The sequence below is a fragment of the Cupriavidus sp. F041 genome, from assembly GCF_057814235.1.
Map to the genome: position 1 here is coordinate 4241641 of NZ_JBVASY010000002.1, position 227411 is coordinate 4469051.

203 protein-coding genes, 5 pseudogenes and 1 riboswitch (2 of these 209 only partly in view) are annotated in these 227411 nt (G+C 65.7%); of the genes and pseudogenes, 118 read left to right on the plus strand and 90 right to left on the minus strand.

Annotation, left to right across the window (positions count from 1 at the left end):
* The 9 genes and pseudogenes from ACZY0R_RS36845 to ACZY0R_RS36885 all read right to left on the minus strand — a co-directional run.
* Positions 1-1446 (minus strand): annotated as a pseudogene (locus ACZY0R_RS36845) (dihydrolipoyl dehydrogenase family protein) (it extends 49 nt beyond the left edge of the window).
* An 83-nt stretch (positions 1447-1529) separates the two neighbouring features.
* Positions 1530-2462 carry a patatin-like phospholipase family protein gene (locus ACZY0R_RS36850; protein WP_488865459.1) on the minus strand — a complete coding sequence of 311 codons (933 nt, stop codon included), beginning with the start codon at positions 2460-2462 and terminating at the stop codon, positions 1530-1532.
* Between the two features lie 30 nt (positions 2463-2492).
* On the minus strand, positions 2493-2921 hold the full coding sequence (locus ACZY0R_RS36855; RefSeq protein WP_488865461.1) for a PaaI family thioesterase: 429 nt from the start codon (positions 2919-2921) through the stop codon (positions 2493-2495).
* 50 nt (positions 2922-2971) lie between these two features.
* On the minus strand, positions 2972-4030 hold the full coding sequence (locus ACZY0R_RS36860; RefSeq protein ID WP_488865463.1) for an AbrB family transcriptional regulator: 1059 nt from the start codon (positions 4028-4030) through the stop codon (positions 2972-2974).
* Positions 4031-4174: 144 nt separating this feature from the next.
* The gene (locus ACZY0R_RS36865; RefSeq protein WP_006162311.1) at positions 4175-5689 is read right to left on the minus strand and encodes a tripartite tricarboxylate transporter permease; all 1515 of its coding nucleotides are present in this window, start codon (positions 5687-5689) and stop codon (positions 4175-4177) included.
* A 16-nt stretch (positions 5690-5705) separates the two neighbouring features.
* On the minus strand, positions 5706-6179 hold the full coding sequence (locus ACZY0R_RS36870; protein WP_488865465.1) for a tripartite tricarboxylate transporter TctB family protein: 474 nt from the start codon (positions 6177-6179) through the stop codon (positions 5706-5708).
* A gap of 258 nt (positions 6180-6437) precedes the next feature.
* On the minus strand, positions 6438-7406 hold the full coding sequence (locus ACZY0R_RS36875) for a Bug family tripartite tricarboxylate transporter substrate binding protein (protein ID WP_488865467.1): 969 nt from the start codon (positions 7404-7406) through the stop codon (positions 6438-6440).
* 361 nt (positions 7407-7767) lie between these two features.
* Positions 7768-9237: a sensor histidine kinase gene (locus ACZY0R_RS36880; RefSeq protein ID WP_488865469.1), complete on the minus strand. Its 1470-nt coding sequence runs from the start codon at positions 9235-9237 to the stop codon at positions 7768-7770.
* A complete protein-coding gene (locus tag ACZY0R_RS36885; protein WP_035865540.1) occupies positions 9237-9911 on the minus strand; it encodes a response regulator in 675 nt (224 codons plus the stop codon). Before ACZY0R_RS36885 ends, ACZY0R_RS36880 begins: the two co-directional genes overlap by 1 nt.
* Positions 9912-10199: 288 nt before the next feature.
* On the opposite strand from ACZY0R_RS36885, the gene ACZY0R_RS36890 reads away from it, so the two are divergent.
* A complete protein-coding gene (locus ACZY0R_RS36890) occupies positions 10200-11342 on the plus strand; it encodes an ABC transporter substrate-binding protein (protein WP_488866385.1) in 1143 nt (380 codons plus the stop codon).
* Positions 11343-11372: 30 nt separating this feature from the next.
* On the opposite strand, the gene ACZY0R_RS36895 is transcribed toward ACZY0R_RS36890, so the two are convergent.
* Entirely contained in the window at positions 11373-12116 is a 744-nt protein-coding gene (locus ACZY0R_RS36895) for a TetR family transcriptional regulator (RefSeq protein ID WP_045241948.1), read from the minus strand.
* Between the two features lie 434 nt (positions 12117-12550).
* Here ACZY0R_RS36895 and ACZY0R_RS36900 point away from each other — a divergent pair, with 434 nt between their 5' ends.
* The 4 genes from ACZY0R_RS36900 (at position 12551) to ACZY0R_RS36915 (ending at position 19204) form a co-directional block, all read left to right on the plus strand.
* On the plus strand, positions 12551-13783 hold the full coding sequence (locus ACZY0R_RS36900) for an efflux RND transporter periplasmic adaptor subunit (protein ID WP_488865471.1): 1233 nt from the start codon (positions 12551-12553) through the stop codon (positions 13781-13783).
* 30 nt (positions 13784-13813) lie between these two features.
* Positions 13814-16966, plus strand: a complete 3153-nt coding sequence (locus ACZY0R_RS36905; protein ID WP_045241946.1) for an efflux RND transporter permease subunit — start codon at positions 13814-13816, stop codon at positions 16964-16966.
* A 2-nt stretch (positions 16967-16968) separates the two neighbouring features.
* Complete coding sequence (locus tag ACZY0R_RS36910) at positions 16969-18447, plus strand: efflux transporter outer membrane subunit (protein WP_488865473.1); 1479 nt, start codon at positions 16969-16971, stop codon at positions 18445-18447.
* A gap of 298 nt (positions 18448-18745) precedes the next feature.
* A complete protein-coding gene (locus ACZY0R_RS36915) occupies positions 18746-19204 on the plus strand; it encodes a GNAT family N-acetyltransferase (RefSeq protein ID WP_488865475.1) in 459 nt (152 codons plus the stop codon).
* A gap of 4 nt (positions 19205-19208) precedes the next feature.
* On the opposite strand, the gene ACZY0R_RS36920 is transcribed toward ACZY0R_RS36915, so the two are convergent.
* Positions 19209-20372, minus strand: a complete 1164-nt coding sequence (locus ACZY0R_RS36920; RefSeq protein WP_488865477.1) for a CapA family protein — start codon at positions 20370-20372, stop codon at positions 19209-19211.
* A 208-nt stretch (positions 20373-20580) separates the two neighbouring features.
* Here ACZY0R_RS36920 and ACZY0R_RS36925 point away from each other — a divergent pair, with 208 nt between their 5' ends.
* On the plus strand, positions 20581-21312 hold the full coding sequence (locus ACZY0R_RS36925; protein ID WP_488865479.1) for an oxygen-binding di-iron domain-containing protein: 732 nt from the start codon (positions 20581-20583) through the stop codon (positions 21310-21312).
* A 22-nt stretch (positions 21313-21334) separates the two neighbouring features.
* Here ACZY0R_RS36925 and ACZY0R_RS36930 read toward each other — a convergent pair whose 3' ends face one another.
* Positions 21335-21943 carry a glutathione S-transferase gene (locus tag ACZY0R_RS36930; protein ID WP_488865481.1) on the minus strand — a complete coding sequence of 203 codons (609 nt, stop codon included), beginning with the start codon at positions 21941-21943 and terminating at the stop codon, positions 21335-21337.
* A 154-nt stretch (positions 21944-22097) separates the two neighbouring features.
* Between ACZY0R_RS36930 and ACZY0R_RS36935 the strand changes: the two genes are divergently transcribed.
* On the plus strand, positions 22098-22541 hold the full coding sequence (locus ACZY0R_RS36935; RefSeq protein ID WP_488865483.1) for an Lrp/AsnC family transcriptional regulator: 444 nt from the start codon (positions 22098-22100) through the stop codon (positions 22539-22541).
* Between the two features lie 434 nt (positions 22542-22975).
* On the opposite strand, the gene ACZY0R_RS36940 is transcribed toward ACZY0R_RS36935, so the two are convergent.
* Positions 22976-23920: a TetR/AcrR family transcriptional regulator gene (locus ACZY0R_RS36940; RefSeq protein WP_488866387.1), complete on the minus strand. Its 945-nt coding sequence runs from the start codon at positions 23918-23920 to the stop codon at positions 22976-22978.
* Between the two features lie 322 nt (positions 23921-24242).
* Here ACZY0R_RS36940 and ACZY0R_RS36945 point away from each other — a divergent pair, with 322 nt between their 5' ends.
* On the plus strand, positions 24243-25172 hold the full coding sequence (locus tag ACZY0R_RS36945) for a LysR family transcriptional regulator (protein WP_488865485.1): 930 nt from the start codon (positions 24243-24245) through the stop codon (positions 25170-25172).
* 36 nt (positions 25173-25208) lie between these two features.
* On the opposite strand, the gene ACZY0R_RS36950 is transcribed toward ACZY0R_RS36945, so the two are convergent.
* Positions 25209-25835 (minus strand): LysE family translocator, encoded by a 627-nt coding sequence (locus ACZY0R_RS36950; protein WP_488865487.1) that lies wholly within the window; start codon positions 25833-25835, stop codon positions 25209-25211.
* 234 nt (positions 25836-26069) lie between these two features.
* On the opposite strand from ACZY0R_RS36950, the gene ACZY0R_RS36955 reads away from it, so the two are divergent.
* Positions 26070-27038: a Bug family tripartite tricarboxylate transporter substrate binding protein gene (locus ACZY0R_RS36955; RefSeq protein ID WP_488865489.1), complete on the plus strand. Its 969-nt coding sequence runs from the start codon at positions 26070-26072 to the stop codon at positions 27036-27038.
* Between the two features lie 122 nt (positions 27039-27160).
* Complete coding sequence (locus ACZY0R_RS36960; protein WP_488865491.1) at positions 27161-28132, plus strand: M14 family metallopeptidase; 972 nt, start codon at positions 27161-27163, stop codon at positions 28130-28132.
* 30 nt (positions 28133-28162) lie between these two features.
* On the opposite strand, the gene ACZY0R_RS36965 is transcribed toward ACZY0R_RS36960, so the two are convergent.
* The 5 genes from ACZY0R_RS36965 to ACZY0R_RS36985 all read right to left on the minus strand — a co-directional run bounded on the left by ACZY0R_RS36965 (position 28163) and on the right by ACZY0R_RS36985 (position 30959).
* Entirely contained in the window at positions 28163-28690 is a 528-nt protein-coding gene (locus ACZY0R_RS36965; RefSeq protein WP_488865493.1) for an Sbal_3080 family lipoprotein, read from the minus strand.
* 316 nt (positions 28691-29006) lie between these two features.
* Positions 29007-29228: a hypothetical protein gene (locus tag ACZY0R_RS36970; protein ID WP_488865495.1), complete on the minus strand. Its 222-nt coding sequence runs from the start codon at positions 29226-29228 to the stop codon at positions 29007-29009.
* Positions 29229-29397: 169 nt separating this feature from the next.
* Positions 29398-29601, minus strand: coding sequence for a hypothetical protein (locus ACZY0R_RS36975; RefSeq protein WP_488865497.1), 204 nt, complete (start codon positions 29599-29601; stop codon positions 29398-29400).
* A 54-nt stretch (positions 29602-29655) separates the two neighbouring features.
* Positions 29656-30276: an OB-fold putative lipoprotein gene (locus ACZY0R_RS36980; RefSeq protein ID WP_051648227.1), complete on the minus strand. Its 621-nt coding sequence runs from the start codon at positions 30274-30276 to the stop codon at positions 29656-29658.
* Between the two features lie 275 nt (positions 30277-30551).
* Positions 30552-30959, minus strand: a complete 408-nt coding sequence (locus ACZY0R_RS36985) for a hypothetical protein (protein ID WP_488865499.1) — start codon at positions 30957-30959, stop codon at positions 30552-30554.
* A 226-nt stretch (positions 30960-31185) separates the two neighbouring features.
* On the opposite strand from ACZY0R_RS36985, the gene ACZY0R_RS36990 reads away from it, so the two are divergent.
* The gene (locus tag ACZY0R_RS36990) at positions 31186-31863 is read left to right on the plus strand and encodes a methyltransferase family protein (protein WP_488865501.1); all 678 of its coding nucleotides are present in this window, start codon (positions 31186-31188) and stop codon (positions 31861-31863) included.
* Between the two features lie 46 nt (positions 31864-31909).
* Here the strand turns inward: ACZY0R_RS36990 and ACZY0R_RS36995 are convergent, their stop codons facing one another.
* On the minus strand, positions 31910-32362 hold the full coding sequence (locus tag ACZY0R_RS36995) for a PA2169 family four-helix-bundle protein (RefSeq protein ID WP_488865503.1): 453 nt from the start codon (positions 32360-32362) through the stop codon (positions 31910-31912).
* A gap of 431 nt (positions 32363-32793) precedes the next feature.
* On the opposite strand from ACZY0R_RS36995, the gene ACZY0R_RS37000 reads away from it, so the two are divergent.
* The gene (locus tag ACZY0R_RS37000; protein ID WP_488865505.1) at positions 32794-33522 is read left to right on the plus strand and encodes a phosphatase PAP2 family protein; all 729 of its coding nucleotides are present in this window, start codon (positions 32794-32796) and stop codon (positions 33520-33522) included.
* A gap of 98 nt (positions 33523-33620) precedes the next feature.
* Here ACZY0R_RS37000 and ACZY0R_RS37005 read toward each other — a convergent pair whose 3' ends face one another.
* The 5 genes and pseudogenes from ACZY0R_RS37005 to ACZY0R_RS37025 all read right to left on the minus strand — a co-directional run bounded on the left by ACZY0R_RS37005 (position 33621) and on the right by ACZY0R_RS37025 (position 38943).
* Positions 33621-34445: an SGNH/GDSL hydrolase family protein gene (locus tag ACZY0R_RS37005; protein ID WP_488865507.1), complete on the minus strand. Its 825-nt coding sequence runs from the start codon at positions 34443-34445 to the stop codon at positions 33621-33623.
* A gap of 72 nt (positions 34446-34517) precedes the next feature.
* Positions 34518-34931 carry a hypothetical protein gene (locus ACZY0R_RS37010; protein ID WP_488865509.1) on the minus strand — a complete coding sequence of 138 codons (414 nt, stop codon included), beginning with the start codon at positions 34929-34931 and terminating at the stop codon, positions 34518-34520.
* Between the two features lie 198 nt (positions 34932-35129).
* A pseudogene (locus tag ACZY0R_RS37015) lies at positions 35130-35474 on the minus strand (tRNA uridine-5-carboxymethylaminomethyl(34) synthesis GTPase MnmE); the annotation flags it as partial.
* Between the two features lie 1133 nt (positions 35475-36607).
* Positions 36608-38071, minus strand: a complete 1464-nt coding sequence (mnmE, locus tag ACZY0R_RS37020) for a tRNA uridine-5-carboxymethylaminomethyl(34) synthesis GTPase MnmE (protein ID WP_488865511.1) — start codon at positions 38069-38071, stop codon at positions 36608-36610.
* The gene (locus tag ACZY0R_RS37025; RefSeq protein WP_488865513.1) at positions 38068-38943 is read right to left on the minus strand and encodes a CHAD domain-containing protein; all 876 of its coding nucleotides are present in this window, start codon (positions 38941-38943) and stop codon (positions 38068-38070) included. The genes mnmE and ACZY0R_RS37025 overlap by 4 nt, the downstream gene beginning before the upstream one ends.
* Before the next feature lie 185 nt (positions 38944-39128).
* Between ACZY0R_RS37025 and ACZY0R_RS37030 the strand changes: the two genes are divergently transcribed.
* The 3 genes and pseudogenes from ACZY0R_RS37030 to ACZY0R_RS37040 all read left to right on the plus strand — a co-directional run.
* A complete protein-coding gene (locus tag ACZY0R_RS37030) occupies positions 39129-39566 on the plus strand; it encodes a PaaI family thioesterase (RefSeq protein ID WP_488865515.1) in 438 nt (145 codons plus the stop codon).
* A gap of 39 nt (positions 39567-39605) precedes the next feature.
* Positions 39606-39992, plus strand: a complete 387-nt coding sequence (locus ACZY0R_RS37035; RefSeq protein ID WP_488865517.1) for a VOC family protein — start codon at positions 39606-39608, stop codon at positions 39990-39992.
* A gap of 24 nt (positions 39993-40016) precedes the next feature.
* Positions 40017-40250: pseudogene (locus tag ACZY0R_RS37040) on the plus strand (MFS transporter); the annotation flags it as partial.
* Between the two features lie 395 nt (positions 40251-40645).
* On the opposite strand, the pseudogene ACZY0R_RS37045 reads toward ACZY0R_RS37040, so the two are convergent.
* Positions 40646-40874: pseudogene (locus ACZY0R_RS37045) on the minus strand (ribbon-helix-helix domain-containing protein).
* Between the two features lie 88 nt (positions 40875-40962).
* Here ACZY0R_RS37045 and ACZY0R_RS37050 point away from each other — a divergent pair.
* Positions 40963-42117: an IS110 family RNA-guided transposase gene (locus ACZY0R_RS37050; protein ID WP_488859803.1), complete on the plus strand. Its 1155-nt coding sequence runs from the start codon at positions 40963-40965 to the stop codon at positions 42115-42117.
* A 357-nt stretch (positions 42118-42474) separates the two neighbouring features.
* On the opposite strand, the gene ACZY0R_RS37055 is transcribed toward ACZY0R_RS37050, so the two are convergent.
* The 5 genes from ACZY0R_RS37055 to rpmH form a co-directional block, all read right to left on the minus strand.
* Positions 42475-43226, minus strand: a protein-coding gene (locus ACZY0R_RS37055) for an IS5 family transposase (protein ID WP_488859801.1) whose coding sequence is annotated in 2 segments (ribosomal slippage) — positions 42475-42906 and positions 42909-43226 — 750 coding nt in all. Because the reading frame shifts where the segments join, the coding sequence is not laid out codon by codon here.
* A gap of 293 nt (positions 43227-43519) precedes the next feature.
* A complete protein-coding gene (gene yidC / locus ACZY0R_RS37060) occupies positions 43520-45190 on the minus strand; it encodes a membrane protein insertase YidC (protein WP_488865519.1) in 1671 nt (556 codons plus the stop codon).
* A gap of 22 nt (positions 45191-45212) precedes the next feature.
* Complete coding sequence (yidD, locus tag ACZY0R_RS37065; RefSeq protein ID WP_045238207.1) at positions 45213-45500, minus strand: membrane protein insertion efficiency factor YidD; 288 nt, start codon at positions 45498-45500, stop codon at positions 45213-45215.
* Positions 45501-45513: 13 nt separating this feature from the next.
* On the minus strand, positions 45514-45975 hold the full coding sequence (gene rnpA, locus ACZY0R_RS37070) for a ribonuclease P protein component (protein WP_488865521.1): 462 nt from the start codon (positions 45973-45975) through the stop codon (positions 45514-45516).
* 118 nt (positions 45976-46093) lie between these two features.
* The gene (rpmH, locus tag ACZY0R_RS37075; protein WP_017229861.1) at positions 46094-46228 is read right to left on the minus strand and encodes a 50S ribosomal protein L34; all 135 of its coding nucleotides are present in this window, start codon (positions 46226-46228) and stop codon (positions 46094-46096) included.
* 1009 nt (positions 46229-47237) lie between these two features.
* Here rpmH and dnaA point away from each other — a divergent pair.
* From dnaA to gyrB, 3 genes are all read left to right on the plus strand, one after another.
* The gene (dnaA, locus tag ACZY0R_RS37080) at positions 47238-48983 is read left to right on the plus strand and encodes a chromosomal replication initiator protein DnaA (RefSeq protein WP_488865524.1); all 1746 of its coding nucleotides are present in this window, start codon (positions 47238-47240) and stop codon (positions 48981-48983) included.
* 420 nt (positions 48984-49403) lie between these two features.
* A complete protein-coding gene (gene dnaN, locus ACZY0R_RS37085) occupies positions 49404-50528 on the plus strand; it encodes a DNA polymerase III subunit beta (RefSeq protein WP_488865526.1) in 1125 nt (374 codons plus the stop codon).
* Positions 50529-50755: 227 nt separating this feature from the next.
* Complete coding sequence (gene gyrB / locus ACZY0R_RS37090; RefSeq protein ID WP_488865528.1) at positions 50756-53293, plus strand: DNA topoisomerase (ATP-hydrolyzing) subunit B; 2538 nt, start codon at positions 50756-50758, stop codon at positions 53291-53293.
* Between the two features lie 261 nt (positions 53294-53554).
* On the opposite strand, the gene ACZY0R_RS37095 is transcribed toward gyrB, so the two are convergent.
* The 5 genes from ACZY0R_RS37095 to ACZY0R_RS37115 form a co-directional block, all read right to left on the minus strand.
* Positions 53555-55243, minus strand: coding sequence for an IS1634 family transposase (locus tag ACZY0R_RS37095; protein ID WP_488865530.1), 1689 nt, complete (start codon positions 55241-55243; stop codon positions 53555-53557).
* Positions 55244-55586: 343 nt separating this feature from the next.
* Positions 55587-55904, minus strand: a complete 318-nt coding sequence (locus ACZY0R_RS37100) for a hypothetical protein (RefSeq protein WP_488865532.1) — start codon at positions 55902-55904, stop codon at positions 55587-55589.
* A gap of 161 nt (positions 55905-56065) precedes the next feature.
* Positions 56066-56713 carry a hypothetical protein gene (locus tag ACZY0R_RS37105; RefSeq protein WP_488865533.1) on the minus strand — a complete coding sequence of 216 codons (648 nt, stop codon included), beginning with the start codon at positions 56711-56713 and terminating at the stop codon, positions 56066-56068.
* A gap of 2 nt (positions 56714-56715) precedes the next feature.
* The gene (locus ACZY0R_RS37110) at positions 56716-57393 is read right to left on the minus strand and encodes a VIT1/CCC1 transporter family protein (protein ID WP_488865534.1); all 678 of its coding nucleotides are present in this window, start codon (positions 57391-57393) and stop codon (positions 56716-56718) included.
* A 375-nt stretch (positions 57394-57768) separates the two neighbouring features.
* Positions 57769-58038: a hypothetical protein gene (locus ACZY0R_RS37115; RefSeq protein ID WP_488865536.1), complete on the minus strand. Its 270-nt coding sequence runs from the start codon at positions 58036-58038 to the stop codon at positions 57769-57771.
* Between the two features lie 322 nt (positions 58039-58360).
* Here ACZY0R_RS37115 and ACZY0R_RS37120 point away from each other — a divergent pair, with 322 nt between their 5' ends.
* Positions 58361-61231 (plus strand): ankyrin repeat domain-containing protein, encoded by a 2871-nt coding sequence (locus ACZY0R_RS37120; protein WP_488865538.1) that lies wholly within the window; start codon positions 58361-58363, stop codon positions 61229-61231.
* A gap of 99 nt (positions 61232-61330) precedes the next feature.
* Here ACZY0R_RS37120 and ACZY0R_RS37125 read toward each other — a convergent pair whose 3' ends face one another.
* The 3 genes from ACZY0R_RS37125 to ACZY0R_RS37135 all read right to left on the minus strand — a co-directional run bounded on the left by ACZY0R_RS37125 (position 61331) and on the right by ACZY0R_RS37135 (position 68593).
* Positions 61331-66460: a RecQ family ATP-dependent DNA helicase gene (locus tag ACZY0R_RS37125; RefSeq protein WP_488866389.1), complete on the minus strand. Its 5130-nt coding sequence runs from the start codon at positions 66458-66460 to the stop codon at positions 61331-61333.
* A gap of 489 nt (positions 66461-66949) precedes the next feature.
* Entirely contained in the window at positions 66950-67627 is a 678-nt protein-coding gene (locus ACZY0R_RS37130) for a DUF433 domain-containing protein (protein ID WP_488865540.1), read from the minus strand.
* 294 nt (positions 67628-67921) lie between these two features.
* Entirely contained in the window at positions 67922-68593 is a 672-nt protein-coding gene (locus ACZY0R_RS37135) for a DUF6946 family protein (RefSeq protein WP_488865542.1), read from the minus strand.
* A 387-nt stretch (positions 68594-68980) separates the two neighbouring features.
* Here ACZY0R_RS37135 and ACZY0R_RS37140 point away from each other — a divergent pair, with 387 nt between their 5' ends.
* From ACZY0R_RS37140 to ACZY0R_RS37175, 8 genes are all read left to right on the plus strand, one after another.
* On the plus strand, positions 68981-69235 hold the full coding sequence (locus ACZY0R_RS37140; RefSeq protein WP_488865544.1) for a DUF6429 family protein: 255 nt from the start codon (positions 68981-68983) through the stop codon (positions 69233-69235).
* Between the two features lie 103 nt (positions 69236-69338).
* Positions 69339-69884, plus strand: a complete 546-nt coding sequence (locus tag ACZY0R_RS37145) for a hypothetical protein (RefSeq protein WP_488865546.1) — start codon at positions 69339-69341, stop codon at positions 69882-69884.
* Positions 69877-72225 carry a TOTE conflict system archaeo-eukaryotic primase domain-containing protein gene (locus ACZY0R_RS37150; RefSeq protein ID WP_488865548.1) on the plus strand — a complete coding sequence of 783 codons (2349 nt, stop codon included), beginning with the start codon at positions 69877-69879 and terminating at the stop codon, positions 72223-72225. The genes ACZY0R_RS37145 and ACZY0R_RS37150 overlap by 8 nt, the downstream gene beginning before the upstream one ends.
* A 204-nt stretch (positions 72226-72429) precedes the next feature.
* Positions 72430-74118, plus strand: a complete 1689-nt coding sequence (locus tag ACZY0R_RS37155; protein WP_488865550.1) for an IS1634 family transposase — start codon at positions 72430-72432, stop codon at positions 74116-74118.
* 165 nt (positions 74119-74283) lie between these two features.
* Positions 74284-74396, plus strand: a riboswitch (SAM-I-IV-variant riboswitch).
* Between the two features lie 28 nt (positions 74397-74424).
* Entirely contained in the window at positions 74425-74856 is a 432-nt protein-coding gene (locus ACZY0R_RS37160) for a DUF3293 domain-containing protein (RefSeq protein WP_488865552.1), read from the plus strand.
* Positions 74857-74867: 11 nt separating this feature from the next.
* The gene (locus ACZY0R_RS37165) at positions 74868-76010 is read left to right on the plus strand and encodes an ADP-ribosylglycohydrolase family protein (RefSeq protein WP_488865554.1); all 1143 of its coding nucleotides are present in this window, start codon (positions 74868-74870) and stop codon (positions 76008-76010) included.
* Entirely contained in the window at positions 76003-77289 is a 1287-nt protein-coding gene (locus ACZY0R_RS37170; RefSeq protein ID WP_488865556.1) for a DUF445 domain-containing protein, read from the plus strand. The genes ACZY0R_RS37165 and ACZY0R_RS37170 overlap by 8 nt, the downstream gene beginning before the upstream one ends.
* A gap of 124 nt (positions 77290-77413) precedes the next feature.
* Positions 77414-77749, plus strand: a complete 336-nt coding sequence (locus ACZY0R_RS37175; protein WP_488865558.1) for a nucleotide pyrophosphohydrolase — start codon at positions 77414-77416, stop codon at positions 77747-77749.
* 553 nt (positions 77750-78302) lie between these two features.
* On the opposite strand, the gene ACZY0R_RS37180 is transcribed toward ACZY0R_RS37175, so the two are convergent.
* The gene (locus tag ACZY0R_RS37180; RefSeq protein WP_488865560.1) at positions 78303-79118 is read right to left on the minus strand and encodes a FadR/GntR family transcriptional regulator; all 816 of its coding nucleotides are present in this window, start codon (positions 79116-79118) and stop codon (positions 78303-78305) included.
* Positions 79119-79410: 292 nt separating this feature from the next.
* Here ACZY0R_RS37180 and ACZY0R_RS37185 point away from each other — a divergent pair, with 292 nt between their 5' ends.
* The 7 genes from ACZY0R_RS37185 (at position 79411) to ACZY0R_RS37215 (ending at position 86826) form a co-directional block, all read left to right on the plus strand.
* Positions 79411-80616 carry an ABC transporter substrate-binding protein gene (locus ACZY0R_RS37185; protein WP_035872523.1) on the plus strand — a complete coding sequence of 402 codons (1206 nt, stop codon included), beginning with the start codon at positions 79411-79413 and terminating at the stop codon, positions 80614-80616.
* 88 nt (positions 80617-80704) lie between these two features.
* Positions 80705-81562: a branched-chain amino acid ABC transporter permease gene (locus ACZY0R_RS37190; RefSeq protein ID WP_488865562.1), complete on the plus strand. Its 858-nt coding sequence runs from the start codon at positions 80705-80707 to the stop codon at positions 81560-81562.
* Positions 81562-82545 (plus strand): branched-chain amino acid ABC transporter permease, encoded by a 984-nt coding sequence (locus ACZY0R_RS37195; RefSeq protein WP_488865564.1) that lies wholly within the window; start codon positions 81562-81564, stop codon positions 82543-82545. Before ACZY0R_RS37190 ends, ACZY0R_RS37195 begins: the two co-directional genes overlap by 1 nt.
* The gene (locus tag ACZY0R_RS37200) at positions 82542-83309 is read left to right on the plus strand and encodes an ABC transporter ATP-binding protein (protein WP_035872504.1); all 768 of its coding nucleotides are present in this window, start codon (positions 82542-82544) and stop codon (positions 83307-83309) included. The genes ACZY0R_RS37195 and ACZY0R_RS37200 overlap by 4 nt, the downstream gene beginning before the upstream one ends.
* 8 nt (positions 83310-83317) lie before the next feature.
* Entirely contained in the window at positions 83318-84022 is a 705-nt protein-coding gene (locus ACZY0R_RS37205) for an ABC transporter ATP-binding protein (protein WP_488866391.1), read from the plus strand.
* Positions 84023-84076: 54 nt separating this feature from the next.
* Positions 84077-85336: a Zn-dependent hydrolase gene (locus ACZY0R_RS37210; protein ID WP_488865566.1), complete on the plus strand. Its 1260-nt coding sequence runs from the start codon at positions 84077-84079 to the stop codon at positions 85334-85336.
* An 8-nt stretch (positions 85337-85344) separates the two neighbouring features.
* Positions 85345-86826: a M81 family metallopeptidase gene (locus ACZY0R_RS37215; RefSeq protein ID WP_488865568.1), complete on the plus strand. Its 1482-nt coding sequence runs from the start codon at positions 85345-85347 to the stop codon at positions 86824-86826.
* A 78-nt stretch (positions 86827-86904) separates the two neighbouring features.
* Here the strand turns inward: ACZY0R_RS37215 and ACZY0R_RS37220 are convergent, their stop codons facing one another.
* Positions 86905-87687 (minus strand): GntR family transcriptional regulator, encoded by a 783-nt coding sequence (locus ACZY0R_RS37220; RefSeq protein ID WP_488865570.1) that lies wholly within the window; start codon positions 87685-87687, stop codon positions 86905-86907.
* Positions 87688-87791: 104 nt separating this feature from the next.
* Between ACZY0R_RS37220 and ACZY0R_RS37225 the strand changes: the two genes are divergently transcribed.
* From ACZY0R_RS37225 to ACZY0R_RS37260, 8 genes are all read left to right on the plus strand, one after another.
* Entirely contained in the window at positions 87792-88574 is a 783-nt protein-coding gene (locus ACZY0R_RS37225; RefSeq protein WP_488865572.1) for an SDR family oxidoreductase, read from the plus strand.
* Between the two features lie 37 nt (positions 88575-88611).
* Complete coding sequence (gene kce / locus ACZY0R_RS37230) at positions 88612-89544, plus strand: 3,5-dioxohexanoate:acetyl-CoA acetone transferase (RefSeq protein ID WP_488865574.1); 933 nt, start codon at positions 88612-88614, stop codon at positions 89542-89544.
* A 92-nt stretch (positions 89545-89636) separates the two neighbouring features.
* The gene (locus ACZY0R_RS37235) at positions 89637-90956 is read left to right on the plus strand and encodes an MFS transporter (RefSeq protein ID WP_488865576.1); all 1320 of its coding nucleotides are present in this window, start codon (positions 89637-89639) and stop codon (positions 90954-90956) included.
* A gap of 150 nt (positions 90957-91106) precedes the next feature.
* Entirely contained in the window at positions 91107-91376 is a 270-nt protein-coding gene (locus ACZY0R_RS37240; RefSeq protein ID WP_488865578.1) for a ubiquitin family protein, read from the plus strand.
* Between the two features lie 58 nt (positions 91377-91434).
* Positions 91435-92613 carry a WD40/YVTN/BNR-like repeat-containing protein gene (locus ACZY0R_RS37245; protein ID WP_488865580.1) on the plus strand — a complete coding sequence of 393 codons (1179 nt, stop codon included), beginning with the start codon at positions 91435-91437 and terminating at the stop codon, positions 92611-92613.
* 57 nt (positions 92614-92670) lie between these two features.
* Positions 92671-93561 (plus strand): DUF72 domain-containing protein, encoded by an 891-nt coding sequence (locus tag ACZY0R_RS37250; protein ID WP_488865582.1) that lies wholly within the window; start codon positions 92671-92673, stop codon positions 93559-93561.
* Between the two features lie 37 nt (positions 93562-93598).
* Positions 93599-95020: an ATP-dependent RNA helicase DbpA gene (gene dbpA, locus ACZY0R_RS37255; RefSeq protein ID WP_488865584.1), complete on the plus strand. Its 1422-nt coding sequence runs from the start codon at positions 93599-93601 to the stop codon at positions 95018-95020.
* Between the two features lie 82 nt (positions 95021-95102).
* Positions 95103-95951, plus strand: coding sequence for a PA4780 family RIO1-like protein kinase (locus ACZY0R_RS37260; protein ID WP_035872477.1), 849 nt, complete (start codon positions 95103-95105; stop codon positions 95949-95951).
* A 78-nt stretch (positions 95952-96029) separates the two neighbouring features.
* On the opposite strand, the gene ACZY0R_RS37265 is transcribed toward ACZY0R_RS37260, so the two are convergent.
* Positions 96030-97163, minus strand: coding sequence for a DUF2855 family protein (locus ACZY0R_RS37265; RefSeq protein WP_488865586.1), 1134 nt, complete (start codon positions 97161-97163; stop codon positions 96030-96032).
* Between the two features lie 45 nt (positions 97164-97208).
* On the opposite strand from ACZY0R_RS37265, the gene ACZY0R_RS37270 reads away from it, so the two are divergent.
* Entirely contained in the window at positions 97209-97913 is a 705-nt protein-coding gene (locus ACZY0R_RS37270; RefSeq protein ID WP_488865588.1) for a TetR/AcrR family transcriptional regulator, read from the plus strand.
* On the opposite strand, the gene ACZY0R_RS37275 is transcribed toward ACZY0R_RS37270, so the two are convergent.
* Positions 97897-98535, minus strand: a complete 639-nt coding sequence (locus ACZY0R_RS37275) for a CDGSH iron-sulfur domain-containing protein (protein WP_488865590.1) — start codon at positions 98533-98535, stop codon at positions 97897-97899. The genes ACZY0R_RS37270 and ACZY0R_RS37275 overlap by 17 nt on opposite strands.
* A gap of 259 nt (positions 98536-98794) precedes the next feature.
* Between ACZY0R_RS37275 and ACZY0R_RS37280 the strand changes: the two genes are divergently transcribed.
* Both ACZY0R_RS37280 and ACZY0R_RS37285 read left to right on the plus strand, forming a co-directional pair.
* A complete protein-coding gene (locus tag ACZY0R_RS37280) occupies positions 98795-99250 on the plus strand; it encodes a CBS domain-containing protein (protein ID WP_045240429.1) in 456 nt (151 codons plus the stop codon).
* A 326-nt stretch (positions 99251-99576) separates the two neighbouring features.
* The gene (locus ACZY0R_RS37285; protein WP_488865592.1) at positions 99577-99960 is read left to right on the plus strand and encodes a hypothetical protein; all 384 of its coding nucleotides are present in this window, start codon (positions 99577-99579) and stop codon (positions 99958-99960) included.
* 68 nt (positions 99961-100028) lie between these two features.
* Here ACZY0R_RS37285 and ACZY0R_RS37290 read toward each other — a convergent pair whose 3' ends face one another.
* From ACZY0R_RS37290 to ACZY0R_RS37310, 5 genes are all read right to left on the minus strand, one after another.
* Positions 100029-100598 (minus strand): RBBP9/YdeN family alpha/beta hydrolase, encoded by a 570-nt coding sequence (locus tag ACZY0R_RS37290; protein ID WP_488865594.1) that lies wholly within the window; start codon positions 100596-100598, stop codon positions 100029-100031.
* A gap of 118 nt (positions 100599-100716) precedes the next feature.
* The gene (locus tag ACZY0R_RS37295) at positions 100717-101559 is read right to left on the minus strand and encodes a TauD/TfdA dioxygenase family protein (protein ID WP_441633966.1); all 843 of its coding nucleotides are present in this window, start codon (positions 101557-101559) and stop codon (positions 100717-100719) included.
* A gap of 206 nt (positions 101560-101765) precedes the next feature.
* On the minus strand, positions 101766-102740 hold the full coding sequence (locus tag ACZY0R_RS37300; protein ID WP_488865597.1) for a quinone oxidoreductase family protein: 975 nt from the start codon (positions 102738-102740) through the stop codon (positions 101766-101768).
* Between the two features lie 329 nt (positions 102741-103069).
* Entirely contained in the window at positions 103070-104071 is a 1002-nt protein-coding gene (locus ACZY0R_RS37305; RefSeq protein WP_488865599.1) for an AraC family transcriptional regulator, read from the minus strand.
* Between the two features lie 295 nt (positions 104072-104366).
* Positions 104367-105425 (minus strand): beta-keto acid cleavage family enzyme, encoded by a 1059-nt coding sequence (locus tag ACZY0R_RS37310; protein ID WP_488865601.1) that lies wholly within the window; start codon positions 105423-105425, stop codon positions 104367-104369.
* A gap of 288 nt (positions 105426-105713) precedes the next feature.
* Between ACZY0R_RS37310 and ACZY0R_RS37315 the strand changes: the two genes are divergently transcribed.
* From ACZY0R_RS37315 to ACZY0R_RS37340, 6 genes are all read left to right on the plus strand, one after another.
* The gene (locus ACZY0R_RS37315) at positions 105714-106703 is read left to right on the plus strand and encodes a Bug family tripartite tricarboxylate transporter substrate binding protein (protein WP_488865603.1); all 990 of its coding nucleotides are present in this window, start codon (positions 105714-105716) and stop codon (positions 106701-106703) included.
* Positions 106704-106768: 65 nt separating this feature from the next.
* On the plus strand, positions 106769-108484 hold the full coding sequence (locus tag ACZY0R_RS37320) for a long-chain fatty acid--CoA ligase (protein WP_488865604.1): 1716 nt from the start codon (positions 106769-106771) through the stop codon (positions 108482-108484).
* Positions 108485-108521: 37 nt separating this feature from the next.
* A complete protein-coding gene (locus tag ACZY0R_RS37325; RefSeq protein ID WP_488865606.1) occupies positions 108522-109538 on the plus strand; it encodes an AraC family transcriptional regulator in 1017 nt (338 codons plus the stop codon).
* Positions 109539-110021: 483 nt separating this feature from the next.
* Positions 110022-111512, plus strand: a complete 1491-nt coding sequence (locus tag ACZY0R_RS37330; RefSeq protein WP_488866393.1) for an MDR family MFS transporter — start codon at positions 110022-110024, stop codon at positions 111510-111512.
* A gap of 100 nt (positions 111513-111612) precedes the next feature.
* Positions 111613-112251 (plus strand): glutathione peroxidase, encoded by a 639-nt coding sequence (locus tag ACZY0R_RS37335; RefSeq protein ID WP_488865608.1) that lies wholly within the window; start codon positions 111613-111615, stop codon positions 112249-112251.
* 174 nt (positions 112252-112425) lie between these two features.
* The gene (locus tag ACZY0R_RS37340) at positions 112426-113217 is read left to right on the plus strand and encodes an oxygen-binding di-iron domain-containing protein (RefSeq protein WP_488865610.1); all 792 of its coding nucleotides are present in this window, start codon (positions 112426-112428) and stop codon (positions 113215-113217) included.
* A 9-nt stretch (positions 113218-113226) separates the two neighbouring features.
* On the opposite strand, the gene gstA is transcribed toward ACZY0R_RS37340, so the two are convergent.
* On the minus strand, positions 113227-113853 hold the full coding sequence (gene gstA, locus ACZY0R_RS37345; RefSeq protein WP_488866395.1) for a glutathione transferase GstA: 627 nt from the start codon (positions 113851-113853) through the stop codon (positions 113227-113229).
* Positions 113854-113990: 137 nt separating this feature from the next.
* On the opposite strand from gstA, the gene ACZY0R_RS37350 reads away from it, so the two are divergent.
* Complete coding sequence (locus tag ACZY0R_RS37350; protein WP_488865612.1) at positions 113991-114902, plus strand: LysR family transcriptional regulator; 912 nt, start codon at positions 113991-113993, stop codon at positions 114900-114902.
* Between the two features lie 22 nt (positions 114903-114924).
* On the opposite strand, the gene ACZY0R_RS37355 is transcribed toward ACZY0R_RS37350, so the two are convergent.
* Complete coding sequence (locus tag ACZY0R_RS37355; protein ID WP_488865614.1) at positions 114925-115818, minus strand: LysR family transcriptional regulator; 894 nt, start codon at positions 115816-115818, stop codon at positions 114925-114927.
* 173 nt (positions 115819-115991) lie between these two features.
* On the opposite strand from ACZY0R_RS37355, the gene ACZY0R_RS37360 reads away from it, so the two are divergent.
* On the plus strand, positions 115992-116939 hold the full coding sequence (locus tag ACZY0R_RS37360) for an NmrA family NAD(P)-binding protein (RefSeq protein ID WP_488865616.1): 948 nt from the start codon (positions 115992-115994) through the stop codon (positions 116937-116939).
* Positions 116940-116951: 12 nt separating this feature from the next.
* Here ACZY0R_RS37360 and ACZY0R_RS37365 read toward each other — a convergent pair whose 3' ends face one another.
* From ACZY0R_RS37365 to ACZY0R_RS37390, 6 genes are all read right to left on the minus strand, one after another.
* Entirely contained in the window at positions 116952-117422 is a 471-nt protein-coding gene (locus ACZY0R_RS37365) for an isochorismatase family protein (protein WP_488865618.1), read from the minus strand.
* Positions 117423-117505: 83 nt separating this feature from the next.
* The gene (locus ACZY0R_RS37370) at positions 117506-118243 is read right to left on the minus strand and encodes an aspartate/glutamate racemase family protein (protein WP_488865620.1); all 738 of its coding nucleotides are present in this window, start codon (positions 118241-118243) and stop codon (positions 117506-117508) included.
* 375 nt (positions 118244-118618) lie between these two features.
* Positions 118619-120034: a dihydropyrimidinase gene (gene hydA / locus ACZY0R_RS37375; RefSeq protein WP_488865622.1), complete on the minus strand. Its 1416-nt coding sequence runs from the start codon at positions 120032-120034 to the stop codon at positions 118619-118621.
* Positions 120035-120047: 13 nt separating this feature from the next.
* Positions 120048-120776, minus strand: coding sequence for a maleate cis-trans isomerase family protein (locus ACZY0R_RS37380; protein ID WP_488865624.1), 729 nt, complete (start codon positions 120774-120776; stop codon positions 120048-120050).
* Between the two features lie 62 nt (positions 120777-120838).
* Positions 120839-122062, minus strand: coding sequence for a serine hydrolase domain-containing protein (locus ACZY0R_RS37385; RefSeq protein ID WP_488865626.1), 1224 nt, complete (start codon positions 122060-122062; stop codon positions 120839-120841).
* 130 nt (positions 122063-122192) lie between these two features.
* A complete protein-coding gene (locus ACZY0R_RS37390; protein WP_035865749.1) occupies positions 122193-123491 on the minus strand; it encodes an MFS transporter in 1299 nt (432 codons plus the stop codon).
* A gap of 181 nt (positions 123492-123672) precedes the next feature.
* Between ACZY0R_RS37390 and ACZY0R_RS37395 the strand changes: the two genes are divergently transcribed.
* The 3 genes from ACZY0R_RS37395 (at position 123673) to ACZY0R_RS37405 (ending at position 126801) form a co-directional block, all read left to right on the plus strand.
* Positions 123673-124401, plus strand: coding sequence for a GntR family transcriptional regulator (locus ACZY0R_RS37395; protein ID WP_045240455.1), 729 nt, complete (start codon positions 123673-123675; stop codon positions 124399-124401).
* Complete coding sequence (locus ACZY0R_RS37400) at positions 124398-125240, plus strand: fumarylacetoacetate hydrolase family protein (protein WP_488865629.1); 843 nt, start codon at positions 124398-124400, stop codon at positions 125238-125240. Before ACZY0R_RS37395 ends, ACZY0R_RS37400 begins: the two co-directional genes overlap by 4 nt.
* 304 nt (positions 125241-125544) lie before the next feature.
* Positions 125545-126801, plus strand: coding sequence for a M20 aminoacylase family protein (locus ACZY0R_RS37405; RefSeq protein WP_488865631.1), 1257 nt, complete (start codon positions 125545-125547; stop codon positions 126799-126801).
* A gap of 66 nt (positions 126802-126867) precedes the next feature.
* On the opposite strand, the gene ACZY0R_RS37410 is transcribed toward ACZY0R_RS37405, so the two are convergent.
* On the minus strand, positions 126868-127764 hold the full coding sequence (locus ACZY0R_RS37410; RefSeq protein ID WP_488865633.1) for an AraC family transcriptional regulator: 897 nt from the start codon (positions 127762-127764) through the stop codon (positions 126868-126870).
* Positions 127765-127874: 110 nt separating this feature from the next.
* On the opposite strand from ACZY0R_RS37410, the gene ACZY0R_RS37415 reads away from it, so the two are divergent.
* A complete protein-coding gene (locus ACZY0R_RS37415) occupies positions 127875-129134 on the plus strand; it encodes an MFS transporter (protein ID WP_488865635.1) in 1260 nt (419 codons plus the stop codon).
* A 126-nt stretch (positions 129135-129260) separates the two neighbouring features.
* Here the strand turns inward: ACZY0R_RS37415 and ACZY0R_RS37420 are convergent, their stop codons facing one another.
* From ACZY0R_RS37420 to ACZY0R_RS37430, 3 genes are all read right to left on the minus strand, one after another.
* Positions 129261-130325, minus strand: coding sequence for a methyl-accepting chemotaxis protein (locus ACZY0R_RS37420; RefSeq protein WP_488865637.1), 1065 nt, complete (start codon positions 130323-130325; stop codon positions 129261-129263).
* Between the two features lie 144 nt (positions 130326-130469).
* Positions 130470-131783 (minus strand): M20/M25/M40 family metallo-hydrolase, encoded by a 1314-nt coding sequence (locus ACZY0R_RS37425; RefSeq protein WP_488865639.1) that lies wholly within the window; start codon positions 131781-131783, stop codon positions 130470-130472.
* 103 nt (positions 131784-131886) lie between these two features.
* Positions 131887-132492 carry a MarR family winged helix-turn-helix transcriptional regulator gene (locus tag ACZY0R_RS37430; RefSeq protein WP_488865641.1) on the minus strand — a complete coding sequence of 202 codons (606 nt, stop codon included), beginning with the start codon at positions 132490-132492 and terminating at the stop codon, positions 131887-131889.
* Positions 132493-132614: 122 nt separating this feature from the next.
* Here ACZY0R_RS37430 and ACZY0R_RS37435 point away from each other — a divergent pair, with 122 nt between their 5' ends.
* The 3 genes from ACZY0R_RS37435 to ACZY0R_RS37445 all read left to right on the plus strand — a co-directional run bounded on the left by ACZY0R_RS37435 (position 132615) and on the right by ACZY0R_RS37445 (position 135038).
* The gene (locus ACZY0R_RS37435; RefSeq protein WP_082095060.1) at positions 132615-133598 is read left to right on the plus strand and encodes an EamA family transporter; all 984 of its coding nucleotides are present in this window, start codon (positions 132615-132617) and stop codon (positions 133596-133598) included.
* A gap of 24 nt (positions 133599-133622) precedes the next feature.
* Positions 133623-133946 (plus strand): hypothetical protein, encoded by a 324-nt coding sequence (locus tag ACZY0R_RS37440; protein WP_488865643.1) that lies wholly within the window; start codon positions 133623-133625, stop codon positions 133944-133946.
* A gap of 102 nt (positions 133947-134048) precedes the next feature.
* Positions 134049-135038 carry a Bug family tripartite tricarboxylate transporter substrate binding protein gene (locus ACZY0R_RS37445; protein WP_488865645.1) on the plus strand — a complete coding sequence of 330 codons (990 nt, stop codon included), beginning with the start codon at positions 134049-134051 and terminating at the stop codon, positions 135036-135038.
* Here the strand turns inward: ACZY0R_RS37445 and ACZY0R_RS37450 are convergent.
* Positions 135025-135801 carry a response regulator transcription factor gene (locus tag ACZY0R_RS37450; protein ID WP_488865647.1) on the minus strand — a complete coding sequence of 259 codons (777 nt, stop codon included), beginning with the start codon at positions 135799-135801 and terminating at the stop codon, positions 135025-135027. The genes ACZY0R_RS37445 and ACZY0R_RS37450 overlap by 14 nt on opposite strands.
* 296 nt (positions 135802-136097) lie before the next feature.
* On the opposite strand from ACZY0R_RS37450, the gene ACZY0R_RS37455 reads away from it, so the two are divergent.
* Together ACZY0R_RS37455 and ACZY0R_RS37460 are read left to right on the plus strand one after the other, a co-directional pair.
* Positions 136098-136796 (plus strand): response regulator transcription factor, encoded by a 699-nt coding sequence (locus ACZY0R_RS37455; RefSeq protein WP_488865649.1) that lies wholly within the window; start codon positions 136098-136100, stop codon positions 136794-136796.
* 171 nt (positions 136797-136967) lie between these two features.
* On the plus strand, positions 136968-137612 hold the full coding sequence (locus ACZY0R_RS37460; protein WP_488865651.1) for a histidine kinase: 645 nt from the start codon (positions 136968-136970) through the stop codon (positions 137610-137612).
* A gap of 81 nt (positions 137613-137693) precedes the next feature.
* Here the strand turns inward: ACZY0R_RS37460 and ACZY0R_RS37465 are convergent, their stop codons facing one another.
* The 4 genes from ACZY0R_RS37465 to minC all read right to left on the minus strand — a co-directional run bounded on the left by ACZY0R_RS37465 (position 137694) and on the right by minC (position 141108).
* Entirely contained in the window at positions 137694-138776 is a 1083-nt protein-coding gene (locus tag ACZY0R_RS37465; RefSeq protein ID WP_488865653.1) for a porin, read from the minus strand.
* 341 nt (positions 138777-139117) lie between these two features.
* Positions 139118-139372, minus strand: a complete 255-nt coding sequence (gene minE / locus ACZY0R_RS37470) for a cell division topological specificity factor MinE (RefSeq protein WP_006164360.1) — start codon at positions 139370-139372, stop codon at positions 139118-139120.
* A gap of 15 nt (positions 139373-139387) precedes the next feature.
* Entirely contained in the window at positions 139388-140203 is an 816-nt protein-coding gene (minD, locus tag ACZY0R_RS37475; protein ID WP_045240015.1) for a septum site-determining protein MinD, read from the minus strand.
* Positions 140204-140265: 62 nt separating this feature from the next.
* Positions 140266-141108 (minus strand): septum site-determining protein MinC, encoded by an 843-nt coding sequence (gene minC / locus ACZY0R_RS37480; RefSeq protein ID WP_488865656.1) that lies wholly within the window; start codon positions 141106-141108, stop codon positions 140266-140268.
* A 219-nt stretch (positions 141109-141327) separates the two neighbouring features.
* Here minC and ACZY0R_RS37485 point away from each other — a divergent pair, with 219 nt between their 5' ends.
* From ACZY0R_RS37485 to kdpE, 8 genes are all read left to right on the plus strand, one after another.
* Entirely contained in the window at positions 141328-142299 is a 972-nt protein-coding gene (locus ACZY0R_RS37485) for a magnesium and cobalt transport protein CorA (RefSeq protein WP_488865658.1), read from the plus strand.
* A gap of 321 nt (positions 142300-142620) precedes the next feature.
* Positions 142621-142788, plus strand: a complete 168-nt coding sequence (locus tag ACZY0R_RS37490) for a hypothetical protein (RefSeq protein WP_200876704.1) — start codon at positions 142621-142623, stop codon at positions 142786-142788.
* Positions 142788-142877 (plus strand): K(+)-transporting ATPase subunit F, encoded by a 90-nt coding sequence (gene kdpF / locus ACZY0R_RS37495; protein WP_488865660.1) that lies wholly within the window; start codon positions 142788-142790, stop codon positions 142875-142877. The genes ACZY0R_RS37490 and kdpF overlap by 1 nt, the downstream gene beginning before the upstream one ends.
* Positions 142877-144697, plus strand: coding sequence for a potassium-transporting ATPase subunit KdpA (kdpA, locus tag ACZY0R_RS37500; RefSeq protein WP_488865662.1), 1821 nt, complete (start codon positions 142877-142879; stop codon positions 144695-144697). The genes kdpF and kdpA overlap by 1 nt, the downstream gene beginning before the upstream one ends.
* A gap of 117 nt (positions 144698-144814) precedes the next feature.
* A complete protein-coding gene (gene kdpB / locus ACZY0R_RS37505; RefSeq protein ID WP_488865664.1) occupies positions 144815-147037 on the plus strand; it encodes a potassium-transporting ATPase subunit KdpB in 2223 nt (740 codons plus the stop codon).
* A gap of 36 nt (positions 147038-147073) precedes the next feature.
* Entirely contained in the window at positions 147074-147691 is a 618-nt protein-coding gene (gene kdpC / locus ACZY0R_RS37510; protein WP_488865666.1) for a potassium-transporting ATPase subunit KdpC, read from the plus strand.
* Positions 147692-147850: 159 nt separating this feature from the next.
* A complete protein-coding gene (locus ACZY0R_RS37515; protein WP_488865668.1) occupies positions 147851-150826 on the plus strand; it encodes a DUF4118 domain-containing protein in 2976 nt (991 codons plus the stop codon).
* Positions 150816-151511, plus strand: coding sequence for a two-component system response regulator KdpE (gene kdpE, locus ACZY0R_RS37520; protein ID WP_488865670.1), 696 nt, complete (start codon positions 150816-150818; stop codon positions 151509-151511). The genes ACZY0R_RS37515 and kdpE overlap by 11 nt, the downstream gene beginning before the upstream one ends.
* A gap of 107 nt (positions 151512-151618) precedes the next feature.
* On the opposite strand, the gene ACZY0R_RS37525 is transcribed toward kdpE, so the two are convergent.
* A complete protein-coding gene (locus ACZY0R_RS37525) occupies positions 151619-153178 on the minus strand; it encodes a sulfatase-like hydrolase/transferase (protein WP_488865672.1) in 1560 nt (519 codons plus the stop codon).
* A 158-nt stretch (positions 153179-153336) separates the two neighbouring features.
* Entirely contained in the window at positions 153337-154284 is a 948-nt protein-coding gene (locus ACZY0R_RS37530; RefSeq protein WP_488866397.1) for a Bug family tripartite tricarboxylate transporter substrate binding protein, read from the minus strand.
* Positions 154285-154567: 283 nt separating this feature from the next.
* Here ACZY0R_RS37530 and ACZY0R_RS37535 point away from each other — a divergent pair, with 283 nt between their 5' ends.
* The 6 genes from ACZY0R_RS37535 to ACZY0R_RS37560 all read left to right on the plus strand — a co-directional run bounded on the left by ACZY0R_RS37535 (position 154568) and on the right by ACZY0R_RS37560 (position 164357).
* A complete protein-coding gene (locus ACZY0R_RS37535; RefSeq protein ID WP_488865674.1) occupies positions 154568-155167 on the plus strand; it encodes a MarR family winged helix-turn-helix transcriptional regulator in 600 nt (199 codons plus the stop codon).
* Between the two features lie 92 nt (positions 155168-155259).
* On the plus strand, positions 155260-156000 hold the full coding sequence (locus ACZY0R_RS37540) for a tetratricopeptide repeat protein (protein WP_488865676.1): 741 nt from the start codon (positions 155260-155262) through the stop codon (positions 155998-156000).
* A gap of 168 nt (positions 156001-156168) precedes the next feature.
* Entirely contained in the window at positions 156169-159714 is a 3546-nt protein-coding gene (locus ACZY0R_RS37545; protein ID WP_488865678.1) for a transglutaminase family protein, read from the plus strand.
* 27 nt (positions 159715-159741) lie between these two features.
* Complete coding sequence (locus ACZY0R_RS37550; RefSeq protein ID WP_488865680.1) at positions 159742-162405, plus strand: circularly permuted type 2 ATP-grasp protein; 2664 nt, start codon at positions 159742-159744, stop codon at positions 162403-162405.
* A gap of 8 nt (positions 162406-162413) precedes the next feature.
* Positions 162414-163346: a transglutaminase family protein gene (locus tag ACZY0R_RS37555; RefSeq protein ID WP_488865682.1), complete on the plus strand. Its 933-nt coding sequence runs from the start codon at positions 162414-162416 to the stop codon at positions 163344-163346.
* A 78-nt stretch (positions 163347-163424) separates the two neighbouring features.
* A complete protein-coding gene (locus ACZY0R_RS37560; RefSeq protein WP_488865684.1) occupies positions 163425-164357 on the plus strand; it encodes an alpha-E domain-containing protein in 933 nt (310 codons plus the stop codon).
* Between the two features lie 112 nt (positions 164358-164469).
* Here ACZY0R_RS37560 and ACZY0R_RS37565 read toward each other — a convergent pair whose 3' ends face one another.
* From ACZY0R_RS37565 to ACZY0R_RS37590, 6 genes are all read right to left on the minus strand, one after another.
* Positions 164470-165237: a ParA family protein gene (locus tag ACZY0R_RS37565; protein WP_488865686.1), complete on the minus strand. Its 768-nt coding sequence runs from the start codon at positions 165235-165237 to the stop codon at positions 164470-164472.
* Positions 165238-165319: 82 nt separating this feature from the next.
* Positions 165320-166462 (minus strand): rod shape-determining protein RodA, encoded by a 1143-nt coding sequence (gene rodA, locus ACZY0R_RS37570; protein WP_488865688.1) that lies wholly within the window; start codon positions 166460-166462, stop codon positions 165320-165322.
* Between the two features lie 12 nt (positions 166463-166474).
* Positions 166475-168793: a penicillin-binding protein 2 gene (gene mrdA, locus ACZY0R_RS37575; RefSeq protein WP_488865690.1), complete on the minus strand. Its 2319-nt coding sequence runs from the start codon at positions 168791-168793 to the stop codon at positions 166475-166477.
* Between the two features lie 72 nt (positions 168794-168865).
* Positions 168866-169378, minus strand: a complete 513-nt coding sequence (gene mreD / locus ACZY0R_RS37580; protein WP_488865692.1) for a rod shape-determining protein MreD — start codon at positions 169376-169378, stop codon at positions 168866-168868.
* Positions 169375-170415 carry a rod shape-determining protein MreC gene (gene mreC, locus ACZY0R_RS37585; protein WP_488865694.1) on the minus strand — a complete coding sequence of 347 codons (1041 nt, stop codon included), beginning with the start codon at positions 170413-170415 and terminating at the stop codon, positions 169375-169377. The genes mreD and mreC overlap by 4 nt, the downstream gene beginning before the upstream one ends.
* Before the next feature lie 202 nt (positions 170416-170617).
* Positions 170618-171661 carry a rod shape-determining protein gene (locus ACZY0R_RS37590; protein ID WP_035859663.1) on the minus strand — a complete coding sequence of 348 codons (1044 nt, stop codon included), beginning with the start codon at positions 171659-171661 and terminating at the stop codon, positions 170618-170620.
* A 618-nt stretch (positions 171662-172279) separates the two neighbouring features.
* Between ACZY0R_RS37590 and gatC the strand changes: the two genes are divergently transcribed.
* The 7 genes from gatC (at position 172280) to ACZY0R_RS37625 (ending at position 180082) form a co-directional block, all read left to right on the plus strand.
* Positions 172280-172579 carry an Asp-tRNA(Asn)/Glu-tRNA(Gln) amidotransferase subunit GatC gene (gatC, locus tag ACZY0R_RS37595; RefSeq protein WP_488865696.1) on the plus strand — a complete coding sequence of 100 codons (300 nt, stop codon included), beginning with the start codon at positions 172280-172282 and terminating at the stop codon, positions 172577-172579.
* Positions 172580-172673: 94 nt separating this feature from the next.
* The gene (gene gatA, locus ACZY0R_RS37600) at positions 172674-174179 is read left to right on the plus strand and encodes an Asp-tRNA(Asn)/Glu-tRNA(Gln) amidotransferase subunit GatA (protein WP_488865698.1); all 1506 of its coding nucleotides are present in this window, start codon (positions 172674-172676) and stop codon (positions 174177-174179) included.
* A complete protein-coding gene (locus tag ACZY0R_RS37605) occupies positions 174176-174643 on the plus strand; it encodes a hypothetical protein (RefSeq protein WP_045238335.1) in 468 nt (155 codons plus the stop codon). Before gatA ends, ACZY0R_RS37605 begins: the two co-directional genes overlap by 4 nt.
* A 5-nt stretch (positions 174644-174648) precedes the next feature.
* Positions 174649-175605 carry a dienelactone hydrolase family protein gene (locus ACZY0R_RS37610; RefSeq protein WP_488866399.1) on the plus strand — a complete coding sequence of 319 codons (957 nt, stop codon included), beginning with the start codon at positions 174649-174651 and terminating at the stop codon, positions 175603-175605.
* Between the two features lie 127 nt (positions 175606-175732).
* On the plus strand, positions 175733-177193 hold the full coding sequence (gatB, locus tag ACZY0R_RS37615; RefSeq protein ID WP_488865701.1) for an Asp-tRNA(Asn)/Glu-tRNA(Gln) amidotransferase subunit GatB: 1461 nt from the start codon (positions 175733-175735) through the stop codon (positions 177191-177193).
* 977 nt (positions 177194-178170) lie between these two features.
* A complete protein-coding gene (locus ACZY0R_RS37620) occupies positions 178171-178839 on the plus strand; it encodes a DUF484 family protein (protein WP_488865703.1) in 669 nt (222 codons plus the stop codon).
* A 40-nt stretch (positions 178840-178879) separates the two neighbouring features.
* Entirely contained in the window at positions 178880-180082 is a 1203-nt protein-coding gene (locus tag ACZY0R_RS37625; protein ID WP_488865705.1) for a tyrosine recombinase XerC, read from the plus strand.
* On the opposite strand, the gene ACZY0R_RS37630 is transcribed toward ACZY0R_RS37625, so the two are convergent.
* Positions 180079-181038 (minus strand): transcriptional regulator GcvA, encoded by a 960-nt coding sequence (locus ACZY0R_RS37630; RefSeq protein WP_488865707.1) that lies wholly within the window; start codon positions 181036-181038, stop codon positions 180079-180081. The two genes, ACZY0R_RS37625 and ACZY0R_RS37630, sit on opposite strands and share 4 nt — an antisense overlap.
* A gap of 221 nt (positions 181039-181259) precedes the next feature.
* On the opposite strand from ACZY0R_RS37630, the gene ACZY0R_RS37635 reads away from it, so the two are divergent.
* The 9 genes from ACZY0R_RS37635 (at position 181260) to pcp (ending at position 189149) form a co-directional block, all read left to right on the plus strand.
* Complete coding sequence (locus ACZY0R_RS37635) at positions 181260-181619, plus strand: DUF2917 domain-containing protein (RefSeq protein ID WP_488865709.1); 360 nt, start codon at positions 181260-181262, stop codon at positions 181617-181619.
* A gap of 156 nt (positions 181620-181775) precedes the next feature.
* A complete protein-coding gene (lipB, locus tag ACZY0R_RS37640; RefSeq protein WP_488865711.1) occupies positions 181776-182507 on the plus strand; it encodes a lipoyl(octanoyl) transferase LipB in 732 nt (243 codons plus the stop codon).
* A gap of 43 nt (positions 182508-182550) precedes the next feature.
* A complete protein-coding gene (lipA, locus tag ACZY0R_RS37645) occupies positions 182551-183546 on the plus strand; it encodes a lipoyl synthase (RefSeq protein ID WP_488865713.1) in 996 nt (331 codons plus the stop codon).
* Between the two features lie 493 nt (positions 183547-184039).
* Positions 184040-184690 carry a 5-oxoprolinase subunit PxpB gene (gene pxpB, locus ACZY0R_RS37650; RefSeq protein WP_035865175.1) on the plus strand — a complete coding sequence of 217 codons (651 nt, stop codon included), beginning with the start codon at positions 184040-184042 and terminating at the stop codon, positions 184688-184690.
* Between the two features lie 55 nt (positions 184691-184745).
* Positions 184746-185774, plus strand: coding sequence for a 5-oxoprolinase subunit C family protein (locus ACZY0R_RS37655; RefSeq protein ID WP_488865715.1), 1029 nt, complete (start codon positions 184746-184748; stop codon positions 185772-185774).
* 66 nt (positions 185775-185840) lie between these two features.
* Entirely contained in the window at positions 185841-186581 is a 741-nt protein-coding gene (gene pxpA / locus ACZY0R_RS37660) for a 5-oxoprolinase subunit PxpA (RefSeq protein WP_488865717.1), read from the plus strand.
* Positions 186582-186712: 131 nt separating this feature from the next.
* A complete protein-coding gene (locus ACZY0R_RS37665; RefSeq protein WP_488865719.1) occupies positions 186713-187450 on the plus strand; it encodes a DUF969 domain-containing protein in 738 nt (245 codons plus the stop codon).
* Between the two features lie 3 nt (positions 187451-187453).
* Positions 187454-188404 carry a DUF979 domain-containing protein gene (locus ACZY0R_RS37670; protein WP_488865721.1) on the plus strand — a complete coding sequence of 317 codons (951 nt, stop codon included), beginning with the start codon at positions 187454-187456 and terminating at the stop codon, positions 188402-188404.
* A 70-nt stretch (positions 188405-188474) separates the two neighbouring features.
* Positions 188475-189149 carry a pyroglutamyl-peptidase I gene (gene pcp, locus ACZY0R_RS37675; protein WP_045238317.1) on the plus strand — a complete coding sequence of 225 codons (675 nt, stop codon included), beginning with the start codon at positions 188475-188477 and terminating at the stop codon, positions 189147-189149.
* A gap of 5 nt (positions 189150-189154) precedes the next feature.
* On the opposite strand, the gene ACZY0R_RS37680 is transcribed toward pcp, so the two are convergent.
* The 5 genes from ACZY0R_RS37680 to ACZY0R_RS37700 form a co-directional block, all read right to left on the minus strand.
* Positions 189155-190399 (minus strand): VanZ family protein, encoded by a 1245-nt coding sequence (locus ACZY0R_RS37680; RefSeq protein ID WP_488865723.1) that lies wholly within the window; start codon positions 190397-190399, stop codon positions 189155-189157.
* An 11-nt stretch (positions 190400-190410) separates the two neighbouring features.
* Positions 190411-191049 carry an ABC-type transport auxiliary lipoprotein family protein gene (locus tag ACZY0R_RS37685; RefSeq protein WP_488866401.1) on the minus strand — a complete coding sequence of 213 codons (639 nt, stop codon included), beginning with the start codon at positions 191047-191049 and terminating at the stop codon, positions 190411-190413.
* Positions 191050-191168: 119 nt separating this feature from the next.
* Positions 191169-192110, minus strand: a complete 942-nt coding sequence (locus tag ACZY0R_RS37690) for an MlaD family protein (RefSeq protein ID WP_488865725.1) — start codon at positions 192108-192110, stop codon at positions 191169-191171.
* The gene (locus ACZY0R_RS37695) at positions 192107-192982 is read right to left on the minus strand and encodes an ABC transporter ATP-binding protein (protein WP_488865727.1); all 876 of its coding nucleotides are present in this window, start codon (positions 192980-192982) and stop codon (positions 192107-192109) included. Before ACZY0R_RS37695 ends, ACZY0R_RS37690 begins: the two co-directional genes overlap by 4 nt.
* On the minus strand, positions 192979-194100 hold the full coding sequence (locus ACZY0R_RS37700; protein ID WP_488866403.1) for an MlaE family ABC transporter permease: 1122 nt from the start codon (positions 194098-194100) through the stop codon (positions 192979-192981). Before ACZY0R_RS37700 ends, ACZY0R_RS37695 begins: the two co-directional genes overlap by 4 nt.
* Before the next feature lie 240 nt (positions 194101-194340).
* Here ACZY0R_RS37700 and ACZY0R_RS37705 point away from each other — a divergent pair, with 240 nt between their 5' ends.
* From ACZY0R_RS37705 to ACZY0R_RS37715, 3 genes are read left to right on the plus strand one after another with little or no spacing between them, the layout of a single operon-like run.
* Positions 194341-195207, plus strand: coding sequence for a biotin--[acetyl-CoA-carboxylase] ligase (locus ACZY0R_RS37705; RefSeq protein WP_488865729.1), 867 nt, complete (start codon positions 194341-194343; stop codon positions 195205-195207).
* The gene (locus tag ACZY0R_RS37710; protein ID WP_488865731.1) at positions 195204-196055 is read left to right on the plus strand and encodes a type III pantothenate kinase; all 852 of its coding nucleotides are present in this window, start codon (positions 195204-195206) and stop codon (positions 196053-196055) included. Before ACZY0R_RS37705 ends, ACZY0R_RS37710 begins: the two co-directional genes overlap by 4 nt.
* A 51-nt stretch (positions 196056-196106) precedes the next feature.
* Entirely contained in the window at positions 196107-196829 is a 723-nt protein-coding gene (locus ACZY0R_RS37715) for an SPOR domain-containing protein (RefSeq protein ID WP_488865733.1), read from the plus strand.
* A gap of 24 nt (positions 196830-196853) precedes the next feature.
* Here the strand turns inward: ACZY0R_RS37715 and rfaE2 are convergent, their stop codons facing one another.
* The 6 genes from rfaE2 to ACZY0R_RS37745 all read right to left on the minus strand — a co-directional run bounded on the left by rfaE2 (position 196854) and on the right by ACZY0R_RS37745 (position 203393).
* The gene (gene rfaE2 / locus ACZY0R_RS37720) at positions 196854-197348 is read right to left on the minus strand and encodes a D-glycero-beta-D-manno-heptose 1-phosphate adenylyltransferase (RefSeq protein WP_488865735.1); all 495 of its coding nucleotides are present in this window, start codon (positions 197346-197348) and stop codon (positions 196854-196856) included.
* Positions 197349-198226: 878 nt separating this feature from the next.
* The gene (locus ACZY0R_RS37725; protein WP_035859104.1) at positions 198227-199090 is read right to left on the minus strand and encodes a ferritin family protein; all 864 of its coding nucleotides are present in this window, start codon (positions 199088-199090) and stop codon (positions 198227-198229) included.
* A gap of 198 nt (positions 199091-199288) precedes the next feature.
* Positions 199289-200509, minus strand: a complete 1221-nt coding sequence (locus tag ACZY0R_RS37730; protein ID WP_488866405.1) for a patatin-like phospholipase family protein — start codon at positions 200507-200509, stop codon at positions 199289-199291.
* Between the two features lie 69 nt (positions 200510-200578).
* Entirely contained in the window at positions 200579-201457 is an 879-nt protein-coding gene (locus ACZY0R_RS37735) for a PhaM family polyhydroxyalkanoate granule multifunctional regulatory protein (RefSeq protein WP_488865737.1), read from the minus strand.
* Positions 201458-201526: 69 nt separating this feature from the next.
* Entirely contained in the window at positions 201527-202396 is an 870-nt protein-coding gene (locus ACZY0R_RS37740; RefSeq protein ID WP_488865739.1) for an enoyl-CoA hydratase/isomerase family protein, read from the minus strand.
* A gap of 166 nt (positions 202397-202562) precedes the next feature.
* On the minus strand, positions 202563-203393 hold the full coding sequence (locus ACZY0R_RS37745; RefSeq protein ID WP_082094890.1) for a GntR family transcriptional regulator: 831 nt from the start codon (positions 203391-203393) through the stop codon (positions 202563-202565).
* A gap of 176 nt (positions 203394-203569) precedes the next feature.
* Here ACZY0R_RS37745 and ACZY0R_RS37750 point away from each other — a divergent pair, with 176 nt between their 5' ends.
* Genes ACZY0R_RS37750 through ACZY0R_RS37760 form a run of 3 tightly spaced genes read left to right on the plus strand, consistent with a single transcriptional unit; the run spans position 203570 to position 206631 of the window.
* Entirely contained in the window at positions 203570-204550 is a 981-nt protein-coding gene (locus ACZY0R_RS37750; RefSeq protein WP_488865741.1) for a Bug family tripartite tricarboxylate transporter substrate binding protein, read from the plus strand.
* 12 nt (positions 204551-204562) lie between these two features.
* Complete coding sequence (locus tag ACZY0R_RS37755) at positions 204563-205378, plus strand: enoyl-CoA hydratase/isomerase family protein (RefSeq protein WP_488865743.1); 816 nt, start codon at positions 204563-204565, stop codon at positions 205376-205378.
* Between the two features lie 23 nt (positions 205379-205401).
* Complete coding sequence (locus ACZY0R_RS37760; protein ID WP_488865745.1) at positions 205402-206631, plus strand: CaiB/BaiF CoA transferase family protein; 1230 nt, start codon at positions 205402-205404, stop codon at positions 206629-206631.
* Here ACZY0R_RS37760 and ACZY0R_RS37765 read toward each other — a convergent pair.
* Together ACZY0R_RS37765 and ACZY0R_RS37770 are read right to left on the minus strand one after the other, a co-directional pair.
* Complete coding sequence (locus ACZY0R_RS37765) at positions 206628-207611, minus strand: fumarylacetoacetate hydrolase family protein (RefSeq protein WP_488865747.1); 984 nt, start codon at positions 207609-207611, stop codon at positions 206628-206630. The genes ACZY0R_RS37760 and ACZY0R_RS37765 overlap by 4 nt on opposite strands.
* Positions 207612-207642: 31 nt before the next feature.
* Positions 207643-208662, minus strand: a complete 1020-nt coding sequence (locus ACZY0R_RS37770) for a Bug family tripartite tricarboxylate transporter substrate binding protein (RefSeq protein WP_488865749.1) — start codon at positions 208660-208662, stop codon at positions 207643-207645.
* 271 nt (positions 208663-208933) lie between these two features.
* Between ACZY0R_RS37770 and ACZY0R_RS37775 the strand changes: the two genes are divergently transcribed.
* The 4 genes from ACZY0R_RS37775 to ACZY0R_RS37790 all read left to right on the plus strand — a co-directional run bounded on the left by ACZY0R_RS37775 (position 208934) and on the right by ACZY0R_RS37790 (position 212250).
* Positions 208934-209767 carry an IclR family transcriptional regulator gene (locus ACZY0R_RS37775; protein WP_045238303.1) on the plus strand — a complete coding sequence of 278 codons (834 nt, stop codon included), beginning with the start codon at positions 208934-208936 and terminating at the stop codon, positions 209765-209767.
* Positions 209730-210821: a DUF3108 domain-containing protein gene (locus ACZY0R_RS37780; protein ID WP_488865751.1), complete on the plus strand. Its 1092-nt coding sequence runs from the start codon at positions 209730-209732 to the stop codon at positions 210819-210821. The genes ACZY0R_RS37775 and ACZY0R_RS37780 overlap by 38 nt, the downstream gene beginning before the upstream one ends.
* A gap of 80 nt (positions 210822-210901) precedes the next feature.
* Positions 210902-211744, plus strand: coding sequence for a 3-oxoadipate enol-lactonase (pcaD, locus tag ACZY0R_RS37785; protein WP_488865753.1), 843 nt, complete (start codon positions 210902-210904; stop codon positions 211742-211744).
* 248 nt (positions 211745-211992) lie between these two features.
* Positions 211993-212250, plus strand: a complete 258-nt coding sequence (locus ACZY0R_RS37790; RefSeq protein WP_035859088.1) for a BTH_I0359 family protein — start codon at positions 211993-211995, stop codon at positions 212248-212250.
* A gap of 126 nt (positions 212251-212376) precedes the next feature.
* Here the strand turns inward: ACZY0R_RS37790 and ACZY0R_RS37795 are convergent, their stop codons facing one another.
* Positions 212377-212769, minus strand: a complete 393-nt coding sequence (locus ACZY0R_RS37795; protein WP_045238301.1) for a rhodanese-like domain-containing protein — start codon at positions 212767-212769, stop codon at positions 212377-212379.
* A gap of 167 nt (positions 212770-212936) precedes the next feature.
* Between ACZY0R_RS37795 and ACZY0R_RS37800 the strand changes: the two genes are divergently transcribed.
* The 6 genes from ACZY0R_RS37800 (at position 212937) to ACZY0R_RS37825 (ending at position 219067) form a co-directional block, all read left to right on the plus strand.
* On the plus strand, positions 212937-214019 hold the full coding sequence (locus ACZY0R_RS37800; RefSeq protein ID WP_488865756.1) for a homocysteine S-methyltransferase family protein: 1083 nt from the start codon (positions 212937-212939) through the stop codon (positions 214017-214019).
* A 35-nt stretch (positions 214020-214054) separates the two neighbouring features.
* Positions 214055-216802, plus strand: a complete 2748-nt coding sequence (gene metH / locus ACZY0R_RS37805) for a methionine synthase (protein ID WP_488865758.1) — start codon at positions 214055-214057, stop codon at positions 216800-216802.
* 238 nt (positions 216803-217040) lie between these two features.
* Complete coding sequence (locus tag ACZY0R_RS37810) at positions 217041-217370, plus strand: hypothetical protein (RefSeq protein ID WP_035859082.1); 330 nt, start codon at positions 217041-217043, stop codon at positions 217368-217370.
* Positions 217371-217578: 208 nt separating this feature from the next.
* A complete protein-coding gene (locus tag ACZY0R_RS37815; protein ID WP_045238298.1) occupies positions 217579-218211 on the plus strand; it encodes a response regulator in 633 nt (210 codons plus the stop codon).
* A gap of 187 nt (positions 218212-218398) precedes the next feature.
* A complete protein-coding gene (locus ACZY0R_RS37820; protein ID WP_488865760.1) occupies positions 218399-218806 on the plus strand; it encodes a response regulator in 408 nt (135 codons plus the stop codon).
* A 117-nt stretch (positions 218807-218923) separates the two neighbouring features.
* The gene (locus ACZY0R_RS37825) at positions 218924-219067 is read left to right on the plus strand and encodes an entericidin A/B family lipoprotein (RefSeq protein ID WP_488865762.1); all 144 of its coding nucleotides are present in this window, start codon (positions 218924-218926) and stop codon (positions 219065-219067) included.
* A gap of 262 nt (positions 219068-219329) precedes the next feature.
* Here ACZY0R_RS37825 and ACZY0R_RS37830 read toward each other — a convergent pair.
* Positions 219330-220688 (minus strand): annotated as a pseudogene (locus ACZY0R_RS37830) (CHASE3 domain-containing protein); the annotation flags it as partial.
* A 297-nt stretch (positions 220689-220985) separates the two neighbouring features.
* On the opposite strand from ACZY0R_RS37830, the gene ACZY0R_RS37835 reads away from it, so the two are divergent.
* The 4 genes from ACZY0R_RS37835 (at position 220986) to ACZY0R_RS37850 (ending at position 222198) form a co-directional block, all read left to right on the plus strand.
* Positions 220986-221159, plus strand: coding sequence for a DUF1328 family protein (locus ACZY0R_RS37835; protein ID WP_035859073.1), 174 nt, complete (start codon positions 220986-220988; stop codon positions 221157-221159).
* A gap of 77 nt (positions 221160-221236) precedes the next feature.
* Positions 221237-221398 carry a DUF1328 domain-containing protein gene (locus ACZY0R_RS37840; RefSeq protein ID WP_035859071.1) on the plus strand — a complete coding sequence of 54 codons (162 nt, stop codon included), beginning with the start codon at positions 221237-221239 and terminating at the stop codon, positions 221396-221398.
* A gap of 64 nt (positions 221399-221462) precedes the next feature.
* Positions 221463-221888 (plus strand): glycine zipper domain-containing protein, encoded by a 426-nt coding sequence (locus ACZY0R_RS37845; protein WP_488865765.1) that lies wholly within the window; start codon positions 221463-221465, stop codon positions 221886-221888.
* 109 nt (positions 221889-221997) lie between these two features.
* A complete protein-coding gene (locus ACZY0R_RS37850; protein WP_488865767.1) occupies positions 221998-222198 on the plus strand; it encodes a hypothetical protein in 201 nt (66 codons plus the stop codon).
* A gap of 206 nt (positions 222199-222404) precedes the next feature.
* Here ACZY0R_RS37850 and ACZY0R_RS37855 read toward each other — a convergent pair whose 3' ends face one another.
* Complete coding sequence (locus ACZY0R_RS37855; RefSeq protein WP_045238295.1) at positions 222405-222728, minus strand: DUF1840 domain-containing protein; 324 nt, start codon at positions 222726-222728, stop codon at positions 222405-222407.
* Positions 222729-222974: 246 nt separating this feature from the next.
* On the opposite strand from ACZY0R_RS37855, the gene argS reads away from it, so the two are divergent.
* The 5 genes from argS to ACZY0R_RS37880 form a co-directional block, all read left to right on the plus strand.
* Entirely contained in the window at positions 222975-224768 is a 1794-nt protein-coding gene (argS, locus tag ACZY0R_RS37860) for an arginine--tRNA ligase (protein ID WP_488865769.1), read from the plus strand.
* A 116-nt stretch (positions 224769-224884) separates the two neighbouring features.
* A complete protein-coding gene (locus ACZY0R_RS37865) occupies positions 224885-225664 on the plus strand; it encodes an SPOR domain-containing protein (protein ID WP_488865771.1) in 780 nt (259 codons plus the stop codon).
* Between the two features lie 77 nt (positions 225665-225741).
* Positions 225742-226380, plus strand: a complete 639-nt coding sequence (locus ACZY0R_RS37870; protein WP_488865773.1) for a thiol:disulfide interchange protein DsbA/DsbL — start codon at positions 225742-225744, stop codon at positions 226378-226380.
* 137 nt (positions 226381-226517) lie between these two features.
* Entirely contained in the window at positions 226518-227318 is an 801-nt protein-coding gene (locus ACZY0R_RS37875; protein WP_488865775.1) for an SDR family oxidoreductase, read from the plus strand.
* A protein-coding gene (locus ACZY0R_RS37880) for a helical backbone metal receptor (RefSeq protein WP_488865777.1) crosses the window boundary here: on the plus strand, positions 227315-227411 show its beginning. 737 nt of this gene lie beyond the right edge of the window; 97 of the gene's 834 nt are visible here — the first part of the coding sequence; it begins with the start codon at positions 227315-227317; the stop codon falls past the right edge of the window. Before ACZY0R_RS37875 ends, ACZY0R_RS37880 begins: the two co-directional genes overlap by 4 nt.

Consider the following 227411-nt stretch of genomic DNA (forward strand, 5'->3'; position numbering starts at 1 on the left):
TGCAGGTGCGACAGCCTCACCCCCAGCCGCAGCGCCACGGCGAACGCCTGCATGACTTCCGGCGCGGCGTTGTCCATCATGTGCGCGCCCAGCACGCGGCCGCTGCGCGTATTCACCACCAGCTTGACCATGGACGCCTGCTCGCTGCCGGCGAAGCGGTTCTCCAGCGAGACGAAGCGGCGCACCACGGTGTGGATGCGCTCCGGCTTGCCTGCTTCCTCGATGGCGGCCTGCTCGGTCAGGCCCACGCTGCCGATGGCCGGCTCGCAGAACACCGCGGTAGGCACCAGGTCGAAATCCGATCGGTCGCCGCGGCGGCCGAACAGGCGGTCCGCCAACCAGCGGCCCTGCGCGCTGGCCACCGGTGTCAGGTGCAGGCCGTCGATGGCATCGCCGATGGCGTGGATCGCGCGGACCTTGGTGCGGAACGACCGGTCCACCTGGATGCCACCCCCGCTCGGCTTTCTGCACGCCCAGCGCCTCCAGGCCGAGCCCGTCCCAATGCGGGTCGCGCCCGATGGCAGCCAGCGCCGCCTGCGCGCGCACGGTCTGGATGCGGTCCTTGCCGCCGTTGCCAGTGTCGCCATTGCCACTATTGCCGCCATCGCCATGCTGCCGGTAGCACACATCGATGGCACCGTTGGCCTGGTTCAGCAGCGTTACCTCGGTATTGAAATGCAGCCGCACGCCCTTGGCGGCGAGCGCCTCGGCCAGTGCCTCGGCAACTTCATGGTCAAAGCGCGGCAGCAGGCGTTCCCCGCGCACCAGCATCTCCACCTTGACGCCGTAGCGCGACAGGATCGAGGCCTGTTCCACCGCCACGTAGCCGCCCCCGATCACCACCAGGGAAGCCGGCAGGCTTTGCCAGGTGAAGATGTCGTCGGAGGTGCAGGCGAGATCAAAGCCCGGCACCGGCAAGGCACGCGGCCGCGCGCCGGTGGCGATCAGGATGCGTTTCGCGCTGATGACCTCCGCGCCCACCTGCACCTGGTCCGGCGCGATCACCGTGGCATCGCCGCGCAGCAGTTCCACGCCGGCTTCCTGCAGGCGGTGCGTATAGGCCACGTGCAGCCGCGCCATCTCCGCATTGACACGCACGATGGCATCGCTCCAGTCCTCCTTGCCGCCGGTGTGCGACAGGCAGCCTGACAGGACGGCGGCCAGGCTGGCGCCATACGAGAGCATTTTCTTGGGGACGCAGCCGCGGTTGATGCAGGTGCCGCCGATGGCATCGCGCTCCACCAGCACCACGCGCGCGCCGTGCGAGGCCGCGCGCCGCGCTGCCGCCACCCCGCCCGAGCCTGCGCCGATTACCACGAAGTCCGCTTCGCGCTGCGCGCCGGCGCGGCGCTTGCCGCGGCGGGGGACGTGCTCCACCGCTTGCTCGGATGTCGCCCTGCGCGCGCTGCGGCGCTCGGTCGTGGGTCTTGCCTGGCGTTTCGTCATCAATGCCTCCTGTTGCGGCGCGAAGGCCGCATTGCACATCGTGATGACGGAGCCGCTAGGGCGGCCGGCGCGCTGGTTGAACGCTACGCGGCGGTGCCAAGCTCCGTCTTCAGGACAGACGGCCATTCGCGCAGAAAGGTTTCCCCGTCGCGCCGGCCGAGATCGTAGGCACCGGTCATCGCGCCGGGCTGGGTGTAGTCCCAGCTCGAGATCGGTACCCGTTGCGAAGGTTGCAGGTAAAGCCGGCGCTGCGCGCCGTGTTGCAGAACAAAGCGCCGTGGGCGCGGATAGAGCCGCGTCACCAGCACCAGTACGTCGCCGGGCGTTGCGTCGAGCGCGTCGACCGGCACGTTGTCGACCATGCCGCCATCCAGCACGGGCCGGCCGTCGCGCCGGAGCACCGGCGTGAAGGGCGGCGTCGAGGAAGACTGCAGCAACAGGTCGGCCAGTTGCTCGGGCGAGCCGCAGTCCTGCGCGCGCACGAACTCCGGAAGGAAGCCCAGCTTGCGGCCCAGCCGCGGATGCAGCGTCTTGAGCCAGTGCTTCTCGATGTTGTAGGCCACCAGGCCGGCCATCACCGCCAGCCGCGGCCCGCTCCAGCGCGGGATATGGGCCACGCCAATGCGGATCTCCGGCGCCGCCTGCAAGCGCGCCAGGCGGCCCTCCCCGAAGATGCTCAGCAGGGCGGTGCGGTAGATGCCGTAGTGCGGGAACACGCGCTGCTTGTTCAGCAGGTTGCCCCAGTAGGCATTGCGCCGGTTGCCGGCAAGCACCTCGCGGTAGTACGCCATCACCTCGCGGGAATCGTGCGTGTAGACCATGCAGGCCGCGGCGGCGCCGGCGGAAATTCCCGTGATCACGCGCGGGCGCAGGCCCAGCTCGGGCGCCACCGTATCCCACCAGCCCGCCTGCCACCAGCAGCGGTTGCCGCCGCCGGCGAACACCACCTGGTCGAACGGAGAGGCTGCCGCGGCGGGCTGGACGGAAGCAGGAACTACGCTGCGGGGCTCATACATGGATTGCATGCAATTCAGTGATGGCGCCGCTTACAGCAGCGCATAAGTGGTGGTGGCCTGCACGGCCAGCTTGCCGTCGGTGCCGGTCAGCTCGATTTCGCCGAACACCACGGTCTTGCCCAGGCGCAGCACATTGGCGCGCACCAGCACGTCGCCGTCGATCACCGGGCGCATGAAGTTGGTCGTCAGCGTGACGGTGGTCATGGGGCGGAAGCCGCCCGCCGCACTGGCGACCGCCACGATCATGGCGGTATCGGCGGCGGCCATCAGCACCTGGCCGCACACCACGCCACCCGCATGGCGAAACGATTCGTCGAAAGGCAGGCGCAGTGTTACGCCCTGCGCATCAACGGCCTCGGCGCGCAGGCCGAGCTGGCGCACCCACGGCGCCAGTACGCGTTGCAAGGTGCCGTCGATATCGGCAAGCGTCAGGCCGGATTCCGGCTTGGGTCTTGGCATTGACTCTGGCATGGCACTCCCGTTTGTCTGGGGTGGGGCCGGCCAGGTTGCTATTCCGTCTCCTCCGGCGCGGCGCGATGTTTGAGCCAATGATACAGGGGGCCGGTGCACAGCACCACGAACGCCATCCGGATCACGTGGAAGGCCGTCACCAGCGGCACGCCCAGTTCCAGTACCTTGGCGGTGATGCACATCTCCGCGATGCCGCCGGGCGTGGTGCCGAGGATGGCGGTGGCCGGATGCACGCCAGACAGCGCCGACAGGGCCCAGCCGAACAGCGCGGAGAGCACCAGCGCGACCAGCGTGTACAGCGCCACGCCGGTGAGAAAGCGTGGCGCCGTGTGGAGGAAGTCGCGCGAGAAGCGCGCGCCCAGCGAGACCCCGATCAGCAACTGGCCGGCGCGGCTCATCCAGGTGGGGATGGCCGACAGTTCCACGCCCGAGGCGGTCAGCACCGCTGCCGCCAGCAGCGTGCCGATCACGAAGGGATTGGGCAGGTTGAAGCGCTTGAGCACCAGCGCCACGCTGACGGTGATCGCGATCAGCCCCAGCAGCCCCAGGTAGTCCACCGTGCGCGGACCGGGGATATAGGGATCGAGCCCGTGGATGCCGCCGTACTGGAACAGCGCGGGCACCGCCACCACCACCATCAGCACGCGCAGCGAATGCGCGGCGGCCACCTGGTCGATGCGCGCGCCGTTGCGCTCGGCCAGGTTTGCCATCTCCGAGGCGCCGCCGATGGCGGTGGAGAAGTACGCCGTCTTGAACGCCACGCCCGTGCTCCTGCGCAGCAGGAACGCGCCGCCGCAGCCGAGCACCAGCGCGAACAGCGAACCCGCCACGATATACGGCAGGTACTCCAGCAGACGCCCCACCACATCGGAGGTGAAGTACAGCCCGAGCGAAGTCCCGATGGCCCACTGCCCGGCATTGCGCGCCTGCGTGGGCGCGCGCAGGTCGGCGCCGCGCATGCGCGCGGTGGCCACCGCCAGCAACGGGCCGATCATCCATGGCAGGGGCGTGTGAAGCAGCGTGCAGAGCAGCGCGGCGGCCAGGCCGAGCAGCAGCGTCAGCAGGACCGGACGCCAGCGGTGAAGAAGAGAAGGCATGTCGCAGCGGCCTGGCGCGCGGGCGCCGGCGCGGTGTTCTTGTGATGGAGCGCAATGTAGAGACAAAGGCGCCGATGCCATGGCGCCAGAAATGAAAAGGCCCGGCACCCTGGAGTGCCGGGCCTTGCCCGTATTTTGCGCTAATCAACCTGTGGCGTCAGCCACCTTGCCGCGTGCCGAGCGCCGGGCCAGCCAGCCCAGGATGCGCGGGATCAGCACCACCGCCACCGTCATGGCCAGGATGGTGGCCGAGATTGGCTGGGTCACGAAGATCGACCAGTCGCCCTGGCTGATCGACAGCGCATTGCGCAACTGCTTCTCCGCGATGGGGCCGAGGATCATGCCCACGATCACCGGTGCGGTGGGGAAGTCGAAGCGGCGCATGGCCATGCCCAGCACGCCGATGATGAACAGCAGCAGCAGGTCGAACCACGACTGGCGGATGCCGTAGGCGCCCAGGCCCGCGAAGATCAGGATGCCGCCATACAGCAGCGGCGTGGGGATGCGCAGCATGCGCACCCACAAGCCGATCGCCGGCAGGTTCAGCACCAGCAGCATCACGTTGCCGATGTACAGCGAAGCCAGCAGGCCCCACACCAGGTCGCCCGAGGTCTGGAACAGCATCGGGCCCGGCTGCAGGTTGTAGTTCTGGAACGCCGCCAGCAGGATCGCGGTGGTGTTCGAGGTGGGGATGCCCAGCGTCAGCAGCGGAGCCAGCGTGGCCGTCACGGCTGCGTTGTTGGCGGCCTCGGGGCCAGCCACGCCTTCGATCGCGCCGACCGTGCCGAACTCATCCTTGTGCTTGGACAGCTTCTTTTCGGTGGCGTACGACAGGAAGGTCGGGATCTCCGCGCCGCCGGCCGGGATCAGGCCGAAGGGGAAGCCGATGATGGTGCCGCGGATCCAGGCCGGCACCGAGCGCTTCCAGTCGGACTTGGTCATCATGACCGAGCTGAGCTTGTTGAAGCCGCCCGCGGGCTGCGGGAAGAAGGCATTGAACAGCGCCTCGCCCACCGCGAACAGGCCGACCGCGACCACCACGATGTCGATGCCGTCGTACAGCTCCTGCACATTCATCGAGTAACGCGTCTGGCCCGACAGCGAGTCCATGCCGATCAGGCCGATGCCCAGGCCCAGGAACAGGCTGGTCATGCCGCGCAGCAAGGACGAGCCCAGCACCGCCGACACCGTGGTGAAGGCCAGCAGCATGATCATGAAATATTCGCCGGGCCCGAACTGCAGCGCCACGTCGGCCGCGACCGGCGCGAACATCGACAGCAGCACGGTGGCGATGGTGCCAGCGGCGAACGAGCCGATGGCCGCGGTGGCCAGCGCCGGGCCGGCGCGGCCGCTCTTGGCCATCAGGTTGCCTTCCATCGCCGTGACCATGGTCGACGATTCGCCCGGCGTGTTCATCAGGATGGAGGTGGTGGAGCCGCCGTACATGGCGCCGTAGTAGATGCCGGCGAACATGATCAGCGCGGCGGTGGGTTCCACCTTGGCAGTCAGCGGCAGCAGCATCGCCACGGTCAGTGCCGGGCCGATGCCCGGCAGCACGCCGATGGCGGTGCCCAGGAAGCAGCCCACCAGGGCCCACATCAGGTTGATTGGCGTGATGGCGATGGCAAAGCCATGCATCAGCAGGTTGAGAGTATCCATGGATCATCAGCTCCGTTCAGAACCCGGCGACGGGCAGCAGCGGCAAATTGATGCCGAGCAGGAATTCAAACAGTGCCCACATCGGCAACGTAATGCACAGGCCAATCAGGCCATCGCGCAGGAAGCGCTTGCTGCCGTAGCCGCGTGCCACGCAGACCATCAGCAGGGTCGACGCCAGCACGAAGCCCAGCGTGCCGATCAGCGCCATGTTGGCCACCAGGCCGGCGGCCACCCACAGGAAGCCGCGGAAGTTATGCGGGGCGTCGGGCAGTTCGGCGTCTTCTTCCGGCATATTGCGAAAGCCGCCGCGAAGGCCCTGCCAGGTCAGCGCCGCGCCGCACACGGCCAGGCCGATGGCGACCAGCGTCGGCATGAAGCGCGGCGACAGGCCGGCATAGCCTTCGTCGCCGGAGATGCCCGACAGGCCGACGAAGTAGAAAACGGAGAGCAGCAATACGGCAATGCCGATCGCCAAGTGCGAGGGTTTCATGATGTGAAGTGGCTCCTTCATGCGGCGCCTGCGGTCGTGTTGGCCGACCCTTGGCTTGCCGCGGTTTGTCGTCCCCGCTTAAGGCGGGGGCCCGGCGATTTGTAGTTTGGTTTTTGGGTATCGCAGGTGGACACCGGACCCCCGCCTGCTGCATGCGCACCGGGCGTTACGGTGCGCCGCAGGCAGGGCCGACAGGTAAAACGCTGGAACAGTGAAGCAATGAAGCAATGAAGCGGTGAAGCGGCAATACCGGGCTGCTTACTTCGCCACGCCCAGTTCACGCAGCGTGCCACCCAGGCGGGCCGACTCGCTGTCCACGAACTTGCCGAACTCGTCGCCGGTCAGCAGGAACGGGGTCCAGTCGTTCTTGGCCAGGGTTTCCTTCCACAGCGGCGTCTCGGTTGCCTTCACCACCGCATCCACCAGCGCCTTGCGTTGCTCGGCGGTGATGCCGGGCGCGCCGTACACGCCGCGCCAGTTGTAGATCTCCACGTTGACGCCCTGCTCTTTCAGGGTCGGGATATCGGCGGTGCGTTCCTTGGAGGTCACGGCCAGCGCGCGCATCTTGCCGCTCTTGATAAAGGGCAGGAACTCGGACACGCCGGCGATGCCGACCGTCACGTGGCCGCCCAGGATCGAGGCCGAGGCTTCGCCGCCGCCCTGGAACGGCACATAGTTGATCTTCTTCGGATCCACGCCGCTTTCCTTGGCGACCAGGCCCGCGAGGATGTGGTCGATCGAACCCTTGGAGCCGCCGCCCCAGCTGACGCTGCCCGGGTTGGCCTTGAGCTGCGTGGTCAGGTCCTTGATGGACTTCAGCGGCGAGCTGGCCGGCACCGTGATCACCATGGTGTCGGCGAACAGGCGTGCGATCGGGGTCGCGTTCTTCAGCGTGACCGGCGGCTTGTTGGTTTCGATCGCGCCCACCATCACCGCGCCGGTGACGATCATCGCGTTCGGATTGCCCTTGTCGGTATTGACGAACTGCGTCAGGCCGATGGTGCCGCCCGCGCCGCCCTTGTTGTCGTAGGAGGCCGTCTTGGCCACGCCGGCGGCAACCAGCGCCGCGCCCAGCGAGCGGCCGGTCTGGTCGAAGCCGCCGCCCGGGTTGGCGCCGATCATGAACTTCACGCTGTCGAGCGCGAACGCGGGCGCGGCAGCCACGGTGGCGGTGATCGCGGCCGAAGCCATGACGACGTGGGCAAAGCGATGAATCGAACGACGCATTACGGTCTCCTGTTCTTTTTCAGAGGATTGCCGGTGAACGGTTGCCGGCGATGCTGGCGAGGACCGACCCGGAGGTGTCCGGCTGGCGGTGAAGCTGGCTGTCGGGGGCGGGAGAGTCGTGCGGTGCGCCGGCGCTGCGTGCGTTGAGCGGCCGGCTTGGCGTTGTCTCCCGTCCCTGGCAGCGCTTGCATGCCGGACTTGTTCTTTGGTTTTCTGACTTGGTCTGGCCGGTACGGCGACCATGGCGCGATTCTAGGGGGTAGAAACTGTCAAAAGGCTGTCAATTTGTCAGGGAATGGGGTGGGGTTTACGTGGGGGTGGATGTATGGACATTTGGTTTTTTGGTCTTTCTGGCGCCCTCTCATTCCCCGATCGGCAGCGCCAGCACCGCCCGAACCCCTTTGCCCTGCACCGCAACCCCCAGCTCCACCGTCCCCCCGAACCGCGCAGCCATCTCGCGGGAAATCGCCAGTCCCAGGCCGGAGCCCGGCTCGACATTCCCGACCCGCCGGTAGAACCGCGCAAATACCTTTTCGCGCTCCTCGGCAGGAATGCCCGGCCCATCGTCCTCCACCACCAGGCAGGCGCTATCCGTGAAACGCGCGGCGGAAAGCGTGATCCGGCTGCCGCGCGGCGAATACTGGATCGCGTTGTGGACAAGATTGGCAAAAGCCTCGCGCAGCAGCGCGGCATCGGCCCGTACCGGCAGCGCCAGCCCCGGCGGACGCTCCCAGCCAAAGTCCTGCTGCTTGCCGCGCGCCAGCGGCAAGTAGTCCAGCGCCACCTGCTCGGCCACGGCCACGGCATCGATCAGGTCCAGCGGTTCGGCGTCGCCAGGCGTGTCGCTGCCCGGGTGTTGCCGTACCCGCGCCAGCGCCAGCAGCTGGTTGGTCAGGCGCGCGGCCTGCTCCAGTTGCGTGACGATGCCGCCTACCGCCTCCCCGGCGGCATCCCGCGCGTGAGCGGGATCGGCGCTGGCGCAAAGCTGGCGCTGGGCAAACTCGGCTTGCGTCTTGAGGATGGCCAGCGGCGTGCGCAACTGGTGGGCGGCGTCGGCAATGAACTGCGCCTGGGCCTGCGTCATCGCGTCGGAGCGCGAGACATGCAGGTTGACGGCGTCCACCAGCGGGCGGACTTCCATCGGCACGTGGTCGAAGGCCAGCGGCGTCAGGTCGCCGGCGGAACGTGCCTGCACATCGTCGCGCACGCGTGCCAGCGGGCGCAGCACATAGGTGATGCCGGCCACGAGGATGCCGGCGCTGACCAGGATCAGCAGCACGCCGCGCGCCAGCGCGCCGCGCCACACGGTGGCGATGAGTTCGAAACGCGGCTCGGCGGTTTCCGCCACCTGCACGATGACGCGCATATGCGCGTTGGGCCGGTACACCGGATGCGCAAGCACGGCAATGCGCACCGGGTCGCCGCGATAGTCGGCATCGTAGAAATGCGGCTGGTTGCTGGCGATCCCACCCTTGGGCAGCGGCAGGTCATCGTAGCCGGTGACGGTTTCGATCCGGCCATTGCGTTCCAGCGATACGCGGTAGAAGACGTGGGTCTGCGCCGCGGTCTCGAACATCTCCATGGCGGCGTCCGGCAGCGCGATCTGCACGCTTTCGCCGGCCATGCCGATGGCGTTGTCGATGGCGCGCACCGAGCCGTACAGCGAGCGGTCGTAGGCGGCGTTGGCGGCGTCGCGCAGCGTGCCGTAGGTCAGCCAGGTGTCGAGCGCCATCATTGCCGCCAGCGCGGGCACCAGCAGCAACAGCAACTGGCGGCGCAGGCTGCCCCGCAGCCAGCGCCGCAGCCAGTGCCGTGGCAGGCGGCGCAGCATCAGGGCTGACCTTCCGGTTCCAGCAGGTAGCCGAAGCCGCGCAGCGTGACGATGGTCACGCCGTGGCCGGAGAGCTTCTTGCGCAGCCGGTAGACCAGCACTTCGATGGCGTCCGGGCTGACGTCGGCGTCGAGCGAGAACACCTTGTCGAGCAGTTGCGCCTTGGTGAGCGGCTGGCCGCTCTTGGCCAGCAGCGCGCCCAGCAGGGTCGACTCGCGCGGCGTCAGCGCCAGCGGCGCGCCGGCCAGCGTGAAGCTGCGGGTCTCGCCGTCGAATACCAGCGTGCCGCATTGCAGGCGCGGGTGGGCACGCCCCCGGCTGCGCCGGATCAGCGCCAGGATGCGGGCTTCGAGTTCGGCAATGGCGAAGGGCTTGGGCAGGTAGTCGTCGGCGCCGAGGTTGAGGCCACGCACGCGCTCGTCGAGCGTGTCCTGCGCGGTCAGGATCAGCACCGGCGTGCGGTCGTCGCGCCCGCGCATGGACTTGAGCACGGCCAGGCCGTCCTTGCCGGGCAGGCGGAGGTCCAGCACCACCACATCGTATTCCTCGGCCATCAGGCGCGCCTCGGCCTGCAGGCCGTCGGCCACGTGCTCGATCACGAAGCCGCCTTGCTCCAGTGCGCGCGCCACCCAGCGCGCCAGTTCAATCTCGTCTTCCACCAGCAACAAGCGCACGGCGGTCCTCCCCTGCTCGATAAGCGTCCGTTTCAAGAAAAGCGTTTCGCGGCGCTGCCAAGCCTGGCAACGCTGAGCCCGCCGCGGGGACACGCCGCGGGGGCCTATAATACCTCCGCCCCGGGCCGCGCGCGGCGAGCGTGCCATGGCCCTTTCCAGCCACCGATGTCAGCACCGATGGTTCCTGCCTTGCGCAAGCTGCCCCTTTTCCTGGCCCCTCACCCGTCCCAGCCACCCGTACTGCCGCCGGCTTCGCCTTCGCTCCCGGCGCCGTCCGCTGTCGCCGGCATGCCGGCAAGCTGGAAGCGGCGCCGCGTGCTGGCCAGCGCCGCCGCGCTGGGTGCCGGGCTAAGCGGCGGCGCGCGCGCCCAGGCCGGCCCGCCGGTGCCGGCCGGCTACCCGGCGGGCTATGCCGAGATCATTGCGCGGGCGCTGCAGGAGGGCATGGTCAATGTGCATGCCTCCGCCGACGTGGAGATCGCGCGGCCGCTGGTGGCAGCGTTCGAGGCGCGTTACCCCGGCCTCAAGGTGCGCTACCAGGATCTGAATACGCTGGAGCTGAACGATCGTTTCCTGACGGAGAGCGCGCGCCTGGGCGCGGGGCAGGCGGCCGGGCCGGACTATGCCGACGTGCTGTGGAGCACGGCGATGGACCTGCAGATCAAGCTGGTCAACGATGGCCATGCCTTGCGCTACGCCTCGCCGGAGCGCGCCGGCCTGCCGGCCTGGGCGGCATGGCGCGACGAAGCCTGGGGCACCACCTTCGAGCCCGCCGTGATCGTCTACAACCGCCGCCATTTCGCCGGCATGCAAGTGCCGAAAAGCCGCACCGGCCTGGCGCGCCTGCTGCAGGAGAACACGCCGCGCTGGCGCCAGCGGGTAGTGACCTACGATGTGGAAAAGTCAGGAGTGGGTTATCTGCTGGCGCAGCAGGACGCACGCATGGGCGACGAGTTCTGGTATCTGGCCCAGGCCCTGGGCCGCTGCGGCGTGCAGTTGTCGGCATCGACCGCGAGCATGATCGAGCGCATCGCCTCCGGTGAATTCGTGATGGGCTACAACCTGCTGGGTTCCTACGCGCTCTCGCTGATGGAGCGCGGCGCGGAAATCGATGTGATTGCCCCGCGCGACTACACGCTGGTCATGTCGCGCGTGGCGTTTATCGCGCGCCGCGCGCCGCATCCCAACGCGGCGCGGCTATGGCTGGATTTCCTGCTCTCGCGCGCTGGCCAGACCCTGCTCGGGCAGACTGCGTCGCAGCTCTACACGATCCGTACCGATACCGACAGCGAGCACACCGCCGCGGCGCTGGCCGAGCGGCTGGGCTACGCGCTCAAGCCGATCAGCGTGGGCCCCGGCCTGCTGGCGGCGCAGGATACGCTGCGCAAACGGACCTTCCTGGCGCGCTGGCGCGACGCCGTGCGCGCCTGAGCGCCAGGAAGGTCCGTTTGCGATGGCCGCTTACGATTTCCTGGCCAGCTTCTGCGCGGTCAGAGCGGTTTGCGCTTTCTGTGCCTCCTGGCACATCGAATCCACTTCCGCCTTGAGTTCCGGGACGGGGCGCGGCACATAGCCTTTGCGCAGGGCCGGCGACAGCCTGAGGGTGTCGATGAAGGCGTCGGACACCCGCTCGGCATTGGCCTCGAGATCGAAATCGTCGGGCGCGAACAGCCAGTGCGACAGCATGCCGCCGATGGAGGCGTGGAACACATTGACGGCCAGGTCCAGGTCCAGGTCGGCCGGCAACTGCCCGCGTTCCACGGCCATGCGCAGATGCTCCCGCATCTTCACCGTGCCTTCCTGGTGCGACTGGCGCTGCCGCTCGAAGATGGCGCCGTTGTCCTCCACCATTTCGCACTTGTGGAACACGATCTCGAACACGCGCCGCCATTGCGGGTTTTCCACGGTCTGGCGTAGCACAAAGGCGCAGATGTCGCGGATGCTGCCCAGCGGGTCTTCCTGGCTCGCGATGCGTTCCGGCTCGCACAGTGCCTCGAGCGGCAGGTGGACGCGGTCGGACATGGCGGCGAAGACGTCGCTCTTGTTCTTGAAATGCCAGTAGATGGCGCCGCGCGTCACGCCGGCTGCTTCGGCGATATCGGCTAGCGAGGGACGGGCAACGCCGCGGGCGTGAAAGACGGCCTCGGCCGCGTCGAGAATGCGATGGCGCGTTTCAAGCGCCTCTTCCTTGGTGCGTCTGACCATGTTGTTCTCTGATGCCGGCCACGAAGGACCGGTCTGGTTCTGTCTCCCTGAATACAGGGGTGGGGTCCGCCTGTGCACTGTGCGCGCCGTACCGGTACGTGAGGACCGGTGTGTGGGGTGATTATCGCCGCATTGCAACACGTGCTTACATACATGCTTGAATGTATATATAATACGCGTTCGCCTGACTTTCGGCCAGTCCATCGGCCGAGCGGCACCGCAGCGCCCTCCTTCATTTCGCGGTGCCATGTCGGCATGTCGTTACTAATTTGCAACCGTTCGTCGCAAGCGTCACGCCAGCGTTGCCAATTGTGGCTAGTATTAAACTTTTTGCCCGCTTTCCGGCGCTTTGCAGGACGGCGGGCCGCGCCGTATCCGGACACGACACCGGGAACTCATGCGGCCGATCTCAAATTGCCATCATGGGGTTATCGATGAGGAAGTCCCAACGTATCACTTGCGTTGCCGCCGCCGTTTTGTCGGCGCTCGCGCTCTCCGCCTGTGGCGACAAGAAGCCGCAGGGCGGCGCCATGCCGCCGCCGGAAGTGGGTGTCGTCACCGTCACGCCCACCACCGTTTCCGTCATCAACGAACTGCCTGGCCGCCTGGAAGGCGTGCGTACCGCCGAAGTGCGGGCACGGGTCGCAGGTATCGTGCTGTCCCGCAACTATAGCGAGGGCGGCGAGGTGAAGGCCGGCCAGCTGCTGTTCAAGATCGACCCTGCGCCCTACCAGGCCCAACTCGAGTCGGCCAAGGCCAGCCTTGCCCGTGCCGAGGCCAATGCCGTGGCGGCGCGCCAGAAGGCCGAGCGCTACAAACCACTGGTCGCCGTCAATGCGGTGAGCAAGCAGGAATATGACGAAGCCGTGGCCGCCGCCGGCCAGGCCACCGCCGACATCGCCTCGGCCAAGGCCGCCGTCTCCACCGCCCAGATCAATCTCGGCTACACGGCCGTGACCGCGCCCATCAGTGGCCGCGTGGGCCGTGCGCTGGTGACGGAAGGCGCGCTGGTTGGCAGCGGCGAAGCCACCAAGCTGACCACGGTCGAGCAAGTGGACCCGATCTGGGTCACCTTCACCCAGCCCGCCAGCGAAGTGATGAAGCTGCGCCGCTCCATCGAGAGCGGCCAGGTCAAGGGCGTCGACGGCGGCGCGCGCGTCCATCTGTTTATCGAGGATGGCCGCGAGTACGCGCAAACCGGCAAGCTGCTGTTCTCGGACATGACGGTCGACCCGACCACCGGCGCCATCACGCTGCGCGCGCAATTCGCCAATCCCAAGCGGGAACTGCTGTCGGGCACCTTCGTGCGCGTCAAGATCGAGCAAGGCGTGGACGAGAACGCGCTGACCGTGCCGCAGCGCGCGCTGATCCGCACCGGCCAGGGCGCATCGGTGCTGGTGGTCGGCGGCGACGGCAACGTGGCTTCGGTGCCGGTCAAGGCACCCCAGGCGATCGGCGAGAACTGGATCGTCACCGAAGGCCTCAAGGGTGGAGAGAAGGTGATCGTCGAGGGCTTGCAGAAGGTCAAGGTCGGCGCGCCCGCCAGGGCGGTGCCGTTTGTCTCGAAGACCGCCGCCGCTTCGGCGCCTGCCGCGCAGCCTGCCGCCGGCGGCGCTTCGGCTCCTGCCGCGGTGACCGCTGACAAGAGCGACGCCAAGCAGGGCTAATCACAGCGCAAAACGAAGGGAGCCAGTTTTATGGCCAAGTTTTTTATTGACCGGCCGGTGTTCGCGTGGGTGCTTGCGCTGATCATCGTGCTGGGGGGCCTGCTGTCGGTCGTGCAACTGCCGATCGCCCAGTACCCCAACATCGCGCCGCCGACGATCTCGGTGACGGCGACCTATCCGGGCGCTTCCGCCAAGACACTTGAAGACTCGGTCACTTCGGTGATCGAGCAAGAGCTCAACGGCATTCCCGGGTTGCTTTACTACAACTCCACCAGCGAAGCCACCGGCCTGTCGACGATCACGATCGCCTTCCAGCCGGGCTCCAACATCGACCTGAACTCGGTCGAGGTGCAGAACCGCCTCAAGCGCGTGGAAGCGCGCCTGCCGGCGGAGGTGCGCCAGCAGGGCGTGCGCGTGGACAAGGCCGGGAACAACTACATGATGTTCCTGACGGTCTCGTCCAAGTCCGGGCAGGCCGATGCCATCCAGCTGGGTAACTACGTCTCGGCCAGCCTGATCGATTCGATCCGCCGCGTGCCGGGCGTCGGCCAGGCCGACCTGTTCGGTACCGAGTACGCCATGCGCATCTGGGTGGACCCGGCCAAGCTGACCGGCTACAACCTGACGCCGCAAGACGTGACCGCTGCCATCTCGGAGCAGAACGTGCAGGTCGCCGTGGGTGAGCTGGGCGGCACGCCGTCGCCCCAGGGCACGGAGCTCAACGCCACCGTCACCACCGAAAGCCGCCTCAGCACGCCGGAGCAGTTCGCCAACATCCTGTTGCGGACGAACCCGGACGGCTCCTCGGTGCGCATCAAGGACGTCGGCCGCGTCGAGCTCGGCGGTGCCGACTACTCCACGCTGGCCCGTACCAACGGCAAGCCGTCGGCGGCCATCGCCATCAAGCTGGCCCCGAGCGGCAATGCGCTGGCCACCGCCACCGCGGTGCGCGCCAAGATGGAAGAACTGTCCAAGTTCTTCCCTGCCGACTACCAGTACTCGGTGCCTTACGACACCTCGGCCTTCGTCAAGATCTCGATCGAGGAAGTGATCAAGACCCTGGCCGAAGCCGTGGTGCTGGTGTTCCTGGTGATGTACCTGTTCCTGCAGAACATGCGCGCCACCATCATCCCCACGGTGGTGGTGCCGGTGGCCCTGCTGGGCACCACGGGCATGCTGCTGGCATTCGGCTTCTCCATCAACGTGCTGACGATGTTCGGCATGGTGCTGGCGATCGGTATCCTGGTGGACGATGCGATCGTGGTGGTGGAAAACGTCGAGCGGATCATGAGCGAGGAAGGACTCTCGCCACGTGACGCCACGCGCAAGGCCATGGGCCAGATCACCGGCGCCATCGTCGGCATCACGCTGGTGCTGACCGCGGTGTTCATCCCGATGGCGTTCTTCTCGGGTTCGGTGGGTAACATCTATCGCCAGTTCTCGCTGTCGCTGATCTCGTCGATCGCGTTCTCGGCGCTGCTGGCGCTGACGCTCACCCCGGCGCTGTGCGCGACGCTGCTCAAGCCGGTCGAGGCCGGGCATCATCACGAGAAGAAGGGTTTCTTCGGCTGGTTCAACCGCACCTTCGCGCGCGCCGCCACTGGCTACCAGGGCACGGTGGCACGCATCCTGAAGCGTGGCGGCCGCTACCTGATCATCTACGCCCTCATCATCGTCGGCATGGTGGTGCTGTTCAAGCGCCTGCCTTCGTCCTTCCTCCCCGAGGAAGACCAGGGCTACATGATTACGGTGGTGCAGCTGCCCAACGGCGCCACGCAGGAGCGCACCATCGGCGTGCTCAAGCAGATCGAGGACTACTACCTGCAGAAGGAATCCAAGGTGGTGGACCAGATGATCACCGTGGCGGGCTTCTCCTTCTTCGGCCGTGGCCAGAACGGCGGTATCGCGTTCGTGCGCCTGAAGGACTGGAAGGAGCGCACGGGTGCCAACGAGACCGCGCAGGCATTGGTTGGCCGGGCGTTCGGTGCGCTGTCCTTCATCAAGGACGCCATCATCTTCCCGCTGAACCCGCCGGCAATTTCCGAGCTCGGTAACTCCTCGGGCTTCGACTTCCGCCTGCAGGACCGCACCGGCCAGGGTCACACCAAGCTGATGGAAGCACGCAACATGATGCTCGGCATGGCCGCGAAGAATCCTGCGCTGGTGGGTGTACGCCCTGAAGGCCAGGAAGACGCGCCGCAGCTGCAGATCGACATCGACCGCGAGAAGGCGCGCACGCTGGGCGTTTCGGTTGCCAACATCAACTCGACGCTGGCCATCGCGTTTGGCTCCGCCTACGTGAACGACTTCATCTACGAAGGCCGTGTGCGCAAGGTGATTGCCCAGGCCGAAGGCAGCGACCGCAAGCTGCCCGACGACCTGACCAAGCTGCGCGTGAAGAACAAGAATGGCGACATGGTTGCCTTCGCCGCCTTTGCCACTTCCAAGTGGATCATGGGCTCGCCGCGCCTGGAGCGTTACAACGGCCTGCCGGCAGTGAAGATCGCTGGCCAGGCCGCACCGGGGCGCAGTACCGGCGAAGCCATGAAAATCATGGAAGAGAACTTCGCCAAGCTGCCGCCGGGCTTCGGCTTCGAGTGGTCCGGCCAGTCCTATGAGGAACGCCTGGCCGGTTCGCAGGAGCCGATGCTGTACACGCTGTCGCTGATCATTGTGTTCCTGTGCCTGGCCGCGCTCTATGAGAGCTGGTCGATCCCGGTCGCGGTGCTGCTGGTGGTGCCGCTGGGCGTGCTCGGCGCGCTGCTGGGCGTGACCCTGCGCGGCATGCCCAACGACGTGTACTTCAAGGTGGGCCTGATCGCGACCATCGGCTTGTCGGCGAAGAACGCCATCCTGATCGTGGAATTCGCCAAGGATCTGCAGGCGCAGGGCCGCAGCGTCATCGACGCTACGCTCGAAGCCGTGCACTTGCGGTTCCGCCCGATCCTGATGACTTCGATGGCCTTTATCCTGGGCGTGCTGCCGCTGGCGATCGCCACCGGCGCGGGCTCGGGTGGCCAGCGCGCCATCGGTACCAGCGTGATCGGCGGCATGATCACCGCCACGGTGCTGGCGATTTTCCTGGTGCCGGTGTTCTTCGTGGTGATCCGCAGCCGCTTCAAGGGCAGCAAGCGCGAGCATATGCTGGACCAGCAGCGGCTCGAACCCAAAGAGGGAATCTGACAATGACAAAGACACTGACCACGCTGTTGCTGGTGGCGGGCGTCCTCTCGGGTTGCACACTGGCACCCGTTTATGAGCGCCCGGCCCCGCCGGTGGCCACGCACTATCCGGACGCGCCGGAAGGGTACGCGGCTGCCGAGGTGAAGACCGGCGAAAGCCGCCATGCGGGCGAGATCGGCTGGCGCGAGTTCTTCCGCGATCCGCGCCTGCAAACGCTGATCGCCACCTCGCTGGAAAACAACCGCGACCTGCGTACCGCCGCGCTGCGCATCGAGGAAGCGCGTGCGCTTTACCAGGTGCAGCGCTCCGACTTGCTGCCGACGCTCAACGCTACGGCCGGCTGGACGCGCCAGGGGTTCGCGCGCGCGCAGTCAGCCACGGGCAATTCCTATATCGTCGACTACTACCAGGCGGGCGGGTCGATCGCTTCGTACGAGCTCGATTTCTTCGGCCGCGTGCGCAGCCTTACCAACGCCGCACTGTCGCAGTACTTCGCGACCGAAGAAGCGCACCGTTCCGCGCAGATCTCGCTGGTCTCGGAAGTTGCCAAGGCCTACCTGTCCGAGCGTTCCTTCGCCGAGCAGTATGAACTGGCGCAGAACACGCTGAAGACACGCGAGTACACGCTGAACCTGGCCAAGCAGCGCTTCGAAGCGGGCGCCACCTCGGCGCTGGACCTGCGCGACAACGAATCGCTGGTGGCGCAGGCCCGGGTCTCCGCGGCGCAGCTGGCACGCCAGCGCGCGCAGGCGCAGAACGCGCTTGAAGTGCTGGTGGGCAAGCCGCTGGGCACCATCGAGAACCTGCCCGAAGCGATGCGCCTGTCGGACGAACGCATCATCAGCGACATCCCGGCAGGGCTGCCGTCGGACCTGCTCGAGCAGCGTCCCGATATCCGCCAGGCCGAGCAGCAGTTGCTCTCCGCCAACGCCAATATCGGCGCGGCGCGCGCGGCCTTCTTCCCGCGCATCACGTTGACTGCCAATGCTGGCGCGATCAGCCCGGTCTTCTCGAACCTGTTCGATGCCGGCACCGGCGCGTGGTCGTTCGCGCCGCAGCTGGTACTGCCGATCTTCGATTACGGCCGCAACCTGTCCAACCTGGACCTGACCAAGGCCCGCAAGAACATCCAGATCGCCAACTACGAGAAGACCATCCAGACGGCCTTCGCGGAAGTGGCGGATGCACTGGTGGCGCGCGGCACGCTGGAAGATCAGGTCACAAGCCAGGCGCAGGTGCGCGACGCCGAGGCGGCACGCTTCGAGTTGTCGACGCGCCGTTTCCGCAGCGGCATTTCCAGCCAGCTCGACCAGCTCGACGCGCAGCGCCAGTTGTTCACCGCCGAGCAGAATCTGATCCAGGCGCGGCAACTGCGCCTGAACAACGCCATCGACCTGTACCGGTCGCTTGGCGGCGGCCTGAGCGAGACCGGTCCGGTGGCTTCGGCCGACGGCATCAAGCCAGCAGTGACGACGCAGTAAGACAGACAGCTTTTCGTCCTGCCATCCGGCGCGTGCTTGCCGGATGGCCTCAAAGCGGAGCGCCTTTGGTGCTTCGCTTTTTTTCTTCGTGGGTTGCCCGAATCCACTCTGGCGCGTCGCCAGTGCAAATCCGGATCCATGGCGAACCATGATGCATGCCAATCGCGGCGAGCGTTCACGTTGCCGACGCGGAGAATTTTCGAATCGCGGAGCGTGCGTTAGGATAGCGCTGGCGCGGACTGGACAATATCTTGCCGCGCGCACTTCTCTCCAACCCGCTACCCGAAGGAAGCCGTCCATGGAAGTCCGCTCGCTTGGTGTCGACGATGTCGAACTGGTCTGCCGCCATCGCGAGGAAATGTTCCGCGAGGCCGGCCGCGACAATGACATTCTCCGGACCATGACCCGGCAGTTCCGGCCGTGGCTGGAGCCGCGCCTGCGCGATGGCAGCTATTTTGGATTCGTGCTGGAGGATCAGGGCCAGCCCGTGGCCGGCATCGGCCTGATGGCGATCGACTGGCCGCCGCATCCGTCTCATCCTACCCAGGGCAAGCGCGGGTACGTACTCAACGTGTATGTGGACAAGACATACCGCAAGCAGGGGCTGGGGCGCAGGCTGATGCAACTGGCCGAGGATGAATTCGCCAGGCGCGAGATCCAGTTCGCTATCCTGCATGCAACGGAGATGGGCCGCTCCTTGTATGTGGCGCTGGGCTGGCATGCGACCAGCGAGATGGCCAAGGCCGTTCGCGCGTAGCGCGCTAGCCGTCCCAGCGCAACGCCAGGGTATCGTCCGCTGCGCGGATCACATGCGTGCCCTGCTTGCCGCCTTCCCGATCGAGCGTGGCGTGCAGCCATGACACGCCCTCCTCCGGCGCGCGGTGCAGGCGGAAATGACGGATCTGCATCGGCACGGCGGACAGCGCGCGCAGTGCGCCGGTCGCGGCGTCCACTAGCGGGAAGTACATCAATACCAGGTCAGGCCGGTATGTCTGGTGGCCGCCGATGCCTTCGTAGTCGTTGAGGAAGTCTCCGCAGCCATAGAGAACCAGGCGCTCGCGGTACACCTCGATGCCTTTCACATGATGTGACGAATGCCCGTACACGATGTCGGCGCCGCCAGCATCGATCAGCCGGTGCACGAAGGCCCGCTCCTGATGCGAAATATCGAAACCCCAATTGCCACCCCAATGCAGCGACACCACCAGGATGTCGCCCGCGCACCGTACCGCCGCTGTCTGGCAGGCAACCCGATCGGCGGCGCGCGCCGAAATGTCCGGCAGGAAATTTACGCCGGCGCGGCCTGCAGCCGCGGCCCAGTCGGCCGGCACGCCGCTGGTCGCGGTGGCATAGGCAAACACGAGAACCCTTCCTCCTCGCGCGAGCCGGATCACGGCGGGCGCGGCGGCCTGCGTCTCGTCGCGTCCGGCGCCCGCGGTAAGCAAGCCGGCGCCGTGCAAGACGGCCAGGGTTTCGTCGAGCCCGGCGCATCCCCAGTCCAGCACGTGGTTGTTCGCGAGCACGCAGCAATCCAGCCGCGCGCTGGTGAGGCACGGCACATTGGCGGGGTGCATGCGGTAGTGGATGCCCTTGCCCGGCTGCGCATCCTCGCAGGTGGTGACCGCGGTTTCCAGGTTGACGATGCGCGCATCCGGCTGGAAGTGATCGAGCAGCGCGAACGCGTCGCCCCAGGGATAGGCATGGTCAACGGGCCGCTGCATCGGGCCTGTCGCGCGCTCCGCCAGCTCGACATAGCCGATTGCCGAACGTACCCAGTGCTCGTACAGGTGCGGCCTGCCCGGATGCGGCAGGATCTGGTCGATGCCGCGGCCGGTCATCACGTCGCCGCACAGGAACAAGCGCACGCCGTCATCGCTGCTGGCCGGAGCCGCGTTGCCGGAGGTTGTCCCGCTGACGTCATTCATCGTGCACTTCCGTCTTCCAGGCTGGCGCGGATACGCAAGCACCCGCTTGCGGGATCGCCGCCATTCCCATTTTGCGCTGGTGCGCGGGAAAATGCGCCGGCAGCAGATGTGCAGCCAGGCAGGCAAAAGGGGGCGTGCCAGCGGTGTTTCAATGCCTAGAATGAAGCAGGCCGGGCCCCCGTGCCCCGACGATCTCCAGGAGACAACGATGACTGTCACCAATGCCCAGTCGGGTACCAATGTCCATGAAATCGCAGACGGGATCTATCGGATCAATACCCCGGTTACCATCGACGGCGGTCCCGGCGGCTTCTCTTTCAACCAGTATCTGATCCTTGATGACGAGCCGCTGTTGTTCCATACAGGGCCGCGCAAGATGTTCCCGCTGGTGCGCGAAGCGCTGGCCAGCGTGATGGCGCCAGACCGGCTGCGCCATATTTCCTTTTCGCACGTGGAGGCCGACGAATGCGGCTCGCTCAACGACTGGCTGGCCGCGGCGCCCCAAGCATCGCCGCTGTGCGGCAGCATTGCGGCGATGGTGTCCATCAACGACCTGGCCGATCGGCCCGCGCAGGGCCTGGCGGACGGGCAAGCCGTAGCGCTTGGCCGCCATACCGTGCGCTGGCTCGATACGCCGCATCTGCCGCATGCCTGGGAGTGCGGGTTCCTGATGGAAGAGCGCACCGGCACGCTGCTCTGCGGTGACTTGTTCACCCAGGGCGGTTCCAGCCTTCCGCCGCTCACCGACGCCGACATCCTTGGGCCCAGCGAAGCGTTCCGGCGCGGCATGGACTATTTCTCACACACGCCGAACGCAGGCGCCATGCTCGAGCGCATGGCGCTGCTCGAACCCACGACCCTGGCCTGCATGCATGGCAGCGCGTGGCGCGGCGACGGCGCCGGCTTGTTGCGCGCGCTTGCGCAGGCGTTGGCGCACTGACGAGCGGCCGGCGCGGAAGGGATCACGTCTGCGGCGTGTCCTTGAACGCGGCCAGCCGTTCCGCGGCGGCGCTGAACGACGCGAGCGCCGGGTACGCGCGCGCATCGACGGATTCCGGCAGCATCATCCGCGTGAAACTCCACGCCACGGCGGCGGTCACGTCGGCTTGCGTGAGCAAGCGCTCGTCCGCTGGAAGCGCCGCTCCCGCCAGTTCCGCTTCCAGTGCCGAGTACGCCGCGAGCAACTGGCCTTGCACGCGCCCGATCCACGGTTCATGCTGCTTTTCCGCCGGCCGCAGGTTCCGCTCGTAGACGATCTGCACCGTCTTCTCGCAGGCGGCCAGCGCCAGCCCGGTCAAGCGCAGCGCGTGCTGGCGCCGGCCGGGATCCGCTGGCATCAGGCTGCGCCTGGCCAGCGTTTCGATGTAGTCGAGGATCAGGCCGGATTCCATCAGCACCACGCCGTTGTCGCAAACCAGCGTGGGCGCCTTCACCACGGGATTGATCGCGTGGAATTCCGCGAACGTGCTGAACACCGAGACCGGCTTGTGTTCGAACGGCAAATCCAGCAGGCGCAGCGAGATGGCGACGCGGCGCACATAGGGGGAATCGAGCATGCCTACGAGTTGCATATTGTCTCCGCAAGAGAATGGGGCTCTGCATCGAGCCGTGGGTGTTCCAGCATAATCGAGGCATGCCATTGCGATACATGGGAAGGCATTGGAAAACAGTGCGGCGCACCGATGAGTCATCGGCGCCGCGCGTCGGGCGTCAAGGGAGCGCTGGATGGAGCTGGACAAGAAAGACCGACTAATCCTCGAAGCCTTGCAGGCCGACGCGCGCCAGAGCCTGGCGGCGCTCGGCAAGCGCATCGGGCTGTCGCAGCCGGCAATGAGCGAGCGGGTGCGCAAGCTGGAGGACGCGGGGGTGATCGAGGGATATGGGGCGAGGGTGAACTTGCGGGCGGTGGGGCTTGGCCTGCAGGCAATCATCCATATCGAGACCACGCATGCTTATATCCAGAAGTATGTGAGGCTCTTTGAGAGTATGCCGGAGGTGTTGAGTGCCGATCGTGTGACCGGAGAGCATTGCTTTATTGTGCGTTGCGCGATTGGCGATCCCAGCGGGCTGGAGCGTGTGGTGGATGCGCTGGCGGTGCATGGGGCGGTGACTACGTCGTTGGTGTTGTCGAGTCCGGTGCGGAAGATGGTGACGATTGGGGGCAAGTGAGGTGAATTTGGCTGCTTAACTTCAAAGGCTTTAAACCTTAAAGTCAAAGGCAGTTTCACCACCCCTGCGGGGCGGCGACCTACTTTTTTGTCTTGCCAAAAAAGTAGGCAAAAAAGGCGCGCCGGATGGGGCGAGCCCCTCCTCGTCGGCAGACAAAAAGAGCGGCCGGGGGCCAAACTCACATCGCCTTAAGGCGATGCTCAGACATGGCCCCCTCTTTTCCGCTCTTTTCGCCTGCCGACGAGGACGCCCCATACGGCCTGGTAGACCTTGACGGCTCGCTTCGCATCGCGCTGGGGTGTGGCCCGCCCTTGGGGGCGCTCCACACGGCTACGCCGAATCGTGGTTCTGGCGATATCGCTTTTTTCTGCAGTTCTCCGCTTACTCGATCCTTCGATCTTCGGACTTTGACGGGGCCGCAGCGGTATGCCGCGCTAGGTCCTGGAGCGCATGCGCATCCAGTCGTCGAGCGGATTGCTCGGGAAAACGGCAAGGTGCTCGCGTGCGCCGGGCACCGTCAGACATGCGATGGCGGCGCGCGCGGCGCCTTCGCTGCGTGTCGTGCGGCGTGGCTTGCGCGGGGCGATGGGCAAGGTGTCGGCGCGTTGCGCCTGTCTTGCCTGTTCTGCCTCCTGGGCATTCGACGCGATTTGCCCGGCGCGTTCTTCGGCGTGCTGGGTCTCGTCGATCAGGAACACGTCTTGCAGCGCCGATAGTTGCTGGCCGGCCGGCACGGGGGCCTTCAGGGCGGCCACCACCAGCGCGCTCAATTGGGCGAGCACATACGCGTCGCTCTGGTCCTGGCCCTGCGCGAATGCCGGCAGCAGGTCGCCGGGCGCATCGCCGGCCAGCACGCCTGCCAGTGCCTTGAGCGCGAAGTTCAGGCGCCAGCCGAGTTCACGCTGCGGGATCTGGGGCAGCGCGCGGGCGAAGGCGTCGGAGAAGCGGCCGAGTACCGGCGCATAGTGGCCGAGCAGGTAGGACTGGATAAAGGGAGAGGTATCCGAATACACGCGCCCCAGCAGCCGCAGGAACGAAGGGCCGCCCACCTCGGGCTCGCGCGCCATCTGCAGCGCGGGCACGAACAGCGCGCCCATCACGTGTTCGCAGCGCAGCTGCTCGCCCGGCCACCGTGCCTCGCAGGCGTCGAGCAGCGCCAGGCGGCGTGCATTGAGCGGATCGAGCCGGCGGCCCAGCACCGCCTGCATCATGATGTCTTTACTGCGGAAGTGGTAGTTGACCGCGGCCAGGTTGACGATTGCGCGCGATGTCACTTGCCGTAGCGAGGTGGCCTCGTAGCCCACCTCGATAAACAGGCGCTCGGTGGCGTCAAGAATGCGCGCCTTGGTCTCTCCTGCCGTGCCTTTTCCGGTCTTCATATTGGGCGTGTCTCGTATTGTCATGCGGTGGATCCCCGGCGAAACTCCACGCACCGCGACAGCTCGCTGCTCTGACGGCAAACGGATGCTTGAAACGGCTGTACGGAGCCTAGCGAGCGCGGCGAGTGTTTCACAAGTGCAATATTGGAGTGTTGCCTCTAATCTTCCCGAGATCCGCTTGAGGATCCGCTTGCCGCGCGTGCGTGATCCGGGCCCCGTGCGCGGGGGTGCCAGGCGCGGACAGCTACAATATTCGCAGCGCCGCGCATGCGATGGCGCCTCTCTCCCTACCACTTCTGCACGCGCGTTGGCGCGAGTCCTTATGCATATCCGCTGGCTTGAGGATTTTGTGTGCCTGGCCCAGGCCGGCAGCCTCGCGCGCGCGGCGGAGCTGCGCAACGTCACCCCGCCCGCGTTCGGGCGCCGCATGCAGGCGCTGGAAGTCTGGGCGGGCGCGCCGCTGATCGACCGCAGCGTGTTCCCCGTGCGCCTCACCGACGAGGGGCGGCAATTCCTGGAAGCCGCCCAGAGCGCGCTGCGCACGCTGGATGAGACGCGGCTGTCGCTGCGCGCGGCACATCGCGCCGATGCCAGCACGGTGGTGATCGCCACCGGCAAGACGCTGGCGCGCTCGATGCTGCCGGCGTGGCTGGCCGGCCTGCGCCATGCGCTGCGCAACGACAAGGTGGCGGCGAATTTCCGCACCCGGCTTTCCACCTTTCCCACGCACGACGCGCTGGTGATGTTCACCGAAGGCGATGCCGATTTCCTGCTCTGCTACAACTCGCCCGAGCAGCCGGTGACGCTGGACAACGCGCGCTACCAGTACCACCTGGTGGGCGAGGAACGCCTGGTCTGCGTGAGCGCCGCGGCGGACGGCGGCGGGCCGCAGTACAAGCTGCTCGCACGCGGCCAGCGCGCGCCGGTGCCGATGATCGCCTACGCCGAGACGCTGACGCTGGGGCGCATGGTCAACGGCGAGATCGCGCGGCGCGGGCTGGCCAGCCGGCTCGATGTGATCGCCGTCAGCGATTTCGCCGAGTCGGTGCATGAAATGGTGCGCCAGCGCATGGGCCTGGCGTGGCTGCCGGCGCGGCTGGTCGCCGACGATCTCCACGCCGGGCGCCTGGTGCGCGCCGGACTGGAAGTGGGCGGCGAGACCGACCTGGCGATGCAGATCCTGCTCTATCGCCCGCGCTCGCCCATGCGGCCGCTGGCGGAGGCGTTCTGGCGCGCGGCGCTGGTGGCTTAGGCGTCCGGCTTCCTCCGGTTGGCCCGTATCAATCCGTCAATGCATCAGCGCGGCCAGCGTCATGGCTACGAGGATCGCCGCCATCGAGACATTGATCAGGCGCGAAGTCACCGGATCATGGAGAAAGCGGGACAGCGAAACGCCGGCCAGCAGCCAGCACAAGTGGATGACGGCGATCATCGCGCTCAGCACCGCGATCTTGACGATGGCGTCCAGGCCCTGGTGCCCGGCAATGACGGTGGTGCCCGCCAGCACGGCGCCAATTGCCAGGTAGGCCTTGGGGTTGGCGATGGCCAGCAGGAAGCCGCCGGCGAACGCGGGAGCCGTCAGCGCCCTCCTCTGGTTTCCGAGCGGTGGCGCGGTGGCAATCCTGAACGCCAGGTAGAGGATGTAGGCGGCAGACAGGACGCCGAGCACGCGCGCGCCGTGCGGCACCGACACGACTAGCGCCACCACGCCCATCGAAGCCATCAGCAGCACCGCGATGGTGCCGGCGATCAGCCCGCAGGCATAGCCGAGCGAGCGCCGCACGCCATGGGCGGCACCGACGGCCGTGACACTGATCGTCGAGGGCCCCGGGCTCCCCATGACGACCACCGACGCCAGGACCAGCGCCGCGAGCGGACGCCAGATCCCCGGCATGGAAGCAAGCAGGTTTTCCATCGCGTCTCCGCCAGGCTGGTTCGTTGAACACAACTTTATGGCGGGGCAACGGATGCCGTCTTGAACGATTGTGCATGGGATGGCGCCGCGATTTTCTCCGCCTGGCATGTCGCATCGGCCACTTGCCAAAACGGCAAGCGCCATTGCCAAAGCCGCATGTTGCTGCAGGCGCGCGCTCTCTAATATCGCCGGATATCTGCATACCTGCATATTCAAAAAGGGGAGAGACCTGCCATGAACAAACTGCTGCGTGCGGCTGCTGCCGCGTCCTTCTGTGTGCTTGCCGGCGGCGCCGGCGCCTCGGGCTGGCCCGCCAAGCCGATCTCGCTGGTGGTGGGCTACACCGCCGGCGGCAGCGTCGACCTGGTGGCGCGCACGATCGCGCCGGAGCTGGGCAAGCGCCTGGGCCAGAGCGTGGTCATCGAGAACCTGGGCGGCGCCGGCGGCACCATCGGCGCCTCCAAGGTGGTCAAGGCCGATGCCGACGGCTACACGCTGCTGATGGGTTCGGGCAGCGAGGTGTCGATCGCGCGACTGACCAATCCCGCCGTGCGCTACGACGGCGAACGCGACCTGGCGCCGGTCACCTTCGTCGGCACCCAGCCGATGGTGCTGGTGGGCAAGTCCGCGCTGCCGGCCAAGAACGCCGACGAGCTGATCGCGCTGGCCAAGGCGCAGCCGGGCAAGCTGGCCTATGCGTCGTCCGGCGTGGGCACGCCGCTGAACCTGGCCGGCGAACTGATCAAGCAGCAGGGCAAGGTCAATATCACCCATGTGCCCTACAAGGGCGCTTCCGCCATGTCGACCGACCTGCTCGGCGGCCAGATAGACCTCGCCGTGATGGTGCTGTCGTCGGCCCTGCCTCATATCCAGGCCGGCCGGGTCAGGGCCTACGGCGTGACCGAAGGGCACCGCGCCCAGGTGGCGCCCAATGTCCCCGCGCTGTCCGAAAGCAGCGCGCTCAAGGGCGTGGACATGGGCGTGTGGTTCGGCCTGATGGCGCCGGCCAATACCCCGCGCGCCGTGGTCGACCGCCTGAACACCGAGATGCAGTCCGTGCTGGCCATGCCCGAAGTGAAGAAGAAGCTGGCCGAAGCCGGCGTGGAAGTCGCGCCGGGCGGCCCGGCCCAGTTCGGCACCTTTATCAAGCGCGAAACGGTGAAGTACAAGAGCATCGTCCAGACCGCCGGCATCCACGAATAAGCGGCGGCAGGCGTACCATTTGCTTCTCGCAAGCGGCGGCGCCGCCACGGCGCCGCTTGTTTTTATTTGCTGCTCCCGGCCGATCCCACTGGCAACCCAGGCAACCTAGCCAACCCACAGACATGACGACCACTGCCCCCAGCTTCGACGCTTACCCGGTTGAAGTCGAATTCCCCGATATCCGCCCCTATGCCGCCGGCAACTGCGGCGTGCCCTACGTCCACACCTTCGATAGTGGCGTGCCCGGCCTGCACGTGATGGTCAATGCGCTGACCCACGGCAACGAAGTGTGCGGCGCCATCACCGTCAAGGCACTGCTGGATCTCGGCGTGCGTCCGCGCCGTGGCCGCCTGACGCTGGCCTTCGCCAACGTCGACGCGTACCACACCTTCGATTCGGCCCGCCCGGATGCTTCGCGCTACGTGGACCAGGACTTCAACCGCGTGTGGACAGCGGCCGTGCTGGACGACACCACCCGCGATTCATCCGAGCTGCGCCGCGCGCGTGCCATGCGTCAGGTCATCGATACCGTGGACCTGCTGCTGGATCTGCACTCCATGCACGAGAAGAGCCTGCCGCTGATCGTCTCCGGCCCGCTCGACAAGGGCATCGCCCTCGCGCGCGCCGTGGGTGCGCCGGCCAACGTGATCGTGGACGAAGGCCACCCCGAAGGCCGCCGCATGCGTGACTACGAAGGCTTTGGCGACCCGGCCAGCGCCAGGAACGCGCTGCTGATCGAGTGCGGCCAGCATTGGGAAGCCACCGCCGTAGGCGTGGCCAAGGACAGCACCGCGCGCTTCCTGCTCAACGCCGGCGTGATCGACGCCGACGACGTGCCCGCCGGCTGGCTGTGGCCCCTGCACCCGCAGCGGGTGGTACGCGTAACGGAGCCGGTGGTGGCCAGCAGCATGGATTTCCGTTTCGCCGGCCCGTACACCGGGCTGGAGACCTTCGCCGAGGCCGGCACCGTGATCGGCTGGCGCGATGGCGAGCCGGTGGTCACGCCGTACCCGGATTGCGTACTGGTCATGCCTTCGCTGCGGCAACTGCGCCCCGGCGTCACCGTGGTGCGGCTGGGCCAGGTGATCGGCTGACCGGCCGCCGGGCCGCGCACGGCCGGGCGTTCAGGCTGGCGTAGCCGGTGAAAGCGGCGCGGCGGGCATGCCTGCAGTGCCGGTGGCGGGTGGCTTGGGCCGCATGCCGGGCAGTAACTGATCGACCAGCTCCTCGATCTTCGCCTCGGGCGCCACCAGGTTGCTCAGGTTCAAGCCGCCGGCGCTGCGCAGCGCGTCGTAGTTCGCCTTGCCGGCGCGCTCGCCGCCGATGTAGACGACGATCTCGGCCGAACTGAGGAAATCGCGCCAGTACGACTGCCTTTGCGTGACAAAGGTCGCGGTATAGGGGCACGAGGCAATCGATGCGTCGGGTGACAAGACCTTGAACTCGAAACCACGCGCCTGGATGGAATCGCGCAGCGCTCCCATGTAGGCATTGCCGACCGGGTTGCTGATCACGCAGAACAGCGTACCGTCGGCCGGCTGCACTGCGGCGACGTGGTCGCCGCGGTCGACCGGGGAGACGGACTGGTAGGTGGCGCAACCGCTGGCCAGCAAGCCCAGGCTGGCGGTGGCGGCTAGCAATGCTTTCTTCATGATGCTCCTGGTTCGCTGCTGCAAGGGTGCCCGGCGCACCCCGGCGCCGGCGGACCTGCCCGGCGGCTGCCGTGGCGGCGCGCCTGGCGGGATGAACCGTGTTGTCGGCAGGCGCGAGCGCCAACTTTAGGCCATCGTGGCGGCAGCAATCGGTGGAACAGAGCGGGGAAAAGGGGCCGGCGGTGGCGTCCGGCAGCGCGCGTGAGGTGCCGGACGCAAAAAACGGCCAGCCGGAGCGGCTGGCCAGGAAGGGTATTTCCCTTGGAGACTAGCGGCTCGACCCGGTGCCAGGTTGTCCTGGCACCGTCAGACGGCCTCAGGCAACAACAAATGCCTGGCGGCAGCGCAGCGCCATCACCTGCGCCTCGAAGGCACGGGCGGCGCGCCGCGCGAACTGGTCGCGGCGGCGCCGGCGGGCATGACCGGTGGCAACCGGCTCCTGCCCCGCGACCTGCCACTCGCGGCGTGTCACGGCGAGGATGTTGGCGAGTGCCTGGGCTTGCGGCGCGGTGCTACTGCCCGGGAGGAGACTTTCCATGATGATACTCGGCGCCGCCGGCACTGAAGTGAGCTTCAGGCTTTGGCGTTGGCGTTTGTTCATATCGTGATGGAAAGATATACAGCGCCGGGGCTCCGCATTATCAACGGAGCGCCGATCCTGCTGTGGGATACGTCCTACAAGACGCCGGAGGGGCGTTGGCTGAGCTTCAGGTCTTTGCCGGACCGCCGCTCGCCATCGTCCCCACCACCATCAGGCAGATGGCCGCAAGGAAGACACCCACCAGCAGGATCTGCATTCGTCCCACCGGACGGCCCTTGAGGAAGGCGTTGCTGATAAAGGGCGGGGACACCAGGCCCACCACGGTGACGATCAGGATGGTCAGGGCGAGTACGGAAAGCAGGGTTTGCATGCGAAGTATCGATCCGGAGGCTTGCGGCAAAAAAGGACAAGTCAGTGCTCGCGCTCAGTTTGCGCCGCCGCGCACAAGGCAGCCTTCGAGCACGGGCGAGCCATCCACCTGGCCGGCGCCGGTGCACTCCACGGCCACTTTCTGTCCGCGCCGCACCATGGTGCCACGCGCTTCCACTTCGCAGGTGCGCCCGGCGGGACCGCAGATCTGTATCGGCAAGAGCTTGGCGCGCACCACAAGGGCGGGGCTGTTGGAGCGGATATCGAGGAATACCGAGTCGTTCGCCTCGCGCCGCACGCCGCTGGCCACGCCTTCCACGATGAAATACTTGCCGCGGTAGCGGTCGTCGGCCGCGCCCGCGTTTTCCTGGTAGTCATCGACCAGCGTGTCCGCCTGGTATTGCGGCAGGATGTCGGTGGTGCGCTTCGGGTCGATGCTGATCGGGTCCAGCGTACCGTTCTTGGGCACGCCGCGCGCGCCGCTGTTTGGTTCGGACGCGGGGGAGGCCTGGGCCACCGGCTCCGCGGCCGGCTCCACCTGTTGTTCTTCATGGTTGCCGGTGAGCCACAACATGGCGAGCACGGCCAACGCAACAATGGCGATAAGGATTTGCTGGGTACGGTTCAAAACGGGGTTTCCTGCGATAAAAATAGGCCGTCGCGCTGCCAGGCGCATGTTTGTGCATCGACATTCCGGCGCTGCGCGGCCACTTGGCCGGGGTACCCGCCAGCCCGCCTGTGGCAACGTTTTGTGCCGTCAATCCAGGCACCGCGGCGGGGGCGCCGGAAAAGTTGCCCACAGCTTTGCCCACAGGGTTGTTCGGTCTTCTCCACAGACTTGTCCACAGCCTGAAGGGGGTGCCGCGCCGGGTTGCGGGAGGGCATGCGCTTCCAACCGGCGATGTGACTCAATACTGGCTTCAGCTGGACTCGCGGGTTTGGCGTAAGGGATCAGTGCAAGTGGCGCAGCCCGGCTTCGCCGTCGTCCTCGTCTTCCCAGTCCTCATGCTCGACCGGGATGTCGGGTGCCATGTCGAACACCATCGAATGGTGCTGCACGGTAAACCACTCGCGGAACTGCTGCAGCGTCAGCGTTTCGGGCCACAGGCTTTCGTCGAACCACTCGCCCAGCATGAATTCGAAGAAGGCGCGCCAGCGCTGCTCCACCCACAACAGCGCTTCCGGTGAAGTAGCGACATCATCCGGGACCAGGAACACACTCTGGTCCTCGCGCACATGCTCAAGGGTGAGGGTGGCCACCGGATCGGTATCCACGGCCATGATCCACTCGAAGAAGGGCTGCTGCGGCACCAGGATGACGAGCGAGCGATTGAGGGTAAAGCGCGGATGATCGGACATGGCAGGGGCTCGTTCGCTGAAACGGCCCATTGTAGCGGTTGGCCGCGCCGGCATGCGATTCATTGGAGGGGCAAGCGTCCCAGCCTGCTCCGGCCCCGGGCGCGCGCATCCGGCTGGCGCCGCCGGCCTGCCGGTTGCGTGCTAACGTGAAGACATGACAGGCACGCAGTGGCCGGTTCGAGTGCCTGCGCCGTTGCCTGATCCACAAAGCCACGAAGAGGCCAACATGGGATTCAAGGTCGGGTTCACGCTCGCCGTGGAGGCGCTGTTCTTTGCGGTCTTGCTGTTTGGCGCGGCGGGAACGCTGGCCTGGCCCGCCGGCTGGGTGTATCTCATCCTGTTCTTTGGCGGCGGCGCCTGGGCGACGCAGCGTCTGGCGCGGCACGATCCGGCGCTGCTCGCCGAGCGCATGAAAATGCCCTTTCAACCCGGCCAGCCGCTATGGGACAAGCTGCTGCTGCCGGTGATAGGCGTTGCCTGGTGCGCCTGGCTGGTGCTCATGGGCCTGGACGCGGTGCGCTACCGGTGGTCCGCGATGCCGCTCTGGCTGCAGTGCGCGGGCGCCCTGCTGCTGGTGCTGTCGTTTCCCGCGATCGACCGCGTGTTTCACGCAAACACCTTCCTCGCCGCCGTCGTCCGGATCCAGTCCGAGCGCGGGCATCGCGTGGTTTCAACCGGCCCCTACGCCGTGGTTCGCCATCCGCTCTACGCCGTCATGCTGGTTTTCCTGCCGGCCAACGCCCTGCTGCTGGGCTCCTGGTATGGCGTGGCGGGATCGCTGGTGCTCGCCTGCGGCATCGTCTTTCGCACGGCAATGGAAGACCGCGAACTACTGCGCGGCCTTGCCGGCTACGCAGCGTACGCGGCCAGGGTGCGGTACCGGCTGATCCCGTTCGTCTGGTAAGCGGCCGGCGCCTTCCACCGTTCAGCGAGATCCGGGGATCGGTGAATCAGTGAATCTGCATCCCCCGCATGGCATGGATGCGGTCGTGATGCCACTGGATACCCTCGTACTGGCGCTGCACCACCGCACGGATCTCGGGCGGCATGTCCTTCATCAGCGCCGACTGGTATTCCCGCTTGGCAGCTTCCTCGTCGCGCTCGCATAGCTGCAGCACCGCATCGTCATTGTGCGGCGCGATGACATGCAGCACCTCCATCCAGCCGCGATGCAACGTGCCCCCCATGCTGCCGCGATCGCGCGGCGCGGCGCCCAGCGCGGTCACCAGCGCCTGCAACTCCATCACCGAGGCGCGGCAGGATTCCGCCGTGCCGGTCAGGATGGCGCGTATCTCGGGGTTATGCACTTCGCGGGCTCCGGTCGTGCAGCTGAGCTCGCCGTTCTTGCCGACCTCGATCAGGTGGTTCAGGGTGGAGACGAGAGGTACTTGCGCGTTGTTCATGACATTCTCCTTGCCTGGGTCCGGGCCGACCATGAAGCCGTGCGCACATCTGCACCTGCGCGGGGCGCGTTGCCCCCCGGCGCCTGTCCAGAAGCCAGGCCCACGATTCCTGCCTTTGCCGCGCGGCATGCCTGCCATGGCTTGCGGGCCGGCTGCCGTGCTGGCCGGCCCGCAGCCGTGGGTAGCGCGGGCAGCGCCACCGACACGTTTAGTATAGAAGTTGGGGAGGCCAGAACAACGGCGCTTCGCGCACCGCACGGGACGTGCCGAAATATGCCCGGCTATGCCTTTGCTCAAGCATAAGGGCACCAGACCGGTTTGCTTCGCATATTTGGGTGTGCGATCTTGTGCGCTAGCAAACAGAGGCGTGACGCACGCTAGTCCGGCAAGGAGCGGGCTCTCCTATACTTGTTTGTCCAGCGCCGGAACATGTGACTAACGATTGCTATTTCGTGTATGGTGAGGACGCGATGAATGCATTTGATAGCAGTATCATTCACTTCCTGCATCAGTTCGCTTTCCGTTCGGTTTTCATCGACCGCGCAGCGTTGGCAATGACCCAGTTCTACATGCTCCGCGGCTTGCCAATGATTGCGCTGCTGTGGTGGGTCTGGTTCCGCGATGGCCCGGAGAAGCAGCGCGACCGGGAAATCGTCATCACGACGATTGTCGCTGCCCTTTGCGTGCTGGCCCTGGGCCGGTTCCTGGCGCACTGGGTGCCTTTCCGCCTCCGCCCCTTTGCGAACCCTGAACTAGGGTTGCACTTTCTCGTGTCCTCGGAAGACCGGATCCGGACCTGGAGCGCCTTCCCAAGCGACCATGCGATGTTGTGGAGCGCCGTGGCGACCGGCGTGCTGGTGGCGTCCTGGCGAATCGGCATCTTTGCGCTGGCGTATACCATCCTGTTTATCTGCATGTCACGTGTCTTCGTCGGGTTGCATCATCCGACGGACGTGCTGGGCGGGGCAGTGCTGGGAGTGGCAATGTGCCTGTTGCTGAATCTCACGCGATGTCGCCACCTTATCGCGGCCCCGGTCCTGCAGTTTTCGCGCCGCCACCAAAGCTTGTTCCATGTGGGCATGTTCCTGCTGAGCTTTGGACTGGTGACCCATTTTGACGAGTTGCTCATGCTGAGTTCCTCGTTGCTGAAATCCATCTGACTGAAATACATCTGGCCCAGTGACGCGTGCGGCGCGAGGAAAGCTAAAAGCTGTGTTGCGCGCGGCCTTCAGCTTCCTTCCCGCAGCGGGCCGTGACGTCAGAATGTGTTCAACACCTGTTTCACCGCGGCTGCAACTTTGCCTGCGAGGTAGACATGGCCAGCGGCCGAGGGATGGGCGCCATCGTCGGAGACGTACAGGTCGCCATTTCCGTCGCCCTTCGGATCGGCAACATTGCCTGTCCCGGTTTGCCACTGTTTCGCCACGTTATCGATGAAATAGAAGTTGGCGCGTGTGCCGACCGCCGCCCTGATGGCATCCCGCTGATCAGTGCGGGGAAAGCCCGGCGACCAAGGGCCGATGACAAAGACGATGGTGTTCGGCAGGTTCTTTGCTACAGCGTCGAACACGGCGGTGGCTTCCGCTTGCAGCTCTGCCTTGGAAGAACCCGTGTCATTGATGCCGCCGGCGACGACGAGAACGTGCGGATTGAAAGGAAAGACGTCGGTTGCCAACCGGTCGCGGAACTTGAGCTTGGGGGAAGGCGCGGCCAGATAGCCTGTGGCCCCGACGCCGGATTGATACATGTCCTTCCACCCCGCCAGGTATCCGCGCCGGGCCGCGTAGTTGTCAAAGCTATGCCCGACCGCGGCCATGCCCTCCGTAAATGAGTCGCCCAGCACCATGGCCCGCACCCGAGGTTCCGCAGGCTGCGCTGAAATGGAGTCGCCTGGTGCAAGCCGCACGCCCCCGAAGCGCATGTTCGGCGTCTCGATGCGGATCCGCCTTGACTTCCTGCTGCCCTGGAAATCGACCCGGGTCAGGTACAGGTTTCCATCGTCTGGATAGGCGACTGGCGTGGTCGAGGCGTACTCCCCGTCTACCAGGAACCGATGGGCGGAGGCATCGACATTACCCTTCACCAGAATCTCGAACGTCGGCGCATCGGTGACGAATTCGATGTAATAGACGTTGGAATCCAGTCCCAGCCCCCCCTAGTTCACCGCGGTATTCTTGACCAGATCCGCGTCCGGATAGAGGAGGCCGGCTTGCACGACAGCGCCGATGTAGCGTAGCGCGGCAGTGTTACCGGGGAGTACGAGCGTGCTGCCGGCAATGTTCGACGGCATATTCGCCGTTCCCGGCGTAATGATCGGCGGCGAAGCCATTGTCTTCGGCGCCGCACCGGCCATGGCGGCCGACTTGAGCAGCGCCTTGGTGTTTTGTAGTTCCGTCTGTGGCGTCGACGGTGTAGTCACCGGCGTGGTTACGGGTGTCGACGGGGTTGTACTGCTTTCCCCTGTGCCTGAGTTATTGGTTGCTACTTCGGTGCCACTGTTACCGCCACCGCATCCGGAGACCAGTCCAACCATCAGAAACATTGAAAACGCAGCCAGCTTTGAGATCATCCCTTGCTCCCTGATTCATCGCATGTCTCCGTGTTTTTTGGGGATAGTTGCATGAGCAGGAGGGGCTGGTCTTTCCCCCAGAGAGCTTAGTGCCGGGCCATCTTCATCCGACAAGCGGTTGAGACTTTATAGCGTGTGGCTGCGTGTAGACGGATGTTGGCGGACGTCCGGGGCGGACTGTTTGCCTGCGGCACACCGTCACTTCGCAATACAAAACCGCGTAAAAATCGTCCCCAGCAAGTCATCGCTGAATGAGTTCGCCGGTGATGCTGTTCAGATGGTCCTGCGCCAGCCGCAGCTCTTTCGCGAACAGGTCCAGCGCCTGCGCCTCTTGCGCCGCGCGCTCCTCGGCCAGGTCTAAATGCGATTGCGCATTGCGCAACGCGGTCAGGTGCCGCTCGCGCGAGAGTAAGGCCGCTTCGTTGCCTGATTGCCACCCCCCAGCCGCAGCAACTGGTTGCGCAGCAGGTCGATGCCAGCGCCTGTACGCGCCGAGATCCATACCTCGGCCGGGTTCGGGCCGATGGCCGCCACTACCTTCGGTGCCAGGTCGATACAGACGATTCCGAGCAAAAAAGCAGAAAATTCCCAATGTTAATGGGTGTGATTCGCACTTCTAATTGTGGGTGTTGGGCCATTCGACGATTAGCGCTCGCGCCAACAGGTCCGCCTCAATTATCCAACGCTATGGAGTCCAGCCTGCCTGACCGAGAAGAGTTTTCCCGCTTCCAAATTGCCGTCGTCGGTTTCCTGTCCCGATATTTCAGGTGTTTCTCTGGAACGTGGCAAGCCACTTTGCGCCTTAATTTACAATTATCGGAGGTTCCAAAATGATCCGCCATTCTTTTGACTGGGCTCTGCTTCGTCGACTGCCAATCCAATGCTTTAGTTTCCCCTAAGTGGAAATCAGTGCTTGCTGTCACCTCTGTTGGATTCCTGGCTGGATTATCTCCCACATGGAATGAGATGATCGGCAGAGAAAATACCCCTATCCCCGTAATTATTATCGCAAGCATAGTTGCATCGTGGGTCGCTCTCTTATTCTTGTCTACGCGATCCTCAATTGGTGGGTACGACGTGGTGCTCGCTGGGACGGCAAGGGGAGCCTCTTGAATCTTCTGGCAGCCACTACTCTATTTTCCGGCATTGTTTTAGTCGTGCTATTTTTGTTTATTGATTCGCCTGTCCTAATGCTCGTGGTCTGGTTGTATTCAATTTTAATTGTCGTGGAAGCCATAAGTGAGACCATGAGAAATGTGACTCGCATTTATTCACTATGCGGAGTTTTGATGGCACAGATTATTTCCATGGTTCTATGCGCACTTCTTCTCGCGGCCCTCTTCCCCATATTTCTCAGATCTATTCAGAACTGATCGATGTGAGGCCGATCAGCTATGCCAGCTTTAATTCAATAAAGTGGCTTCCAGTCTCGCGATGATCTACCTTTGATAGGAGTGGAAAAATGCGGAAAACTAAGGCGAGTGTCTTGAGCACGCTTGTCTTCGCAAGCGTAGTGAGCCCCGAGTAGCTGTTCCGTGGTTATCCACAGCGTTCCATTGGGACATGGCAGTAAACCTATGTCCAAATTTATCTCCAGGCGTCTAAGGCACCCGCAAAGTTTGCTTTAGACGCGTATGGGTAGATGGATTCTTCTCGCGTCTATATTGGAACTCAAGTCACTTCCCAATACAAAACCGCGTAAAAATCGTCCCCAGCAAGTCATCGCTGCTGAATTCGCCGGTGATGCTGTTCAGATGGTCCTGTGCCAGCCGCAGCTCTTCAGCGAACAGGTCCAACGCCTGCGCCTCTTGCGCCGCGCGCTCCTCGGCCAGGTCTAAATGCGATTGCGCATTGCGCAGCGCGGTCAGGTGCCGCTCGCGCGCGAGGAAGGCCCCTTCGTTGCCCGATTGCCACCCCACCAGCCGCAGCAACTGGTTGCGCAGCAGGTCGATGCCGGCGCCGGTACGCGCCGAGATCCATACCTCGGCCGGGTTCGGGCCGATGGCCGCCACTACGTGCGGGCGGTCGGCGCCGAAGTGGCGCTCGCCCACCATTGGCGCCAGATCGATCTTGTTGACCACGCGCAGGATCGGCGAGCCCGGCGGCAGGTGGCCGGAGAGGCGGTCGTCGATGGCATCGTCGATTTCGGACAAGCCGTGCTCCACGTAGTCGGCCGCATCCACCAGGTGCAGCACCAGATCGGCGCGGCCTACCGCTTCCCAGGTGCGCTTGATGCCGATGCGCTCGACCTCGTCGCTGGCGTCTTCACGCAGGCCGGCGGTGTCGATGATATGCAGCGGGATGCCTTCGATCTGGATGGTCTCGCGCACGCGGTCGCGCGTGGTCCCAGGAATCGGCGTGACGATGGCCAGCTCCGCGCCGGCCAGCGCGTTGAGCAGCGACGACTTGCCCACATTGGGTTGCCCCGCCAGTACTACCGACAAGCCCTCGCGCAGCAGCGATCCCTGCCTGGCCTGCGCCAGCACGCCGCTCAGCGCTTCGCGGATATTAGCCAGCTGGCCGCGCGCGTTGGAGGCTTCGAGGAAATCGATCTCTTCCTCGGGGAAATCCAGCGTGGCCTCCACCAGCATGCGCAAGTGGATCACCTGCTCCACCAGCGCGTGGATGGCCTGCGAGAACACGCCCTCCATGGAGCGCGCGGCCGAGCGCGCGGCGGCTTCGGTGCTGGCTTCGATCAGGTCGGCCACGGCTTCCGCCTGGGCCAGGTCGAGCTTGTCGTTGAGAAAGGCGCGGCGCGTGAACTCGCCGGGCTCCGCCAGGCGCAGGCCAATCCCGCGGCCCGCATCCAGGCAGCGCGCAAGCAGCATCTGCATCACCACCGGGCCGCCGTGGCCCTGCAGCTCCAGCACCTCTTCGCCGGTGTAGGAGTGCGGTGCCGGGAAGTACAGCGCCAGGCCGTGGTCGATCGCCTTGCCGTGGGCATCGAGGAACGGCAGGTAGGTGGCATGGCGCGGCTTGAGCGCCTGGCCGCACACGGCCAGCGCGATCGCGCTCACATCGGGGCCGGACACGCGCACCACGCCGATGCCGCCGCGTCCGGGCGCGGTAGCGATGGCGGCAATGGGCGTGGCGTTGGCGGCGGAAGCGGAACGAGGCTGGGAGGAGGTGATGGCGGTCATGGCGATATTGTCGCAGATCGATCCTGCGCGGGTGCCGCACCCGGCGCACTTGCCGCGCGCGCGGTCTCGGCCGCGCCGGGCGCCTCCGCGGCAGGCGCGTGCAGGCACTCCATCATCAGCCGGCGTGCCACGGCGCCGTCGACCAGGCGGCCCAGCCTGCCCTGCCGCTTCACCAGCTTGCCGTGCAGGCGCCTGGCATAGCGTTTGGCCAGTACCGGCTTCAGGGCTTCGATGACATAGCGCAGCCGCTTGCTGGCAATCCGGAAGCGGTGCACGCGTGCCAGTTCCTCCGAGCGGGCGGCGCGCATCAGCGCCCTCACCCGCTTGCGCCCTCGGCGTACCCGCCGGCGCGCGAAGTCCGCCAGGTGGTCCCGCGCGGCGGCGCCCGCGCCGCGCGGGCCAGCGTGGTTCAGGTGCGTGAGATCGCGGTGCAGCACGGGTAGCGGCCAGTGCTGGTATTCGGCGAGCTGCGCCACCATCGTCGCGCGTGCGTAGTGGCGGCGCGTGAGGGCGGTGTCGTGCAGCGCCGCCAGCACCGGATCCTCCGGCTGCCTGTCCAGCGCGGGCCGCAAGGTCTCGGCGATGAACACGTCCCAGTCGCGCACATCGTTCGCAGCCTGCGCCAGCTGGCGCAGGCAATCGTTCCAGCGCGCGCGGACCGGCCTGGGCAGGGCGGGCCCGAATGCCCAGCAGATGGCGCGAAGCTGCCGCGTCGCCACCCGCAGTGCATGGACGTCGTCGGGATGGTCGCGCCGGTGCAGCGCATCGAGTTGATCGGCAACGGCAGCCAGTCCCGCATCGGCCAGCGTCATGAAAGCATCGATGACGCGCATGCGCGGGTGCAACTGGATGGGAAGGTTGGCGGCACGCATGGCGTATCTACCAGATCTGGCGGAGGCCAGGTTCAGAACATCTCTATCCAGTGTAGGCGATTGTGCCGGTTGCGCCGCACTCCATTGACAGCCTGCCGGCTTCGGGTTGGAATGGGTGTTGGCAAGGCCAGCCGGCCACCCTGACCTAGCCGTACCCGACCACCGCCCAGTGCGAGGAGAAGCGCATGTCCACCGAACAAGAGCGTCTTTTGCTGCGGGACACCATCGAGGCCGGCTTTCGCCAGGCTGCCTTTGTCACCGACATCGGCATACGCCTGGTGGATTGCGGGCCGGGCTGGTGCGAGAGCGAGTTGCTGGTCACGCCGCGCCACCTGCAGCACGGCGGCGTCGTGCATGCCGGCGTGCAGGCGACGATGGCTGACCATAGCGCCGGCGCGGCCGCCACTACCATGCTCGATACCGGGCGTCATGTGGTCACGGCCGAGTTCAAGATCAACCTGCTCCGGGCCGCCCGCAGTGAGCGCCTGACCTGCCGCGCGGACGTGCTGAAATCCGGGCGCACCATCATCGTGGTCGAGGCCGACGTCTTCGCCAGCGTGCACGGCGAGACGGTGCTGGTCAGCCGCTTCAACGCCACCATGAGCGTGCTCGACCTGGCGTGAGCCAGGAAGCCAAACCAAGAGCCAAAGAGAAGCGACGAGATGATCGATCACACAGGCGTAGTAGTTAGCGATTTCGCCAGGAGCCGGGCCTTCTACACCGCAGCGCTGGGTTCGCTCGGCTTTATCAAGAATATGGAGTTCCCCGCCAGCGTGACCGGCCATGCGGATGTTGCCGGCTTCGGCACGCCCGACAAGCCCGAGTTCTGGATCAGCAACGGCACGCCCAACCAGCCGCCGCTGCACATCGCCTTTCGCGTGAACACGCGTGCGGAGGTGGATGCCTATTACAAGGCGGCGCTGGCGGCCGGCGGACGCGACAATGGCGCACCGGGCTTGCGGCCGCACTATCACCCGAACTACTACGGGGCGTTCGTGCTGGATCCGGACGGTCACAATATCGAGGCGGTTTGCCACGCGCCTGAGTGAGCACTGCATGTGCCTGCGTGAGGGGCCGTCGTACTGCTGACGGAGCTGTTTCCCCGCCGGATTCGCGCTACCGGCCTGTCGGTGGTCTACTGCATCGGCGTGCTGGTGTTCGGCGGGTTTGCGCAGTTCCTGGCAACGTGGATGATCGACCTGACCGGCAGCCGCAACGCGCCTGCGTTTTATGTGATCGGCTGCGGGATTGTCTCGCTGGCGGGTCTGGCGATGGTGCGGGAGACGGCGGGCAAGCGGCTGGATTGACGAGACGATCCGACGGTCGCGACGGTCACTTACACCTTGCGCCTGGCTGCCTGCGAAAGCGTTAACGGGGAACCTCGTCGCTGTCACGCAGCCAGGCGGGGATGTCTCGCATGCCATGCAGGACGCGCCAGACATCGATATGGTCGTCGCGCTCAACGTAGAACACGATGTGTGCGGGTAGCGCACCAGAGGCCAGGTGTGCAGGCCCGGAAGATCAAGCTCGTGTGCGTAGCGGGGCGAGCCGGCGGCCGGATGCTTGCCAATGTGCACGTAGGCTTGTTCCAGCGCGTCAATGAAGCCAGGTGCTGCCTGCTCAGCGTCTTCATTCAGAACGTAGCTGACCGCTTCCTCGACAACACGCCTGGCAAGCGCTCTCGGCATGACAGGCTTGGCCCTCATCCCCGCGCGTTGCGCACCTGCGCTCGCAGGGCGTCGAAGTAGTCGCTATCGACCGGCGCTGTTGGCGCCGAAGCGGCAGCCGCCAATAACAGCCCGCGAAGGTGCTGGCGATCCTGATCCTTGCGGATCAGCACGTACTCGCCTGGTGCCGTAACCGCGTTGGTTGACTTGCTCATCGACAAAGGCCTTGAGCGTGTCAGGCAGGGAGATACTCATGGTGCGCATGGTTTCAGGCTAGATCCTATGTAGCAGGAGAGGCAATCAACGGATAGATAGAATCAGCGTGTCGAGGCTTGACCTAATGGAGGGCATCATGCGCACAGATCTGGCAGATACGACGTACACCGGGCACATGGTGCTGGCGGTGTCACTTGAGCTGGCGGCGGCCAAGTGGATGGTTGCACTGCACGACGGCCGTCGTGATAGTCCTACAGTACACACTGTCGCGCAACCGCAGGCTACGCTGCGGCTGCAGGCAGCGCTGGCCCTGACTGAACGGTACAAGGAGGAGTGGTCGCTGCCGGCGGATGTACGGGTTGTCGTGAGCTATGAAGCCGGCCAGGACGCATTCTGGATCTGTCGCGCGCTGCAGGCTCGCGGGATCGAATGTCATGTCGTCGATCCCGCGAGCATTCCCGTTGAGCGCCAGAAACGGCGCGCGAAGACGGATCGCCTCGATGCGATCAAGCTGGTGATCAACCTACGTGCCTGGCTGCGCGGTGAACGCGACCGGATGCGCGCAATCCGGGTGCCCTCTTTGCAGGACGAAGCGTCCCGCCATCTCATGCGCGATCGCGGACAACTGCAAAAAGAAATCCTGCAACACCGCGACCGCATGCGCAAACTGCTGGCCACATTCGGTTGCTGGGATGAGGTCGACAGCAGGAAGTTCGCCGGCCGACTCGCCCGCGGCGAGGTACGGTGTCACGATGGCACACCACTGCCAGCAGAGCTAAACGATCGACTGGTACGCGAGTGCGAACGGCTAGCAGTAGCCGAGCAGCAACTGACCGCACTGGAGCAGACGCTTCCGACGAAGCTGCCTGCGCCAGCACGCGCCCGGGTCGATCACCTCACTCGCCTGAAAGGCATCGGACCGGTTGGCGGCTCGCGACTGGCGCTCGAGCTGTTCTGGCGGGAATTCAGCGACCGCCGCCAGGTCGGTGCGTGCGTTGGCCTTGTACCGCAACCCTACGACAGCGGCGAGAGCCAGGTGGACCAGGGCATTAGCAAACAGGGAAACCGACGGGTGCGGGCACTCCTGATCGAGATGGCGTGGTCCTGGATCCGCTACCAGCCAGAGAGCGCACTGACGCAGTGGTTCAACCAGCGCACCCAGAGCACAGGCCCGAACCGAAGGGCCCGACGGATTGCGATCGTCGCGGTGGCACGACGTCTCGCGATTGCGATGTGGCGCTATCTGAAGGATGGCGTGATCCCCGAAGGGGCACAACTGAAGCCGGCTTAATCCATTGAGGTTTGGAGGAAGATGCAGGGGATGGTGATACGCAATCCATACAGCCTGAAGTGAACATGCCCGTAACAGACCCGGGTTGCACAGGCAACCGATTTTCTAGATGGGGCATGCTCCCGGTGACAATTCCGGCGTAATGCGCATGCAGGATGAGGCTGGCTTCACGCCAGCGGATAGAAGGTGGTGAGACGTCATTTCTCACGAGCGCAAGACCCGGCTTCGGGCCATCGTGTTTCACCGCAACGGAGCCAACCCGCTCTGTCGCGATAAGGGAGGATTCGTATATCGATCAATCAGTCAGTTTGCAAAACGGCTTGACAAGGGACTGCTCATAGAAGGGCCTGTTGACAATCAGCAGACCCAGATGAATGCGGCGGCGAGCGCAACGAACGATGAGAAACGTTCGGAGAGCTTGTCGTAGCGCGTGGCAACGCGGCGGAATTGCTTGATGCGGCAGAAGAAGCGTTCGACCAAATTTCGTGAGGCATACAGATGCTCGTCCAGGGGGCGTTGTTCAAGACGATTGGCGCGACTGGGGATGACGGCTTGAATACCCGCGGACTGCAGGTGTTGCAGGATCGCGTTCGAATCGTAGGCTTTGTCGGCGGCCAGACTGGCGGGCTTCAGTTCGTCAAGCAAAGGCAGCGCTTCGGGGCTGTCTCCGGCCTGGCCGCCGGTCAGGCGAAAGCGCGCGAGCATACCCAATCCATCGACCAGCGCATGAATCTTGGTGGTCAATCCGCCACGCGAGCGGCCGATCGCCTGATCGCCTTTTTTTGGGGCGCGCCGGCGGCATGCTGGTGGGCACGCACAATGGTGCTGTCGATGAAGACTTCCTCGAAGTCGGCGTCGCCCCCAAGCTCAGCAAACACCATGTGCCACACCTGCGCCCGAGACCATCTGGCAAAGCGCTGGTACACACTGTTCCAAGGTCCGAAATCGGGAGGTAGATCGCGCCATGGGCTGCCGGTACGCGCCATCCACAGCACGGCCTCGACAAACAGTCGATTGTCTGCCGCCGTTCGACCCGGGTCCGTTGCCTTGCCGGGCAGCAAGGGGGCGATCCGTTCGTATTGTTCATCGCTGAGCATCAACCTTGGCATCCTGTCTTTCCGCAAAAGACAGGATGTAAACAGATTTCTTCACAAGTTAACAGCCCACTCGTTGCTGATTGTCAACAGGCCCTAGCGAGTTTGGCAAAATTTGGCAAACTTTCTGCATGGAGCCTTGCTGCCAGGGCAACACCACCCGACGAAGCACCCCGCGGAAAAGCAAAATCCCCCGCAAGCCGATGCCTGCGGGGGATTCCAGTCAGGCCGCCATTGATGCTTCGAGCGGCCCCTTTGGTGCACGTGCCGGGCCGGCGGGTTTTCCACCCGCCGGCCCGGGTTCAACTTCAGCTCTTAACCGCCACGGCAGCCTTCGCCTTGCTCTTGCCGAGCATCCGGTTGATCTGCCATTGCTGGGCGATCGACAGGACGTTGTTCACAACCCAGTACAGCACCAGGCCGGCCGGGAAGAAGAAGAACATGAACGAGAACACCAGCGGCATGATCATCATGACCTTGGCCTGCACCGGGTCCGGCGGGGTCGGGTTCAGCTTGGTCTGCACGAACATTGATACCGCCATCACCACCGGCAGGATGTAGAACGGATCCGGCACCGACAGGTCATGGATCCAGCCCAGCCACGGCGCGCCGCGCATTTCCACCGATGACAGCAGCACCCAGTACAGCGCGATGAACACCGGGATCTGGATCACGATGGGCAGGCAGCCGCCGAGCGGGTTGACCTTCTCGGTGCGGTACAGCGCCATCATCTCCTGGTTCATCTTCTGCGGATCGCCCTTCAGGCGTTCACGCATCGCGGTCATGCGGGGCTGCAGGTCCTTCATCTTGCCCATGGACTTGTAGCTGGCCGCCGACAGCGGGAAGAACACCAGCTTGATCAGCACCGTCAGCGCGATGATCGACCAGCCCCAGTTGTTCAGGAAGCCGTGCAGCTTCTCCAGCAGCCAGAACAGCGGCTTGGCCAGGATGGTCAGCCAGCCATAGTCCTTCACCAGTTCCAGGCCCGGGGTGATCTTCTCGAGCATGCGCTCTTCCTGCGGGCCGGCGAACAGGCGCGCATCGGTGGTCACGGTGGCACCCGGGGCGATCGCGCCCAGCGGCTGCTGCACGCCCACGCGGAACAGGTTGTTGTCGATCTTCTCGACGTAGAAGCTGTGCTCCTTGCCGGCTTGCGGAATCCAGGCCGAGGCAAAGTAATGCTGCACCATCGCCACCCAGCCGCTCGAACCCGCTGCGGGGACCGAAGCCTTGCCCTTGGCGATGTCGTCGAAGTTGATCTTGTGATACTTGTCCGTATCGGTGTAGATCGCCGGGCCGGTGAAGGTGCTGTAGAACTGCGACTGCTCGACCTTGCTGCCGTCGCGCGTCAGTTCCATGTACAGCGTCGGCGAGACCGGCTTGCCGCTGTCGTTGGTCACGGCGAATTGCGTGTCGACAACGTAGCTGCCCTTATGGAAGGTATAGGTCTTGGCCAGCTTGACCCCGTCCTTCTCCGCCGTCAGCGTCACCGCCACCTTGTCCGAGCCGGCCAGGTCGCGCGGACCGGCCGTAGCGGTGAAGATGGTGGTGTGGTTGGGCAGGTCGCCACCGATCAGGCCGGAACGGGCCATGTAGGTACGGGTCTGGTCGCGCTCGAACAGCACGACGGGCTGGCCGTCCTTTTCATGGTGGTTCAGCAGTTCCAGGCGCGTGAGGATGCCGCCGGCGGTGTCGATCTGGGCACGCATCACGTCGGTGCTCACCACGATCTTCTCGCCGCTCGGCTGGGCCGCGGCTGCCGGTGCGGTCACCGGGGCGCCTGGGGCGGTGCCGGCCGTCGCATTGGCCTTGGGCACGTCGCCTTGCGGAGCGGAAGCGCCGCCGGCGGTTGCCGGAGCCTGCTGCGTCGCGCTCGGGAAGAACATCGACTGGTGACCGTTGGCGCGCTGCCAGTTGTCGTAGAGCAGCACGAGGGCCATCGAGAAGATGACCCAGAGTATGGTGCGTTTGATATCCATGTCTCGCTGTGGTCGGAGGAAATCAGGGGCGGGGTAGCCGGATCGTGACTGGCGGATGGCCAGCCGCGGCGGAAGCCCGGTCTTGCTTGGTTGCCGATGCGGGTGGCACCGGATCATACCCGCCTTCCGTGAACGGATGACAGCGGCACAGCCGGCAAGCGGCCATCCAGCTGCCGCGTCCGGCGCCGTGGCACAGGATCGCTTCGCGGGCGTAATCGGAACAGGTGGGCAGGAAGCGGCACTGCGAGCCAAAAAACGGGCTCAGGGCGATCTTGTAGATACGCAGCAGGGCAAGCAGGATTCGCTTCATGGCAGCGGGCTGGTCAGGCTGGAGCGCCCGAGGGCGGGACTTCAGTGGGCGCAGCCTCGGCGGACTTCGGCGGCGACACCCCGGAAGGGGCAGCAGGGCGCGGGGCAAGCGGACGGACCGCTACCTCGAACAAGCCGGTCAGCTCCGCCAGGCACGCCCGGCGTATTGCGCTGCGGCTGGCAAATTCCGCACGCGGAAACTTTGCCTGCAGGCGCAGCAACACATCGCGGCCCGCGAGTTGGGCCTGCCGAAGGCGGAACAGTTCCCGCACCATGCGCTTCACCAGGTTGCGCTCGGCGGCACGCGCCGCGAACTTCTTGCCGACGACGACGCCCAGGCGGGCTTGCGGCAGGTTGTTCTCGCCCACATACAGCACGAAATGCTGGCTGCGGCGGCGCGGGCGCAAAGCAAAAACGGATGAAAACTCATCCGTCTTTGTGAGCCTCGCGGCTTTAGGGTAGGCAAAAGTAGACACGCTGGGCGAAGCTAGCGAAAAAGCTGTGCTTGGCGGCAGGCTACCGGCCGTCCAAAAGGCGAGGCGGTTGGCCAGGGCGGCGCAAACTGCAGCGCCACCGTGGCCGGTCGCCAGGCCCTTAGACTGCCAGGCGCTTGCGGCCCTTGGCGCGACGCGCGTTGATGACGGAACGGCCGCCGCGGGTCTTCATGCGCACGCGGAAACCATGGGTACGCTTGCGGCGGGTAACGGAAGGTTGGTATGTACGTTTCATGTTGCACTCTCTGGTTGATCTGGGCTCGCCCGGCTTCCGGCGTTAAGCCGGGCGCCGCCGCGTATGGTTCGCATGGGGCTGCCGCGGTTTGCGGTGTTGCCGACTGCTGTGGTGATCTTGCTGCCGGCCGTGTGTCTCGCGCATCGAAGGCACCGACGAATCGGACATCGACACTCGCGAAGCAGGTGTGGGAGGGAATCTCGCCGGACCGGATTTCATCAACCCATCCGCTCCGACCCCGTCAGCCTGCTCGGCCCGCTGCCTGTTCCGGCCAATCCAGCCATTTCCGGCACGCTTCAGCTTAGTAAAAAGCTGAGGTAACGCGCCAGTCTCGCACGGAACAGGTCAGACCCGGCGATGCGCATACGTGATCCCCTGCGGCATCGCAGAACCCGCCATTTAACTGAGTTTCGCGCGGTGTGTCAAGACTACGGATGGTTTAGAGACGTGTGCGGCACCCCTGCCTGAAAAACACGCAACAGCCTGTTGTATTTCATTGTCCACAATCGCCAGTGGGTAAGTTTTTTTATTGCGGGGGTTGCACCCGGGGTCGGCGAGGGTGAGTGAAGTCCCTGTTTTGTCAGGCTTTTCCGGCGTTTTACCTACCCGGAAACCCGCGCCAGAACTGGGGTTGTGCACAACAATTCACTGCTTTTTCACAACTTATCCACAGACTTATCCTTTGTGGATAACTTGGGGCGAGGGGTACAATCCGGGTCCAAACACCACACGGGCTGCGTGGCGCAAGCGCAACCCGGGCACAACCCCTGGCATGCCGGACAACGGACGCGCAACGGGCGGCGGCGGTTACGCCACCTGTCTCGTCAGCGGATCCCGCTTGTCGCGTCGATCACCAGGGAGCCCGGGCTGCGGGGTCATTTGCGGACCGCTTTTGCGGTCGCTTTTCGGGGCTAACGGACTACCGGCAGGGATGCCTCATCGATCCTTGCCTGTTGTCCATTTGACCGGACTGACCATGTACCCGTGGCGAAAACCGAACAACAAAACAATGCAAGATTTCTGGCAGGCAGCAGCCGCGCAGCTCGAGCGCGAACTGACGCCGCAACAGTTCAAGACGTGGATCAAACCGTTGGCGCCTGTCGGCTTCGACGAGGAAGCGCACGCGCTGCGGATCGCCGCGCCCAACCGCTTCAAGCTCGACTGGGTAAAAAGCCAGTTCTCCGGCCGCATCACCGCGCTCGCCTGCGAATATTGGGAAGCCAACGTCAGCGTTCACTTCGTCCTGGATCCCGCCGCGTCGGGCCGGGCGGCCGCCGGCTATCCCCAGCAAGGGCAGCCCGGCATGGCGCCGGCGCACGCCGGCCCAGGCTATCCGTCCGGCCAGCCGCTGTCGCAGAATTTCGGCCAGCCCGGCATGCAGCCGGGCCAGGGGGCGCCTGGCTATGGCCCCATGAACCAGGCCGCCGCGCAGCCGCAGGGCGGCCCGCGCGGCGGGCAAGCGCCCTACCCCGGCAACTATCCGGGCAACGCTGGCCAGGCCAACATGGGCGGCATGGGTGGCGAGATCGTCGATATCGACGTGCCGCAGCTGGACCCGGCCGAAGCCAGCGCCCGCTCCTACCGTGTGCAGCCTTCGCAGCAGCCCATGCAGGGCGGCAACCCCGGGCAGCAAGGCGGCCATCAGGGAAATCAGGGCCACCCGGGTAATCAGGGACACCCGGGCCACCCGGGCCACCAGCAAGGCGGCCAGCAGCAGAACGACTCGGTGCACGAGCGCTCGCGTCTGAACCACATCCTTACCTTCGACAACTTCGTCACCGGCAAGGCCAACCAGCTCGCGCGCGCCGCCGCCATCCAGGTGGCCAACAACCCCGGCAAGTCCTACAACCCGCTCTATCTGTATGGCGGCGTAGGCCTGGGCAAGACCCACTTGATTCACGCCATCGGCAACTTCATGTTGCTGGAGAACCCGCGCGCCCGCATCCGCTACATCCACGCCGAGCAATACGTCTCCGATGTGGTGAAGGCGTACCAGCGAAAAGCCTTCGACGAGTTCAAGCGCTACTACCACTCGCTCGACCTGCTGCTGATCGACGATATTCAGTTCTTCTCCGGCAAGAACCGCACGCAGGAAGAGTTCTTCTACGCCTTCGAGGCCCTGATCGCCAACCGGGCGCAGGTGATCATCACCAGCGATACCTACCCCAAGGAAATCAGCGGCATCGACGATCGCCTGATCTCGCGCTTCGACTCCGGCCTCACGGTAGCCATCGAGCCGCCCGAGCTGGAAATGCGCGTAGCGATCCTGATGAAGAAGGCCGCCGCCGAGAACGTCAGCGTGCCCGAGGAAGTCGCCTTCTTCGTCGCCAAGCATTTGCGATCGAACGTGCGTGAGCTGGAAGGCGCGCTGCGCAAGATCCTCGCCTTCTCCAACTTCCACGGCAAGGACATCACCATCGATGTCACCCGTGAAGCGCTGAAGGACCTGCTGACGGTGCAGAACCGCCAGATCTCTGTCGAGAACATCCAGAAGACCTGCGCGGATTTCTACAACATCAAGGTCGCGGACATGTACAGCAAGAAGCGGCCCGCCAATATCGCGCGGCCCCGCCAGATTGCGATGTACCTGGCCAAGGAACTCACGCAGAAAAGCCTGCCGGAAATCGGCGAGCTGTTCGGCGGACGCGATCACACCACCGTGCTGCACGCGGTGCGCAAGATCGCCGACGAGCGCAGCAAGGACGCGCAGCTCAACCACGAACTGCACGTGCTGGAACAGACGCTCAAGGGGTAACCCGAGGCGTGAAACAGCGTTTACCAGATCCGTCACGCGGGGCTGGCATACTGTAGGGTACGCGCCGGGCATAGCCCGGCGCATGAATCAATCGGAAGCATCGCCGGGGCATTGCCGGAACATTGCCATGAAAACGGCCTGGGCTAAGGCTTTGCGGTGAGTCGGGACAAGCGGCGGAGGGGGTGGCCGGCGACAAAGTCGCCAGTTACCGAAGCAGGTTTCAATTGTGATGCGTGATGCACAATTATCCCTCCGGTCGCGCTTCTCCCGCTTCACCGCAGCGGCTTATCCTTGGTACAATGGCGAATTAACTTGTTGATTCCAAAGTAATTTTGGTAATGCATACGAGTTAGTGCAAAGCAACTTGCACCCCAAAACGCACCCGCGGTCGCTTACTACAAACGACGAAGGATAAATTCAATGCAATTGGTCAAAACCTCGCGAGACAATCTGCTGCGTCCGCTGCAAATCGTGAGCGGCATCGTGGAGCGCCGCCACACACTCCCGATCCTGGCCAACCTGCTGATTCGCAAGTCCGGGTCCAACGTATCCTTCCTCTCGACCGACATCGAGATCCAGATCACCACGCACGCCGAATGCGGAGTGGGCAGCGACAACGTAGCCACCACCGTGGCCGCCCGCAAGCTGCTCGACATCCTGCGCGCCATGCCCGACGGCGAAGTCGCCCTGTCGCTCAGCGACAAGCGCATGACCGTGCAGTCCGGCAAGAGCCGCTTCGCGCTGCAGACCCTGGCCGCCGAGGAATTCCCCACGGTGGCGGAAGCCAGCGAATTCGGCGCCTCGGTCAGCCTGCCGCAAAAGACCTTCAAGCACCTGCTCGCCATGGTCCACTTCGCCATGGCCCAGCAAGACATCCGCTACTACCTCAACGGCATGCTGCTGGTGGTGGACGGCAAGAAGGTCATGGCGGTCGCCACCGACGGCCACCGCCTGGCCTATTGCGGCGTGGAACTGGACACTGAAGCCACCAGTAGCGAAGGCGCACCGTCGCGCCAGGAAGTGATCATCCCGCGCAAGACCATTCTTGAGCTGCAACGCCTGCTCGAAGACAACGACGATCCCGTGCAAGTGCAACTGGCCGCCAACCAGGTCAAGTTCACCTTCGCCAACATCGAGCTGATCTCCAAGCTGGTCGAAGGCAAGTTCCCGGACTTCCAGCGCGTGATCCCCAAGGGCTACAAGAACGCCTTCGCGATCGACCGCGTCAAGCTGCAGCAGGCGCTGCAACGCACCGCCATCCTGACCACCGACAAGTTCAAGGGCGTGCGCTGCATCCTGGATACGCACGTACTCAAGATCAGCTCCACCAACGCCGACCAGGAAGAGGCGCAGGAAGAGCTCGAACTTGATTATTCGGGGGACGCCCTCGATATCGGTTTTAACGTGACCTACCTGCTGGACGTGCTCGCCAACCTCAAGAGTGAGCAAGTCCAGGTCAGCCTCGGCGACTCCAATTCGAGCGCGCTGATCACCGTGCCGGAAGACGACAACTTCAAGTACGTCGTCATGCCGATGCGCATTTGATGAGCCGGTAACAGGACTACAAAGATACGCAAAACCGGAGCATCTAACGGCACACCACGGCTTGCGCACCCGCCCCAAGGGGCCCGCGCAAGACCCGCCGCACCAGGGGCCGGATCGTCGAGATCCGCCCCTTTTGCCGTTTTTATGTAACCCGCTATGCGGCCCGATCCGGGCACGCCCATCCGGGCGTGACGAGAGATCGCCGCATTCGCCGTGAGTAAGAGAACATGACCGAAGAGCTACAACCGCAATCGCAACCGCAACAGCAAGACAGCTACGGCGCAGGCTCGATCCAGATCCTGGAAGGCCTGGAGGCGGTGCGCAAGCGTCCGGGCATGTACATCGGCGACACGTCCGACGGCACCGGCCTGCACCACCTTGTATTTGAAGTACTGGACAACTCCATCGACGAAGCCCTGGCCGGCTGGTGCTCGGAAATCACCGTCACCATCCACAGCGACAACTCGATCTCCATCACCGACAACGGCCGCGGCATCCCCCCGCTCGTCAAGTTCGACGACAAGCACGAACCCAAGCGCAGCGCGGCCGAAATCGCCATGACCGAGCTGCACGCCGGCGGCAAGTTCAACCAGAACAGCTACAAGGTCTCCGGCGGCCTGCACGGCGTGGGCGTGTCCTGCGTGAACGCCCTCTCCAAGTGGCTGCGCCTCACCGTGCGCCGCGACGGCCAGGCCCACCTGCTCGAGTTCGCCCAGGGCGCCGTGCAAAACCGCGTAGTGGAAACCGTGCCCGGCCCCGACGGCGTGCCCGTGGAAGTCTCCCCGATGAAGGTCATCGGCCCCACCGACAAGCGCGGCACCGAAGTCCACTTCCTCGCGGATGAAGAAATCTTCACCAACGTCGAGTTCCACTACGAGATCCTCTCCAAGCGCATTCGCGAGCTCTCGTTCCTGAACAACGGCGTGCACATCCGCCTGACCGACCAGCGCACCGGCAAGGAAGAAGACTTCGCCTTCTCCGGCGGCGTCAAAGGCTTCGTTGAATACATCAACCGCGGCAAGACCGTCCTGCACCCCAACATCTTCTACGCCAACACCGAAAAAGACGGTATCGCCGTGGAAGTGTCCATGCAGTGGAACGACGGCTACAACGAACAAGTACTCTGCTTCACCAACAACATCCCGCAGCGTGACGGCGGCACCCACCTGACCGGGTTGCGCGCCGCCATGACGCGCGTGATGAACAAGTACATCGAAGAAAACGAGATCGCCAAGAAGGCCAAGGTGGAAACCACCGGCGACGACATGCGCGAAGGCCTCGCCTGCGTACTGTCCGTAAAGGTGCCCGAGCCCAAGTTCAGCTCGCAAACCAAGGACAAGCTCGTCTCGTCCGAAGTCCGCCTGCCCGTGGAAGAACTCGTCGCCAAGGCCCTCGGCGACTTCCTGCTGGAAACCCCGGTAGACGCCAAGATCATCTGCGGCAAGATCGTGGACGCCGCCCGCGCCCGCGAAGCCGCCCGCAAGGCCCGGGAAATGACCCGCCGCAAGGGCGTGCTGGACGGCATGGGCCTGCCCGGCAAGCTCGCTGACTGCCAGGAGAAGGATCCCGCCCAGTCCGAACTCTTCCTGGTGGAGGGTGACTCCGCAGGCGGCTCTGCCAAGCAAGGCCGCGACCGTAAATTCCAGGCCATCCTGCCCCTCAAGGGCAAGATCCTGAACGTGGAGCGCGCCCGCTTCGACAAGATGCTGTCCAGCCAGGAAGTCCTCACGCTGATCACGGCGCTGGGCACCGGCATCGGCAAGGACGACTACAACCTTGAGAAGCTGCGTTACCACCGCATCATCATCATGACCGATGCGGACGTGGACGGATCGCACATTCGTACGCTGCTGCTGACGTTCTTCTATCGTCAGATGCCTGACATCATCGAGCGTGGCTATGTGTATATCGCACAGCCGCCGCTGTACAAGATCAAGCACGGCAAGGAAGAGCGGTATATCAAGGATGACAACGAGCTGAACGCCTACCTGCTGCGCCTGGCGATGGAGAAGGCAGCGCTGATCAACCCGGACGATTCCGAGGTTTCGGGTGATGCGCTGACTGAGCTGGCTCGGCAGTATCAGCTGGCTGAGGCTGTTATCGGCCGGCTCTCGCGGATTGTGGATAGCGATGCGCTGCGGGCTATTGCTGATGGCGTTGAGCTGGATCTGGATAGCGCTGCCGCGGCTGAGGCTTCAGCTACTGCGCTGAAGGCCAAGCTGTCGGAGATGCATTCCAAGACTTTGCTTGGGGCTGCTGTCAATGACGATGGCACGGCGGATGTGTATGCGCAGTTTGATGAGAAGACGGATAAGCATCGTCTGATGATTGCTCGCCGGCATCATGGCAATGTTCGGTTGTCTCACTTGGACGCTGACTTTGTCCATGGCGCTGATTACGCTGCGCTGTCGCTGGCTGCCAAGACCTTCCAGGGGTTGATTGCGGAAGGGACCAAGGTGCGCCGTGGCGAGGGTGAGAAGATGCGGGAGCAGACTGTTACGGACTTCCATGCTGCTATGCAGTGGTTGTTGTCTGAGGCGGAGCGTGGGGTTTCTCGGCAGCGGTATAAGGGGCTGGGGGAGATGAATCCTGAGCAGTTGTTTGAGACTACGCTTGACGTTACTCAGCGGCGGTTGCTTAAGGTGCAGATTGAGGATGCTATTGCGGCTGATCAGATTTTTACTACGCTGATGGGGGATGAGGTTGAGCCGCGGCGGAACTTCATTGAGTCTAATGCGTTGGTGGCGAGGAATATTGATGTTTGATTGCTTGCCAACTGTAGTGCCCGATCCCGGAGACCGTTAGGGACGGCGACAGCAGTAGCTATTACAGCGACGACCCCCAGCACTACACAAGTGAACTCGTGGCGGATGTGCCTATCTGGGTTGGGCGCCAGTGCTACATCGTGCGAATGATCAACTGGTTCGGCCGCTACTACCCCAAAGACGGGCTAGCCCTACTTTCGCAAAGCAAGGGGCCGGATCGACGGTTCTTGCCCGTCAATCGTGGCTGAACGGGCGCCCAGGTCATACATGAAATAACGTTGGTCCCCACCGCTGCAGTTCGAAAACCTTCACGGCGCGGCGCTGCTCGGCCGTGAGCTTCGGCGCCAGCATTGCCGTTGGCCGTCGTCCCGCTGCCCCGGTCTTCGTCCTCACCAACGTCACCTTGATCTCGGCCAGTCCTTCCATCATGCGACGGGCCGAAGCGTCGGTCCGCAGGGCAATCTTCGCCAAGCTCACGAGCATCAGGCCGAGCACGGTCGCGAAGGTGTGCAGACGCAACGATCCATCGGCCCACTGGTGTGACGGTCCCCAGGGAACCACGCCGCCTTTCTTGGCCCTGCGGAACAGCTCCTCGACGTTCCACTGTCCTCGGAAGGCGGAAACGATTCGCCCGGTGCTCCAGTTGTGCCGATCCGTACACAGCACCCGCCTGCCCAGCCGCGTTCTCTCCAGTTCGCGGCGCAACGTGGCATCGACGTGCCAATGCAAGGTCGGTACCGCTTCGCTGCCGGCGATGGTGGTCACGACGAAGCTCGACAGGTGTTCCCGAGCGAGCGCCTTCTTGACCCGCAGCTCCAACCGGCTGCGCGTGATGCGGCCCTTTTGGACCAACTCCTCCAGCGTGCACAGTTCCACCTTCGCCTTGCGCAGTGCCGTCGCGATCCCGCGTTTCTGGCCCGCCAGCAACTCCTGGCTCTCCACCACGACGAGCGTGCGATCCAACTCGCCGACGGTGGTCCGAACCCGCGCCGCCCGCACGTCGCTGAGCTTGCCCGGCAGCGGCTTCATGGCACCGCGCTGCGCCGCCATCCGCAGCGCCTCCTCCGCGGCCTTGTGTCCCAGCGGCAACGAGATGAGGCTGTAGTAGCCGGCGGCATCGAGATCGAGTTCCAGTTGCGGGCTCCAAAACCCGCCGTCCCGTACCACCGTGCGCTGCGCCGGCCGCGCGCGGCCCTCACCGCTGTCGAGTGCCTCGTGCAACTGCGCCAACCCACCCAGGCACGCCGCGAGCACGGCCTGGTCCGAGCCGTTGCCGGGATACGTCCGATACAACAGCGGCACATGCCCGGTCTCGCTGACCAGGACGCCAAGCCCTACGACACGCAGGTCGCTTCTCTTGCTCTTGGCGTGGCCTCGCCGGGCCAGTTCGCCGGGCGTCTGCGTGTCGATGTGGGTATCGAAGTTCGTCGTATCGAACGCGAGCACGTCGGCGGACAGCTCGAAGCGGGCCACCGCGGCCTTCGCGATGGCCACCTGAGCCTGCTCCAACTGCTCATCGGTCACCTGCTGCGCGACGCGATGAAAGGCCTGACCGGTGAACGCGGACCCCGGCAAACACGACAGCCGCGGCAAACTCGCGTCCAGAAAATCACCCAGCTCGCACTTGGGTCCCGGCGCACACGCACGCTGAATCGCCACAGCCACCGCCAACTCACCCACCGACGGGCCATCCTTGGCGCCAACCCCTGCGCACGCGCGATCAATCTGCCCGACCAAGTCCAGCTGCTCGGCCACCCAGATCAAGGCTCCGACATCGCCGACCCCGCGCGTGCCCACCGTCTGGGTCGCGCTCAGATCCGCCACTCGCGGCGGCTCGGCCGGTCCCAGCACGACCTGGCGTGCGACGGAACGGCCCCGCTCGGCGTCCCACACCGACTGCGCGGCAATACGGTAGCGATGGCCGTTGACTTCTCGTTCGAAGATGTGCATGTTCTTTCATGTAGCATCTCAGAGCCAAAGAATCAAGCGAAATCCAGTATCTACGCGGCATTCCGACTCGGTGCCACCGCGGAACAACACCGAGCTTGCGAAGGTAGGGCTAGAGGCGCGACTCTTGGTGCGCAAGCCCGGTGACGATACTCAGGGCCGGATAGTTTCCATTCGAGGTGTCCGATCAGTTGTCTCGGGAGGAATCAGTACGTCAATGGCGAAGTTCGGGAGCGTCAAAGGGATGTAGCGGCCGTGTGGGCATGTCTGTCGCAAGGTTGGGCGAGATGGCGCGTTTAACTGCAGCAGGAGCAACGCAACCAACTGGATCTGGAGTCCATGTTCTTCATCTGTCCTCCTTCCTGCATCTGTCGATGTGAAACTGCCTCAATTTCGCCGGCGATATTTGCGGCATGTCGTACGCAATGTTTGTAGCCTCGGTGGTCGTGGAAAGAAAGATCGTGTCGCCCCCGCCAACCTGACTCAGCTTCTTCAGTAAATCTTGCCTGGGCACCCCTATATCGCGTTGTTGAGCGGCCATGAAAAGGAGGTCGGCTACGCACAGGCAGACCGACATCCTTTGCGCCTTGCTTACCTCGCCTTGCCTCGCTTGCATTTGCGCATAGGCTCCGGCGGCGACAAACAGGGCAACGGCTGCAATCATTGCGGCTCGTAAAGCTTGGTGGCTCATATTGTTTTGCCCCCTCTTCTAATGAGGTGGTCAGGTCCTGCCGCGCTGGATTCGCGCTTTTGACCATTATTCCCTTGTGCGGGAGGCGATCTGTCTGGAACCGAACTTTCGGTGCAGTTTTCTAGGACGACTCGTCAGAAGCTGATCGCCGCTGAGATCGCGACGACCTGCTCATGCGACGTCGGGTTGAACCAGTACACCGCGGCAGAGACGCGCTTGCCCTTTACTTGCGCAAAGACGCCGCGTTGCAGGTCGCGGCCGTTTTCATACGCGCGCGTGCGCTGTCCGGCAAGGCCGACGCGGAGCCAGTCCACGGGACGGAACGCTAGCTCGGTCCAGGCGTAGGTGTAGGCGGACGGCTTGGCGTTCGGCACGTATTCGAACTCGACATAGGCATCCGCATACCGGCCGGTCACCGTGGCCTCGAATCCGGGCACCACGCTGTTCGTGCTGCCCGTGACCGCCCCCAGGATCGGCGTGACCTCGAGGCGCACGGCTTCGCCGGCGGCAAGGTTGTACCCGGCGAAGAATGAGTACGCGTCCTTGCCTTCATAGTTGCTCCGTGCTTCCAGGTGCAAGGCGCCGCGATTGGCGATGGCGATACCGGTGACATAGGCTTCGCTGCCGCTCGGCAGGTTGAGGTAAGCCGAAACCGCGCCACTCCACGTGGGTGCTTCCGCCGCGGGTGGCTGGCTTTCGCTTTCCCCGGCTGCGCGCGCATGCAGGGGCGCGGTTGCCGCGGCCAGCAGGAGGCAGTGCGCGGCCAGCCGGGCGGCCCACATGCTCAGCCTCCCAGCAGGATGATGGCCACGGTCAGCGCGACGCCCAGCACCGTCATGGCCAGGCCTGCGATCCAGCCGTCGAAGCCGGCATGGCGCCCAAGGGCGAGGCCGGCGCCGAACAGCATCACGATGGTCAGGACCCGCGATACCAGGAGCGCCGTCGATACCTCAGGGACGATTATGAAGGGAAGCGCAACCGGAAAAGTGGCGAGTACGACAATCAGGAAGATCGCTGCTGCCGCGAGAAAGTCCTGGGCGCCCAAGGTGGGCATCTCGGGCCAGTCGGTTGTCCTGGCGATACGGCCGCGTATCGCCTCCAGTTCCGCGTCTTCCACCAGTGGCCGCAACGTCGGTGAAAGCGCATTGCGCAGGCGCGCAATGGCGTCAGACGGGTCGTTTGCGCTTCGGACCGCCCTGATCAGCGTCAGTTTGCGCCCCCGTTCGGTCAGGGTGCGGACCAGGTACATCACGGCATCGACAAGCCCCCAGGCCAGGTTGCAGCCGAGGGCCGTAAGGAACATGGTGCGGGCGGCATCCGCCGGGGCTGCCACTGCCGATACCGCCCCCACGAAGGTCAGCGCCATGAACAGGCCGAAGCACATCTCGGAAACCCGGTCGACAGTATCGAGCAGGCGGGGCCGGGCCTCGGCGGCATGCGGATCGATTGAAGTAGTCAACACTGGCGCGCACCTCGACATGTCTGCCCCGCTGAGGTCTTTGTCGATGTCATGGCTGGCTTGATGGCATCGATCCTGCGGATCTCAGGCGGGCAGACGCCTGGACGCGACCGGACGGCGATGGCGGCGCCACCCGGACTGTCCGGCTGCCGCCGTTTGCAGTGTAGGCAAGAATTCACATCGTGGCTGGAATCGGCCGCAAACGTCACATGGCCGCTGTGCCGCACGGTCGAAGACGAAGGGAGCGGCGAATCCGGGTGACGATTGCGGATCACCGGCGCGGCACCGGGCGAGACGCGCACGCTCAGCACAAGGGGCGCAGAGCGGCCGATGCGTGCTCCGCCGCTGGCGGGCACGGCATTAGACCGGTACTCGCCATCAGTACTTGATGTCCCGCTTGTCCTGGCGGCCCTCCTGCTTCGTGTCGCGTTTGTCCTGCCGGCACTGGGAGTTGCTCTTCTGGTTTGCGGCCCGGCAGTCGACCTTGCCAGAGCGCGCCTCCTGTTTGGCAGCCTGGTTTACGTCCCTGCCTTGTTGGCGCTGCTGCGACTGTTCGGTGGCCAGGGCAGCGCCCGATAGCGCCAGGAGTCCGGCCGCGGCCAGTATTCTGCCCGTCCGGCACCAAAGGCCGTTTCTCGATTCGACCATTTTCACGCTCCTCTTTGTCTGGTTGAGACGGCAGTCAACTGTCGCGCCAGGCCGCCTTCGTATGCTCGTAGAGAGGCAGGCTCAGGAAGCCTCCTCCGATAATGGCGAGCATCCACTATCTGATGTCCATGATAGCGCTTCGTCAGCGTAGGGATCGTCAGCAAAGAGGTCCACCAGCAAGGACGAATCACCCGAAGTTTTCAAGGCTACCCGGCGCCCGGCGCCTGGCGATTGGGATAGGAAGGTTGGCCCGATCCTGCCTTCTTCTAAAATGGCAACCTTGGCAAACCGTTGGGGTCGCGCCCCGTGGCATCAGCACGTTATGAAGATCCTTGAATACATCGGCCTCGACGTCTCCCGGGTCAAGAGCACCTACCGCAAGGTCACGGAAGCCATTGGCCGCGATGATTTCCGCGCGGCACAGGTCAAGAAACTGACCGGTCCTGCGCATGGCAAGTTCTACCGCGCCCGGCTGGACGATGCCAATCGCCTCTTGTTCTCGCTGGTGCGCCACGACGGGCAGGCCTGTGCGTTGATGCTCGAGGTGATCGAGCACCACGATTATCGGAACAGCCGCTTTCTGCGGGGCGCGGAGATCGACGATAGCAAGATCCCTGACATCGACGCGGCCGAGGCGGCGCGCGACGCCGAGCCTGTGCGCTACCTGCATCCAGAGCGTACCGACATCCACTTGCTGGACAAGCCGATCTCCTTCGACGATGCCCAGGAGTCTGTCTACCGCCAGCCCGCGCCGCTCGTCCTGGTTGGCTCCGCCGGCAGCGGCAAGACCGCGCTGACCCTGGAAAAGCTGAAGCATGCGGAGGGGTCGACGCTGTATGTCACGCATTCCGCCTATCTGGCCCGCAATGCCCGCGATCTATACTACGCCAACGGCTTCGAGCATCCCGCCCAGGAGGCGGAGTTCCTTTCGTACCGGGAGTTCGTCGAGTCGATCCGCATGCCGGCTGGCCGCGAGGCGGGCTGGCGCGACTTTGCGGCGTGGTTTGAGCGCCAGCGCCAGCATTTCCGCGATATTGACGGACACCAGGCCTTCGAGGAGATCCGCGGTGTGATCACCGCCGGGGCGCACGGTGTGCTGGATCGCGATGCTTACCTGGCGCTGGGCGTGCGGCAGTCAATTTTTGCTGAAGACACGCGAGGGCGCATCTACGACCTGTTCGAGCGGTATCGCGCATGGCTGGCCCAGAGCGGCCTCTACGACCTCAATCTGGTGGCCCGCGAGTGGCAGCCGCTGGCGGATGCCAAGTACGATTTCATCGTGATCGATGAGGTCCAGGACCTCACCATGGTGCAACTGGCGCTGGTGCTCAAGACCCTCAGGAAGCCCGGCCAGTTCCTCTTGTGCGGCGACTCCAACCAGATCGTGCACCCGAACTTCTTCAGCTGGAGCCAGGTCAAGAGCCTGTTCTGGCATGACCCGCAGCTTGCCGAGCAGCAGGCGCTGCGCGTGCTCGCCGCGAATTTCCGCAACGGCAGCGAGGCAACGCGTGTTGCCAACACGCTGCTCAAGGTCAAGCATCGCCGCTTCGGTTCCATCGACCGGGAGAGCAACTTCCTGGTTGACGCGGTGGGCGGTGACGCTGGCCAGGTGGTGCTGCTTCCGGACAAGGACAACGTCAAGCGCGAACTTGACCAGAGCATCCGCCAGTCCACGCAGTGCGCCGTGCTGGTGTTGCGCGATGAGGACAAGGCCGAAGCGAGAAAGCATTTTTCCACGCCCCTGCTGTTTTCCATCCATGAGGCGAAGGGGCTGGAATATGAGAATATCGTGCTCTATCGCTTTGTCTCCGACCAGCGTGGCGAGTTTGCCGAGATTGCTGATGGGGTCGACAAGCAAGACCTGGTCGCTGACACACTGGCCTACCGGCGTGCCAAGGACAAGAGCGACAAGTCGCTGGAGGTCTACAAGTTCTTCGTCAACGCGCTTTACGTGGCGCTTACCCGTGCGATCAAGAACCTCTACCTGATCGAGTCCGATACCGCGCATCCGCTGTTCGGCTTGCTCGAACTGGCACAGGGCGGCCAGGCGAAGGTGGAGGCGCGGCAAGCCACACTCGAAGACTGGCAGAAGGAGGCAAGAAAGCTCGAGCTGCAGGGCAAGCAGGAACAAGCCGACGCCATCCGCAGCGGCATCCTCAAGCAAGCGCCACCGCCATGGCCAGTGTTCGACCAGGCCAAGGTGGAGGAACTGCTGCTCAAGGTGTTTCGGGAGCAGGCGCCGGGCGCCAAGCCCAAGCAGCAGCTCTTTGAGATTGCGGCCAGCCATGATGAGCCGGTGCTCGCGGCATGGCTCGTGCAGGAGGCCGGCTTTGCCGCCGCACAGCATTTTGCCGGGCAACGCAGCGGCCTTGCGCGGAAGAGCTTTGCGTCTTATTTCGCTGGCAATTTCAAGGAGATCCTGCGGCAATGCGAACGCCATGGCATCGAGCACCGCTTGCCGATGAACCAGACGCCGCTCATGGCCGCGGCTGCCGCCGGCAATGTGGCGTTGGTCGAGGCTTTGCTGGAACGCGGCGCGGATCGCGAGAACGTTGACCATTATGGCCGCAACGCATTGCACTGGGCCATGCTGGAAGCGTTCCGCTCGCCCCAGTTCGCTGCAGGCCCTTTCGCGGCGCTCTACGAATTGCTGGCGCCGCCGAGCATCGATGTCAATAACGGTGATCGGCTGGTGCGCATCGACCGGCATTTGTCCGAGTATTTCCTGTTTCAGACGATGTGCGCATTGTTCAAGTCGCGATTCACACACATCCACCGTAAGCCTAACGGTGCTTTTGAAACGCAGGCGCTGCTGGAGGCCTGGCAGCACTTGCCCGCTCATGTGGTGCGGCCGGAGCGTAACAAGCGCCAGCACCTGTCCGGTGTCCTGGCGAGAAACGAAGTGGACCGTGACTATGCGTATAACCGCATGCTGTTCAAGCGCTTCGAGCAAGGCTGGTACCAGTTCAGCCCGGCGTTGTCGGTGCGGCGTCGGCATGAAGGGCAAGAGACCTGGGTGCCGATCTATGAAGCGCTCAACCTGCCGTGGATCAACGAGTCCTCCTGGGAAGCCGTCTGGAGGCACATCGATCTTTACCTGGGGCTGGCCCGGCTGCCTGACCGCACTGTGCCCATCGCCGCCGAACGTGTCGTGGCCCGGGTGAACGGGCTGGCATCGAGCGGGAAAAAATAGAGGGCAACAGCTTCAGGCGCGGCGCGCCACCCCTGCTTCCTGGCAAGGACAATCACGGAGCCTTCCAGGGCTGCGTGCGCCGCCATCTCCCATGGTGCCTTACCCCTCAAACACCAGCTCCGGCACCACAATCTCCCACTCCTTGCATCGGATATGCTGCCTAAAGCCGTCCTCCTCATCGTCCAATCGTCGTACGACAATGGCATGCACGTGCCCCCTGACGCGCACAACCCGCGATGGTGATCGATAGCGGCGAGACAGGCGCCCCACCACGATGCCAGAGGGACTCAACAACTCCCACCTGTCATCGTCGCAACGCACTTGGAGAGCATCGCCGGGGCGCAGCGCTGCGATTGCGAGGTGTATTGGATCGGTTGGCTCGCGACGCCCGGAAAACCCCAGATCCACGTCACCAAGCGTAAGGCGTTGATATCGAGTCGACAGTGCTGCGACAGGGCTCGGCAACTGCGTTGGCGCTCGCCGCATCGTGCTGCCTGAACCCGCGAGCGCATCAACGAACTTGTTGCCGCCGGCCAGACGGCACAGAAACAGCAGGCTTTTTGCCCGCGTCATGGCAACGTAGTACAGCCGTCGAGGCGCATCGGCGTCTTCGTTTTTCCCAACCCTGTCCCAGCCGCCATCAAGCACTACGACATGCTCAAACTCAAGACCCTTTGCGCGATGTGCGGTCAGCAGAAGCAGGCCGGTCTGGCGTCGCTTTACTTCGCGCCCCCATTCGGCAAGCCACTCAGTGAAGTGGCCCTTTGGCAGGTCCGCGCCCGAAATCTCCAGCTCGTAGCTGTTCACTGCCTCTCGTAGCAGCACCCACCAGGGGCCATCTTCTTGCTCGCCAAGCCAACTCAGCATGGCAGCGACATCGACCAGGTTGCCGGGGGTGCTGCGCAGCCAGGTCAGCATCACCTGTGTTTCACGCAAGCGCCAGAAATTTGTGGATTCCTCATCGGCCATCTGCACCGGGATGTCCAGGAACTCGCAGTAGGCGCGAAGCGGTTCAAGATGGCTCCATTCCCGGGCGATGACTGCGCAGTTGGTCCAACTCCACGCCCTGTCGAGGGAGGCAATGCGCCTGAGTTCCGCAGTCGCCGCGAGCGCTTGCGAGGCCAACGAATCGCCGGCGGGCAATATCTGAACACGGCCCTGTCCAACGGGGTCACGAGCCTGCCACTCACCGCCTGGCGGCACCCTCCGCCTGGCGCGGTCGATGGTAATGGGTTGCGCCATCTTCATGCGCTCGGATGCCGGCTCAATGACCGTATTGGCAGCGTCGATGATGTGGGCTGTCGACCTATAGTTCTCGATCAAGAACTCCGGCTTGGCTTGATAGTCATCGGCGAAGCGGCGGATGAACTCGACCGAGGCGCCATCGAACGCATAGATGTTCTGGTCGTCGTCGCCCACGGCGAAGATGCTGAGCTTGCTCTCTTCATCCTGGAGCGTGCGGCCCGCGAGGGCGGAGATCAGTGCATATTGCTCGGTGCCGATGTCCTGGTACTCGTCGACAAGGATCCACCGGAAGCCGGCCAATAGCCGCTGCCGTTGCTCATCGGCCTCGTCCGGTGGAAGGTCACTGCCATCGAGCAGCTTGATGGCTTGCTGAAGCACTTCCCGGAAGCGGTCGCTGTCGGCCTTCTCGGCTTGTCCCGCGAAGCTGGCGCCGACAAGCCGCATGGCTAATGCGTGGCAGGTCAATACCGTTACGCTTCTCGCATCGTCTCCGATCAGGGCGGACAGACGCTTTCGAATCTCCACCGCCGCGTGCCGGTTGTACGCGAGCGCGAGGATGCCGTGTGGATTCTCGCGTCTGGCCCGCACCAGATAGGCAATGCGATGTACCAGCACGCGCGTCTTGCCGGAGCCTGGGCCGGCGAGTACCAGGACATTGGTTTGCTCACGTTCATCTGTGACGATGCGTTGCTGGGTCGGGTTGTTGAGTGCCTCGACGACGCGGCGCCAGGAGTCCGGCGTGGTTTGCCGGGACAGTTCTTTATCGCGCCCCGGAAGCCAGCGCAGCAGAAATTCGTTCCGTGCCAGGCTGAAGTATTCCATTGCGAGCTTCGACGCATCGGCGATGGCCTGCAGCCCGCGCTGGGCGTACTCGGACATCACATGAATCTGCGTGACCTGTTCGTCGTAGTGGATCTGCAGCGGCGCGAAGTCTGCCTTCACGAAGGCGCGCTTTTCCTTGTCGAGCAGAATCGTCATGGCGGGCCGGAACACCGCCAAGCCTTTGTTGAGGCGGATGATTTCCTGCTCGTGCAGCCACAGTAATGCGCGGTCGAGCAATTTGGTCGGCTCCTTGACCTGTGCTCGGAACACCAGGTCGGATTGCATCGCCGATAGCATCTTGCCGAGCGTCGTCTCGGCAAGTACGTCCGTGCCGCGTGCTGCGCCTGGAGTACAGGACAGAAGATGTTTTAGCAGGCGTTCGGCTGCGGTACGCCGCAGCTCAGCCGTCTTGTCCAGGCTGTCCCAGGAGCGCTGAAGCTGGATCCCGATGCTCTCCGCATCCAGGCGCCGTACGAGCATGCTACCCATGCCTCCTTCGTCCGTGCGACCATCATTGGCGATGCTCCGGATAAGGCGCCAGACCTTCTCAGGCAAGGCAGTGGGGTGACCGTCGTCCTTCAGACGCTGGGCCGTACGTCGTAGCTGTAGCACGGACCATTCGCCCTTGCCGAGATCCGGGGCCGCTTCGCGCAGCAGCAGGATCAGCGCCCGTTCGATGGACTGGGCTTCTTCCAGCCGCTTCATGGAGGAGCGTTCCACCGCGACGTGAACGAATGCCGTCAATGCGGTGTCATTGCTGGCGATACCAAGGTGTTCCAGGTCGAAGAGCGCTGCGCGCACCTTTTCGGCACTGAGGCCCGATATCCCCATCAGCTCGTCCGTCGAGATTCCTTCGTCCGCGTTCGCCCCTAGCAACGCTTCGACCAGAGCCATCAGCTTCTGGCGATAGGTGTCGGTCAAGTGCGCCGCGGCGAGTTTCTCTTTGGCTTCCTCGCTAGAGCCCACACGTAGCGAGGAGGGGAAGATCTCTACCTGGTTTTCCTCGCGCGTTAGCAGCATGGCCTCTTCGAGCCAGGAAATCGCGGTACGCACGCGCGTGTCGTCGGTGGCCGAATCTCGATCGAAATTCCCGTCCTGGTCTTCCGCGAGTATCTCGCCTGCCGTAGCGATGACCTCGCCGCCCAGGCGCTTTTTGCGATCCAGGCTCCGAAGTGATCGGAGAACCGTTTGTATCTCCGCGCGAGTTAGCCGGGAACGGGCAGACATACTGAACTGCCGCTCCACGTCGTCCGTCGCGTAAAGCAAAACACACCGCGCCGCATTGCGGTCGCGCCCTGCGCGACCGGCCTCCTGCAGGTAGTTCTCCAACGAACCCGGGATATCGGCATGGACTACCAGCCGGACGTCGGGCTTATCTATGCCCATGCCAAAGGCATTGGTCGCCGTGATGACGCGCAGATCGCCACGGATAAATCGCTCCTGAACGCTCTTCTTCGTTTCCGGCGCGAGTCCCGCATGGAAGTACTCGGCATGGATATCCTTCTCGCACAGGAAGCCTGCCACCTCCTCGGTTCTTTTTCGGGTTGCGCAGTAGACGATCGCGCCGTCCTTGCTCTCCGAGGAAAGCTCTGACGCGAGTACCTGGGAAATATGATCGAGCTTGGCCTCGGACGTCGTTGGTATGACCGAGAACTCAAGATTGTCGCGATTGGCGCCGCCATTGAAAAGCCGGAGATCGACGCCCACTTTTTCGCGAAAGTGATCGAGAATGTCAACCATGACATCCGGCTTTGCTGTCGCGGTCAGGCAGAGTACCGCCGGTACGGGGCCTTGGCCGGCCCGCTCCTTGATGAAGCGGCCCACATAGCGATAGTCCGGGCGGAAATCATGACCCCATTTGGATAGGCAGTGTGCTTCGTCCAGAACCCAGGCGCCAATTTCACGCTGTGCAAGCGCTTTGCGAAGGGCGCGATTGCGCAGTTGTTCGGGCGAGACAATCAGGATGCCGATATCGCCTAGTCGGACCCGGTCCAGAACGTCCGCCCTTTCCGGCATGGAAAGCAAGCCGTTTAGCGCTGCGCAGCAGGTGATGCCTTTCGCTTCCAGGCCGGAAACCTGGTCTGCCATCAACGCAACCAGTGGGGAAATGACAACCGTCAGCGCGCCTGTTTTGTCAAAGCGCGAGAGCGCCGGGGTTTGGTAGCAGATCGACTTGCCGGTGCCAGTAGGCAAGATTCCGAGGACGTGCTCGCCGCGCATCGCGGCCTCGACGATGCTCTGCTGCAAGGGCCTGCCATTCGCGTCCATTGGCTCTGGGCGAAAGCTGGTAAGTGTCGGAAACCAGCGGACCAGTTCTTTTACAGCGTTGTGGCGCTCCTGGCACCACGCGCAGGCGGGATCTTCGCACGGCGTGTCCCTGAGCAGCTTGACCAGCCGCCCCGCATCTGGAAACTGGTGGCGTACCCAGGGCGGCATCACGGAGTTTCCGCCTGCCACGGAGAGCCAGGCAATTGCATAGGCGAGGGCCCAGCCTTCCCGCTTCGCGTCCGCCAGGATATGGCGGCGATGGGTAGCGCAAGTATCACGACCCAGCAGGCGCTCGATTGCCGCCGCCGCTTCCTCGTTTGTTGGTCTGAGCTTGCGGCGCACCGTGATGAAGAAGGCGTTCAGTCCGGAATCTGGTCCGTCGATTGTCGTCAGCCAGTGCCAGGCGGCGAGATAATCAGAATTGGTGCCATTGAGCGCCTGCAGGGACCGGTGCTGATCACGAAACACCTCCAGCGTCAGACGCGCATCCAACTCGGGATCATTGAGCCTGCCCCGCTTCAATTGTCCATCCTGGTAGTGCTTGACCAGATGGTGATAGGGGTTGCGAGGGAAAGCCAGAGGATTGATTCGCAGCGTGTCAACCGCAGGTAATTGGAGTAGGTGCAAATTGGCTCGCGCAGCCGCCAAGTGGGGGAGATCAAAGGCGATCAGGTTATGGCCAAGAACAAAGGCACCGTCACGGGAGAACGAATCGAGTTTCTCCAGTGCCGCAAATAGCTCGCCACGCCGATGGACGAGCGATTCCCCTGTGTCGCCGCGCACAGCTGCAAACTGGTGAATGCGCTGATCGTGGACTCCGACTTCGAGATCGATCGAGATGCAGCGTGGTGAGAAACTGGTTTCGCCCTCGACTTTTGCTTCCTGGCCCTGCATCGACTTCAACCCCTCGTCAATTTGTTGTTATGAGTTCCATGGCTCGCACCGTTATCTCGGCACGCTGGACCGTAGTCCGGCGATAACCGAGAAAGCGGGCGGTATAATGTGTGCAATATTGCACCAAAATAGGCCCACGTGGGACGGCCTGACGAAGGGGTAATGCTGGTCTCGGCTATTGGCCCGCGTACCCGACCGCTTCGCGTGCTCGAGCCTGTTCAACCCGTACTGGCAGGCCGCCTTGCGCAAACGGGGGCTGGCGCGTATGGTGACCGCCCGGTGGTCCGCCGAGCGGTCCGCGAAAGTCCGCGGCGTTATGGGTGACGAGCGTGTAGTCGTGATCGACTGCTTACCGGATTAACTCATGGTCCTTCATCCCACTGAGCCCGCGATCCCGAACACAGGTTGTGTCCCGGTGGCTTCTCTGAGCCGCCTGCTGAACGAGATTTGGCCATAGGCACTCATCGATCAGGAACCGGTATTTTGCCGTCAGGAGTTGTGCCCGCGCGTCGATTCGCTGAACGCCTCGGTTGCAAGTCGCAAGTCGGGATGTGCCTCGGACAAACGCCGCGGCCGCCCAGGGTGCGGATGCGATTTGAGATAGATCTCCGCATCCTCGATCAGTCGATCCGTCAGGAACGGATAGGCGTCCTTCAGTTCTGCGAATGTCATACCATCATCGCGTGCGGCAAGGACGTTTGCGACCGGGACGCGAGTCCCGGCGAAGCATCGAAGTCCGCCCATGACATCCGGGTCTTCGACGACGTGGCTCGTTGCCTCGCTGGAGCGGACTGACCGCTTATATGCCGCGTCGACGAAGGGCGATAGCACTACCGACCAGGATTGCTCTGAAACTTTCCAGTCAAAATTGACGTTTCTCAGTCGTTCGCTGAGGGTCAGGAACTGATCAAAGTCTGATCGTTTGGCCAGGCGCTCGATGAGCTTCGAGATCACTCGAATGCGAGCCGATTTGGTGAGATCCTCGCTCGTCTTGAAATAGAACGTGGCAAACGGTGCGCTTAGCGGTGCCAGCCGTCGGCCAGCCCCCCGGATGATCAACGCCCTCGGCAGAATGTCCTCGTCAACCAGACGGTTTATGTCCCTGTCTGTCACGTCGGCCATGTAGGCTGTTTCGGCCACAGAGATTGAGTTTTCAATGGTCAGCATATGCACCTTCCCCCAATCGATCCTGCACGTCAGAATATTTCCGGGCGATCGGAAACAATTGTAGGAGGTGCCCGGAAAAGTGGCAAGGAGCGATCCGCCGCAGTGGCCCGAGAACGGGTTGCGGCATTAGTTGGGCTGCGATGTCGGCAAAATGGAAAGTAGGCGCATGCGTTGCGCCCTGCGAGGCAGCGATCGGCGGGGCTATGGACGCACCGTTGGCGCGCAACGCTGTGCGAAGCTGACGATCCGTTGACGTACTGCTGGTGGCGAGAAGGCGAGGACTAGTGGGCCGCCCTACCGCGCCAAATACCCCGAAGCCCCACAAATCCACCCCAGATGCAGCTCCGTCTTCGGCAGCCTCTTCGCACTGTAAAAGCAATTAGGCCTCGCATCCAACCCAAACAACGCAGCGAACGCCCGATAGTCTTCAAACCAGGCATTGGTCGGGCTGAACGAGTGAACGAGCATCACTGCGTGATCCGCGTTAAAGCGTTCCGCTCCCAGGATCGCGGAGGCGGCTCTGCGCAGCAACTGATACCGGATCGATAAGGGGATCTCCAGCAGGCCGAGCGTTTCGGCGAGGAAGTTGAGGCGGGTGCGCCTTCCCGGCGTTCCCGATTCCAGCCACTCCGCCAGCGTGCGGTCGAAGGGTTCGCCAACTTTGCCTTCCACAGCGAAGGAAATCAGTTGGCCGTCGCATTTGCCCAGTACCCGGATGTCGCTCTGCGATTTGGTGCGGCGCGCAAGCGCGGCCTGGTGCTCCGGGAAAGCGGGCAGCATGGCTGTGCCTCGCAGCACCGGATAGGCTTCGATGGCATTGGCGACTTCCGCGGGAAAGCCTTCGGCGTCCTGCCAGCAATGCGCCAATGTGCGCGAGGTGTAGCGGGTTTTCCAATGCTTCACCAGATCTGCAAGGAAGGGAGCCCAGTTATCGGCCGCGGCGGTTGGGATGTAGATCCTGCTCATCTTTTTTCCCCTGCTGGAGAATGGCCTGTGGCGTCGACTCAGCCCGCTAGCATGAGACGACGCTAGCACTGGCGGCTGGCGCTTTATGTTCGGTTGCCAATATAGGGTGTGTGCTGAGAAGCGCTGTGCGCGCCTCATTGAGGTAGATGCACGCTGAACTGCCGTACGCATGGCAGATCACGAACCGAGTGCCGACTTGAATTGGATCCGAGGGATCACTCGAGCGCGGTGAGGGAATGCACAAAAGTGAGTCATGATGCCTAAGCGCTTTGATATGTGCCGGTGCACCTGCTGCAATAACTCTCGCTAAACTGCCAAGAGGACCAAGACGCCTGTCAGCGTCGCCCACCGTAGACCGCTGGTACCGCGCAAGAAGGAGAACTGAGCATGAACGCCGATCAACTCAACACCGATGCGATCGATGATGCTGTCCTGGGGCTGCTCTACCTGACCCTGCATGACGATGACCGCGCATGGAAGGGCTTTGACTGGGAGGCTTTGAGCCGGCTCCACGAACGGGGCTTTATTGCGAACCCCGTGAACAAGTCGAAGTCGGTGGTGTTCACGGAGCAGGGGTTGCGCGAAGCCGAGCGGCTCTTCAGGAAGCAATTCATTCTTCCTGACGCCGGCACTAAGGAGTAATGAGGGCGCGCATCGGAAATGCTTCGTCACCGCGGCGCCGGCTGGCAGCGCATGGCAGCATGCGTTAAGGTGCGGGCTGGTCGAAAAACACTGCGCTATTGAAATGGCTACCCAGAAAACCACGACTACCTGGATCGATGTCAGGACAAAACTGGCCGACCTCGACCGTGCCGGCCTGCTGAGCCTGATGCAAGACATGTACGCCGCCAGCAAAGACAACCAGGCTTTCCTGCATGCCCGCTTCGGGCTCGGGGCCGATGTGCTCAAGCCCTACAAGACTGTCATTGACCGTTGGATTTACCCTGATTTGTTTAAGAACCAGCCCACATCAGTTGCAAAGGCGAAGAAAGCGATCTCGGACTATAAGAAGGCGATAGGGAAGCCGGAGGGGCTGGCCGAACTGATGGTGTTTTATTGTGAACAGGGAGGTGCGTTCAGCAGCGACGTTGCTTTGGACGATGCTGGCTACCTGGATGCGCTGGTGCGGATGTTTGGGCAGGCCTTGGCCGCCATTGAAAGCCTGCCTGAGGCACAACGGCAGCCGCTGCGAAAGCGCCTTGAAGCTGTAAGCGACCTCTGCCGGGACATTGGCTACGGCGTGGGCGACGGGATGGGCGAACTCCTTGCCGAGTTCGGCGTAGATGAATGAGTGCGATCCCGTAGCCGCGCTTCAGGCCGAAAACGCTCGCCTGATTGCGCTGCTGCAAAAACACGGCATCGAATGGCGCTTGCCCGTCGTGCCAGTGCCGCCAGTCCCCGAAGCAGAAACCTCGCGCCTATCCACCGGCGACAAGGTCGAATTGTTTCGCCGCCTGTTCCGCGGACGAACCGATGCCTATCCGGTTCGTTGGGAAAGCAAAACCACTGGCCGCTCTGGCTACGCTCCGGCATGCGCCAACGAGTGGCGCACGGGCGTTTGCGACAAGCCGCGCATCAAATGCTCGGACTGCGGCAACCGTCTGCTGATCCCGCTGTCGGAATCGGTTATCTACGACCACCTGGCCGGTGAGCACACCGTAGGCGTCTATCCCCTGCTGGAGGACGACACCTGCTACTTCCTCGCCGTGGATTTCGACAAGGCCGAATGGCGGGACGATGCCCGCGCCTTCATTCAATCCTGCGGCGAACTGGGCGTACCCGCCGCTCTTGAGATCTCCCGTTCCGGTCAAGGGGCGCACGCCTGGGTTTTCTTCACCCATAAGGTTTCGGCACGCGATGCCCGCCGTCTTGGCACGGCGATCATCAGTCATACATGCGCGCGCACGCGGCAACTGAAGCTCGAATCGTATGACCGATTGTTCCCGAACCAGGACACGATGCCGAAGGGCGGATTTGGAAACCTGATCGCCCTGCCGCTTCAGAAGAAGCCCCGGGAGAGTGGCTGCAGCGTGTTTGTCGACGCCGACTTGCAGCCCTATCCGGATCAGTGGGCATTCCTGTCGTCTGTCCGGACGATGGCGCCGCACGACATTGAGCCCGCTATCCTGCTTGCCACCGGTGGAGCGCATCCTCTGGACGTGACGTTCATTGACGAAGAGGATTTGGGGGCGCCGTGGAAGTCCACATCATCCACGACAAGCAAGCTGTCCCTGCCGATGCCGGAGTCCCTTGCCGTGACGTTGGCGAATTTCGTCTACTTCGAGAAGTCGCGTCTGCCGCAGGCGTTGGCGAACCGCCTGATCCGCCTTGCCGCATTCCAGAACCCGGAGTTCTACAAGGCACAGGCCATGCGGATGTCAGTGTGGGACAAGCCGCGCGTGATCGGTTGTGCGGAGAACTATCCTCAGCATATCGCGCTGCCGCGCGGTTGCTTCGATGCCGCGCAGGAGTTGCTTCGAGACAATGGCATTCGTCCTGATATTTGTGATGAGCGACATAGCGGTGCCCCTCTTGAGGTGAAGTTCGCCGGCGTGCTGCGGCTGGACCAGGAGGCAGCCGTGGCTGCCATGCTGCACCACGAGGCCGGCGTACTGTGCGCGCCGACCGCCTTTGGCAAAACGGTGACGGCAGCAGCCATGATTGCGCGGCGGGGCGTCAATACCCTGGTGCTTGTGCATCGCACCGAATTGCTCAAGCAGTGGCAGGAGCGCCTGAAAGTCTTTCTCGGCGTCGGCAAGGATGTGTTGGGCACCATTGGTGGAGGCAAGGCGAGGCCAACCGGCAAGATTGATATCGCCGTGATGCAATCGCTATCCCGGCAGCATGAGGTCAATCCGCTGGTCGAGACCTACGGCCACGTTATCGTTGACGAGTGCCACCACGTTGGCGCGGCGTCTATCGACGCTATCCTGCGGAAGGTCAAGGCGAAGTACGTGCTTGGCCTGACCGCAACGCCGGTCCGCCGCGATGGCCAGCAGCCGATCATCTTCATGCAATGCGGGCCGATCCGGTACACGGCAGCGAGGCCTGCCAGCGCACCGCACGATCTGGAGGTGGTGCCGCACTCGCTAACTACGCGCATCGACCTGCCGCTGGCGGCCGGCATTCAGGATGTGTTCAGGCACCTCGCCCAGGACGGGGCCAGAACGGCTGCGATTGTGGCCGAAGCCGAAGACGCGTTCACACAGGGCCGCAAGGTATTGGTGCTGACGGAACGCACGGAGCATCTCGACGCCATACGCACCCAGTTGGAGACGAAGGCGCCGACGCTGTTCGTGTTGCACGGGCGGATGTCGAAGAAGCAGCGCGCCGTCGTGATCGGCGAGCTGGATGCATTGCCCCCGGAGGCTCCCCGCATTCTGTTGGCGACAGGCAAGCTGGTAGGCGAAGGCTTCGACCATCCACCGCTTGATACGTTGGTACTGGCGATGCCGGTTTCGTGGAAGGGAACGCTGCAGCAATACGCTGGACGGTTGCACCGTGAGCACACCACCAAGACCGATGTGCGCATTATCGACTTCGTTGATAGCGGGCATCCGGCGCTGTTACGGATGTGGGAGAAGCGGCAGCGGGGCTATCGGGCGATGGGATACCGGATGGCGCCGGGCTGAGGTTGGCCGGGATGCCCTATTTCGATACGCTTGCCCTGTAAGTGCTCGGTTGTACGTGCCTGCGCATGCATTGATCGACTACCTGCCGCCACTAGCCCTACCTTCGCAAGCTCGGTGTTGTTCCGCGGCGGCACCGAGTCGGAATGCCGCGTAGATACTGGATTTCGCTTGATTCTTTGGCTCTGAGATGCTACATGAAAGAACATGCACATCTTCGAACGAGAAGTCAACGGCCATCGCTACCGTATTGCCGCGCAGTCGGTGTGGGACGCCGAGCGGGGCCGTTCCGTCGCACGCCAGGTCGTGCTGGGACCGGCCGAGCCGCCGCGAGTGGCGGATCTGAGCGCGACCCAGACGGTGGGCACGCGCGGGGTCGGCGATGTCGGAGCCTTGATCTGGGTGGCCGAGCAGCTGGACTTGGTCGGGCAGATTGATCGCGCGTGCGCAGGGGTTGGCGCCAAGGATGGCCCGTCGGTGGGTGAGTTGGCGGTGGCTGTGGCGATTCAGCGTGCGTGTGCGCCGGGACCCAAGTGCGAGCTGGGTGATTTTCTGGACGCGAGTTTGCCGCGGCTGTCGTGTTTGCCGGGGTCCGCGTTCACCGGTCAGGCCTTTCATCGCGTCGCGCAGCAGGTGACCGATGAGCAGTTGGAGCAGGCTCAGGTGGCCATCGCGAAGGCCGCGGTGGCCCGCTTCGAGCTGTCCGCCGACGTGCTCGCGTTCGATACGACGAACTTCGATACCCACATCGACACGCAGACGCCCGGCGAACTGGCCCGGCGAGGCCACGCCAAGAGCAAGAGAAGCGACCTGCGTGTCGTAGGGCTTGGCGTCCTGGTCAGCGAGACCGGGCATGTGCCGCTGTTGTATCGGACGTATCCCGGCAACGGCTCGGACCAGGCCGTGCTCGCGGCGTGCCTGGGTGGGTTGGCGCAGTTGCACGAGGCACTCGACAGCGGTGAGGGCCGCGCGCGGCCGGCGCAGCGCACGGTGGTACGGGACGGCGGGTTTTGGAGCCCGCAACTGGAACTCGATCTCGATGCCGCCGGCTACTACAGCCTCATCTCGTTGCCGCTGGGACACAAGGCCGCGGAGGAGGCGCTGCGGATGGCGGCGCAGCGCGGTGCCATGAAGCCGCTGCCGGGCAAGCTCAGCGACGTGCGGGCGGCGCGGGTTCGGACCACCGTCGGCGAGTTGGATCGCACGCTCGTCGTGGTGGAGAGCCAGGAGTTGCTGGCGGGCCAGAAACGCGGGATCGCGACGGCACTGCGCAAGGCGAAGGTGGAACTGTGCACGCTGGAGGAGTTGGTCCAAAAGGGCCGCATCACGCGCAGCCGGTTGGAGCTGCGGGTCAAGAAGGCGCTCGCTCGGGAACACCTGTCGAGCTTCGTCGTGACCACCATCGCCGGCAGCGAAGCGGTACCGACCTTGCATTGGCACGTCGATGCCACGTTGCGCCGCGAACTGGAGAGAACGCGGCTGGGCAGGCGGGTGCTGTGTACGGATCGGCACAACTGGAGCACCGGGCGAATCGTTTCCGCCTTCCGAGGACAGTGGAACGTCGAGGAGCTGTTCCGCAGGGCCAAGAAAGGCGGCGTGGTTCCCTGGGGACCGTCACACCAGTGGGCCGATGGATCGTTGCGTCTGCACACCTTCGCGACCGTGCTCGGCCTGATGCTCGTGAGCTTGGCGAAGATTGCCCTGCGGACCGACGCTTCGGCCCGTCGCATGATGGAAGGACTGGCCGAGATCAAGGTGACGTTGGTGAGGACGAAGACCGGGGCAGCGGGACGACGGCCAACGGCAATGCTGGCGCCGGAGCTCACGGCCGAGCAGCGCCGCGCCGTGAAGGTTTTCGAACTGCAGCGGTGGGGACCAACGTTGTTTCATGTATGACCCGGGCGCCCGTTCAGCCACGATTGACGGGCAAGAACCGTCGATCCGGCCCCTTGCTTTGCGAAAGTAGCGCTAGGCGAGTTGGCCCATCAGGCTCGGAGACCTCCAGGAACTGATTGCGTAAGGTGCCACCCTTGACACCCCCCAACCCCCCATGTTCCAATCCGCTCACATTCTGATTTGGGTCGACGCCCATGCCAACCTGCCTACCCGGGCAAGGTGGATCGCGAGAGCGGATGTGGTTCCTTAGTCGTTGAGGAACAACCAAGCGGGCACTGCGTCGACCCTCCTTGCACGGAGGGTTTTTTGTTTTCTGCCTCAGTCATTGATCGCGAACTCATCCAGGCTTACCTGGAGACGCACTATCACGTCCACGGCGATGCGCCCGCCACGTTAAGGGTCGGCGAGCCCAATGCGCCGCTGGCAGCGTTGCACGATGCATCCGGCGTTACGTGCAGCGCATTTATTACCGCCTGGAATCCGTTCAGCCAGCAGGCTTGCGATGACGCAGCCAATGCACGCCGCCAGGCGGCGCTGGCGTGCGAGCTGACGCGGCGCGGACTCACGTTTATCGACGGCATCGGCGAGCATCCGTCGAACAAATGGCCGGGCGAGGCCAGCTTCCTGGTGCTTGGTATCCCGCTGGAGGATGCGAAGGCGCTCGGCACCGAATTTGAGCAGAACGCGATCATCTGGTCCGGCGCCGATGCTGTGCCCCAGTTGATTCTCTTGCGATAGGCGAAGGTGACATGAAGCAAGACATGCCTGTAATCCAACCCGCTTCCAACCCCGTTTCGAACCCCGCCTCCTACCCGACTTCGCGCAGCCGCTTCCATGGCTGCCTGCTCGGCGGCGCTGTTGGCGATGCGCTGGGCGCGCCTGTGGAGTTCATGACGCTCGCGGAGATCCTGGAGCGCTTCGGCGCTGGCGGCATCACGGAGTACGCGCCGGCCTATGGCGGCATCGGCACCATCACCGATGATACGCAGATGACGTTGTTCACGGCGGAAGGTTTGTTGCGTGCGTGGGTGCGGGGCGTCAGTAGCTATCCGGACGCGGTCGCGCGCGCCTATCTGCGCTGGCTGCATACGCAGGGGATCCGGCCCGCATGGCATGCCGATCTCATCCTGGCCGAGCCAGGATGGCTCTGCCAGCAGGCTTCGCTGCACAGCCGCCGCGCGCCCGGCAACACTTGCTTGTCCGCGCTGGAAGCGATGATGAAGGTGGGTGAGCCGGCGCGTAACCATAGCAAGGGCTGCGGCGGCGTCATGCGCGTGGCGCCGGCAGGGCTGTTCGCGTGGCGGCATCCGGATCAGCGCTCGCCCCGGCATGCCTTTGACCTTGGGGCCGCGCTTGCCGCCCTCACCCATGGACATCCCAGCGGATCGCTGACGGGCGGCGTGCTGGCCGCGCTGGTCCACGAACTGGCTGACGGGGCGATGCTGCCCGATGCCTTGCGGACGGCCAAGGCATGCCTGGCCGCGCAGCCGGACCACGAGGAAACGCTGCTGGCGATCATGCACGCGGAGCAGCTTGCCGGTTCCGGCGTGGCGCATGAGGATGCCATCGCCCGCCTCGGCGAAGGCTGGGTCGCCGAGGAGGCGCTGGCGATTTCCATTTACTGTGCGCTCGTTGCCCGCGATTTCCGTCACGGCGTCATACTCGCGGTGAATCATGACGGCGACTCCGATTCGACCGGGGCCATCACGGGCAACCTGCTGGGCGCGCTGTGGGGCGAGGAGGCGATTCCGCACGAATGGCTGGCGCCGTTGGAACTTCGGGAGGTGATCGCGGACCTTGCGGACGACCTGAGTGACTTTCCCACGTGGGATGTCGGGATGGATCCAGGCCTGCTGCAACCCGACATGAACTGGCAACGCCGACATGGATAAGCACAAGGAAAAGGAACTGAAGCGGAACAAGGGCCGGGCCCTGGCGCTGCTGCTGGTTGCGACGGCAGTGTTCGGGGTGACGGCGTTCCTGCCGCCAGGCCTGGGGGTGAACTGGATCAAGGCCATCGCCGAGGCGGCGATGGTGGGGGCGCTGGCCGACTGGTTTGCCGTGGTGGCGCTTTTCAGGAAGGTTCCGATTCCCTTTGTGTCGCGGCATACCGCCATCATCCCGAGCCACAAGGACGAGATCGCGGACAACCTGGCGGTGTTCGTCAGGGAGAAGTTCCTGGACCCAGACTCGATCGTGGCGCTGATCCGGAAGCACGATCCGGCGCAGCAGGTGGCGGAATGGCTGACCAGCCCCGCCAATACGGACCGGCTTGGCGCCTATGCCGTCAAGATGCTGAGCGGCCTCCTGGAGGTGATGGAGGATGCGCGCATCCAGGGGTTCATCAGGGATGCGATCCACGCCGCCATCGACAAGGTGGACCTGTCGAAATCCTCGGGCGCGATCCTGAACAGCCTGACCAGGAACGGCAGGCACCAGGAACTGCTCGACGAAGGCATCCTCCAGTTGCTCAAGCTGCTGCAGGAGCCCGGGACGCACAGCTTCATCTCCACCAGGATCATCGAATGGCTCAAGAGCGAACATCCGGTGAAGGAGAAGGTGCTGCCTTCGGAGTGGATTGGAAACAACGGCTCGGAAATGATCTCCAACGCGATCCGGAGTATGCTCGACCAGATCGGGAAGGATCCCGGCCACGCACTCAGGCGGAACTTCGACGAAGCCGTGGCGAGCCTGATCGGGCGTCTCAAGAGCGACCCGGCCTTCCTGCAAAAGGGTGAGGAGATCAAGCAGTTCGTGAAGAACGACGAAATGCTCAATGCTTACACCAGTGAGCTGTGGGGCGAGTTGCGCAACTGGCTCAGGCGAGACCTGGACAGCAGCGATTCCCTGCTGCGCGGCAAGGTGGCCGCTTCCGGCCAGTGGATGGGAAGAACGCTGGCGCAGGACCCTGCGTTGCGCAATTCGTTGAACGGGCATATGCAGGAGGCGGCGCGGAACATGGCGCCCGACTTCGCCCAGTTCCTCACCCGGCATATCAGCGATACCGTCAGGAACTGGGACGCGCGCGAGATGGCGCATGTCATCGAACTGAATATCGGCAAGGATCTGCAGCTGATCCGGATCAACGGAACGATCGTGGGCGGGCTGATCGGATGTGGGCTCTATCTGGTGTCGCACCTGGGTGAGATCGTGCGCGTGATTGCGCATTAGGCGCCGGGCAGCGCCGCCGTTTTCTGCAGATCGGATGCTTCCGGCGGTGCCGTTGCCAGCCACGCATCGCTGCGCATTCGTGGTTCAATACACGCAGTACATATTACCCGCGCAGTGAACCATCATGACCCTGATCGACATCAAGAACCTCCAGCAAGCCGCCGCCGCATTCGGCGAGGCGCGCGGCTGGGGCAAGTACCATAGTCCCAAGAACCTCGCCATGGCGCTCAGCGTGGAAGTGGCCGAACTGGTCGAGATCTTCCAGTGGAAGACCGAAGGCGAAGCGCGGGAGATCATGTCCACCGATGAGCGCGCGCATGTGGAGCAGGAACTGGCGGACATCACCATCTACCTGGCGCAGTTGCTGAACGCCCTCGACGTGGATCTGGATGCGGCGGTGAAAGCCAAGATGGAGATGAATGCGCTTAAGTATCCGGCGAAGGCCGGCAGCGCGGATTGAAGTGAGGCGACGCTCTTCTGCCCGCCCAGGCTAGTTCCAGCACTGCTGTAGCTCCCCTCTCCCATTTCATGGGAGAGGGGAGCAAACCAGCGCTTTGCTGCCGGCCACTCGTACCCGCATACAGTACCCACACGAAAGTCCGAAGCACCTTGATTTTTCGGTGGTTGGAAAAGCGTGGCGGAGACACAAATGCCCAGCGCTCGACGCCTGCGTGTGGCCCCGAGGGCCACACCCCAGCGCGATGCGAAGCGAGCCGTCAAGGTGTACCAGGCCGTATGGGGCGCCTCGGTATCCGGTGAAAAGAGCGGAAAAGAGGGACCCATGTTTGAGTATCGCCTTAAGGCGATGCGAGTTTGGGTCCCGGCCGCTCTTTTCGCCGGATCCCGAGGGGGTGTCGCCCCATCCGGCGAGCCTTCTTTGCCTACATTCTTGGCAAGACAAGAAAGTAGGTCGCCCCCCGCAGGGGGGTGAAACCGCCTTTGACTTTGCAGTTCAGTAGTTCAGCAGTTGGGGTTGTAGTTGCAGTTGCAGCCCTTCCCCAATACCCCCACCCCTATCCCCCCCGCCCCCCCTTCCCCCGCCGCGGCATCTCCGAATCCAACACCAACCGCCCATTAATCCTGCCATTCATCCGCGTAACATAGCGTGTGCATTCCTCCATATGCGACAGCATCAGCGTGCGCACCTTCTCCACATCGCGGTCCCGCGCCGCCGCCAGGATCTTCTTGTGGAACTTGACGTTCGCCGCGCCGAAGCGCTCGTGTTCGCACGTTGGCGTGTCGTTGCCGAACACCACCAGGTGCCGGATCATTTCATTGATCAGCTCGCAGCAAAAGCGCAGCATCGGGTTCGGGTTGGCGGCTGCCAGGATGTCGTGGAAGCTCAGGTCTTCCTGCCGCTGGTTCAGCGGATCGATCGCGGCGGCGGAGGCCGGGTCGCACTGGTCGATGGTGCGTTCCAGCGCGGCGAAATCCTCTTCCGTCAGGTGTGGCACCGCGCCCGCGGCCAGTTCGGGTTCCAGCAGCTTGCGCGCGGTGTAGATATCGGCGATGCCAATGTCCTTGAAGAACAGATAGTTCTGCATCAGCTGGAAGGTGCGGTCCAGCTGCACTTCGACGATGGTGCCGCCGCCCGACGGGCCGGTGCTCACGCTGACCAGGCCCTGTACTTCGAGCGACTTGAGTGCCTCGCGGATCGTGCTCTTGCTCACGGAGAACATTTGCTGCAGGGCAATCTCGCGCGGCAGCTTGTCGCCGGGGCGCAGGTTCTTCTGCGTGATCAGGCGTTTCAGTTCTTCGGCAACCAGGTCGGCGCGTTTCTGCTTGCGAATCTCGATCGTCCTGGCGCCTTCGCCACGTAGCGGTGCCATGTTGTTTCCATCCCTTTGATTGCCGCGTGCCGCCGGTCCAGTCTGCTGCTGCCGGCCAGGCCACGCCGGGTCCAATTCTACAGGCTGCGATTGCCGCCGGCAGCGCCGCTGCCGCGCGCCGCCGCCGTACTCCTTGCTGCGTTTCCTCCTATTGACTTTGAAAGAAGCGCCTCCTACTATCGTCCCACCTATTTATCATGATAAATAGCATAAAAGGCTGGAGGATGTCCGCGCACTGACGCGGCGGCTACCGGCCATCCTGGGTGGCTATCCCCATCGAGAGGAGTGAGACATGAATCGTCGTAACCTGTTGAAGCTGGCGGCGTTGTCCGCTGTCCCCGCCGCACTCGTGCACGCCCGCTCCGCGCTGGCGGCCGCGGGTGACGTGATCGAGCTTGGCTGCCCGGTGCCAATGTCGGGCCCCTTCGCCGCCAACGGCAAGTTTGCCGACCTGGGCATGAAGCTGGTGCTGGAGCAATACGACAAGGTGCTTGGCAAGAGCCTGCGCTACAGCGTGCTGGATACCGAAGGCAAGCCGGCCACCGCCGTGCGCAAGATGCAGGAGCTGGCGCAGAAGAACGCGGCGCGCTACTTTGCCGGCGGCATCCTGTCGTCGGAGTCGCTGGCCATGGGCAAGGAGGCGGAGAAGTTTGGCGGCGTATTCGTCACCACCGCCGGTGCCGACGAGATCACCGGCAAGGACTGCAATCGCGCCACCTTCCGCTGGTCCGTGCCCACCTTCGGGGCGATCGAGCGCACCGTGCGGCCCCTGATCGAGGCCATGCCCAAGGCCAGGCGCTGGTACACCATCACTCCCCAGTATGTGTTCGGCGAGGGCCTGCTGTCGGCGGCAAAGAACGTCTTCAAGGAAAAGGGCATCGAGCACGTGGGCAACAGCTATCACGGGCTCAACGAGAAGGAATTCAGCGGCTACCTGACCAACGCGCTGGCGGCCAAGCCGGATGTGCTGCTGATCCTGAACTTCGGCCAGCAGTCGTCCGACACGCTGCGCCAGGCGGCGAGCTTCGGCATGAAAAAGGACACCACGATCCTGGTGGCCTGGGCGTCCGGGCTGGAACAGTTTGAATCGCTGGGGCCGGAGTTGTGCGAAGGCGTGTACTTCGGCGCGCAGTACTGGCATGGCGCGGATTCGCCGCTGAACCGCGACCTGGTCAAACGGAGCAACGCGCGCTTCAAGAGCAATCCGAACTACAGCCTGGCCGGTTCCTATATCTGCACCAAGATCATGCTGGACGGCATGATCAAGGCGGGCACCGCCGATCCCAAGGCCGTGGTGGCCGCCATCGAGGGCATGAAGTACGACGGCCTGACCGGATCCGAAGAGGTGCGCGCGGCCGATCACCAGGTCATCAAGGACTACTACCTGCTCAAGGGCAAGGCGAAGAGCCGCATGAAGGACAAGGACGACTACGCCGAGGTGATCAGCGCCGGCAAGTCCTTCCTGCCCGTCGACAAGACCCTGTGCAAGATGGCCTGACGGGCCGCCTGCAAGCTACAGGCCGTGCGCCGCGGCAATCGGGGCGCACCAGGGCCATCCTTCTCGTCCAAGCTTCCCGCTCAAGCCCATGAACGTCTACCTGTTGCAGGTGGTCAACGGCGTTGGCATCGGCATGCTCTACTTCCTGCTGGCAGTGGGTTTGTCGATCATCTTCGGCCTGTTGCGCTTCGTCAATTTTGCCCACGGTGCCTTCTATGCGCTGGGTGCTTACCTCTGCTTCCAGGCCTTGCAGCTTGGCCTGAACTTCTGGGTCGCGCTGGCCGCCGCGCCGCTGCTGGTCGGCGCGTTTGCCTGGCTGACCGAGAAGGTCATGCTGCGGCACGTGTACGCGCTTCCGCATGAGTTCCATATCCTGGTAACGGTCGGCCTCGCGATGGTCGCGCAGGAGCTGATCATCACCAGCTGGGGCCCTCTCGGCGTCAACGTGGCGCCACCCGACTCGCTGCAAGGCGTGGTGATGTGGGGCAGCTTCGTTTATCCGAAGTACCGGCTGTTCGTGATCGGCTTCACCGCGCTGCTGGCGGTCGGCTTGTGGTGGCTGCTGGAAGGCACCCGCCTGGGCAGCGCGGTGCGCGCGGGCAGTGAATCCACGGAGATGGTGTCGCTGCTCGGCATCAACATCTTCCGTCTGTTCAGCCTGATGTTCGCGCTGGGCGCGGCCACGGCGGCCATCGCCGGCGTGCTGGCCGCGCCGATCCGGGGGGGCGAGCCGTTCATGGGCGTGGAGGCGCTGGGCGTGGCGTTCGTGGTGGTCGTAGTGGGCGGGCTGGGCAGTTTCACCGGCGCGCTGGTGGGCGGCGTGCTGGTCGGTGTGGTGCAAAGCCTGATGAGCACGCTGTGGCCGGAAGGCGCGTGGCTGATGATCTATGTGGCCATGGCCGCGGTGCTGCTGCTGCGCCCGCATGGCTTGCTCGGGAGAGGATGATGGAGATGCTCAAACGCTATCGCTTCTGGCTGCTGGCGCTGGGCGTGACCCTGGTGCTGCCGCTCACGATGCGCTCCGGTACGCTGGCCACCGAAGTGTTGGTCTATGCCATGGCGGTGATGGCCTGCAACCTGTTGCTTGGCTACACGGGGTTGCTTTCCTTCGGGCAGGGCATCTTCTTCGGCCTCGGCAGCTATGGCCTGGGCATTGCGCTGACGCGCCTGGCGCTGCCTTTGCCGCTCGCGCTGGTGCTTGCCATCGTCCTGGGCGCGGCGGCGGCGGCGCTGGTCGGGTGGTTCGCCATTCGCCAGCGCGGCACGTACTTCGTGATGCTCACGCTGGCATTCGCGCAGATGTTCTACTTCCTCGCCTACACCACGCCCGACCTGACCGGTGGCGACAACGGCCTGCTCGATATCCCGCGCCCGCCGGTCTCGCTGTTCGGCACGGAGCTGGGCTCGCTGGCCGGGCCATGGCAGTTCTACGGTTTTGTCGCGGTGCTGTTCCTGCTGGTGTTTTTCCTGGTGCTGCGCGTGACGGAGTCCGCGTTTGGCCGCACTTTGCTCGCGATCCGCAACAACGAGGAACGCGCGCAGGCGGTCGGCTACAACGTCAGGTACTTCAAGCTGATGGCCTTCGTGCTGTCGGGGGCGATCACCGGGCTGGCCGGCGCGCTGCACGCCATGCTGATGGGCATCGCGCCGCTGACCAATATCGACTATCACACTAGCGAGATGATCCTGATCATGACGGTCATCGGCGGCACCGGCAACGCGTTTGCCTCGGTGCTGGGCGCGGTCTTCTATGTGCTGCTGTCCGACTGGCTGTCGACCTTGTGGCCGCGCTGGCTGATGCTGCTCGGCTTCCTGCTGATCGCGGTCAGCTTGTTTATTCCGCGCGGGCTGTGGGGCCTGGGCGAGATGCTGTGGCGCAAGATGGGCCGCGAACCGGCGAAGCCGATCGGGCAGGAGGAACAGGCATGACAACGGCGATTCTGGAAGCGCGCGGGATTACCAAGTCCTATGGCAAGTTCAACGCGCTGGGCGGCGTGGACCTGCGGGTGATGCCGGGCACCGTGCATTCGGTGATCGGTCCCAACGGCGCCGGCAAGACCACGCTGTTCCATATGCTCACGGGCACCGGCACGGTGACTGCGGGAACCATCGTCTTCGACGGCAAGGACGTGACCCGCGAGCCGGATTACCAGCGCGTGCAGCGCGGCATCGCGCGTTCGTTCCAGGTGACCAGCCTGTTCACGCATCTCCCTGTGCGGGAGAACCTGCGGCTGGCGGCGCTCGGAACGAGCCCGCGCCGCGCGATGGATTGCTGGCGGCGGCCGCTGGGGCAACTGGCTTGCGCGGATACCGTGGACAGCGTGCTGCAACGGCTGGAGCTGACCCGCGTCGCCAATGCGGAAGCCGGCACGCTGTCGCACGGCCAGCAGCGGCGGCTGGAAGTGGGCATGGCGCTGGCCGCAAGGCCGCGCGCCATCTTTCTGGACGAGCCTACGTCCGGCATGGGGATCGACGACCTGGCCGCGATGAAGCACCTGATTCGCGGCTTGAGCGCGGATCACACCGTGGTGCTGATCGAACACAATATGGATATCGTCATGGATATCTCCGACACCGTGACCGTGATGCAGCAGGGCAAGGTGTTGATGGAAGGCACGCCCGGCGCGGTGCGCAATGACCCGCGCGTGCGGGCGGCGTACCTGGGCAACATGATCACCGGGGGCGGCAAATGAAAATGACGATTATGCTGGACGTCCAGGACGTGCACGGCTACTACGACAAGAGCCATGTGCTGCAAGGCGTATCGCTGGCGGTCGGCGCCGGCGAACTGGTCACCCTGCTGGGCCGCAACGGCGCCGGTAAATCCACCACCCTGAAGGCCATCGCAGGCGTGGTGCGTACGCGCGGCGGACGCGTGCTGTTCCAGGGCCGCGACATCGCCGGCATGGAGCCGCACCGGATCGCGGCGGACGGGCTTTGCCTGGTGCCCGAGCATCGCGGCATATTCCGTTTGCTGACCGTGGAAGAGAATCTCAAGCTCGGCGCGCGCAAGGCGTCGCCGTGGCAGCTGGACGATATCTACCGCATCTTCCCGCGCCTGCGCGAGCGGCGCCGCAACGGCGGCGCGCAGTTGTCCGGCGGCGAGCAGCAGATGCTCGCCATCGGACGCGCGCTGATGAACCACCCGCGCCTGCTGATGCTGGACGAACCGGTGGAGGGCCTGGCGCCGGTCATCGTCGAGGAGATCGTGGCGCAGCTCAAGATGATCAAGGCGGCCGGCGTATCGATCCTGCTGGTGGAGCAGAACCTGGAGGTTTGCATGCAGCTGGCGGACCGCCATTTCATCCTGGAGCAAGGGACGGTGGTCTACAGCGGCAGCAATGCCGCGTTCCGGGAGGATGAGGCCGTCAAGGACCGCTATCTCGGCGTGGGCCTTGCGGCCTGATCCGCCGGACATCTACAAGCACGAGCACAAGCAGCGAAAACGAGAGGAAGCACTATGTTGACGCAGCACCCACCTGCCCTGGCAAGCCTTCGCATCGACGGCGCGCGCCTGTGGGATTCACTGATGCGGCTCGCCGCGATCGGCGCGACGCCGAAAGGCGGCGTATGCCGGCTGGCACTGACCGAGCAGGATCGCCTCGGCCGGGATTTCTTCGTGGCGGAGGCCCGGGCCGCCGGCTGCGAAGTGCGGGTGGATGCAGTGGGCAACCTGTTCGCGCGCAGGGCGGGCAGGAACAACGGGCTGCCGCCGGTGATGACCGGCAGCCATATCGATACCCAGCCCACCGGCGGCAGGTTCGATGGCAACTACGGCGTGCTGGCGGGGCTGGAAGTGCTGCGCACGCTCAACGATGCCGGCGTGCAGACCGCGCACCCGCTGGAAGTCGCCGTGTGGACCAATGAGGAAGGCTCGCGCTTCGTGCCGGTCATGATGGGCTCCGGCTCCTTCGTTGGAGAGTTCGCGCTGGACGGCGTGCTGGGCCAGCGCGACCGCGATGGCGTTTCCGTGCGGCAGGCATTGGCCGCGATCGGCTATGCCGGCGGCGAGGCGGTTGGCGGGCGCCCGGTGGCCGCGTATTTCGAGGCGCATATCGAACAGGGTCCGGTGCTGGAGGCCAGCGATGTGCCGATCGGCGTCGTCACGGGCGCGCTGGGCCAGCGCTGGTACGACGTGGTCGTCAGCGGGATGGAGGCGCATGCCGGCCCCACGCCGATGGCCATGCGCCGCGACGCCATGCTGGTTAGCGCGGAGCTGGTCGGCATCGTCAACCGCATCGCCATGGAGCGGCAGCCTCACGGACGCGCCACGGTGGGCTGCATGGAAGTGCACCCGAACTCCCGCAACGTCATTCCCGGCCGCATCGCCATGACGGTGGACCTGCGTTCCGACACGGACGCCACGCTGTCGGAGATGGACCGTGCCTTCCGCGAGGCCGCCGCGCAACTGGCCGCGCGTACCGGGCTAAGCATCGGCATCGAACAGGTGGTGTACTTCCCGCCGCAGCCGTTCGACGCGCGCATGGTGGCATCCGTGCGCGCCGCCGCGCGGCGGCTGGAGCTGCCGGAGATGGACGTCATCAGCGGCGCCGGGCACGACGCGGTCTATCTCGCGCGCGTGGCGCCGGCCGCCATGATCTTCGTGCCATGCAAGGACGGCATCAGTCATAACGAGATCGAAGACGCCAGGCCCGAGCACCTGGAGGCGGGCTGCAATGTCCTGCTGCAAGTGATGCTCGAATCCGCCAACCTGTCCTGACGCCCGTCATGAAGATCCTGATCGCACGCCTGAACCACGAGACCAATACCTTTTCGCCGGTGCCGACGCCGCTGTCGTCCTTCGATCCTCGCTACGGGGAAGACGCTTACAGGGCCAGCAAGGGCACGCGCACGGCCATCGGCGCCTTTATCGACCTGGCCGAAGCGGCGGGCGCCGAGCTCGTGGTGCCGGTCGCGGCCGGCGCCAACCCCAGCGGGCGCGTCGCGGCCGACGCCTATACCGCGCTGTGCGACGCCATCGTGAGCGCGGCGCCCGGCTGCGATGCGGTGATGCTCGACCTGCACGGCGCCATGGTCGCGGAGAACAGCGACGACGGCGAGGGCGAGTTGCTCGCGCGTTTGCGCAAGGTGCTGCCCGATGCGCCGATCGCGATTGCGCTGGACCTGCACGGCAACGTCACGCAGGCGATGATGGCGCACGCGGATATCGCCGTCAGCTTCAAAACCTATCCGCACGTCGACATGTACGAAACCGGCGAGCACGCCGGCCGCCTGCTGATGCGCGTGCTGCAGCAACAGATGCGGCCCGCGCTCGCATGGCGGCGTTTGCCGATGGTGACGCACACGCTGCGCAGCAACACCGGCGAGGGCGCCATGCAGCGCGCGGTGGCGGCGGCCCGGCAGGCCGAGGCCGGTGGCATGCTGGCGGTATCGGTGCTGGCCGGTTTCGGGCTGGCGGATATCGCGGCGCCTTGCATCAGCGTGCTGGTGGTGGCCGATGGCGATGCCGCGGCGGCACAAGCCGCGGCGGACAAGCTCACGGCGCAGATCTGGAACGAGCGCGCCGGCTTCGTCTATGAAAGCGAGCCGCTGGCGGATTCCATTGCGCGCGCCGCGCAACTGGCGGCTGCCAACGGCAAGGGGCCGGTGCTGTTGCTGGACCACGGCGACAACTGCATGTCCGGTGGCACTTGCGACGATATGGCGGTGCTGCGGGAAGCGCTGCGCCAGGGCCTGTCCGGCATCGCGGTGGGGCCGGTGTGCGACCCGCAGGCGGTGGCCGCGCTGATCGAAGCCGGCGTGGGCGCCAGCGTAACGCTGCCGGTGGGCAACAAGGTGCCGCTTAGCCAGCTCGGCGTCTACCCCACGCCGCCCACCCTGAGCGGGCGCGTCGCCGCTATCAGCGACGGGGAATACGTGATCAGCGGTCCTACCTACCCCGGCCTGCGCATCCGCATGGGCCGCACCGCGCTGCTCGATACCGGCGCTGCGCAGGTGGTGGTGACGGAGACGCCGCAAGAACACTGGGACCTCGGCATCTTCACCCACATCGGCGTGGACCCGCTGGCGCAGCGCTTCCTGCTGCTGAAATCGCGCATGTACTGCCGCCCGGTATTCGTGCCGATCGCGAAGGCGGTGGTCGAGTGCGATGGCGGCGGCGTGACGAGTTCGCGCTACGCGCAGTTCCCGTTTCAGCGGCTGGCACGGCCGGTGTATCCGCTGGATGCGGATGTCGCCTGGAGCGCGTAGCTGCGGATTGCTGCCGGGGCGCCGCCTTTCCATGCCTCGGCGCGCGCCGGCGAACCACCTCTGCAGGCGCGAGCAGATTCAGGCGGGGCGCCTTGCGCCGGAGGCGCGTGAGCGCCGCGCGGTCGCTGGCGACGGCTTGTCCTGGCCGGATGCCGGCTCCTCGAACGCATCCGCCGCCAGCAGCACGCCCGCGGAGACGATGTATTCCGCCGCGCTTTCAATATCCCCTTGCAGTGCGGCCCGTGCCGACACGCCATCCTTGCGCTTGAGCGCAGCGACAAGCCGCGCGTGATGATTGACGGCCACCTGCTCGCCCACGCGGCGCGAGCCGGAGCGCAGGTCGTGATTCAGGATCGGGCCGATGCGCAGCCACAGCGCTTCGATCATCTGCAGCAGGATCGGCATGCCTGCGCCCTTGTAGACGGCGAAGTGCAATTCCTTGTTGACGGAGATCAGCCGCGAACTGTCCGGCCTGGACCGTGCCATCTCTTCCGCGAAGCGGTCGTGCAGGGCAGTGATCTGCACGATCGCGGCATCGCTCAGGTGCTCGGCGGCCTGCTCCGTCGCCAGCCCTTCCAGGTTGACCCGGATGCTGGTGATCTCCCGGAACTGGCTCACGCTCATGACCGGCACGCGCAGCGCGCGGTTCGGTGTCAGTTCCAGTGCCTGCTCCGCCACCAGCCGGTGGACCGCTTCGCGCACCGGCATCACGCTCACGCCCAGCGCGGCGGCGGTGCTGCGCAGCGAGATCTGTTCGCCGGGCATCATGTGGCCGCTGATCAACAGCTCTCTCAATTGCGCATAGACGTCTGCACTCAGCGTCTGGCGCTTCAAAGGGGTCACAAGTTCGGGTAGGGACATGCGGAAATCATAGCACATAGGGTATTCCCGATTTGCGATCTGTGATCACAGATATAACATGGCGCCCATGGAGCAATATCGCCTCATGGATGGAGCTGACGAATATGTGGAATGACAACTCTCTGGCGGGCAAGCGGGTCCTGGTGACCGCGGGCGCCGACGGCATCGGCCTGGAAATCACCCGCGCCTTCGCGCAGGCGGGCGCCAGCGTGCTCGTGTGCGATGTCCAGGGCGCCAGCCTTGAGCGGCTGGCGGCCGAGTTGCCGGCAGTGCATGGCTGCCGGGCCGACGTGTCGGGCGAGGCCGACGTGGCGGCGTTGTTCGAGACCGTCGACCGCACCCTCGGCGGCCTGGACGTACTCGTGAACAACGCCGGCGTGGCGGGCCCCACCGGCGGCGTGGAGACCCTGGAGCTGGCTGACTGGGAGCGCACGCTCGCGGTCAATATCACCGGCCAGTTCTTGTGCACCCGCCTGGCGGTGCCGCGCCTTCGCCGGGGAAATAACGCCGCCATCGTCAACCTGTCGTCGGCTGCCGGCCACCTCGGCATGCCCGGGCGCTCGGTCTACTCGGCGTCCAAGTGGGCGGTGATCGGCTTCACCAAATCGCTGGCGCTGGAACTCGGCGCGGACGGCATCCGCGTGAATGCCATCCTGCCCGGCGCGGTCGATGGCCCGCGCATTCGCGCGGTCATCGCGGCAAAGGCCGAAGCGCTGGGCAAGCCGCTGGAGGAGGTCACGCGCGCCTACACCTCGCAAGCCGCGCTGGGGCGCATGGTGACCGCGCGCGACATCGCCAACATGGTGCTGTTCGCGTCCAGCGACCTGGCCGCCAACGTCACCGGCCAGGAACTGGTGGTCGATGGCCTGACGCAAGCCCTTAGCTGAGCGCACCCCCACTAACCGATTTCATACGGAGGCCGCCATGGCAGCCCGATCCAAAGCCATCATCACCTGCGCCCCTACCGGCGCGATCCACACGCCCAGCATGTCGCCGTACCTGCCGGTGACCGCCGACGAAATCGCTGCTGCCGCCATCGACGCGGCCAGGGCCGGCGCGGCCATCCTGCACCTGCACGCGCGCGATCCGAAGGACGGGCGGCCGTCGCAGGATCCAGATCTGTTCCGGCCGTTCCTGTCGAAGATCAAGTCCGCCACCAATGCCGTGATCAACATCACCACCGGCGGCAGCCCCCACATGACCGTGGAGGAGCGCATGCTCCCCGCCACCACCTTCAAGCCGGAGCTGGCATCGCTGAACATGGGCTCGATGAATTTCGGCCTGTTCCCGATGCTGGATCGCTTCAAGGAGTTCGCGCACGAATGGGAGCGCGAGCATTTGGAGAACAGCCGCAACCTGATCTTCAAGAACACCTTCAGCGATATCGAGAACATCCTGAAGATCGGCAACGCCAACGGCACGCGCTTCGAGTTCGAGTGCTATGACATCAGCCACCTGAATAACCTGAAGCATTTCCTGGATCGCGGGCTGGTCAAGGCGCCCGTGTTCGTACAGTCGGTGTTCGGCATCCTGGGCGGCATCGGCGGCGATCCGGAAGACCTGATGCATATGCACCGGACCGCGAACCGGCTGTTCGGCGACCAGTACCGCTGGTCCATCCTCGGCGCCGGGCGCAATCAGATTCCGCTGGCCACCATCGGCGCGGCGATGGGCGCCAGCGTGCGGGTTGGCCTGGAGGATTCGCTGTGGATCGGCCCCGGCCGGCTGGCGGCTTCGAGCGCCGAGCAGGTGCTGCGCATCCGCAGCGTGCTGGAGGCGTTGAACATCGATGTCGCGACGCCCGACGAGGCACGCGAGATCCTCGGCCTGAAGGGCGCGGACAACGTGGCGTTCTGAGTGCCGGCGCCGCCTTGCCCGGCGCCGCGCCACGCGGCCGTTGCTGCCGCCTCCGGAAACAAAACCTATACCGCCGACAGGAGACACGATTCATGACTACCACCTATGTGCAACCCGCACGAGAAGCGCCGCTTGCCGATCAGCGCCCGCTGAACGCGCTGCTGTTCAGGAAGCTGATGCCGCTGCTGGTGCTGGCTTATGTGATCAGCTTTCTCGACCGCACCAATATCGCGCTGGCGAAGAGCCACATCGCGGTCGACCTGGGCATCTCCGCGGCGGCTTACGGCCTGGGCGCGGGCTTGTTCTTTCTCAGCTACGCGCTGCTGGAAGTGCCCAGCAACCTGGTCATGCACAAGGTGGGGGCGCGCTTCTGGATCACGCGCATCATGATCACCTGGGGATTGCTGTCCACAGGCATGGCCTTTGTCAGCGGCGAGACCTCCTTCTATGTGATGCGCCTGTTGCTCGGCGCGGCGGAAGCGGGCCTGTTCCCCGGCGTGATGCTTTACCTGACCTACTGGTTCGGCCGCAAGGAGCGGGCGCGCGCGACCGGGTACTTCCTGCTGGGCGTATGCATCGCCAACATCCTCAGCGGACCGCTCGGCGGCGCACTGCTGCAAATGGACGGCGTGCTGGGCTGGCGCGGCTGGCAGTGGATGTTCGTGCTGGAAGGCCTGCCGGCGGTGGCGTTCGCATTCGTCGTATGGAAGAAGCTGCCGGACGGCCCCGCCACCGCGACCTGGCTGTCGCCCGAAGAATCCCGCGAGGTGGAACGCCGCCTGGCGGCGGAGCAAGCCGAGGAAGCGGCCGCCGGGCATGTCGGCCATTCGTTCCGGGGTTGCCTGGCCGATCGCCAGATCTGGCTCGCGATCTTCGTGTACTTCTGCCACCAGATCAGCATCTACACCGTGATCTTCTTCCTGCCGGGCATCATCGGCACCTATGGCAAGCTGTCGCCGCTGCAAATCGGCCTGCTCAATTCCGTGCCGTGGATCGCGGCGGCCATCGGCGCGGCGGCGCTGCCGCGCTTCGCCAGCAACCCGCAGCGCTGCCGCCGCATGCTGATCGCAGGGCTAGCCGTCATGTCCGCCGGCCTGCTGCTCGCGGCCTATGCCGGCCCGGTGGTGGCCATGGTGGGCTTCAGCCTGACGGCATCGATGTTCTTCGTGGTGCAGTCAGTCATCTTCCTCTTTCCGTCGTCCCGTCTTGCCGGCGTGGCCCTGGCTGGCGGGCTGGCGCTGGTCAACACCTGCGGGCTGGTCGGCGGCTTTATCGGCCCGTCGGTGATGGGGGTGATCGAGCAGACCACGGGCAGTACGAAGAACGGCCTGCTGATCATCGCGGGGATGCTGGTGCTGGCTGCGATTGCCAGCACCCGGCTGCGCCAGGGCCAGGAAGGGAAGGCCGCCTGAAGCGTGTTGCATTGCGGGATGCGCGCGATGTGACCGATAGTGCATCCGTTCCGGGTGGGGAGTGCGATGGCACGCGCACTCCCCGCAGGATTTCCTACACTGCAAGACGTTCGCATACTCCGCCAGCGGTCCCCTCGCTAGCCTGCAACCATGCCACGTCTTGTCTTTGCCGCCGCCATCCAGCGCCATGTCCCCAGCCCGGAACGCGAAGTCTGCGCGGCTACCGTGTGTGCCGCGCTGGAACTGGCTTTCAGTGAGCAGCCGGAACTGCGCGGCTATATCCTGGACGACCAGGGGCAGTTGCGCCGGCACCTGGCCGTGTTTGTCGATGGTTCCGCCATTCGCGACCGCCGCCGCCTGAGCGACCGCGTGGGCGAGAGCAGCCAGATCTATGTGGTGCAGGCGCTGTCTGGCGGTTGACAGCGCAGCTGCCGTTGGCAACAGGCTGACAACAGGCCGCTGAAGACAGGAGTCCAGCATGGACGATCAGCTTCTGGTTGGCACGCGCAAGGGCTTGCTCATCTTGCGGCGCGACAGCGCCGGCGAATGGCAGCAGGACTCGGTGCATTTCCTGGGCGAGCCGGTCAGCATGGTGCTGGCCGATCCGCGTGACGGCAACTTGTACGCGGCACTCAACCTCGGGCACTTTGGCGTCAAGCTATGGCGGCGCAGGGCGCACGGCACGGAGTGGGGCGTGTGCTCGGTGCCGGTTTATCCGCCTCAGCCGGAGCCGGATCGTCGCCACGAATCCACACCCGACGGCGTACCCGCCGCTGCGCGAACGGGAGATAAGGAGCAGGCCAGCCCGCCCGCCCCGGTGCCATGGTCCTTGCAGCAGATCTGGTCGATGGAAGCTGGCGGCACCGATGAACCCGGCGTGCTGTGGGTCGGCACCCTGCCGGGCGGGTTGTTCCGCTCCGGCGACGGCGGTGCGACCTGGGCACTGAACCGTCCGCTCTGGGACCGCCCCGAACGCAGCGAGTGGTTCGGCGGTGGCTACGATGTGCCGGGGATCCATTCCATCTGCGTGGATCCGCGCGACAGCCACCATGTCACGGTTGCCGTATCGTGCGGCGGTGTCTGGCAGACCCGGGACGGCGGCAAGAGCTGGAGCTGCACCGCCAGCGGCATGGTGGCCGACTACATGCCGCCGGAGCGGCGCGAGGACGGCAATATCCAGGACCCGCACCGCCTGGTGCAATGCGCCGGTCATCCGAATGCCATGTGGGTGCAGCATCATGGCGGCATCTTCCGCTCCGGCGATGGCGGCACACACTGGCAACGTTTGCAGGCCCAGCCGTCGAGCTTCGGCTTTGCTGTGGCGGCGCATCCGCGCCGGCCCAATACCGCGTGGTTCGTGCCGGCGGTGAAAGACGAGTGTCGCGTGCCGGTGGACGGCCGGCTGGTGGTCACGCGCACGCGCGACGGCGGGGCCAGCTTCGATGTATTCTCCGACGGACTGCCCGACGCGCCGGCCTACGACCTGGTCTACCGGCACGGCCTGGCGGTGGACCATAGCGGCGACCGCCTCGCCATGGGCTCCACCACCGGCGGCTTGTGGATCTCGGAGAGCGGCGGGGAACGCTGGAAGCTGTTCTCGGCGCATCTGCCGCCGATTTACTGCGTGCGCTTCTCCCGAGTCTTACCCGCGCACTGATGCCGTAGGGTGATGGTTCGGCTGATGGACCGACTGCCAGACAAAGGATGCGAACGCATGGCCGAAGCAAGCGCGAAGACAACCGGAAGAGCCGCCAGGACGCCCCAAGCAGCCAGCGGCGCCATCGCCCGCATCGGCATCGGCGGCTGGAACTTCGCCCCATGGCGCGACAACTTCTATCCCGCCAGGCTGGCGCAAAGCCGGGAACTCGAATACGCCAGCCGCCAGCTCACCGCCATCGAAATCAACAGCACCTACCACGGCACCCAGAAGCGCGCCTCCTTCGCCAAATGGCGCGACGAGACGCCCGACGGCTTCGTGTTCGCGCTCAAGGCATCGCGCTTCGCCACCAACCGCCGGGTGCTGGCGGAATCCGCCGAGTCCATCGAGCGCTTTATCGATAGCGGCATTGCCGAGCTGGGCGGCAAGCTCGGTCCTGTGGTCTGGCAATTTGCCCCCACCAAACAGTTCGACCCCGAAGACTTCGAGGGCTTCCTTGCGCTGCTGCCCGCCTCGGTCGAGGGCCGCAAGCTGCGCCATGTGCTCGATGTGCGGCACGAGAGCTTCATGACGCCGGACTATCTCAAGCTTGCGCGCAAGTACAAGGCCGCCACCGTCTTCACCGATTCGGACAAGTTTCCATCCTTCGCCGATCTCACCGCGGATTTTGTCTATGCGCGGCTGATGCGAAGCAGCGAGAAGCTGAAGTCCGGCTATGCGCCCAAGGCGCTCGATGCGTGGGGCGAGCGGGTGCAGGCCTGGGCATCTGGCGGCATCCCGGAAGACCTGCCGCGGGTGGACGGCAAGGCGGCGGCGAAGCGCAAGCGTGAGGTGTTCGTTTTCTTTATCAACGGCGCCAAGGAGCGCGCGCCTGCGGCGGCGCAGGCGCTGCTGGGGCGGCTGGGGTGGCAGGTGCCACCATGGGAGGCCGATGCCAGGGGTGGATGATAGACGATGGAGGGGCGCCAGCCCGTTATAATCCGGCATGAACTCAAGTCCTACCCAATCCGCAGCGCCCGCCGCTGCCGGCGCCTCTTTCTCCACACTGCCTCTCTCGCCCGCCACGCTGGCGACGCTGGAGCAGCTCGGCTACCAGACCATGACCCCGATCCAGGCCGCCAGCCTGCCGGTCGCGCTGGCCGGCCAGGACCTGATCGCGCAGGCCAAGACCGGCAGCGGCAAGACCGCCGCCTTCGCGCTGGCGCTGCTGAACCGGCTGGACACGCGCCGTTTCGACGTGCAGGCGCTGGTGCTGTGCCCCACGCGGGAGCTGGCCGAGCAGGTCACGCAGGAAATCCGCCGCCTGGCGCGCGCGGAAGAGAACGTCAAGATCCTGACGCTGTGCGGCGGCTCGCCGATGCGCCCCCAGGCTGACAGCCTGGCGCATGGCGCACATATCGCCGTGGGCACGCCCGGACGCATCATGGATCACCTGGAGCGCGGTACGCTGCACCTGGATGCGCTCAACACCCTGGTGCTGGACGAAGCCGACCGCATGCTCGACATGGGCTTCTTCGACGATATCGCCTATGTGGCGAGCCGCTGCCCCAAGGAGCGCCAGACGCTGCTGTTCTCGGCAACCTACCCCGAAGGCATCGTCAGGCTCAGCCAGCAGTTCCTGCGCAAGCCGCGCGAGATCAAGCTGGAGGAGCAGCACGACGACAGCAAGATCCGCCAGCGCTTCTATGAGGTGGAAGACAGCGACCGCCTCAATGCAGTGAGCCTGTTGCTCAACCATTTCCGCCCGGTCAGCACGCTGGCCTTCTGCAACACCAAGGCGCGTTGCCGCGACCTGGTCGACCTGCTGCGCGCGCAAGGCTTCGAAGCCCTGGCCCTGCACGGTGAACTGGAACAGCGCGAGCGCGACCAGGTGCTGGTGCAGTTCGCCAACCGTAGCTGCTCCGTGCTGGTTGCCACCGACGTAGCCGCGCGCGGCCTCGACATCGCCCAGCTCGAAGCGGTGATTAACGTCGACGTCACGCCGGACCCCGAGGTCTACGTCCACCGCATCGGCCGCACCGGCCGCGCGGACGAGGACGGCTGGGCGCTCTCGCTGGCCAGCATGAACGAGATGGGCCGCGTCGGTAATATCGAACAGGCCATGGGCGCCGAGATGGAATGGCAGCCGCTGTCCGAACTGGCCCCGGCCAGCAACGAGCGCCTGCTGCCGCCCATGGTCACGCTGCAGATCCTCGGCGGGCGCAAGGAGAAGATGCGCCCCGGCGATATCCTCGGCGCGCTCACCGGCGACGCGGGCTACGCCAAGCACCAGATCGGCAAGATCAACGTGATGGACATGTCCACCTACGTGGCGGTCGAGCGTTCGATCGGCCGCGAGGCGATGCGCAAGCTCAATGACGGGACAGTAAAGGGCAAGCGCGTGAAAGTGCGCATGCTGACGGAATAACGGTGGCGGCGACGCTGCGGTACCCGATGCGCGGGTGTGGGGTGCGCACAGGCATGGCGCAAAGCCATTGCCGCGCATCCCGATGAAAACGCCTAAGCGGCTGCAGCCGCTGGTCGAGGACGGCCTGGTCGACGAAGTGGTGCGCCAGCTGATGAGCGGCAAGGAAGCCACGGTCTACGTCGTGCGCTGCGGCGGCGAGATCCGTTGCGCCAAGGTCTACAAGGATGCCGCGCAGCGCAGTTTCCGGCAGGCCGCGACTTACCAGGAAGGGCGCAAGGTCAAGGGCAGCCGGCAGGCGCGCGCCATGGAAAAGGGCACGCGCTACGGGCGCAAGGTGGCCGAGGAAGCCTGGCACAACGCCGAGGTGGATGCCTTGTACCGGCTCGCCGCCGCGGGCGTGCGGGTGCCCAGGCCGCATCTGTGCTTCGAGGGCGTGCTGCTGATGGAACTGGTGGTGGATGCCGATGGCAATGCCGCGCCGCGCCTGAACGATGTGGCGCTGAGCCCGGAACTGGCGCTGGAGTTCCACGCGGCGCTGATCGGGCAGGTGATCCTGATGCTGTGCGCCGGCGTGGTGCACGGCGACCTCTCCGAATTCAATATCCTGGTGGATGCCGAGGGCCCGGTCATCATCGACCTGCCGCAAGCGGTGGACGCCGCCGGCAACAACGATGCCAGCGTGATGCTGGAGCGCGATGTGGACAACCTCGCGTTCTACTTCGGCCAGTTCGCGCCGGAACTCAACGATACGCAGTACGGCAAGGAAATCTGGGCGCTTTACCAGGCCGGCCTGCTGCATCCGGGCGTGAAGCTGACGGGGCGGGTCGAGGTGGATGACCGGCCGGTGGATGTGGAAGCCGTGCTGCAGGAAGTGGAAGACGTGCGCCTGGAAGAAGAAGCGCGCCAGCGGTACCTGCAGAGCGCGGAGTGACCGGGGTTTGATCGTGGCGCGGCGGGCCTGATGCGCCCGCCGCGCCTCCCCGGCCCAGCGCATATCAGTGCACCGGCCTCAACCGATTCGCACTACATACCCCTCTTTCGGCTCGCTCCCACTGGCCACCAGGCTGGCGATCCTCTCCTGCGCCGCGCCAAAGCCCTGCTCTTCGATCAGCGACAACCAGCCGTTGCCCGGCGCCTTCACGTGATCGATAAACGCGCGTTGCGCCGCATTGAAGCGCTGGTTTACCCCTTCGGGCCCCCAGTCGGCATTGCGCTTGCGGATCTGCACCGGCGCGAAATAGAACTCGGGCTTGGGTCCGGGCAGGCCGGTGTCGCGCAGGAAGTCCGTGTTCTGCGCCGAGCCGGCGAAGCAGTCGTACACCAGCGCGCTGCCGAAGTGATGATGCACGCGCGCGCGCAGCGCTTCGTCGCCGGAGAAGTCCACATAGAGCGTGGGCTCGTCGCTGGCAAGCGTCTCCAGCGTGTCGTAGCTGACCACTTCCGCGTAGCAGCCCAGGCCCTCGACGAAGGGGCGGTTGCGCCCGGAGGTGATGGCCGCCAGCGAGATGCCGGGGAGGTCGCGCAGGCAGAAGGCGGTGCCGTAGGCCGTCTTGCTGGAGGCACTGGACACCACCAGCCGGGTCGCGCCGAAGAAGCGGCTGTCCTCCAGGAAGTCGGCCAGCATGAACGACGTGATGAACAGCGGCCGGTACAACATCTGGTAGTTTTCCCGCTCCGGCGCGTAGGCGGCATCGTTGACCACGCGGGTGTACTGGTTGTAGGCGGAGGTAAGCGGCCTGCGGTGCTCGCTGGCATCGTAGAAGCCGCGCCCGGTGACGCGGTCGGGCTGCATGCGGATATGGCTGGCGATGGGGAAATAGCCATAGAAGCGCTCGCCCGCCTCCACGCCGGGAACGCCGCTGGCAACCACGTCGGCGAAGCCCCACACCGGCATGTGTCCCCATTCCTCTTGCCCGGTGGGAAAGAACTGCCAGTAGTTCATGGCGTCGCCGAAGGCGGCGTAGGTGATGTTGTTGGTGGTGAGCGCGAAGCGGTCGATCTTCAGCAGGACTTCGCCGGGGGCGGCGTCGATGCGTTCCTGGCGCGCTTCCAGCCGGCTTTCGTTTAGGGCATGCTTGCGAGTCAGCAGGCGGATTACCCTGAGCGATTGTTCCGCATTGTCGCCTTGGCCCGTGTGTTCCATCTTGTCTCCTTAATTACCCAATTACCGTCGAGGTCGATGCCACCAATGTATCGCCGCAAGCCGGCCGCCGGGTTCGGAAACGCGGGTGCCGCGTCCGGTGCGGCGCCAGCGCCGGCCAGGCCGCTGAAACGCCCGTCGCAGCGACGCGCGCGTTTTACCGTGAACGCCATTCACGAGGCCTTTGTTCGGATATGGCGCGTGCGCGGGTGGGACGGCGTGACCACGCGCGCGGTGGCGCTGGAAGCCGGTTGCTCCGTGGGTACCCTGTACGAGTACTTCCCCAACAAGGAGGCGCTGCTCTCCGGCTATGTGCGGCACACCATCGAGTCGATGCTGGCGCGCATCGACGCCGAGGCGGTGAACGCGGCCGGGCTGGACTGGGCCACGCGCATCCGGCGCCTGGTGCGGCTGACCTGTGGCGCGGACGATGCCGCGCTGGAAGGTTTCGAGCACGAGATGCTGATGCTGGAAGCGCGCATCGCCGAGACCAAGCATCATCGCCGCGTGTTCGACGAGTTGTGCGCGGCCTGGCAGCGCACGCTGGCGGCATGCCCGGATCTGCCGCGCGCGCCGGATGCCGCCACCGTGCAGAGCCTGCTGCAAGCGGTCTGGGGCGCGCGCCGCTATCGCCTGCTGCTGCAGGCCGACGAGTCCTCGCGGGCGGTGTGGGTGACGCAGATGGAGCGGCTTTGCCTGCTGGCGCTGGGAGATGCGCCGTCGCTGACCGCCGTTGTTACTGATCGCTCCTGAACCCCACCTTCTTGTGCGTGCCGTCGCAGAACGGCTTGTTGCCCGAGTGACCGCAGCGGCATAGCCAGGCCTCGGTCATGCGGTTGACGGTTCTGCCGGTGCCGCTGATGACTTCGAGATTGCCCTTGATGCGCAGCGGTCCGTTGGGAATCGGGTGGATATCGAGCGGCCCATCGCGTTGCGCCAGCGGCGCCGATTCCACGGTGGCGGGCTCGCCGCTGGCGGTGAAGCCCGCGCCGGCGTGGCTGGTGTCGCAGAAGGGTTTGTTGCGCGACGCGCCGCAGCGGCACAGCGTGAGGCGAAAGCCGGCGGGCTGGCCGTCAATGGTGATGGCGGCGCGCAGCGCCAGCGGGCCGTTCTCAAGCACGCGCGCCACATTGACCAGGGGCGCGGCCTCGCCGGGGGAATCGTCGCGCATCTGGTAGCCGATGGCGCCCGACGGACAGTTGTGCGCGATCTCGGCGATTTCCTCGGCGGTGGCGTTGTCCGGGTGGATCCACTGGCCCTCCACGCCGGGCACGAAGACGTCCGGGCGGTCCAGCGTACAGTGGCGCGAATGGATGCAACGGCTGTCGTCGAAGAGGACGATGACGCGCTTTCCGGCAACGGACTCGGTGGCCATGGCTGGCCCTCCTGCGCAGTGCGCGCGCCATGTGGCGCGCTCCCTCTCCTTTATAGCGCCTGCCGGCGGGTTTGCGCAGCGCTTTTCGGCAGCTTTGTCTTTTTACAAAGATTCGTGTGCGTCACCCTGTAAGGCGCGCTCGGAGGATGCTAATCTGAAAGCTACAGGCAGCGGCGCACGCGCAGGTGCCCTGCCAGGCGCTCCCGCTATTCCGCGCGGGTCTGGTTTGCAATCCTTTGGGATCGAACAAGGAGTGGGTATGAAAACTGCAAGGCAGGTTCTTGAGTCCAAACCAACCCAGGCTATCTACAGTATTCCTCCTGGGGCCACGGTTTATGCCGCGCTGCAGTTGATGGCGGAAAAAGGCATCGGCGCGCTGCTGGTGATCGAGCGCGGCGAGAGCCAGATCGTCGGCATCCTGAGCGAGCGGGACTATGCGCGCAAGGTGATCCTGATGCAGCGCACGTCGCGGGAGACGTTTGTGCGCGACATCATGACGTCGGCGGTGATTTATGTGCGGGGGGATCAGAGTACCGATGAGTGCATGGCGTTGATGACGCAGCATCGGTTGAGGCACTTGCCGGTGATGGATGGGGACAAGCTGATCGGGATGTTGTCGATCGGGGATCTGGTGAAAGATATTATTTCGGAGCAGCGGTTCATTATTGAGCAGTTGGAGCATTACATTACGGGGACTGCGCATCCGCAGGTTTAGTAGGAGGCTGGCTGACGTCAATGTCAAAGGCTTGAAGTCAACGGCAGTTTCACGCCCCCTGCGGGGGGCGACTTACTTCTTGTCTTGCCAGGACAGTGAAGGAAATCCCTTGGCGCGGGCGCTTTCCGAGCCAGGCCGCTACGGCCGTTCACGGGAAAAAGCGGCCGAAGCCAGGTCGGTGGAAGGAAGCCAACCGGGTGCCTCACCGAAGCGTACAACAAAGGCGTATCCTTTGAGTACGGTGCCGGATGCAGCGCGCGGCCAGGCTGGCAAGATGGCCTTCAGGGCGTTTTCAGTCACGGCACAAAATGTACCGCGGTGGCGACATGAAGCGTGTTCACGCACTAATTGTGACTTGCGCCATGTTGGCTGCCTGTGTATCGACGGGCGTCGACGTGAAGCAGGAGCAATTGTCGGACTTCATGCTCGGTTTCTCCACCCTTGACGACGTGACGGCGCAGCTTGGGGCGCCTACATCCCAGGCGGCACTGAATAACGGATCAACGATACTGATCTATTCATTTGCGACCTCCCACACCCACCCTGAGAGCTTTATTCCGTTCATTGGTCCGCTGTTTGCCGGAGGAGAGATCAGATCCTCCACGGTCCTTTTCGAGTTTGACGAGAACGGTGTCCTCAGGAGTCAACGCAGGGCAACGTCAAGTGGTGTTTCAGGGTTGAGCGTGTTGCCTCCCGGTATGCTGCAATAGGCGGTTTCCGTCATGGAACGGTCCGCGCAGGCTTCGCTTCATCTGACAGCTGAAGCCCATCCTGCTGCTTAAAACTCCCGAATCAATGCCTCTGCCATCGGCCACGTGCCGTACCCGTCAGCCGGCGAGAGATGGCCAACTTCGCCGGCGTCGACGAAGCGGCTGCCCCAGGCCTGCGCGAGCTCGCGGATTCGCTCGAACTTACCGATCGGGTCGTTGCGGCTGCCGACGACGATGCTTGGAAACGGCAGGCGCTCGCGCGGCACCGGTGTCCAGCCATTCGTTGCCAGCGTCTGCGGATCGGAGTAACCGGCCGGCAGCGGCGTGTCGTAATCGGGGGGGGCGGCTAGCAGCGCACCCGCGATGTCGCGTTTCGTTTGCTGCGCCCAGTGAACGGTGATCAGAACCCCAACGCTATGGGCAACCAGGATGATCGGGCCATCGATGGCGCTCACGACGCGATCAAGGTTGGCTACTCGCGCGCTGCACAGCCTCTTGTCCTGGTCGATCTGGGGCACGATGTGTACCGCACCTCCAATTTCCTGAATACGCTCGGCCAGCAGCGTTTGCCAGTGATCCGGCATGTGATCGCGAAGGCCAGGGACAATCACAACCGTGGGCAGCGTTCTGGAGGTCATGGGTTTCAAGTTCCTCGTTAAGATTGGATGTCTTGCCGAAGCTGTCATCCAGCATCCGGCATCCGGCAGTGGCGAGCCGTCGAGCGTGGGGGTGCGCTGGCCGGCTTGCGCGACGTCTTCAGAAGGGACGATCGCCCTTGATGGTGGCGCGTTCCATCCTGCGCGGCGCCGGCCAGTAGTCGCTCACCGCGTAGTGCTGCGTCGCCACGTTGTCCCAGATAGCGACACTGTTCGGCTTCCAGCGGAAGCGCACCTGGTACTCCGGAATCGCCGCCTGGCTGAGCAGGTAGTTCAGCAACAGGCTCGCGCCCGGGGTCTTGTCCTGCCCGACGCGCACATTCTCCGGTGTATGGTAGTTGATGAAGTGTGTCGCGAACGGCCCCACGTACAGGATCTTTTCTCCCGTCTCAGGGTGCGTCCTGACCACCGGGTGGTCCACCAGCGGGTTCTTTCGCACCAGTTCCTCCCGCTCCTCCGTCGTCATGATCGCGCCAAACGAATGCTCGATCCCGTGCTTGGCACGCAGGCCCGCAATCTTCTGCTTGATCTCTTCCGGCAAGTTCTTGTACGCGTCCACCATGTTCACCCAAATGGTGTCGCCACCCACTTCCGGACACGAAATGCAGCGCAGCACCGCGCCCTTGGGCGGGCTCGCCCGCCACGACGCATCGGTGTGGTAGGTGTTCTCGAAGTGGTCCCGCTTGTCACTCTTGTAGATCTCGATCAGGCCAGGGTATCCCGGCACCGTATTGTTGACAGGGTGGTCTTCCAGGTCACCGAAGCGCCTGGCGAACGCAACATGGTCGGCGCGCGTAATGTCCTGGTCGCGGAAGAACAGCACCCGGTGTTTCAACAGTAGTGCCTTGATCTCGGCGAACAGCGAATCGTCCCGCGCCACATCGGCGAGACTCACACCCGACAGTTCGGCACCAATCGAGCAGGTGAGTGGATTGATATGCATAGCGAGTTTTCCTTTGGCGTATGAGTTTGACAGGCCCGCCAGCGGGCAGCGGATAGCTTGGATTTGATTGTCGGCACTAGCCGCCTCACGCGCTTGACCCATCGCGCCACAATTTGGCGAGTCGCGCCAATGCCCTTCCCGGGGCCAATTCGCACGGGTGGGGATTCGTGGCCTGGCGATCAGTTGCAACTGGCCGGTTTCAGCAGTTAATCGGCAATGAGCACGATCTTGCCCATGTGCTGGCCGCTCGCGATGTACGCGTAGGCGTCGGCGATCGAATCCATCGGGAAGGTTCGGTCGATCGGGAGGCGGAGCTTGCCTTTGCGGAAAAACGGCAACAGGTCGCGTGCGCACGCCTGGACGCAATCGAGACGTTCCTGCTCGGTGCGCGTGCGGAACGTCGCCCCGATCAGCTTCAGGCGATTCAGCCACAGCAGGTTGATATCGACCTGCGCAGTGCTTGCCCCACCCAGTCTCGCGAGATTGACAAGGCGCCCCTTTACCGCGAGGCTCTTGATGTGGTCCTCGAATACCGTGCCGCCGATAGTATCGATGATGACGTCCACGCCACGCTTGTCGGTGGCTGCCATGATGGCTTCCACTTGCGAATCACGGGATGCATTGATGCCGACATCCACCCCGAAGCCGGCGAGGCGGTCCAGCTTTGCCGCCGACCGCGACGAGGCGATCACGGGGCTGGCACCCAGTGCGGCCGCCATCATGATGGCGGCCATGCCGACACCGCCGGAGGCGCCATTGATGAACACTGATTGGCCTGCTTTCAGTTCGCCGTTGGTGATCAGCGCGTCATGGGCGGTGATGAATACATTGGGGAAGGCGGCTGCATCGGTCCACGAGACATCCTCCGGGACCGGCATCAGCGCCAGTGGAGCAGCGACAACATATTGTGCGTGGCAGCCGCGGCCATGGCCCATCACCCGGTCGCCTTCGCGCCAGCCGCTGACTTGCTCGCCGACGCGGACGACCTCGCCCGCAAATTCGACGCCAGGGGTCATCGGGTTGCCTGCCCGATGCTCCCGCATGTACTTGATCTCGCCATAGTTGATGCCCGACGCAAAGACTCGGACCAGTACTTCATTGGGACCTGGATTCGGAACGGGAATATCCTGCACCTCGAGCCGGCCACCGTCGGCGCCTGGTATTACGCGTACTGCTTTCATCCTATCTCCTGTTTAATGGCCCAGGAGATCGGACAAATGCACGGCCATCGCTCCCGAGCCCTGGCGCTCAGGGATTCTCGGCAGTTCCACCCTCTGCCGCTTGACGGGACGCGCCACAACTTGGCCAATCGCGTCAGGAATGCACTGGTGGGAATCGAGCGCACTGCGCGTTACGGTCAGGTGCCTGCAGACGAGGGATGCCGGCAATAGCCGTGCATGGGGCAGCCATCAGTCAGATGACGGGCATTGATGGGTGGTGCCTGGCCCGGGGTATCGATGCGGATCAGCCGCTCAGGGGGAGGGCTACAGTAGTGACAAGGCCAGCCCGATCACACGAGCAAGTCGCCTCGCCAGCGAGTCGGCGACTTGCCAAATTGCGCGCTGAACCAGCGGGAGAAGGTGCTTACCTCGGAGAATCCAACCAGGAGCGCGACCTGGGACACGGGATATCGCTGGTCCCCAAGGTAGCGGATAGCCAGGCCGCGCCGGACGTCGTTCACCAGGGAGGAGAACTCTTCGCCTTCCTGCTCAAGCCGGCGTTGCAGCGTGCGGGCGCTCAATCCGAGCCGCTCGCCAACCTTGTCAATGCCGCTTCGCCCCTGCGGCAAGAGCAGGTGAACCGCGCGGCGCACATTGGACGCCATGGAAACCTGTCGGCCGAGCAAATTCTGGTCGAGAAGCTCCTTGGCGTAGCGGGAGAGATTCACGTCGCCCAGCGGATTGCGCCGGTCAAGGTCCTGACGGTCCAGGATGATGCCGTCGAAGTCGCAGCCAAATTCGACTTTCGTGTCGAACAGCCGATGGTGGATATGAAGACTTGCGGGCGCGAGATGCGAGAAATGTACGCTGCGCGGCTTCCACCTTCCCCCAAGCATCGATTTCATCAGGCACAGCAGCGCGCCGACCGAAAGCTCGACAGGCTGCCGCCCAGGATTCGGCCTTTCCGTAATCAGCTGCTGATGGACGATGGCGATATCATCGATTTCCTCAACGTGGACGGTAACGGAATCGCTCAGCAGGTGACGATACGTCTCCAACTGCCCCAGTGCATGACGCAGCGTCGGCTGGTGCTGGAGCAGCAGGCTGACGGGACCGAAATCGGACAGCCGCCAGGCTTCAGCCATCAGCAGGCCGACGGACGTGCAGCTGGACGCCTGCTCGGTGGATTCAAGCACCTTTGCCAGCCATGATTCCGGAACATGCAGGTCCGGCGAAAGGATACAAGACCGGTCGGCCCCGACGTGGTGGATCATGCGCTCCGGGTCGACACCCAAGGTCCGGGCAATCTCGGAGTACTTGACCAGAAGGGCGCTGCGAATCAGAGTACTCATATGATCACTCAGGCGAATCCTTAGGCGGCTGAATCCTTCGCCGCCCAGGCGAGGAGCAACTTCGCATGGAATCCATCACCGGCCGGCGGCGCGGCGTTGTTGCCGCTGACGGTATCCAAGCGTTTGGGCTGTGTCAAGTCACCTATATAGTAGTTGGAATAAACACCTGCGCTTCACAGCGCATCACCTGCCGCCCGAGTTCCGTCCACTGCCTTCGTCTTGAGACCAGTGGACCCGCTCCCACTGTCCTGCCTCCTGCCGGCAAGTTGACAGCGCCCGTCGCCCGGATCCGGGCTCAGAACGTCTTGCGCAGGAAGCCCTGGTTGCCGCCGTTGCGATTGGGTGCGAAACCGTTCGCCTGCAGGGATTCCTCCACCGTGTCGTAGAAAACGCCGATCCTGGAGATCTCGCGCGCCTGCTTCGCGGTGGCGATCTCGCGGCCGAACTCGCGCGAGAAGCGCACCAGTTGCTCGATCTGCTTCACGGTGCTGATTTTCTCCGTGCGCGACTGGTTCCACAGGCAGTCCTCGGTGCCGCAGCGCACGTGCAAGCCCATGGCAATTCCCATCATGTTGACCGGCAGCACGTTGCGCACGTTGCTTTCCACCGTGACGACCGCGCCATCGGGCACCGCGCGCATGAAGTTGCCGAGGCTGTAGATATTGGGCGTATCCATGCCGCCGGCGATGGCCACCCAGTTCATGACCAGCGGGCCTTTGTAGAAGCCGCGGCGCATCAGCCGCTCCACCGACTCGAAGCTGTTGAGGTTGTAGCACTGGAATGCACTCTGGATGCCCTTGGCCGTCAGGCGGCGGACGTGCTCCTCCACCCATCCTGGCTGCGCAGGCACTGTCATTTCCTTGTAGGCGTTGAAGATGGCAGGGTTCGCGCGCGAGGTGCCCTGGAAATCCGCATCCTCTGCCTGGTCGGTGACGTTCATCTGCGAGGTGTTGACGGTCACCGTGACCTGGTCCGGCGTGGGTTCCAGGTCGGCCAGCATGTGGCGGGTATCGTCAGACAGCCACTTGGCGGCCTGGCCGTCGTTCTCGGGGGCGAAGGAGATGGAACCGCCGACCTGGATGATCATCTCGGGCACCGCCTTGCGCACGCCGGCGATCAGTTCGTTGAACTTGGACAGGCGCTTGCTGCCCCGCCCATCGAGTTCGCGCACGTGCAGGTGCAGCACCGTGGCACCGGCGTTGTAGCAGTCCACCGCCTTCTGGATCTGGTCTTCCATCGTGACCGGGATGTCCTCGGGAAAGTCGTCAGGCAACCAGCCGGGTGCATAGGGCGCGGCCGTGATGATCAGGGGCTGCTGGTTTTCGGGGAAGAGGTGGCCGTCGAGGAAATTCATGGTGGTTCTCCAGGGGGAAGGGCTGCTGTTGGATTGGTCCCCTGAGTATCTTGGGCACCAGCAATTCCCGCTTGCTAATCCGGGACATTCATTTGCTTACTTGGGACAAGGGCCAGCCGGCACATCGGTTGTCGCGATCCGCAAGATTCTGTCGTGCGATGCAAAGCGCCCGGAGGAGCGAGCCCACTAGAATTTGCTCGAAGGCCATATCAGAGCCGGGCCGCAGCATCGAAGCATGCCGGTTGGCCCAGGAGCCAAGAGACTCTACCAACACAACAGGAGCGAGACATGCGCATCCCCCTGATTGCACGCCAGACGCTGGCGCTCGCGATTGCAGTTGTTCCACTGCTGTCGACCGCGCCAGCGGCGAATGCCGCCGAGTGGCCGGCCAAGCCCGTGCGGATCATCGTTGCCGCACCTCCGGGCGGCACGGCCGATATCGTTGCGCGCCTCTTCGCGAATGCGCTGCAAAGCCCGCTTGGACAGGCTGTGATCGTCGACAACAAAGCCGGCGCGGCGGGAACCATCGGCGTCCACGGCCTGCTGTCGGCGCCACGGGACGGATACACATTCCTGCTGATTCAAAAGGGCATTGCCTCGGAAGTGCCCCACGCCATGCATGTGTCCTACGATCCGTTCAAGGACATTGTTCCGATTGCGCAGCTTACCCGGCAGGGTCTCGTGCTCGTCGGCCATCCCGGCCTGCCCGCGAAAAACCTCGGCGAACTGATCACGTATGTCAAAGCGAATCCGGGTAAGGTCGACTATGCGAATTTCGGTGTCGGCCTGCGTGGCCAGACCATCGGCGTGCAATTCAATCGTCTTGCCGGACTGACGACGGGCACCGTGAGCTACAAGGGGTCGCCGCCTGCGCTGCAAGACGTGATGGGGGGGCACGTTCCGCTCATGTTCGACGGTCCGGCCACTTCGCTTCCATTCATCAAGTCGGGAAAGCTCAGGGCATTTGCCATTGCCTACCCCAAGCGGATCCCCGCGCTGCCTGATCTTCCGACCTTCGCCGAACTGGGATTTCCCGACCTCAAGGAAGTCAGCTGGATGGCGCTCTGGTCAGCGCCGGGCGTACCGCCAGCCGTGGTGGCCAGGATGCGCGACGCCACGCTCAAGGCGATGCAATCGCGCGAGATCCGGCAGAAGATCGAAGACCTCGGCATGGAAGTCGGTTCACCGGCTACCAGCGAAGAGCTTTCCGCAGACGTGCGTGAATCCTACGAACGGCAGGGCAAGCTATTGCGCTCGATCAACTTCAAGCCTGAATGAGGATCCAGGCGCGCAAGCGCTGGCGGGGGCTCAAGCAGAGTGTCAAGAAATAGGGGGAGTAAGCGATGTTGCACGCAAGGCCGGATTTTCCACTGGCGCACGTAAATTCCGGTAACGGGTCGGACGGGATTGTGTCGCCGGAAACTTCCCTCTGGTACAACCTGGAAGTCACCACGCGGCGTTTTCCCGGCAAGACCGCAATCCACTGCTATGGCTATGCGGTGAGCTTTCGCGATCTGCATGCGCAAGCGATGGCCATTGCGGGATGGCTTCAGCACGAAGCCGGTGTCAGGAAAGGCGACCGGGTGTTGCTGTATATGCAGAACTGCCCGCAGTTCATCATTGCCTACTACGCAATCCTGCGTGCCGGGGCGGTTGTCGTGCCGGTCAACCCAATGAACAAGGCCGACGAATTCCGTCATTACGCTACGGACAGCGCGGCCCGGGTGGTCGTGTGCGCCGCGGACGCCTTCGATACAGGGATTAGCGAGGACCTGCTGTCGGCTGGCCATATTCAACGCGTGCTGATGACCCGCTATGCGGAGGAGTTGCCTGCTGCCGATGCAGCCCCCGAGCCTTCGATGCCGGCGTGGATGACGGCGGAGTACGAACTGCCTGCGTGGGCTGCTGGCAAGGTGTCGCTTTGGTCTGACGCGCTTGCAGCGGGCTATGTCCCCGCACGAGATGACGCCGAAGCCGACGACATGGCTGTCGTGCCCTATACCTCTGGCACCACGGGCGCGCCCAAAGGGTGCATCCATACGCATCGATCCGTCATGCATAACGCGATCGGCAATGGCATCTGGTCGGCATGCGGGGCCGGATCGGTTGTCCTTTCGGTATTGCCATTGTTTCACGTGAGCGGCATGCAACATGGCATGAACGCGCCGATCTATTGCGGGGCTACGATTGTGATGCTGCCACGCTGGGACCGCGAGGCCGCGGGCCGGCTTATCTCGCAGCATGGCGTTACCCACTGGATGGGCAATCCGACCATGGTGATCGATCTCCTTGCCAGCGCGAATCTTGAGCGATTCAATCTCGCAACCCTGCGCCACGTTGGCGGCGGAGGCGCGGCCATGCCGCAAGCGGTCGCTGAACGCCTGAAACAACAGTTTGGGCTCAGTTACCTGGAAGGATACGGGCTGTCGGAAACAATGGCCGCAACACACAACAATCCGAGCCATTGGCCAAAACAGCAATGTCTCGGTTTGCCGACCTTCAATACGGAAGCCCGCGTAATCGACCCGACGACGCTCAAGGAATTGCCGGTCGGCGAAGTCGGCGAAATCATCGTCAGCGGACCGCAGGTGTTCAAGGGCTATTGGGGCAAGCCCGACGCTACACGGGATGCCTTCATCGAGCTGGAAGGACGAACCTACTTCCGGACCGGCGATCTGGGCACCGTGGATGGGGACGGGTACTACTTCATCACGGATCGCCTGAAGCGGATGATCAACGTGTCCGGCTTCAAGGTATGGCCCTCTGAAGTCGAGAACCTGCTATACAAGCACCCCGCTATACAGGATGCCTGCATCATCGGCACCCATGACGCCTATCGCGGGGAGACAGTGAAAACCTTGGTTGTGCTTAAATCCACCGCGAAGGGCACGGCGCCGGAAGAGATCATCGACTGGGCCAGGAAAAACATGGCGGCCTACAAGTATCCACGCGTGGTGGAATTCGTCGATGCGCTGCCCAGGTCCAGCACGGGCAAAGTGATGTGGCGACAGCTGCAGGAGCTGGAAAAAAGCCGTAGCACGGCCAATGGAAAGTCATAACGCATCGTCGGGGTGCGCCGAGGCGTTAGCGGAACCCATGCAACACGTCGGTAAGTTGATCCGCAGTGCCAGCCTGAACGGCTACATCGAGCTGGTGGAGTCGCTCGGGCGCGATCCACACGCCTTCCTGCGAGGGGTGGGGCTGTCGGCGCGGCTGCTCGAAAATCCCGAGACGCCAATCCCCAGCCACGCTGTGCGCGAATTGCTCGAAGTCACCGCGCGCGCCACCGGCGTGGAAGACCTTGCCCTGCGTCTGGCGGCGCGGCGCACCTTCTCCAACCTGGGGCCCATCAGCCTGGTGCTGAAGGAAGAGCCGACCCCGCGGCAGGCGCTCGACACCTTGTGCCGCTACCTGAAACTGCTTAGCGCTACGCTGATCACTCGTATCGAGGATGCCGGGCAGTCCGTCATCATTCGCGAAGACCTTCTGCCCAGCCCCGGACTGGCCACGCGGCAGGCAATGGAGCTGGCGGTCGGCGTGAAATTCCGCATTCTGCGCGAGCTGATCGGTCCCCAGTGGCGGCCGCTAGAGGTTTGCTTCACACACCGCCCGCCGGTCGATGCGTCGGCGCACCGCGCCTTCTTCGGGCGCAGCCCGATGTTCAATCAGCCATTCAACGGCCTGGTCTGCGCGGCGGCCGATCTGCAGATGCCGCGCACGCCCGACAATCCGGGCGCTGCGCGCTTCGCGCGGGACTACCTGGAGGCGGCGCTGCGGCACCGCGATGAAGGCGTCCGCGAATCGTGCCGGGAGCTGATCCTTGCCTTGCTCCCGGGAGGACGCTGCACGACCCAGCAGGTGGCGCATCTTCTGCGCGTCGATCGCCGCACGCTGCACCGCTACCTCAGCGCGGAAGGGCTGACATTCTCAGTCCTGCTCAAGCAGGTGCGCTCGGAACTGGTGATGCGCCACCTGCAAGAGAGCGACCTGCCGATCGGCGAGGTCGCCGGGTTGCTGGGCTTTTCCGCGCAGAGCAGTTTCAGCCACTGGTTCCACGCCGCCTTTGGCTGCAGCGTCTCGGACTGGCGCAAGCGGGTGGCTGCCGGGTCGTGACCACCGCAGGCACCGCTTACGCTGGAACTGGTACGGCAAAAAAATACCAACTCCCTTCCGCATGCGGCTTCTCGCCAATTTCCTGCCCGATAGCGGAGTGAACGGGGAAAAAGCAGCCATGATGCGGCAAGACGCTCACGCCACGCCGCATCACAAACCAACTTAGCCCCGCACTCGATATTCAGTCTCCGCATATAATTATGCGTTCACTGAATTGGCCTTTCCCGAGCCCCCGTGTGGCCTTTGCTGCTACCGGCAGCACCGCCATCGCGCAGCACTGGGTACGCGTTCAATCAGCTGAATTCAATCTTGTGGCCATGTTCCACGCTGTAAGCGGACAAAGGGTATGACTTGTCTGCCGTTGGGCGCAACGCTGGCTACTCATGCTTACGTGCCGGCTGCCTTTCGATGTCTGTTTCCGCTTCGCCTTCTTCTTCCGTCGCCATCCCTGCCCCTGCCCCTACCCTGAGCCACCAGGCCATCATGCGCGTGATCGGCGGGATCGTCCTGTGCATCCTGCTGGCGGCACTGGACCAGACCGTGGTGATCCCGGCCGTGCCGGCGATTGCCAACGACCTGAACGGCTTTGGCCACTTGTCGTGGATCGTGACGGCCTACCTGATCACTTCCACGGTTTCCACGCCGCTATACGGCAAGTTGTCCGACACATACGGCCGGCGGCGGCTGCTGATGCTGGCGATCGCGCTGTTCATCCTGGCTTCGGTGGCGTGCGCGATGGCGGCCTCGCTGGAGCAGTTGATCCTGTTCCGCGCGCTGCAGGGCATTGGCGGGGGGGGCCTGATGTCGCTGGCGCAGGCGGCCATTGCCGATGTGGTGGCGCCGCGCCAGCGCGGGCGTTACCAGGGCTACCTGGCTACGGTGTGGGCGGTGGCTTCCATCGCCGGTCCGCTGGTCGGCGGCTGGACTTCGGATCATCTCTCGTGGCGCTGGCTGTTCTGGATCAATGTGCCGCTGGGACTGCTGGCAATGTTCATGTGCCATCGCGGCCTGAGCCAGTTGCAGGCGCGCGGCGGCGCGGCGCGGGTGGACTGGGGCGGCGCGTTGCTGCTGACCGTTTCCATCGTGGCCTTCCTGCTGGCGATGAGCTGGGGCGGCGATGTCTATGCCTGGCTGTCGCCGGAGATCGCCGGCCTGGCCCTGCTGGCCGTGGCGGCAACGGCCGCGCTGGTCTGGCAGGAGCGCCGCGCGGCGGATCCGATGTTGCCGCCGCGGCTGTTCCGCAACCGTGCTTATGTGCTGGGCGTGGCGGCGTCCGCGATGGCGGCGCTGAATATCTTCCTGTGCATCTTCGCCTTGCCGCTGCATTTCCAGCTGGTGCGCGGTGCCGATGCTTCGGAATCCGGCCTGCTGGTGGTGCCGTTCCTGCTGTCCACGGTGGCGGGCAACTTTATCGTGGCCGGGCTGGCGCCGCGCCTGGGGCGGATGCGCGGCATCCTCACCGGCGGTTTCATCGCGGCGGCGCTTGGCCTGCTGGCGCTGGTGGCGGTATCGCCCGGCACGCCGCTGGTGCTGGTGCTGCTGGCGATGACGGTGGCCGGCGTGGGGCTGGGCATGGGGATGGTGGGCACCCTGATGACGGTGCAGAACGTGCTGGAGCGCCGCGATACCGGCGCCGGCACCGGCGCGCTGCTGGTGCTGCGTTCGCTCGGCAGCGCCTTTGGCGGTGCGCTGGCCGGCACCTTGCTGACGCTGGAGTTCCGCAATGCGCTGCAGTCTTCCGGCGTGAGCCGGGCCCTGGACCTGGGCGCGCTGCGCCACGGCAGCGAGGCGCTGGCCCAGCTATCGCCCGCGGTGCGCGACGTGCTGACGGGCGGCGTGGAGTCGGGCTTCCGGCTGATCTTTGCCGTCGGCGCCGTCGCCGCCCTGCTGGCGCTGGCGATCGTGCGCCGCATGCCGGACGTGGAACTGCGCAGCAGCGTGACCGAGCACGCGGCCACGCTGGCGATGGAGTAAGCGGGCGGGAGGCGGCACGGGCCGCATCCGGCACAATGCCCGCATCCAATCGGCGGCCAACGGCGTAAACTACGGACAGACCACTTCTGGAGTTCCGTTCATGCGCCGTCTTCCCGTTCAACGCTTACGCGCCTTGCAACGTACCGCCTTGACTGGCGCGTTGATCCTGGCCGGCGCCGCCGCTGTCGTCGCCACGCCGCGTCTCGCGCGGGCCGCGGATGCCCCGGCCGCCGGCGCAGCCAAACCGGCCGGCGCCTGCCCGGCATCGCTGAACTTCAAGTTCCCCCGCTTGCAGGACGAGGCACCGCAGGACCTCTGCCAGTACGCCGGCAAGGTCGTGGTGGTGGTCAACACCGCCAGCTACTGCGGCTTCACCCCGCAGTACGAAGGGCTGGAGGCGCTGTACGCCAAGTACCGCGAGCGTGGGCTGGTGGTGCTGGGTTTCCCCTCGAACGATTTCTCGCAGGAGCCCGGGTCCTCCAAGGAGATCGCGGACTTTTGCTACAACACCTATGGCGTGAAATTCCCGATGCTCGGCAAGTCGCATGTGCGCGGCAGCGATGCCAACCCCATGTACGCGCTGCTGGCCAAGCAGTCCGGCACCACGCCGAAGTGGAATTTCTACAAGTACCTGATCGACCGCAACGGCCAGGTGGTGGGCAGCTATAACAGCATGACCAAGCCGGACGACCGGCAGTTCGTCGGCAAGATCGAGCAATTGCTGGACGGCGCGCGCTAGGCAAACGGCGGCGTCGTTCCAGAGCGGCACCCGCAGGCGCGGGTACGGGAACGGCGCGCCGTTCCGGTGTGGCCGGACCCGCTGCATTGGGGCCGATTCGACCGCTTATTGACCAGCGTCAAGCCGCGCAAGCGCCGCCATCGCTACTTTCGCCGCTTTGGGGAGAGACAAACGATGGCCATCACGCTATACGACGCCGGCGGGCATACGTGCCTGCTGTTTTCCGACCTGGTCGACGAAGAGCACGGCGAGGTGGTGCAGACCAACCAGTTCCTGATCGTCGATCACGGCCACGGCGCGCTGATCGATCCCGGCGGGCACATGACCTACGGCGAGTTGTACCTAGCCATCAGCTGTTACTTTCCGCCCAAGCAGCTCGACTATGTGCTGGCCTCGCACGCCGATCCGGATATCGTCGCGTCGGTCGGGCGCTGGCTTACCGCCTCCGGCAGCCGCATCCTGATCTCGCGCGTGTGGGCGCGCTTCCTGCCGCATTTCTGCCAGGCCGGCAAGACGGAAGGGCGCATCGTCACCATTCCCGACGCCGGCATGCCGGTGCCGCTGGGCAACTGCACGCTGCTGGCGGTGCCGGCGCATTTCCTGCACTCGGAAGGCAACTTCCAGTTCTACGATCCGGTCAGCAAGATCCTGTTCTCCGGCGACCTTGGCGCGGCCATGACCAGCGCGCGGGAGGCGGGTGCGGTGGTGGAGGATTTTGCCGCCCACACGCACGCCATGCTGCCATTCCACCAGCGCTATATGAGCGGCAACCGCGCCTGCCGGCTGTGGGCCAATATGGCGCGCGAACTGGATATCGAGTGGATCGTGCCGCAGCACGGTCCGTCATTTCGCGGCAAGGCCATGGTGGCGCAGTTCATCGACTGGGTGTCGACGCTCGAGTGCGGGCTGGACCTGCTGAGCCAGGACAATTACAGGCTGCCGCCCTTCACCGCCACGGCAGCCTGATCCGCGCCATCAGTCGCGCGCCAGCCCTTCGGCCACCAGCGCCTCTTGCACCTTGGGGCGCGCCGCCACGCGCGACAGGTAGGACTGCAGCGCGGGATAGGGGTTGAGCGGCATGTGCAGGATATTGGCCCAGTTGACGATGGCGAAGCAGTAGGCGTCGGCCACGGTGAACTGCCTCCCTGCCAGGAAATCGCGGGTGGCCAGGTGCTTGTCGAGTTCGGCCAAGCGCACGGCCACCTTGGCCTTGCATGCCTCGCGCGTGCTCTCGGCGGTTTCCTTGTGCCACAGCCACGGGCTGAAGACCTTGTGCAGCTCGGTGGAGACCAGCGTCAGCCAGCCCACCGCTTCCAGGCGCTCCCTGGTGCCGGCCGCCGGCAGCAGCGCCCTGGCCGGAGCGAGGTCCGCCACGTATTGCAGCAGCGATGCCGCCTCGGTATGGCGCGAGCCGTCGTCCAGCTGCAGCAGCGGCACATAGCCGCGCGGGCTCACCATATAGAAGTCATCGCTGCCGTGCTCCAGCTCGGCCAGCTTGTGCGTGGCCAGGTCGACCTTGGCGAGGGTGAACGGCAGGCCGGCTTCGCGCAGCGCGATATGGACGGCCAGCGAGCAGGCGCCAGGGGTGTAGTAGAGCTTCATCGGGTTGTCCTTGGAGGTGGGATGGTTCGGCGTTTCGGGTTTCGCCGCCACGGCTTGTGGTGGCTGTGCAGGCAGTCTAGGATTGCAGTGATGCAATCACAATGCGCGTGAGTGCAAGTCATGACTGCAAATTTGCAATGAACATGCCATATCAACTCTCCTCTCCCGACCTGGACATCGTGCTTGCGCTGGTGCGCGGCGCCACGCTGGCCGAAGCCGGGCGCCGGCTCGGGCTCGATGCCTCCACCGTGTTCCGCGCGCTGCAGCGCATCGAGAAAGGCCTGGGCCGGCGCCTGTTCGAGCGCAGCCGCTCGGGCTACCTGGCGACGGAACTGGCGCAGCAGTTCGCCCAGCATGCCGAGCGCATCGAGGCCGAGCTGGAAGCGGCGCGCGCGCATGCCTCGGTAACGGCGGGCACGGTATCGGGCCTGGTGCGCATCACCACCACCGATACCGTGCTGCACGGCATGGTGCTGCCGGCGCTGGCGCCGCTGGGCCGCCGCCATCCGGGGCTGAGCTTTGAGCTGATCGCCACCAACGAGCTGGTCAGCCTGACCAGGCGCGATGCCGACATCGCCGTGCGCGCAACGCGGCGGCCGCCCGATCACCTGATCGGCAAATGCCTCGGCCGCTTGCGCGTGGCGGTGTTCGTATCGCGCGAACTGGCCGAGTCGGCTGGCGTGCCGGTCCCGGAGCCGGGCGCGCCGTTCGACGCGGCCGCGCTATCCACCCTGCCCTGGATCGCGCCTGATGAGGCCATGCCCGATCACCCTTCGGTGCGCTGGCGGCGCAAGCACCTGCCGCGGGTGACGCCACAGTACCGCGTCAACAGCATCGCCGGCGTGGTGGAAGCGGTGGAGGCCGGGCTTGGCGCCGGCGTCGTCTCGCTGATGATGGGCCGGCGCAGCGGCAGTTTGGTGGCGCTCAGCGGCCCGCTGGACGAGTGCGAAACGGACCTGTGGCTGCTGACGCATCCCGAGTCGCGGCATCTGCGGCGCATCGCCACCGTGGTCGGCCATCTTGCGGAGCATGTCAGGCTCGACGATTGAGACGGGCCGCGCTGTCTGCGGCTTACGCCGATGCCAGTGCGGCGGGAATGGCGCTCGCGAGAAAATCGTAGACCGCGCGGATGCGCGCGCTGCCGCGGATCTCCCGGTGCACGGTGAGCCAGACCGGCAACGGCGGGATCGTCAGCTCAGGCAGCACGATCCGCACGCGCGGATCCCCGGCGGCGATATAGCGCGCGGCAAAACCCACGCCCAGTCCGGCGCGGATCGATTGCCACAGCACGATATCGTCGTCGCTGCGCACGCCGAACGCCTCGCGCGAGACCTCGACGCCCATGGCGCGGAAGCCGCGCAGGATGGCGTCCCCGCGGTCATAGCCCACCAGCTCGTGGCGCAGCAGGTCCTGCGGCATGCGCGGCACGCCCTTGCGGCGCAGGTAGTCTTCGTGGGCGCAGGCGCATAGCGGTACGCTTGCCACCTTGCGCGCGATCAGCGAGGCCTGGCTGGGCCGCACCATGCGGATGGCGATATCCGCCTCGCGCCGCAGCAGGTTGCTGACCTCGTTGGACGACACCACCTCGATGGCGAGCTGCGGCTCGCGCAGGCGCAGGTCCGCCAGCAGCGGCGGCAGCAGGAAACTCGCCACCGCGCGGCTGGCCGACACGCGCACGGTGCCCGCGATGCCTGCCTGGCCGCGCGCCAGCGTGCGCGCCACCGCATCGGCGCCCTGCTGCATGGCGCGCGCATGCCCGGCGATGGCGCGCGCGGCGTCGGTGGGCTGCAGGCCATGCCCGGTGCGCTCGAACAGCGGTACGCCGAGTTGCGCCTCCAGTTGCGCCACATGCCGCCCTAGCGTGGGCTGGCTGCTGGAAAGCCGCCGCGCCGCGCCCAGCAGGCTGCCGCTTTCCATCACCGCCAGGAAGGAGCGCATCAGCGCCCAGTCGAATTCTTCGGCCATGTCCTCTCTCTTTCCTTGCCTCTCACGGTATTCAAAAATGAATTCGTGAATTGCCAGTTCATGCAATTGTGAGGCAGCGGCGAATTGCCCACAATGGTCTTCATCGGGCCTGCCTGTCAGCCACGCCATCCCGGCGGGCTGCGCGGGACGGGTGGCAGAGCAAGGAGATCATCGTGAGCGAAACCGTATTGATCCTCGGTGCCAACGGCCGGCTCGGCCGCACCCTGGTGGATGCCTTTGCCGCCGCCGGCTGGAGCATGCTGGCGCAGGCACGCCGCCCGCTGGCCGGCGCCGAGCCGCAAGGCGTGCGCAGCCTCGCCATCGACGTGGCAGACACCGCGCAGTTGCGCGCCGCCGCGCGCGGCGCCAGCGTGGTGGTGAACGCGCTGAACCCCGTCTACACGGAATGGGAGCAGCACGCCGAAGCGCTCGCGCGCAGCGCAATGGATATGGCGCAGGCACTGGGCGCTCTGCTGCTCTTTCCTGGCAACGTCTACAACTACGGCGAATCCATGCCGCCGCTGCTGCGCCCCGGCACCGACGAGCGGCCCAGCGCACGCAAGGGCCAGATCCGTTGCCATATCGAGGCGACCATGCGCAAGCGCGCCCCGGCGCTGCGCAGCGTGGTCATCCGTGCCGGAGACTTCTTTGGCGGGCCGGGGCGCGGCTCATGGATGGACCTGGCGATCGCCAAATCGCTCGATCAAGGCAAGGTCGTCTACCCAGGCCCGCGCGACTGCGCGCATGCGTGGGCCTACCTGCCCGACCTGGCGCAGGCATTCGTTGCCGTGGCGCAGCGCCACGCGGACCTGCGCGGCCATGCCGTGCTGCATTTCGCGGGGCATACGCTGACGGGCGGGCAACTGGTGAGCGCGCTGGCGGAAGCCAGCGGCATGCGGCAAGCGCCGCGCGTGGGCGGCATGCCCTGGTGGCTGATCCGCGCCGGCGGCGCGGTAGTGCCGATGTGGCGCGAACTCGCCGAGATGGCCTACTTGTGGAAGGTGCCGCACGCGCTCGACGGCACCGCGCTGCAAGCGCTGGTGGGCGAGTTGCCGCGCACGCCGCTCAGGCAGGCGCTGCGCGATAGCCTTGGCGAACTGGGTTTGCGGGTGGCGGCCTGAGGGCGGTACGTGCTATTGCGCCATGGCCTCGGCGCGCGTAATGACGCTGCCGAAATGATGCCGCCACAGCTTTACGCCCAGCGCGCCGGAAGGATCGAGAGATGAACCTACGGTGAGGTCGGAAAGCAGCGTGGGCTGCAGCCCGGCATCGAACAGCGCAAATCCCGCCGCCAGCACGCATGTCTCCGTCTGTATGCCGGCGACAAGCACCCGCTCGGGCGCCAGTTCGCGTAGATACGCGATCGCATCGCCGGACGGGAGAGAGCCATGCTTCACGAACACGCGATCCGCCGGGATCAGGGACGCATCGCCGGTGCCCGGCGCCCAGCCAAGCTGGCGCATGAATGGCGTGCGCGCTTCGTCATGGTGCTCCACGGTTGCCACCGAGGGCATCCGGCCCACCAGTGGCAGCAGGCCATCGATCAGCCATTGCGGCGGCGAGAAGGTGGGCTGGACATCGACGATCAACAGGGCCTGTCGCAAGGTACTCTCTCCGGCGGTCGCATCGAAATGCTTGGCCGACGAATTATAAGAGATGACCGCGACAGCCCCGTCCAGCGTCACAGTTAATCCAGCATCGCCGCCAGCGTCGGCGGCAACCCGTGATTCGGCTTGCGCGGAGGCCGCGCGAAGCTGCCCTCGGCGGCACCGACAGGCGCCAGCGCGATCAGGCTCTCGCAATGGCGGATCGCGCTCGACACACCATCCACCACCGGCACCGGAATCTTGTCCTTGAGCGTACGCGCCAGTCCGGCCAGCGGCGCCCCCGCCACGATGATCACATCAGCGCCATCCTCCCGCACCGCCTTCAGGCTCAGCTCCTCCAGCCGCGCCGCATGATCCTCCTGCACGCTGCCGATATCGCGCAACGGCTGCTGCAACGAACGCACGCTGGCCAGCCGCGAGGTCAGCCCGTTGGCGGCCACGCACTCGCGATACCAAGCCTCGATCCGATGCGAGATCGCGATAATGGAAAAACGCTGCCCGAGCAGGCAAGCGCTAGCCAGCGCCGCCTCCGTCATGCCCACCACCGGCACATCGAACAATTCCTTCAGCCCCGCCAGCCCCGGATCGCCAAACGCAGCCACCACCAGGCCATCGAACTGCCCCTGATGCTCCGCCGCCGCGCAAGCCGTAGCGTAGCCCCCCACCAGCGCCTCGAAACGCGTCTCGATATAAGCCACGCCAAACTGCGCCGTCGCCATCTCTAGCGAAGTCCCAGGCGAAGCCGTACGCGCCGCCTCCGCACGAATCAGCTCGGTAACGCTCTCGGAAATATTAGGATTAACAACAAGAATACGCATGATCAAATCCGAAGAATTGCTAACCACCACCAGGCCCCCAGGGGCCACCACCCACGCGATGCGAAGCGAGCCGTAAAGGTGTACCAGGCCGTATGGGGCGCCTCGGGATCCGGCGAAAAGAGCGGAAAAGAGGGACCCATGTCTGAGTATCGCCTTAAGGCGATGCGAGTTTGGGTCCCGGCCGCTCTTTTCGCCGGATCCCGAGGGGGTGTCGCCCCATCCGGCGCGCCTTCTTTGCCTACTTTCTTGGCAAGACAAGAAAGTAGGTCGCCCCCCGCAGGGGGGTTGAAACTGCCTTTGACTTTAGGCTTTTGAAGTTGAAGTTGAAATCGAAGTCGAAGTCGAAGGAGAAGTCGAAATCAAAACCACCAACCCTCAAACCAACGAAGGCGCCCCCGACGGCAAGAACCGCCCCCGCCCCGGAACCGGCTCCAGATACTTCCCATCCTCCACCAGCAACTCCCCCCGCGAGAAGCAATGCACCGGCCACCCGGTCACCTCGATCCCCTCATAAGGCGTGTAATCCACCGCATGATGCAGATCGCTATTAGCAATCCGCACCTTCCGCGAAGGATCCCACAACGCAATATCGGCATCTGCGCCAACAGCGATCGTCCCCTTGCGCGGATACAACCCATACAGCCGCGCCGGCCGGTAGGAAGTCAGCTCGACAAACTGATGCAGCGAAAGCCTGCCCTTCGCAATCCCATCGAACAACAGCGGCAACCGCGTCTCGATCCCCGGCACGCCATTGGGAATGTGGTCAAACGGCTGTGCCGTGCCACCCAGCTTCTTCCCTTCCGGATCGTCATAGTTGAACGGCGCATGATCCGAAGAAAACACACTGAACACACCATTGGTGAGCGCACGCCACACCGCAGCCTGATTCTCCGGATCCCTCGGCGGCGGGCTGCAGACGCACTTCGCGCCTTCATACCCATCGTCGCCAGGCAATCCCATATCCTCGGCGGTGAGATACAAATACTGCGGACAAGTCTCCGCCAGAATCGGCAACCCCCTGCCCTGCGCCCACCGGATCTGCTCGATCGCTTCCTTGCCTGACACATGCACGATCAGGATCGGCACATCGACCAGCTCCGCAAAGGTAATCGCGCGATGCGTGGCTTCACGTTCCACCAGAGCCGGACGCGCCATGCCGTGGAAACGTGGCGAAATGCGTCCTTCCCCGACCAACTTCTCGGTCAGCCACGAGATGCAATCCGCATTCTCGGCGTGCACCATCACCAGCGCATCGTTGCGCTTGGCCACATCGAGCACGTCCAGCATCTCGCGATCCGACAGCTTCAGATCGTCGTAGGTCATATAGACCTTGAACGAGGTATAGCCCTTGCGGATCAACTCGGGCAATTCATGCTGCAACACTTCCGGCGTGGGATCGGCCACGATCAGGTGGAATCCGTAATCCGCAACCGCACGGCCCTCCGCGCGGCGATGGTAGTCCGCCACCGCAGCCTTGAGCGAGCCGCCCTTCTCCTGCGCCGCAAACGGAATCACCGTGGTCGTGCCACCGCAAACCGCGGCGCGCGTGCCGGTGAAGAAGTCGTCCGCCATGCGCATGCCGTCCGGCATCGGCTGGTCGAGGTGGACGTGGCCATCCACGCCGCCGGGCAGCGCCAGCAGGCCGGTGGCATCCATTTCGCGCGTGCCGCGCGGCAGGTCATTGCCCAACATGGCGATACGGCCATCGCGCACGCCGATGTCGCAGGTGAAGCGGTCGGAGGCGGTGACCACTTCGGCGTTGCGGATGACGAGATCGAGTTCGGTGTTCATGCGCCCTGCTCCTTCAGTCCACTTCGGCAAACAAGCGGCCCCAGCCGCGCAGCTCGCGCGTATCCACGCCAGCCAGCCGCAGCGATTTCCACACCACGGTGGAGATCGTGTCGTAGACGGGGATGCCTGTCTCGGCTTCCAGTTCCTCCACGAGGTGCGCCGCGCGCAGGTTGGTGCAGAAGGTCGTGATGGCTGCCGGCTTGTGCTGCGCCACTTCGCGCACCATGCGGCGGATGGTGTCTTCTTCCACTTCGGCGAAGCTGTAGTTCACATGCAGGTCGAGGTGGCGCTCCGCCGCGCAGCCAAAGCCGTTGCGCTTGTAGTTCTGCACGATGCGTTGCTGCACATCGTCGAGATAGGGCGTGACCAGGCCGAAGTCGCGCGCGCCGGTCTTTTCCAGGATTTCGTTCAGCGCCAGCACCGAGGTGGTGGCGGGGATGCCGGTGGCCTCGGTGATCTGGCGGCACAGCGCCTGGTCTTTCTCGAAGCCGAGCCAGCCGGACGAGGTGCCGTTCCACGCGATCACGTCCACGCGCGCGTCGGCCAGCAGTTTGGCCGCACCGATGATCTTGTCGAGATCGAACTGGCCCAGCGCCTGGTCGCGCAGCGAGATCTCGGTGACGGTGAAGCGCGAGAAATGCGCGCTGACGTTCGGCAGGCCGCTCAGCATGGCGCTGGTGATGGGTTCCAGCGCGGTATTGGACGACGGCGTGAGCATGCCGAGAAGGGTGCGTTTGGTCATGGGAGTAAAGCTCTCAGGAAATGGCATGGCCCGGTGCGATGCGGTGCCCGGGGCCATGCTCGTTATTGTTCGGGTTTGTCGTTGAAGGCGAGGGCGGTGCCGGGCTTGCCGTGGCTGGCGTGCGCCAGCGCAAGCTCTTGACGGAGAGCGGCTTGCCGCTCGGCGTCCGGCCTGACCTTGTTGCCGGCTTGCAGCGCAGGCAGCACGTAGTCGTTGACCATCTTGCGGTAGAGGTCCAGGTAGGCGGCATCACGCAGGCCGCCGGAGGTGGACATGATGCTGTTCATCACCACCACGGCGTTCTGCTGCGGCAGCACGGTGATGAACTGGCCCTTGAAGCCCATCGCGCTGAACTCGCGCTCGCTCTTGACGATGTTGTTGACCCAGCAGTAGTAGCCGTAGTCCGCGGCCGGCCCGGCGGGCGTGGTCATGCGCGCCACCCAGTCAGCGGGCACGATCTGCCGGCCCTGCCATTTGCCCTGGTTGAGCATCAGCAGGCCAAGCTTGGCCATGTCGATGGAGCGCAGGCGCAGCCCCCAGCCGCCCGAGACCGCGCCCTTGCCGTCGGCGCCGTCCCAGCGGTAATGCGACATGCCGAGTGGCTTGAACAGGCGCGCCTCGGCATAGCGTTGCTCCGGCTGGCCGCTGACTTGCGTGATGGTGGCGCCCACCAGCACGGGGTTGACGTCGATGTAGTCGAATTCGGTGCCGGGCTTGGTGCGCACGGCGGCGGACGCGGCCACCTTCAGCCGGTCCGGCACGCCGTAATAGAGCGTGTCGGTGCCTTCCACCAGCTTGTACGACAGGCCGCTGGACATCGACATCAGGTGGCGCAGTTCGATGTCCTGCTTGTCGGCCAGCGCCGGCGCCAGGTCCGGGCGCGCGGCGGCCAGCAGCGGGGCGGGCTTGTCTTGCGCGGTGAGCTTGCCGTCGCCCACCAGCGTGCCGACCAGCAACGCACTGATGAACTTGGTGACGGAGTAAAGCTCATGGTTGTAGTCGCGGGCGAGTTCGTCGCCGTAGCGCTCTAAGACCAGCTTGCCGTCCTTGATGACGATCAGGCTGCGCACGTCGAGCTGGTCGCGGCGGATCCATTGCGACAGTTCGACCAGCTTGCGCGAATCGACGCCGACGGCTTCAGGCTGCGCCGTGGGCAGGTCCGCGGCGGATTGCATCGCCTTGGCCGCTTGTTGCGCGGGGGCGGGAGCCTGCGCGTGCGCGGTCCCGAGCAGCAGCAGGGCGGCTGCCGTGGCGGCGCCGGCCAGTTTGCGTGGGCTTGCTTTCATGAAGTGTCTCCTCAACCGCCCGGCGCGCGTGGCGCGGCCGGGACGGGAGCGGTTCAGGCCGTGCCGCTGCCGGCTTGTGCCGGCGCGGCGCGTACGTGGGGCAAGACTTGGTGTCGAGATCTGGCTGCGCTCAGACCGGCAGCTTCTTCTCGTAGTCGATCGCGGTCGATGCGAGGAACAGGCCCACGCCGGCGGCGGCGAAGAACATCAGCGCCAGGAAGTAGGAGCCGGTGAACTGCACGATCATGCCGACGATGATGGGCACGGTGATGCCGCCGATATTGCCGCCCAGGTTCATGATGCCGCCCAGCACGCCCACCTTGTTGCGGGTGCCGAGGATGGACGGGATGCACCAGAACAGGCCGCACCAGCGCAGGAAGAACAGCGTGCACGAGAGCAGGATCACTACCACTACCGGATCCTTCACATAGGCCACCGAGAAGATCGACACGGTGGCGACCACGGCGGCGATACCGAACAGGGTACGCATCACCAGGTTGGGCCTGCCGCCCGCGGCCTTCCACTTGTCCGCGATCCAGCCGCCGACCAGCTCACCGACGAAGCCGGAGAAGAAGATGATGAAGCTGGCGCCGCCCATCTGCTTGATGTCGAAGCCGTGCACCTTGTTCAGGTAGTTGGGCATCCAGGTCAGCAGGCCGTAGAAGACGCTGTTGAAGCACATCCAGCCGATCGCCATGCACCACACCGAGCGGTACTTGAGGAAATCGAGCGAGCGTCCGGACAGGTTTGCCGGCTCGGCGCGATGTTCGGTGGCTTGCGCGGCTTCGATATAGCTGGCTTCAAGCTCATTGACGCCACGGTGCTCGCGCGGGGAGTTGCGCACGTAGTACCACGCCGCCAGGCCTGCCAGCACGGTGCCCACGCCGGCCACCACGAAGGCGAGGCGCCAGGAGCCCAGCGCGGTGATCAGCCAGGTGATGATGATGGCGCCGAGCGCCGCGCCCAGCGGCGCGCCGCCGTCGAGCAGGGTGGCGCCGCGGCCACGTTCGTTCTGCGTCATCCAGATCGCGTTGAGCTTGCCGCCGGCCGGGTAGATCGGCGCTTCGGCCGCGCCCAGGCCAAGCCGGGTCAGCAGCAGGGCGCCGGCGCTGGTGCATACCGCCGCCAGAGCCTGGAAGGCGCCCCAGAAGATGGTGGCGGTGGCGATCACGATACGCGGCTTGTACTTGTCCGCCAGCATGCCGCCGGGGATCTGCATGACCGCGTAGGTCCAGAAGAAGGAGCTGAGGATCAGGCCCTGCATGGTGGGGCTGAGGTCGAATTCCTTGGCGATCAGGGGCATCGCCACCGACAGCGACGCGCGGTCGATGTAGTTGATGGCGATGAGGAACAACATCATCAGGAAAATCTTCCAGCGTACGGAGCTCTTGGTCTCCGTTAGCGCCGCAGCCCGGCTTGTCGTTTGCATGACGCGTGTCTCCTTTGAGGAATGGTAGGGCGGTTTGTGTTTTGTGTCGCGCAACTGGAACGGAGTATAGGATACGTAATCTGTAATTACAACTCTCGTAAGTCATTGATTTTATTGTTAAGCAAACGCACAATTTCAGGGTGTGATAGCCTTCTTGTGGTGCATGTTCCCCATCTCGGTGATGTCTGTGACTCAAACGCTTCCTAAATCCACGCGCCTGCGCACGCTCGGCATGTCCGCCGAGATCGCCTCCCGTCTGCGCACCATGATCGAAGAGGGCGAACTGCCCCCCGGCGCGCGCATCGACGAACGCGCCTTCTGCGAAATGTTCGATGTGTCCAAGACGCCGTTGCGCGAGGCGCTCAAGGTGCTGGTGTCCGAAGGGCTGGTACTGCATCGGCAGTACATCGGATACCGCGTGGCGCCGCTCGATCTGGACGAATTGCGTTCCACTTTCGAAACCCTGCACGGGCTGGAAGCCACCGCCGGCGAACTGGCCGCGGCGCGGCTGTCCGAGGTGGCGATGGCGCGGCTGGAGCGCAAGCACCAGGCCATGCTGGATGCCCACGCCGCGGGGCGGCGCACCGAGTACTTCCGCACCAACCAGGAAATCCACCAGCTCATCATCGACGGCGCCGCCAACCCGGTGCTGGCCGGCATCTACGCCGCGCTGATGAGCAAGGTGCACCGTGCGCGCGGCGCCGCCAACGCGGATATGCTGCGCTGGCAGGAATCGCACGAGGAACACGAAGCCATCATGGCCGCGCTGCGCGAACCGGGCCGCCCGCGGCTGCCACAGGTGCTGCGCCAGCATTCCGAGAACACCGCCAAAGAAGTCCTGACCGTGGTCGCGCGGACCCTGTCCGAGCCCGCCGGCCGCACTGTCACCGAAGCCAAGGGGAAACGATGAAACTAGTACGTGTGGGTAAACCGGGCGCGGAACGCCCGGGACTGATCGATGCCGAAGGCCGCGTGCGCGACCTGTCCGGCGTGCTGGACGGACTGGGGCCGCAAGCGCTGTCCGACGAAGCGCTGGCACGGCTGGCCAAAGTGGACCCGGCCACGCTGCCGGTCGTGCAGGCCGACCGTTTCGGCGTGCCCTGGACCGGCATCGGCAAGATCGTGGCGATCGGCCTGAACTACGCCGACCACGCTGCCGAGGCTGGCATGCCGCTGCCGGCCGAGCCCATTGTCTTCCTCAAGGCCAACAGCTCGCTCAATGGCCCCGACGATGCGGTGATGCTGCCGCGCGGCTCGGAAAAGACGGATTGGGAAGTGGAACTCGGCGTGGTGATCGGCAAGGTGGCACGCGATGTCTCGCGCGACGAAGCGCTTTCCCACGTTGCCGGCTACTGCGTGGTCAACGATGTGTCCGAGCGCGAATTCCAGATCGAGCGCGGCGGCACCTGGGACAAGGGCAAGGGCTGCGATACATTCTGCCCGGTCGGCCCGTGGCTGGTCACGCGCGACGAAGTCGCCGACCCGCAGGCGCTGGCGCTCTGGCTGGACGTCAACGGCGAGCGCGTGCAGAAGGGCAGCACCGCCACCATGGTGTTCGACGTGGTCACGCTGGTGAGCTACGTCAGCCGCTTCATGACGCTGCACCCTGGCGACCTGATCTGCACCGGCACCCCGCCGGGCGTGGGCATGGGCTTCAAGCCGCCGCGTTTCCTCAAGGCGGGCGACACGATGCGCCTGGGCATCGACGGCCTGGGCGAGCAGGGCCAGACGGTGGTGGCTTACGCGTAGGGCTGGTTGGTCCGGTTGAACGCCAGGAAAAGGGCGGCCAGCGATGGCCGCCCTTTCTGCTTTGTGCGTGCTGCTTGTACCGCCAGCCGCACTCGCCGGCATCCGCGGCGCGTTGAAGAAGGCAGGGCCTGTGATCCCCGCGCACAAGTTCAATTTCCCGCAGCGCTCCCCGCGCCCGAAGGGATCGTCCCCCGTTCGCAACAGTTGTTCCCCTGATTTCGCTACAAAGGGTTAAACCGTTTGCCCTCTGCGCTCAGCGTGAAATACTGTTTTCTATACGCCTCAAAAAATCGAGCACACCGCCATGTCAGAACACGCACCCGAATTCATCGAGTCTCTTCTCTCCGACTCACCCGCGGCATTAACAGCGGCACGCCCGCTGCGCCTCTCCCACTTCTGCGAACTGGCCGACACCCTCGACAGCCGGGCCGAACTGGAAGCTATCCGCCACAGCATCCACCAGCACCCCGAACTCGCCTTCGATGAAGTGCGTACCGCCGAGCTCGTCGCCAGCCAGCTGGAAGGCTGGGGCTACGAAGTGACGCGCGGCGTTGGCGGTACCGGCGTGGTCGGCACGCTGCGCCAGGGCGGCTCACGCCGCAGCATCGGCGTGCGCGCCGACATGGACGCGCTGCCCATTCACGAACGCACCGGCCTGCCATACGTCAGCATCCATGCCGGCAAGATGCACGCCTGCGGCCACGACGGCCACACCGCCGTGCTGCTCGGCGCCGCGCGGCAACTGGCGCGCACGCGCCATTTCAACGGCACCGTCCACCTGATCTTCCAGCCCGCCGAAGAGATCGGCGCCGGCGGCGGCGCCGAACGCATGCTGGCCGACGGCTTGTTCGAACGCTTCCCGTGCGATGCAATTTTCGGGCTGCATAACCATCCTGGCGTGGAAGCCGGCATGTTCATGTTCCGCGCGGGCCCGTTCATGGCGGCTTGCGATACGGTGGCCATCACCATCCGCGGCAAGGGCGGCCACGCGGCCCGGCCGCACCAGTCGATCGACCCGATCCTGGTGGCGGGCAGCCTGGTGATGGCGCTGCAGAGCATCGTGTCGCGCAATATCGACCCGAACGAGACCGCGGTAGTGACGATCGGTACGTTGCATGCGGGGCATGCGCCAAATGTGATTCCCGAAAGCGCCAAGCTGGAGCTGAGCGTGCGGTCGTTTAGTCCCGATGTGCGGCGCACGCTGGAGAACCGTATCCGGCAGTTGGTGACTTCGCATGTGGAAGGCTATGGAGCTAGCGTGGAGATCGATTACATCCGCGGTTATCCGGTGCTGATCAATAGCGAGCGCGAGACGGAGTTTGCCCGGCAGGTGGCCGAGGAACTGGTGGGGCCGGAGAGGGTGGTGGCGAATTTTCCGCTGATCGCGGGGAGTGAGGATTTTGCTTACTTCCTGCAGCAGCGGCCTGGGTGCTTTGTCAGGATGGGGAATGGGGCGGGGCAGCCGTTGCTGCATAACGCTGGGTATGATTTTAATGATGAGAATTTGACGGTGGGGGCGGCTTATTGGGCTAGGTTGGTGGAGAGGTATTTGGAGGGGTAGGGGAGCTATAGGATGTTGGTGTGCGGGGGGGTGATGGGGTTAATTTGGGCGGCGTTGGTTGTCGCCTCACCGAAAAAACCCACTAGGCGGCACCCCAAACTGCCTCCTAAACATAGTAGAAAACGCACTAGGACTCTCATACCCAAGATCCAGCGCCACATCTACCACCTTAGCCCCGGCGGCCAGCCCCTCCAACCCCGCCAGCAACCTCGCCTGCTGCCTCCACTGCCCAAACGTCATCCCGGTCTCCCGCGCAAACCGCCGCTGGATCGTCTTGGGATCCACGCCCAGCCGCTCCCCCCATTCAGCCAGCGTCAGCGCCGTATCCGGCGCCCCGACAATCGCATCGCAGATCTGCCGCAACCCGGCGTCGGCGGGACGCGGCAAGTGCAGGGGCAGCGTTGGCACCAGCATCACTTCATCCAGCAGCAACCGCATCAACCGTCCGTCGCGGGATTCGGCCGCGTAAGGCGTCGGAATGTCGATCGCGGCGAGGATGAGTTCGCGCAGCAGCGGCGTGATGCCGAGCACGGTGCAGCGTATAGGCAGGTTGGCGGCGGCGTCCGGGCGGATATAGGCGGTGCGCATGCGCACGTGGCCAACCATGCGGATCCAGTGCACGGTGCCGCCGGGCATCCACATGCCGCGCGTGGGCGGGACGATCCATTGGCCTTCTGCGGTGGCCACCACCATCACGCCATGTACGGCGTGGATCAACTGGGCATTGGGATGCTGGTGCGGCTTGGTGACGTGGCCCGGCACGTAGTCGGCCGCCATGGCGGTGACCGGCATCAGGCTGCGGTCGTAGCGGAGATAGGCGGGCACCGCCGCGTAACTGTCGGCGCGGTCAATGCCGGGAGTATCGGCAGGATAGCGCGGGGGCGAGGGTGGGGCGCTGGCGCCGTGCGGCGCGAAAGGCGCAGCGTCCGCACCTGCGTTGCGGCGAGTAACGGGACGGGGCATGTCCTTTTCTCCAAGGTTGCGGCCCTATTCTCGCAGGACAGGCGGAATTGCGCCATTTAGGATGGGCGCCAGGATTCCCCCCTTGTTTTCTCTCAGCCCCCGTTTCCATCATGAGCAGCCGCATCGATACCGCGCCAGGCGGCGCGAACGCCTCGCCGCAGGGCCATGCCCCGAGTCTTCACACTACGCAGGCCGCCGCCGAGCGGACCGGTTTCCGCGTGCTGGGGGCGATCAGTTTTTCGCATTTCCTCAACGACATGATCCAGTCGCTGATCCTGGCCATCTACCCGATGCTCAAGGGCGGCTTCAATCTCAGCTTCACCCAGATCGGGCTGCTTACACTGACCTACCAGATCACGGCTTCGCTGCTGCAGCCGGTGGTCGGGCTGTACACCGACAAGCATCCCAAGCCGCAGTCGCTGTCGATCGGCATGGGCTTCACGCTGTGCGGCCTGCTGCTGCTGTCGGTGGCGCCGACCTATGGCGTGCTGCTGGTGGCGGCCGCGCTGGTGGGTACCGGTTCGTCGATCTTCCATCCGGAGTCGTCGCGCGTGGCGCGCATGGCTTCGGGCGGCCAGCACGGGTTGGCGCAGTCGATCTTCCAGGTCGGCGGCAACGCGGGTAGCGCCACGGGGCCACTGCTGGCGGCATGGATAGTGCACCAGCAGAGCAGCGTGGCCTGGTTCTCGCTCGCGGCCTTGCTGGCCATCGCCGTGCTGTGGCAGATCGGTATCTGGTACGGCCGCGAGCTGGCCCATACCACGCGCAAGCGCAAGGCGGTTTCCACGCACGCTCCGCTGCCGCGCAGCACCGTGGTGCGCGCCATGCTGGTGCTGATGGCGCTGGTGTTCTCCAAGTATTTCTACATGGCGAGCCTGAACACCTATTACACCTTCTACCTGATGGAGCGTTTCGGCCTGACGCGGCAGAGTTCGCAGCTCTACCTGTTCGTGTTCCTGTTCGCGGTGGCGGCCGGCACCATCCTGGGTGGTCCCATCGGCGACCGCATCGGCCGCAAGCGCGTGATCTGGGCGTCGATCCTTGGCGTGGCGCCGTTCACGCTGATGCTGCCGCACGCCAACCTTTTCTGGACCGGCGCGCTGTCATTCATCATCGGCTTTATCCTGGCGTCCGCCTTCTCGGCCATTCTGGTGTTCGCGCAGGAACTGATCCCTGGCAAGGTGGGCATGGTGTCGGGCCTGTTCTTCGGCTTTGCCTTCGGCATGGGCGGCATCGGTGCAGCGGTGCTGGGCAAGCTGGCGGACACGCATGGCATCCAGTCCGTCTACGAGTTTTGCGCGTTCCTGCCGCTGCTTGGGCTGCTGGCCATTTTCCTGCCCGACCTCGGCGGGCGCGAAAAGCTGGCCTGAGCCTGTGCGCAGTGGCCCGCGGCCATATCGGTGTTCGATTCCATGCACCGTCGTGGTGCTCATGCGCCACATCGCAGCAACCCCACGCGGTGCCCGGAGTACCTGTGGGGCTGCCCTATCAGCGCATCAAGCATGTCCTGCCGGATGCCCGCCGCCGGCCGGATGCTGGACGATCACGCCATACCAGCCCAGCCCCGGATAGGTCTCGTAACCCGGCGTGCGGGCAAATGCCACCAGCGCGCCGTCCGGCGCCTCGTACCAGCCGGTAGGGTGGTTGTCGTCCTTCAGCGGGAAGGTCTCGGCCAGCAAGCCCATGCCATCCGACGCGGCGATGACGCGGTGCTTCGCGTCCACCAGCAGGCAGCGCGTGTGCTGCCAGTCTTCCGGGGACAGGCGTACGCCCTTGACTACCGCCTGCGCCTGCGGCGCCCAGTTGAAGAAGATGGCGAGCACGCCGGCGGGGGCGCCAGTGGCGCGGCCGCCTTCGCGGATGGCGGTGGCATAGGTGGCCACGCTGGCGCTGTCGAGAAAGCGCGATATCGCGACATCGTGCGCGATATACTCGTCGCCCGTCGTGGTGGCCATCGCGCGCTTGAACCATTCCACGCCCGAGACATTGCGTCCTGCCACGCCGGGGTAGGCGTGCGGGCGGCCATTGGCGAGAACGCGCCCCTGCGCGTCGATCACCCACAGGTCGAGGTAGACGGTGTAGCTGTTGAGGATGACGCCGAGGCGCTCGCTCGCATGGCTGGCGCTGGCACGGTCGGGGTTGCTCACCGCATCGACGATGGCCGCATCGGTGGCCCACCAGCGCACGTCGCAGGAGCGCTCGTAGAGGTTGCGGTCGACCACGTCGATCATGTTCAGCGCCATGTCGGCCAGGCGCTGGCCCTGGTGGCCGCGCATCTGCCGGATCATGGCGTCGCCGAGCTGGGTGAGCTCGGCAATGGAGCCGCTCAGCTCCGTGGTGAGCTCACCGGTGATGCCGGAGATGCGCTCGGAGACCTGCTTGACCTGATTCGCCACGACGCTGAAACCACGGCCCGCATCGCCGGCGCGGGCCGCCTCGATCAGGGCGTTCAGGGCAAGAAACTTCGTTTCCCGGTTGATCTCGGCGATGCTGGAGATCTTGTCGTCCGCGATAAACCCAACGTGGTGAGACAGCTCGACGATGCGATCTGCACTTGCCATACGGTATCTCCCATTCAGAATCAGTGACCTGTCAGGAGCGCGGCGTGTGCTGTCGAAAACGGTCCGCACCATGTTTGTTCTGCGTCGCTCCTGTCGTCCTCCATAGGCGAGAAGCGTGCCAGCCCTGCATCAGGCTGGCGCAGATCAGCGGCCAGTCTTGTCCTGCGACACGTCCATGATCATGCGCGTGAGCAGGTACAGGCGCGGCGTGACCGAGTTGAGGTCGACATACTCGGCATCGTTGGAGTGCGCGCCAAAGCCGCGCAGGCCGAAGCGCTCGATCACCGGCGCCTTGGTGGCGGCCGCGGCAAAGGCCGCATCGGTGCCGCCGCCTTCGGCGGTGTCGTACACGGCCAGCTTCTCACCGATCTCGGCATATACGCCTTGCGCGTGCGCGGCGAGCTTGCGCGCGGCATCGGTGGCTTCCAGCGGCGGGCGGCGGCGTTCGAACTTCACTTCCACCCTGGTATCCGGGATCAGCCGCTTCTTCACGCGCTCCTGCAGCGTGCGCTCCAGGTTGTCGTAGTCGGCGGTGCGCAGCACGCGCACATCGGCCTGTGCCGTGGCGGTGGCCGGGATCACGTTGCGGTTGGTGCCGGCCGACGAGATCGTCCAGTTCACCTTGAGCCCGCTGTCCGGGTTGGACAGGTCGCGCATCTGCAGGATCTGGTGCGAGAGTTCATACAGCGCGTTGCGGCCCTGTTCGGGCGAGCTGCCCGCGTGCGAGGCCTTGCCATGCACGGTCAGCGAGATCGCGCCGATGCCGCTGGTGGCGAGCGACAGGCGGTCGCCGGTCACGCGCGTGGCTTCGCAGGAGAACACCGCGTCCTGCTGGCCGCCCAGCGTGGTCAGCATGGCGCGCGCGCCGGGCGAGCTGATCTCCTCGTCGCCGTTGATCAGCACGGTCAGCGTGCCGTAGTCCTTGAAGCCCATCTTCTGCAGGATGGCTACCGTATGCAGGATCACCGCCACGCCGTTCTTGTCGTCGGCGATGCCCAGGCCGTAGGCGCGGTCGCCGTCGATGCGGAACGGCTGCTGCGCCAGCATGCCGCGCAGGTAGACCGTGTCCATATGGGCGATCAGCATGATGTTGCGCTTGCCCGTGCCCTTGAACTGCGTCATCACTATCTTGCCCACCTGCCTGGGCGTGTCTTCCATGCGGTAGACCTCGGTGGGCTCGATCAGCTTCGCATCGCCGCCCATGGCGGCCAGCCGGTCGCGGATCAGCGCGGCGATGCGGTCCAGCCCTTCGATGTCCTTGCTGCCCGATTCAATCGACACCAGGTCCTTGAGGGTGGCGATGAGCGCGGGCTTTTCCTGCTGGGAGAGCTGGTAGGCGGGCTCCACCGGCGCCGCCTGCGCCGCGGCGGCGCAGAGCAAAGCGGCAAGCGTGGCGGCGGCTTTCAGTGACGGACGGCGGGAAAGGGCGCTGGCGTGCGGGCGAAGGTTCAAAAGCATGCGATAGTCTCCGGGATGCGGTGGGGGGCGTAAATGGCGCGGCCGAAGGGGCAATAGGCCGGGGGCCGGAAGCCCGGAAGCCGCGCTGGTGTAAGGGACAGAGTTATTCGTCAGCCGGCTCGAAACCCTGCAGCCAGCGCCGCAGCAGTCCTGCCAGCTGCTTGCGCTCAGCGGCCGTCAGCCGCTCCAGCAAGCGATGCTCGTTGGCCACGTGCACCTCCAGCGCGTGGTCGACGCGGTCGCGGCCCGGCTGCGTCAGCTCGATCAGCAGCCCGCGCCGGTCATCCGGATTGGGGCAGCGGCGCACCAGCCCGGCGCGTTCGAGATGGTCGAGCCGGTTGGTCATGGTGCCGGAGGTAATCATCAGCGAATCGATCAGCGCACCCGGCGACAGCGCATAGGGCGGCCCCGAGCGGCGCAGCGTGGCCAGCACATCGAACTCCCAGCTATTCAGGCCGGCCGGCGCCAGCGCCGCTTCCACCGCGCGATCGGTGTGACGCGCCAGGCGCCAGACGCGGCCGATGATGCCCATCGGCGCGGCATCCAGGTCCGGGCGCTCGCGCGCCCACTGGGCCAGGATGCGGTCGACGCGATCGCCTTGCACTTTGGCTGGCTGGGCTGGCTGGCCGGCTTGGGGAGACGCGCCGCCGCCGGTTTCCTCGTTGGGCGCCGTTGCGCCGTGTGCCTTGGGTTTGCCGCGGGTGGCCATGATGTGTGCTGCGATTTGACTGAGTGGCAAGAATCTTGACATCAAGCCTTTCACTTCGTAAAGTAGATTTTAAATCTTGATATCAAGATTCTTTTTGTGAAGAAAAATAAAGGCATGACGACATGAAGCCCGACGCCCAGCCTGCCCTCCCGCTGTCATCCCGGCAGGTTGCTCCGGTCCCGCAGGCGCAGGTACGCGCGGCGGATATCCTGCTGACCGCCTCCGCCCCGCTGATCTGGGGCAGCACCTACCTGATCACCAGCCAGTGGCTGCCGCCGGGCCAGCCGCTGCTGTCCGGCGTGATCCGCGCGCTGCCCGCCGGGCTGGCGATGCTGGCCTGGGGCCGGCAACTGCCGCGCGGCAGTTGGTGGTGGAAGGCGGCGTTGCTGGGCGTGCTGAATATCGGCTTGTTCCAGGCCATGCTGTTCATTGCCGCTTACCGCCTGCCGGGCGGGGTCGCGGCCACCGTGGGGGCCATCCAGCCGTTGCTGGTGGTCTTGCTGGCCTGGCTGCTGCTGGGCGCGCGGCCGCATCTTGCCGCCTGGCTGGCTGGCCTTGGCGGCATCGGCGGCGTGGCTCTGCTGGTGCTGGGGCCCGCCGCGCGGCTGGATGCCGTAGGCGTGGCCGCCGCCGCGGCCGGCGCGGTATCGATGGCCCTGGGCACGGTGCTGGCCAAGCGCTGGCGCCCGCCGGTCTCGCCGCTGGTGCTCACGGCCTGGCAGCTCACCGCCGGCGCCCTGTTCCTGCTGCCGTTCGCGCTGGCCTTCGAAACCCTGCCGGCGCGCCTGACGCTGCCCAATGTACTTGGCTACACGTGGCTGTGCGTGGCCGGCGCCGGCGTCAGCTACGCATTCTGGTTTCGCGGCATCGGCCGCCTGCCGACCGCGGCGGTGTCCGCGCTGGGCTTGCTGAGCCCGGTGAGCGCCACCGTGCTGGGTTTCCTGGTGCTCGGCCAGACCCTGAGCACAGCACAAATGGCGGGGGCTTTGCTGGTGCTGGCAAGCGTGTGGCTGGGCCAGCGCGCGCCGGTGGCTGCGGCGCGGCAGGGGCAGGGGCCGCAGGCAGCCGATGGCGCGCAATCGCCGTTGCCGCATCGACAGGGGTGAAATGCGCGCCGTTTTTACGGCATCATGGCGGTCATGACGTCTGCCGTGCCTCCCCCCAACGCGCCGCGGCCCGCCCGGCCTGCCTGTGACCACTGCCTCGCGCTCGCGGCGGATTCCCGCCGGCGTGAGCCGCATGCGCGCCTGGCGCTCAAGCACACCGCCCCGCTGGTGAGCCGGAGTGCAGCTGGCGTGCCGTTCAGCATGCTCACCTTCACTTGCCGCGAGTGCGGCACCGTATGGCGGCTGTACGACCGCGCCAATGAGCTGTTCGTATCGTGGGTACCGGAGTGTCCGCTGGCTCCCCGCGGCCCGGCGGCGCCGGGAGGCGTGGCCGATCGGATAAAATAGCGCCCGTTTCCTGCATTGAGGCCAGCGCCCGTCCCGGGCCGCCCAGCGGCGCCAGCGCGGCCGGTCCCGTCTCCAACCGTCGTCCTCGCCGTTCCCCCATTCATGTCCGCTTCCCGCCGAATTCCCTTGCTGGCTGCTGTTTCGGTGGCTGCGGCCGTCCTGGCCAGCCCGCTCGCCGCCACTGCCGCCGACGCGTATCCCGCGCGCCCGATCCGCCTGATCGTCGCCTATCCGACCGGCGGCATCAGCGATGCCGTGGCGCGCGCGCTCGGCGAGCGCCTGTCGGCCCAGACGGGCGCCTCGGTGGTGGTGGAAAACAAGGCGGGCGCGGGTGGCAGCATCGGCATGGACGCCGTGGCCAAGGCCGCGCCGGACGGCTACACGCTGGGCTTCTCCTCGACCAGCCCGCTCACGCTCAACCCGCACGTCGGACACGTCAACTACGATCCGCAGCGCGATATCGCGCCGGTCATGAGCGTGATGTACTCGCCGGTGCTGGTGATCGCCACGTCAAGCTTCGGCGGCAAATCGTTCCAGGACCTGCTCGCACAGGCCAAGGCCAGGCCCGGCTCGGTACGCTGGGCCACGTCGGGCCTGGGCACGGTCGGCCATGTCATGCTGGAGCAGGTCAAGGCGAAGTCCAGGGCCGACCTGACGCTGATTCCCTACAAGGGTGCCGGGCAACAGATGAACGATGCGCTTGGCGGCCAGTTCGAGGTGATGAGCACCAATGCCAGTCCCATGCTGACGCAGCACATGCAGGCCGGACGGCTGCGCGCCCTCGCCGTGGGGGCGCCCAGGCGCATCGAGTCGCTGCCCAATGTGCCGACCTTCGCCGAGCTGGGATACCCCAAGGCCAACCTGACTTCCACTTTCGGCATCTTCGCGCCGGCGCGCACGCCGGCGGCCATCGTCACGAAGCTGAATGCCGAACTGAACAAGGCCCTGGCCGAGCCCGAGGTGCGCGAGCGCCTGCTCAAGGGTGGCGAGGTGCCCACCGGCGGCACCGCCGCGCAGTTCGCCGCGGCGATCCGCGCGGAGTATGACGACAACGCCCGCATCGTGAGGGACGCGGGCATCAAGGCGGACTGAGCCGCCGGCTGGCTGGCCCCTGGCGGCAACTGCCGCCGTTGCCGGCGCCATGCGCGGGCCCTGATGGCCGGTCCGGCTGGTCGATCAGATCGAGCCGGCAACCGCTCGCGTACACCGAGGACAGCCGCACGCCGTTGCGCGGACCCAGCGCGAGCTTGGTGCGCACGCGCGAGAGATGGCTGTCCACCGTGCGCGATGCCGGCGACACGTCGCGCTGCCAGATTTCTTCCTCGATGGTCTGGCGCAGCAGCAACTGGCCGGCATGGCGGAACAGCAACACGGCCAGTTCGTACTCCTTGGGCGCCAGCCTGACCGGGTGGTCGTTGATATAGGCGCGCCGCTCGCCGAGGACAAGGCGGTAGGCCCCAAGCGTGAGTTCGCCGCAGGCCTGCGCCACCGGCGCCATGCGCCGCAGCAGCGCCTCCACCCGCGCAGCCAGTTCGGCGTGGCGGATCGGGGCAGCCAGGAAGGCATCCGCGCCATGCGCGAAGCACTGGGCGATGTGGTCGTCGTCGCTGGTCTGGCTCAGCAGCATGACCGGCAGTTCGTCGCCGAGGGTGCGGCGTATCCACTGCAATATGTCCGGTGCCGGGATGCCGGGAATCTCCCAGGCGTGAAGCAGCAGCTCGTAAGGCTCGTTGCGCAGGGCCTGCATCAGCGCGCCGCCTTCGCGAAAGCGCACCGAGTCGTGGCCGCTGAGGCTGAGTGCCTGCTCCAGCAGCATGGCACGGGCCGGGTTGTCCTCCAGTACAGCGATTCGCATGAAGTCTCTCCTCGCGCGCGGGCTTCGGCGCGCCTGCCTCCCGGGTCTGGTCGCCGCGCTGCGCATGGCGGCGCCGGGATGGCGCGGCACTGCCAGAGCATCTAGCTTTGTGCCGTGCGCGGCGGAAAGCAAAAAGCCATCGCTAGCGAAATTTGAGAAAATTCCCATCCGAAAGCGTCTTCGCGCGGTTTTTAATAGCGGATAGCCCCGCAGCGTCGGGCCCCACTGGCGCCAGCGGCGCCAATCACAGCGAGACCGACGGGCCACCAAGCCGTACCGGCCAACCAAGCATGGGAATGAAGATCGCTTCTCTCGAAGACGAACCGGCCGAGGCGGCCCTGATCCGGCAGATACTCGGCGAGGCCGGGCATGTCTGCATGACCTTCAGGCGCGGCCGCGAACTGCTGCTGCACCTGCGCGAAGAAAACTTCGACCTGCTGCTGCTCGACTGGCAGATGCCGGATCTTTCCGGCAAGGAGGTGCTGATGTGGGTGCGCGCCAACCTGGACCGGCGCGTGCCCGTGATGTTCCTGACCTGCCGCAATGCCGAGGAAGACGTCATCGAAGGCCTCGTCGCGGGCGCCGACGACTACATGCTCAAGCCGGTGCGGCGCGGCGAGCTGCTGGCGCGTACGCAGTCCCTGCTGCGGCGCGCCTACCCGGACCCTGCCGCAGGCGGCGAGCACGTCAAGCTGGCCGACTATGTCATCGACTGCGGCGCGCGCACGGTGGCCCACCGGGCCCGGCCGCTCAGGCTGACCCCCAAGGAATTCGACCTCGCCGTGCTGCTGTTCCGCAACGAAGGACGCATCGTGTCGCGGGACCATATCGTGGCGGCCGTGTGGGGGCGCGAGCTTTCGCAGCTGTCGCGCACCATCGATACGCATATATCGCGGGTGCGCAGCAAGCTGGCCCTGCATCCCGAGCATGGGCTGCGGCTGCAGCCCGTCTACACGCTCGGCTACCGGCTCGAACTGACCGGAGGCGAGCGATGAGGGCGTGGCTCGGTCACGGGCTTGCGCGGCTGGCGGCGTGCCTGTGCGCGGCGGAGCAATGTATCGGGCGTCTCGCTGTCGACATGGGGGCGGGGCAGGAGGAGCGGGAGGCCGACGCAGGCGCCGCCGTCATGCGCCTCCTGCCGGCCAGCCAGCGCCGGCGCCATCGATGTGGCGGCGTATGACAGCGAGGCGCTGGCGTCCTGGCAGACCGGCCTGCGCGCCCTGTCGCACGATTTGCGCGCGCAGCAAAGTGCCATCCTGGCACTGGCCGAGCTGCAACTGGTCGCACCCGAGGCGCTTGCGCACGATGCGTTCGCGGCGCAGGCGGCAGGCCATGCGCAGGCTTCGCTGCGTCTCGCCGACGGCATTGCGCGGCTGTTGCGCGAACTGGTCCACGGTTATCGCACGGAGGTGCTTGACCTGACCGCGCTGCTGCGCGAGGCCGCCGACGCGTTGTGGCAGGCGGCCGGGCCCGGAACCGAACTCCATCTGGCGGGGGCCAGGGTCTGGATACGGGGTGACACGGCGATGCTGTCCGAAGCCCTGCGCGTGCTGCTGGCCCTGGCACTGGACGCCGCCGGGGACACGCGGCCGCTGGTGCGCCAGCAAGTCGACGGACGCATCTGCCGCTTGTCCGTCGCCTTCGTGCCCGGAGCCGAGTCCGCGCAGGCGGCGGAGCCGGTTGCGATGCAGTTCTGCCGCCGCGTGCTGTTGCGCGATGGCGGCACACTCGACATCGGCGGCAGCGCGGATGCGGACGACCATGCCGGCCGGCCCGTCACCTGGCAGCTGCGCCTGCCCGTGCTGCCATGAAAAACAAGAAAGCACCCGAAGGTGCTTTCCTGTCGTTTGACGTCACCCCCGCGCGAGCGGGGGTCAGGCCTGAAAGGACAATCAGAAAATGTGGCGGATACCTGCGGCCACACCGGTCTGGTTGTTCTTGCCCGGCAGTTCGGTACGCGTACCGCCAGTCAGCTTGTTGTAGTCCACGGTGCCGTAGACCTGGGTGCGCTTGGACAGCGAGTACTCGGCCAGCAGCACGCCGGTGTAGCGGTTGCCCTGGTTGTTGGACACGCCGTTCGTGTTCTGGACGTGGTCGCCGTAGAACACGCCAGTCATGGCCAGCGCCGGGGTGACCTGGTAGGTCAGGCCCAGGTAGCCGGTGATGTCCTTGCGCGGGTTTGCCGTGAAGTTGCCGGTCGGGACCGGATTGGCGGTACCGGCTGCCAGTGCATCGCCGTTCAGGCTGGCGTCGACGCTGCCGGTGCGGTCCAGGCCACCGATGTAGCCCAGGAAGATCTTTGCCGGGCCGATGCTGTACTTACCTGCCGCGCCCCACATTTGCTGCTTGTTGCCCGCCGTGTCGCGGGTGAGCTGGTATACGCCACCGAAGCCGAACGGGCCAACGGTGTATGCAGCGCGGAAGCCATAGTATTGCGACGAGGTGAAGGAGCCGGCCTTTTCGCCGAAGCCATAGCTGCCGCCCACGTTCAGGCCGCCGAACTTGCCGTCGTAGCTGACTACGTTGTCATTGCGGAAGTTCGTCAGGAAGAACGGCCAGGCGTTGGCGGTGTAGTTACCGATGGTCAGCGGATCGAAGTCGCCGAAGAAAGTAAAGCCCTCGGTGTACTGGCGGCCCAGCTTCACGGTACCGAAGTCGCCGGACAGACCCACATATGCCTGACGGCCGAACAGACGGCCACCCTGGTTTGCCCTGCCGGTATCCGGATCGAAGCCGTTTTCCAACTGGAAGATTGCCTTCAGGTTGTTGCCCAGGGCTTCGCTGCCCTTGATGCCCCAGCGGCTGTTGGTGATCGCGCCGTTGGTCAACTGGTACAGGCTGTCGTTGTTGGCGTTCGAGTTGTTGGTGTAGCGCAGGCTCTGGTCGACGATGCCGTACAGGGTCACCGACGATTGAGCGTAGGCGCTGCCGGCCAGCAGCGTACCAATGGCAAGGGTGAGGGCTGATCTCTTCATGTGGCTCCTTTTCTGTTCTGTATTTGTCCGCGGCCGGATCACGGCGGCGAACGAGTTTACGTTCCGTGTAAACGCTCGCGGAAATTTAACAAAACAGAAAAGATTTAGACACTAATGCACACCGTTGACGGGCCCTTTGCCGGCAATTGGTGCAAAAGCGTTGCGACGCCGCGACAGAACTATTAAATGGTGCATAGCGAGATGGCGTCGGCGCCATCTCGTTTTCCCCACGGTCGTGGGGCGCACCGGCGGCGCGCAGGCGTGTGGCTGGCCACGGTATGGCCAGGTAGCTACGGCATGACGGCCCGCCACCGCCCGGACTTTGGGCGAGGGGGCGCGGATTAACCCTGCGGGATCTCGATCTTGACCTCGAGCACCTCGAGGTTGTCCTGGCGCTCCAGGCTCACGCGCAGATCCTGGTCGCTGATCTTCACGTACTTGGAAATCACCGCGACCAGTTCACGCTGCAGGGCGGGGAGATAGTCGGCCGGCGCGGAGTGGCCGGTGCGTTCATGGGCGAGGATGATCTGCAGCCGCTCCTTGGCAACCGAGGCGGACTTTTTCTTCTCGCCGAGCAGGAAGGACAGAATCGACATGATGGTGGACCCTCCTTACTTGTTGCCGAAGATGCGCGAAAGCAGCCCCGGCTTCTGGTAGTCGGTGAAACGCATCGGCTTGTCCTTGCCCAGGAAGCGGTCCACCACGTCGCCATAGGCATCGGCTACGTCGGAGCCTTCCAGGTGGATGGCGGGCGTGCCCTGGTTGGATGCGTGCAGCACCGCCTCGGATTCCGGCACCACGCCGATCAGCTTGATGCGCAGGATTTCCTGGATGTCGGTCAGCGACAGCATTTCGCCGCCATGCACGCGCTTGGGGTTGTAGCGGGTGATCAGCAGGTGTTCCTTGACCGGATCGCCACCGTCCACGGCCCGCTTGGTCTTGGACGAGAGGATGCCGAGGATGCGGTCCGAGTCGCGTACCGAGGACACCTCGGGGTTGGTCACGACCAGTGCCTCGTCGGCGAAATACATCGCCAGCAAGGCGCCGGATTCAATGCCTGCCGGCGAGTCGCAGACGATGAACTCGAAGCCCATCTCGACCAGGCCGTTGATGACCTTCTCCACGCCTTCCTTGGTCAGCGCGTCCTTGTCGCGGGTCTGCGAGGCCGGCAGGATGAACAGGTTCTCGCACTTCTTGTCCTTGATCAGGGCCTGGTTCAGGTTGGCCTCGCCTTGCACCACGTTGACCAGGTCATACACGACGCGGCGCTCGCAACCCATGATCAGGTCGAGGTTGCGCAGGCCGACGTCGAAGTCGATCACGGCAGTCTTGTGGCCACGCAAGGCCAGGCCGGCGGAAAAGCTGGCGCTGGTGGTGGTCTTGCCTACGCCTCCCTTGCCGGAGGTCACAACGATGATTTTTGCCATGGCTCTTGGATCCAGTAATGGTTGAAGCTTGCGCTGCTGTGGTTTGGGCTCTGCGGCGGGTGTTACTTCATCCGGAGCGGTTCTAGTATCAGTTTCTCGCCGGCCAGCCGCACCTGGGCCGATTTGCCCAGTACATCGGCGGGCAACGGCAGTTCGGCGGTGCGGTAGATGCCGGCGATCGACAGCAGTTCGGGCTCCAGGCAGGTGCAGAAGATGCGCGCCTGCGCGTTGCCCTTGACGCCCGCCAGCGCGCGGCCGCGCAGCGGGGCATAAATATGGATATTGCCTTCGGCGATCACCTCGGCGCCGTAGCTGACCAGGTCGAGTATCACGACGTCGCCGGCGGCGTAGATCTGCTGGCCGGAGCGCAGTGGCTTGTCGATCAGCATGGTGGGTACGCCGCGCGAAGCGGCTTCGGCCAGCGCGGCGGCGGCCACGGCCGCGGCTTCCACCTCGGCTGCCGCGGCTTTGGCTTCGGCATGCGCCTTCGCTTCGGCCTCTGACTCAGCCTGTGTCTCGGCCTGGGCTTCGGCTTCGATCCTGGCCGGTGCCGCTCCGGCCAGCGGCGCTTCGTCGCGTCCGCCGCGCCGGCTCTGGCTGTCCAGCAGGGGCAGGCCGAACGACTCGGCCCAGCCGCGCTGCGCCTCGCGCGCAACCACGCCGATGGCGCGGGCCTTGAGCAGGGCCAGGGTTTCGATCACGGTGTCCAGTGCGACCCTGTCGTCGCCTTCCAGGCGGCGCAGGTCCAGGGCGACCACATCATTGGAGAAGAAATCGGGGGTCGATTCGAAGCGGGACAGAAGATCGTCCCGCAGCGCTGCGATGTCAGCGGTCTTGAGAGCGAGTAGGAGGGCGTCGACATTGCCACTGCGCAGCTCGAAGCGTGGCGATTTCTTCTGGGACATAGTCGGTGACCGTGGAAATGGGACATTCTAACTTCGTCTGGGTGCAGAACTGTAACAAATGACCGATGCAGGCGGGCCAGTGCCGGATGCGGCGCGTTGATGGCACGTTTTCCCGGGCGGATGCATTGTCTCCGGCGCCGCGCGCAGGCAACGGCACACCGGCGCGCCGTGCTGCCGCCGCTCTTGTTACGATTGCGCCATCTGAACAACGGAGTGCTCATGGGCGCGATCGTCAATAGTGTGGCCTACCGGGGCGGCAAGCGGCTGGGCGACGTGGCCGTGGACGAAATCAGCGAAGCGATCACCGTGCCCGGCACCTTTGTGTGGCTGGGACTGCACGAACCGGACCTGCCGCTGCTGCGCAAGGTGCAGCAGGCGTTCGGCCTGCACGACCTGGCGGTCGAGGATGCCCTGGACGCGCACCAGCGGCCCAAGCTGGAAACCTACGGCGACTCGATCTTCATCGTGCTCAACACCGCCCAGTTGGTGGACGAGGAAGTGGTGGTGGGCGAGACCCACCTGTTCGTCGGCCCCAACTATGTGGTATCGGTCCGCCACGGCGTGAGCAGCAGCTACGCGCCGGTGCGCGAGCGCTGCGAGAGCGATCCGCGCGCGCTGGCCAACGGCCCGGGCTATGTGCTCTACGCATTGATGGATTTCGTGGTGGATCACTACATGCCCATCGTCACCCGGCTCGAGGACGCCTTCGAGCGGCTTGAGGAAGGCATTTTCCGCGACGAGTTCGACCGCGCCGCGATCGAGCACCTGTACCACATCAAGCGCCAGGTGCTGCGCCTGCGCAATGCGGTCTACCCGATCGAGGAGATCTGCGGGCAACTGATCCGCTTGCACGAGGAACTGGTGCCCAAGGAGCTGCGCGCGTACTTCCGCGATATCGAGGACCATGCCAGCCGCCTGGTGCGCACCCTCGACGTGGTGCGCGAGATGCTGACCACCGCGGTGCAGGTGAATCTGGCGCTGGTCACCGTGGGCCAGAACGAGGTGGTCAAGCGCCTTGCCGGCTGGGGCGCCATCCTGGCCATCCCCACGGTGGTGTTCAGCCTGTACGGCATGAACTTCAGCTTCATGCCTGAGCTGCAGTTCCACTATGCGTATCCGGTGGTGATCGGTGTGACGGTGCTGGCCTGCGGCGGGCTCTGGCGCAAGCTGCACAAGTCGGGCTGGATCTGAGGCGCGTGGCCGGGCCCGGCCTACCGAGCAAAGACATCGTCTATATCGCGCCGGTCCCGGCCGAGGTGGGCCAGACCTACATGGACGTGAGCAGGCTCTCCTCACGCGGCCGGCCCACAGCCGGCTTCGGCGTCCTGCCTTGCCCCGCAAGGCCAAAGCCCACGGGGGTTTTATTCTCGCCCCGGCACGCCGCGCCGCGCACTTGCGCGCTGTCTTTACGCGATTTTTATATCTTCTTTACATCCCCGCCTCCCCTCTCTACCCCGTTTTTACCGCGCCATCCCTAATCTGCCATCTGTGAATCACTCACGGTGTGTTGCCATGGACGGGATCTATTTCATTGGTTTGTTGCTGTTCGGTGCGCTGACTGGCGCACTGCTGGCCTTATGCGCCGCGCTGGGAAGCAAACCGCCTGGCGCGGCCGAGGGGCCGGGCGCGGAGGGTGCCGAAGTGCGCCGCAAGGACAGTGCCACCGACAGGAGGCTGTGATGGACTGGGCTGACCTGCTGGGCGGCATGCTCGCCGTCGCTGTCTTTATCTACCTCCTGATCGCCTTGTTCCGGCCGGAGAAATTCTGATGTCAACCGAATTCCTTGGACTTCTGGTCCTCTACCTGGCCATCCTGCTGGCGCTCGCGCCCCTCGTGGGGCGCTATATCCGCCGCGCGATGGAAGACGAGCGCTACCTCGCCACAGCCTGGGGCCGCCCGCTGGAGCGCGTGCTGTACCGCGTGGCCGGCGTGCGCGCCAATGCCGAGATGGGCTGGAAGCAGTACGCCGTCGCGGTCATCGCCTTCAACATGCTGGGTGTGGTGGCGGTCTACGCGCTGCAGCGCCTGCAGGGCGGGCTGCCGCTCAACCCGCAAGGCTTCGGCGCGGTGTCGCCGGACTCGGCCTTCAACACTGCCGTGAGCTTTGTGGCCAACACCAACTGGCAGGGTTATGCGGGCGAATCCACCATGAGCTACCTGACGCAGATGCTGGGGCTCACGGTGCAGAACTTCGTCTCGGCGGCCACCGGCATCGCCGTGGTGTTCGCGCTGATCCGAGGCTTCGCGCGGCAGAGCGCAGCCACCATCGGCAACTTCTGGGTGGACATGACGCGCTGCACGCTCTACGTGCTGGTACCAATCTCCACCGCCATCGCGCTGGCGCTGGTCAGCCAGGGCGTGATCCAGAATTTCGACAGTTATAAGGAAGTCACGCTGGTGACGCCGGTCGAGTACAGCCAGCCCAAGGTGGACGCAGCCGGCCAGCCCGTGCTCGACGCCAAGGGCGCGCCCGTGACGGAGGCCATGAAGACCGACAAGCAGACGCTGGCAATGGGCCCGGTGGCTTCGCAGGAAGCCATCAAGATGCTCGGCACCAATGGCGGCGGCTTCTTCAACGCCAACTCGGCCCATCCCTACGAGAACCCGACGGAGCTCGCCAACCTGATCGAGATGCTGGCCATCTTCCTGATTCCGGCGGCCTTGTGCTTCACCTTCGGCGAGATGGTCAAGGACCGCCGCCAGGGCGTTGCGATCCTGGCCTCGATGGCGGTGATCTTTATCGTCATGGCGTGCGTGGCCGCGCTCTCCGAGCAGATGGCCAACGGCGCGCTGGCGGGATTGCCGATCGACCACGCGGCCAGCGCGCTGCAGGCCGGCGGCAATATGGAAGGCAAGGAAACGCGCTTCGGCATTGCCGCCACCGCGCTGTTCGCCACCATCACCACGGCGGCATCGTGCGGCGCGGTCAACGCCATGCATGACTCCTTCACCGCCATCGGCGGCCTGGTGCCGATGCTGCTGATGCAGCTTGGCGAGGTGGTGTTCGGCGGCGTCGGCTCGGGCCTGTACGGCATGCTGGTGTACGCGGTGCTGGCAGTGTTCATCGCAGGGTTGATGATCGGCCGCACGCCGGAGTACCTGGGCAAGAAGATCGAGACCTACGAGATGAAGATGACTGCCGTGGCGATCCTCGTCACGCCCTTGCTGGTGCTCCTGGGCACCGCGGTGGCGGTGATGGTGGAGCCGGGCCGCGCCGGTGTGTTCAACCCTGGCACGCACGGCTTCTCGGAAATCCTCTATGCGTTCTCGTCGGCCGCCAACAACAACGGCAGCGCCTTCGCCGGCTTGTCGGCCAACACGCCCTTCTACAACGTGGCGCTGGCCGCGGCGATGTGGTTCGGCCGCTTCTGGATCATCGTGCCGATCCTGGCCATGGCGGGTTCGCTGGCGGCCAAGCGCCGGCTGCCGGTCACCGGCGGCACCATGCCCACGCACGGTCCCCTGTTTGTGGTGCTGCTGGTTGGCTCGGTGCTGATGGTGGGCGCGCTGACCTATATCCCGGCGCTCGCGCTGGGTCCGGTGGCGGAGCAATTGCAGCCCCCCGCGGTGACGGCGGCGGGCAAGTGACAGAGCGCCTGCCGCGCGGCATGGCGAGGCAGCAAACCAGCAAGCAATGAGGGCTGCCGTCCGCGCGGGCGGCGCCAGCCCTCAAGAATAGCGTATCAGCGTATTGCGGAGAAACGCATGCAACAAGAATCCATGGTGACGCGGGGCAAGACTGCCGGCGCGGCACCGGCAAACACGACTCCGGCGACCAGTGTGGCCACGCCGGCCCACGGATCCGGCAAGGGCGGCGGCCATCATCGTCCGGCGCGCGGCGGCATGTTCGCGCCCGAGCTGGTCAAGCCGGCCCTGCTCGACTCGGTGAAGAAGCTCTCGCCGCGCGACCAGTTGCGCAACCCGGTGATGTTCGTGGTCTACGCGGGCAGCATCCTGACCACCATCCTGTTTTTCCGCGCCTTGTTCGCGCCAGCCACGGCGGGCGGCGAGAGCGCCGGCTTCATCCTCACGGTATCGGTGTGGCTGTGGTTCACCGTGCTGTTCGCCAACTTTGCCGAAGCGCTGGCCGAAGGGCGCAGCAAGCAGCAGGCCGAGGCGCTGCGCGGGCTGAAGACCACGGTCACCGCCAAGCTGATCAGGGAAGGCCGGCGCGATTACCGCGCCGCCGGCGCCACCGAGCCGCGCGGCGCCGCCGCGCTGCGCCGTGGCGACGTGGTGCTGGTCGAAGCCGGCGACATGGTGCCTGGCGACGGCGAAGTGATCGAAGGCGTGGCCTCGGTGGACGAGAGCGCCATCACCGGCGAATCGGCGCCGGTGATCCGCGAGTCGGGTGGAGATTTCTCTTCAGTCACGGGCGGCACGCGCGTGCTGTCCGACTGGATCGTGGTGCGCATTACCACCAATCCGGGCGAGAGCTTTATCGACCGCATGATCACCATGGTCGAAGGCGCCAAGCGCCAGAAGACGCCGAACGAACTGGCGCTGACCATCCTGCTGGTCGGGCTGACCATCGTGCTGCTGCTGGCCACCGCCACGCTGCAGCCGTTCTCGGTGTTCAGCGTACTCGTGGCCAAGGCCGGCATGCCGGTCACCATCACCGTGCTGATCGCGCTGCTGGTGTGCCTGATCCCGACCACCATCGGCGGCCTGCTGTCGGCCATCGGCGTGGCGGGCATGAGCCGCATGATGGAAGCCAATGTGATCGCGACCTCGGGCCGCGCGGTGGAAGCCGCGGGCGACGTGGACGTGCTGCTGCTCGACAAGACCGGCACCATCACGCACGGCAACCGCCAGGCCTCGCGCTTTATCGCCGCGCCCGGCGTGTCGGCGCAGCAACTGGCCGAAGCCGCGTGGCTGTCGTCGCTGGCCGACGAAACGCCGGAAGGCCGCAGCATCGTGACGCTGGCGCGCCAGCAGGCCGGCGCGGCTACGCCCGACATCAGCGCGCTGCGCCCGATCTTCGTACCGTTCACCGCGCAGACCCGCATGAGCGGCGTGGATGCCGGCGGCCGCAGCGTGCGCAAAGGCGCCGCCGATGCCGTGCGCAAGTACGTGACCGAGCGCGCGGGCAAGTTCCCCGACGCGGTGATGCAGGCCGTGGACGACGTGGCGCGAGCCGGCAGCACGCCGCTGGTGGTGGCGGAATCCTGCGCCGATGGCGAGAACGTGCGCGTGCTCGGCGTGGTCGAGCTCAAGGACATCGTCAAGGCCGGCATCCGCGAGCGCTTCGGCGAGCTGCGCAAGATGGGCATCAAGACCGTGATGATCACCGGCGACAACCGCCTGACCGCGGCGTCGATCGCCGCCGAGGCTGGCGTCGATGACTTCCTCGCCGAGGCCACGCCCGAAGCCAAGCTCAAGCTGATCCGCGACTACCAGGCCGAAGGCCGCCTGGTGGCGATGACCGGCGACGGCACCAACGACGCCCCCGCGCTGGCGCAGGCCGATGTGGCCGTGGCGATGAACAGCGGCACGCAGGCTGCCAAGGAAGCCGGCAATATGGTCGACCTCGACAGCAATCCCACCAAGCTGATCGAGATCGTGGAGATCGGCAAGCAGATGCTGATGACGCGCGGCTCGCTGACCACCTTCAGCGTGGCCAACGACGTGGCGAAGTATTTCGCCATCATCCCGGCCGCCTTCGCCACCACGTATCCGCAGCTCAACCAGCTCAACGTGATGGGTTTGTCGACGCCGGCCTCGGCCATCTTGTCGGCGGTGATCTTCAACGCGCTGATCATCGTGGTACTGATTCCGCTGGCCTTGCGCGGCGTGGTGTACCGCCCGCTCGGCGCCGCCGTGCTGCTGCGGCGCAACCTGCTGGTGTATGGGCTGGGCGGCATCCTGGTTCCGTTCGTCGGCATCAAGGTGATCGACATGATCCTGGCGCTGTTCGGCTGGGTCTGAGCGCGTCGAACGCGTGGCATGTAAACGGAGCAATCAATGAATACGAAAGTCCAGACCGCGCAGCCTGTTGCGCCCATCCAGGGTGGCCTGCTGCGGCCCTTGCTGACGGTGTTTGTCGTGTTGTCGGCCGTCACCGGGCTGTTGTATCCCGGCGTGATCACCGGCATTTCGAGTGCCGTGTTTCCGCACGAGGCGGCAGGCTCGCTGATCGTCAAGGACGGCAAGGCCATTGGCTCGGAACTGATCGGCCAGCCGTTCTCTGACCCCAGGTACTTCTGGGGCCGCTTGTCGGCTACCGCGCCCATGCCGTATAACGCGGCGGCATCCGGCGGCTCCAACCTCGGCCCGAGCAATCCTGCGCTGACCGATGCGGCGCGTGGCCGCATCGAAGCGCTGCGCGAAGCCGATCCCGGCAACCAGGCGCCGGTACCGGTGGATCTGGTGACCGCTTCGGGCAGCGGGCTCGATCCGCACATCAGCCCGGCCGCGGCGCAGTATCAGGCGGCACGCGTGGCCCGGCTGCGTGGCCTGCCCCTGGAGCGCGTGCAGGCGCTGATTGCGGCGAATACGGACGGGCCGCTGCTGGCGGTGATGGGCGATCCGGTGGTGAATGTGCTGAAGTTGAATCTGGCGCTGGATGGCGAGAAGCGGTGAGGTCGGGGAGCCATTGGCGCGCAAGCAATGCCCGCTGGTTTGCTCCTCTCTCCAAGAGGGGAGAGGGAGTGACAGCCGTCGTCATGGCAAACGGTTCTTGCGCACCAGGCGTGGCACAATCGTTTGTATCCATCCCTCTCCCGGGCAATGACCCCCACCATGCCTGACACCGCCACGCGCGACGCCCCCGGTCGGCCCGATCCCGATGCCTTGCTGCAACGCATGCAGGCGGAGGGCGAGCGCGCAGCGCGCGGCAAGCTGCGTGTGTATTTCGGCGCTTCCGCCGGCGTCGGCAAGACCTTCGCCATGCTGGCCGCCGCGCGGGCGCTGCGCGAGCAAGGCAGCGATGTGGTGATCGGCGTGGTGGAAACCCATGGCCGCGCCGAGACCGAGGCGCTGATCGCGGGGCTGGAGCGGCTGCCGATGAAGGCCATGCCGCATCACAAGCTCGACGACCGCGTGCTGCAGGAGTTCGATCTCGACGGTGCGCTGGCCCGGCGCCCGGCGCTGATCCTGGTCGACGAGCTGGCGCATTCCAACGCGCCCGGCAGCCGTCACCCCAAGCGCTGGCAGGACATCGAGGAACTGTTGTCGGCCGGCATCGATGTGTGGACCACCGTCAATGTCCAGCATCTGGATAGCCTAAACGAGGCGGTGGGCGGCATCACCGGCATCCGCGTGTGGGAGACCGTGCCCGACACGGTGTTCGACGACGCCGACGAAGTCATCCTGGTGGACCTGCCCGCCGACGAACTGCTGCGGCGGCTGCGCGACGGCAAGGTCTACCTGCCGGAACAGGCCCGGACCGCGGCCAGCAACTTCTTCCGCAAGGGCAACCTGATCGCGCTGCGCGAACTGGCGCTGCGCCGCACCGCCGACCGCGTCGACGACGATGTGCGCGCCTACCGGCACGCCGAATCGATCCGCCCGGTGTGGCGCACGCGCGAAGCGGTGCTGGCGTGCATCGGCACCGGCGACGACGCGGCGCAGGTGGTCAAGAGCGCGCGCCGGCTGGCCGGGCAGCTCGATTGCGACTGGCATGTGGTGACGGTGGCCACGCCGCGGCTGGCGCGGTTCGCCGAGCAGGAGCGCGCGAACATCGAGGAGGCGATGCGGCTGGCCGAAGAGCTCGGCGCGCGCACCGAGACCCTGGCCGGCAGCGATATCGTGCAGGCGGTGGCGGGCTATGTGCGGCGCCACAATCTCACCAAGGTCGTGGTCGGGCGCGCGCCAGGGACCTGGCACCATAGTGGCGGCAGCCCGCTGGCGCGCGCGCGGGAGCTGCTGGCACTGGGCCTGTCGCCGTTCCTGGGTGCGCGCGCCTGGCTGTTCGGGCGCCATAGCTTTGCCGACTCGCTGGCGCTGGGCTGCCCGGAGATCGACGTGATCCGTGTCGCCGCCGATGCCATGGGCGCCGACACGCGCGGCCGCGCGCAACCGGTGGCCGGGCGCGCCGACGTGCGCGAGGATCCGGCCCGCAATGACGACAGCAGCGAGGTGGCGCACCGCATCGACTACCTGTGGGCGGTTGCGTGGTGCGGCGGCGCCAGCTTGTTGTCGGCGCTGACGCGGCCTTGGTTCGACCTGGTCAATATCGCGATGTTGTTCCTCGCGGCCGTGGTCGGCGTGGCGCTGCGCCACGGCCGCGGCCCCGCCGCTCTGGCCTCGGTGCTGTCGGTGGCGGCTTTCGATTTCTTCTTCGTGCCGCCGCGCATGTCCTTCGCGGTCAGCGACGTGCAGTACCTGGTGACGTTCGTGGTGATGCTGGCGGTGGGCCTGGTGATTGGCCAGCTCACCGCCGGGCTGCGCGAGCAGGCCCAGGTTTCGGTTGAGCGCGAAACCGATGCCCGCACCCTCTACGAGCTGGCGCGCGAGTTGTCCGCCGCGCTGATGCCCGAGCAGATCATCGAGATCAGCGGCCGCTTCCTGCACGCCGCGCTGGGAGCGCGTTCGGCGTTCTTCCTGGTGTCGCCCAAGGGGCGGCTGATGCCGCCAGTGATCGATCCGGCGCAGCGCGGCAGCGACGCCATCGACCCGGTGCTGGCGCAATGGGTATTCGATCATGGCCAGCCCGCAGGCACCGGCACCCACACGCTGCCGGGCAGCACCGTGCTCTACCTGCCGCTCAAGGCGCCGATGCAGACGCGCGGCGTGCTGGCGGTGGAGCCGCAGGAGTGGCGCGCCTTTGCGCGGCCCGAGCGGCGAAGGCAGATCGATGTGTTCGCCACGCTGATCGCGATCGCCATCGAGCGGCTGCATTATGTGGAGGTGGCGCAGCAGGCGCTGGTGTCGATGGAGTCGGAGCGGCTGCGCAGCTCGCTGCTGGCCGCCGTCTCGCACGATCTGCGCACGCCGCTGACCAGCCTGATCGGCATGGCCGAAACCATGCAGCGCACCGAACCGCCGCTGCCTCCGCCGCTGTCCGAAACCGTGGACGCGATGCGCGAGCAGGCCCTGCGCATGCGTACCATGGTGGTCAACTTGCTCGACATGGCGCGCCTGCAAAGCCGCGATGTACGCATGCAGAAGGAGTGGCAATCGCTCGAAGAGCTGGTGGGCGCGGCACTGGCCGGCATGCGCGACGCGCTCTCGCGGCACCGCGTGTCGGTGGCCGATCTGTCGGCGTTGCCGCTGGTGGAGTGCGACGCGGTGCTGATGGAGCGGGTGCTGTGCAACCTGCTGGAGAACGCCGCCAAGTACACGCCGCCGGGCACCAGCATCCGCATCGCCGGCGAGGTGGCTGACGCGGAGGTGCGGCTCGTGGTGGAGGACGACGGCCCCGGCGTGCCGCGCGGACAGGAGCTGTCGATCTTCCAGAAATTCACGCGCGGCGAGCGCGAGTCGGCCACCGCCGGCGTGGGCCTGGGGCTGGCCGTTTGCGAAGCCATCGTGCAGGCGCACGGCGGGCGCATCTGGGTGGAAGGCGCCGGCGTGGCGCGTGCCGGCGGCACGCAGGGCACCGGCGCGCGATTCGTGGTGGCGCTGCCGCGCGGCAATCCGCCGGCGATCGAGCCGGAGCCGCCCGAGCCGGGTGTGGTGGCGCACGAATCGCAGCAAGGCGGAATGTCCTGGAGCGGTGCCGGGCGTGTCGCGCACGAAGCAGCAAACAAGGAATCCAACCGAAATGACATTTGAATTTTCGCCGACGGTATTGCTGGTCGAAGACGAGCCGCATATCCGGCGTTTCGTGCGCGAGGCGTTGCAGGCGGAGGGCTGCACCGTGCATGAGGCCGAGACGCTCAAGCGCGGCCTGATCGATGCCGGCACGCGCCAGCCCGACGTGGTGATCCTCGACCTCGGCCTGCCCGACGGCGACGGCATGACGCTGATCCGCGAGATGCGCACCTGGACCGAAGTGCCGGTGCTGGTGCTATCGGCGCGCACCGGCGAAGCCGACAAGATCGCCGCGCTCGATGCCGGCGCCGACGACTACCTGACCAAGCCCTTCGGCGTGGGCGAACTGATCGCGCGCGTGCGCGTGCTGCTGCGCCGGCATGCCAAGATCAATCCGCAAGGCACGCCGCTGGTCGCCTTTGGCGAAGTGCGGATCGACCTGGCCAACCGGGTAATCACGCGCGCCGGCGAGGACGTGCATCTCACGCCGATCGAATACCGCCTGCTGGCCGTGCTGATCGCGCATCGCGGCAAGGTGATGACGCATCGCGAGCTACTGCGTGAAGTGTGGGGGCCCGCGCATTCCGAGAGCAGCCATTACTTGCGGGTGTATATGGGGCACCTGCGGCACAAGCTCGAAACCGATCCCGCGCAGCCTTCGCATCTGATGACGGAGGTGGGGGTGGGGTATCGGTTCGTGGGGTGACAGGGCGGCCGGGCTTGCCCGCCAGACGAAGAAAGGGCGCCTCGCGGTGCTGCATCTCTGCCGAATCGACCCTGCCCCCGCCGCGAGGGCCGCTCACCGTTCACCGCTCACCACACGCCAAAGAACACGCCCGCCTGCTTATACACATTGGTCTTCGCCGCCACTTCCGCATTGCTGACCGTGGTGCGTGGCTTCAGCGTGCAGAACCACTCCAGCAGATGCCCCTGCATGGCCGAGCGGATCGGCTCATGGCCGGCATCCCCACCCAGGTCGAAGAACTCATCGGGGTCGCGCTCCAGGTCGAACAGCTGCGGGCGGAAGCCCTGCCAGTAAACATACTTCCAGCGGGCGTTGCGGACCATCCAGGCACGGCATTCGCCCGGGTGCCGGCCCAGCGCCACGCGCGCGCCGCGATAGGCGTAGTCCAGCTCCGACACCACGAAATCGCGCCACGTACCAGCGCTGCGTGCGCGCGTGAGATCCAGCAGCGAGCGGCCTTCGACGCGATGGTCCGCCGGCGGCAGGCCCAGGGCGTCCAGCACGGTCGGCACCACGTCCACGGCGGAGACCATGCGCGCATCGGCGCTGCCGCGCGTGGCATCGGCGTCAGGCGACGGGTCGTAGACGATCAGCGGGATATTCTGCACGGTGTCGTAGAACTGCTCCTTCTCGCCGAGCCAGTGATCGCCGAGGAAGTCGCCGTGATCGGCGGTGAAGACGATCAGCGTATCCTCCCAGCGGCCCAGGCGTTCGAGCTGTTCCCACAGCTCGCCAAGCCGGTCGTCGATCTGCTGCACCAGCCCCTGATAGGCGGGGCGAACCGTGTCCGAGACTTCGCTGCGCATGAAGTTGGCGCATTCCTCCTGCGTGCGGTATGCGTCCAGCACCGGGTGCGGATCCTCCAGCTCCACGTCGTGGCGCTTGAGCGGCAGGCAGTCGTCCAGCGAGTAAGCCGCGTGGTAAGGCGCCGGCGCCATATAGGGCCAGTGCGGCTTGACCAGCGAGAGATGCAGCACCCACGGATCGTCGCCACGCGCGGCGATGTACTGCATGGCCTGGCCTACCGTATAAGCCGTCTCCGAATGCGGCTCCGCCACGCGCGCCGGCAGGCCTGCATTGCGCATCTGCCAGCCCGACACGATCTCGCCCTGCGCGTTCTCCGCGCTGATCACGTAATCGGTCCAGGGATCGGCGCTGTCGTAACCCTGCTGGCGCAGCCAGTCGGCATAGGCGCCGCGGGGCTCGGCGTGGTGGCCGTCGTGACGGTCGACTTCGACAAAATGCCCGCTGCGCAGCAGCGTTTCCAGCTCGCTGCCGCCGTCGAGGTGCAGGCGCTTCATGTTGGCGTTGTCGGGCATGACGTGGGTCTTGCCGGCGAGCGCCAGTGAGCGGTGACTGTCCTTCAGGTACTCGCCCAGCGTCACTTCGCCGACCGACAGCGGCACGCGGTTCCAGGTGGCGCCATGGCTGCTGGGGTAGCGGCCGGTGTAGAAGCTCATGCGGCTCGGGCCGCAGACGCCGGAGGTGACGAAGGCCTTGGTGAAGCGCACGCCGCGGGCGGCGAGGGCGTCGATGTTCCTGGTGCGCAGGGTGGGGTGGCCGTAGCAGGTCAGGTGGTCCTGACGCAACTGGTCGCACATGATGAAGAGGGTGTTTCTCGTGGACATGGCTTTTTTGACGATCTGCCTGGGGTCGGACGATTGCCGCCCGACCCAGATTCCATCAATTCAACAAATAACAGAATGGGAGTCGACGATGATTACATCAGTCATGGATATAACATTTATCTGATGAATAATCATTTCGATATTATATGGGGATATTTTCAGTCTCCCGTATAACCGGATGCCTTGACCACCGGCCCCCAGCGCCCGGCGTCCGCCGCCAGCACCTTCCCGAACTGCTCCGCGCTCCCGGTCAGCGGCTCCAGTCCCAGCTTCAGGAAGCGCTCCTTCAGGTCCCCCGACTGCACCGCGTGCACAATCGCCGCGTTCAGCCGCTCGATGGCCGCCTTCGGCAAGCCAGCCGGCGCCAGGAAGCCGTACCTGCCTACGCCCTCGATATCCTTATAGCCAAGCTCGGTAAACGTGGGCACATCCGGCAGCGCCACCGACCGCTGCATTCCCGAACTCGCCAGCACGCGAATCTTCCCGGCCCGGTGCATCTCGGTCAGGTCGGCCAGCGTATCGACCGACGCCGGCACCTGCCCGCCCACCAGCGCATTCATCAGCGGTGCCGAGCCATTGAACGGCACATGCAGCATCTCGATGCCTACCTGCCTGCCGATCAGCAAGCCAAAGAAGTGCGGGATGCTGCCAAGCGCCGGCGAGGCGTAGGAGTTGTTCTTCGCAGGGTTGGCCTTGAGCCAGTCGATGTACTCCTTCAGCGTCTTCGCCGTCGTGCCGGGGCCGGCGGCCAGCGCCAGCTGGAAGTTGGCGGCCTGCGCCACCGGGGTGAAGTCGCGCTGGATGTCGTAGTTGAGCTTGCGGTAGACCAGCGGGGCGATGGTCATTACCGCCGAGTTGGCGATCACCAGCGTGTTGCCGTCCGCGGGCAGGGTGCGGGCGTAGTCCATCACCAGGCGGCCGCCGGCGCCAGGCTTGTTCTCGATGACCACGGTCTGCCTGAGTTCGTCGCGCAGCTTGTCGCCGATCAGGCGCGCGGCCAGGTCGGCGGTGCCGCCGGCGGGGTAGCCCACAAGGATGCGCAGAGGACGGTCATTCTGGGCGCTGGCCGGTGCGCTGGGCAGGCAGGTGGCGGCCAGCACGGTCATGGTGGCGAGGGTGGGAACTAGCGCGCGCAGCAGTTTGGCGGGTTTCACGGATTCTCCTGTTGGTTCGGCATCGGCGGGAAGCCGGCCAATTTATCGATACGGTCGTGGTGAGCCAAAGAAGCGTTTCGCGGATCGATCTGCGCGTTTCGTTCCTTGTCGCCGGATGCCCGGCCGTACCCCGGCGGCTGCGTTGTCCATGCGGCTCGCCAGTTTTTGTGCAGCGGCACAGACGCTAACACCCACCCATATAATTGACAAAATCAACTAAATTTGCGGGTGCGGCATGGGCGATGACGAGACGGGCGGGCAGGGGAGCGGGAACTCCAGGGAGCTTGCGGACGAACGGGAATGGGATGCCGGCGAGACGCTGCAGCATCCCGCCCGGCTGGCTGACTTCCTTAACTACCGCCTCTATCACCTGAGCCGTGTCGCCCTGCAAGCCAGCGGGCATCACCTGCGCGCCGCGGTCGGCGTGAGCCGGCGCGAGTGGCGCATGCTGGCTTTCCTCGGCGAGCAGCCGGGCACGCGCCTGACGGAGCTGGCGCAAAGCGCCGGGCTGGACAAGGTGCTGGCCAGCCGCGCCGTGCATGCCCTGATGGCGCGTGGGCTGGTGCTGCGCGCCACGCGCGAGACGGACCGGCGGGCGGCGGCGTTCGTGCTGAGCGAGGAGGGCGAGGCAGTCTACCGGCAGGCCTTTGCGCAGGCGCAGGCCTTCAACGCCCGCCTGGCCGCCTGCCTGGATCCGGCGGAGGCGCGGGTGCTGGGGCGTTGCCTGTCCCGCCTGCAAGCAGAGGCCGAAACCTTGCTGGCGCAGGCGCAAGCGCTGCCCGACACCGTACCCGCGCCTGCGCAGTCCCCCCAGAACTGGTGGCGCCAGCCGTAAGGTCCGGCCGCCGGCTTCCGACTGCACCCTGCGACTTCCTGCTCCTACACTTGTAGACTTGGAGTCAGCGCGTGCACTGCCTGGAGCCTGCCATGCCGCTTGTTCGTCTCTTTTCGCCCTGGCTGCGCGCCGCCACCGCCGCAGCGCTGCTGCCCGCCTGCCTTCTTGCTGCCCCGCTTGCCCATGCCGCGCCCCAGCCTCCCGCACCGGCGCAAGCGCTGACGCGCCAGGCGGTGGCCGCCTACGACGCAGGCGCCTTCGATGCGGCCTTGCGCGACTTTGCCAAGGCGGCCGAGCAGGGCAACCGGCTGGCCCAGTTCAATTACGCGATGATGCTGCTGCGCGGCGAGGGCACGCCGGTGCGCCCGCAGGAGGCGCTGGTCTGGCTGCGCCGGGCCGCCGACAACGACATGACCCACGCCCAGTTCACTTTTGGTGAGTTGTACGAGCACGGCGAACTGGTGCCGCGCTCGCTGGAATCCGCCAACGAGTGGTACCGCCGCGCGGCGGAAGGCGGCCATGTGCAGGCCCAGGTTGAGCTGGCGACGAACTACTTTACCGGGCGCGGCGTGGCGCGGGACTACGGCAAGGCATTCCAGTGGTACAGCCGCGCCGCCAGCGCCGGCGACGGCGGCGCGCAATACATCGTCGGCAGCTATTACGAGCGTGGCGAGCCCGGCGTGGTGGAGAAAGACATCGAGCAGGCCAAGATCTGGTACGCCCGCTCCGCCTCGCACGGAGACCCCGGCGCGCTGGCCAAGCTGCGCTCGCTGCTGGAGCAGGGGCTGAAAGACAAGGCGAAAGCCAATCCCAAAGGAGCCGGTGCCATGTAATGCCCCGGTCGCATTGTCATGGTGCCATATCAGGTGGAGTACCCGCGGCCAGGCTGACGCCGGCCGGAGCAGAGCGTAATCAAGGAGGAAGCCGCGCCTCGTCGAGCCCGGGGCGGTACAACTCTTGCTTGTAAGCACAACACAAAACCTGCGCAATGGGAGGCCCGAGTGGCAACGCACGTCGCACTGAACCACGTCACCCACTACCGGTATGACCGGCCGGTGAAACTTTCGCCGCAAGTGGTACGGCTCCGGCCCGCCCCACACTGCCGCACCCCCATTCTTTCGTATTCGCTGCGCATCGAGCCCGAGCAGCATTTCATCAACTGGCAGCAGGACCCGTTCGCCAACTACCTGGCCCGGCTGGTGATCCCCGAGCCCACGACCGGGTTCAAGATCACCGTCGACCTGGTGGTCGAGATGGCGGTCTACAACCCGTTCGACTTCTTCCTGGAACCCTACGCCGAGCGTTTCCCCTTCAGTTACGAGGCCGGCCTGGCGCACGAACTGGCGCCCTATATGGTCAAGGGCGAGCCGACGCCGCGCTTTGCCGCCTTCGTGGAGAGCATCCCGCGCACGCCGCAGGTCACCATCGATTTCCTGGTGGGCCTGAACCAGCGCCTGCAGGAGGACATCCGCTACCTGATCCGCATGGAGCCCGGCGTGCAGACGCCTGAGCAGACGCTGGAATCCGGCGCGGGCTCCTGCCGCGATTCGGGCTGGCTGCTGGTGCAGACGCTGCGCCACCTGGGCCTGGCGGCGCGCTTCGTGTCCGGCTACCTGCTGCAACTGGCGCCCGACGTGAAATCCATCGACGGCCCCAGCGGCACCGAGGTGGACTTCACCGACCTGCACGCCTGGTGCGAGGTCTACCTGCCCGGCGCGGGCTGGATCGGCCTGGACCCCACCTCCGGCCTGCTGGCCGGCGAAGGCCATATCCCGGTGGCGTGCACGCCGGAGCCCAGCAGCGCGGCGCCGGTCAGCGGCGCGGTGGACGAGAGCGAGGTGAGCTTTCACCACGAGATGGCGATCACCCGCATCTATGAGTCGCCGCGGGTGACCAAGCCCTATACCGAGGAGCAGTGGCAGGCCGTGGCCGCCACCGGCGCCGAGGTCGATCGCTTGCTCAACGCGCAGGACGTGCGCCTGACCATGGGCGGCGAGCCCACCTTTGTCGCGGTCAGGGACCGCGACGGCGCGGAGTGGAACACCGACGCGCTTGGCCCCACCAAACGCGCCTATGCCACCGAACTGGTGCATAAACTGCGCGGGCGCTACGGCGAGGGCGGTTTCCTGCACTTTGGCCAGGGCAAGTGGTACCCCGGCGAGCAACTGCCGCGCTGGGCCTTGTCGATCTGCTGGCGCGCCGATGGCCAGCCTTGCTGGCAGGATCCGTCGCTGTTCGCCGACGAGCGTGAGCCGGGCGACTATACGGAGGCCGACGCGCAGCGTTTCCTCGACAGCCTGGCCGGCCGGCTCGGCCTCAATCCGGGCTTTGTGCAGCCCGGCTATGAAGACACCTGGTATTACCTCTGGCGCGAGCGCCGGCTGCCGGTCAACGTCGACCCCATGGACGCGCGGCTGGACGACGAGATGGAGCGCATGCGCCTGCGCCGCGTGTTCGATGGCGGCCTGTCGCGGCCGACCGGCTACGTGCTGCCGCTGCGCCGCACCGGCGAGGAGGATGGCCCTGCCTTGTCCGACCAGCGCTGGATCAGCGGACCGTGGTTCTTCCGCGACGACCGCATGTACTTGCTGCCCGGCGATTCGCCGATGGGCTATCGCCTGCCGCTCGATGCCCTGCCCTGGGTCAGCGAGGCGGACTACCCCTGGCAGTTCGACCAGGACCCGTTCGCGGTGCGCTCGCCGCTGCCCACCGGCGCACAGCTGCGCACGCAGTTGCCGGGCCTTGCCGGCACGGGTGCCGAGACTGGCCATGGTCCCGAGATTCGCGCCAGCACCGCGGCTTTCCCGGCACCCGGCTCCGCGATGGCAAGGAGCGCGGTTGCCGGCGCCGGCAGGGCCGCGGGCATTGCCGTCGGTGCCGGCACGCCCGGCGGCCAGGCGGCGGACCTGGCGCGCGTGCCCGGACGCGGCGAATCCGCGGGCTGGATCACCCGCACCGCGCTCTGCGTGGAGGTGCGCCACCCCAGCCGCGCCGCGGGCCCCAAGGCCGAGAGCAAGGCTGCTGGCGACAAGCGCGGCATGCTCTATGTCTTCATGCCGCCGCTGACCGTGCTGGAGGATTACCTGGAACTGCTGGCCGCGGTGGAAGCCACCGCGGCCGGGCTGGGCGTGAAGGTCGTGCTGGAAGGCTACCCGCCCCCGCGCGACGTGCGCCTGAAGGTGCTGCAGGTCACGCCCGATCCCGGCGTGATCGAGGTCAATATCCATCCCGCGGCCAATTGGGACGAACTGGTCGACCATGCCGAGTTTCTCTACCAGGCGGCCCACGAAACCTACCTCAGCACCGAGAAGTTCATGCTCGACGGCCGCCACACCGGCACCGGCGGCGGCAACCACTTCGTGCTGGGCGGCGCCACCCCGGCCGACAGCCCTTTCCTGCGCCGCCCCGATGTGCTGTCCAGCCTGATCGCGTACTGGCACAACCATCCCTCGCTGTCCTACCTGTTCTCGGGCATGTTCATCGGCCCCACCAGCCAGGCGCCGCGCGTGGACGAGGCACGCAACGACCAGCTTTACGAACTCGAGATCGCCTTTGCCGAACTGCAGTACCAGCTCGACCGCCTGAGCGGCACGCAAGGGGCGGCCGGCGCCAATGGCGCGCACATGCCGCCGTGGCTGGTCGACCGCGCGTTGCGCAATATCCTGATCGACGTCACCGGCAACACGCACCGCAGCGAGTTCTGCATCGACAAGCTCTACTCGCCCGACGGCCCCACCGGCCGGCTCGGCCTGCTGGAGCTGCGTGCGTTCGAGATGCCGCCGCACGCACGCATGAGCCTGGTGCAGCAACTGCTGCTGCGCGCGCTGGTGGCACGCTTCTGGCGCGAGCCGTATCGCGCGCGGCTCACGCGCTGGGGCACCGAGCTGCACGACCGCTTCCTGCTGGGCACCTTCGTGCAGATGGATTTCGACGACGTGCTCACCGAGATGCGCGAGGCGGGCTTCGCCTTCGACAGCGCCTGGTTCGCCCCGCATTTCGAATTCCGCTTCCCGCGCGTGGGCGAGCTGGCGGCGGGCGGGCTGGCGCTGACGCTGCGCTCCGCGCTTGAGCCCTGGCACGTGATGGGCGAGGAGGGCAGCGCCGGCGGCACCGTGCGCTATGTGGATTCCTCGCTGGAGCGCATCGAGGTGCGCGTGCTGGGCCTGAACGACAGCCGCCACGTGGTCACGGTCAACGGCCGCGCGGTGCCGCTGCAGCCCACCGGGCGCGTCGGCGAGTTCGTGGCGGGGGTGCGCTACCGGGCCTGGGCGCCGCCGTCCGCGCTCCATCCCACCATCCCGTCGCACGCGCCGCTGACTTTCGACGTGGTGGACACCTGGATGGGACGCAGCATCGGCGGATGCCAGTATCATGTTTCGCATCCGGGCGGGCGCAGCTACGAGACCTTCCCGGTCAATGCCTACGAGGCCGAAAGCCGGCGCCTGACACGCTTCTTCACACTCGGACACACACCGGGCGTGATGCGCGTGGAGGAACCCCGCCGCAGCCTCGAGTTTCCGTTCACGCTGGATTTGCGGCAACGCTGATCCGGCTCGCCCCCAAGCCGCGCCGCCGTGCCTCAACAGCCGTCACTGCCTTTCGATGAATCCACCCCCGCGGTAGACGCGGTGACGCACCGCGCGCGGCCGGTGCCGCCCGGCCACCTTGACGAACTGGGCGCTTGCGGCGACGGGCTGCGCGCGCCGTGGGCGAGCTTCTTCCAGGTGCTGGGCGAGGAAGGCATCGACGGCCTCGACCAGCAGGCCGCCGCCATGGCGCGCCAGATCCGCGACAACGGCGTGACCTACAACGTGTACGCGGACAACGCCGACAATGCCGGCGCACGCGCCTGGGCGCTGGACCTGCTGCCCTTCCTGGTGTCCGAGCAGGACTGGGAGCGGATCGAACGCGGCGTGATCCAGCGGGCCGCGCTGGCCAACGCCATGGTGGCCGACATCTACGGGCCGCAGACCCTGCTGTCCAAGGGTTTGCTGCCGGCCGGCCTGGTCTTCGGCCATCCCGGCTACCTGCGCCCGCTCAAGGGCTACCAGCCGCCGGGCGGCAATTTCCTGCATATCGTCGCAGTGGACCTGGCGCATACCGTGGAGGGCGGCTGGACCGTCATGGCCCACCGCACGGAAACGCCTTCGGGCATGGGCTATGCGCTGGAAAACCGGCTGATCATTTCCAGCCTGTTCGCCGATGCGTTCCGCGAGCTGCGCGTGCGGCGCCTGCCTGCCGCGTTCACGCAGCTGGTGGCCACGCTGGCGCAGCAGCCCGCGGCGCAGCCACCCGCGCCCGAATCCGCTGCCGGTGCGGCGGCGGCGGTCAGCAAGCACATCGTGCTGCTCACCCCGGGCCCCTACAACGAGACCTATTTCGAGCACACCTTCCTGGCCCGCTACCTCGGCATCACGCTGGTCGAGGGCAAGGACCTGACCGTGCGCAACGAAGTGGTCTACCTGAAGACGCTGGCCGGGCTGGAACGCGTCGACGTGGTGCTGCGCCGCCTGGACGATGCCTATTGCGATCCGGTCGAGCTGCGGCAGGACTCCACGCTTGGCGTGCCAGGCTTGCTGCAGGCGATGCGCGCGGGCAATGTGCTGGTCTCCAACGCGCCCGGGTCGGGCTTCCTGGAAACGCCGGCCATCCACGGTTTCCTGCCCGCCATCGCCCGCGAACTGCTGGGCGAGCCGTTGCTGCTGCCCGGCGTGCCGAGCTGGTGGTGCGGCGAGGCCACCGCGCGCGCGGAAGCGCTCGCGCAATTCAGCGAAGCCTTCCTGATGCCGACCTATCCGCGCGGCATGGCGCAGCCGTGGGAAGGGCCACGGCTGGGCATGGAGCGCGGCCTGCAGCGGCTGGCCGACTGGCGCGAGCGCATCGAGCAGGTGCCCGATCTGTTCACCATCCAGGCCGACCTGCCGCTGTCGCACGCGCCGCGCTGGGAATGCCCGCATATCGGCTCGCGCATGGCCATGCTGCGGGTGTACGCCATCGCCGACGGGCGCGGCGGCTGGCAGGTGATGCCGGGCGGCTTTACCCGGCTCGCGGGAGAAGGGCAGCCGGCGGTTTCGATGCAGCTCGGCGGGTCCAGCGTCGATACCTGGGTGCTGTCGAGCCAGCCGGCACAGCCGATGCCGATGCCGCCGCCGTTCCCGATGGCTAGCACGGGCCTGGGTCCGGCCCCCAAGCCGCTGGCGGTATCGAGCCGCGCCGCCGAGAACCTGTTCTGGGCCGGCCGCTACGCCGAGCGCGCGGAGAACAATGTGCGCCTGTGCCGGCTTGTGCTGGGCTCGATCGAGAGCAGCGACGACCGCGACGACAGCGCGCTCGACGTGATCGGCGAACTGGTGCAGGCCTGCGGCCTGCTGCCGACCGGCGCCCCGCAGCCGCGGGCCTCGCTGCGCGTGTTCGAGCGCAGCCTGGTGTCCGCGCTGGCGGAAGACGCCGGCTGGACCAGCGTGGGGCAGAACCTGGCCAGCCACGTGCATGCCGCCACCGAGATCCGCAACCGGCTGTCCAATGACCACTGGCGCACCATCCTGGCCGCGCGCAACGATTTCGGCGACGCGATGGCGGCCGCTTGTGGCGGCAGCCCGGGCGCGGCGGGCTGCGACGCCGGCTACTACGACCGGCCGCGCGTGCTGGCGGCGCTGGATCACCTGGGCATGCAGCTCGCCGCCATCAGCGGCGCCCAGGGCGACCGCATGACCCGCGATGAAGCCTGGCGCCTGCTGTTCATCGGCCGCCATATCGAGCGCGTGGCCACGCTGTCGACCTTCCTGCAGGTGTTCGCGCACAACGGCGCGCTGCTGCACCGGACCTGCTTCGACCTGGTGCTGCACCTGTTCGACAGCACGCTGACCTTCCGCGCGCTCTATCCCGGCCGCTCCGATGTGCCGGCGCTGGTCGACCAGATCGTGATCGAGCCCACCAATCCGCGCGGGCTCTATGGCGTGCTGGCGCGGCTGCGCGTCAAGCTCGGCCAGGTCACGCCCCCGGCCAGTCCGGCAGGCACCGCGCGTTTGCCGCTGCCGCAGTTCCTGCCCGCGGTGGAGACGCTGCCTGGCTGGGAGGCGCTATGCGAGCGCGATGCCGACGGGCAATACACCAAGCTGGTGCAATTGTGCGGGCAGCTGACGAGCACGATGGTGCAATTGTCCGACGAAATCAGTGCGCGCTACTTCAGCCATGCCGGCATGGCCGGGACGGGTGCCTGGGCCGGGGTGCAGCCATGACCGCGGCGATGAACGAGACGACCGCCGCCGTCGAGCCCGCGACACCCGCGCCGCGCGCCGCAACCGTGCTGACCGTCCACCACAAGACCATCTACGACTACACCGCGCCGGTGGAAAACGCCCAGCAGCGCGCCGTGGTGTTCCCGGTCACTTGCCCGTGGCAGGCGGTGCTCTCGCACAGCACGCTGATCGAGCCGGCGCCGTCGCACCAGCGTGCGGACACCGATGCCTTCGGCAACAACGTGCTGTATTTCACCATCGACGTGCCGCACGACTTCATGCAGCTCGCCTGCGAGAGCACGGTCAGCCTGACGCCGCGCTGGGAGGCGCTCGATCCCGCCGCCAGCATGCCGTGGGAAGCCGCGGTGGCGGCGCTGCGCTTTCGCGCCGGCCAGCCCTTCATGCCGCAGAGCGAGTTCTGCTTCGCCTCGCCCAACATAGCGCTGCATCCGGACCTCAAGGCCTACGCGCTGGCCAGCTTCGCGCCCGGCGCGACGGTGGTGGCGGGCGCCATCGACCTGATGCACCGCATCCATGCCGACTTCGAATACCACGCCACCGCCACCGAGGTCGATACGCCGGCGCTGCAGGCCTTCGGCCTGCGCAGCGGCGTGTGCCAGGATTTCGCCCAGGTGATGATCGGCTGCCTGCGCTCGCTTGGCCTCGCCGCGCGCTATGTCAGCGGCTACTTGTGCACCGAACCGCCGCCCGGGCAGCCCAGGCTGATCGGCGCCGACGCCTCGCACGCGTGGCTGTCGGTCTACTGCCCGCTGGCCGGCTGGGTCGACCTCGATCCCACCAACGATGTGCTGGCCGACACCGGCCACGTCACGCTGGCGTTCGGGCGCGACTACAGCGATGTCTCGCTGCTGCGTGGGGTCATCGTCGGCGGCGGCGCGCACGATGTCGAAGTGGAGGTCAGCGTGTTGCCGATCGTGTAGCGACGCCGCCGCGGTCAGTGGCTGGCAAGCCAATTGCTTGTCGGTAGCCTGGGTTTGCCGAGAAAAGGGGGAATCATCATGCTAAGCCGCACCGCCGACCACCTGTTCTGGATGGCCCGCTACACCGAGCGTGCGGAGAACACCGCACGCATGCTCGACGTCAACTACCAGGCCTCGATGTTGCCCCAGTCGCACGACTTGGCCCGGCAAGGCTGGCTGGCGATGCTCGATGTGACCGAACTCACGCCGGTATTTGCCGAGCATCACGGCGCGGTGGCGCACGGGGAGGTGATCGACTTCATGGTGCGGGACCTGAGCCACCCCGCGTCGATCATGTCGTGCCTGCGCGCCGCCCGCGAAAACGCCCGTGCGGTGCGCGGCGCGCTTACCACGCCGCTTTGGGAGACCATCAACACCACCTGGCTCGATGTGCAGCAGATGGTTGCCGACGGGATCCTGCGGCACGATCCTGCGCAGTTCTTCGAGTGGGTGAAGTTCCGCTCTCACCTTACGCGCGGCGTGGAAGCCGGGACCATGCTCAAGGACGAAGCCTATTGCTTCATGCGCCTGGGGACGTTCCTGGAACGGGCGGATAACACAGCCCGCATTCTCGATGTCAAGTTCCAGGCTACCGACCTGGGGCAGCAGCAGGACGACTTCTATCAGTGGGCTGCCGTATTGCGCTCGGTGTCGGGGCTGGAGATGTATCGCAAGGTTTATCGCTCGGTGGTCACGCCGGAACGCGTGGCGGAGCTGCTGATCGTGCATCCGGATATGCCGCGGTCGCTGGCGGCTAGCTTGCGGGAGGTGGTTTCGTTGCTGGCGCAGGTGCGTAATGGGCTGTCAGGGGAGACTGAGCGGCGTGCGGGGAAGCTGCATGCAGAGCTTAAGTTCACGCGGATTGAGGATGTTTTTTCTGTGGGGATTCATGGGTGGCTTAGTGATTTTTTGCGCAGGATTCATGAGTTGGGGGGTGGGGTTAGTCGGGATTTTTTGATGAAGGGGGTGTAGGGGATCGGGGAGGGGGAAACCGTTGGCTTTTTGGTGTTAATCGGATTTGATTTGGGCGGTGTTGGTTGTACAATCAACGCCGCCCAAGTCACCCTCCCCCCCCAAAAAAAACCTATCCCACCAACTCCTGATGCAACGCTAAATACTCCAACGCCAGCTTATGCCTCGGATCCAGATGAATCATCGGCATCGCATGCTGATGCGACTCCCGGATCTTCACGGACGACGACAACCGTGAATTCAACACCGGCAACCCTTCGCTGACCAGTTCCTCCACCAGTTGCAACGGCAAGGTGGCACGCGGCTGGAACTGGTTGATCACGATCCCTTCGACTTTCAGGTCAGCGTTGTGGTCGTGCTGGATTTCCTTCACGTTGTCGAGCAGCGTATAAAGCGCACGGCGCGAGAAGTCGTCGCAGTCGAACGGAATCAGGCAGCGCTCGACGGCGATCAACGCGGAGCGGGTGTAGAAATTCAAAGCCGGCGGCGTGTCGATGTAGATCGCGTCGTATACCGCTTCCAGCTCGATCAGCGCATCGCGTAGCTTGTAGATCTTGTAGCGGGATTCGAGCTTGCCGTGCAGCGCGTCGAGCTCGGGATGGGCGGGCATCACATCGAGGTTCTCGAACGGCGTGGCATGGATGAACGAGGTGACTTCCACCGGCTTGAAGCTGTACGTCAGCGCGGTGTTGAAGAAGTCTGCCACGGTCGGGGTGGCTTCCGCGGCCTGCGTGCCGAGCAGGTACTGGCTGGAGTTGCCTTGCGCATCCAGGTCAATGACCAGGGTGCGCAGGCCTTCGCTGGCACTGATGGCCGCCAGGTTGCAAACGATGGTCGACTTACCGACACCGCCCTTCTGATTGAATACGACGCGCCGCATTTGAGCCCTTGGATGTGAACGTGCCAAAAGGAAGAGGATACCCTAGCACGGTGTCATTTCAGCGGCCAAATCGCGCGACAGGCTACGTCTGTATCAGCCGCTTCTGACGCGAGATACTCATCAGTATCCCGATCCCCATGCCCAGCGTCACCAGCGCCGTCCCGCCATAGCTCATCAATGGCAACGGCACCCCCACCACGGGCAGGATGCCGCTCACCATCCCCATGTTGACGAACGCGTAGGTGAAGAAGATCAGCGTGATCGCCCCCGCTAGCAGCCGCGAGAACAGCGTCGGCGCGTTGGCCGCGATATACAGCCCGCGGAAGATCAGCAGCAGGTACAGCACCAGCAGCACCGCATTGCCCACCAGGCCGAACTCCTCCGAGAAGACCGCGAAGATAAAGTCGGTGTGCTTTTCCGGGATGAACTCCAGGTGCGTCTGCGTGCCCTTCAGCCAGCCCTTGCCGAAGACGCCGCCGGAGCCGATGGCGATGATCGACTGGATGGTGTGGAAACCTTTGCCGAGCGGGTCGGTGGTCGGATCCAGCAGCGTGCAGATGCGGTGCTGTTGGTAGTCGTGCAGGATCGGCCAGTTGACGCCGGGGGCGCACATATCGTGCTCGAAGGTGACCAGCGCGGTGATGGCCACCACCACGATGGCTAGCAGCGGCAGGATGATCTTCCACGACAGGCCGGCGAAATAGATCACATAGAGGCCGGCGGCCATCACCAGCAGGCCGGTGCCAAGGTCGGGCTGCTTGGCGATCAGGCCGACGGGCACCAGCAGCAGCAGCAGCGCCAGCACGAAATCGAACCACCTGACCGAGCCCTCCCGTTTCTGGAAGTACCACGCCATCATCAGCGGCATGGCGATCTTCATGATCTCGGAGGGCTGGATCACCATGCCGACGTAGAGCCAGCGGCGCGCGCCCTTGCGGATCAGGCCGAACATGGCCACCGCGACCAGCAGCGCCACGCCTACCGTGTAGAGCGGCACCGCCACCCGCATCAGCGTCTGGGTTGGCAGGTAAGCAATGACCCACATCACCACATAGGACAGCAGGATGTTGCGCAACTGGTCCTCGACCCGGCCGGGCATGTCGATGGCGGCGGAGTAAAGCGCCACGATGCCGGTGGCGAACAGCAGGAAGACGATCAGCGCCAGCGGCTTGTCGAAGCCGGTGACGGCCGTCTTGATGAACGATAGGACGCGGCGGCGATCCATGGCGCGTCTCCTTCAGCGTGTAGCGTTGCCGCCGGCCGCGGCGGGCGCGGTTGCCGGTTTGGCGCGGGGTTTGGAACTGGCCGGACCCACCACGGCCTGCGAGGCAGGAGCGGGGGCCGGAGCCGGGCGGCTGTGGCCAAGGGCCTGCGCCATGCGCTCGTCCAGCGTCTGCACCGCCGAGGCCGGCGGGATGGCGGCGGGGTCGATCACCGGCGCCTGCACGGCGGAAGCGGCCGTGGCGGCAGCACCGGCACGGGCCGCGACGCGCGCGGCCGGCGCGCTGGCGCCTTCGCTGGTGGCGGCGGCCTCGCTGGCGCCCATGACCGTGGCGCTGGCGATGCTGGCGGTGTGGCCGGTGGTGAACACGCTGGGCGTATCCACCGGCGGCTTGCCGCCTGCGCGCTCCGACGCGGGCGGGGCGATGTTCTCCAGTTCCTCCGGCCACTTGCCGAGCAGGTAGTAATCCATCACCTTGCGCGCGATCGGCGCGGCCACGGCGCCGCCGAAGCCGGCGTTTTCCACGATCATCGCCAGCGCGATCTTCGGGTTGTCGGCGGGGGCGAATGCGGTATAGAGCGCATGGTCGCGCTTGCGTTCGTCCAGCGCGTGGTGGTTGTACTTCTCGTTCTTGCCCATGGTGAAGGTCTGGGCGGTGCCGGTCTTGCCGGCCGACTCGTAGGCGGCGCCGGCAAAGGCGCGCGCAGCCGTGCCCGAGTGCGTCACGCCGACCATGGCGCGCTTGATCACGTCGATATCCGCCTGCTTGAACGGCAGCCGGTAGCTCTCCTTGGGCACCGTGAGCTCGCGGTCGCGGGTTACGGAATCCTCCACCGCCTTGACCAAGTGGGGCTTCATCGCGGTGCCGTTGTTGACCAGGATGGCGGTGGCGTTGGCCAGCTGCAGGATGGTGAAGCTGTTGTAGCCCTGTCCGATGCCAAGGGAGATGGTTTCGCCGTCATACCACTTCCGCTGCTCGGGCTTGCGGTAGGCGCGCTGCTTCCATTCGGTCGACGGCAGGATGCCGCGGCTCTCGCCTTCGATGTCGATGCCGGTGATCTGGCCGAAGCCCAGCGGCTTCATGAAGTCATGAATGGCGTTGACGCCCATGTCGCGCGCCAGCATGTAGTAATAGGTATCGCACGACTGCACGATGGAGGAGTTCATGTCCACCCAGCCGTGGCCGCCCGGCTTGTCGTCGCGGAAGGTATGGTTGCCCAGCGTGAATGAGCCCGGATCGTGCATGCCCCAGGCTGCGGTGCGCTTGCCGGTGGTGAGCGCCGCCAGCGCCATGAACGGCTTGTAGGTCGAGCCGGGCGGGTAAGTGCCGCGCAGCGGACGGTTCAGCAGCGGCTTGTCGGGCGAGCCGTTGAGTTCGTTCCAGGTATTGGTGTCGATCCCTTCGACGAACAGGTTGGGGTCGTAGGTCGGCTTGGAAACAAAGGCCAGGATGTCGCCGGTGGCCGGCTCGATCGCCACCAGCGCGCCGCGCTTGTCGCCAAAGAGCGCCTCGGCCAGCTGCTGCAGGCGGATGTCGAGCGACAGGATCAGGTTGTTGCCGGGCGTGGCGGGGGAGGTGGACAGCGTGCGGATGGGGCGTCCGCCCGCGCTCACTTCCACTTCCTCGAAGCCGGTCAGGCCGTGCAGCTCGGTCTCGTAGCTCTGCTCGATGCCGATCTTGCCGATGTAGTTGGAGCCCTTGTAGTTGTCGGCGTCCTTGCGCGGATCATATTTGGCGCCTTCAGCGCTGTTGGCCTCGTCCATGGCCTCGATGCGTTCCTGGTCGCGCTGCGAGATTCGGCCCAGGTAGCCGATCACGTGCGAGGCGGACTCGCCCATCGGGTACTGGCGGAACAGCCGCGCGCGCACGTCCACGCCGGGAAAGCGGAAGCGCTGCGCGGAGAAACGCGCCACTTCCTCATCGGTGAGCTGGCTGCGGATCGGCAGGCTCTCGAAGCTGCGGGATTCTTCCATCAGCCGCTTGAAGCGGCGGCGGTCGCGCGGCTGGATGTCGATCAGCTGGGCCAGTTCCTCGATGGTGTTGTCAAGCGTGTCGGACAGCTTGGACGGCGTGATTTCCAGCGTGTAGGCGGAATAGTTGCGCGCCAGCACCACGCCGTTGCGGTCCATGATGATGCCGCGGTTGGGCTCGATCGGTGCCACCGAGATGCGGTTGTCCTCGGCCTTGGCCGAGTACTGGTCATGCTTGTACCACTGCAGCCAGAGAAAGCGCGTGAACAGCAGGCCGAAGCAGATCACGGCAAACAGGCCCGCCGCCGCTACGCGGATGCGGAAGCGGCCGAGCTCCTGTTCGACATTGCGTATTTCGGTCATGGTACTGCGTCAGCCTTGCGGTTTGCCGCGCACCCCAGGGGGGCGCGGCGGGACATCGGTTGGGGTAAAGCGTCAGATCGGTCGGGTTTCGTCCACGTCCGCGCTGCGGCGCTGCGGCGCCAGCAGCATGCCGGTGGCCAGCGGCCACAGCAGCGCCTCGATGCCCGGCGCCAGCAGCAGCTGCCAGCCGGGCAGCGGCGCGCCCATGGCCAGGCGGATCACCACCGGCACCGCGTGGGCGACGAACAGCAGCGGCAGCACGTGCAGCGCCTGGGTATAGACGGTGAACCACAGCACGCGGCGATGGATGGTGATGGCGAAGTACGCCAGCAGCGAGTAGGCCATGGCGTGCTCGCCCAGCAGGCGCGCATCGTGCACGTCCATCAGCAGGCCAAGCGCGAACGCCACGCCCATGCCGACCTTGCGCGGCTGGTGGATGTTCCAGAACACCAGCACCAGCGCCACCACGTCGGGCACCCACAGCGTGGTGCCCCAGGGCATCAGGTTGAACAGGAAGGCCAGCACGAAACTCAGCGCGATAAACGCGGGGTTGACCGGGCGCAGCAGGTATTGGGGATTGGTCAACGCTTGACCTCCTTGGCGGCGGCGGGCTTGTCCGCGGGTTTTTCCGCCGCCTTGTCGGCAGGTTTGTCGGCCGGCTTTGCGGCGGGCTTCGCCGCCGGCTTGGCGTCGGCGCGTTCGGCGTCCTTCACGCCCGGCCGGTCGGCCCTGACGATCCTGGCTTCCTTGGCGTCGCGCGGGCCGTCAATGGATTCGCGCGGCGGCAGCTGGGCTTCATAGCGGATCACCAGCAGCTGGCGGTGCGAGCGCACGCCGGCCACCGGCTCGCAGTACACGCGCGAGAAGGCGGTATCCGCCTTGCGTTCGATCTGCACGATCCGGGCAACCGGCAGGCCGGGCGGGTAGGTGCCGTCCAGGCCCGAAGTGACCAGCAGGTCGCCCTGCTGCAGGTCGGCCGAGGCGGCCATGAAGCGCAGGTCCAGCAGGCCGGCGCGGGCGCCGCCGAAGGCTACGCTGCGCAGGCCGTTGCGCACTACCTGCACCGGGATGGCCTGTTCCTTGTCGGTCAGGAGCGTGACTTCGGACTGGAACGGCGACACGCGCGTCACCTGGCCGATCACGCCGCGTTCGTCGATCACCGGATAGCCCGCGCGCAGGCCGTGCTGGCTGCCGCGGTCGATCACGATGCGCTGGCTGTAGGGGTCGCGGGCGTCGTACAGGATCTCGGCCGACGTCACCGGCGTGTTCGACTGCTGCACCAGGCCGAGCAGCTTGCGCAACTGATTGTTCTCGGCTTCGAGCTGGGACTGGCGTACCGAGCCCTCGGCCTCGGCCACCATGCGGCGCCTGAGTTCGCGGTTCTCGCTGGCCAGGGCGGCCGCTGACTGTGCGTAGTCGAAGGTGGCGCGCAGCGCATCGCGCGGCACCAGCACGGTGCGCTCGACCGGCATCAGCACGGTGGCGGCAACCTGGCGCACCACGCGCAGGGCGTCAAAGCGCGCATCGACGATAAGCAGCGCCAGCGCGATCGTCACATAGAAGACGAGGCGCGCGACGGCGGAAGTGCCCTGCTTGAAGAGCGGCGGCGGAGTGTAATCCATTTACCCGTGCGCTGGCAGAAAGGTCTCCCGGTCCCGTAGGCACGACAGCGCCACGGCACGCCAGCCAGCGTGGCTGGGGCGTCGCGGCGCGGTGTGTTGCACGGGCTCGGGCCGGGTCGGGAGGGGGGCGCGGCGCGGCGCGCCCCCGACCAGGTAGTCCGGCAGGCCGCTTCGCGCCATGAGCGATTCCTCTGCTGATTCTTTATTCGTAAGAGAAGATGCTGCCCAGCTTGTCCATGCGTTCGAGCGCCATGCCGGAGCCGCGCACCACACAGGTCAGCGGGTCTTCGGCAACCAGCACCGGCAGGCCGGTTTCCTCGGCCAGCAGGCGATCCAGGTCGCGCAGCAGCGCGCCGCCGCCGGTCAGCATCATGCCGCGCTCGGCGATGTCGGCGCCAAGTTCCGGCGGGGTCTGTTCCAGCGCGATCTTGACGGCCGAGACGATCTGGTTGAGCGGATCGGTCAGGGCTTCCAGGATTTCGTTGGACGACACCGTGAAGGCGCGCGGGATGCCTTCGGACAGGTTGCGGCCCTTGACTTCCATTTCGCGGACTTCGGAGCCGGGGAAGGCCGAACCGATGGCCTTCTTGATGGCTTCGGCGGTCTGCTCGCCGATCAGCATGCCGTAGTTGCGGCGGATGTAGTTGACGATGGCCTCGTCGAACTTGTCGCCGCCCACGCGCACCGAACCCTTGTAGACCATGCCGCCCAGCGAGATGATGCCCACCTCGGTGGTGCCGCCGCCGATATCCACCACCATCGAGCCGGACGGCTCCGACACGGGCAGGCCGGCGCCGATCGCGGCCGACATCGGCTCCTCGATCAGGTACACCTGGCTGGCGCCGGCGCCCAGCGCCGATTCGCGGATGGCGCGGCGCTCGACCTGGGTCGAGCCGCACGGCACGCAGATGATGATGCGCGGCGAGGGACGCAGCAGCTTGGTGTCGTGCACCATCTTGATGAACTGCTTGAGCATCTGCTCGGTGACGGTGAAGTCGGCGATCACGCCGTCTTTCATCGGGCGGATGGCCTCGATGTTGCCCGGCACCTTGCCCAGCATCTGCTTGGCTTCCTTGCCGACCGCCTGGATGGTCTTCTTGGCGTTGGGCCCGCCTTCCTGGCGAATCGCGACGACGGACGGCTCGTCAAGGACGATGCCCTTGTCGCGCATATAGATCAGGGTGTTGGCGGTGCCGAGGTCGATCGCGAGATCGTTGGAGAAGTAGCTGCGGAGAAATCCGAACATCAGGAATCCTGTTTTCTGGTGGTTCGCGAGTATGCGAAGTGGCCGGCGCCGCTGCGGGGCCAGCCACGATATTCATAGCGACGGGTAGTATTAAGGCCCCCGGTCGTTCGATGGGGCCGGCGCCGTTGCCAGCCTGCCACAGGGGGCGTGCTGTCATGGCCGGGGCCGCCAACCAAGGCCGTCTCGCCGGGTGGCGGAAACGACCTTTACGGGTACCTTTGATTAGACCACGCGCGAAAGTTCGGTGGAACGGCACCGCAATTACAATTTAATTGCTGGCGGGGGCGGTCTAATCGGAGGAACCTGTCTGCATCCCTTGCCGCGGCCTTCGGCCTCGCACCTCCGGCTGGCGGCCTGGCGATGTGGCCAATGCTGCGATCCGTGGGCCCGGGGGAGCATCGGGTGACCCACAAAGCTCCGCGGCACGCGGTTTTGCACCAATGTGACGAAGGCGCTGCCAAAGGATGGCAACGCGCAATGATACCTTATAATTCCCCCTGTTTCGGGGGCTTCTACCCCGAAAAAACCTGTAACTTTGACGATTCCCGGGCGCTCCCGGCAGCACTCGCCGGCCCGCCCCGGCCGCGCCCGCATCGCCTTTCGCACCGACCCCAAGCCATGGCTCTCGACCTATCCGACGTCAAGCGCATCGCCCACCTTGCCCGCATCGAAATCAACGATGCCGAGGCCGGGCAGACGCTTGTGCAGCTCAATCAATTCTTCTCCCTGGTCGAACAGATGCAGGCGGTCGATACCACCGGCATCGTGCCGCTGGCCCACCCGCTGTCCGCGGTGCGCGAGATGTCGCAGCGGTTGCGCGACGACGTCGTGACCGAGCCCAACCGCCGCGAGGACTACCAGCGTCCCGCGCCGGCCACCGAAGGCGGCCTCTACCTGGTGCCCAAGGTCATCGAATAAAGGTCATCGAACACCGGCCCTCGAACCAGCGGCTGCGCCGCGCTGCCGCTAGGCGGCGCCGGCAGCCATCACCTGCCAAGCCAAACCGACCGACATGTCCTTTTCCGCATCTACCGTGACCTCCCTGCGCGAGCTCTCCGACGCGCTGGCGGCACGCACCGTCTCCGCCGAAGAACTGGCGCGCGATTACCTGGCCCGCATCGAGCAGGCCAGCGCGCTCAACGCCTTTGTCGACGTTAACCCCGAACTCACACTGGCGCAGGCCCGCGCCGCCGACGAGCGCCGCGCGCGCGGCGAAGCCGGCCTGCTGACCGGCGTGCCGATCGCCCACAAGGACGTGTTTGTCACGCGTGGCTGGCGCGCAACAGCGGGCTCGCGCATGCTCGCCGACTATGAAAGCCCGTTTGACGCCTCCGTGGTCGAGCGCCTGGCCGCCGCCGGCATGGTCACGCTGGGCAAGACCAATATGGACGAGTTCGCGATGGGCTCGTCAAACGAGAACTCGCACTTCGGCCCGGTGAAGAACCCCTGGGATGCCAGCCGCGTGCCGGGCGGCTCCTCGGGCGGCTCGGCCGCCGCCGTGGCAGCCGGGCTCGCGCCCGCCGCTACCGGCACCGACACCGGCGGCTCGATCCGCCAGCCGGCCTCGTTCTCGGGTATTACCGGCATCAAGCCCACCTACGGCCGCGTGTCGCGCTACGGCATGATCGCCTTCGCCTCCTCGCTCGACCAGGGCGGCCCGATGGCGCATACCGCCGAGGACTGCGCCATGCTGCTGGGCGCCATGGCCGGCTTCGACGAGCGCGACTCGACCAGCCTCGCGCCCGCCCAGGGCGGTGTCGACGAGGACTACACGCGCCTGCTGGGCAAGCCGCGCGCCGGCGCCAGCGTTGAGAAGCCGCTGTCCGGGCTGCGCATCGGCCTGCCCACCGAGTATCTCGGCAAGGGGCTGTCGGCGGACGTGGAACAGGCCGTGCGCGCCGCGCTCGCCGAGTACGAGAAGCTGGGCGCCACGCTGGTCGAGGTGTCGCTGCCCAAGACCGAGCTGTCGATCCCCGTGTACTACGTGATCGCGCCGGCCGAGGCTTCGTCCAACCTGTCGCGATTCGACGGCGTGCGCTATGGCCATCGCGCCGCCGAGTACCGCGACCTGATGGACATGTACAAGAAGACCCGCGCCGAAGGCTTCGGCCCCGAGGTCAAGCGCCGCATCATGGTGGGTGCCTATGTGCTGTCGCATGGCTACTACGACGCCTACTACCTGCAGGCGCAGAAGATCCGCCGCATCATCGCCGACGATTTCCAGCGCGCCTTTACCCAGTGCGACGTGATCATGGGCCCGGTGGCGCCCACGGTAGCCTGGAAGCTGGGCGAGAAGAGCGCCGACCCGGTGCAGATGTACCTGGCCGACATCTTCACGCTGTCGACCAGCCTGGCCGGCCTGCCCGGCATGAGCGTGCCCTGCGGGCTGGGCGAGGGCGGCATGCCGGTTGGCCTGCAACTGATCGGCAACTACTTCGGCGAAGCCGAACTGCTGCAGACGGCGCACGCTTTCCAGCAGGCAACGGACTGGCACCTGCGCCGGCCTGCCAAGGCATGATCGCGCGGCGCTGGCTGGTCCGGCTCGCACTCGGCATCGGGCTGGCCGCCGCACTGGCGGCCTGCATTCCGCTGCCGCGCTTCGGCGGCGGGCCCACGCCGATCGCCAGCCGCGACATCGACCTTGCCGGGGATTGCCGCCGCACCGAGGAAGACGGCTTCCGCGAGGATGCCCAGCTGCGCGTGGCGGACAACAGCGTGCAGCAGTTGTCGTGGAAGCTGTGGGTGGGCAAGCGCGGTTCGTGCAGCTTCAACCTGGCCGAATTCCGCCAGACGAAGAAGAAGCCGCATATCGAGTTGCGCGCCAACGACGGCAGCGCCTGCAAGCTGATGGTCTGGCAGGATCCGCGCCGGGTCACGCTGGCCCACGCCAATTGCGAGGCGCGCTGCTCGCCGGGCATCTACGAGGAAGCCTGGCCGGTGATGTTCGAACCCGGCACCGGCGGCTGCGCACAGACCCGATGAATCCGATGCACCCGCTCAGCGCCCTGTCCGGACTCGCCGCCCGCCTGCGGGATTTTTGCCTGGGCGCGTGCGCCCTGGTGCTGGCAAGCCACGGCGCGCTCGCGTATGCCTTCGTGCCGGAGGCCGGCATGCACGCCATGCCGCCGGCGCAGACGGTGCATTTTCCCGATGCCGACAAGGGCAATGCGCTCAGCGCCCACTGGTTCTTGCCGCAGCGCGGCGCGCTGGCGCCGGCGCAGTCGTTGCCGGTGGTCATTGCGTTGCATGGCTGCGCCGGGCTCTACCAGAACGGCGGCGCGGATGCCGCGGCGCTGCAGGTGCGCTACCGGGAATACGTGCAATGGCTCTCCGCGCGCGGCTACGCCGTGTTGCTGCCCGACAGTTTCGGTCCGCGCGGCAAGCCGCAGGGCATCTGCACCGAAGCGCTGGCCGGGCGCGACATCGACGACGAAACGCGGCGCGGCGATGTCCTGGCGGCGCTGCGCTGGCTCGCGCGGCAGCCCGGCATCGACACGGCGCGCATTGTGCTGCTGGGCTGGTCCAACGGCGCGCAGGCGGTGCTCAGCACCATCGACGCCAGCCGCGACTGGCCGGCGGGCGCGCCGGCAATCGAGCGCGCCGTGGCCTTTTATCCTGGCTGCAAGCGCGCCGTGCAACGGCATGAATACCGCCTGCGCACGCCCTTGCTGCTGATGACCGGCGGCGCCGACGACTGGACCCCAGCCACCCGCTGCGCCATGTTGCGCGAGGCGGTCACGGCGCGCCAGCCCGATGCGCGCTTCCGGCTGGAGATCTACCCTGGCGCGTATCACGGCTTTGACGGCACCAGCGAACTGCGGGTGCGGCGCGATGTGCCCAACGGCGCGCGTCCCGGCCGGGGCGTGACCGAGGGCGGCGACCCGGTCGCGCGCGGCGCGGCGCTGGCGCAACTGGATTCGTGGCTGGCCAGCCCGAATCCGTGAGATGAATACCGGTATGGCGCCGCGGTCGGATGCGAAATACGCGCGCGATGCCGATGAACACGTAGCAAACGTAGCAAACGTACCGAACACGTAGCAACACATACAGCACACGAACAGGAATACCGCCATGCAATGGGAAGTGGTGATCGGCCTCGAGACGCACACGCAGTTGTCGACGGCCTCCAAGATTTTTTCCGGTACCTCCACCGCCTTCGGCGCGGCGCCGAACACGCAGGCCTCGCCGGTCGACCTGGCGCTGCCCGGCGTGTTGCCGGTGCTCAACCGCGGCGCGGTCGAGCGCGCCATCGAGTTCGGCCTGGCGATCGGCGCCACCATCGCGCCGCGCAGCATCTTCGCGCGCAAGAACTACTTCTACCCCGACCTGCCCAAGGGCTACCAGATCAGCCAGTACGAGATCCCGGTGGTGCAGGGCGGCAGCATCAGCATCCAGGTCGAAGGCAAGAAGGGCGAAACCTACGAGAAGACCGTGCAGCTCACGCGCGCCCACCTCGAGGAAGACGCCGGCAAGTCGCTGCACGAGGATTTCGCCGGCATGACCGGCATCGACCTGAACCGCGCCGGCACGCCGCTGCTGGAGATCGTCACCGAGCCCGACATGCGCAGCTCGGCCGAGGCCGTGGCCTACGCCAAGGCCCTGCACGCGCTGGTGATGTGGCTGGGCATCTGCGACGGCAATATGCAGGAAGGCAGCTTCCGCTGCGACGCCAACGTGTCGGTGCGCCCCTACGGCAGCCCTACGCTGGGCACGCGCCGCGAGATCAAGAACCTGAACTCGTTCCGCTTCCTGCAGCAGGCCATCGACTACGAAGTCCAGTGGCAGATCGCCGAGATCGAAGACGGCCGCGCCATCCAGCAGGCCACCGTGCTGTTCGATCCGGACACCGGCGAGACGCGCGCCATGCGCACCAAGGAAGACGCGCACGATTACCGCTACTTTCCCGATCCCGACCTGCTGCCGCTGGAGATCGACGCGGCCTGGATCGAGCGGGTGAAGGCCGCGCTGCCGGAACTGCCGGTGGCCATGCAGGCGCGCCTGGTGTCGCAATATGGCTTGTCCGCCTATGACGCCAGCGTGCTGACCGCGTCCAAGGCGCTGGCTGGCTACTTCGAGGCCGTGGTCGCCGAAGCCGGTGCGGCCAATGCCAAGCCCGCCGCCAACTGGCTGATGGGCGATGTGTCGTCGCTGCTCAATCGCGAAGGCATTGCGCTGGAAGCGGCCTCGGTCAAGCCGGCGCAGTTGGCTAAGCTGCTGGTGCGTATTGCCGATGGCACGGTGTCGAACAACACTGCCAAGAAGGATGTCTTCCCGGCCATGTGGGCGGGGGAGGAGGGCGGTGACGCCGACGCCATCATCGCGGCCAAGGGGCTGAAGCAGATGTCCGACTCGGGTGAGTTGGAAAAGATCATCGATGATGTGCTGGCGGCCAATGCGAAGTCTGTCGAGGAGTTCCGTGCTGGCAAGGAGAAGGCGTTTAATGCGCTGGTGGGGCAGGCTATGAAGGCCACCAAGGGGAAGGGGAATCCGGCGCAGGTTAATGAGTTGTTGAAGAAGAAGTTGGGGGCGTAAGGGGGCTTTTTGGGGGGGGCGGGGGCTTGCTGGCTCCCTCCTTCGCTGTTTCTTTCTGCGGCGTTGGTTATTTAACCCAAAAGCGTACGACATCCCCCTGCGGGGGCTGCCGGTCACTCTTCTTTGCCTCGGCGCCTCGGCAAAGAAGACTAACGAGAAGAAAGCCGACCCTGCCGGGGGCAGAGCAATCGCGGGGGCGAGGGGCGCTGGTTTCGTCGTATGGCCAGCGGTTCTGCTGGTATCTGCCGTTACCGGCTTGCAGGGTATCGCAATGGCCTGACCCATGGGTTTCGTGGTGGGGCCCCTGATCGCTTTGCTCGGTGCCCCCTCCCACATCTGCCGTTCGCGGTGCGAAGGACCGCGATCCTGCCTGCATTGGTGGTTTCGTGGTTTTGTCTCTAGCGGTGGCCGCCCAGCCATTTGATGCCCTGCCTACCGGCGCGAACGGCACCTTGCTACCAACGGCCTTGGTTTCGTGGTGGGCACCCTGGCCCGGTCCGCGAGGGTCACGCTCGAATATCACCGCGCCTGCTCTCCGAGACAAAACCACGAAACCAGCCACACCCGAAACGGCGCAGCCACCCGCGCCGCGAACGGCAGATGTGGGAAGGGGCACGGCATACGAGGTCGGGGGCCCCACCACGAAACCCATGGGGCATGCCATTGCGATGTCCTGCAAGCCGGTTGGACACGCTAGCCAACACTCAGGGCCGTACGACGCAACCCCCGAGGCCCACAAGCCTGATTGCTCTGCCCCCGGCAGGGTCGGTTTTCTTCTCGTTAGTCCAAACTTTGGAGGCGTCCCCCGCAGGGGGATGTCGTACGCACTTGGGTCCAACCGCCAACGCCGCAAAAAGAAACCGCAAAGGAGCCAGCAAGCCCAAGCCCTCGCCCCAAAAAGGCCAACACCACCCCCTCCCCAAATCCTCCCCCGAACCATTTGCTACACTGCCCCCCAAACATCCCGGTTGAAGCCAATGAACCCCCAAGAAGTTGCCTCCTACCTGCAAACCAACCCCCAGTTCTTCGAAGATCACGCCGAGCTGCTGGCCACGGTGCAACTCACCAGCCCGCACAGCCACCGCGCGGTCTCGCTGCAAGAGCGCCAGATGGAAATCCTGCGTGAGAAGAACAAAGGCCTCGAACTGAAGCTCGCGGACCTCGTCCGCCACGGCCACGACAACGACCGCACCCAGCAGCGCATGCACACCTGGCAACTGCGCCTGCTGGCCGAAGTGGACTCGCACGCGCTGCCCTATGCGGTGCAGGACGGCCTGCAGCAGGTGTTCGACGTGCCTGGCGTGGCCCTCAAGCTCTGGAACGTGGCCGAGAGCTATGCGCATATGGAAGTGACCCAGGGCGCGAGCGATGACGTCCGCCTGTTCGCCGAAGGCCTGCGCGCGCCGTATTGCGGCGCCAACAGCGGCTTCGAGGCGGCGGCCTGGCTGGAGCGCGACGATATCGCCTCGCTGGCCATGGTGACGCTGCGCGTGCCCACGCGCGAAGCCGGCACGCTTGGCGCGGCCTTCGGGCTGCTGGTGCTGGGTTCGCCCGAGCCGCGGCGCTTCCACGAGGGCATGGGCACTGCCTACCTGGCGCAGATCGGCGAAGTGGCCGGCGCCGCACTGAACCGCTTGCGCGACTAAACCGGGCGATGCGCCGCAATCCCTTCGCCGTGGCCGGGCAATGACAGCATCCCGTCCGCCCAGGGCAGGTGGCGTGGCCGCGCGGCCGCGCAAGGCAGCGGCGCCGGCGGCCAGGAAGGCCGCCGCAGGCAAGACGCCATCGGATGCCGCCAGATCCAGGCCACGCCAGGACGCCCCCACGGAACCCCTCGGCAAGCCAGTGCCCGCCCCGGTGGTCCTGCGCTACCTGGAATGGCTGTCCAGCAGCCGCAAGCTGGCTGCCCACACCCTGACCAACTACGCCCGCGACCTGTCGGTCCTGCAGGCGCATGCCGAACGCCATGCACCGGGCTGCGCGCTGCTGTCGCTACAGACCCACCATATCCGCGGCTTTGCCGCGCGCCTGCATGGCGGCGGCCTGGCCGGCACCAGCATCGCCCGCACGCTGTCGGCCTGGCGCGGTTTCTACCTGTGGGCCGCGCGCCATGGCCTTGGGGTGGAGGCCAATCCGGTCGACGGCGTGCGCGCGCCCAAGTCCGGGCACCGGCTGCCCAAGGCCTTGTCTGTGGAGCATGCGGTGGCGCTGGTCTCGCACAGCGCGGGCGAGGACAACGAGGGCCGGCGCGACCAGGCCGTCTACGAGCTGTTCTACTCCAGCGGCCTGCGCGTGTCGGAACTGGTGCAACTGGACCATCGCTACACCGAAGACGGGGAATACCGCTCCGCCGGCTGGATCGACATGGACGGCGCCGAAGTCACGGTGATCGGCAAGGGCTCGCGCCGCCGCACCGTTCCCGTCGGCAGCAAGGCGATGGAAGCCCTGCGCGCGTGGCTGGCGGTGCGCGCGGAGATGTTGCGCACCGGCGCGGCGCCGGAGGACGCGCATGCGTTGTTCCTCAGCGTGCGGGGAAGGCGCCTGCCGGTGCGCACCGTGCAACTGCGCATCAAGCAGCAGGCGATCCGGGCCGGCGTGCCCGCGGACGTGCATCCGCACATGTTGCGGCATTCCTTTGCCACCCATGTGCTGCAATCCTCCGGCGACCTGCGCGCGGTGCAGGAAATGCTTGGCCATGCCAGCGTGGCCACCACCCAGATCTATACCGCGCTGGATTTCCAGCACCTGGCCAAGGTCTACGACAAGGCGCACCCGCGCGCAGGCAGGGCGCACTCAGCACCGGCGCCGGCTGCCGCCCCGAAGGCCCCCGGGCCAGCCGCAGGCGAGTCTAACCCCCCGGCTGCCCCGGCTGCCAAAGAAGACGACTAACCCTCCCACTGGGCCAGGATGCCGCGGAACGCTTCCATCTCCGGCAGCAGCCAGGCGCGGAAGGCTTTTACCTTGGGCGCCTCCAGCATGCTGGTCGAGCAGACGAAGTAAAGCAGCCATGGGCAGGTAATGCTGACGTCGAAGAGCCGGACCACGCGCCCCGACAGCAGGTCGTTGTAGGCCAGCGAAGAACGGATCAGCGCAATGCCCTGGCCGGCTGCCGCCGCCTGCAGCAGCAGCGAGGAGTCTTCCAGCAGCAGGCCCTTGCGCGGCTCCGGCCAGTCCAGTCCGGCGGCTTCGAACCACGGCTTCCAGGGGTCGCCCTCGCCGCGCAGCAGCGACATGCCCTTCATGTCCTGCGGACGCGTCGGCAGCTTGCCGCCGTTGAAGGCCGGGCTGCAGACCGGGAAGAACACATCGTCCAGCAGCTTCTCCACGTACAGGCCGGGATAGTCGCCGCTGCCCATGCGCAGCGCGATATCGACTTCCTCGCGCGCGAAATCCACCAAGGTGTTGGATGACAGCAACTCCACGTCAAGCTCGGGATGCTGTTCGATAAAGCTGCCAATGCGCGGCGTGAGCCAGCGTGCGGCGAAGGAAGGCATGGTGCTGATGGTGAGGCACTTGTCGCGGTTGCCGGCCTGCAGCGCGCGCGTGGCATCGGCGATTTCCAACAGGGCTTCGCGCACGCGTCCCGCGTAGGCCCGGCCGCCGGGCGTCAGGCTGACACGCTTGCCGTTGCGCTCGAACAGGGCCTGGCCCAGTTCCTCCTCCAGCGCGCGGATCTGGTGGCTGACCGCGCCGTGGGTGACGAACAACTCGGTGGCCGCGCGCGAAAAACTCTCGTGGCGGGCAGCCGCCTCGAAGGCGCGCAACGCGGTCAGCGGCGGCAGGCGCGGCAACTCGCGATGCCAGCCACGTGGCAAATCTCTCTCCCATGCTCCCTTCAGCGCCATCACTGACCTCGTCTTATGTGAGTTTCTCTAACAAGAACAAGGAAAATATATCGTTTTGGAAGGGCCGCGGCAATCACTAGAATGCAATGCATCGGCGCTCTACCCGCACCGGTGCCAGTCAAGTACAAAGCATAGCCTGACAAGGGCTGGCGCGACTGGTGGCTGCCCATTCCGGGCAAGCGGGCGAGGGGGGTCGACGATGTCAGTGAAGGATGCCCAACATGAAAACATTGCTCACAACGACCCTGTTCACCCTGAGCCCGGGCGAAGTTACCTCGCTTTCCATCCACGCCGACCAGCGCTTGCGCGTGGATGCAGCCACAGGGACCGATGTCTGGCTGACCCGCGAAGGCGATTCGGAGGATTACTGGCTGCGTTGCGGCGGTAGCCTGCTGCTTGCCAGCGGCGACGAAATCACGGTCAGCGTGGATCCGCGTGCCGCCGAGCCGGTACGCCTGGCCCTGATCGCCGAGGCCCGCCGGCCGGCCGTCAACCTGTCGCACCTGGTGGCACGCATGGCACGGCGTTTGGTTCGAGGTACCGAATGGACGCCTAACCAGGACCAGATCACGGCCTCCTGACGAAGACGGCCGCGTGCGCGGCCATCTGCGGCTGGTGCATTCGCGCGATGCCTCTGACTCCGGCAGTGCCATCGCGGAGTGAAAGAGCACGAGACGGAAAGAGCAAGCGAGGGGCGGCATCCTGTGCGATCCGCCCCTTTTCGTTAAACTGCCGGGATGCAATCGATCCAAGTCATTGAGCAGGGCCGGCAAGAGTACGAGCCCTGTTTCGACGCAATGCGTGCCTTTACCGCCGCACGCACCGCCGATTCCCCCGACCAGATCTGGCTGGTCGAGCATCCTCCGGTCTACACCCTCGGCCAGGCGGGAGATCCCGCGCACCTGCTGGCCCCCGACGAGGCGATCCCCGTGGTGCGGATCGATCGTGGAGGACAGGTCACTTACCACGGTCCGGGACAGGTCGTCGCCTATCTGCTGCTCGATTTGCGCCGGCGCCGCCTGATGGTCCGCGAGCTCGTCCATGCGATCGAGCAAGCCGTGCTGGACACGCTCGCGGCGTATAATCTCGCAGCCGAACGCAAGCCCGGCGCGCCTGGTATCTACCTTTGCGAAGGTCCGCACCAGGGCGCCAAGATCGCCGCGCTCGGCCTCAAGATCCGCAACGGCTGCAGCTATCACGGCGTCAGCCTCAACGTGCAGATGGACCTCGCGCCCTTCCTGCGCATCAACCCCTGCGGCTATGCCGGCCTGGAAACGGTCGACATGGCAACGGCGGGCGCCACCTTCCCGGTGGCCGATGCGGCTGGCGCGTCCCGCCTGCCCGTGACCGCGGCACAACAAGCCGATATCGCGCGGCGCCTTGCGGCGGCGTTGTGCGAAGTGCTGGCAGCGGCGCATGAGCGCGCCCTGGCAGCCGACCGGAACACCGCCGCGGCCCTGGCCACTTAGTCATCCAGCCGAATATGCACGCACCGCGCGTGCGGAGAACACTATGAGCGACGCCCTGATCGCCACTTCCAGCGAAGCCCCGCAACCCCAGGCGGAGCAGTACGACCCGACCCGCAAGCAGAAGTCGGCCGACAAGACCGCCCGCATTCCCATCAAGATCGTGCCGGCCGAGAAGCTCAAGAAGCCTGAGTGGATCCGCGTCAAGGCGGCCACCGGCAGCTCGCGCTTCTACGAGATCAAGGACATCCTGCGCGCCAACAACCTGGTGACGGTATGTGAGGAAGCGAGCTGCCCCAACATCGGCGAATGCTTCGGCAAGGGCACCGCGACCTTCATGATCATGGGCGACAAGTGCACGCGCCGCTGCCCGTTCTGCGACGTCGGCCACGGCCGTCCCGATCCGCTGGACGCCAGCGAGCCGGGCAACCTGGCCCGCACCATCGCCCAGCTCAAGCTCAATTACGTGGTGATCACCAGCGTCGACCGCGACGACCTGCGCGACGGCGGTGCCCAGCACTTTGTCGATTGCATCACGCTGACCCGCGAGCTGTCGCCGGCCACCCGCATCGAAGTGCTGGTGCCGGATTTCCGCGGCCGCCTGGACAAGGCGCTGGACATCCTGCAATCCGGCCCGCCGGACGTGATGAACCACAATATGGAAACCGTGCCCCGCCTGTACAAGCAGGCGCGCCCGGGCGCCGACTACGCGCACTCGCTCAAGCTGCTGCAGGAATTCAAGCGCCGCAACCCCACCGTGGCCACCAAGTCCGGCCTGATGGTGGGCCTGGGCGAGACCGACGAGGAAATCCTCGAAGTCATGCGCGACATGCGCACCCACGACATCGACATGCTGACTATCGGCCAGTACCTGGCGCCGTCGGGCCACCACCTGCCGGTGATGCGCTACGTGCATCCGGACACCTTCAAGATGTTCGAGGCCGAGGCATACAAGATGGGCTTCACCCATGCCGCCGTGGGCGCCATGGTGCGCAGCTCCTATCATGCGGACGAGCAGGCGCATAAGGCCGGCTTCGCCTGAGCCCGCCTGCGCGCCTCCGGGCGCCTTGGTCCGTTGCAAAAAAAACCGGCCGGTATCCACCCGGCCGGTTTTTTTTTCGCCTGCGCCAGCTGCCGCCGCACCTGGCGTTGCATGTACGCCACGGCCTGACCTCTTTCCCTGAAATTTCTTCCATCGCGCCCGTCGGCGCGGGCGGGGCCGCGCGCCGCGCGATCGCACCGGACCGGCGCATGGCGGGAGCCCTCGCGAGCGCTCCTGCACCGAAGGCATTGGCCGCATCGGCCGGCTGCACCAGGACAGGGCGCAGGGCCCGTCACGCACAACACTTTGCGTGGGAAATCCTAGGGTCTACACCTAGCCCCAGCATCTTATTGTTTGGTTATCATGAATTTATCGACAAATTGTCGATGAAAAAAGATTCTGCTCACGGACCGGGTTGCAGCCGGCGTCGCCCCTGACCAAGTCCGGTGCGCCCGCCTACACTGCAAGACAGGTCCCCCTGCCGGTGCTTCCCATGACCCGATGTTCCGTTCACCGCCTGGCCGAGCGCGCGCTGCTGTGCAGCGTGCCGCCGCCGGCCTCGCTTGACGTACAGCGACGTATCTGGGCCATGGCCCAGCGCGCGGCCGAGTGGCGCGGCGTGGTCGACGCGGTGCCCGGCATGAACAACCTCACCGTGGTGTTCGACCGCGATGCCGATCCCGAAGCGCTGGAACGCAACCTGAAGCTGGCCTGGGCGTCGGGCGAGGCGCGCGCGGCGACAGGCAGGCTGGTCGAGATCCCGGTGCGCTACGGCGGCGAATTCGGCCCCGACCTGGCCGATGTGGCCGCGCATACCGGCCTCACGGCGCAGGAAGTGGTGCGCCGCCACAGCGAGGGCGAGTACGTCGTTTACTTCCTCGGTTTCCAGCCCGGCTTTGCCTATATGGGCGGCATGGACCCGGCGCTGGCCACGCCTCGGCGGCGCGAGCCGCGGCTGTCGGTGCCGGCCGGCTCGGTCGGCATCGGTGGCGAGCAGACCGGCATCTATCCGGCCGCCGCTCCCGGCGGATGGCAACTGATCGGACACACCGCCAGCGAACTCTTCGTCGCCGACCGCGATCCGCCTTCCTTGTTCGCACCGGGCGATACGGTGCGCTTTGTCGTCGAGGCGCTGCTGCCATGAACCGTATGCCATCACCCGTTGCACCCGCTGCTGCGACCGTGCGGAGGGTCCGCGCATGATCGAGATCATTCGCCCTGGCGCGCTTGCCTCGATCCAGGACCTCGGCCGCCCCGGCTTTCGCCGCTTCGGCGTGGGCACCGCGGGCGCGCTCGATACGGTCGCGCTCACCATTGGCAACCGCTTGCTCGGCAATCCGGCGGGCGATGCCGCCATCGAATTCACGCTGGGCCGCGCTGCCGTGCGCTTCCACGCCGACATGCGCGTCGCGCTGACCGGCGCCGAATGCCGGGCCAACCTGGACGGCGTGCCGGTGTGGTCGTGGCATGCCTTCGACGTGCGCCGCGGCGAAACGCTGACGCTGTCGGCGGCGCAGGGTGGCACCCGTACCTATTTGTGCGTGGCGGGCGGCATCGCCGTGGAGCGGGTGATGGACTCGCGCAGCACCGATCTCAAGGCCGGCTTTGGCGGCCTGGGTGGCCGGGCGCTGCATGAAGGCGACCGCTTCGATGCCGGCCGGCCCGGCGTGGCCGAGGACAGCGACTGGCTGGGCGTGCAGGCTCCGGCCTGGGCGCTGCCGGTGACGAAGCTCGGCAACGCCATGCCGATCCGCATGCTGCCCGGCATCGAATACGAGGACTTCGACGCCGCCGCGCATGAGGCGCTGTGGCAGTCCGACTGGATCGTCACGCCCAACAGCAATCGCATGGGCTTGCGCCTGCAAGGCCCGGCGCTGGCCCGCCAGCCTGAGCGTGCCGCCGACCTGCTCTCGCACGGCGTGCTGCCGGGCGTGGTGCAGGTGCCGCCGGCCGGCCAGCCCATCGTGCTGATGGCCGACGCGCAGACCACCGGCGGCTATCCCAAGATCGGCGTGGTGATCGGCGCCGACCTGTGGCGGCTGGCGCAGGTGCCGCTGGGCGCGCCGGTGCGCTTCGTGCGCGTCACGCTGGATGAGGCCGCCGCGGCGCAGGCCGCGCTGGATCGCTACCTGCAGCAACTGGACCAGGCGCTGCAATGGCAGGGCGACGGCCTGGTGATCGCCTCGCGGCGGCGCACGCGCAGCCACGCGGCCGCAGCCGTGGCCTGAGCGCCGCCGAATGACAGCAACCCCCAAACCTCAGGACAAGCCGCAAGACCGGTGAGGAGTATCGCAATGCATATCGACCTGAACGCTGACCTCGGCGAAGGCTGCGGCAACGACCGCGAACTGCTGAGGCTGATCAGCTCGGCCAACATCGCCTGCGGCTGGCACGCCGGCGACGCCGCCACCATGCTGCAGACCGTGAAGTGGGCGCTGGAGCAGGGCGTTGCCATCGGCGCGCATCCGAGCTATCCGGACCGCGAGAACTTTGGCCGCACCGAGATGCAGCTCGATCCCGAAGTGGTGTACGCGAACACGCTCTACCAGATCGGCGCGCTGGCCGCGCTGGTGCGCTCGCAGGGCGGGCAACTGGCCCACGTCAAGGCGCACGGCGCGCTCTACAACCAGGCCGCCAGGGATCCCAGGCTGGCCGACGCCATCGTGCGCGCGGTGCGCGACTTCGATTCCGACCTGGTTTTCTTCGGCCTGGCCGGCAGCGTCATGGTGGAGGTGGCGCGCGAAGCGGGCCTCAAGGTGAAGGAAGAAGTCTTCGCCGACCGCGGCTACAACCCGGACGGCTCGCTGGTCAAGCGCGGCACGCCCGGCGCGCTGCACGAAGACGAAGACGTGGCGCTTGGCCAGACCCTGCAGATGGTGCGCGAGCAGCGCGTGCGCGCCATCGACGGCAGCTATGTACCGATTCGCGCCGAAACCGTCTGTCTGCACGGCGACGGCGCACACGCGCTTGCCTTTGCGCGCCGAATCCGCGAACGGCTCGGCGCCGAAGGCATCGCAATCCGCGCCGGAGGCTGAAGGGGCACACCACACGGTAAACGCAACGGACGCGCCCCCAGGCTTCCGGTATTCACTGTGACCCGCGCGACGTCGAGCAGCATGACGCGACGCGTGGCACTCGCCTCCATCACACTCTATTGGTGTCTCTCATGGAACAGGCAGTCAACCTCTGGCCCTTAGTTGGGGTCGGCATCATCATCCTCGGCTTCGTGCTGCGCTTCAATCCCATGATGGTGGTGGCGCTTGCCGCCATCGCCACCGGGCTGGCGGCGCCCATGCCGGTCATGCAGATCTTCACTGCGATCGGCACCGCCTTCGTCAAGACGCGCAACCTGCCGCTCATCATCCTGTTGCCGCTGGCGGTGATCGGCCTGCTCGAGCGGCACGGGCTGCGTGAGCATGCGCAGGCCTGGATCTCGCGCATCGCGTCGGCCACGGTCGGGCGCCTGCTGATCGTCTACCTCGGCGTGCGCGAGCTCACCGCGGCGGTGGGCCTGACCAGCCTCGGCGGCCACCCGCAGATGGTGCGCCCGCTGCTGGCCCCGATGGCCGAAGGCGCGGCCGAGACCCGTTTCGGCAAGCTGCCCGAGCCGGTCCGCCAGCGTGTGCTGGCCTTCTGCGCGGCTACCGACAACGTCGGCCTGTTCTTCGGCGAGGACATCTTCGTGGCCTTCGGCGCGATCGCGCTGATGCACACCTTCCTGCTGTCGTCGAACATCGATGTGGAACCGCTGCATATCGCCGTGTGGGGCATCCCGACCGCGATCTGCGCCTTCCTGATCCATGCCGTGCGCCTCAAGCGCCTGGATATGTGGCTGGAACGTGAAGTGGGCGGCAAGGCTACGGCCGACGCGGGTACGACGGCTACGGCCAAGAGCGGGGAGTAAGCCATGATCATTTCCATCGAGTACCTCTACTGGCTCGCCGGCCTGGTCCTGGCCATCACCTCGCTGATGATTTTCGCGGACCGCGACCATCCGCGCCGCCTCAGCACGGGTTTGTTCTGGGCGCTGTATGCGCTGGTGTTCCTGATCGGCGACAAGCTGCCGCCGGCCATCGTCGGCGTTGGCGCCGTGGTGATGGCGCTGATCGCAGGCTTTGGCGGGGTTGGCCACGGCAAGCACGGCACGCTGCCGGAAGGCGAGCGCCGCGCCTCGGCCAAGCGCCTTGGCAACAAGCTGTTCATCCCGGCGCTGCTGATTCCGCTGGTGACGGTGATCGGCACCGTGCTGTTCAAGGACGTGAAGATCGCCGGCCTGCCGCTGCTGGACCCCAAGAACGTGACCTTCGTCTCGCTCGGCGTCGGCTGCCTGGTCGCGCTGGCCGTGGCTTGCTGGCTCACCCGCGATACCGTGGTGCAGGGCGTGCGCGAGTCGCGCCGCCTGACCGAGTCGCTCGGCTGGGCGCTGGTACTGCCGCAGATGCTGGCCATGCTTGGCCTGGTGTTTGCCGATGCCGGCGTGGGCAAGGCGGTGGCGTACCTGACCACGGCCTACATCAACATGGACTACAAGCTGGTGGCCGTGGTGGTGTACTGCGTGGGCATGGCGCTGTTCACCGTGATCATGGGCAATGGCTTTGCCGCTTTCCCGGTGATGACCGGCGGCATCGGCGTGCCCATCCTGGTGAACATGTTCCACGGCAACCCGGCGGTGATGGCGGCTATCGGCATGTTCTCCGGTTACTGCGGCACGCTGATGACGCCGATGGCGGCCAACTTCAACATCGTGCCTGCCGCGCTGCTGGAGCTGGACGACAAGAACGCCGTGATCCGGGCGCAGGTGCCGACCGCGCTGATGATCCTGGTGGCCAATATCGCTCTGCTGTATTTCCTGATGTAAGAACGCGGTCGAGCCGCGAAAGTTTGGCCAGAGGCCCGGGCAACCGGGTTTCGGGCCGGGAGTCCCTGCCATGCGTACCGTGCTGCTGACCGGCTTCGAGCCGTTCGAAAGCGAACCCATCAATCCTTCCTGGGAGGCAGTTCGCGCGCTCGACGGCGAGCGCATCGGCGGCACGCCCGACGGCGCCGATGCGGCCGTGATCGTCGCGCGCCAGTTGCCTTGCGTGTTCGGCGCAGCCAACGACGTCATGGCGGATCTGCTCGATGAGCTGCAGCCCGTGCTGGTGATCGCGGTGGGGCAGGCGGGCGGGCGCCCGGAAATGTCGGTGGAGCGCGTGGCGATCAATGTCGACGATGCGCGCATCGCCGACAACGCCGGCGCGCAGCCCATCGATACCCGCATCGCCGAGGATGGCCCCGCGGCGTATTTTTCCAGCCTGCCGATCAAGGCCATGGTGCGCCGGATGCGCACGGCTGGCGTGCCGGCCTCGGTCTCGCAGACCGCCGGCACCTTCGTCTGCAATCACGTGTTTTACGGGCTGATGCACTTGCTGGCAACGCAAAGCGTGCCGGCGGGCGTGCGTGGCGGCTTCATCCATATTCCCTATCTGCCGGAGCAAGCCGTGCGGCATCCGGGCCAGCCCAGCCTGGCGCTGGCCACGATGATCGACGGCATCCGCTGCGCGGTGGCTACCGCGCTGTCGACGCAGGACGATATCGTCGAGCAGGGCGGCCAGACCCACTGAAGCGGTCAGGCTCCAGGCGGTAGCCTGCCTTTTCTCGCCGCCGCCTGCCGCTGTGCCTTGCGGCGTGCGCGCCGCAAGCTGCGGCGGTCCAGCTGGAATTGCTCGAAGCGCCAGATCAGGTAGAACAGCGCCAGGAACGGCCACATCCAGGCCAGCCACTGCGCCAGGCTGTTGAAGTGGATGAAGCGGCCCAGGCGCCAGCCCTGCTCCGAGATCCAGGAATAGGGATTGGCGGGCAGCAGGTTGGACAGCAGCACCAGCAACATCAGCGCGGCCAGCGCCAGCGCGCCGCGCAGCCAGCGCGGCAGCCGCAATAGCAACACCAGCACCAGCGAGCCCGTCAGCAGGGCGAAACGGCCGCCTTCGGACAGCCAGTTGAAGGCGTTGTCGTCCGGGAACTGCAGCTCCGCCACGGCCGCCTTGAGCAGCAGCGTGCAGGCCAGCAAGCCGGCCAGGATGCGCAGCATCGGGGCATTGCGCCGCATCGCCGCCGAGGCGAATAGCCCGGTGCCGATCCATCCGCACGCGGTCACCAGCGATTCCAGCAACTGCTGTCCCTGCACGTCGTCGGGCCGCAGCAGGCCTACGCCTTCGATCAGGTCGGGCACCGCCGGGAACACGCCTTGCAGCCACTGCACAGGCCAGGAGTCGGGGTCGGTCAGCCACTCGCGCACGATCGCGCCCATGCCGAACAGGTGCTCCTGCGGAAAGACCTGCGCGAACGGCCACAGCAGCAGCAGGATGATGGCGAAGCTGGCATGTGGCTCAAACCAGGCCATGCGCAACTGGCGCAGGGAGCCGCGGTCAATCAGCGCGGCCGAGAAGGGCGCCACCACGGCGCCGCCCAGCAAGGCGCCCAGCGCATTGGTGATCAGGTCGATATTGGACGAGATGCGGTTGGGCAGCCAGGTTTGCAGCGCTTCCATGCAGCCTGAGAGCAGCGCGCCCGCCACCAGCGCCAGCAGCGTGGCGCGCGCGCCGGACACGCGCGGGTGCAGGGACAGTACCAACAGCGCGCCGAAGGGGCAATAGCCGAGCACATTGGTGATGAGATCGAACTCGGTCAGGTAGCGCGGCTTGGGCGCGGTGAGGAAGGCCAGCGGCGAGATGCCGTTGTCGGTCCAGCCCGTGAACGGAAAGAGGCTGCCGTAGATCACCAGCAGGGTGAAGCACAGCAGCCCCACCCGCGCCAGCGGCGAATGGCGGGGCGCGGGCGGCAAGGGAGTGAGCGGTGCGGGTGCCGATGCCATGCGGGACCGGGTTATTGCAGCGGCAGCGTGGCCACCCAGTCGAGGATTGCCGCGATGGCGGCGTCGGTGCCCGTGGCGAGCGCCTTGACGCCGCCAGCGCCATCGGCCGTGGGCGCGGGCTGCGCCACCACGAAGGTCTTCTGCCCGCGCAGCCCGTTGCGGAACACGGTGGCACGCACCCGGATCACGCCGCGGCTGGCGCTGGCGCTGTCGAAGACCTGCTCGAACTCCAGCATGTCGATCTTCAGCGCCGGCGTGGCGGTATCGCCGAACCAGGTCAGCGCCCCGCGCGAGGCCACCGCTTCACGCAGGCGGTCGTCGAACAGGCGCACCGGCGACATCACCCAGCGCTGGGTGGCATAGGGCTGCAGGCGCTCGGCCTGTGCGTAGTGCAGGCGATAGAAGAGCGAGTTGCCGTCCATCCAGGTGGGACCGTCGGTTTGCGCCACGCGCATCCTGGGCAGGGGCGTGGCGCCGGGCGCCGCCCCGACCGGCGGGCCCAGGTCGTAGGTGACGGTGGGCGCGGAGGGCGTGAGGGCGCAGCCGCCCAGCAGCAGGCCGGCCAGCGCGATGCCGGCGGCAAGCCGGCGCAGCAGGCCGGAAACGCCGGAGGTGCCGGAACGATCTGGCCGCAGATGGGCGGTGCGCATCATGGATTGCCTCGGTTTGCCCGTGGGGCTCGGATTGCTCAAAGGGTTTGCCGTGCGCACCTGGCGGGCCAGGCGCGCGGCGATTGCTTGGGGGCGCGGGATCACGGTTCCTGTTCCGCTCACGGCGCCTGGAAGCCAGGCTCGCCGGGGCCCGGCATGGCGGCCGGGCCGCCGAACAGCACGCTGCGCGGGCTGTCGTTGAACTGGCTGGCGGCGCGGTCGATGCTGCGCATGGTCTGGCGTGTGTCGCGCGCGAGCCCGTTGATCTGCGGCAGCGTTTCCTGGCTGACGCCACCGGCGGCCGACTGGATCGAATCGGCGGCGCCCTGCAGGTCGTGCCCGACGCGGTCAATGGTGCGCAGCACGGTGCCGTCCGGGCGGGCCAGTTCCTGGGTCAGGCGCCGCGTCGAGGCTAGCGTGGCGTTCAGGTGTTCGGTCACCTGCGGCAGCTGGCGCACCGCCGGCGCGAGCGAGCTGGCCAGCTGCGAGTAGTCGTCGGCGGTCTTGCGCACCGAGCGGATCGCGCCCATCAGTTCGCGCCGGTTGTCGGCCTGGAACATGTCATTGAGCGAGCCCATGATTGTTTCGAGCTGGGTCAGCAAGCTGTCGCCGCGCTTTTCCAGCTCTTCGAAGAAGCCGGCCCGCATGGTGATGCGCGCCACCGACTTGGAGGAGGTGGCCAGGTGGGGCGATGGCGTGCCGCCCTCCTGCGCGGTGGTGTCGTCGAGCTGCACATAGCCGATCCCGGTCACGCCCTGGAAGCCGAGCGTGGCATAGGTGGTGCGGGTGATCGGGGTGTCCTGGTTGACGCTGATGCGCACGATGATCTGGCCCGGCACGGCGGGATCGAAGCGGATCGACACCACCTTGCCCACATCCAGCCCGCGGTACTTGACGTCGGCCTGCGGCCCCAGCCCGTTGACGGTGGAACGGGTGATCAGGTCGTAGGGCACGCGCACCGCGTGGTCGCTGCTGAACCAGAAGATCGAGAACAGCACCAGGATGGCGAGGCCGATCGTAAAAACGCCCGCAAGGAAGGCGTTTGACTTGTTTTCCATCATGCTTCTCCAGATTGCGGGCCCGCCGGTGCCACCGCCAGGGCCTGCATGGCGCGTTGCCCGCGCTCGCCCAGGAAATACTCGCGGATGAACGGGTGTTCGATATGCACCAGCTCCGGTATCGGCAGCGCTGCCAGCACCTTGCGGTCCGCCAGCACGGCGACGCGGTCCGACAGCGCCACCAGGGTGTCGAGGTCGTGGGTCACCATCACCACGGTTAGGCACAGCTCGCGGCGCAGTTCGCGGATCAGCGCCACGTAGTCGTCGGAGGCCATCGGATCCAGCCCGGCGGTGGGCTCGTCCAGGAACACCAGTTCGGGCTCCAGGGCCAGCGCGCGGGCCAGCGCCACGCGCTTGATCATGCCGCCGGACAGGTCGGACGGCATCTTGTCGGCGTCGCGGGCGGACAGCCCCACCAACTGCAGCTTGAGCAGCGAAGCCTGGCAGATGAGATCGTCGGGTAGGGTGCGAAGTTCACGCAGCGGCAGCGCGATGTTGTCGATCACCGACAGCGCGGAAAACAGCGCACCGCGCTGGAACTGCAGGCCCCAGCGGTTGCGCAGGGCTTGCAGGCGCGCGGCATCGAGCCGCATCAGGTCCTCGCCGAACACGCGGATGGTGCCTGAGGTGGGCCGGTCCAGCCCGACGATCTGGCGCAGCAGCACGGTCTTGCCGCTGCCCGAGCCGCCGACGATGGACAGCACTTCGCCACGATAGACATCGAGGTTCAGGTGGTCGTGCACGACCGCCTCGCCGAAGCGCTTGACGAGGTCGCGCACTTCGATGACGGTGGTGCGCGCGGTGTCTGGCGCAGTGCCGGGCACTGCGGCCGGGCGGGCCGCTTGCGCCGTCGTGGAAGCGGTGACGGTTGTCATAGTCCGATGTCCTTGAACAGGATGGCGAAGATCGCATCGGCAATGATCACCACGGTGATCGAGGTCACCACCGAGGCGGTGGTGCCTTCGCCCAGGCTGCGCGTATTGGGCTGGATGCGCAAGCCGAAATGGCAGGCGGTGATCGCGATCAGCATGCCGAACACCACGCCCTTGCCCAGCCCCATCCACAGGTTGGCCACCGGCACCGCATCGGGCAGCGCGCGCAGGAAGAAGGCCACGCTGATATCGAGCTGGAATTTGGCCGCCAGCATGCCGCCGGCCAGCGCCAGCACGTCGGTCCACGCCACCAGCAGCGGCATGGCGATGGCCAGCGCGATCACGCGCGGCATGATCAGCCGGAAGCCATGCGAGATGCCCATCACGCGCATGGCGTCGAGCTCCTCGGTGACGCGCATCACGCCGATCTGCGCGGTGATGGCCGAGCCCGAGCGGCCGGCGATCAGGATGGCCGCCAGCACCGGCCCCAACTCGCGGATCACCGCCATGCCCAGGATGTTGACGATGAAGATGCTGGCGCCGAAGGTGCGCAACTGGTTGGCGGACAGGTACGACAGCACGATGCCGATCAGGAAGCCCACCAGCGCGGTAATGCCGAGCGCCTTATAGCCGACGTTGTAGATATTGGCCGAGATCTCGCGCCAGGGGCCGCGATGCGGCGCGCGCGCCAGGCGCAGCAGGTCGAAGGCCAGCTGGCCCAGCATGGTCACGCCGTTGCCGAGCTGCGAGAACATCGACAGCATCGAGGCACCGAACAGTGTCACCGGGTTGAACCGGTCCACGATATGTTTCTTCCAGTTTTCGCGGCGCAGGCCGGCGATGCGTGCGAACACACGCCGCTGGGCCTCGCTGGCCTCGAGCCGCTCGGGCAGCATGCCGCCCCAGGCCTGCCACATCAGTTGCGCGCCGATGTGGTCGAGCCGGCCGAGGCCGGCCAGCGACCAGTGCGAATCCGTGGCAATCGCATGCAAGTCATGGCGCAGGCCACGTGCGTGGTGGCAGTCCGAGAGCGCCAGCGCGGTCCAGTCGCCGCGCAATCGCACTGTCGCCGCTCCGTCCGCGCGCGTCACTTCGATGGCTGGCGTGGTAAGGCTTTCCAAAGGATGGGTGGAAGTGATGGGCAAGTCCCGATTCTATGCCACCCGCAGGGTCAGCGGGCGCCCGGAGCACCTCGGCGGTGGATTCGCGCGGCTACAATGCGGGCTGGATTCCCCGCGCGGCCCCGGCTGCGCGGCCTGTGCCACCGATGCAAGCCGTACCTTTCAGGCTTCTTGCACGCGTTGCGCACGTTGTGCCCTTTGCGCCCTTCGTGCCCTTTGTGCTGTCCACTGCCGATTCGCATGTCCGCTGACCCATCCTTGCCGCCGTCCGCCCCGCCATCCCAGGCCTGGCGCATCGACTCCGACCGCCTGCGCGCCGCGCTCACGGGTGCCGCCAGCGGCTGGACCCTCGACGTCGTCGACGAGACCGGCTCGACCAATGCCGACCTGACGCAGGCCTGCCGCACCGCGCCGTGGACCGAGGCCGGCGCGCTGCGCCTGGCTTACCGCCAGACCGCAGGCCGCGGCCGCCAGGGCCGTCCCTGGCAGGGCCAGGCCGGGCTGACCTTCTCGGTGGCGATGCCATTGCCGCTGGCGCCGTCGCAACTCAGCGGGCTGAGCCTGGCGGTGGGGCTGGCGCTGGCCGAGGCGCTGGCCGACTGCGATGCGCGGCTCGGCGCCGCCTTGGGCCTGAAATGGCCCAACGACCTGCAGATCGACGGACGCAAGCTGGCCGGCATCCTGATCGAGTCGGTGCCGGCAGGGCCGCAGCGCGTCTGGGCGGTGATCGGCATCGGCCTGAACCTGGTACGCGATGCGCAGATGGAAGCCTCGCTCGGGCGCAGCCTGGCCGGCGTGACCGAATACCTGCCGGATTGCGATCCCACCGCCTTGCTGGCCGCTGTGCTGAACCGGCTGGCGACGATGCGCGACGATTTCCTGGCGCAGGGATTCGCGCCGATGGCGGCGCGCTGGTCGGCCCGCGACGCGTATCGCGACCAGCCGGTGCGCCTGCTGCACGACGGCCGCGTGCAGGCCGAAGGCCTGGCGCGCGGCGTGGACGGCGACGGCCACTTGTTGCTGGAAACGCCGATGGGCCTGGAGCGCATTGCCAGCGGCGAAGTCTCGCTACGCCCGGCGGACGAAGGCCCGGGGGCGGGCGCATGAGCGTTTCCTCCGCCGGCATGCCGCGAGTGCCGCAACTGCTGATCGATATCGGCAACACCCGCTTGAAATGGGCCTGGTGCGAAGACGCCTGGTCCGGCGCCGTGTTGCACGAGGCGCCGCTGCCCACGCCGTGGCAGCACGGCGGCGCCGTGGCACACGACGCACTGGCCACGCTGGTGGCGCAATGGGCGTCGCTGCGGACGGCCGGTCCCGCCGGTGCCCAGCCGCAGGTGTGGGTCAGCAACGTAGCCGGCCCGGCCATCGCCGCCAGCCTGCAAGCCACGCTGGACACCGTGTTCGGCTCCGGCGCTGGTGTGAACTGGGTACGCTCGGGCCCGCGCTTCGGCGGCCTAGTCAACGGCTACCGCGATCCCGCCCAGCTCGGCGTCGACCGCTGGATCGGCAGTATCGGCGCGCGGTACTACCGGCCGGAGGGTGCGCTTCTGATCGTCACCGCCGGCACCGCCACCACACTCGACGTGGTGAGCGCGCAGGACCGTTTCGAGGGCGGGCTGATCTTGCCCGGCCTGGACCTGATGCTGGGCGCGCTGGCGCAGAACACCGCGCAATTGCCGGCCCTGGGCGTCGGCGACACCGGGCTGGCCGCACCTTGGGCCGACAACACTCGGGACGCCATTGCCGCCGGTTGCCTGGCGGCGCAGGCTGGTGCGGTGGAGCGCACCTGGCGTGCCCTCGGCGAGCGCGGTCCGGTACGCTGCCTGCTGTCCGGCGGCGCCCGCCATGTGCTGGCGAACGCCCTCTCGATGCCTTTCGAGATGCACGATAATCTCGTGCTGCTCGGCCTGCATGTGATGGCCTCGCAGAGCCGGGCGGGTACCCCGGACTGATCTGCGCCGGCCATTGTTCTCCAAGCCTCTCGTTACCCCTGCATCGCCCCCATGCTCCAACGAAGCCTGTTAATCCTGCTGGTCCTGGTCAATGCGCTGCTGCTGGCAGCCGTGCTGGGCGCGTTCGGCCCACAGCCCCTGGCTGGCTGGATGGAAAGCGCGCGCGAACCCGGACGCGCCGCCCAGCAGACCCGCGCGGAACGATTCCGCCAGATGGCGCGGGAGGACCGGGCAATCCCGGCGTCCGCGCCGGCGCTTCAGCCTGCCGCGCATGCGGCGGAGGGGGGCAGCGCCGCGCGTGCCGCCGCGTCCACCATGGCCTGCGTGGAGATCGGTGGCTTCAACGGCGACCTGGTGCGGCGCGTGGCCGATGAACTGGCCGGCGCACCGGCCGGTGCCTGGCGGGTGGAGCAGTTCGAGCGGCAGGAGCAAGCGCGCTGGTGGGTTCACCTGCCGCCGCAGTCCACGCGCGAGAACCTGCAGCGCAAGCTCGGTGAGTTGCGCCGGCGCAACATCACCGATGTGTCGGTGGTCAGCGCGGGGACGCCCGAAACCTATACGGTGTCGCTGGGCCTGTTCCAGGAGCGCGAGCATGCCGAGCATTTCCTGGACAACCTGCGCGAGCATGGCGTGCGTACCGCGGTGCTGAGCGACACGCCGCATCCGCTCACGCGCCAGTGGCTGCGCGTGCGCAATGCCGACGCGGCGCTGCGTACGCGGCTTGACGAGATGCGCCGGCGCTACGGCGTGCAGGACATGCTCAGCTGCGCCTGATGCGCCGCTGGCGGCACTGGCGGATTACTGCCCCTGGCGAACCTTGGACAGCAGCTTGGTAGTGGAACGGTCGTGCAGGAAGGCGATGGCATGGGCTTGCCCGCCCCAGCTGCGCACCAGCCGCGTTTCTTCCAGCGTATCGATGTCGTAGTCGCCGCCCTTGACGTAGATGTCCGGGCGCACCAACCGGATCAACTCGACCGGCGTTTGCTCGCGGAACATCACCACCAGGTCCACGGATGCCAGCGCGGCGATCAGCGCCATGCGGTCCGACTCGTGATTGAGGGGGCGGTCGTCGCCTTTGCCGAGCATGCGGACGGAGGCGTCGCTGTTGACGCCGACTACCAGGCTGGCGCCGAGGGCTTTGGCTTGCGCGAGGTAGGTGGCGTGGCCGCGGTGGAGGATGTCGAAGACGCCGTTGGTGAAGACGAGCGGGCGTGGGAGGGCGGCTAGCTTTTCGATCAGGTCGTTGGGGGTGTCGGGGGTGACTAGCTTGGATTCGAAGGCGGGGGTGGACATAGTGGGGATGGGGGTGGCTGTTCTCGGGTAAGTCAAAAGCTTAACTTCAAAGTCAACGTCAAAGGCTTAAAGTCAAAGGCGGTTTCACCACCCCTGCTGGGCGGCGGCCTACTTTTTTGTCTTGCCAAAAAAGTAGGCAAAAAAGGCGCGCCGGATGGGGCGACCCCCTCCTCGTCGGCAGGCAAAAAGAGCGGCCGGGGGCCAAACTCACATCGCCTTAAGGCGATGCTCAAACATGGCCCCCTCTTTTCCGCTCTTTTCACCTGCCGACGAGGACGCCCCATACGGCCTGGTACACCTACACGGCTCGCTTCGCATCGCGGGGCTGTGTTTGCCGCCCCTCGGGCGGTAAACACGGCTACACCGAATCGTCGATCTGGCGATATCGCGCATCGTCGAAATCTCTCGGCTCTTCAGACGCCAAACTCCTGTCTCCCGTCCCCTGCTTTTATGCACTAGCTGCCACTTGCGATCCGCTGGTTTGCTCACCCCAGCGACAGGGGAAGACTGTCGCAGGAGCGAGCCGGCAAACCAACGATTGGTAGCCGTGTGGAGCGCCCTGGGGGCGGGCCACACCGGTACGCGATGCGAAGCGAGCCGTGAAGGTGTACCAGGCCGGATCCCGAGGGGGTGTCGCCCCATCCGGCGCGCCTTCTTTGCCTACTTTCTGGGTGGGCAAGACAAGAAAGTAGGTCGCCTCCCCGCAGGGGAGGTGAAACTGCTTTTGACTTTAGGCTTTTGAAGTTGAAGTTAAGCAGTTAAACCAATCGCCCAACGCCCAGCACCAGCACACCAACCTCTCAACCCCCAAAAAAACAAAACCCCATCAACCGATGGGGCCCGTTCCGCCGAAGGCAGCTCAAATAACCAAACCTGAATCAAGCCTGCGCCGGCTGCGCACCCCCAGCCGCCTGCAACTTCGCATTCAACTCCTTCCGATACCGGTTCAGATCCTGCACCGTCTCAAACGTGCGCTCGAACAACAGCGACATATTGTGCAGAATCCGCTCGATCACCTTCTTCTCCCAGCCTTCGTCAAAGCGGATCTGCTCGTCGAGCCAGTGCTCGAGCCAGTCCGGATCCGGCAGGCGCGATTGCACGGTGTCGTTGGGGAACAGCGCCTTGTTGACGTGCAGGTTGGTCGGGTGCAGCGGCTTTTCGGTGCGGCGGGCCGAGGCCATCAGCACGCCGATCTTGGCGAAGGCCGAGCGGGCGCTGTCGCCGAACTGGTTCAGGTATTTCTTCATGTAGCGCAGGTAGGCGCCACCGTGGCGGGCTTCGTCCTGCGACAGGGTACGGTAGATCTGCTTGATGACCGGCTCGGTGTGCCATTCGGCGGCACGGCGGTACCAGTGGTTCAGGCGGATCTCGCCGCAGAAATGCAGCATCAGGGTTTCCAGCGGCGGGGCCGGGTCGAACTCGAAGCGCACGGCGTGCAGTTCTTCCTCGGTCGGCACCAGGTCCGGGCGGAAGCGGCGCAGGTATTCCATCAACACCAGCGAATGCTTCTGCTCTTCAAAGAACCAGATGCTCATGAATGCCGAAAAGTCGGAATCGTGGCGGTTGTCGCGCAGGAACATCTCGGTGGCGGGCAGGGCCGACCATTCCGTGATGGCATTCATGCGGATCGTCTTGGCCTGGTCGTCCGTGAGCAGGCTCGGGTCGAAGGAATCCCAGGGGATGTCCTTGTCCATGTGCCAACGTACCGCTTCCAGCGATTTGAACAGTTCGGGGTAGAGCATGGTAAGCCTTTGAAATTACGGGCAGATTCTACCAGATGCGAATTATTCCCAATGCTCTTTTCATGCGGAAACGATGGGAGCGGATGCGGCTGGATCTGCGCGGTACTTAATTTATGGGCGAATATCGCTTGTTCCACCGATTTTCCTTGCGCGACAAGGAGTGGTATGCGGCACTTGCGGCTGGGCCGCGCCTATAGGTCAGGCCATCGCGCGGGCAGGTGGTTCATGACCCAGTGTAGCCGGGCGCGCGGACGTTGAGCCCATCTCGTTGCCATGATCGGGCGGGATGATGTCATAGAGGAAGGCGGCCAGTTCGTCTTGTTGCGCCAGGGCATCTTGCTCGCCTAGGGTGATCAGGGCCTGGGTGAACTCAGGTTCGAACAGTAGGTAGCTGGCAAAGGCCGCGCCACGCGCTTCGGTGCCGCCCAGCGGGGTCAGCAAGGCGCGTACGGTGCGCGGCAGCTGTTTTACATGTGTGGCAGCGATGGCTTCGATGGGTTCGCTGGGCGAAATCGTCATCACTTGCACCGGGCGCCAGCCCTCCCTGTCGTTGGCGATTTCCGGCATGCGCGAGAGCAGGTTGTTGATGTGCTGCAGCCGTTCCAGGTCCGCGGACAGGCCGTCGAGGAAGATGCTCGCCAGGGCTTGGCCGCCCACCTGCGCCAGCGACGGGTAGCCGCCGGCGGGTACGGTGTCGAACCAGCCCGGGCGCTGGCGCGAAGCGGCGCCGATGGCCAGGATGCGCGAGGCGCCCAGGTGGATGGCCGGCGACAGGGGCGACATCTGGCGCATGGTGCCATCGCCGAACCACTCATGATGCCCGTCCAGCTCCAGCGGCAGCGCGGGGAACAGGAAGGGAATGGACGAGGACGCCAGCAGGTGGTCCACGCCGATCTTCGCTTCCACGGCCAGTCGCTGGCTGCGGCGCCACGGATGGATGCGGCGGTGCGACTGGTAGAAGGTGACGTGGCGGCCGGTGCTGTAGGACAGCGCCGTCACGGCCAAGGCCTGGAGGTCGCCGGCGTCCAGGCTCGCCTGTACCCGCTCGGGGTCGAACAGCTCGGAGAGCAGGCCGCCGAGCGGTGCGTTGTCGAACAGCGCCCGCGGCGCGCGCCGGGTGACCCAGCCGAAAGCCAGCGCGGAGAGCCAGCGGGCACCCGATGCGCCTACGCCGACCACGCCGGTCCGGTAGACGTCCTCAGCATGGATGCCGCTCCATAGCGCGGCCAGGCTGTGGGCCGCCGCGCGGAAATTGGCGGCGTTGATCGCCATGCCTGCGCCGTTGACGGCGCCGGCCGACGTGCCGCAGATGATATCGAAGGGGATGCGGCCGCGATCCAGGCCGTGACGGGCGGCGATGCGGGCGAGGCCTTGCAGCACGCCGGCCTGGTAGGCGGCGCGGGCGCCGCCGCCCATCATGATCAGCGCGGTGGTCTTCACCAAGGGTGTCGGCTCGATCGGTGGATCACGGCCAGCTCCGGCACGGGTTCAGTGCTCGCCGGGCGCATCCGGCTTGTCCCCGGATGCGGGGGCGCCGGCCGTGCCATTCACCGGCGCGGACTTGGCCGCCGCGGGCTTCTTGCCGGCCGGACGCTTGGCCGCGGCCTTGCCTGCGGTTTTGACTGCTGGCTTGGCGGCGGATTTGGTGCCGGGTTTGCTGGCCGCCTTGGCAGGTTTTGCCGTCTTGCCCGCACTGGCCGGCGGCTTGCTCGCGGGCTTGGCGGCAGATCCGGGCTGCGCATCCGCCCCGGGCATGCCAAAGCCGCCGAGATTGCCGAACGGCGTCAGGCTGGCGGTCGCGGCGCTGCTGGCGATCTGGTTGAACTGTTGCTGCAGCACATCCCACCACAGACTGGCATCGGGTGGGGGCGCGCTGCCCTGGCCGGAGGCGGCGGCCGGCTGTTCCGCCTGGCCGGCTGCGGACGCTTCGGGGACGTCGGGGCCGTTGTCTTCCTCGTCCTCGTTTTCCTCGACCGTGGGCTCGGGCCAGACGCGCCTTGCCGCGACGGGTTCCGCCTTGTGCTGGAACGGCGTGGCGCTCGGCGAGTTGGCGGTGCGCGCGACGTTTTCCATGGCATTTTGCATGGCCTCGGGCGAAAGCGCGGTGCCGATGGTCTGCAGCGCCACCAGCGTGGCGCGCTGGACCTCCAGGCCCTGGATGGTGGTGCGCAGCAAATTGGTGTTGAGCTGCAGCCAGCCTTCCACGGCCTTGAGGTCGTGGATGCGCTTGTCGACTTCCTCCAGGTTCATCGGCGGGGTCATGGCCTGCAGGCCCGGCATCAGCCCGCCGGGCATGCCGGCGGCGCTGCCCCACATCTTGCGGAGGAACTCGAAGCCGTTGGTGAAATCTGGGATCTGGCCGAACATCGTTTCGTCTCCGGGGGTCGGCAGCCGGCGGTGCCGGCTGCGGGGTCGAACTACATTAGTCGAATTGCATCAATCGAACTTCGGCGGCCGCTTCTGCCGCAGGCTCGCCACGCCTTCCTGTACATCGGGGCCGGCAAAGCCCATGAATTCAAGCGCCAGTGAGCTGTCGAACGCCGGGCCCGCCATGCGCAGCCAGTTGTTGAGCGCGTACTTGGTCCAGCGGATCGCCGTTTGCGACCCGGCGGCCAGCCGGCGCGCCACGTCGAAGGCGCGCTCGACCAGTTCATCCTCGTCCACGGTCAGCGACACCAGCCCGATGCGCTCGGCTTCTTCGCCGCTCACCGACTCGCACAGCATCAGATAGTACTTTGCCTTGGCCATCCCGCACAGCAGGGGCCACACGATCGCGGCATGGTCGCCTGCCGCCACGCCCAGCCGCGTATGGCCGTCGACGATGCGCGCGGTCCTGGCCGCGATCGAGATATCGGCCAGCAGCCCGGCCACCAGCCCGGCGCCGACTGCCGGGCCGTGCATGGCCGAGACGATCGGCTTGTCGCAATTGATGACGTTGTAGACCAGGTCCCGTGCTTCGTGCCACACCCGCGTGCGGGTGGCGAAATCGTTGGCCATGTCTTCCACCAGGGACAAGTCGCCGCCGGCGGAGAAGCCCTTGCCCTCGCCGCGGATCAGCGCCACGCGCACCTCGGGGTCGGCCGAGACGTCGCGCCAGATTTCCGCCAGTTCGCGGTGCATGTTGGCGTCGGCGGTGGCCAGCTTGCGGTTGGCGGACTGGTCCGCGCCCATCACGATTTCCAGGATGGGGCCATGCCTGCGCAGGGTCAGCGCGCGGTAGCGGTCGTAGCGCGGCGACAACGGCGCGGCGTCGGGCTGGGACAGCGGTGAGGATTGCGGAGCATCTTGTGGAGGGATTGCGGTCATGGGGGGAGCGATGGCGGTGGCCATTCCATAGTGGATCATGGTGGGACCGGGCCGCGCATTGCAGCCCGGGGGCGCCACCGGAGCCTGCGCTGCGGCGGCGCATAGTCGACGGCAATTAGTCAACCGGTCGGTCGGTCAATTATAAGCACTCCCCATCCTGTCGCTGTTAATCGCCGGAAGTTTCTCTCGCGCGCGCTTCATTCACCGCAAAGTCCCGCTTTTCGAGCACGTGCTGGCGCAATAGCGCTTCGGTTTTCGCACCGTCCCGGGCCAGCAGTGCCGCAACAAAATCCTCGTGGTCCGAGGTGGCGGCGGACCACTCCTCGAGCGCGACATTCGATTTGTAGCGAAGGTTCTGCACCCGCATATTGAGCCTGCGGTAGGTCTCGGTCAGTGCGGGATTGTGCGCAGCCGCGTTGATCGCCACGTGCGTACCCATGCTCGCTTCGAAGTACCGCTTGATGTCTCGCGCGGCATACGCGTCGAGCATCGCGCGATGCAGCTGCGCGATCTGTTGCAGCTCCGCGTCCGTGGCCCGCTCGGCGGCCTGGCGTCCTGCCAGCCCTTCCATCACGGCCAGCACGTCGAACAGGTTGCCGACGTCCTCCGCCGACAGCGCGATGACCTGCGCGCCGCGTTTCGGCAGCAGCATCACGAGCCCGTCCGAGGCGAGCAGGCGATAGGCCTCGCGCAGCGGCGTGCGCGAAACGCGCAACCGTTCACACAGGTCGCGCTCGTTCAGCCAGACGCCGGGGACCAGGGTGCCATCCGTGATCAGTTGCCGCAGGCGTTCGGCCACTACGGCGCCAAGCGTCGGGTGGTCGATGGCCAGGGGATCGTCGGCGGCGCCAAAGGCTGGCGCCGTCGGGCCGGTCCGCCTGCCCCGCTCGCCGCCGCTTCGGGCGACGGGAAGACGTGGCGCCTCGGCTTTGGCGGGCTTCGTGGCCAGCGCCTCCGCCGCATCGTCGGACGAAAAATCGTCTTGTGGGTAAACCATGAGCAAATCTTCCTTCGTCCAATTTCTTGTTTGGAGTATGGTATACCAAATCGTTTCGGCGGCTGTGCCGGGAGGGCGGGAGGCGAGGCCGCTCACGGATAACGTTGCCGTGCGGACGATGATAAGGCCCCCGTCCCTTTGGAAAAAGGGCGGCATAAAACCAATACGGAGACATCATGAGGCACCTGCTTTCTGCAACGGCCCTTTCGTTGACCGCGCTGTTGGTGGCTGCGGCCCCGGTCCACGCCGACGAATGGCCCACGCGTCCGATCAAGCTTGTCGTGGGGTTTGTGCCGGGCGGGGGCACCGACGTCGTCGCGCGCCTCATCGCCGGCAAGATGTCCGAGAGCTTGAAACAGACAGTGGTTGTGGAGAATCGCGCCGGTGCCTCGGGAACCATCGGGGCGGACTATGTCGCCAAGTCGGCGCCCGATGGATACACGCTGCTGATGGGGCACTCGATCGCCAACGTGATCGCGCCGAATGTGCTTCCCAAGGTCAACTATGACCCGGCCCGGGACTTCACGGCCGTTCGCTACATCGGGTATGTGCCGAACGTGCTCGTGGTGAACCCGGTCCGCGTGCCGGTCAACACCGTCCCCGAACTGGTCGCCAGGGCAAAGACAGAACCGGGGAAGCTGACTTATGCCTCGTCCGGCATCGGCAGCACGCAGCATCTCGCCGGCGTCCTGTTTGAGCACATCACCGGCACCAGCATGGTTCACGTTCCCTACAAGGGCAGTGGCCAGGCGGTAGCCGACCTCCTTGCGGGCAATGTCGACATGAACTTCGACACCATGCCGAGCGTGCTGGAGCACATCCGCGCCGGCAAGCTGCGCGCGTTGGCGATTTCCACGCCGGAGCGCATATCCGGCCTGCCGAATGTGCCGACGTTTGCCGAGGTGGGCATCCGCGGTTTTGACGTGACCAACTGGTATGCGGTGATGGCGCCCAAGGGCATGGCGCCGGACGTGTTGAAAAAGCTCGACGAGGCCGTCGCCAGCGCCATGACCCAGCCCGATACCCGTGCCAGGCTTGCCGCCCAGGGCGTCCAGTTCGGCGGCCCCGATACCCCCGCGGCGTTTGGCAGGTTCGTCAACGTGGAGATCGGCAAATACGCGCGCATGACCAAGGAACTCAAGGTTCGCGCTGAATAAGGAGAAGGACCGATGACCCAGGATTCCAGTACGGACATCAAGGATCCCGACGCAGCGCCGCTGCTGGTCGGGCGCGATGGCGCGATTGCCACGGTGGTGCTGAACCGGCCCGCAAAGCTGAATGCCTTTACCTTGCAGATGTGGCAGCAGCTCGGCGACGCATTTCGCCGGCTTTCCGATGACACGTCGGTGCGCTGCGTGCTGATCCGGGGTGCCGGGGAGCGGGCGTTCTCGCCCGGCAACGATATCTCCGAGTTTGCCGTGGCACGGTCGAACAAGGCGCAGGCCATCGCATATGGGAAGGTCATGCACGACACCGCGCAGGCGATCCTGGACTGTCCGCATCCCGTCGTCGCGCAAATCCACGGCATCTGTGTCGGCGGCGGGCTGGAAGTCGCCGCCATGGCCGATATCCGCATCTGCGGGCGGGGCAGCCGCTTTGGGGCGCCGATCAAGAATCTCGGCCTGGTCATGGCCTATCAGGAGATGGCGCCGCTGATCCGGCTTGTTGGCGAGTCGCGCACCCTGGAGATACTGCTTGAGGGACGCATCTTCGGCGCGGACGAAGCGCACGGCATGGGACTGGTCAGCCGGGTGGTTCCCGATGACCAGGTCGCGGTGGAAGCCCGGGCCACGGCCGGGCGCATCGCCTCCGGGGCGCCACTGGTGGCGCGCTGGCACAAGAAGTTCGCACGCAAGCTGGTTGCCGGCGACACGCTCACCGCACGAGATCTCGACGAGGGTTTCGACTGCTTCGATACCGAGGATTTTCAAACCGGATTCAAGGCGTTCCTCGCCAAGGAAACGCCGCGCTTCTCGGGGCATTGATAGCTTTCATTCAAGGATCTGAGATGTCAGAAACCAATTCCCGTCCCGCACCTGGCGCGCTTGTCGGCATGCGCGTGCTTGAGCTTGCGCAGATCATGGCTGGCCCCACCTGCGGCATGATGCTCGCCGACCTCGGCGCCGATGTCGTGAAGATCGAGAAGGTCGACGGCGGCGACGATGCGCGCGGCTATCGGGATCCCCAGATCAACGGCGTGTCCGCGCCGTTCCTGATGCTGAACCGGAACAAGCGCGCCATCGCGCTGGACCTCAAGAAGCCGGAAGGCCGCGAAGTGTTCCTTCGCATGGTCCGCGAGGCGGACGTGGTGATCGAGAATTTCCGCAAGGGAACGCTGGAGAAGCTCGGGCTCGGCTACGACGTGCTCTCGGAGATCAATCCCGGTCTGGTCTATTGCGCCATCTCGGGTTACGGCCGCTCCGGCCCCGCGGCCGACAAGGGCGGATTCGATCTGATAGCTCAGGGATTCACCGGGCTGATGAGCATCACCGGCGAGGAGGGCGGGCCGCCGCTGCGTACAGGCAACTCGATCGCCGACATCAACGCAGGGATTCTCGCGGCATTCGGTATCCTCGCCGCCTATCAGCACAAGCAAAAGACGGGCAGGGGCCAGATTGTGGAGACCTCGCTGATCGAGGCGGGCCTCCAGCAACTCTATTGGCATGCCGCCATCCATTTCGCGACGGGAGAGTCCCCTGGCCCGAGCGGATCGGCGCACATCCTCATCGCTCCGTACCAGGCGTTCCCCACGCAGGACGGCCATATCATCATTGGCGGCGCCAACGAAAAGAACTGGGAGCGGATTGCGCAAGTGCTCGGCCGTCCGGAGTGGCTGGAGGATCCGCGCTATCGCCTCAATTCCGACCGCATGGGAAATCGCGACACCCTGTTGCCGGCGATCGCAGGGATCCTGAAGACGCAGTCGTCAGCGCATTGGCTGGCCGCGTTCGACAAGGCGGGGGTTCCGGCGGGGCCCGTCCACTCGGTGGGCGAAGCCCTGAGTCACCCGCAAACGCTCGCGCGCGGCATGGTGGTTGAGCAGCAGCACCCCGAGGCGGGCCCGGTCAAGACCATCGGGCTGCCCGTGAAGCTGTCCGAGACGCCGGCGCAATACCTGCGGCCGTCGCCCCGGCTGGGGGAGGATACGCGAGCGCTCCTTGCCGAATGTGGCTATGGGGAGCGGGACATCGATGCCATGCTCGCGCAGGGCATCGTCAAGGAGCCGGCAGAGGCTTAGCGCGGGGCCGACACCAGCTGGTCGATGGCGCCGAACACCGAACGGCCCTGCGCGTCGAACATCTCGATCTTGACCGCGTCGCCGTACTTCATGAAGCCGGTGACCGGCTGGCCGCCATCGATGATCTCCAGCATGCGCTTCTCGACGATGCAGCAGTAGCCCTTGCTGCGGTCGACGTTGGAGATGGTGCCGGAGCCTACGATGCTGCCCGCGCGCACATTGCGCGTCTTGCAGATATGGGCGATGAGCTGGCCGAAATCGAACACCATGTCGGTGCCGCAGTCGGGCGCGCCCACTTTCTTGCTGTTCCAGTGCACGGTCATCGGCAGGTGCACGCGGCGTTCGCGCCAGGCTTCGCCCAGCTCGTCGGGCGTGACCGCCACCGGCGAGAACGCCGTGGCCGGCTTGCTCTGGAAGAAGCCAAAGCCCTTGCCCAGCTCGGCCGGGATCAGGTTGCGCAACGACACGTCGTTGGCCAGCATGATGAGGCGGATGGCGTCGGCGGCCTGCTCGGGCTTGGCACCCATCTTCACGTCGCCGGTGATGACGGCGATCTCGGCTTCGAAGTCGATGCCGAAGGCTTCGCTGGCACACACGATATCGTCGTGCGGGCCGATCATGTCGTCGGAGCCGCCCTGGTACATCAGCGGGTCGGTCCAGAACTCGGGCGGCATCTCGGCGCCGCGCGCGCGGCGCACAAGCTCCACGTGGTTCACGTACGCCGAGCCGTCGGCCCACTGGTAGGCGCGCGGCAGCGGCGCCATGCAGGCCCTGGGGTCGAAGGCGAAGGGATGGCGCGCGCGTCCCGCGTTCAGGGCGTCGTAGACGTCCTGCAACTGCGGCGCGTAGAAGTTCCAGTCGTCCAGCGCGGTCTGCAGCTTGCCGGCGACATCGTTGACGTAGTGGGCGGTCTTCAGGTCGCGCGAGACGACCACGAGCTGGCCGTCGCGCGAGCCGTCCTTGAGGGTGGCGAGTTTCATGTATGCAATGCGTTAGGAAAAAAGCGGCCCGCTAGTCTACCGTGATGCCCTTGGCCTTGATCAGTTTGCCCCAGCGCTCGGCTTCGGCATGGGCGTACTGGGCGAATTCCTCGGGTGTGCTGGATACCGGCTCCACGCCGATGCCTTCGAAGCGCTTCTGCACGTCGGCGCTCTTGAGCGCCTTCACCAGTTCGGCGTTCAGGCGCGTCACTACCGGCTTGGGCGTGCCGGCCGGCACCACCACGCCTTGCCAGGCATAGGCCTCGAAGCCGGGTACGCCGGCCTCGGCCACCGTCGGCACCGTGGGCAGCGCAGTCAGGCGCTTGGGCGTGGCCACGCCAAGGGCGCGCACCTTGCCAGCTGCGACGTTCTGCTGGCCGGACGCCAGGTCGAGAAACATCAGTTCCACCTGGCCGGCGAGCAGATCCTGCACCGCCGGGGCAGCGCCCTTGTACGGCACGTGCGTCATCTTTGTCCTGGTCTGGTCCATGAACAGCTCCATGGCCAGGTGGTGCGGACTGCCGGCGCCGGGCGAGGCGAAATTGACCTTGCCGGGATTCTTCTGCACATACTCGATCGCTTCCTTCAATGTACGTGCCGGGAAGTTCGGCGTGGCGACCAGGATCAGCGGGAAGCGCGCCACCATGCTCACATGCACGAAATCCTTGTCGGCGTTGTAGGGCAGCTTCTTGTACAGCGAAGGATTGGCCGCCAGCGTGGCGGTATCGGCCGTCAGCAGCGTGTAGCCGTCGGGCTTGCTGTGTGCCACGGCGTCGGCGCCGACGATGGTGGCCGCGCCCGGCCGGTTGTCGATCACCACCTGCTGGCCGAGTGCCGGCGTGATGGCCTGGCCTAGCGTGCGCGCTACCACGTCGGTGCCGCCGCCGGCCGGGTAGGGCACCACCCAGCGGATCGGCTGGCTGGGCCAGTTGTCCGCTGCGCGGGCGGGCAACACGGTGGCTCCCAGCGCCAGCGTGGCAAGCAGCGGTGCCGCGCAGGCGCGCCAGGCTTGCCGCGCGGGCAGCAGGGAGAAGGGGAAAAGGCGGGTCATCGTTGTCTCCTGTAGAAGTCGGCTGCGCCGCGCCATGTGCGTTGCATGGCGGCTGCCGCGCCGGGATTGGCCGGTGCGGTTGTCATGGCATCAGCGCCCGGCCTGTATAGCGGTGTTCAAAGTGCGTTCAAAGTCTACCGATGGTTTAAAAATTGGTAAATCGATTTCGCTATAGTAAATTTAGGTCCCAACCTGCGTGATCGTCTCGCCCGTATTATTCCGGGATGTGATTCGTGCATGGCTTATTCACCATTTTTCCGCAAGTTGCCGCATGACCGAACTCGAAGAAGACGATTCCAAATTGCGTTCCGGCATCCAGTCGATCGAGGTTGGCTTCAAGTTGCTGCAGGCGCTGGCCGCGTCGCCGCGCGCCATGATGCTGCGCGACCTGGCCGCCGCCGCCGACATGAATCCGGCCAAGGCGCACCGCTACCTGGTCAGTTTCCAGCGGCTGGGCATGGTGGCGCAGGACCCGGTGGGCGGACGCTACGACCTGGGTCCGTTCGCGCTGCAGCTTGGCCTCGCGGGACTGAACCGGCTGGATCCGGTCAAGAAGGCCCGCCCGATCCTGTCGCAGTTGCGCGACGAGATGGATCAGACCATCGGCATCGCCGTGTGGGGCAACCACGGCCCGACCATCGTGCATTGGGAGGAGTCGAGCCACCCGGTTACGGTAAGCCTGCGCCTGGGCGATGTCATGCCCATGCTCAACTCCGCCACCGGCCGCCTGTATGGCGCTTATCTGCCGAAACAACAAACGCGGCCGCTGGTCGAACGGGAACTGGCCGAGCGCGGCCATGACGATATTCCGGGCCTGCCGCGCTCGCTGGCCGACTACGACGCGGTCTGCGAGGACGTGCGGGCGCATGGCGCGGCGCGCATCAAAGGTGGCGTGCTGCCGGGCATCAATGCATTCTCGATGCCGGTGTTCGACGCCAACGGCCATGTCGCGATGGCTTTGATCGTGCTCGGCGCGCAGAGCGTATTCGATGCAGAATGGGGTGGTACGGTCGATCGTCACGTACGCGACATCGCCCGGCAGATTTCTTCGGAGCTTGGTTATCTTGGTGGCAGCCCGACGAACGGGCCGAACGGCCTTTCCTGACAAGCCCGCCCGGCGCCGCGTGCGCTGGGCGGTCGCGCTTGCGCTCGTGCTGGCGGTGCACCTGTTGGTGGTGCTGGGCCTGATGCAGCTTCCCGGCCCACGGGGCGACCCGACCGCCATGCCGGCGATCGAAGCCATCCTGCTGCTGCCGCCGCCTGCGCCACCGGCCGTGAAAGCGCCGCCGCGTCCTGCGAAGCGCCCCGTCGCGCCGCGGCCGGAGGCAACGCCCGAACCCGCCCCGGCCGAATCGCTCCCGGAATCCACCCCTGAAACGCCTGCCACCGCGGAGGCGCCGCCGCTGCTGACTGCGCCAGGCTCCGGCCCCGCCATGGCGAGCGCCGGCGGCCAGGCCGGGCAGGGTGCCGCATCCGCGCCCGCGGCTGCGGACGCGGGCTTGCCGGCGGACGGCGTTCGCTATTCGCCGCCGCCGTCCAGGCTGCTGCACTACTCCAGCTTCGTCAACGGCGTACAGAATCCGGATGGCCTCATCCGCTGGCAGCAGGACGGCGGACGCTATCTGCTTGCGGTGGAAACACGGGTGCTGTGGTTCCGTTTCAACTTCCACAGCAGCGGCGCACTCAGTGAGCGCGGCCTGGCGCCGGAGCGCTATGAGGAGAACCGCCGCAACCGCAGCGAGGCGGCCCGCTTCGACCGCGCCGCCGGCGCCCTGGTCTTCGAGGGGCGCGACAAGCAGGTGCCCTTGCCTGCCGCGGGCCAGGACCGCTTCAGCGTATTCCTGCAACTGGTCGGGCTGGTCCGCGGCAATCCGCAGCGCTACGCCACGCCCGGCGTCACCGAAACCTTCGAGGTGGCGGATACGCGTGACCTGGAGCCGATGCAGGTGCAGTATGTGGGAGAGGAGGACGTCGACACCGGTCACGGCGCGGTACACGCCAAGCATTTCATGCGCCTGCCGCGGCATGCGGGCGATCGCCGGCGGGTGGAGGTGTGGCTGGCGCAGTCGCTGCAGTGGATGCCGGTGAAGCTGCGCCAGACGGAGCCCGACGGCACCCAGATCGAACTCGTCTACCGCGACAGCGAAGCGCTGCGCTGAGTCGTCAATGATTCGTCAAGCGGTGGCGCGTCGGTTGCCGCCGCGGTTCACCGCGTTTGCTCAACTTCCGGAGACCTGCCATGAGCGCCACCCAGCCACCGTCCGAGGCCCGCCGCGTCAGCGTGGGCGATATCAGCCTCCAGGTTCGCATCGACGGGGGCGATGGCCCGTGGGTGATCCTGGCGCACGCGCTGGGTGCCAACCATACCTTGTGGGACGCCACCGCACGCCACCTGGCGCCACGCTATCGCGTGCTGCGCTACGACCTGCGCGGGCATGGCCAGAGCGATGCGCCGATCGGCGCATATTCGATGATCCGCATGGCCGACGACGTGGCCGCCCTGATGGATGCGCTGGCGGTGCCGGAGGCGCATTTCGTCGGTGTCTCGGTAGGCGGCATGATCGGGCAGACGATGGCTGTGCGGTATCCGGAGCGGTTGCTGTCGCTTACGCTGGTCGATACCGTCAACCGTACCCCGCTGGATGCCCACCCGATGTGGCATGACCGCATCGGCCACGTGGAGGCGCACGGCATGGCGGGCGTGGCCGACAGCACGCTGGAGCGCTGGCTGAGCGCGCCGTACCGGTCCGCGCATCCGGAGGAGGTGCAGCGCGTGCGCGAAATGATCTTGTCCACGCCCGTGCACGGCTATGTGGGATCGGGGCAGGCCATCATGGCATTCGACTTGGCCGGGGCGATCGCACGCATTCATTGCCCCACATTGGTGGTGGTCGGCGAGGAGGATCAGGGCGCTCCTCCGGAGATGGCGCGCGAGATTGCTGCCACCATCCCCGGCGCCCGCCTGGAAGTGTTGCCCCGGGCGGCGCACCTTGCCCATCTCGAACAAGCCGAGCGTTTTCACGCAGTGCTCGACGCTTTTCTTGGCAATGCGGCTTGCGGGGCACAGTGCGAGGCGCCCTGATGCGATATCCGGTAATTTCCAGCAATATCTTTCGAACATAACTCAAGAACTTGCTGACAGCGCCGTTGCCCAATGTAGTGAGGGAACGCTTAATTCCTGCGGTTCGCCGAAGCAAGAATCTTGAAAACACGGCAAACACCCTCAGCTTGGAGATTGGAGGTGAAATCGCGGAGGGCAACCGGCCACTGTGCCGGTAGTCGGAAGAATCAATGGCCCGCCGCTTACCCATGACAGCCAGGAGGTATGCCATGCAAATGATCTACAACAGCGACAATTACTGCATTGTCGAGTTTGGTGCGGATGTCGAGCATGCGCCTCTTGCCTCTGGCGGCTATGAAATCGTCGACAAGAACCTGAAACGCGAGATATTCCTCGGCGGCCAGATGGCCGAGAGCTTTCGCGCGGACGTGCAACGTCTGATCGAGAGCGAGCCGTCGGTGGAAGAGGTGGATGATTTCCTTGGCAAGTTCGACACCGTGATGGTTCAGCCGCTGGTGATGCACTAGGCTTGCGGCTGCCTCTGCCGGTGCTTCGCGCTGGGGCGGCCGGCGAGTGGAACGGAAGCGAGAAGCCCGCGCATTGCGCGGGCTTCTCGTTTTCAAGGCGCCGGTCCCCGGCGTCTTCAGTATTTCTCAGTATTGTTCCCAGGGCAGGCCAGCGTGGCGCCAGCCGTTGAGCGTATTGCGATGGCGTTCGGCGTCCAGGTCGCCCTCGAAGCCGTGCAGGACGTTGCAGACCGTGGTGAACCCCGCGCCCTCCAGCGCTCTCGCGGCCGCTGTCGAGCGGTTGCCGCTGCGGCAGATCAGCAGCACCGGGCGGGCCGACGCCTGCCCCGCCAGTTTCTTCACCGACTGCACAAAATGCGGATTCACCTCCCAGTCCGGGCCATCGTTCCAGGGCACGTTATGCGCGCCTTTGGGGTGTCCCACGAAGAGGTATTCCATCTCGCTGCGGCAATCGATGAAAAGCGCATCGGGCGATTCCCTGAGCAGGGTTTGCGCGTCGCCGGGACTAAGGTGTTGCATGGGCAAGGCTTCTCGGTGATGGGAAGGTTCCCCAGTGTAGGCCCGGGCGGTGCCATGCGGCAACCTGCGAGCGCCTTCGCGCGCACTGGCCGGCCGCGTCCGTTATTCCGCAAACCATTGATGCAACTGATAAAATCGAACTCTTTTCCCTTGCTGTCGAGCCCCACATGAGCGCCGCCCCACGTTCCGCCTCGCTTCCTCCCGCTCACCCCTATACCCGGGCGGCCAACCTGCCGGCCCTGCTGCGCGAGCGCATCCTGATCCTGGACGGTGCCATGGGCACCATGATCCAGCGCTACAAGCTGACTGAGGCGGACTACCGCGGCGAACGCTTCGCCGGGCACCATGTCGACGTCAAGGGCAACAACGAACTGCTGTTGCTGAGCCGCCCGCAGGTCATCAGCGAGATCCACGAGCAGTACCTGGCCGCCGGCGCCGACCTGATCGAGACCAACACCTTCGGTGCCACGGCCGTCGCGCAGGAAGACTACAAGATGGCGGACCTGGCGTACGAGATGAACGTCGTCGCCGCCAGGCTGGCGCGCGAAGCCTGCGACAAGTTCAGCACGCCGGACAAGCCGCGCTTCGTGGCCGGCGCCTTCGGCCCCACGCCCAAGACCGCCAGCATCTCGCCGGACGTCAACGACCCGGGCGCGCGCAACGTGACCTTCGAGGAGCTGCGCCATTCGTACTATGAGCAGGGCAAGGGTTTGCTGGAAGGCGGCGCAGACGTGTTCCTGGTGGAAACCATCTTCGACACGCTCAACGCCAAGGCCGCGCTGTTCGCCATCGACCAGTTGTTCGAGGACACTGGCGAGCGCCTGCCCGTGATGATCTCCGGCACCGTGACCGATGCCTCCGGCCGCATTCTCTCGGGCCAGACCGTCGAAGCGTTCTGGAACAGCCTGCGCCACGCCCGCCCGATCACCTTCGGCCTGAACTGCGCGCTGGGCGCCACGCTGATGCGCCCGTACATTGCCGAACTGGCCAAGATCTGCGACGCAGCCGTGTCGTGCTACCCCAACGCCGGCCTGCCCAACCCGATGAGCGATACCGGCTTCGACGAAACCCCGGAGGTCACGTCGTCGCTGGTGGAAGAGTTCGCCGCGTCCGGCCTGGTCAACCTGGTGGGCGGCTGCTGCGGCACCACGCCGGAGCACATCGCCGCCATCGCGCGGAGCGTGGCCAGCAAGAAGCCGCGCGCCTGGCCCGGCCAGTACCGCGACGGCGACGACCGCGCCGCCGCCTGAACATGCATCGCGAGCCCACAGAACAAGATCAAGCCATGACCAACGATACCCTGCCGCCGCGCCCGATGCGCCTGTCCGGCCTCGAGCCTTTCACCATCGATGAAGACACGCTCTTCGTCAACGTCGGCGAGCGCACCAACGTCACCGGCTCCAAGGCCTTCGCCCGCATGATCCTCAACGGCCAGTTCGACGAGGCGCTGGTGGTGGCCCGCCAGCAGGTCGAGAACGGCGCGCAGATCATCGATATCAACATGGACGAGGCCATGCTGGACTCGAAGGCCGCCATGGTGAGGTTCCTCAACCTGATCGCCTCCGAGCCCGATATCGCGCGCGTGCCCATCATGCTGGACTCGTCAAAGTGGGAAGTGATCGAGGCCGGCCTGCAATGCGTGCAGGGCAAGCCCGTGGTGAACTCGATCTCGCTCAAGGAGGGGGAGGAGCAGTTCCGCCATCACGCCGAGCTGATCCGCCGCTATGGCGCCGCTTCCGTGGTGATGGCCTTCGACGAGCAGGGCCAGGCCGATACCTTTGCCCGCAAGACAGAGATCTGCAAGCGCAGCTACGACATCCTGGTCAACGAAGTCGGCTTCCCGCCGGAAGACATCATCTTCGACCCGAACATCTTCGCGGTGGCGACCGGCATCGAGGAGCACAACAATTACGCGGTGGACTTCATCGAGGCCACCGCCTGGATCAAGCAGAACCTGCCGTACGCCAAGGTCAGCGGCGGCGTGTCCAACGTGTCGTTCTCCTTCCGCGGCAACGATGCCGTGCGCGAGGCCATCCACACCGTGTTCCTGTACCACGCCATCAAGGCGGGCATGGACATGGGCATCGTCAACGCCGGCCAGCTCGGCGTGTACGACCAGCTCGACCCCGAACTGCGCGAGCGCGTGGAAGACGTGGTGCTCAATCGCCGCGAGGACAGCACCGACCGCCTGCTTGAAATCGCAGACCGTTTCAAGGGCGGTGGCGCCAAGAAGGAAGAGAACTTGCTGTGGCGCGGCACGCCGGAACACCCGGTCCCCGTCGGCGACCGCCTGTCGCATGCGCTGGTGCACGGCATCACCACCTTCATCGTGGAAGACACCGAGGAAGTGCGCCAGCAGGTGGAAGCGCGCGGCGGCCGCCCGATCGAGGTGATCGAAGGCCCGCTGATGGACGGCATGAACATCGTGGGCGACCTGTTCGGCGCCGGCAAGATGTTCCTGCCGCAGGTGGTCAAGAGCGCCCGCGTGATGAAGCAGGCCGTGGCCCACCTGCTGCCCTACATCGAAGAAGAAAAGCGCCTGCTGGCCGAGGCTGGCGGCGACGTCAAGGCGCGCGGCAAGATCGTGATCGCCACGGTCAAGGGCGACGTGCATGACATCGGCAAGAACATCGTCTCGGTGGTGCTCCAGTGCAATAACTTCGAAGTGGTCAACATGGGCGTGATGGTCCCGTGCAACGAGATCCTGGCGCGCGCCAAGGTCGAAGGCGCGGATATCGTCGGGCTATCCGGGCTGATCACGCCGTCGCTGGAGGAAATGGCCTATGTCGCCTCCGAGATGCAGCGCGACGACTACTTCCGCATCAAGAAGATCCCGCTGCTGATCGGCGGCGCCACCACCTCGCGCGTGCACACCGCGGTCAAGATCGCGCCGCACTACGAAGGCCCGGTGGTCTACGTGCCGGACGCCTCGCGCTCGGTCAGCGTGGCGTCGAGCCTGCTGTCGGACGAGGGCGCGACCAGGTACCTGGCCGAGCTGAAGTCCGACTATGAGCGCATCCGCCACCAGCACGCCAACAAAAAGGCCACGCCGATGGTGACGCTGTCGCAGGCGCGTGCCAACAAGACGCCGGTCGACTGGAGCACCTACGTGCCGCCCCGGCCGAAATTCATCGGCCGCCGCATCTTCCGCAACTACGACCTGGCCGAGCTGGCCAACTACATCGACTGGGCGCCGTTCTTCCAGACTTGGGATCTGGCCGGCAAATTCCCCGACATCCTCAATGACGAGATCGTCGGCGAATCCGCCCGCCGCGTGTTCTCGGACGGCAAGGCGATGCTGGCACGCCTGATCCAGGGCCGTTGGCTGACAGCCAACGGCGTGCTGGCCCTGCTGCCGGCCAACACCGTCAACGACGACGATATCGAGATCTACACCGACGAGACCCGCAGCCAGGTCGCGCTGACCTGGCACAACCTGCGCCAGCAGAGCGAGCGTCCGGTGATCGACGGCGTGATGCGGCCCAACCGCTGCCTCGCCGATTTCGTCGCGCCCAAGGACAGCGGCGTCGCCGATTACATTGGCGTGTTCGCCGTCACCGCTGGCATCGGCGTGGACAAGAAGGAAGCGCAGTTCGAGGCCGACCACGACGACTACAGCGCGATCATGCTTAAGTCGCTGGCTGACCGCCTGGCCGAGGCCTTTGCCGAATGCCTGCACGAACGCGTGCGCAAGGATCTGTGGGGCTACGACGCCGGCGAGGTGCTGACCAACGAGCAACTGATCGCCGAAAGCTATCGCGGCATCCGTCCGGCCCCTGGCTATCCGGCCTGCCCGGAGCACACCGTCAAGGGCCCGATGTTCGACTATCTCAATACGGCCGAGATCGGCATGGGCATCACCGACTCGCTGGCGATGACGCCTGCGGCCTCGGTGAGCGGCTTCTACCTGGCGCATCCGGAGTCCACGTACTTCTCCGTGGGCAAGATCGGAAAGGACCAGCTCGACGACATGGTGGCGCGCCGTGGCGAAGAACGCAGCGTGCTGGAGCGCGCGCTCGCGCCTAACCTGTAACCGCATGCGTGCGGCGGCGGCGGCGTTTTGTGCCGCTGCGCCGCCGCAAGCCATTGGGCAAGCAGGGAAAAGCTTCTCCGGGCCTGCCGATGTGACTTTGCAAGTTCTTCACCACTCCTTACAAGGCATTACATCTCCTAACAGACCGCACGGCTCCGCATCCCTAGACTGAGGGCTCACATCAAGTGAACACCGCAGCGAATGTTTCGCGGCGGTGCAAACTGCCAGGAGCCTCTCAATGAATAAACTGCTGATCTCCCTTTCCGCTCTCTCGATCGCTGCCGCTTCCTCGCTGGCCATGGCGCAAGGTACCGGCGTTGATGCGAAGGCTGGTGCCACCGGCGCCATCTCGGCGCCCGCGGTCAGCGCACCCGCAGACAAGGGTGCGGCCGCTGGCGCAGGTGTGAACGCCGGCCTGGACGCCAAGGCAGATGCCGCTACCGGCGCGCAGGCCAAGCCCACCGCCAAGACCAAGAAGCACACCAGCCACGCCAAGAGCAAGAAGGGCGAAGCCGCGGCCGACACCAGCGCGGCCGCCGATACCGGCGCGGCGACCAAGGTCCAGTAAGCCTGGGCCGGCAAGCCTGGAGCGCGCCGAGCGGTGCGCGGCCGGGCTGGAACGAAAGGGACGGGTTCAGCCCGTCCCTTTTCCGTTCGCGCGGCCTGCACGGGGCGTGTCAGCCTTACACCGACATTCGCGCAGCTTTGCAAGCACTACAATGCATTAGCCCCGCCGCTCCCGAGAGCAGGGGCATCCATGCCCCAGGGAGAAGCCCATGATTCGCGTTTTGATCGCCGACGATCACCAGATCGTGCGCGCTGGTCTGCGCCAGTTCATTGCCGACGAGCCCGATATCCGGGTGGAAGGGGAAGCTGCCAGCGGCGACGAAGTGATGACGCGCCTGCGCGAGCTCGAGTTCGATGTCGTGGTACTCGATATCTCGATGCCCGATCGCAATGGCATCGACGTGCTCAAACTGCTGCGCCAGCGGCATCCCGACCTTCCGGTGCTGATCCTTTCCACTTATCCGGAAGACCAGTACGCCATCAACCTGATTCGCGCCGGCGCGTCCGGCTACCTGACCAAGGAAAGCGCGCCCGACGACCTGGTCAAGGCGATCCGCACCGTGGCCCAGGGCCGGCGCTATGTCAGCGCGAACGTGGCGGACCTGCTCATTGGCGGGCTGGATAAGCCGACCGACCAGCCGCTGCACCAGACCTTGTCCAAGCGCGAGTTCCAGATTTTCTGCAAGCTTTCGCGCGGCCAGTCGGTTTCGGTGATCGCCGAGGAACTGTTCCTGAGCGTCAAGACGGTAAGCACGTACCGCTCGCGCATTCTCGAAAAGATGGGCATGAAGACCAACGCCGACCTGACCTACTACGCCATCAAGAACGGTCTGGTGGAGTAGGCGGCGCGGGCGCGATGCGCATTCCACTGCGTTTGCTATCCTGCGTGGCCCGCCTCCGGATGCCCCCGCGGTGGCCCTGCAAGCCGTGGATCCGGCGCTGCCGGAACGGAAATCCCCCGCCGGCGCGGTGCCGCTGTAGGACGGACGCCGATAGTTTCTCTCCATACTCTGTTGCTACCATTAAGTCATGTTGGATCAAGCCGCAGCCCCTTCGTATCGAGCGCTGCGGGTCCTGCTAATCGAGGACTCGGCGGTCTTGCGAGGTATGTTGCTTGAATACCTGAGCGCATTCCCGTTTGTCGAGACTGTCGATTGGGCGGATACCGAAAGCTCGGCGCTGCGCCTCTACGAGGCGGGCAAGTACGAGGTCGTCATCGTCGACCTGCAATTGCGGCAAGGCAATGGCATCAATGTACTTCGTGCCATGCAGAAGACCCAGGCATCTGGCATCCGCATCGTGTACACCAATCACGCCCAGGTGCCCACTTACCGGCGCCAGTGCACCGAGGCCGGGGCGGACTATTTTTTCGACAAGTCTCTCGAACTTGAGCAGGTGTTCCGCGTCATCGAGGAATACGCGCAGTCGGGCGATTGAATTGTGCGCGTTCTTGTCTCGGGACGGTGGCATTGGATGACGCATTCAGGTCGGTCCGGCAGTACCGGTAATCCCTATCGCGGCCATGCCGCGTCAACCTGGAGCAAGGAGAAGATCATGAGAAAGCTGATGGCGCTGTGTGCCCTGGCGGGTGTCGTCCTGGTGACCGGTTGCAACACGATGGCCGGCGCCGGCAAGGATATCGAAAAGGGCGGCGAGAAGGTGCAAGGCGCCGCCGAGAGCACCAGGCAGAAGATGTAAGGCGGGAATCGCTGCGCCCGGACGGGCACGGCAAAGCAAAAGGGGCTCCGCGGAGCCCCTTTTGCTTTGGCTGGCCGTATTACGGCCCGGTATCCTGGCCCTGCTGGCGCGGCGCCTCGCCGCCGGGCGTGGCCGTGGGTGCGCCGGTTGGCGTGCTTGCGGCCATGCTCGCCGGCGCGACCACTGGCGTATCCGGCGGCGCACTTTCAGGTTCATCCTGCAACTGATCGCCGAAGTCGTCATCGTCTTCGCGCGGCGGCGCTACGATGGCATCGGTCAGCGGCACCTCGACCCGGATGGTCACGCCGGCGCCGGCCTCCGAGCGGATGTCCAGCGTGCCGCCCAGCGCAATCACGCGCTGCTCCATGCCCAGCAGGCCGTGGTGGCCAACGCCGCGCCGCGATTCGAAGTCCGCCGGCAGCCCGCACCCGTTGTCGCCCACGGTCAGCAGAAGCACGCCGTCGGCGCAATCCAGCTTAATGGCCACGCGCCTGGCATCGGCATACTTGCTCGCGTTGGTCAGCGACTCCTGCACGATACGGTAAAGCGCGATGGCCGCGTCGTCGCGCAGCGGCGGCACCGCTTCGGCAAGCTTCACATCCGAGTCCCACTGATTGCGCGCGGCGACCTCCTCCACCAACTGGCCGATGGCTTCCTTCAGGCCCAGGTTGAGCAGCACCGTGGGACGCAGGTCTTCGATCAGGCGCCGCTTGATCTGGATGCCCTGGTCCACATGCAGCATCACGCGGGTGAGCTTTTCCGCCACGTCGGGATGGGTTTCCTGTATGCGGCGGCGCACCCAGTGCATATCGAGCTTGGTGGCGGTCAGGATGGCGCCGAGTTCGTCGTGCAGTTCGCGCGCCAGCCGCGTCTTCTCGTCCTCGGTGACACGTTGCAGGTGAGAGGCCAGTGCCGATAGCTGGCGGGTGCGCGCGCGCACCATGCTGTCCAGGCGCGCGCTTTCTTCTTCCAGCTCGCTGCGCGCGGCTTCCGATACCGCCATGCGCCGCGAATGCTGCAAGCCCACCACGATCAGCAGCACGATATTGATGGCGGTCAGCAGGCCAATGCCGTAACGCGACAGCGCGAGGTCGCGGTCGGCATACTCCAGACTTTGCGACACCGATCCGGCTTCGCGCTGGAGCAGTGCCTCCAGCCCGCGCCGCGCGTTGTCCATGGTCTGCTTGCCGAAGTCGGTGCGCACCAGGTCCAGCGCCACTTCCACGTCGCGCTTGCCGTAGATCAGCGTCAGGTCCATCTCGGTCAGCTTGCGGTTGACGGCGGTAGACGCCTGCGTGAACAGCTTGAGCGCTTCCGCGTCGTCCGCGTAGCGGTTGCGCAGTGCGCTCATCAGCGCATTGATGCGGGGCAATGCCTGGTAATAGGGTTGCAGATAGCTCTCCTTGCCTGTCAGCAGGAAGCCGCGCTGGCCTGCCTCGGCATTGACCAGCTCGCCAAGCAGGGCGGTGATCTGGCCCTGCACCTGCTGCGACTGGATCACCTGCGTATATCCCTGTCGCAAGCGGATGTTGCCCGCCTCGGAGGCGATCAGCACCACTACGGTAAGCACGATGCCGCCCGCCAGCAGCAAGGTGGAGCGCAACAGTGACTGCTTGAACATTGTCGTTTCCCGAAATCGGGTGCCTGGCCGGTGGGCGTTCCCGCGCCGCGTGGCGTGGGGAAAGGTCCGGGCCTGGCATGTACCCTGTCGGCGTCGATGGAAGCACATCGACGGCCCCCGGTCAACCTGCACTGCGCGGCCGCTGCGCGCGAGGCTGCGCCAATCCTGATCCTGTAGGAATCGGCTGACAAGGGAATCGGTGCGCCATCGGTGTCTGCGCGGCGAGGCGGTTTCTACCATGTAGCCATGACCTTGCGCAGTCTCGCGCAAGCCAGCCAGGGGAGAGGGAGAACGTCAATGCTGAAATGGGCGCTGATTTTTGCTGTGGTTTCCGTGGTCGCCGGCTTGCTTGGATTTACAGGTATCGCTGCAGGCGCGGCCGGCATTGCCAAAATCCTGTTCTTCATCTTCCTGGTGCTGTTCGTACTGTTCCTTGTCCTGGGCGTGACCGTGTTCAAAGCGGTGAAATAGCCAGGCGCCAGGTGCTGCCACTTGCCAGGCCCGCGCTGCCTGGCGCGGTAGCGCTATTCACTTAGGGAGCCATCACCATGTTGCACTACGCAGTCGTGTTCTTTGTCATCGCCCTGATTGCCGCCGTGTTCGGCTTTGGGGGCATCGCAGCAGGCGCGGTCGAAATCGCCAAGATCCTGTTCTTCATCTTCCTGGTGGTTGCCCTTGTGACCTTCGTGATCAGCTTGGTCAGACGCTAGGCGGAGGCGGCGCACGGCACGAAGGGAATCACAGAGCGTCCTCAGACGAAACGGAGATTAGGCGATGCTGACCAACAACCCGAAGGTCCGAAAGGAAGTGAACCACCTGGCCGATAGTGCCGAGAGCACGGTCCGCCAGATCAGGCATGCCGCGCGCGATACCTGCGATGCTGCGGGGCCGGTTGCCGGCGAGGTCAGGGCACTGATCGCGCAATTCGAGCAAACCATGGAAGTGCTGGGGCGCGAAGGCTCGTCCGAAGCCGTGGGGGCAGGACGCCGGCTGCACGACCGCACGCGTGCGCTGGGCGACCACCTGCGCCGCGCCACGCTGGAGGGCGCAAGCCGGGCACGAGAGCGCGTCGATTACGCTGTGGACGGCGTTCAGCAGAGCGTGGTTGCATCGCCGCTGAAGGCGATCGGCATAGCAGCGGCTGTGGGCGCTTTCGTCGGATTGCTGCTGGCTGCCAACGGACGCAACAGAGAGGACTGATGCGCCGCGTCCGACCGCACTGAAGCACGCACTGAAACAGGTCGAAGCACATCGCAATTGCGCAGGCCCTGCAGAGGCCATCCCCCAACCCCGCAGGAGCATGATCGCCATGGACACCCCGGTTACAGAGAAGCCCGTCGTCGGCAAAGGCAAGAGCCAGCAGTCCCGGAACGAGAAAGGCGCAAGCGGCGGCTTCCTGTCCGACGCCAAGGCATTGCGCGAGCGCGCCCGCAAGCAATCCAGCGCCGTTAGTGATTCATGCGCCTCATCGAATAAAGCGATTCTTCCCCCTTCCGGATCCACTCCCTGATCCGGCGCGCCCGGCCAGGAACATCGGCCGGGCTTTTTTTTTATATCAATCGGGGATTTTGGGCGGAAGAGGGGGCGGCGCGAGGGCGAAGCCGGAATGCGCCGCCGGCGGAAAGGGTGCCGGCGGCAAGGGCTCCGCCGCGGCGGGGGAGCCGCCAGCCGGCGCCTGCCTCCGCCACTACGGGCCGTTCAGGTCCGGCGCGGCGCCTACACGCCCCACATGACCTCGGTGTTCTCGCGCAGGGAAGCGCGCAGCATGTCGAGGAATGGGTAGGCCCGCTGGCCCAGGTGCAAGGGCTCCTCTTCCTGGTCCTCATCCTGCTTGCCCGGTGATACGGACGACTCGGCCGGGTGCACCTTCTTGGCGTCCGTCACCGCGGCTTCCAGTTTGTGGATGCAGCGAGGCAGTTCCTCGGTGGTGATCACCCCGCGCTCTCCCAGGTGCTTGCCGATAATCCCCAGGAGCGTGACGGCAAGATCCCTCATCATGATGAGATCTTGCGACGCGTGGGATTTGAAGGTGATCAGCATGATTTATCCTTTCCTTGGCGTACAGCGAAGTACATGACCGCGCGGCTTGTCCGGGAGTCGGTCCGGGGTGCGCAACGGCCGGTTTGAGGCCCGCTGCATGATGTCAGCATAGCACCTGATAAAATTCCGCGTTCTGCAATTCATTGCCTGCCATGCGGCGCGGCCTCCACATGCCGCCCGTGACGGTGCCGCCGCTTCCGGACCGCCGCGGCGGCACCAGACAACCGCCTCAGGGCCACGACATCCATGCTGCCAGTTCAGACCACCAATCTTGCCGCTGCGTTCAACGACGCGGTGCGCGCACTCGCTCCGGCCGACGCCGTCCTGCCCGCGGCCACCTTCGAACGCCCCAAGGTGGCCGCCCACGGCGACCTGGCCTGCAACCTCGCCATGCAGGTTGCCCGCTCGCTCAAGCGCAACCCGCGCGAGCTGGCCCAGCAGATTGTCGATGGGGTCAAGGCCGATGCGCGTACCGCCGGCCTGGTGGCCGGGCTTGAGATTGCCGGTCCCGGCTTTATCAACTTGCGCCTGACGCCGGCCGCCAAGGCCGACGTGCTGCGCGCGGTGCTCGAGCAGGGCGACCGCTATGGCGCCCAGGAGCAGGGCGCGCGCGGCAAGGTGCTGGTCGAGTTCGTCTCGGCTAACCCGACCGGTCCGCTGCACGTGGGGCACGGCCGCCAGGCGGCGCTGGGCGATGCGCTTGCCAACCTGCTGGACTGGCAGGGTTTCGCCGTGCACCGCGAGTTCTATTACAACGACGCCGGCGTGCAGATCCAGACCCTGGCGACATCCGTGCAGGCGCGTGCCCGCGGCCTCAAGCCCGGTGATGCCGGCTGGCCTGAAGCGGCCTACAACGGCGACTATATCGCCGACATCGCCGCCGACTTCCTGGCCGGCAAGACCGTGCGGGCATCCGACGGCGACGCCGTGACGGCGTCCGGCAACGTCGAGGACATCGAGTCGATCCGCAAGTTTGCCGTGGCCTATCTGCGCAACGAGCAGGACATCGACCTGCGGGCGTTCGGCGTCAAGTTCGACCGCTACTACCTGGAATCGTCCCTCTACAGCGACGGCAAGGTAGAGGCCGCGGTGAAATCGCTGGTGGACAAGGGCAAGACCTACGAGAACGAAGGCGCGCTGTGGCTGCGCACCACCGATGACGGCGACGACAAGGACCGCGTCATGCGCAAGGGCGACGGCACCTATACCTACTTCGTGCCGGACGTGGCCTACCACACCAGCAAGTGGGAGCGCGGCTTCACCAAGGTCATCAACGTGCAGGGCAGCGACCACCACGGCACCATTGCGCGCGTGCGCGCCGGCCTGCAAGGGCTGGATATCGGTATCCCCGTGGGCTACCCCGACTACATCCTGCACAAGATGGTCACCGTCATGAAGAACGGCGAGGAGGTCAAGATCTCCAAGCGCGCCGGTTCCTATGTGACCGTGCGCGACCTGATCGAGTGGAGCAACGGCGCGGAAGGCGGCGAGACCATCCGCGGCTGCCTGGAAGCCGGCGTGGCCGACTGGCCCGGGCACTTCACGCGCGGGCGCGATGCGGTGCGCTTCTTCCTGCTGTCGCGCAAGGCGGATACGGAATTCATTTTCGACGTTGACCTCGCGCTCAAGCAGAACGACGAGAACCCGGTGTATTACGTGCAGTACGCCCATGCCCGGATCTGCTCGATCTTCGAATCCTGGGGCGGCGCCGACTGGGAAGCCAGGCTTCCCGCGCTGGCCGGCGCCGACCTGGCGCCCGTGACCGGCCCCGATGCCACCCCGCAGGCGCTCGCGCTGGGCCAGCGCCTGGCCGATTTCCCGGACATGCTGGCGGCGGCGGCGGACGAACTGGCGCCGCACGCGGTCGCCTTCTACCTGCGGGACGTGGCGGGCGATTTCCATGCCTTCTATAACTCCGACCGCGTGCTGGTGGATGACGAGGCCGTCAAGCTGGCCCGTCTGGCGATGCTGGCCGCGACGCGGCAGGTGTTGCGCAACGGGCTGGCGGTGATCGGTGTCTCGGCGCCGCAACGGATGTAAGCGCTCTGTGCCGGGGGCGCGTCCCCCGGCACGAGCAAGCGTGTCGTCTTGACCACAGACAGTGATGCCGGGATTGGCGCAGGCTCTATAATCGCGCCATCACGCTAGAGGAATTCATGCAACAGCAACGCAAGCGCGCCCCGCGCAATGCCAGCCGCGCCCCGCAGCGCGGAGGTACGTTCCTGGGACTGGTGCTGGGCCTGATCGTCGGCCTGGCGATCGCGGTAGTGGTCGCCCTGTACATCACCAAGTCGCCGGCGCCATTCCAGCAGAAGGGCGCGCAGAAGCCGTCCGAGCCCGGCAATGTCGTCAGCAACCTGCCCGCCCCGGCGCAGGAAGCCCCGACGGATCCCAACAAGCCGCTGTGGAGCAAGACGCCGGCCAAGCCCGTCGGGCCCGCCGCCGAGCCCGAGCAGCCCGCCGGTCCGGCGCCCACGGTGAAGCCGCCTGAGCGCCAGCCCCCGGTGGCCGCCAACCGGCCCGCCGAAAAACCGGCTGAGAAGCCAACCGAGAAGCCGACCGAGAAGCCCGCGGAAAAGCCGGCCGAGAAGCCCGCGCAGAAACCGGCGGAAAAGCCTGCCGAGAAGCCCGTCGAGAAGCCGGCCGAGAAGCCCGTCGCCGATCCGATCGCCGAGATCGCCCAGGCCGATGCCAACAAGGTTGGCTACCTGCTGCAGGTGGGCGCCTTCCGTTCGCAGGACGACGCCGACCGCCAGAAGGCCAACCTGGCCATGCAGGGTTTCGAGGCCAAGGTGACCGAGCGCGATGTCAATGGCGTCAAGCTTTATCGCGTGCGCCTGGGGCCGTTCAGCAAGATCGAAGATATGAACCGCGCGCGCGACCGGCTGCAGTCGTCGGGCTTCGAAGCTTCGGTGATCCGTTTTACCAAGCAGTAACAACCCGGGGCGTTTGCTGAACCGGGACGCCCCGCCGCTGTCATACGCTCATTGCCCATTTTCGAAAGCCGCGCCATATGAAGAAACTCGCCACCTTGTTCGCCACGCTGGTCGCCGTGACCGGTTTCCTGATGACCGCGCCCGCCCAGGCAGCCGCGCCCACTTCGGGCAAGGAATATCAGGTCCTGAAAGCGCCGCAGCCCGTCGCGCCGGGCAAGATCGAAGTCACTGAGTTCTTCTGGTACGGCTGCCCGCACTGCTTCGATTTCGAGCCCGAGCTGGAAGCCTGGGTGAGCAAGCAGGGCAAGGACGTCGTGTTCAAGCGCGTGCCGGTGGCTTTCCGCGACGACCTGCTGCCGCACACCAAGATCTTCTATGCGCTGGAATCCCTCGGCAAGCTTGACGCCATGCACAGCAAGGTCTTCAGCGCCATGCACGTCGACCGCAAGCGCATGCTGGACCCGAACGAGATCGCCGACTTTATGGCCAAGAACGGCATTGACCGCAAGGCGTTCCTCGACGCCTACAACTCGTTCTCCGTGACCACCAACTCGCAACGCGCCAACAAGATCGCGGACGCCTACAAGATCGACGGCGTGCCGACCATCGTGGTGCAGGGCAAGTACGTGACCTCGCCGTCCATCGCCGGCACCAAGGGCGCGGCCATCCAGACCATGGATTACCTTGTCGGCCAGGTACGCGACAAGAAGATGTAAATTCCCTGCGGCGGCCAGCCCTGGCCGCCAGCGGTCGACCGGCACCGCCGGCGCCGGCGCGGCGCAGCGGCGTCCGGCCCGCGCCGGGATGGGGCTGTCGGCATGAACAGTGTTGCAGTTTCCCCTGGACCCACCCGATGCGAGCACTGAAAGTCTTTCTTACCGGCGCGTCGAGCGGACTCGGCCAGGCCCTGGCGCGCGAGTACGCGGCGCAGGGCGCCATCCTCGGACTGGTTGGCCGGCGCGAAGACGTGCTGCGCGAATTTGCCCGTAGCCTGCCCAATCCCAACGCGGTGCGCGTTTATGCCGCGGACGTGCGCGATGCCGCCGCCATGCAGCTCGCCGCCCAGGACTTCCTCGATCATTTTGGCTGCCCCGATGTGGTGATCGCCAACGCCGGCGTATCGGTCGGCACCGTGGCCAGCGAGCGCGAGGATCTTGAAGCCTTCCGCATGGTGATGGACACCAACTGGTTCGGTGTACTCACTACCTTCCAGCCGTTCATGCAGCCCATGCGCGAGCGCGCTCCCGGCGCCGGCGGCTGGCGCGGCACGCTGGTCGGCATTGCCAGCGTGGCCGGCGTGCGCGGGCTGCCCGGCGGCGGCGCCTACAGCGCCTCCAAGTCCGCCGTGATCAAGCTGCTCGAAAGCCTGCGCCTGGAACAGCGCCGCGAGCGCATCCGCGTGGTCACCATCGCGCCCGGCTATATCCGCACGCCGATGACCGAGCACAATCCCTATCGCATGCCTTTCCTGATGGATGCCGACGTATTCGCCCGCAAGGCGGTGCGTGCTATTGCCGCAGGCCGCCGCTTCGCCGTGGTGCCGTGGCAGATGGGCGTGGTGGCATCCATCCTGCACCTGATGCCGCGCTGGCTTTACGATGCGGTTTTCTCGCGCGCGCCGCGCAAGCCGCGCAGCCAGGACAAGCAGTCGTGAACTGGCAGGATGCCGCAGGCGTTTTGCATGGCCCCGCTGCCGGGGAGGTGCGTATCGCTTCGCTGGTGCCATCGGTGACGGAGCTGTTGTTTG

Excerpts from the sequence above, each read along its gene's own strand:
- ACZY0R_RS37420 (WP_488865637.1), bottom strand. The coding sequence starts at position 130,325 with ATGGCAAGTGCAGATCGCATCGTCGAGCTGTCTCACCACGTTGGGTTT.
- yidD (WP_045238207.1), bottom strand. The coding sequence starts at position 45,500 with ATGAAGCGAATCCTGCTTGCCCTGCTGCGTATCTACAAGATCGCCCTG.
- ACZY0R_RS37385 (WP_488865626.1), bottom strand. The coding sequence starts at position 122,062 with ATGAAAGCAAGCCCACGCAAACTGGCCGGCGCCGCCACGGCAGCCGCC.
- minE (WP_006164360.1), bottom strand. The coding sequence starts at position 139,372 with ATGTCGATTCTGTCCTTCCTGCTCGGCGAGAAGAAAAAGTCCGCCTCG.
- ACZY0R_RS37540 (WP_488865676.1), top strand. The coding sequence starts at position 155,260 with ATGCCGCTTGTTCGTCTCTTTTCGCCCTGGCTGCGCGCCGCCACCGCC.
- ACZY0R_RS37865 (WP_488865771.1), top strand. The coding sequence starts at position 224,885 with ATGCAACAGCAACGCAAGCGCGCCCCGCGCAATGCCAGCCGCGCCCCG.
- ACZY0R_RS37690 (WP_488865725.1), bottom strand. The coding sequence starts at position 192,110 with ATGATGGAAAACAAGTCAAACGCCTTCCTTGCGGGCGTTTTTACGATC.
- ACZY0R_RS37440 (WP_488865643.1), top strand. The coding sequence starts at position 133,623 with ATGGCGGTCATGACGTCTGCCGTGCCTCCCCCCAACGCGCCGCGGCCC.
- ACZY0R_RS37795 (WP_045238301.1), bottom strand. The coding sequence starts at position 212,769 with ATGCAACACCTTAGTCCCGGCGACGCGCAAACCCTGCTCAGGGAATCG.
- ACZY0R_RS37590 (WP_035859663.1), bottom strand. The coding sequence starts at position 171,661 with ATGTTCGGATTTCTCCGCAGCTACTTCTCCAACGATCTCGCGATCGAC.
- ACZY0R_RS37335 (WP_488865608.1), top strand. The coding sequence starts at position 111,613 with ATGCGCCGTCTTCCCGTTCAACGCTTACGCGCCTTGCAACGTACCGCC.
- ACZY0R_RS36925 (WP_488865479.1), top strand. The coding sequence starts at position 20,581 with ATGACTGTCACCAATGCCCAGTCGGGTACCAATGTCCATGAAATCGCA.
- ACZY0R_RS37280 (WP_045240429.1), top strand. The coding sequence starts at position 98,795 with ATGAAAACTGCAAGGCAGGTTCTTGAGTCCAAACCAACCCAGGCTATC.
- ACZY0R_RS37705 (WP_488865729.1), top strand. The coding sequence starts at position 194,341 with ATGTCCGCTGACCCATCCTTGCCGCCGTCCGCCCCGCCATCCCAGGCC.
- ACZY0R_RS37265 (WP_488865586.1), bottom strand. The coding sequence starts at position 97,163 with ATGGAACACACGGGCCAAGGCGACAATGCGGAACAATCGCTCAGGGTA.
- ACZY0R_RS37165 (WP_488865554.1), top strand. The coding sequence starts at position 74,868 with ATGAAGCAAGACATGCCTGTAATCCAACCCGCTTCCAACCCCGTTTCG.
- ACZY0R_RS36985 (WP_488865499.1), bottom strand. The coding sequence starts at position 30,959 with ATGTCCGATCATCCGCGCTTTACCCTCAATCGCTCGCTCGTCATCCTG.
- ACZY0R_RS36955 (WP_488865489.1), top strand. The coding sequence starts at position 26,070 with ATGAACAAACTGCTGCGTGCGGCTGCTGCCGCGTCCTTCTGTGTGCTT.
- ACZY0R_RS37485 (WP_488865658.1), top strand. The coding sequence starts at position 141,328 with ATGGGCGCGATCGTCAATAGTGTGGCCTACCGGGGCGGCAAGCGGCTG.
- kdpE (WP_488865670.1), top strand. The coding sequence starts at position 150,816 with ATGACATTTGAATTTTCGCCGACGGTATTGCTGGTCGAAGACGAGCCG.
- yidC (WP_488865519.1), bottom strand. The coding sequence starts at position 45,190 with ATGGATATCAAACGCACCATACTCTGGGTCATCTTCTCGATGGCCCTC.
- ACZY0R_RS37140 (WP_488865544.1), top strand. The coding sequence starts at position 68,981 with ATGAACGCCGATCAACTCAACACCGATGCGATCGATGATGCTGTCCTG.
- ACZY0R_RS36975 (WP_488865497.1), bottom strand. The coding sequence starts at position 29,601 with ATGCAAACCCTGCTTTCCGTACTCGCCCTGACCATCCTGATCGTCACC.
- ACZY0R_RS37050 (WP_488859803.1), top strand. The coding sequence starts at position 40,963 with ATGCGCACAGATCTGGCAGATACGACGTACACCGGGCACATGGTGCTG.
- ACZY0R_RS37610 (WP_488866399.1), top strand. The coding sequence starts at position 174,649 with ATGCACCCGCTCAGCGCCCTGTCCGGACTCGCCGCCCGCCTGCGGGAT.
- ACZY0R_RS37200 (WP_035872504.1), top strand. The coding sequence starts at position 82,542 with ATGACAACGGCGATTCTGGAAGCGCGCGGGATTACCAAGTCCTATGGC.
- gatC (WP_488865696.1), top strand. The coding sequence starts at position 172,280 with ATGGCTCTCGACCTATCCGACGTCAAGCGCATCGCCCACCTTGCCCGC.
- ACZY0R_RS36965 (WP_488865493.1), bottom strand. The coding sequence starts at position 28,690 with ATGAAGAAAGCATTGCTAGCCGCCACCGCCAGCCTGGGCTTGCTGGCC.
- rpmH (WP_017229861.1), bottom strand. The coding sequence starts at position 46,228 with ATGAAACGTACATACCAACCTTCCGTTACCCGCCGCAAGCGTACCCAT.
- ACZY0R_RS37820 (WP_488865760.1), top strand. The coding sequence starts at position 218,399 with ATGTTGGATCAAGCCGCAGCCCCTTCGTATCGAGCGCTGCGGGTCCTG.
- ACZY0R_RS36875 (WP_488865467.1), bottom strand. The coding sequence starts at position 7,406 with ATGCGTCGTTCGATTCATCGCTTTGCCCACGTCGTCATGGCTTCGGCC.
- ACZY0R_RS36850 (WP_488865459.1), bottom strand. The coding sequence starts at position 2,462 with ATGTATGAGCCCCGCAGCGTAGTTCCTGCTTCCGTCCAGCCCGCCGCG.
- ACZY0R_RS37215 (WP_488865568.1), top strand. The coding sequence starts at position 85,345 with ATGAAGATCCTGATCGCACGCCTGAACCACGAGACCAATACCTTTTCG.
- ACZY0R_RS37555 (WP_488865682.1), top strand. The coding sequence starts at position 162,414 with ATGAACGAGACGACCGCCGCCGTCGAGCCCGCGACACCCGCGCCGCGC.
- ACZY0R_RS37825 (WP_488865762.1), top strand. The coding sequence starts at position 218,924 with ATGAGAAAGCTGATGGCGCTGTGTGCCCTGGCGGGTGTCGTCCTGGTG.
- ACZY0R_RS37405 (WP_488865631.1), top strand. The coding sequence starts at position 125,545 with ATGTCAGAACACGCACCCGAATTCATCGAGTCTCTTCTCTCCGACTCA.
- pcaD (WP_488865753.1), top strand. The coding sequence starts at position 210,902 with ATGAGCGCCACCCAGCCACCGTCCGAGGCCCGCCGCGTCAGCGTGGGC.
- ACZY0R_RS37035 (WP_488865517.1), top strand. The coding sequence starts at position 39,606 with ATGATCGATCACACAGGCGTAGTAGTTAGCGATTTCGCCAGGAGCCGG.
- kdpC (WP_488865666.1), top strand. The coding sequence starts at position 147,074 with ATGAATACGAAAGTCCAGACCGCGCAGCCTGTTGCGCCCATCCAGGGT.
- ACZY0R_RS37760 (WP_488865745.1), top strand. The coding sequence starts at position 205,402 with ATGTCAGAAACCAATTCCCGTCCCGCACCTGGCGCGCTTGTCGGCATG.
- pxpA (WP_488865717.1), top strand. The coding sequence starts at position 185,841 with ATGCATATCGACCTGAACGCTGACCTCGGCGAAGGCTGCGGCAACGAC.
- ACZY0R_RS37530 (WP_488866397.1), bottom strand. The coding sequence starts at position 154,284 with ATGACCGTGCTGGCCGCCACCTGCCTGCCCAGCGCACCGGCCAGCGCC.
- ACZY0R_RS37390 (WP_035865749.1), bottom strand. The coding sequence starts at position 123,491 with ATGCAAACGACAAGCCGGGCTGCGGCGCTAACGGAGACCAAGAGCTCC.
- pxpB (WP_035865175.1), top strand. The coding sequence starts at position 184,040 with ATGACCCGATGTTCCGTTCACCGCCTGGCCGAGCGCGCGCTGCTGTGC.
- ACZY0R_RS37190 (WP_488865562.1), top strand. The coding sequence starts at position 80,705 with ATGAACGTCTACCTGTTGCAGGTGGTCAACGGCGTTGGCATCGGCATG.
- ACZY0R_RS37320 (WP_488865604.1), top strand. The coding sequence starts at position 106,769 with ATGTTGCACGCAAGGCCGGATTTTCCACTGGCGCACGTAAATTCCGGT.
- ACZY0R_RS37410 (WP_488865633.1), bottom strand. The coding sequence starts at position 127,764 with ATGCCCCGTCCCGTTACTCGCCGCAACGCAGGTGCGGACGCTGCGCCT.
- ACZY0R_RS37630 (WP_488865707.1), bottom strand. The coding sequence starts at position 181,038 with ATGGCGCTGAAGGGAGCATGGGAGAGAGATTTGCCACGTGGCTGGCAT.
- ACZY0R_RS37095 (WP_488865530.1), bottom strand. The coding sequence starts at position 55,243 with ATGCACATCTTCGAACGAGAAGTCAACGGCCATCGCTACCGTATTGCC.
- ACZY0R_RS37685 (WP_488866401.1), bottom strand. The coding sequence starts at position 191,049 with ATGCGCACCGCCCATCTGCGGCCAGATCGTTCCGGCACCTCCGGCGTT.
- ACZY0R_RS36905 (WP_045241946.1), top strand. The coding sequence starts at position 13,814 with ATGGCCAAGTTTTTTATTGACCGGCCGGTGTTCGCGTGGGTGCTTGCG.
- ACZY0R_RS37380 (WP_488865624.1), bottom strand. The coding sequence starts at position 120,776 with ATGACCAAACGCACCCTTCTCGGCATGCTCACGCCGTCGTCCAATACC.
- ACZY0R_RS37465 (WP_488865653.1), bottom strand. The coding sequence starts at position 138,776 with ATGAAGAGATCAGCCCTCACCCTTGCCATTGGTACGCTGCTGGCCGGC.
- ACZY0R_RS37135 (WP_488865542.1), bottom strand. The coding sequence starts at position 68,593 with ATGAGCAGGATCTACATCCCAACCGCCGCGGCCGATAACTGGGCTCCC.
- ACZY0R_RS37315 (WP_488865603.1), top strand. The coding sequence starts at position 105,714 with ATGCGCATCCCCCTGATTGCACGCCAGACGCTGGCGCTCGCGATTGCA.
- ACZY0R_RS36895 (WP_045241948.1), bottom strand. The coding sequence starts at position 12,116 with ATGGTCAGACGCACCAAGGAAGAGGCGCTTGAAACGCGCCATCGCATT.
- rodA (WP_488865688.1), bottom strand. The coding sequence starts at position 166,462 with ATGGATCGCCGCCGCGTCCTATCGTTCATCAAGACGGCCGTCACCGGC.
- ACZY0R_RS37250 (WP_488865582.1), top strand. The coding sequence starts at position 92,671 with ATGGCCGAAGCAAGCGCGAAGACAACCGGAAGAGCCGCCAGGACGCCC.
- ACZY0R_RS37010 (WP_488865509.1), bottom strand. The coding sequence starts at position 34,931 with ATGATCTCAAAGCTGGCTGCGTTTTCAATGTTTCTGATGGTTGGACTG.
- ACZY0R_RS37285 (WP_488865592.1), top strand. The coding sequence starts at position 99,577 with ATGAAGCGTGTTCACGCACTAATTGTGACTTGCGCCATGTTGGCTGCC.
- lipA (WP_488865713.1), top strand. The coding sequence starts at position 182,551 with ATGAGCGACGCCCTGATCGCCACTTCCAGCGAAGCCCCGCAACCCCAG.
- ACZY0R_RS37740 (WP_488865739.1), bottom strand. The coding sequence starts at position 202,396 with ATGACCGCAATCCCTCCACAAGATGCTCCGCAATCCTCACCGCTGTCC.
- ACZY0R_RS37240 (WP_488865578.1), top strand. The coding sequence starts at position 91,107 with ATGCCACGTCTTGTCTTTGCCGCCGCCATCCAGCGCCATGTCCCCAGC.
- ACZY0R_RS37245 (WP_488865580.1), top strand. The coding sequence starts at position 91,435 with ATGGACGATCAGCTTCTGGTTGGCACGCGCAAGGGCTTGCTCATCTTG.
- ACZY0R_RS37175 (WP_488865558.1), top strand. The coding sequence starts at position 77,414 with ATGACCCTGATCGACATCAAGAACCTCCAGCAAGCCGCCGCCGCATTC.
- ACZY0R_RS37560 (WP_488865684.1), top strand. The coding sequence starts at position 163,425 with ATGCTAAGCCGCACCGCCGACCACCTGTTCTGGATGGCCCGCTACACC.
- ACZY0R_RS37235 (WP_488865576.1), top strand. The coding sequence starts at position 89,637 with ATGACTACCACCTATGTGCAACCCGCACGAGAAGCGCCGCTTGCCGAT.
- dnaN (WP_488865526.1), top strand. The coding sequence starts at position 49,404 with ATGCAATTGGTCAAAACCTCGCGAGACAATCTGCTGCGTCCGCTGCAA.
- ACZY0R_RS37350 (WP_488865612.1), top strand. The coding sequence starts at position 113,991 with ATGAACATGCCATATCAACTCTCCTCTCCCGACCTGGACATCGTGCTT.
- pcp (WP_045238317.1), top strand. The coding sequence starts at position 188,475 with ATGCGTACCGTGCTGCTGACCGGCTTCGAGCCGTTCGAAAGCGAACCC.
- ACZY0R_RS36940 (WP_488866387.1), bottom strand. The coding sequence starts at position 23,920 with ATGAAGACCGGAAAAGGCACGGCAGGAGAGACCAAGGCGCGCATTCTT.
- dnaA (WP_488865524.1), top strand. The coding sequence starts at position 47,238 with ATGCAAGATTTCTGGCAGGCAGCAGCCGCGCAGCTCGAGCGCGAACTG.
- ACZY0R_RS36920 (WP_488865477.1), bottom strand. The coding sequence starts at position 20,372 with ATGAATGACGTCAGCGGGACAACCTCCGGCAACGCGGCTCCGGCCAGC.
- ACZY0R_RS37150 (WP_488865548.1), top strand. The coding sequence starts at position 69,877 with ATGAATGAGTGCGATCCCGTAGCCGCGCTTCAGGCCGAAAACGCTCGC.
- ACZY0R_RS37810 (WP_035859082.1), top strand. The coding sequence starts at position 217,041 with ATGAATAAACTGCTGATCTCCCTTTCCGCTCTCTCGATCGCTGCCGCT.
- ACZY0R_RS37455 (WP_488865649.1), top strand. The coding sequence starts at position 136,098 with ATGAAGATCGCTTCTCTCGAAGACGAACCGGCCGAGGCGGCCCTGATC.
- ACZY0R_RS37305 (WP_488865599.1), bottom strand. The coding sequence starts at position 104,071 with ATGAGTACTCTGATTCGCAGCGCCCTTCTGGTCAAGTACTCCGAGATT.
- ACZY0R_RS37730 (WP_488866405.1), bottom strand. The coding sequence starts at position 200,509 with ATGATGGGCGGCGGCGCCCGCGCCGCCTACCAGGCCGGCGTGCTGCAA.
- ACZY0R_RS36990 (WP_488865501.1), top strand. The coding sequence starts at position 31,186 with ATGGGATTCAAGGTCGGGTTCACGCTCGCCGTGGAGGCGCTGTTCTTT.
- mrdA (WP_488865690.1), bottom strand. The coding sequence starts at position 168,793 with ATGACCGAAATACGCAATGTCGAACAGGAGCTCGGCCGCTTCCGCATC.
- ACZY0R_RS37125 (WP_488866389.1), bottom strand. The coding sequence starts at position 66,460 with ATGCAGGGCCAGGAAGCAAAAGTCGAGGGCGAAACCAGTTTCTCACCA.
- ACZY0R_RS37400 (WP_488865629.1), top strand. The coding sequence starts at position 124,398 with ATGAAACTAGTACGTGTGGGTAAACCGGGCGCGGAACGCCCGGGACTG.
- gatB (WP_488865701.1), top strand. The coding sequence starts at position 175,733 with ATGCAATGGGAAGTGGTGATCGGCCTCGAGACGCACACGCAGTTGTCG.
- ACZY0R_RS37445 (WP_488865645.1), top strand. The coding sequence starts at position 134,049 with ATGTCCGCTTCCCGCCGAATTCCCTTGCTGGCTGCTGTTTCGGTGGCT.
- ACZY0R_RS37490 (WP_200876704.1), top strand. The coding sequence starts at position 142,621 with ATGGACGGGATCTATTTCATTGGTTTGTTGCTGTTCGGTGCGCTGACT.
- ACZY0R_RS37185 (WP_035872523.1), top strand. The coding sequence starts at position 79,411 with ATGAATCGTCGTAACCTGTTGAAGCTGGCGGCGTTGTCCGCTGTCCCC.
- ACZY0R_RS37155 (WP_488865550.1), top strand. The coding sequence starts at position 72,430 with ATGCACATCTTCGAACGAGAAGTCAACGGCCATCGCTACCGTATTGCC.
- mnmE (WP_488865511.1), bottom strand. The coding sequence starts at position 38,071 with ATGACCGCCATCACCTCCTCCCAGCCTCGTTCCGCTTCCGCCGCCAAC.
- ACZY0R_RS37115 (WP_488865536.1), bottom strand. The coding sequence starts at position 58,038 with ATGGTCGAATCGAGAAACGGCCTTTGGTGCCGGACGGGCAGAATACTG.
- ACZY0R_RS37220 (WP_488865570.1), bottom strand. The coding sequence starts at position 87,687 with ATGTCCCTACCCGAACTTGTGACCCCTTTGAAGCGCCAGACGCTGAGT.
- ACZY0R_RS36860 (WP_488865463.1), bottom strand. The coding sequence starts at position 4,030 with ATGCCTTCTCTTCTTCACCGCTGGCGTCCGGTCCTGCTGACGCTGCTG.
- ACZY0R_RS37290 (WP_488865594.1), bottom strand. The coding sequence starts at position 100,598 with ATGACCTCCAGAACGCTGCCCACGGTTGTGATTGTCCCTGGCCTTCGC.
- ACZY0R_RS37790 (WP_035859088.1), top strand. The coding sequence starts at position 211,993 with ATGCAAATGATCTACAACAGCGACAATTACTGCATTGTCGAGTTTGGT.
- ACZY0R_RS37565 (WP_488865686.1), bottom strand. The coding sequence starts at position 165,237 with ATGCGGCGCGTCGTATTCAATCAGAAGGGCGGTGTCGGTAAGTCGACC.
- hydA (WP_488865622.1), bottom strand. The coding sequence starts at position 120,034 with ATGAACACCGAACTCGATCTCGTCATCCGCAACGCCGAAGTGGTCACC.
- ACZY0R_RS37765 (WP_488865747.1), bottom strand. The coding sequence starts at position 207,611 with ATGAAACTCGCCACCCTCAAGGACGGCTCGCGCGACGGCCAGCTCGTG.
- ACZY0R_RS37850 (WP_488865767.1), top strand. The coding sequence starts at position 221,998 with ATGGACACCCCGGTTACAGAGAAGCCCGTCGTCGGCAAAGGCAAGAGC.
- ACZY0R_RS37355 (WP_488865614.1), bottom strand. The coding sequence starts at position 115,818 with ATGGCCGAAGAATTCGACTGGGCGCTGATGCGCTCCTTCCTGGCGGTG.
- ACZY0R_RS37100 (WP_488865532.1), bottom strand. The coding sequence starts at position 55,904 with ATGATTGCAGCCGTTGCCCTGTTTGTCGCCGCCGGAGCCTATGCGCAA.
- ACZY0R_RS37710 (WP_488865731.1), top strand. The coding sequence starts at position 195,204 with ATGAGCGTTTCCTCCGCCGGCATGCCGCGAGTGCCGCAACTGCTGATC.
- ACZY0R_RS36950 (WP_488865487.1), bottom strand. The coding sequence starts at position 25,835 with ATGGAAAACCTGCTTGCTTCCATGCCGGGGATCTGGCGTCCGCTCGCG.
- ACZY0R_RS36870 (WP_488865465.1), bottom strand. The coding sequence starts at position 6,179 with ATGAAACCCTCGCACTTGGCGATCGGCATTGCCGTATTGCTGCTCTCC.
- minD (WP_045240015.1), bottom strand. The coding sequence starts at position 140,203 with ATGGCAAAAATCATCGTTGTGACCTCCGGCAAGGGAGGCGTAGGCAAG.
- ACZY0R_RS37030 (WP_488865515.1), top strand. The coding sequence starts at position 39,129 with ATGTCCACCGAACAAGAGCGTCTTTTGCTGCGGGACACCATCGAGGCC.
- ACZY0R_RS37450 (WP_488865647.1), bottom strand. The coding sequence starts at position 135,801 with ATGCGAATCGCTGTACTGGAGGACAACCCGGCCCGTGCCATGCTGCTG.
- kce (WP_488865574.1), top strand. The coding sequence starts at position 88,612 with ATGGCAGCCCGATCCAAAGCCATCATCACCTGCGCCCCTACCGGCGCG.
- ACZY0R_RS37655 (WP_488865715.1), top strand. The coding sequence starts at position 184,746 with ATGATCGAGATCATTCGCCCTGGCGCGCTTGCCTCGATCCAGGACCTC.
- ACZY0R_RS36855 (WP_488865461.1), bottom strand. The coding sequence starts at position 2,921 with ATGCCAAGACCCAAGCCGGAATCCGGCCTGACGCTTGCCGATATCGAC.
- ACZY0R_RS36865 (WP_006162311.1), bottom strand. The coding sequence starts at position 5,689 with ATGGATACTCTCAACCTGCTGATGCATGGCTTTGCCATCGCCATCACG.
- ACZY0R_RS37750 (WP_488865741.1), top strand. The coding sequence starts at position 203,570 with ATGAGGCACCTGCTTTCTGCAACGGCCCTTTCGTTGACCGCGCTGTTG.
- gatA (WP_488865698.1), top strand. The coding sequence starts at position 172,674 with ATGTCCTTTTCCGCATCTACCGTGACCTCCCTGCGCGAGCTCTCCGAC.
- ACZY0R_RS37435 (WP_082095060.1), top strand. The coding sequence starts at position 132,615 with ATGAAGCCCGACGCCCAGCCTGCCCTCCCGCTGTCATCCCGGCAGGTT.
- ACZY0R_RS36945 (WP_488865485.1), top strand. The coding sequence starts at position 24,243 with ATGCATATCCGCTGGCTTGAGGATTTTGTGTGCCTGGCCCAGGCCGGC.
- ACZY0R_RS37330 (WP_488866393.1), top strand. The coding sequence starts at position 110,022 with ATGCGCGTGATCGGCGGGATCGTCCTGTGCATCCTGCTGGCGGCACTG.
- ACZY0R_RS37325 (WP_488865606.1), top strand. The coding sequence starts at position 108,522 with ATGCAACACGTCGGTAAGTTGATCCGCAGTGCCAGCCTGAACGGCTAC.
- ACZY0R_RS37430 (WP_488865641.1), bottom strand. The coding sequence starts at position 132,492 with ATGGCCACCCGCGGCAAACCCAAGGCACACGGCGCAACGGCGCCCAAC.
- ACZY0R_RS37170 (WP_488865556.1), top strand. The coding sequence starts at position 76,003 with ATGGATAAGCACAAGGAAAAGGAACTGAAGCGGAACAAGGGCCGGGCC.
- ACZY0R_RS37425 (WP_488865639.1), bottom strand. The coding sequence starts at position 131,783 with ATGCTTTTGAACCTTCGCCCGCACGCCAGCGCCCTTTCCCGCCGTCCG.
- ACZY0R_RS37845 (WP_488865765.1), top strand. The coding sequence starts at position 221,463 with ATGCTGACCAACAACCCGAAGGTCCGAAAGGAAGTGAACCACCTGGCC.
- ACZY0R_RS37395 (WP_045240455.1), top strand. The coding sequence starts at position 123,673 with ATGTCTGTGACTCAAACGCTTCCTAAATCCACGCGCCTGCGCACGCTC.
- ACZY0R_RS37695 (WP_488865727.1), bottom strand. The coding sequence starts at position 192,982 with ATGACAACCGTCACCGCTTCCACGACGGCGCAAGCGGCCCGCCCGGCC.
- ACZY0R_RS37025 (WP_488865513.1), bottom strand. The coding sequence starts at position 38,943 with ATGCGTGCCGCCAACCTTCCCATCCAGTTGCACCCGCGCATGCGCGTC.
- ACZY0R_RS37310 (WP_488865601.1), bottom strand. The coding sequence starts at position 105,425 with ATGAATTTCCTCGACGGCCACCTCTTCCCCGAAAACCAGCAGCCCCTG.
- ACZY0R_RS36970 (WP_488865495.1), bottom strand. The coding sequence starts at position 29,228 with ATGGAAAGTCTCCTCCCGGGCAGTAGCACCGCGCCGCAAGCCCAGGCA.
- ACZY0R_RS37515 (WP_488865668.1), top strand. The coding sequence starts at position 147,851 with ATGCCTGACACCGCCACGCGCGACGCCCCCGGTCGGCCCGATCCCGAT.
- ACZY0R_RS37735 (WP_488865737.1), bottom strand. The coding sequence starts at position 201,457 with ATGTTCGGCCAGATCCCAGATTTCACCAACGGCTTCGAGTTCCTCCGC.
- ACZY0R_RS37225 (WP_488865572.1), top strand. The coding sequence starts at position 87,792 with ATGTGGAATGACAACTCTCTGGCGGGCAAGCGGGTCCTGGTGACCGCG.
- ACZY0R_RS36930 (WP_488865481.1), bottom strand. The coding sequence starts at position 21,943 with ATGCAACTCGTAGGCATGCTCGATTCCCCCTATGTGCGCCGCGTCGCC.
- ACZY0R_RS36995 (WP_488865503.1), bottom strand. The coding sequence starts at position 32,362 with ATGAACAACGCGCAAGTACCTCTCGTCTCCACCCTGAACCACCTGATC.
- ACZY0R_RS37275 (WP_488865590.1), bottom strand. The coding sequence starts at position 98,535 with ATGGCCACCGAGTCCGTTGCCGGAAAGCGCGTCATCGTCCTCTTCGAC.
- ACZY0R_RS37370 (WP_488865620.1), bottom strand. The coding sequence starts at position 118,243 with ATGCGTATTCTTGTTGTTAATCCTAATATTTCCGAGAGCGTTACCGAG.
- ACZY0R_RS37855 (WP_045238295.1), bottom strand. The coding sequence starts at position 222,728 with ATGCTGATCACCTTCAAATCCCACGCGTCGCAAGATCTCATCATGATG.
- ACZY0R_RS37605 (WP_045238335.1), top strand. The coding sequence starts at position 174,176 with ATGATCGCGCGGCGCTGGCTGGTCCGGCTCGCACTCGGCATCGGGCTG.
- ACZY0R_RS37755 (WP_488865743.1), top strand. The coding sequence starts at position 204,563 with ATGACCCAGGATTCCAGTACGGACATCAAGGATCCCGACGCAGCGCCG.
- mreC (WP_488865694.1), bottom strand. The coding sequence starts at position 170,415 with ATGGATTACACTCCGCCGCCGCTCTTCAAGCAGGGCACTTCCGCCGTC.
- ACZY0R_RS37835 (WP_035859073.1), top strand. The coding sequence starts at position 220,986 with ATGCTGAAATGGGCGCTGATTTTTGCTGTGGTTTCCGTGGTCGCCGGC.
- ACZY0R_RS36935 (WP_488865483.1), top strand. The coding sequence starts at position 22,098 with ATGGAGCTGGACAAGAAAGACCGACTAATCCTCGAAGCCTTGCAGGCC.
- rfaE2 (WP_488865735.1), bottom strand. The coding sequence starts at position 197,348 with ATGTCCACCCCCGCCTTCGAATCCAAGCTAGTCACCCCCGACACCCCC.
- ACZY0R_RS37295 (WP_441633966.1), bottom strand. The coding sequence starts at position 101,559 with ATGCATATCAATCCACTCACCTGCTCGATTGGTGCCGAACTGTCGGGT.
- dbpA (WP_488865584.1), top strand. The coding sequence starts at position 93,599 with ATGAACTCAAGTCCTACCCAATCCGCAGCGCCCGCCGCTGCCGGCGCC.
- ACZY0R_RS37665 (WP_488865719.1), top strand. The coding sequence starts at position 186,713 with ATGGAACAGGCAGTCAACCTCTGGCCCTTAGTTGGGGTCGGCATCATC.
- gstA (WP_488866395.1), bottom strand. The coding sequence starts at position 113,853 with ATGAAGCTCTACTACACCCCTGGCGCCTGCTCGCTGGCCGTCCATATC.
- kdpB (WP_488865664.1), top strand. The coding sequence starts at position 144,815 with ATGCAACAAGAATCCATGGTGACGCGGGGCAAGACTGCCGGCGCGGCA.
- ACZY0R_RS37300 (WP_488865597.1), bottom strand. The coding sequence starts at position 102,740 with ATGAAAGCAGTACGCGTAATACCAGGCGCCGACGGTGGCCGGCTCGAG.
- ACZY0R_RS37725 (WP_035859104.1), bottom strand. The coding sequence starts at position 199,090 with ATGCTCTACCCCGAACTGTTCAAATCGCTGGAAGCGGTACGTTGGCAC.
- ACZY0R_RS37670 (WP_488865721.1), top strand. The coding sequence starts at position 187,454 with ATGATCATTTCCATCGAGTACCTCTACTGGCTCGCCGGCCTGGTCCTG.
- argS (WP_488865769.1), top strand. The coding sequence starts at position 222,975 with ATGCTGCCAGTTCAGACCACCAATCTTGCCGCTGCGTTCAACGACGCG.
- ACZY0R_RS36980 (WP_051648227.1), bottom strand. The coding sequence starts at position 30,276 with ATGCGCCTGGCAGCGCGACGGCCTATTTTTATCGCAGGAAACCCCGTT.
- ACZY0R_RS36890 (WP_488866385.1), top strand. The coding sequence starts at position 10,200 with ATGCCGGCAAGCTGGAAGCGGCGCCGCGTGCTGGCCAGCGCCGCCGCG.
- ACZY0R_RS37525 (WP_488865672.1), bottom strand. The coding sequence starts at position 153,178 with ATGTCCACGAGAAACACCCTCTTCATCATGTGCGACCAGTTGCGTCAG.
- metH (WP_488865758.1), top strand. The coding sequence starts at position 214,055 with ATGACCAACGATACCCTGCCGCCGCGCCCGATGCGCCTGTCCGGCCTC.
- ACZY0R_RS37815 (WP_045238298.1), top strand. The coding sequence starts at position 217,579 with ATGATTCGCGTTTTGATCGCCGACGATCACCAGATCGTGCGCGCTGGT.
- ACZY0R_RS37105 (WP_488865533.1), bottom strand. The coding sequence starts at position 56,713 with ATGTGGGCCGCCCGGCTGGCCGCGCACTGCCTCCTGCTGGCCGCGGCA.
- ACZY0R_RS37210 (WP_488865566.1), top strand. The coding sequence starts at position 84,077 with ATGTTGACGCAGCACCCACCTGCCCTGGCAAGCCTTCGCATCGACGGC.
- ACZY0R_RS36915 (WP_488865475.1), top strand. The coding sequence starts at position 18,746 with ATGGAAGTCCGCTCGCTTGGTGTCGACGATGTCGAACTGGTCTGCCGC.
- ACZY0R_RS37875 (WP_488865775.1), top strand. The coding sequence starts at position 226,518 with ATGCGAGCACTGAAAGTCTTTCTTACCGGCGCGTCGAGCGGACTCGGC.
- ACZY0R_RS37340 (WP_488865610.1), top strand. The coding sequence starts at position 112,426 with ATGGCCATCACGCTATACGACGCCGGCGGGCATACGTGCCTGCTGTTT.
- ACZY0R_RS37775 (WP_045238303.1), top strand. The coding sequence starts at position 208,934 with ATGACCGAACTCGAAGAAGACGATTCCAAATTGCGTTCCGGCATCCAG.
- ACZY0R_RS37195 (WP_488865564.1), top strand. The coding sequence starts at position 81,562 with ATGGAGATGCTCAAACGCTATCGCTTCTGGCTGCTGGCGCTGGGCGTG.
- ACZY0R_RS37620 (WP_488865703.1), top strand. The coding sequence starts at position 178,171 with ATGAACCCCCAAGAAGTTGCCTCCTACCTGCAAACCAACCCCCAGTTC.
- ACZY0R_RS37270 (WP_488865588.1), top strand. The coding sequence starts at position 97,209 with ATGTATCGCCGCAAGCCGGCCGCCGGGTTCGGAAACGCGGGTGCCGCG.
- ACZY0R_RS37535 (WP_488865674.1), top strand. The coding sequence starts at position 154,568 with ATGGGCGATGACGAGACGGGCGGGCAGGGGAGCGGGAACTCCAGGGAG.
- ACZY0R_RS37770 (WP_488865749.1), bottom strand. The coding sequence starts at position 208,662 with ATGACCCGCCTTTTCCCCTTCTCCCTGCTGCCCGCGCGGCAAGCCTGG.
- lipB (WP_488865711.1), top strand. The coding sequence starts at position 181,776 with ATGCAATCGATCCAAGTCATTGAGCAGGGCCGGCAAGAGTACGAGCCC.
- ACZY0R_RS37800 (WP_488865756.1), top strand. The coding sequence starts at position 212,937 with ATGAGCGCCGCCCCACGTTCCGCCTCGCTTCCTCCCGCTCACCCCTAT.
- ACZY0R_RS37130 (WP_488865540.1), bottom strand. The coding sequence starts at position 67,627 with ATGCTGACCATTGAAAACTCAATCTCTGTGGCCGAAACAGCCTACATG.
- ACZY0R_RS36960 (WP_488865491.1), top strand. The coding sequence starts at position 27,161 with ATGACGACCACTGCCCCCAGCTTCGACGCTTACCCGGTTGAAGTCGAA.
- gyrB (WP_488865528.1), top strand. The coding sequence starts at position 50,756 with ATGACCGAAGAGCTACAACCGCAATCGCAACCGCAACAGCAAGACAGC.
- minC (WP_488865656.1), bottom strand. The coding sequence starts at position 141,108 with ATGTCCCAGAAGAAATCGCCACGCTTCGAGCTGCGCAGTGGCAATGTC.
- ACZY0R_RS37625 (WP_488865705.1), top strand. The coding sequence starts at position 178,880 with ATGACAGCATCCCGTCCGCCCAGGGCAGGTGGCGTGGCCGCGCGGCCG.
- ACZY0R_RS36880 (WP_488865469.1), bottom strand. The coding sequence starts at position 9,237 with ATGCTGCGCCGCCTGCCACGGCACTGGCTGCGGCGCTGGCTGCGGGGC.
- ACZY0R_RS37180 (WP_488865560.1), bottom strand. The coding sequence starts at position 79,118 with ATGGCACCGCTACGTGGCGAAGGCGCCAGGACGATCGAGATTCGCAAG.
- ACZY0R_RS37715 (WP_488865733.1), top strand. The coding sequence starts at position 196,107 with ATGCTCCAACGAAGCCTGTTAATCCTGCTGGTCCTGGTCAATGCGCTG.
- ACZY0R_RS36910 (WP_488865473.1), top strand. The coding sequence starts at position 16,969 with ATGACAAAGACACTGACCACGCTGTTGCTGGTGGCGGGCGTCCTCTCG.
- ACZY0R_RS37635 (WP_488865709.1), top strand. The coding sequence starts at position 181,260 with ATGAAAACATTGCTCACAACGACCCTGTTCACCCTGAGCCCGGGCGAA.
- ACZY0R_RS37840 (WP_035859071.1), top strand. The coding sequence starts at position 221,237 with ATGTTGCACTACGCAGTCGTGTTCTTTGTCATCGCCCTGATTGCCGCC.
- ACZY0R_RS37120 (WP_488865538.1), top strand. The coding sequence starts at position 58,361 with ATGAAGATCCTTGAATACATCGGCCTCGACGTCTCCCGGGTCAAGAGC.
- kdpF (WP_488865660.1), top strand. The coding sequence starts at position 142,788 with ATGGACTGGGCTGACCTGCTGGGCGGCATGCTCGCCGTCGCTGTCTTT.
- ACZY0R_RS37415 (WP_488865635.1), top strand. The coding sequence starts at position 127,875 with ATGAGCAGCCGCATCGATACCGCGCCAGGCGGCGCGAACGCCTCGCCG.
- ACZY0R_RS36900 (WP_488865471.1), top strand. The coding sequence starts at position 12,551 with ATGAGGAAGTCCCAACGTATCACTTGCGTTGCCGCCGCCGTTTTGTCG.
- ACZY0R_RS37745 (WP_082094890.1), bottom strand. The coding sequence starts at position 203,393 with ATGGTTTACCCACAAGACGATTTTTCGTCCGACGATGCGGCGGAGGCG.
- ACZY0R_RS37870 (WP_488865773.1), top strand. The coding sequence starts at position 225,742 with ATGAAGAAACTCGCCACCTTGTTCGCCACGCTGGTCGCCGTGACCGGT.
- ACZY0R_RS37260 (WP_035872477.1), top strand. The coding sequence starts at position 95,103 with ATGAAAACGCCTAAGCGGCTGCAGCCGCTGGTCGAGGACGGCCTGGTC.
- ACZY0R_RS37680 (WP_488865723.1), bottom strand. The coding sequence starts at position 190,399 with ATGGCATCGGCACCCGCACCGCTCACTCCCTTGCCGCCCGCGCCCCGC.
- ACZY0R_RS37145 (WP_488865546.1), top strand. The coding sequence starts at position 69,339 with ATGGCTACCCAGAAAACCACGACTACCTGGATCGATGTCAGGACAAAA.
- kdpA (WP_488865662.1), top strand. The coding sequence starts at position 142,877 with ATGTCAACCGAATTCCTTGGACTTCTGGTCCTCTACCTGGCCATCCTG.